Source organism: Undibacterium sp. RuTC16W (genome assembly GCF_049339445.1).
Classification (GTDB): Bacteria; Pseudomonadota; Gammaproteobacteria; order Burkholderiales; family Burkholderiaceae_D; genus Undibacterium.
The window spans coordinates 1-194234 of sequence record NZ_JBMPPE010000008.1; the positions used below are offsets into that span (position 1 = coordinate 1).

Sequence of the window (194234 nt, forward strand, 5' to 3'; positions counted from 1 at the left end):
TCGCTTTTTGGCTCGCGGCCGCATCACGTTGCGCATTGAGTTCACGAGCGCGTTCGGCATTTTTGCGCTGCACTTCCAGCGCGGCCAGGCGCGACTCATCTACGCTCTCGTTGCCAGTCCGGCGCTCAACCTTCTTCTGCTTGGTCTTTTCCTGGTGGACCAGCTTGGCTTTGTTTTTATCGACTAGTCCTGCTTTTAAAAACTGATCTTGCAATGAGGCCACTATACGACTCCGTAAAATAAGTGCCATCGGTCCAGGGCAACGCTGCCGACCAGTGGCAAGTCGCTAGCATAGCAAAATTTTTTATTCTGCAAGGCCGTAACCTGCAATAAGTAGGGTGGACCTCTCCTAATTATGTGCGACGGCAGTCAGTCAGCGCACCTCATACTGGCTGACTGCCTTGAAACAACTTACTTCACTTCAGTCACAAACTTCTCATTCGGACGGCGTACTTTTTTCAGGTTGACCAGCCAGTCTTTGTCTTCTTCACGATAACCCAATGGCAGGATCACGACGCTGCGCAGGCCGCGTTCTTTCAGGCCCAGAATTTCATCGACGGCTTTGGGATCAAAACCTTCCATTGGCGTGCTGTCGACTTCTTCGTAAGCCGCGGCGATCAGGGCTGATCCCAGACCGATGTAGGCTTGACGTGCGGCGTGCTGATAGTTGACTTCGGCATCGCGTGCCGGGTAGCTGCTGAGCAGCATCTGGCGATAGTTTTCCCAGCCTTCGTTTTTAAAGCCACGTTCGTCGTTGGTCAGGTCAAACATCATATTGATGCGGTCTGCGGTGTAGTTGTCCCATGCGGCGAATACCAGCAAGTGGGAGCAATCGGTGACCTGGCCCTGGTTCCAGGCGACTGGTTTGATTTTTTCGCGCACTTCTGGATTGGTGACGACGAAAATTTCGTAAGGTTGCAGGCCGCTGGATGTGGCGGTCAGGCGTGCGGCTTCGACGATGCGGTCAACTTTTTCTTGCGGCACTGCTTTTGCCGGGTTCATCTTTTTGGTAGCGTAGCGCCATTTCAGTTTTTGGATCAAATCGGACATGGATTTCTTTCAATATGTAATTATTAAATGGATGGGTGCGTATCAAGTCGGGCTGATATCAATCCGACTCCGGTGTTTAAGTTTAATAACAATGAAAAACGATTAAGAACAATTAAATCGGATGCAATGTGTTTTTTACTACCTTGGCGAGCATAACATCGACGCTGATTTCGCGTATTTGCCTGCTCTGTGATTCAGATACTGATCGCATATAAGGACGCCCGGGCTATTTGACAATAGCGTGACGATATCTGGAGCCAATGGGAAGCTGCAATGTGGGTGAAAATCCGTCTGGAATTAGCTAAAAAAATATACTCCTGATGAGTATATTTTTAATACCGCAATAAAACAAAGCGGATCAAGACATATTTATAGAGCAATATTGGGGAGTATATCCAATACAAACAACCTGACACTTTATAGGGAAATTATTTTGTAGCCGCCTGCGCCTTTGGCAAAGACGCCATCAGGTCGGCAAATCGCTGCCCCTGAATCATGATATGGCCACGCAACAACTCTGCCGTCAGCTCGCCGTCACCCGCCAGAATTGCCTGAACCACGCCATCATGCTCCGAAAATGACGCGCCGACCCGATCACGCACGCGGAGCTGCAAGCGCCGGTAATGACGCAGGCGCCGGTGTAGTGCCATCGCCTGCTCAGCCAAAAAAGCATTGTGACTGCCCTGATAAATAATATGGTGGAAGGTCTCGTTGCAATAGAAATAATCGTCTGAGTTCTGCGCTGTACTGGCATCTTTACAGGCCTGGTGGGCTGCCAGCAAATCCTGTTGCTCTGCAGGCGTCATGCGGCGTGCAGCAAGCCTGCCGCACATCGCCTCGAACTCTGCCATCACTTCAAACATTTCAACCAGTTGCTGCGGCCCCAGCTCGGCGACAACCGCGCCGCGCCGCGGACGAATCACCACCACGCCCATCGAGGCCAGTTGTATCAGCGTCTCGCGGATTGGTGTGCGGGAGACACCAAACTCATTTGCCAGTTCGGTCTCATCCAGATGCTGACCGGGAAGCAATTTACCGATGGCAATCATTTCCTCGATAGATTCACGCAGACTCTGTGAGCGACTTTTTAAGGTGGGGGTAAGCAAAACGCCTCCTTTGTGTAATTTTGCTCATTATATGTACAAATACGCTTGCTTTGTATTTATTTGAGATATATCTTGTATACACAAAAATAAATTATGCATGCAAGATCAGTGAATCATGGCAATGCAAGCGACTCATCCCTTCAATCCAGGAGACAACATGTCCACACTTTCTACCCGCAGAGCCATACTTGCTGCTATTGCTGCCAGCCCGTTTTTCACCATGTCCGCATCCTGGGCGCAAACCGCGGCGCTGAAGATTTCGCACCAGTTCCCGGGGGGTACGGTGAACGAAGGCGATTTTCGTGACCGCCTGTGCCGCATGTTTGCCGCTGAGGTCGAGAAACGCTCTAAAGGTAGTCTAAAGTTCGAAATCTATCCTGGCTCTTCATTAATGAAAACCAATGCCCAGTTCTCATCCATGCGCAAAGGGGCGCTCGATCTGTCGCTGGTGCCGCTGTCGTATGCGGGCGGCGAAGTCCCCGAAGTCAATATCGGCCTGATGCCCGGTCTGGTGACGTCCTATGAACAAGGCTATAGCTGGAAAAATGCCGAGGTAGGCAAAGAACTTAACCGCATTTTGCTCGATAAAGGCATTGTGGTCGTGAGCTGGATCTGGCAAGCCGGTGGCGTTGCATCGCGCGGCAAACCCATCGTCGATCCGGACGATGCCAAGGGCATGAAAGTCCGCGGCGGTTCGCGTGAGATGGATTTGATCCTGAAAGCCGCAGGTGCCGCCGTAGTGTCGTTGCCGTCCAATGAAATTTATGCAGCGATGCAAACCGGTGCGATGGATGCTGCCCTGACCTCATCGACATCACTGATTTCCTTCCGTCTGGAGGAAGTATCGAAGAGCCTGACCACCGGACGTACCGGTGCGTACTGGTTCATGTTTGAGCCATTGATGATGTCGAAAGTCGTGTTCGACAAACTCAGCAAAGATCAACAAGCCACCATCATGGCAGTCGGTGGCGAACTGGAAGCCTTTGCGCGTAAATCTGCTCAGCTCGATGATTCACTGGTGGCCGCTGTGTACCAAAAAGCCGGTGCGAAAGTCGCTGACCTGAATCCGGCTACGCTGAAAAAATGGCAAGCCATTGCACGTACTACCGCATGGAAAGACTACGGCGAAAAGAATGAGAACTGCGCCAAATTGCTGAAGCTGGCGGAGAAAACATTATGAGTCACGGATTTGAAATGGAGCCTGCCAAAGGCCCCGCGATCCCCGACCAGAAACTGATTGCAGTGGCATCACGTCTGCTCGATCATTTCAATCAATTCCTGATGAATCTGTCGATGCTGGCACTGGTATTGACGGCATGCATATTGACCTACTCCGTCATCAGTCGCTATTTTTTTAAAGCCCCGACAGACTGGCAGGATGAAGCGTCTGTATTCATGCTGGTCGGCGTCACTTTTTTCTGTACCGCCTATGTGCAGTCGTATCGCGGCCACATCGGGATCGAGGCGCTTGCCTCGCTGTTACCGGCGAAAGTCAACGCGTTTCGCATGTTGATGGTGGATGTGCTGTCGTTCCTGTTTTGCGCGTTTTTTTCATGGAAATCCTGGACACTCTGGCATGAAGCTTTTGTCGATGGACAAACCACGACATCAACTTTTGCACCGCCGTTGTGGATTCCTTACGGCATGATGGCGTTCGGCATGTCGCTGCTGACATTACAAATTTTTGTGCAGGTATTGGCGCGCCTGACTAACAAGCGGGGTGCCAGATGAGTGAACTGACCTTAGGCGCTCTATATGGCGCAGTGACCCTGGTTGTGATGTTCTCCGGGATGCCGATTGCATTTGCGTTGGGCATTGTGGCGGCAAGTTTTATGTACTTCTTTATGCCTGCCTCATCGCTGGATACCGTGACCCAAAACGTGTATGAGGAAATGGCTTCGATTACCTTATTGTCGATCCCCTTATTCATCTTAAAAGGTGCGGCAATCGGCAAATCCCCTGCGGGTAAAGATTTGTACTCGGCAATCCATACCTGGTTGCACAAAGTTCCTGGCGGCCTCGGCATTGCCAACGTGGTTGCCTGTGCACTGTTCGCGGCGATGGCTGGCTCTTCCCCAGCGACATGCTCTGCCATCGGTTCTGCAGGCATACCGGAAATGCGCAAACGTGGTTACTCACCGGGATTTGCTGCGGGCATTATTGCGGCAGGCGGAACCCTCGGTATTTTGTTACCACCCTCAATCACCATGATCTTGTATGCAGTCGCTGCCGAACAATCTCTGGGACGTCTGTTTCTCGCGGGTGTCGGCCCCGGCGTATTGCTGGTCGTGCTGTTTGCTGGTTATGCCGTCTACCGCGCACGCAAAGAATATCGGCTCGCCCTGATCGCCTACGAACAGTCGGGCACGGAATCCGCCTATCTGGAAAAAGAGCATTTCACCCTGGCGCAAAAAGTCGAAATGCTGCCACGTGTTTTACCGTTTGTGATCTTATTGATTGGTGTCATGGTAGCGCTGTACGGCGGCTTCGCTACACCGTCTGAAACGGCTGGCCTGGGCGCTCTGCTGGCGATGGCATTGATCGCCGTGGTGTACGGCGTATGGCGGCCAAAAGATCTGCGACCGATCCTGACCTCGACGATTAAAGAGTCAACCATGCTACTCCTGATCATCGGTATGTCGCTGCTGTATTCGTATGTGATGAGCTACCTGCATATCAGTCAATCCGCTGCGCAATGGGTAGTTGATATGCATTTATCCAAATGGATATTGCTGGCAGTGATACTGGCGATGGTAATTGTGTTTGGATTTTTCTTGCCACCTGTATCAATCATCCTGATGACGGCACCGATTATCCTGCCTCCGCTGAAGGCGGCTGGCTTTGATCTGATCTGGTTCGGTATCGTGATGACGGTCGTCATGGAGATGGGCCTGATCCATCCTCCTGTGGGCTTGAATATTTTTGTGATCAAGAATATTGCACCGGATATTCCGCTCAAGGATGTGATCTGGGGTGTGATGCCTTTCGTCTCCCTGATGTTCCTTGCCGTATTGTTGCTGTGCCTGTTCCCGGGAATCGCAGTCGGCCTGCCGAACACCATCATGGGAGTGAAATAATGCATGCGCGTCCGCAGGTCTGGAATACCTTGCAAGAGAATCGCCAGCAGCGATTGAGGCGTGCGCGGGATACGCTGGATCAGAGCCTCACCGGTAAAATCCTGCCTGCGGCGCGCATCATCGATCTGCTTCATCAGGTCATCGAGTGTGGCGACAGAGTCTGCCTCGAAGGAAATAATCAGAAGCAAGCAGACTTTCTCGGGCAGTCATTAGCCAGACTGGATCCTGCGCGGATTCATGATCTGCATATGCTGCAATCCGTGCTGGCCTTGCCTGAGCATCTGGATATTTTTGAAAGAGGGATTGCATCGCGTCTCGATTTTTCGTTCTCCGGCCCACAAGCTGGGCGTGTCGCTAAACTCGTCAGCGCGGGCAAACTGAATATCGGTGCGATCCATACGTATCTCGAATTATTCAGCCGTTATTTTATCGACCTGACGCCACGCGTATCGCTAATCGCTGCAGAAGCTGCTGATCGTCACGGCAATTTATATACCGGTCCGAACACCGAAGACACTCCGGCGATTGTGGAAGCGACCGCATTCAAAAACGGTATCGTGATTGTGCAGGTGAATCAGATTATGGACGTCTTGCCGCGCGTCGATATTCCCGGCGACTGGATTGACTTTGTCGTTGAGGCACCGAATCCATATTACATCGAACCGCTGTTCACCCGCGATCCGGCACAAATCTCAGAAATACAGGTATTGATGGCCATGATGGCGATCAAAGGGATCTATGCAGAATACGGCGTCAAGCGCCTGAACCACGGCATCGGTTTCGACACCGCCGCCATCGAATTATTGCTACCCACCTATGCAGAATCGCTGGGACTGAAGGGCAAAATCGCCAGTCACTGGGCGCTCAATCCCCACCCTGCCTTGATCCCGGCGATTGAGGCAGGCTTTGTCGAATCGGTCTATTCATTCGGGTCCGAACTGGGGATGGAAGACTATATCCGCGCCAGACCCGATGTGTTTTTTGTCGGACCGGATGGCTCCATGCGCAGCAACCGCGGACTATGCCAGGCAGCCGGGCACTACGCCTGCGATATGTTTATCGGATCGACACTGCAAATCGATTTGCAAGCGAATTCATCAACCGCAACGCTGGGCAGAATCGCCGGTTTTGGCGGTGCGCCAAACATGGGTGCCGATGCGCGTGGCCGCCGCCATGCCAGTCCAGCCTGGATCAAGGCAGGCCAGCAAGCACGTCAGGGTAAAAATGTGATTCCGCGTGGACAAAAACTGGTGGTGCAGATCGTCGAAACCTTCAGAGAACATATGCAACCGGCGTTTGTCGATCAGCTCGACGCATGGGAATTAGCAGAGCAGGCAAAAATGGAAATCCCGCCGGTCATGATCTACGGTGACGATGTCACACATATTTTGACCGAAGAAGGCATCGCGAATTTACTGCTCTGCCGCAACGATGAAGAGCGCGAACAGGCTATCCGTGGTGTCGCAGGCTATACCGCAGTCGGCCTGGCACGCGACAAACGCATGGTAGAGAATTTACGGGACCGCGGCATCATTCAGCACGCAGAAGATCTCGGTATCGACAAGCGCCTGGCAACCAGGAATCTGTTAGCGGCAAAGTCGATGAAAGATCTGGTGCGGGCATCAGGCAATTTGTACCAGCCGCCGAAACGATTCCGGAACTGGTGAGTAGCGAGGGTCTTGGTTTTTGTGTCAGTCCTGTCGATGTAATTTTTTAATGTGAGTTTTTATAAATTCTCCACATTGAACACGCAGTCTGGATGCGGCTCTCAGAGGCATTTTGTGCCAGAAGGCGCACCAGAGTTGCAGGTTCATTTGTAGAATCGGCACATCAGACGCCGCTTGCTCTAGTTTTTCTCTGTGTCTCTGTGCCTCTGTGGTGAGGTTTTTGGTTTTTGCGCAAGCCTCATAAAAATAGAAAATAATGAAAGCGATAATGGAACATTTATCTTATCGATTCGAGCATGGCCATCGTCCTGTCCCGCAACAAGCGGAATTGGTTGGCGTAGTCAGCTCAGGGAATCTGGAAGTATTAATTGAAGCCTGCCCGCTGCAACAAGCCTGCGTGATAGAGATCAATACGGCAGCGACTGGCTTTGGCGCGATCTGGGCTGCGGTGATGACAGATTTCAACGCACGCTGGTTGCTTGCCGATGTCAAGATCACGATCAACGACATGGGAGCAACGCCCGCAGTCGTCAGCCTTCGTCTGGATCAGGCGGTAGAGACGCTGCTGGGTCAGTCACAGGGAGCACATACATGAGCAGCTATCTCGAATGCAATGCCCGCGAACGGATTCAACAACTGTTTGATCCGAATAGTCTGGACGAATTTTTACTACCATCGGCCAGGGTAATCAGCCCGCATCTAGGGCAACTGAATGCGCCGGTCGCCTTCGACGACGGTGTGGTGGTTGGCAAGGCGCTTTTGCATGGCGAGACTGTTTTTATTGCGGCACAAGAAGGCGGCTTCATGGGAGGCGCGGTGGGCGAAGTCCATGGTGCCAAGCTGGTGGGCATGTTACGCCGCGCAGTACTAGAAAAACCGCGTGCTGTCGTCCTGTTACTGGAAACAGGGGGTGTACGTTTGCATGAGGCCAATGCGGGATTGATTGCCGTATCTGAAGTCATGCGCGCCGTGCTCGATACCCGCGCTGCGGGCATTCCTGTGATCGTCTTAATCGGTGGGTCGAATGGTTGCTTTGGTGGGATGGGCATCGTTGCCCGTTGCGCAAACTGGATCGTGATGTCAGAAGAAGCGCGTCTCGCCATGTCCGGTCCGGAAGTCATCGAGACAGCGAACGGTGTAGAAGAATTCGACTCGCGTGATCGCGCACTGGTGTGGCGTACAACCGGTGGAAAACACCGCTATATGATTGGCGATTGTCAGGCAATCGTGACTGACTCTGTCGGGGCATTTCGTACTGCGGCAATCGAAGCAATAGAAGCAATCCAGATTAGCTGTGCTGACCATAGCGATCATGTTGCGCTTTCACTAGAGGCACTGGAACGTGAGCAGGATTTATTGACGCAACGGATTAATGCCTTTGGCACGTTACGCGACCCGCTGGATATCTGGCGTGCACTCGGCATGAACGATCCGGCCAATATGCCGATGCTGGAGATCAGTGACTTCATCAGCAAAGCGCAACATCACCGACTGGGAGCCGCATAATGCAATGGCAAACACTGGCAAATGCCCTCTTCCCGCTCGGACATACTATCGGTGAAAAAGATTGTTTTTTATCTGGCAACGGACAAACCCGTCAAGAAATAGTTGCGGTCGTCGGCACGACGAATCACGCGCCGATAGGTGTCGAAATCGCCTTGGCGCAAGCAGCATTTGTGCTCGACACCGTACGTCAACATCCTTTGCGGCCGATACTCTTGCTGGTAGATACGCAAGGTCAGCGGCTACGCCATCGTGATGAAATACTGGGTATCAACAGCTACATGGCACACCTCGGCAAATGTGTAGAACTTGCGCGTAGAAAAGGGCATCGCGTGATCAGTCTGGTATATGACCAGGCATTGTCTGGTGGCTTTATTACCAGCGGCTTGATGGCAGATGCCTGCTATGCCTTGCCAGATGCAACCATCCGCGTAATGGGTCTGCCAGCGATGGCGAGGATCACCAAAGTGCCGGAAGAAAGACTGACCGAACTCGCTATCAGCAATCCCGTGTTTGCACCGGGACCGGAAAACTATCTCCGCATGGGTGGGGTGCAAGGAATCTGGGGCGGTGATTTATCAACACAGCTTGAGCAAGCGCTATTGCATGTACAAAATAGCGATCTGCGCAGTGCGACAGGCAAGCAGCGCGGCGGCCGCCAATTAGCTCAGGCAGTCATTGATGCCATCCTCGCGGATCAGCATGTACTCGCGCCATGATCTGGTCTGGCTATCCGACCAGGGATGGCAACAGGCAAGGGATACAGCGACACCCGGGCATCGTCATATTATCGAAACATGGCGACTAAGCGACTGGCCGCTGATCGTACGGCGGCATGATGCTGATGCCGGAGATGAGGTTATCTGTCTTGGACTGGCCTTACCGCCAAACACCACCGACGGCAGCAAGCAAAGGATCGCTCTGCGCGTAGAAAAAGTACTGATTGCGCGATCAAGCCCTGCATTGTCTTTGCACGATATTATCGAAACCGCACCGCAGGAATGGCAGCAAGCTCTCAGTCATTTTTCAAGCTTAGCAAACTTAGCATGCTTACCCGCTACACTAAAGACATCATCACCGCCACTGGACATGCGCGTCTTTGGCTCGGCTGCATTACAACGTCTTACCGGACTCTCGTATGTCACTGCGCGTTCGGATATTGATCTTCTATTTTCACCAAAAAATCTGAATGAGTTAGAACAAGGTTTATCTTTGCTGACATCCTTTAGCACGCTGCTGCCACTCGATGGCGAAATCCTCTTTCCCCAGCAACAGGCAGTGTCCTGGCGGGAGTGGCAACTCGCTACCGCAAGCCAGGCACGAGTACTGGTCAAGACCATGCATACGGTATATCTGGCATCTACAACGTCGCTGATTGCGTCCCTCGTTCAGAATCAGACTACGGCCGGGGAGCTTGCAGCATGAGACAATCGCAGCCTACGATGTCTGCTTTGGCTACGCACCGCAGCGTCGTTTTCTCCCATATAAATGAACGGATAGAAAACGACTGTCATCAGCGTCATGCAGCCGCCGACGTGACTACAAAGATCGCAAAAATTGCAGTCCGGTGTTTGTATACAGAACTGTCTCTGTACCCAAAACCAGGACTGGTCTCGTTGATTGATAACGGCAGTCATACCGATATGAATGCTACAAGCTTCATGCGTAGCCTGTTCACCTTACGCCACTACTTTAAAGCAATCACTCAGGCTGGCTATGAACAGGCATCCTTTAGTCAGTTAAAAAAATTAGGTATCGAAGCAGAGCAAAGAATGATGCTGGCGACAAAGGGCATCAACACTCACCGTGGTGCTATCTTTAGCCTGGGAATGTTGTGTGCAACTACCGGATATTTAAGTGCTCACAATATCGCTCCTACACCCGATGCGATCCGGCAAACTCTTCTTGAGCAATGGGGAACTGAACTGAGTTTGCATGGACAAAATTCCAGCCATGCACCTGATAATACGTCGAATGGCATTCGTGTCGCGCAACGCCATGGCGCAAGCGGAGCACGGGAAGAAATTGCATCGGGATTGCCTTCGGTATTTGATATTGCCTTGCCTGCGCTGCGCAGCACATTCAATGCAGGACGCTCTATGTACGAGGCACGCATTGACACTTTCTTTGCCTTGATGGCCTATATCAGCGACACCAATGTCTATCATCGCGGCGGCGCTGAAGGCGCATTGATCGTCAAAGAACAGGCTCAGAGTTTCATGAATGCCGGAGGCACAGCGCATCCCGACTGGTATCACAAGGCACTGACCTGCCATCAATTGTTTTGCGCAAAACGTTTATCACCGGGTGGTGCTGCGGATCTGCTTGCGGCGACTTGTTTCGTACATGAGATACATGAAATTTGCGAACATAAGATTTGCGATGGTGAGCTTGTATGAACCCTCGCTTACTGGTGCTATGTTCGGGTCAGGGTACTCAGCATGCAGGGATGTTTGACCTGCTGACTGGTAACAGCGATGCAGAAACCTTGCGCGGTATGTGCGCGCCGGAACTACAGGCGATCGCTGAAAAACCAGAGCGTATCTTTGCCAATCAATACGCTCAGCCACTCATCGTTACCAGCCAGATGGCGATCTGGCATTGCATTAAAGATCGCGTACCAACACCGGCTCTGGTTGCCGGTTACAGCATAGGGGAGCTCGGCGCTTATGGCATTGCTGGCATGCTGGATGCACGGCAAATCATCGGTCTGGCACGACAGCGTGCGCAGTTGATGGATGCCTGTCGCGATCCACAGCGCGCGCAAATCATGGTCGCCGTGAATGGTGTTCATCTGCGTCAGGTCAGGAACTTAATTCAGGATCGTGGTTTTGAGATTGCCATTATCAATGCGGATGACGCGCTTATCCTTGGTGGCATAGCCGATCAGTTCGCGAAATTAGAAACCGAACTCGTAGAGCACGGCGCAAAAGTACAGCAGCTTGCGGTACATATCGCATCGCATACCTCGTGCTTACGCAATGCCTGTCAGCCATTTCATGAGAAGCTTCAGGCATGTGATTTCCTTAGCGGAATCTGTCCGGTAATCTCGGGCAAGGATGGTAGTCAGATTCATGGCAAGCACGCGGCAGTAACGCAGCTCAGCCATCAATTACTTGAGACGATACACTGGCATGACTGCATGGATGCATTTGCAGAAAATGGCATCAGCGTTGCATTGGAACTGGGGCCGGGTGCGGCCTTATCCAGAATGCTACAAGCCAGACATCCGCAGATTGCCTGCCGCTCTGTGTCCGAATTCCGTAGCGTTGACGGCATCATCCAATGGCTGTCGCGACAGTTTGAATAACGAACTTCATTCGCAATCTGGTATCTTGCTTGGGTGGTGAGATGGGTCATCGCGGTTCTCCTTTGAAGCTTAGTCACTTAAAAGGGTACCGCTATTTCTCCATTTCACCCTTACTTTCTCCACTTCTATGCGTCAATTCGAACGCAAATTCTCAATTTCAGGCCAGAAGGCGCATTGTGCTTGCGACTTCATTTTGAGATTCCACGAAACTGCTTACTCCTGCTTTGTTCTTTGTTTCCTTGTGTCTGTGGTGAGGGCGGGTTAATTTTTGTGTCAGTCCACTATAAAAAACCCTCCTAAAGTGTAGGAGAGTTTTTTCTTCATACGACGGAAAATCAGCAAACGTCATTCATGCGCATGATCGCCACCCAGATAGGCCGCTTTGACTGCAGGATCGTTTTTGAGTTTGTCTGCAGGCCCATGTACAGAGATGCGACCATTTTCCAGAACATAACCATAGTCGGCCACGTTCAACGCAGCCGCCGCGAATTGTTCCACCAGCAGCATGGTGACGCCCTGCTCTTTCAGACGCAGGATGATACGAAAAACTTCTTCCACCAGAATCGGTGCCAGCCCCATTGACGGTTCATCCAGCAAAATCACTTCAGGATTCAGCATGACGGCACGCGCCATCGCCAGCATCTGCTGTTCCCCACCAGATAGGGTACCGGCAAGTTGATGCTGCCTTTCTTTCAGCCGGGGGAATAGCTCCAGGGCTTTTTCGAGATCCGCTGCAACATCTCCTTTTGGACGAGAACGGGTGAATCGGGGAAACGCGCCCAGCAACAGATTATCGGTGACGCTCATGGTAGAAAATACCCGGCGACCTTCTGGGGAATGTGCCAGGCCAGCACGGGCTATCTTATGCGACTCCAGGCCGGTGACATCTTTACCCGCCAGTTTTACGCTTCCCATCTTGGGCTTTAACATACCGGAGATGGCGCGCATGGTCGTGGTTTTACCTGCGCCATTGGATCCGATCAGCGTGACCACTTTACCTTTTGGCACGTCAAGAGAAATACCATGCAGGACTTCGACTTTGCCATAGGCTGCATGCAGGTTTGAAATAGATAACATGTCAGCCCCTTGCCTGATCTGCCATGACTGGCGTTATAGATAATGTGTCTGACGAAGGCTCTGTGCTGTCGTCACCAACCGAGCCACCGAGATACGCTTCGATCACTTTAGGATCGGCCTGTACTTCTGCTGGTTTGCCTTCCGCGATTTTTTGACCGAAGTCGAGTACCGTCACGGTATCGCAAATCGACATGACCACATCCATATGATGCTCAATCAGGATAATCGTGATGCCATGCTGACGGATCTTGCGAATGATGGCGATCAGCTCCTTAATGTCCGGCGCAGTTAAACCTGCGGCGGGTTCATCGAGCAATAAGAGCTGTGGATTCAGTCCAAGAGCGCGACCGATTTCTAACATCCGTTGTTTACCGTAGGGCAAATTGCGCGCTTCTTCTTCAGTCAGTGCAGCCAATCCCATGAATTGCAAAATAGCCGCAGCACGCACTCTGGCCTCATGCTCCTCACGCTTGTAACGAGGGGTGTGTAGCATGACGTCGAGTACGTTACTTTTAAAAGTGTGATGCAGACCAACCAGGATGTTTTCTGTCGCGCTCATCTCGCCGAATAACTGCACGTTCTGAAAAGTACGCGCAACACCACCTAAGGCAATTTCGGATGGAGTTAAACCGGAAATCGTTTTGCCATTGAACTCGACACTGCCGCCAGTAGGTTGATAAATACCGGTCAGTACGTTCATCATGGTGCTCTTACCCGACCCGTTCGGCCCGATCAGTCCATGCACCGTACATTTGACAATCGTCAGATCTACCTGATTCAATGCCTTGAGTCCGCCGAACTGCATCAGTACCTGCTTCGCACGCAACAGACTGCCGCTGATTGGTGTACTCGTGTCCGCCATGCTCCAGGCTTTTGATTCATCGGCAACTGCATTGGCTTGCACCGCATGCTCTGTCCGGGATCCGACCAGTCCGCGCATAAAACCAACGATGCCGTCCTGCAGGTAGTACACGACGAACAAGGTCATTAAACCAAAAATCGTCAAGCGCCAGTCAGTGATATTTTCCAGACGATAGGAGAACATCGCCATGCCGACTGTCGCTACCAGAGGCACGATAATGTCTCTGATCGTCTTACGTTTTTTCAGTAGCATGAGGGCCCCGGCGACCACACCGATGACCGCAGCCGCCGTTGCGATCTTGCGGAACAATTCAATATCGGCCAGCAAACTAGGCAACATGACGACAATCAGCGCACCCAATAAGGCGCCGCTACGGGTCTTGCGCCCCCCCATGATAATAGCGAGCAGGAACATGATGGTCAGCTCGAAGTTATAGGTGTTAGGCGAAATATATTCTTCTGAATAGGAGTACAAACTACCCGCCAGTCCAGCCAGCGCGGCGCTGATGACGAAGGCATATACTTTGTAGCGATAGACCGAAACACCCATACAATCCGAGGCAATCGGACTATCACGCAATGCCTGAAATGCTCGCCCGAGATGCGACTTTAAAATTCTGTGAACGACAATCAGTGACAGCACCATCATCAAGGCAACCAGATAGAAAAACCCTACTTCACCGAGTTTGACGCCGAAGAACATCGGCTTGGCAACTTTCAATCCCATCGGTCCTTCTGTCAGGAAAGTCATCTCATTAATGAGGATCTGAATGATCGTACCGAACGCCAGGGTTACCATCGCAAGATAAGGTCCTGTCACACGCAAAGCCGGTAGTGCCAGCAGAGCGCCGAATATCGCTGTCACGCCGATACTGGCAGGCATCGCAATCAGGAACGGCAAGCCAAATTTAAAATACAGCACACCGGTTGTATAAGAGCCGATACCAAATAATCCGGCATGACCGAGAGATACCTGCCCTGTATAACCCACCACAATATCCAGTCCAAACAACAGGATCGCGTAGATCAGTATCGTCTCGGCTAAGTGGATGTAATACGGGTTATGTACGATGACAGGAAAAGCGGCTAAAGCGATCAGGCCGATGATCGCAATAATGAAAGTTTTTTTATTCATCATCAGACTCATTTTAAACTTTCTTAATCGCTGTTTTGCCGAAGAGGCCAGCAGGTTTTACCGCCAATACCAGCAACAGCAACAACAGTCCCGGGACTTCTTTGTAACCTGTAGAGATATAGAATCCGGTGAGAGTTTCAGCAACGCCAAGGATCAATCCACCGACAATCGCGCCCATACCGGAGGTCAGTCCGCCGATAATCGCTACCGCAAACGCCTTGAGACCCAACGCCGTACCCATAGTGGCACCGGTGAGTGTCAGAGGTGCGACCAGAACGCCTGCGAAGGCAGCAGTTGCCGATGACAGCGCATAAGAGAAGGTAATGACCATGCTGGTATTAATTCCCATCAATCCGGCGGCGTCGCGATCGTTGGAGGTCGCTACCACGGCTTTACCGTAAATCGACTTCCGGTTGAATAACTCAACTGCCAGCATCATCGCCAGTGCACCCAGCACAACAACGATCTGCATCGGCTGTACGTTCGCGCCGAATACCTGGAACGGTGTCGCGGGCAGCGGTGTTGGAAATGTCAGATCGTCTTTGCCCCAGATATTTTCGGCGACATTTTTAAAGATGATGGCGAGCGCAATGGTGGACATAATCCAGCCGAATTCAGATTTAATTTTGATCGCAGGACGAACACCAATCCATTCAACGACCGCACCTTGTAAAGCGCCGAACACAATCACAATCGGAATCATGAGCCAGTAACTCATGTAGGGCCCGCCATGAATATTGCCGACCAGGCTGAGACCAACTAATGCACCTAGCATCAGTGCTTCGCCTTGTCCGAAATTCAGCGTACCGGAGGTCGCAAAAGTAAGTTGATAGCCGAACGCAATGACGGCGTAAATCATGCCCAGCGCAATGCCGCTGAACACTAATTGGAGAACAATATCCATGATGACCTTGAGAGCAAGTGTAGAACACAGAAATGACTGACATCTCACGATCCTTACAAACCGGATAAATCCTGATTGTGCAATCTGATGTGTGAGATGCCAGCGCTACCTACAACGAATACTTGTATTGATTTTTGAATTAATTCTTCAATTAACCAAAGAACCAAAAATCAATACTTAAGCAGCTGTGTTACTTGATGTGGTTGAAGAGCTTATTGCGCCAGAGCGACGTGGCCTTCTTTGACGGCACCCATGACTGGCATACCGGCTTTGATTGCTTCGTGATCTGCTTTAGAGAAAGGTTTGTCGTAAGTCGTCACAACACCCTCGACTTTTGCCTGCAAACCCTCCAGAGCTTCGCGGACTTTTGGTCCCTCTGTAGAACCGGCCTGCTTGATCGCTGCGGCTAACAAGTAGATGGAATCATAGCCCTGCGCTGCTGAAACAGGAGACGGGATCCGGCCGCCAGGTGGATTGTAGGCTTTCAGATAAGCGTCAATGAAGGCTTTACGTTTCGGCGTGTTGGGGATCTGGATGAAGGTTTGCGGCATTGATGCGCCCTCACCGTTCTTGCCTGCGTTGTCGATGAAGTTACCCATAGACAGAGTCCAGCTGCCGATCATCGGCACTTTCCAGTTCAGCTTTTCCATACCGTTGGCGATCTGTGCCAGTTCAGGACCGATACCGTAAGTCAGAATCGCTTGCGCGCCGGATTGCTTCGCCTTTAGCAACTGCGCTGTCATATCCACGTCTTTGATATTGAACTTTTCAACAGCAACGGGTTTCAAGCCTTTTTTATCCAGCGCTTTTTCCAAGTCTTCACGACCGAGCTGGCCGTAGTTGGTGGAGTCCGCCAGAATCGCCACCTTGCTCAGCTTGCGCTTGCCCACGGCTTCTTCGACGATCATTGCTGACTGAATTGTGTCGTGCGCGGCATTACGGAAAATATAGTTCTCAGGCTGATCAGCAAACTGCTTGGTCACCACGCTGCCGGTGGCAACATTGTTCATGACCGGAATTTTGGCTTCCTGATAAAAACGCTGGGATGCGAGCGCAACACCGGTGTTGATAAAGCCAACGGTGGAAACCACTTTTTCTTTATTGATGAGCTCTTGTGCGACCTGAACACCGCGTTCATTTTTTGCTTCATCATCACGCTCAACTAACTGGAACGGACGACCGAGTACACCGCCTGCTGCATTGATTTCGGTAACAGCGAGTTTGACGCCGTCACGCATGGACACACCCATCGGCGCAGAGCCGCCAGTGAATGGGCCGGTAACACCAATTTTAATCGGATCTGCCGCCACTGCTGATAATGCCAAAGTCGCCAACGCAGCTGCAATCATTGCCTGTAATTTATATGACATGTCGTCCTCCGTTTATATTATTTTGAACCATCTGATTTACTACAAAATTTCTGTTATGAAGCATGTGGAACATCGGCATTTTCCAGATAAATCACAAGCTGCCGCAGCATCCACACTTGCCCAACACAAACTAAGCACAAAGATTCTGGCATAGTGAATTTTATTCCCAAGTGAAAAGAAATTCATATTCACATGAAATCTTTGCATGCTTACGTGAGTGCCTACGCAGTACTACTGAAAAAAGCATATTTACCACGTTTTCCCTGCTAAATTTCATTTTGCATCGCACCAATTCTGCGTAAAAATACGGTGCTTTTCGAGATATAGAGTAAGCGGTATTGATTAATAATTTTCTCGTAAAAACAACGCCAGCTTTGTACCGGAGAAATTGATTGTTGCATGCAAGATAGTATGATCAGGCATCACCGCCAGGAGCCAAGATGAATCCAGAATCAGACCAACTCAGAGTACTCGCTTTTGATGTCTTTGGTACGGTTGTCGACTGGTATACCAGCGTCAGAAAAGAAATTGAACAGATTGCACCGGCAATCGACGGGAATCGCTTTGCGCTGGCATGGAGAGAAGCCTATGTCCCGGCGATGCAGCGTGTGATGTCGGGTCAAACCGGCTGGACCACAATCGACGTGCTGCACCGGCAAATCCTGGAGGACTTGTTGCCGCAATTTGGCTTAGCACAGATGAGCAATCATCAACGAGACCAGCTCAATCAGGTATGGCACCGGCTCAATGCATGGCCGGATAGTATTGCGGGCTTAGTCAGACTCAAATCGCGTTTTACGATTTGTACTCTTTCTAATGGAAATATGAGTTTGCTGACGAATATGGCAAAACATGCGGGCTTACCCTGGGACTGTATTTTGTCTGCAGAAATCTTCCGGCGCTACAAGCCCGACCCGGCAACCTATCTGGGCGTCGCAAACTTGTTAGACGTGCGACCGGATCAGGTCATGCTGGTAGCCGCACATCAAAGTGACCTGGCAGCAGCCAGAGCCTGTGGATTACAAACTGCCTATATTGAGCGCCCCGCAGAATATGGGCCGGCCGTTACCAAGGACATTTCAGCCAATCCGGCAAATACGTATCACGCCAGAGATCTCGCTCATCTCGCCGACCTGCTGGGCGCTTAAACTAGTGAGGAGTGCAAGATATTCCTGCGTGAGCCGTGCATCATCTCGTGATGCAGGAAATATCCGGCTCGCCATATTGTGATGACTATTTCATCCCAAGCTGATGCAGGATAAAACCGTATTCTTCCGCCGTCTGTAATTGACGGACGAAACGACCGGATTTACCGCCGTGTCCTGCTTCCATATTGACTTTGTAGAGCAAAGGCTGCTGGCCGGTTTTGGTCGCACGTAACTTGGCAACCCATTTGCTTGGCTCATAGTACTGAACCTGAGAATCGTACAAGCCTGTCGTGACCAGCATGGCGGGATAATCTTTTTTCTGGACGTTGTCGTAAGGCGAATACGAGAACATATAGTCGTACGATGCTTTTTGTTTTGGATTGCCCCATTCATCAAATTCGTTGGTCGTCAGCGGAATGCTCTCGTCTAGCATGGTCGTGACGACGTCGACGAAAGGAACGTGGGCAACCATACCGGCATATTTATCGCCGGCCATGTTGGCGACAGCCCCCATCAGCAAACCACCGGCACTGCCGCCCATTGCAACGACTTTGTCTTTAGCGGCGTAACGCTGCGCGACCAGGTAATCGGTCACATCGATAAAATCGGTGAAGGTATTTTTCTTTTTTAATAACTTGCCGTTCTCGTACCAGTCACGCCCCATTTCCTGACCACCTCGGATGTGCGCGATCGCAAATACAAACCCACGATCCAGAAGCGAGATCACTGCCGGACGAAAAACAGGATCAGTCGACATTCCATAGGAGCCATAGGCATACTGATACAGCGGCGCATGTCCGTCACGTTTAAAACCTTTACGATACACCAGTGATACCGGGATTCTGGTGCCATCCTGCGCGTTAGCCCACACCCGCTCAGTTGTGTAGTTCTGGCGTTTAAACCCGCCTAATACCGGTTGCTCCTTCATCAGCTTTCTCACGCCGGTTTGCATATTGACCGAATACACACTCGGTGGTGTCGTCAGCGAACTATAGCTATAGCGCAGTTCATCGGTATCCTGCTCAGCATTAATACCAAACGATGCCGCATAAGCAGGTTCGTCGGATTGAATAAATGTGGCCTTGTCAGGCGCATTCCAAGGCATGACCTTCAAGCGTAACAGTCCCTCAGAGCGCTCATTGATCGCGATAAAATTTTTAAACAGCGCAAAATTCTGGATGAATACAGATTTGTTATGCGGCACCAGCTCTTTCCACTGATTCCTGTCTCCCACCATGGCATCTGCCACTGACATCAGGCGAAAATTCGGTGCCTGCCAGTCGGTCAATATAATCCAGCGTCCGTTGATATGATCAACACTATATTTAAGCCCGGCAGTTCTTGGGGCAAACACCAACGGCATAGCCTCTGGATGATCGACGCTGAGAATATGCACTTCGCTCGTCTCTGTACTACGCAATTCGATGACAACGTAGCGATCATCGCCGGTACTCGCGATGCTCATGTAATAGCTATGATCCTGCTCGGTGTAGACAATCGTATCCTCCTTGGCATCAGTACCCAGCACATGTTTTTTGACACGGGTGGATAGCAGCGTCACCGGATCGTTCTCTATGTAAAACACAGTCTTGTTATCTGCCGCCCACACCACTTGTGGAGATAAACCGGTGATCTCATCGGTAAAATTTTTACCGGTTTTAAGATCGCGGAATTTCAGCGTGTACTGGCGACGACCGCTGTCATCCTCAAGGTAGGCAAGTAATTGTTCATTCGGGCTGACAGCTCTTTGTCCGACGTCAAAATACGCTTTATTTTTCGCTTCAAGATTCCCGTCCAGCATGATCTGCTCAGAACCGCCTGCGACTGGTTTACGGCCAAATACCGGATACTCCGCCCCTTTGGCGAAACGCGTGTAATACAGATACTGACCTTTTTTAAACGGGACAGTGCTGTCATCTTGTTTGATACGCCCAACAATTTCTTTGTATAGCCGATCAGTCAATCCCTGATAAGCCGAGGACTGCGCTTTGAAATACGCGTTCTCTGCATTCAGGTAATCCAGCATGGCGGGTAATTTGCGGGCATCATCGCGCAGCCAGTAATACGGATCGCTGCGCGTGCCGTTGGGTGACTCAACCAGATATGGCTGTTGTGCGGCTACCGGTGGTGCCGTGGACGCTTGCAATGCGGGTTTTGCCGATGCTGCTGATGCTGCTGATGCTGCTGATGCTGCTGATGCTGCTGATGCTGTAGGCATGACTGCTGAGGCAGCAAACACTGCGGGACAACATAGTAAGGAAACGGAGAAAGTCAGAAACGAAACGCCGGCGGAACGACTACGCATAATAGAACCTCGATAGTTAAGTTAGCCTGGCCGTGCGTACAATTTATCTGGACTAGTTCCTCTGCATAAATTGCACTACCGGCCAGGCTGATTTCATGGCTTGATGATGACAAAAAGTTTGACGACAAACTTATCTGCTGTGAGATGTCAGGCGCGCCAGCGGAGATGCAATACTGACGCCGGGAGCCTCATTGCGGGCACCTTTGTGTGAGTCAGCTCTTTTTGAGGAGGAGCTCGCTTCATCCAGACGCTCATCCGCCTCGCCGCCCAGCAGGCTACCGCCGTCTGGATTGCGTCGCATGGCAACGCCGACGGCGAGCATATCAATGACGAGTAAATGCAGGATACGGCTGACCATCGGCAAATGCGTAGAGACATCTTCAACATGATCAACGATCAGCGCGGCATCTGCCTTACGCACCAGCGGCGACTGGCTCGCTGCAATTGCGATGACCGTCGCGCCGCGCTCACGCGCTTTTTCTGCGACCTCGAGCAACTCCGGCAAGCGACCGCTGCTACTGATAATGACTACGACATCTTTCGGTTTTAACACGCTGGCGGCCAGCAATTGCAAACGTGAATCCGTATGTGCAACGCTAGGAATGCCAAGGCGTAAAAATTTGAATTGTGCATCCTGGGCAACCACGCCGTAATGACCGATTGCATAGAACTCCACGCGATCTGCATGCACGATCAAGTCAATTGCCCGGTCAATCATTTCACGATTAAGCTGGCTACGCACTTGTAATATCGCCGAGGCGGTATTACCCAAGACCTTTGCACCAAGCTCCAGGGCAGAGTCGTCATTGGTTACCTGAATATGCGTGACCGGTACCGTGCCAGTGAGTCCTGAAGCAAGGCGTAATTTAAAGTCAGATAAGCCTTCACAGCCCAGGGACCGGCAGAACCGAATCACCGTTGGCTGACTTACTTCGGCAGCTCTGGCGATCTCCGCGATCGGATCATTCAATACCGAGCGCGCATGCGCGAGTACATGCTCAGCGACGCGTAACTCTGCCGGTGACAACTCGGAACGGGCACGTCGAATCTGACCAAGAATTGCTGAGCCGGGATCGGCACTCAGTGTCCGCAATTGTGCGTCCAGGATCGCGGAAGCACCGGTAAAGGTTGCATGTTCAGCGGTAATGACAAAGGTCGGAATCGCTGCCACATAGCGACTGAAACGACCCTTGTCCTCAAAGCGCGAGCGGAAGCGCGACGCATCAAAATACGTGCCTAAGCGCGGCACAATACCGCCGCCGATATAGATACCACCCAAGGCACCCAGCGTAACCGCCAGATTGGCAGCAGCAGTACCGAGCAAGGCGCAAAAAACGTCCAGCGTATCAACACACACCGCATCCGTCTCATCCAGCGCCCGCTGCGTAATATCAGGAGCAGTCAACGCCAGCGGCGCAACCCCTGCCAGTTCAGCCAGAGCACGGTAAATCAGCTCAAGTCCGGGGCCGGATACCAGACGTTCGAACGAGACATGCTCAAAATGTTTCCATACGTAGCGCAGGACGGCAATTTCGCGTTCATCTCTAGGCGAAAAACTGGTATGCCCGCCTTCGGAACCGAGAGAAATCCAACCATCCCCTGCGGGAATCAGGCCAGAAACGCCGAGGCCGCTGCCGGGTCCAAGCAGGCCAATCACACTTTGTTTACTCGCATCGCCAGTACCGATCTGCCGGATGTCATTAGGCCCCAGCCTTGGCAATGCCATTGCCAGCGCAGTGAAGTCGTTGACGATCAGCAAGGTGTCAAGGCCGAGTTTTTGCCGCATTTCTTCAATCGAAAATTGCCAGTGGTAGTTGGTCATACTCACCAGATCACCATCTACCGGATTCGCAATAGCGACGGCAGCATGCTCGACATGCTGAGAAGGAACAGATGCCAGATAGGCGGAGACTGCGGCAGCAAAATCAGGAAATTCCGCGCAGCGCAAGGAGTCAATATGCTGGAAATCACCTTTCGCCACCTCTAATGCAAAGCGGGCGTAGGTACCGCCGATATCGGCAATTAAGCGTGGACTGTCAAAAGGGAGCATGTACGTTCATTTCTTATTGTAAATAGTGATCAGGTCATCCCGGGATACGTACCAACCCATCCATTTCAGCCAGCCCGTACACAGGATCAAATCTCGCCGCGCTATTGTAGTCCTGCGGCTCAGTGAACGATAGTTGTTCACTGGTACAGGTGCTTTTTTGTTAAAAAATGCCAACAAGCAATGCAACAGCCGACTTGGCATTGAATACAAAGTTTGCGCAAAACAGTAGATGTAACTTCACTACAACACACCCATCATAGAGCATAAACTCCCGAGATAGCAGCTCATTCCGCCAGAACCTTAGCCATTCTGACTGACTTACGTAGACAGGACTGATACAAAACGACAATCCAACACCACAGTCATATTGAATCCGCAGGCTGCATGCGGCTTTCAAAGGCTTTTCATGCCAACAGGCGCATCCGGCTTGCGGGTTCTTTTTTTCTAATAGGGACTAACTTCTGAAAACTCTTTAATCGATATTTGGCGGAACTGCTTACTCCTGCCTTTTCTCCGTGGTTCAGTGCCGCTTTGCTGAGGGATCGTGGTCTTGGTTTTTGTGCCAGTCCTATAGAAGTGATCTTTCAATACGAAGCTTGATAACAACTCCTTATAAATGATGCTCAGCACCTCATTACAAACGGGAAAACTCAAGCTTGACGAGAAGAATTTATCTCGGTGACCGTGTTTTTCAGGCTTTCCTCGTTTATCGGTTGCATCGAAACTGTAGTTTTGCTACATTACACTCATAAATTACTATTTAATTTTCTGGCAATCATCATGCAAAAACTTTTTTGTCGCTCACATCCCCAGAGGCGCCCTGCTGGCGGCCACCGCTGCGCAAGCACATCAGAGAGCAAGGAGTAACAAGGTGATGGCATCCGTTTCAATGAATAAATTATCCTCCACTACTTTTCCGTGGCTGGTCGCGGATATTGGCGGCAGTAATGCGCGCTTTGGCTGGATCGCCCGTAAAGATGCGGGCATCGAATTTGTCCGTACGCTACCTGTCATTGGCTTTACCGATCCGGTTGCCGCAACCAATGCTTACCTTGCCGATCTTGCTGCACAGCTCAAAGAGGATTACCAGGCACCGCGCTGCGCAGCTTTTGCGGTAGCGACCGCCGTTGCCAGTGACCAGGTTGTGTTCACGAATAGTCACTGGAGCTTCTCAAGAGCCGCGGTGCAATCGGCATTGCAACTGGATACGTTCATTGTATTAAATGATTTTGAAGCACTCGCCCTGTCCCTGCCGCGGCTAAGTGCAGCACAACTAAAATCCAATGGCCCGCTGCCGGTGCAGACAGGCACTCTGGCGGTGATTGGCCCGGGAACCGGTCTCGGTGTCGCCGGCGTGATTGAAACCAAAAAGGGCTGGATCGCGCTACCGGGAGAAGGCGGTCATGCAACATTAGCCGCTGGCGATGAATTTGAGAGCGCGCTGCTGAATCACGTCCGTACCTTATACCCACATGTCTCAGCAGAGCGTTTGCTATCCGGGATCGGCTTGCCGGTATTGCACAGAGCGGTTGCCACAGTCATGCAAGTCAGCACCACTGAACTCTCGGCTGAAGCGATCGTTGAGCAAGGCCTGGCAAACAGCGATCCTGTCTGCGCTAAAACCCTGGATATATTTTGCGCCTTGCTAGGTAGTTTCGCGGGCAGCGTTGCCCTGATTCTGGGGGCGCGCGGCGGCGTGTATATCGGCGGCGGCATCGTACCTCGCCTCGGTGATTACTTCTTTCAATCCAGATTTCGTGAGCGGTTTGAAGCAAAAGGTCGCTTCGACGGCTATCTGAAGCACATCCCTACCGCCTTGATTACCGACACGTTAGCGGCATTGACAGGCGCAGCAATGGCGATTGAACAGCAAGTAGAGTAAAGCCTGCTTAGAATAGCCCGCCGCCAATCAATTGGGCGTCCTTATTCACAGAATTAACCCACTCCGCCGGAACTCATTTCTGTTGATGTAATGAGTTCCGGCAGTCCACCGACCTGGTGAACTAAGGCTCCACAAATACCACCGCACTCCTGGCAGGAATAGTGAACTGGCCAGTCACCGCATCATAGCTTGCGAACTGCGCAGGTCGCTGATCTGCCGCGCCCGGCTGACCATGCACCGGATGCAGCACGTAATTTTTTGCAGCCTCTGCTGCGATGTTGATTGATTGGCTGGCCGGTGCCACATTGATGAAGTACATCAAACTTTTAAAGCCCGCATCTTGGTAAGCATGCCCGTCAAGATGTGCGACCAGCAGCACAGGATTTTGCTGCGAGCCTGTGTTGTAAAAATGCAGGCGCTGGCGAATATCTGCGCTCGTTTTCAGGCGAAACAAAGAAGAGCTTGCCCGGATTTTTAACAAGTCACGAAACATATCGCGTGCCATCGCAATATCACCGGGACGCGGCTTGATTGCCGCATTGCTCAGCAAGGGAATAAGGATCGCGTATTCGGCAGCATTATCTGTTGATGGTGGCAAGCCGGTTCCAAAATAATTGTCCTGATACGACCAGTCAATCCGGTTAAACCAATCACCCGAATCAAAACTATTTTTATCCATCGACTTAGAGCGCAAGGTATCAATACCCGCATGAAAATAGGCAACGCCCTGACTGAACGCATTAATAGCCGCGCCCAGCATCTGCACCCGCGTCCGGTCTTCATGACTGGTCGTCGTGGGTAGCTTGTAGGCATTCGCATCGAACAAGGTCTGGTTATCATGATTTTCTACATAATTAACCACCTCGGACGGCTCACTGATATACCCGGCGGGTTGACCACTGTAATCCAGTTTCGCCAGCGGCACCTGAACATCGCGCCGTGTCATCAAAAGATAATCACGGAGTGAGCCTGCCAGACCGACGCGCACCATATCGGCGGCGTCCATCAATTGCTGAACCTCAGTGCGGTTCAACGACTGACTGGCGAGCTCATTAGGTGCATAAAAAAGACCGTTGATATAACCCTGTTTTTTCACCAGATTGTCACCCAACTCTGCCGCACCGCCACCTCGTATCGCGTCTCTGGCTCTGTCGCTGAATGTCCCTATGCCAGATCCGTTCAGCGAGAGTTGCGACGCCTGCACAAAACGCGCACCATTCTCTACCTCACCAAAATTCCAGCCCTCACCGATGAGCTGCACATCACGGCCAGCAACTGATGTCAGCCTTGCCTTCAATTGCTCCATAAGCTGACGTGGCTGGTGTGCCATCAGGTCAAAGCGGAACGAATCGATTTTGTAGTGTTTTGCCCAGAGCAAAACAGAATCAACCATCAGTTTTGCCATCATTTTATTTTCGGTCGCTGTGTTGTCACAGCAGGTCGATTGCTCGACTGCACCACTCGCATTCAGACGGTGATAATAGCCGGGGACAATTTTATCGAGAACGGATTTCTCTTTCTGACCCGCTGCTGCGGCATGGTTATAAACGACGTCCATACCGACACGCAATCCCGCACGATGTACGCCATCACCATCTGACGAAGCTCTGTGATTCTGGTCGCACCGTTCGCCGGATCCGTGGCATAACTCCCTTCGGGTGCATTGTAATGATAAGGATCATAGCCCCAGTTAAAACAGTCTTTTGCGGCATTCGCCACGATGACAGCCTGCTGCGTAGTATCACTGGCCGTCCCATGGATGACGGGCGTCAGACAATCTTTTTCCGGCACTGTGGCAAAATCAAAAATAGGTAGCAGGTGAATATCCGTTAAACCCGATGCAGCGAGCGCTTGCAGATGTCGCATGCCATTTGAATTCGTCTCTGTAAATGCAGCATATTTACCGCGATGAGAAGCACTGACAGTAGGATCATTAATAGAAAAATCTCTGACATGCAACTCATACACCACCATGTCGGTTTGCGACTTCAATGGCGCGGGTGCCGTGACTGCATCCCACCCATCAGGCCTCAACCGCACATCATCAAGGCTGGCGATATAGCTGCGTTTTGAGTCAGTGGTTAAGCTGACGGAGTAAGGATCCGTCACCCGATTGCGAATAACCCCCACGCCATTCACCACCACATCAAGCAGGTATTGATAATATTTTCCGGATAAATTATGCGGTTTGACCAAAGTCCAGATACCGCTTGCAGGATCGCGCAACATCGGCTCTACAGCGGCAGCCTTGCCACTACCGGTATCAAAGCTGCACACATAGACCTGCTGGGCAGTCGGTGCCCATAGACGGAATTTAGTCGCCCTTGCAGCGACAGTAACACCGAGATCAGAGGCCGTTGTTGCTGCATCAAATACATCATCAACAACACCCGCTATTTGCAAATGGGTGGATGCTAATACGACGCCGTCTGCATTTTCCTGGACGAGGATCAGTTGCTGACGGAGCAGTTCAGCAACGCGCATGGCGTCCGGCTTTGCAAGCTGAAGCACCACACCATCAGCGAGATAACTAAAACGTGTCGCCACAGGTGCTGGCACAGCAGCATCAAAAACCTTGAGACTCAGGACGCCATCAGCATCACGAACCCGCTCGCCGACTTGTGCAACTACCTGAGCGGTAGCGGAATAATAAAGCTTGAATTGTCCGGTACTGGCCTTCGACGGCCACTGAATGAATCCGGCATCAAGCCAGACTGCGCGCGCTTCTGCCGGCATTTTTGCAGCGTGCAATACCGTTTGAAATTGCGACTCGTTACATGCCTCAATACCGGCACTCATCTGTGGAAAGCGATTCGCAGCAGCAACCTGATTGCTTTGCAAAATACTGATGACGAGAGCCACAACAATCAGCGAACACCACATCTTATTGCGCTTGATGATGGAAATGCCAGAAATAACATTGGCAATCATGCCCTGATTCTCCGGCCTGTTCTCTAACTTACCCCCCATGCTATCCACACTGATTCGCCCCATATGCCTGCTGTCCATATCTCAATTTTTTATTCAACTCATTAGCGATGCGACATGCGCACATACCTTCAGAGCAACCCCGGGTTCGCGTAGTAGAGCACCATTTTCATCACTGATTTTATTGTAGCATAACTACAAATAATATTAGCCAAGCTTGTTTTTAAAGCTTAAAATTGGGTGAAAATTTGGAAAAACCTAAAATATACCTATAAATAGTGTGTAGTTAATCTACATACATGGAGACAAGTATGCCTAACTCAGTTCATTCTGCGGTCGATGTGCGGCCGTCGATTTCAGTCACATGTCTCGCGTTTGTACTAGCGGTCAGCGCCTGTGGCGGTGGCTCAGGATCAAGCGCAACCGCCTCACTACCCGGTACACCATCCACACCAACGACACCAGCACCGCCGCCGAGTTTGCCGCCTGTCGATATCAGCAGCGTGTCTACCGGCAACACTATCAGCAGCTTGCCCGATGGATGGAGCAAAGGGGCATTCATAGAAATTTATGTACGCGGCTACAAAGATAGCGACGGCGATGGCGTCGGTGACTTGCGAGGTGTCACGCAAAGTCTCGACTATTTACGGGATTTAGGAATTAAGGGCATCTGGCTAATGCCAGTCACACGCAGTCAGGATGCGGATCATGGTTATGCAGTCAGCGACTACCGGAATATTGAAACCGGATACGGCAATCTCGCCGATTTTGATGAGCTCGTCAAACAAGCACACGCACGCGGTATCGGGATTATTCTCGACTATGTAATGAACCATAGCGCAGCGCAGAATCCGCTATTTATCAACTCATCCGCATCGCCTTCAAATGATTATCGCTCCTGGTATGTCTGGAAAGATACGGCTCCGGCTGGCTGGAGTATTTTTGGCGCGAATCCCTGGTACAGCACCTCAAACGGCGCTTATTTTGCAGGCTTCTGGTCACAGATGCCCGACTTCAATATGCTCAATCCCAAAGTGCTTAGCTACCATCAGGATAATCTGCGCTTCTGGATGAATCGCGGGGTTGACGGCTTTCGTTTTGATGCCGTCGGTCATCTGGTCGAAAATGGCCCGAATGACTGGTACGACCAACCCCAAAACTACCCTATCATGGGCAGCGTTCACCAAGCCGTCAATGCGTATCAACGTCGTTTCATGGTATGCGAAGCACCTGAAGACGTAGCAGGATTTTCTGCTGGCAATGTCTGCGGCAGCGCCTTTGGCTTTGGCCATAATTACGACATCGTGAACGCAGCGAAAGGTAAAACGGATGCGATCAATGCCGTCGCGAATTACTTCAAGACGATGACAACCGAGGTTTCGACCATGGTCTCGAACCATGATTCATTTGCAGGGGATCGCTTATGGGATCAGGTCGGGGGAGACACGGCCAAATATAAACTCGCCGCCGCCACTTATTTACTGCAACCGGGTACGCCATTTATTTACTACGGTGAAGAAATCGGTATGGCAGGAGCCGCTACACTGAGTGGCGATCCCAAGTTACGTACACCGATGAGCTGGACTAATAATGCAAGCAATGCCGGATTCAGTACGGGAATGCCATTCCGCGCCTTATCCGCGAATGTGGCAGCACAAAATGTCGCCGCACAAATCGCAGATCCGAACTCTATCTACAGCTTTTATAAAGCCATGCTCAATTTGCGCAATAGCCGCATGTCAGTCAGTCAGGGTAATTACAGCAATGTGTTTGTCTCCGGCAGCCTCATAGGATTTCAACGCCAGTCTGGCAGCGAAAAAACACTGATATTGATTAATTACGGCAGTACATCAGCACAGGCAAGTCTGAGTAATTTATCTGCTAACGCCAGTCTGGCAAGCCTCTATCCGCAAAGCGGAACGACAATCCTTGCCGATGGATCGGGAAATTCCCAGATCACGATGGCAGCACAATCTGTGCAGGTAATCAATGTGACGCCTTAGCGATTTCTGACCTATAAAGTAAGTGTGCAGCTTGAATTGATAAATCCAAATAATTTAAATCCAATGAAGCTACTCTACTCCCTGCTTGCGTTGATTAGCCTGAGCGGACAGCTCACTAATACGGTGAGTGCTCAAACACTCGCTGCCCCGGTAAAAGCTACAGCAACTGCATCAGCGGATTACCAGATCACGCACCTGGAACCGGCATCATGGTGGGTGGGAATGAATAACCCGCAGCTAGAGTTAATGGTGCACGGTCACCGTATTGCAGAATTAACTCCGGACATCCAGTATCCCGGGGTCACCATCAAGTCCGTCCAGCGAGTCAGCAATCCTAACTATCTGTTTATCCAGCTCGACATCACTCATCAGGCCTTACCGGGTAAACTGGATATCAACTTTAGCCGCCAGGGAATCCAGGTTCTGCACACTGGTTATCAGCTCAATGCCCGCCGTGAGCACTCTGCACAACGCAAAGGATTCAGTCCGTCCGATGCAATATATCTGCTAGTACCCGACCGGTTCGCCAATGGCAATCCGGCTAATGACTCGGTTCCACAACTCATAGAAAGTAGCAATCGCACCAAACCCGGCGGCAGGCATGGCGGTGATTTACAAGGTATTAGCGACCATCTGGATTACATCGCTCAAATGGGATTCACCACGATCTGGCCGACGCCATTGACACAAAATAATCAGGCTGCTTATTCCTATCACGGCTACTCAGCAACTGACCTGTATCAGGTCGACGCCAGACTGGGAAGTAACGAGGACTATCGCCAGCTGGTTAGTAAAGCGAAAAGCAAAGGCCTGGGATTTATTCAAGACATCGTGTTGAACCATATAGGATCCGGGCACTGGTGGATGAAGGACATGCCATCGCCTGACTGGTTGAATTTTCCGGACAAATATACAGAAACCTCGCATGCACGCAGCACAGTGCAAGACCCGCATGCAGCACAAGGCGATAAAGAAAAATTCACCAGCGGCTGGTTCACGACCACAATGCCTGACCTGAATCAGCGCAATTCCCTGCTAGCAACTTACCTGATACAAAACACTATCTGGTGGATTGAATACGCTGATCTGTCCGGCATTCGTACTGATACCTATTCTTACTCGGACAAAAATTTTCTCGCTGACTGGTCGCGTAGTGTGATCAATGAATATCCACGCCTGAATCTCGTCGGCGAAGAGTGGAGCAATAACCCCGCCATCGTCGCTTACTGGCAGCGAGGAAAATATAATCCGGACGGTTATGCGTCCAGCATGCCAGGCATGATGGATTTTCCCCTGCATGACAGTCTGCGTGCGGGCTTGATGGGTGAGGAGTCAACAGCAGAAGGTTTGATGAAAATGTATCTGGCAGTTGCCAATGACTTTGTCTATCCAGATGCCAGTAACCTGGTTATTTTTGAGGGTAACCACGATACGAGCCGGCTTTTTTCAGCATTAAATAATAGCCTCCCGCATTACAAAATAGCATTAGCTTATCTCGCTACGATGCGGGGTATTCCGCAATTTTTTTACGGTACAGAAATGTTGATGCAAAGTCCGAAAAAACGTGACGACGGCAAGGTGCGCAGTGATTTCCCCGGCGGGTGGGCGGGTGACAAGGTCAGTGCATTTACAGGACTGGGATTAAGTAAGGCGCAAAAAGAAGCGCAAGATTTTATGCGTCAATTGCTGAACTGGCGAAAAACCTCTACCGCCATTCATCAGGGAAAGTTATTACATTACCTTCCGGAAAACGGTTGTTATGTTTATTTTCGTTATACCGGCACCCAAAAAGTGATGGTGATATTAAACAAAAATAATACTGAAACTCATCTCGCCACCTCACGCTTTTTTGAAATGTTAAGCCCCACGGCAAAGGGCCGCAATGTTTTGACAGGACAAGAGATCGATTTGAAAAAACTCCTGCATTTACCACCGCTCTCAGCGACGATTATCGACATCAACGAACTCTGACAAATAACTGATTGATAGCTGGTTGAACATATTCTACTTTTTAACGACTGATCTCTTTGAGGGCAACATGAAAAAACTCCTTACCTTACTTGCATTGAGTGCCAGCACCCTCTTACCACTTACCGTTTACGCACAAGTGCAATCTTCAGTGAAACATCTGGCATGGACAAAAAATGCCACGATTTATGAGGCGAATATTCGCCAGCACTCAAAAGAAGGTAGCTTTCAAAAATTTGAAGAATATTTGCCAGAATTAAAAAAGATGGGCGTCAGCGTGATCTGGCTGATGCCGATCAATCCTATCGGTGAGACAAATCGTAAAGGCACTTTAGGTAGTTATTACGCGGTAAAAGACTATCGTGGTGTCAATCCGGAATTTGGTACACCCGCTGATTTTAAACATCTGGTGAATGCTATTCATGCCGCCGGGATGTATGTGATCATCGACTGGGTTCCTAACCATACAGCCTGGGATCATCCGTGGGCAAAAGAACATCCGGATTTCTATAAAAAAGATAAGGATGGAAATTTCACGCCACCAGTTCCTGACTGGATGGACGTTATTGCATTGAACTATGAGAACAAACAACTGCGCAGCGAAATGATCGAGGCAATGCGTTTCTGGCTTACTGAATATCAGCTTGATGGCTTCCGCTGTGATGTTGCCGCAATGGTGCCAGTCGATTTTTGGAATGAAGCGAGAGTGGCACTCGACAAGACCAAACCCGTCTTCATGCTGGCGGAAGCAACCGAATTCCAATTGCAGGAAAAAGCCTTCGACATGACCTATGGCTGGCAATTCAAAGACTTGTTCAATGATATCGCTCAGGGTAAAAAATCTGCGAAAGATTTAGATGCCTACCTGAATGGTGAGGAAAAAAACTATCATCCAAATTCTTATCGCATGCTGCACATTACGAACCATGACCTGAATAGCTGGGAAGGAACAGAATTTGAGCGGCTTGGCGACGCGACGGAATCGTTCTTGGTGCTGTCAAATGTGCTCAAGGGAATGCCGCTGCTATATAGCGGACAGGAGGCCGGTAATACCAAACGCCTGGACTTCTTTGAACGTGACCCTATTCAGTGGAAAGATCATCCGTTCAAACAGCTATACACCAAATTATTTCAATTGAAGAAAACGAACAAAGCATTGTGGAACGGACTTGCCGGTGGTCAGTTAGTCAAAATCAATACTGGCAATGACGACAATGTGTTTGCATTTACCCGAAAAAAAGAGAGTAATAAAATTGTGGCCATTTTTAATTTATCGAATAAAGAGCAGGTAGCAACAATCAATCATGTTCTCAAAGACAAGGGCATGGTTGATGTCATGTCAGGCGAAAAATTACTTTCAACAGGCTCACAAAAATTCACTTTGAAACCTTGGGACTATAAAGTATTTGCGAAATAAAAAAGACAAATACATAGGTAAATACATAGGCAAACGAATAAATAAAATAAAGGGCAGATAATCTGCCCTTTATTTTATTTATGTATTGGTTTCTATATTAATTTCAGCACACGTTCCTGTTTTTATATTCCGGCGCTTTCACCTACTTTTTAACCTTCGCCAGAATCGGGGCTTACGCCTGAATTTGTATGCCAAACCATGCGCCATAAGCTGGCAAGCTCACTTGAGTACCCTGTACATCTCCAAGCAAGCGATGTCCGCTCATCGCCACATATCCAGAGGCATCAGGCCAGTCAAACGTGATGGCCTCACTACCTAAGTTAAATGCTGCAATCACACTGGGCATGCCATCAAGGCTGCGGCGTAATGCCAGTACAGGCTCTGGTACTATAAAGAAAGCGATATCGCCACGCGTCAGTTGAGGAATTTTCTTGCGCCAGTGAAGAATATGACGACTGAAGTTCAGCGCCGAATCCGGATCAGATTCCTGAAGTGATACAGCAGCGGTACGATGCACTGCCGGCACGGGTAGCCAGGGTTGACCCTCGGAAAATCCGGCATTCGCCGAAGCAGCATCCCAAGGCATCGGTGTACGGCAGCCGTCACGTCCTTTAGACTCAGGCCAGAAAGTAATACCGACAGGATCCTGCAACACTTCATAAGGTAAATCAGCCTCAACCAGAGCCAACTCGTCCCCTTGATACAGGCATGGCGTTCCCTTTAATGACAACTGCATTGCGAGGACGAGCTTGGCGAATTCAGGTGTGGCTTGAGCACCGCCCCAGCGGCTCATTACGCGCGCAACGTCATGATTGCCAACGGACCAGGAGGCGCCACCGCCCACTACACGCCGCTCGAACTCCTCAACCTGGGAGCGGATGTACTGAGCCGACTTATCAGATGTCAGTAGATTGAAGCTGTAGGCCATGTGCAGCTTGTTGTTATCAGCGGTGTATTCTGCCATCACGCCGAGCGCATCATCTGAACCGATTTCACCGATAGAAATCGCGTCATACTCATTTAAAAGACAACGGACTTTTTCAAAGAACGCGAGATTTTCAGGACGAGTATTGTCGTAGATATGGGCTTGCATCCCATACGGATTAACTGCGGAAACGCTGGTAGTGTTTTGCTTTGCCGCAGGAGGATTACTACGTAGCTGCAGGTCATGAAAATGAAAAATGCAGGCATCAAGACGGAATCCATCGACACCCCGTTCTAGCCAGAAGCGCATATTATCCAGATGCGCCTGTTGTACAGCGGGCTGATGGAAATTCATATCTGGCTGACTGGTCAGAAAATTGTGCAGATAATATTGCAGGCGACGAGTATCCCATTGCCACGCAGAGCCGCCAAAAATTGACATCCAGTTGTTCGGTGGCGTCCCGTCGGCCTGAGGATCGGCCCAGACATACCAGTCCTCTTTTGAATTGGTTCGGCTGCTACGACTCTCGACGAACCACGGATGAGCATCCGAAGTATGAGATAGCACCTGATCAATCATGATCTTTAAACCCAGTGTATGCGCACGTTGTATCAGACGATCAAAATCAGCCAGAGTACCGAACAAGGGATCTACATTGCAGTAGTCAGATACGTCGTAACCAAAGTCCTTCATCGGCGATGTAAAGAATGGCGAGATCCATACAATGTCAACGCCGAGACTGGCGATGTAGTCGAGTTTGGCAGTGATGCCGGGCAAATCACCTATGCCGTCACCATTCGTATCCAGATAGCTACGCGGATACACCTGGTAAATCACGGCTTCGCGCCACCAGTCAGCCTTGCCAGCAGAATTCTTGCCTGACTTTTGTTCCGATTTTTCGTGCAGATCGTTCATACCATGTCTCTTATTTTATCTATCTAGCAGAAATCAATTACCTGCTATCCACAATTACTCAGCGCAAAACTGTCTTACCAACCTTTGGCAAGATCAAATCCAAAGCGCTTTGAATTCCTTAAAGTATAATCCAAAGCGCTTTGGATTACTTGCATATTTACATGAATTCACAGAAATACCGGGCATCGTTATGCATAGGGCTGACACAGGAAACATTCAGCCGGCAGATAGCCGGAAGCCATGCAAGAAGTACGTAAAAATTTACGCGGAGATTATTTACAAACACCAACCGTCTCACCTGCCAGTAATATCGGTTGCCATAACACCTGAAGTTCGGATGGCGGCGTACCGTCAAGTAAAGCGAGAAGCATCTCTATCATGCGACTACCCGCCTGATCAGGGCGCGGTTGGTCAATCGTCGTGACGTTGTAACCGGCTAATGAATCTTCCATTTTGCCCCAGACAATGATGGAGATTGCCGAAGAAATCTCTATTCTGGCATCGAGCAAAGCCCGCATTGCACCTACGCCTGACATATGATTATCGACAATCACAGCACTCGGAATGGTCGATCCGTTCAGAAGTTGCTGCATTGCCTGATAACCGCTGCGCCGGTCGATGGTGTTGTCGATCAGATAGCGCGGATCGGCCTGCAACCCGGCATCGCTCATGGCAGTAACAAAACTGTTATAGCGCTGACGTGCAAAGTTCATCTCCAGAGGCGCACTGATCAGAGCAATGCGCTGATGACCGTAGGCAAGCAGATGTTTCACGGCAATGCGCATCCCCTCCTCATTGTCGTAATCAAACCAGGCATGCGGCTCATTGACCTGCGTACGTCCGTGAGCGATAAAAGGCAAACCCTGCCCTGTCAGGTAGGCGACACGTGCATCATTCAAACGGGTACGACCGACGATCAGGCCATCAACACGCCGCTCCTGCACCATATGCTGATAGGCACGCAGCTCATTGGCGGGCGATACCGGCGCAATGATCAAATCCATCTGACGCTCTTCCAGAGTCGCCGACATACCGCCGACAATCTCCATGAACATAGGATCAGCGAGATCATTAGGCGAAAGCGGATGAATAATACCAACGACATTCGTCCGCCCGACAGCCAGACTACGCGCCATCGGATTGGGCCGGTAGCCCGCCGCATTGGCCGCCGCCATGACACGCTGCCGTGTCTTTTCACTGACCTCAGGATAGCCGTTTAATGCACGGCTTACTGTGGTCTCGGAAATACCGAGATTCCGTGCCAGGTTCTTAAGATTCATTGCTGTTTTCAATTTATCACGCCATTACTTCGCATTCTAATTGACTAGTGAGCTTTATCTGCTACTTGCCCGTTGGGGAATTTAATTTAGCCAGCTACTTTTCAGCTGATCGTCCGCGCTTTACGTAATTGTGTTCCCGTCTAATGTGCGAACTGCACAGTGACTGTCTGCGCGATATTTGCACGCCAGTCGACCATGATATTTAATTGCTTTTTCTGCGTATCCCATACGAACGGAATAGCGCGCTGATTCAATTTTACTGCGCTCGGTTTCGAGGATACGTTGTGTACACAGACAGTCACTTTTCTGTCGATAGAGTCGACATGACGCCCAAGTCGGTTGCCAAGATGCAAGCTCAACTGCTGCGCAGCAAATGTACTGGAAAATTCCAGTAATTCGTAACGTCCTTTTTCAAATGCGGAAGACGTTTCACCATCGTCCTCATACAATTTGCCACTACTCTTCGTTACGGACGCATCATGGTAGTAATGCAAATTCAATGATTTGGTGGAATACGCTGTCGTATTTTGAATCACATTGATCATCGGAATAAAAGCACCCGCCCTGACATATACCGGAATATGCGAATTAACTACCGGCAAGGATTGTGTAGTACCGCCTTTGAATCGCTGATCCGTATAAAAATCAAACCAGTTGTTCTTTGCGGGAAAATAGATACTTGCTTCTTTTTCTCCCGCCGTCATGATGGGATGGACTAAAAAGTCATTCCCCCAAAAATAGGTATCAGCCACATTAAACAGTGCCTGATTTGCTGGCTCCGCATAGAACAAGGGGCGCATGAAGGGCACGCCAAGCTGGTTATTATCAAATGCCAGCGTATAGTTGTACGGCAATAACTGATAGCGCAACTGAATCGCTGCTTTGGCTAACTCTTTCGTTTTTTGCTCACGCAAGACTGGCTCAGAGGCAACTTCTTCCTGAGCATGCGGACGGAACACTGGCTGAAAGACGCCGTATTGCAGCCAGCGCGTATACAGCTCATCATCAAGATTCGCCCCTGCAAATCCACCAAGATCAGAGTGCATATACGCCATCCCCTGCATACCCATTTGCAATGCAATTTCAGGCTGCGAGCGAAGTCCGCCCCAAGTCCTGTTCACATCGCCTGACCATGGAATCATGCCGTAGTGCTGCGAGCCAGAATAACCGGATCGCATCAGGATAAAAGGTCTTTGCCCGGGAAATTCTTTTTTATATCCATCGGCAATAAGCTTGGCCCATTGATGTCCATAGATATTGTGCATCTGATCGGCAGATCCGGTCTTATGCTGCAAGGCTGAAGGATGCACCTCAGGCTCCCCCAGATCACCCCACCAACCGGCAACGCCTTCGCTTTTTAAATTTTTATAAATATTCCATAACCAGTCTTGTGCCGGAGGGTTAAAAATATCGATCAAACCGGTATTGCCGAAATAAAAATCATAGGTAAATGGTTTCCCGTTTTTATCGGTAGCGAGAATATTTTTTTGTACTGCCTCGCCCCATTTACCGGATGTGGTGAGGATAAACGGTTCGGTAATCAATATCGTTTTAACGCCTTTATCTGCGAAATCCGAAATCATCTTTTTCGGATCAGGGAAATTATCTTTATCAAACTCCAGATTTCCCAGAGTCCCCTTGATGTCTTTACCGAACCAGTACAAATCAAAAATAATCGCATCAACCGGAATTTGTTCCATCTCAAATTTATCGAGAACAGAGCGCGCCTCTGCTTCTGAATGGTAACCAAAGCGGCTGGCAAAATTCCCGAAAGTCCAGCGTGGTGGCAAGGGTTGTTTGCCCGTTAAATTTGTATAATTGCCGACGAGTTCTTCCCAGCTATCACCGGCGATGACCTGATACGTTTTACGACCACTGATCGTTTCATACGCTAATACCTTATCCTTTTTACTGTCCAGGTCCAGATAGCCAATCGGCGCATTATCGAAATGCAGACCGTACATCTTTGAAGAGAATACCAAGGGCATGGCAAAGTTCATTTGCTCAGACCGCTCCTCATAACCGTAATGTGCCTTGTTGTAGAGAGGCAGGCGATTACCGCGACGATTCATTCCCAAAGCGCGCGCACCAGCGCCATACAGTGCTTCGCTAGCATCAAGATTAAAGTCCAGAATCTCGGCGCCTTCTTTTTTTACATAACCATTTTTCTCGGAAAGCAACGGCTTTCCTTTATAAAAATAACTGATCTGAAAAGGTGACTTGTTGATACTGACATGCATCTCAGCAACACGATATTCAAGCTTGCCGGACATGACCGTCAGCTTGTGCTTTATCCCCGATGGGACCATGACGACGGCATGTGATGCCGGATCAAAGTTCTCACCATCTGGAATAAAACTGGTCTCGATAATTTTGTCGGAATATGGCTTAATGAGATAGCGGCCATCATTGGTTTTAATCTCAAGATAGTTGGCTTTATCTGTAATGCTCTCTATCGTCCGATTTATATTTTGCGCCATTACATTGCTCGCCAGCGTAAGCGGAAATATGCTGATTACAGCACGCAGGGCGCACTGGATTATCTGATTTTTTTTCATTGTGGAGAGCATAATCATCTGACTTGATTCATTTTTTCGGCAAAAAACATTCATCGGAATAAGCTGCACTCATCTATTCGGCAGCGATTAAAATCACCGGAGCACTACCGGGAAACAAGGCCTTACCGTTAGCAACCGTGGTACTCGTTCCGGAATAGTAGTCTCTGACTTTCTGTCCATCGGCGAAAACACCTGCCACACTAATCGCAACCGTCCCCCCTACCGGCACATCAAGCGCGATAACGACCTTGTCATTGATTCCGTTCGCCTCATAGGTGCGTCTGAAGGTATATGGCTGCTCCGCTATTTTCTGATGGACACCTGCCCCCACCGCCGGATGTGCGTGACGGAACAGGCCCAGCTTGCTCCAATGTGTGCGTACGTCGGCAGGACTTACTCCGTTACGTACGGCATTTGCACTCAACTCACTCCAGTTCATCGGTGAGCGTAAGTTTGCGTCACCTTCAGCGCCGTCAACGACTAAGACCCGGGCTGTTTCATCACCATAATAAATTTGCGCAGCACCCGGACTTAATAATAATTTGGTAGCAGCTTCAAACGGTCGTTGACGCAAGCGATCAAAAGGCTCGCCATCATCATGTGAGCTGATGTAGTTCAGCACGGAATAGCTTTTTAAAGGTCCGTTTATTTTTGCAGAATAATTACTGAATAAGGCTTCATATGACTGGTTCGCGTCAGACTTGAAGCCGAAATTAATCAGATTATCAAAGCCGTTGTCATAAAAATTAACGCGACTACCGCCATCCATTGTGTAATACAAGCCTTCTGCAATACTGTAACCGTAGACTTCTGCCGTCATGAAGAAGGGATCGTTACTCAGTTTTTTATCTGGATGCCGATACTTCCAATCCTCGTATGCAGCACTGGCAACTTGCTTCAATTCTTTCCAGACAGCAGGCTCTACGTGCTTAGCTGTATCTGCCCTGAAGCCATCGACACCAAACTTTTTGACCCAGTCTGCATGCCATTTCATCAGGTAATAACGTGGCGCACGCGGCCAGCCTGTGCGTGTGAAGAACTCATCCAGTTCTTTAACTTCACGTTCATAGCGTCCCTCTGACTTCCATTTTTCTACCAATGCTGGCGGCAACGCGACAGCCTGATTACTGCCAGTCAACACGTCGGGAAGATTTTTGACTAAGGTGCAATCGACCGTACTGGTAACATCCTTATAGGTACATGGTGGTCCGGTACGAACCCAGGTATCCGGCCAGACTGGATCACTCGTGGTTACAGGTCCGGTATGATTCATCACCACATCCAGCAGGACACGAATACCGTGTGCATGAGCAGTGTCAACAAATTCACGCATGTCGTTATCGCTACCCAGATTCGCGTCAACACGAGTCCAGTCCCGCGCCCAATATCCGTGAAAGCCATAGGACTTCCCTGTCCCCTCATCCGTCGAGCCATGAATCTGCTCCACAGGCGGTGTCAGCCAGATCACATCAATGCCGAGATCTTTGAAATAACCCGCCTTAATTTTCGCCGTGATGCCAGCGAGATCGCCGCCCATAAATCCACGCAATGGCGCAGCGTCAGAACGGCGACCATATGCAAGATCGTTCGCAGTATCCGCATTATAAAAACGGTCTGTAAGCAGGAAATAGACTGTCGCGTTTTTCCACAAAAACGGAGCACCAGCAGCATGACTGGCAAGCGGCTTTGCCACTTGATCGCTGGCGATAGCTAACGTCGAAAAACTCGAAAAAAACCAAACAAGAACAAGTGGAATCGCAAAAAATTTCATGCGCAGAATTCCAATCAAATCGAAAGTGGGTAAGATTGACGCTACGATCACATCCAGATAAGCGAATTGACTATCTGGACAGACCGGCCATTTTATTTTGTAGCGGCATCGTCTTTTACAAACATCGTCAAAAAACCCGCCAGAATCATGCAGGCACCACCGAGCATCAATACCTTGACCGATTGATTATTGAACCAATGCTTCAGCATGGCGCCAAGTACGACACCTGCCACGATCTGAGGAATAACAACGAAAAAATTGAATAGCCCCATGAAGTAACCCATACGATTTGCCGGCAAGGCTCCCGCCAGAATTGCATACGGCATAGTCAGTACACTAGCCCATGCAATACCAACACCCACCATAGGCAGTAACAACATTTGTTTGGATGTGATGGCAAAGATGCTGATCAGACTGACGCCGCCAATAATCAGACAAAGCATATGTACAAACTTACGACTGGTCCTGGCTGCAAGCACTGGCAATAAAAACGCCACAATCGCGGATACGCAGCCATAGACAGCGAACATCATGCCGACCCAATTACCTGCCTCTTGATAAACGCCCGACTGCGCGTCTACAGAGTGAAATACAACATCAGCAATCGATGGCGTGGTATAGACCCACATAGAAAACAACGCTACCCAAGAAAAAAACTGCACGAGAGCAAGTTGCACCATAGTTTTTGGCATTTGAAAAAAACCGGCAAAAATCTCTTTCAATGCATGAGACATCTTCCGGTTACGCGATTGCTCGGTTAAAAATTCTTGCAAGTTTTCCGGCGGATTTTCTTTACTGGTAAATATTGTCCATAACACTGCAAATAAATACACCATGCCACCGACATAAAATGAATACCGAACCGTATCCGGAATCGCTCCGTTGACCGGGGTATTACTCACGCCCAGATAATCAGTAAATAACGTAGGTAACAACGATGCAATCACACCACCAAAACCAATAAAGAAAGTTTGCATCGCAAAGCCACTGGTTTGTTGACTAGCATCCAATTTATCTCCGACAAAAGCGCGGAATGGCTCCATAGAAATATTCAGAGATGCATCCATCAACCAAAGCACCAACACGGCAATCCAAAGCATCGACGAATTGGGCATCAGAAACATCGTCATTGTTGCCAATACCGCACCAATAAAAAAGAAAGGCCGACGACGCCCCCAAACTGGGTGCCAGGTGTTATCGCTCAGGTAGCCAATCACTGGTTGAACCAACAATCCGGTAATCGGTGCAGCCAGCCACAAGATAGAAAGACTGTCAAGATCCGCACCCAAGGTAGAAAAAATACGGCTGGTATTACTCCGCTGCAGAGCGAATCCAAACTCGATACCGAAAAAACCAAAACTCATGTTCCAGAGCTGCCAGAACGAAAGCTGTGGCTTGTTTGTCGATGTATGCATACTGCCAGTCCCCAATCTTTTTTAATATTTTATGTAAGCGATCAATTTATACGGGCGAACCACCACCACCCAGACGCTCGCCTTTCGCACTATTTTTACAGCCATACTACCATAGCATTTTGTACCAAAACTACAAAATTTAAATTCTCGAGAAAAATTGCATGATTATAATGGTTTTAGTATTCAAATTCACTGAAAAATCCATCAAATAACGCTGTTTTTGTAGCATTACTACCAAATTAATTTGATGGCAAAAATGTACGCCCCTAATTCGATTTTAAAATAATCGCCTTGAGTCGCTGCAATTTCGGATACACCATAGGCACCGTCAGCATCGTACTGGCGATTGCCATCAGCAATAAGGCCGTAAAGGTTTCGTTTGTGATGATATTTTTGTCGAGGAGGATATTGACGAAAATAATCATGATCAGCGCCTTGGTTTGCAGTAACCATCCGATAATCGACGCCTCTCCTTTTTCCCATTTAAGGATTTTTCCCGCGACCTGGATCCCGACCAGTTTGCCAGCCACAGATGCCACCAGCAACACAGCTGCAGCAATAAAAACGGTTACCCCACCAAGCGCCCAATTCGTTTTCAACCCTGTACTTAAAAAGAACACCGGCATGATTGCCAACAGTACGTGATGGCGCATCAAGTCCATTTTTTCCTGATTGAACCAATGCGCATCCATCACCGCGCCCGCAAGGAAAGCACCGACCATAAAATGCAGGCCCGCCCAATCTGCCGCAAAACTACAGGCAGCCAGCCAGATCAGGCCGACATACCAGCTGTCGCGCTCTTGCAGCCATACCATCAGCCTGCGAAAGCCGTAGGTCGCTGCAGCAAAGAGCAACAAGAAAGCCAACTGTCTTCCGACGCGCGTCCAGTCGAGCAAAATGATGGCAAGCACACCCCAAATTGCGATGTCATCGAGACTGGCATAGCGCAAGATCCGCTGACCAATCGGCTGCCGCAGTACATCCAATTTTTCCATCAACAAAATAAGAATAGGTAAAGCGGTCACGGCGCATGCCATGCCTATTCCCAGGATAAATTGCCAGGTCAACGCCTTGCTCCCCACCCATCCGTCAACCGTCAGCATACCCACTGCGGCGACACAGCCAAACAATAGAGGCATCCCCAGTGCCAGACTCGCCGTAATGCCGCTCTCGCGGCGATGTTCCCATGCTTTTTTCAAATCAAGTTCAATACCGGCAATCATCACAAAAATCATGACTGCCCACCACGCAATACCGTTCAAAGACTGAATCACCTGAGGATTAAAAACAAACTGGTAATAGCCGGGAAATGCCGCTCCGAGAATGCCAGGCCCCAGCAAAATTCCAGTAATAATCTGCACCACAACCAGAGGTGCAAAATAATCCGTCCTGCCCACGCGCCAGATAAGATAAGGCACGGTAAAAATAACAAACATCGCGATCAGAAAAATTTCCGTCGTACTCATAACAATTGACATGTGTTTTCCAGTAACCAGAAAAATAATTAGGTGAAGAACCTGTAACCGCTCAAGACGAGCCAGAGCGATGCACTACCTATTTAGGATTTACGCAAAAACTAAAACTACTCACCACTCACAACAAATACACGGAGACACGGAGAAAAGCGGATGTAAGCAATTTCATGAAATATCGATATCAAAATGAACCCACAAGCAGAATGCGCCTGATGGCACAACATGCTTCTGGAAACCGCAGATAGCATGCGGGTTCCATTTGTATAGCAACAGGCATTATCGTTTTATGTAAATCCTGATATTAAGATTTTGCAGCGCAGTGATGGGCTATATACGCTGCATGGTCAGGCATGACATCTACGCATTTGGCGATGACGTCCCTAACGCTCTCCATATACTCAATAATGTCGGCCTCAGATTGTAGATCGACCAATGAATGGTAACTATCCGCCTTCAGATTCTGCCCCTCCAGCACTTGCAGCCAGCCTACTTCGGAAAATAATTCATTATCAATACGCAACAGACGTCCACTGGTTTTAAATAAATCCATCTTGTGCGCCAGCGTGTCAGGAACAGGCATCTCAGCACAAGACTTCCAGAAGCTTGCATCATCACGCTGATTGAGCTTGTAATGAAGAATCACGAAATCACGGATACGTTCGTATTCAAAACGGCTTTGGCGATTATATTCACTGATCTCGGTCGGATTGAATCCCTGGTTCGGGAAAAAATCGATGAGTCGTGAAATCGACGATTGGATCAAATGAATACTGGTTGACTCCAGCGGCTCCAGAAATCCGCTGGATAAACCGATGGCAACCACATTACGATTCCAGCCTTGCTTACGCATACCTGTATTGAATTTCAGCATACGAGGTTCTGCTAACGGTTTACCGTCCAGATTTGCCAGCAGGGTAGCGGCCGCTTCATCATCACTGGTAAATTGACTGCAATACACATGGCCATTGCCAATGCGATGCTGTAGCGGAATCCGCCACTGCCAGCCGGCTTTGTGTGCAGTTGACCTTGTATAGGGAGTCAGCTTAGGCGCAGATTCACAGGGTACCGCCAGAGCACGGTCGCATGGCAACCAATGCGTCCAGTCCTCATAACCGGTCTTGAGCGTCTGTTCGATGAGCAGACCGCGAAAGCCAGAGCAATCAATGAATAAATCACCTTCAATACGCTCACCGTTTTCCAAAACGACTGCATCGATATAGCCATCTGTCTCACGCTGACTTACCTGGACAATCTTACCTTCGACACGTTTGACACCGCGCGCCTCAGAAAATTTGCGCAAAAACTTCGCATACAGACTCGCATCAAAATGATATGCATAAGCAATTTGATTCAGAGGAGAATTAGGAACATCGTGACGCGCTGGCATGAATTTATTCGCCAGTGCCGCCATGCGGGTGATCGAGTATTCGCCCAGACCTTTTGCCTTGCCAAGGCTGCGCATTTTTTGCCAGTACTGATCAAAGCGTACCGTGAACAGATCCTGACCTATCGTCCCGAATCCGTGGATATAGCGATCACCCAGTTTGCCCCAGTTGACAAATTCGATACCCAATTTAAACGTACCCTGCGTTTCTCTGAGAAATTCATTCTCATCAATACCGAGCACCTGATTGAATCGCTGAATCATTGGTATGGTCGCTTCGCCGACACCGACAATACCAATTTCATCCGACTCCACTACACGGATAGAATATTTCCCGCGCAATACCGTCGCCAGAGCCGCCGCTGTCATCCAACCGGCAGTACCACCGCCGACAATCACCACATTTTTTATCAGAGAATTTTGCATGAACTTACCTTAGCGATTAATCAGCATTCCATCATAGCAAAAAACCCCTGCCGGCCAGAGCCAACAGGGGTCATTCGTACATAAGGTTTAGAACTTGTAGTTCGCGCCGAGCAGGTAGGATCTGCCGTAGGTAATTTTGTTGGTAATTACATTTGGATCATTGGCGTATTCCTGGAACGGTGTATTGGTCCAGTTATTTGCTTGGAACAAGACCGACAAGCCTTTAAACCAACCAGTCTGGAATTCGTAAGAAGCTTGCAGATCGATGATCGTCTCGCCCTTTACCATCGTCAACTGCTGATTATCCTGATAGTCGCTGACCTGACCCAAGAAATCAGAGCGCTTACGTGCAGCCCATGCAACCTGGAAGCCATTTTTCTCGTAGTACAGGCGCAGATTGCTGACGCGCTTGGACAAGCCTGGCAATGGAATATTGATCGCGGTGAATGCCACATTACCAAAACCAAATCCTGGCAAAGTGATCTCACTGGAAGTGTCTGAATGATTAACCATGACACCGAAACCATCCAGCCATGGCGTCACGAGAGAGAACGGAATATTCAGAGCAACTTCAAAACCGCTGATATTGCCGCCTTCGCCATTACGTGGTGCCGTCATCAGACCAACCGTAGAACCCTGGTACGCACCAGTGAGTGGCAATGGCGTATTCGCACTGACATAAGGCTTGAAGTCAAATGTTGTCGGCGAACGATAGATGTAAGTATCCAGCTGCTTGTAGAAACCGGCAACACTCAGATAACCCTTTTTACCGAAATATTTTTCGTAAGAGATATCGAGCGATTTCGCGCTGAATGGCTTCAGGTTTGGATTACCACCGGTACCAGTCAAGATAGGATTGGAACCTTGTGTATTCACGCCAAACTGATTACTTGCGCGCATATCATCCATATTGGCACGGGATAATACTTTAGCCGCACCCAGACGAATGAACTGCTCACTGCCGATATCAAAAGACACATTCAGGCTTGGCAATACGTCGGAGTATGTTGTGCCGCCGCTGATTACTTTTGAAGGACAAGTTGCCGCGGTAATACCTGTGCAATTTGCCACATCAACCTGATTACCGGTCGATGACTGATCGGTACGAACGAATTGTGTACCAAAGTTACCTTTGTAGTTCAGACCAAATAACTGTCCATCCAGATCGCCCATTGCATAGGCGGTAGTAACCTTCTCATGCACGGACCAGTCTTTTGCCAGTACAGAGGCGTCAATCCATTGCGCCAGATCATAGATCGAGCCAAGTGAATTAGATGGATCCCAGGACGCGACTTGCAAACCGGTCGTGCCGGCAGTGCCCACTGCAGAACCTGGCATTGTCACAGCAGCATAACCGCCGCCACCTTTTACAACCAGACGACCTTCCTGACCTGCACGGATTTTTTCACGGTCAGACAGATTTAGGCCAAAATGTGCAGCAACAACAGGGCCAAAATTCAGGTCACGGCTTGCAGTGAAACGAATCGCATCCGCCTTGTCATTCAAGGTAGGCAAAGCGACATAACCAGCTTGTGGCGTATTCGGACCACCGCCCCAGCCATTAACGTCCGTCAGTTTGGCAACAGCGCGGTCTGCATAGTTCAGCGATGTCGTGTACTTCACGTCATTGAAGTTACCGCCGTTAAAGCCTGTGTAAGAGATGGTACCAAGTGAGCTTGCGTCGCCAGGCTGACCAGCGGTTGTCTCAAAACGGGAAGCATTTTTATTTGCTTTGGAATGAGACAGATCTGCATCCAGCGTCCACTCATCTAACTTCAATGAGCTGTTCCAGCCAATGGATGTCAATTTATCGTCAGCGGATTCCTGATGATTACGTACGACACCTTTGTAATTACTGAACGTACCGCTGGTAGCTACACCATTGACAATCGTTGCATTGGACAACACACCATTAGGATCATATCCACCCGCAGAGCCGGCAATCGCACCTTCCAGACCCGTTTTTTTCTGAGATGTATAGCCAGAAGAATAGAAAATATCAACTGTCGATTTGAAGTTTTTGTTTGGCTTGAACTGCAAAGTCAAGGATGCGCCATCACGATTGCTTTTGCCAGATTCTGTGTCAGCCTTGAAACCGCCGGGAACAGCAACCTGTGCGCCGTTATAAGCGACAGTAGGAGCCCAGCCACCCCATGAATCAAATTTTTGTTGCGCACCAGTGTCTTCTTTGAACTTAGTCACACCCAGGGCAACGCCGATAGTGCGGTCAGCAAATTGATCCACATAAGAGAATGTCGCACGATCACCCGTTCCCTCGGAAGGCGTTTGTACGCCGGTACGTTGCTTACGATAACTAGCTGCGATGACACGCTTGCCAAAATCCAGCGGCTGCAACGTATGCAAATCAATCGTCGCCGCCAGTCCCTGACCAACCAGGGATGCGTCCGGCGTTTTGTAGATCAAGACAGAACCCATCAGCTCCGCAGGGAACAAATCGAATTCAGGTGCACGAGCATTACCGGTAGACGCTTGCTCGCGGCCGTTCAGCAAAGAACCATTGAAACTTGGCGCCAGACCACGAACACTGACGTCAGCGGCTTTACCAGAGCTACGGCTACGTTGTGCAGTGACGCCAGGCAAACGTGCGATCGACTCAGCAACGCTGGCATCCGGCAACTTGCCGATATCTTCAGCAGAGATCGCCTCAACGATAGAACTATTATTCCGCTTGATATCAATCGCGGCTTCAATACCCTTACGAATACCGGTCACAACAACCGTGTTGGCATCCTCTGACTTAGCAGCATCAGCCTGCTGCGCATAAGCATTACCCGCCGATGCAGAAATCAACACTGCACATGCAGCAGCGATCGGTGTCACATTGAACGCAAAGCGATTGATGGCGACACTCCCATCCTGCTTCTTCTTAAAGCTAGTCATTACCCGTCTCCTTGATTTTTATAAAAAACCCAACTCCAGCAGCAAATTCTTGGCAGCTCAAACTTTTTTGTAACTATCGCTAACTTGATGCCCCAAACCGAGTTTGTACTAAAACTAAATTACGTGTCAATTAATTTCTACGTAATTTTACGGAACAAAATATCTTACCCTCAGAGAAAAACATCTATGAACGTTGTGTTTGAACCACAGTCAATCTTAAATATTTATGTAGTCATACTACATAAATATTTTGTAGTGACTAGATTTTCCCAAAGCGCATTGGCTTTATTGTCATTTTTTTCCAAAGCGCATTGGATTTTTTGTGGTTTAAATGAAAATAATCTACTCCTCCAAACTGGCGCCAAACATCTGCCGAAATTCGTTCGCCACAAGGGTAATATTCGGGTGTGACTTACTACTGCTGTTCAGTTAAACCATATCCTTTGTTCTCGTCGTTCCGGCGAAGCCGGAATTTAGTGCCGTCATTGCCAAAAGACGCTGCCCCCGCCTGCGCAGAGATGGCGGCGTCAGGTTGAGGGCTTAACTAAACGACCTTGGTATTACACATCCTATTTTTTGAAAAAGAATTTTTATGGCACGTCTTAGTCTGCATTTTCCCGAAAACCAATATTGCTACACCACTCTGCTTACCGTCCGCGTCACTGACATTAATGCAGCCAATCATCTTGGCAACGATTCGATGATTTCCATGATCTCGGAAGCACGCGCACGGTTTTTATTTGAATTTGGCATTGGCGAAACTGAGGACAACGGCACAGGCATTATCGTGACCGACCTTGCAACAACGTATAAAGCCGAAGCGCATGCACGAGATCAGTTGCAGTTTGAAGTCGGTGTCATGGACTTCAACAAATATGGTGGCGATATTACCTTCCGTATTACCCGTCCATACGATCACAGTCTGATTGCCATGGCAAAATCCGGTTTCGTTTTTTATGACTATAAACAAGCAAGCGTAGTTGCCATGCCAGAGAGCTTCAGAACCAAATTCCCACTCGTTAACTGGCTAGCCTGATAGCGCGCCTTATCTCTACTGGATCCAAGTTATATGCTGATTGATTTTTCTACCCTTGAACCCCGCATGGCCTACTTCTGGATGGCATCGACGATCACACCGCGACCAGTCGCGTGGGTTTCGACACGATCCCAACATGGACGGACAAATTTAGCGCCATTCAGTTTTTTTCAGATGATTACACCATCACCGCCGACGCTGATGTTTTCACCGCTGGTGAACAGTAATGGTAGTATGAAAGACACTGTGAGGAATATCAAAGAAACCGGTGAATTCGTCGTCAATCTGGTATCACACGATCTGGTCAAGCTGATGAACGACACCTCATTTGGCTACGATGCAGAGATCAGCGAATTTGAGCAGTGCGGAGTAGGCTCCTTACCGTCAAGCAAGATCAACGTGCCACGTGTTGACGGCACGCCTGTCAGTTTCGAATGCAAGCTGAGTCAGCTCATGCCTTACCCGGCACATGCGCCATCCTGTTACGTGATTTTTGGTGAAGTCGTGGCAGCCCATATTGACGACGCAATTCTCGGCGACGACCGGCAAATCGATCCGATGAAACTCGATCTGATCTCACGCATGGGAGCTGACTGGTACGGCCGGACTAAAGCAACAGAAAATTTCACTCTTGCGAGACCGACGGGCTGGGCACGCTGACCTGCATTATTGATCGGTATCGTTGTTCAGTATGCAATATGGCTATCAGCCAGATTGATTAAGGCAGACGAGTCGATACGGAAGTAACTTGTGCGCCAAAGAAGTTAGTATCGATTTTGAAGGCCTCCTTGATACGCTGCTGTCCTTCCGTATCATCGGGCAACTGAAAAACTACCGTCAGATATTTGAGTGAACCAGTCACATTATTCAATGCAGATCCCGACGTCAGCTGTGATGCCTGCGGTGAGCTGGCAGATGTAGCAGCCTTGGGGGGGGCGACGGGACTGGCGTCGTCATCGGCCAGTAGCAGGGTCAGCTCGGATGCAATTTCTGCTTCATTGACGATCATGCTGGTATGCGGCTCAGGCCATTTTTTTTGCCCGCCGCTACCAATCGCGAAACCGCCGGTACACTCATACTCCGTATCGGATATTTTAGCGTAATGAAACGGCGCCCAGCCTGCGACCTGATGTTTCTTGATTGCTGCCAACTCGATTGCCTGAGCATACGTGCCACCATTGGCAATCATGCCAACCGGCAGAAATGACAGGCTTTCGTTTTTATCTTGATCCGACATAGTTCGCTCAGCTTAGTTATTATTTATTTACAACATCTAGTGTATACGAGCATTCATGCCAACTCACGATTTACTCCTGTCCATCGCTTTTAAAGCAGAGCTCAAGCAAAGTCGCCGCCTGATCAAGGCAGGTGAGTTTACTGAAGAAAGTGCGCTACAACGCGTGCTGCAAAAGCAAGCCGGTGAAGCTGGCCTCGATGTCTTGATTCAGCAGCGTCAGGTGATCGGTCAAAAACGCATAGCCGCATCGGCATTACGTCAACAGCAAAAATCCGAAAACACTCTGCGCAGACAAGCGTCCGCTTCAGTCGACGCCATGGCGTACTGTCGTACCTGGCAAGCATGGTTCGACGGTTCCGCACATCCGAATCCGGGAAAAATCGGTATCGGTGGCGTGCTGATCAGTCCTGACGGGCAACGCATCGAAATTAGCCGGCGCATGCCCGATGGCGACAACAATGAAGCAGAATTCCATGCCTTGCAAAGTGTCCTGTTACGCGCACTGGAATTGGGTGTTGATCAATTACGTGTCTGGGGTGATAGCCGCGTCGTGATTGATACCATCAACAATGCAGCACATGGGATTGAGAGCGTTGCGATGCAAAAACAAAACTCCACGGTGCCGCATTTTCCGTCGAGTATTTTGCAAACCCTTTTTTTACAAAGTGTAGCGTTGGCGAGCCAATTTAGGGAGTTACGCCTGCACTGGATACCGAGAGAGAGAAATGCCATCGCCGACGCTTTGTCGCAAGCAGCAATACTAAAAAGTATTTAAAAATATAAAAACTATCGCTAAGACTCGCTGGTCTTGTTGCCTTCGACATTGTTTTTATACTTTGCTGTTCTTCACTCTACTTCCTTGCAAGCTCTCATTGCACAAGTGCGCCAGCAGAACCTGATCGTCTGGCAGACATATACGCCAGTAACAATGCCAGTACGGCAATCACCAACACACAAAGATTCCCCCACCGCACATACGGCGTCAGACCGCTTGTTCCCTGCACGCTTGACCGCAATACTTGCCGGGTCAAAGGCTGCGCCAGCGCAGTCACCCTGGCATTTGCGGCGATCACTGCGGTAGCGCCTGTATTGGTCGCTCTGAGCATAGGGCGACCGGTTTCCAGTACGCGCATTTGAGAAATTTGTAAATGCTGCGGAATTGCAATCGAGTCGCCGTACCAGGCAATATTCGATGCATTCAATAATATCGTCGGACTATGCGCACCTTCCGAAAGCTGATGTGCAATTTCTTCGCCAAATAAATCCTCATAACAAATATTCGGCATCACCAGCTGGTCCTTTACTTGCATCGGTGCCTGTAAGACACCAGCACCGCTAAAGTCTCCCAAAGGGATATGCATCAAATTGACAAACCATCGAAATCCGAAGGGAATAAATTCACCGAACGGTACCAGATGATGTTTGTCGTAACGGTAAGCGCGCGATGCATATTCCCTGGAAAAACCGAGGATACTGTTCGTATATTGATCACCACCATCATGCACGCCCAGACCGATCGCGAGATGGCTATTCGTACTTTGCGCAAACGCATTCAGCGTCGGCAGATAATCAGGTGGCAGCTGGCTGGACAATACAGGTAAAGCAGTCTCAGGAACCGCCACCAGGTCCGCCGGTGCGTTGAGAATCATGTCGTGATACAAGCTGAGCGACTCGCCGATATGCTCAGGATTAAATTTCACATCTTGCGCAACATTTCCCTGCAATAAACTCACGCTGAGCGGCTGACCGTATGGCTGCGTCCACTGCACTTGCCGCACAGCCAGACCACCGCAAGCAATGACAACAACTGCCAGCAATAAACGCAAGCGCCAGATTTTTTTCCGTACACCGAGCGCCAAAGCACCTGCCAGCAAAGCATTAATCCAGCCAAGCCCATACACGCCGAACAGAGCGGCAAAACCGGCTAATGGACTGTCTGTGTGCGCGTAACCAGATGCCAGCCAGGGGAAACCGGTAAATACCCAGCCACGCAGATACTCGGATAACATCCAGAATACCGGCATGACCAGCAGCAGACTACTGACATCAGTGAGCTGCCAACGCTGCTTTAATTTTGTACTAAGAAGCAAAGCGAGACCGGCATAGCACGCGAGATACGTGACCAGTAAAGCAAGCGCCACAATCGCCATCAGCCAGGGCATGCCACCGTAACGTGTCATCGCGATCAAGAGCCAGCTCACGCCGCAAAATAACCAGCCAAAGGCGTATATCCATCCCAGCAAAAACTGACGGCGCAGAGAAGAAAAACTGGGCGACTGGCTTAACCAGAAAATCAGCGCAAGACTAATTGTCTGCCATGGCCAGAAATAAAAAGGAGCGAATGCAAAGACATTCAAACCACCCGCCAGCAACGCCAGCAAGATGGATGAACGAAAAGACAGATGAAGAGCGCGCAAGTGAGTTAACTCAGCATGAGGATGCTAGCGACAAGAACGATACGAATGAGGACAACATCCACCTCATTCGTCGGCCACTAGCACTGGCCGTTTTTCGACCAGTAAAATTTGTACCTGGCGCGCATCGGCACGCAAGACTTCAAAATGCAGATTGCCAATATTGAATTCTTCGCCCTTATGCGGCACGTGCTCCAGATAGTCAGTTACAAAGCCACCGATGGTATCAAGCTTTTGATCAGAAAAATGTGAACCCAGTACGGTATTGAATTGTTCAATCTCGGTCAGGCCTTTGACACGCCAGCGCACACCATCACCGTTATTTTCCAGCGCGATGATATTGTCTTCTTCTTCATCGAAGTCATATTCATCTTCGATGTCACCAACGATCTGCTCCAGCACATCTTCGATCGTGATCAGGCCGGCGATACCACCGTACTCATCCACCACCATCGCCATGTGATTGCGGTTCGCACGAAAATCGCGTAGCAGGATATTCAAGCGTTTTGATTCCGGGATATACACCACCGGACGCAACATCACGCGCACATCAAACGACTCTTCAGCGTAATAGCGCAATAAATCTTTCGCAAGCAGAACGCCAACTACCTTATCGCGATCACCTTCAATCGCAGGGAAGCGGGAATGCGCCGTCGACAAGACTTCAGGCATCCATTCTTCGATCGGTTTGGAAATATCAATCACGTCCATCTGGGAACGCGGCACCATGATGTCGCGTGCAGCAAGATCAGATACCTGGAACACCCCTTCGATCATCGCCAGCGCGTCGGCGTCGATCAGGTTACGTTCTTGCGCGTCGTGCAGGACTTCCAGCAGTTCGGCGCGGTTCTCAGGTTCGGGAGAAATCAGTGCGGTCAAGCGTTCAAACAATGACCTGTGTGGTTTAACGTCAGATGGTCTGACGCTACTAGAGTGCTCTTGCATATAAGGCATAACGCCGTTGTTTCAATCCTATAGGATACAACAAATGCAGCCCCGCCCCAAATTTTGAATGTTTTTTGCTTAATTTAAACTCGGATTTTGGTTTATTTTTGCTTATTTTTTATTCATCACAGCCGGGTTAAGGTCTTGTTCCACAAAATATGCTGGTCGATACATTCTTATTTTTCAGGAGCGATAAAAATGAAGTTCAACTATCTCACTAAAGATGGCTGCACCTGCCACGCATTGCGCGAGCGCGTCTTGCGTGCACCCTGGTTTGTACATTGCTGTAGTTATACGTAATGCCAGCGCGAAACAGAGGCTGCGTTTGCTCTCAACGCCATGCTAGTGCACTGAGTTGCAGATTCGTTGGATAAACATGGTGAGAATCAACCCGATACGGCGTCACAAATACGCGCAAGCCCCCGGCTTTGCTGTACTTTGCTTCTTGTCCCGGTTCAGTTTTGCCATATTGAACACCGGCACACAAAAGCCGGATTGAAAGCATGAGTCTAGAGAAAATACATATACTCCCCATATCTCGACTAAAAATAGCTATATTCACGCTGTATTTTAAAGGGAGATGAAAAATACTCCTTATAAGTATATATATTCACAAAACAAAGAAATTCTGAAAAATAGATGAATTGATGGCTTGTGCCGGCAAGCTCGCGTGACTGCAAAGGCAAAAAAATAATCGCGCTCATCTCTATTTTTGTCGTTTTTCTTTTCATCTTCAACTAATTCTTGACAGATATTTAGGCAACTAGGGATACTGCGAGACTTGCTTTGCTTTCATGTCAGCCAAACACCTGATATCGTCAGCGTTCAGTCAATCAGCCGCGTACCCTCGTACATGTCACAAACGACAAGCGTGCGATTGCAGACATCCACAACGGCCTTTTCGGAGGCCGTTTGGCTATCTCTAACAAACCACAATAATAGTTAGATGGAGAATTGAATGAGTCAGACACCAGATAATCACGATCAGGCGAAAATGCCGTCGCAGATCCCCTACATCATTGCGAATGAGGGCTGCGAGCGCTTTAGCTTTTATGGCATGCGCAATATCCTTACGCCATTCCTGATTACCAGCCTGTTATTGTCGATGCCAGAATCGATGCGTAAGGGCATGGCGAAAGAGGTGTTTCATACGTTCGTCATCGGCGTATATTTTTTCCCGCTGCTTGGCGGCTGGCTCGCTGACCGTTTTTTCGGCAAATACAATACCGTGTTCTGGCTGAGTCTGGTGTATTGCGCCGGCCACGCCTGTCTGGCGATATTTGACGATAACCGAAATGGTTTTTATACCGGCCTCTTCCTGATTGCGCTGGGATCGGGAGGCATCAAGCCTCTGGTTGCCTCATTTGTCGGCGATCAGTTTGACAATACCAATAAACATCTCGCGCAAAAAGTGTTTGATGGTTTTTACTGGATTATTAATTTCGGCTCATTCTTTGCATCGCTACTGATGCCTATCTTCCTGAAGCAATACGGTGCGAGCGTTGCGTTTGGTATTCCAGGTTTATTAATGTTGATTGCGACGCTGGTATTCTGGTCCGGCAACAAAAAATATATACACGTCGCGCCCGCAGCAAAAAATCCTGACTCCTTCCTGAACGTCATCCGCACTGCCTTGATGACGGCCGCACCAGGTCAGTCACGCACTGGTTTTATCATCGCCGTAATGGGCGTGGCGCTGGCGATCGGCGCGCTCTTCATGGCACCTGGTATCGGTATCGTTGCCGCTTTGTGTTTGGCCTTGGTATTAATCCTTGGCTTTGGCGGTGCAGGCGCATGGATACAGCTTGACCGCGCTCGTGGCGTGCATCCGGATGAAGCCGTGGATGGTGTACGTGCCGTATTACGTTTGCTGGTGGTATTTGCTCTGGTGACGCCATTCTGGTCCTTGTTTGATCAAAAAGCCTCGACCTGGATTTTGCAGGCAGACCAGATGACCAAACCATCCTGGTTCCAGTCGGCGCAAATGCAGGCACTGAATCCTTTGCTGGTCATGCTGCTTATCCCGTTCAACAATCTGATCCTGTATCCACTTTTAAAACGTATGGGCGTAGAACTCACCGCGCTGCGCCGCATGGGACTGGGTATTGCTTTCTCCGGTATTGCGTGGATCGTCGTCGGCATGATGCAAATCGCGATTGACGGTGGCAATGCCTTATCGATCACATGGCAAATTCTGCCATATGCCTTGCTGACATTTGGTGAAGTTCTAGTCTCGGCAACCGGACTTGAGTTTGCCTACAGCCAGGCGCCGCTAGCAATGAAAGGCGTGATCATGAGCTTCTGGAATTTGTCTGTCACGATCGGCAACTTGTGGGTATTACTGGCAAATTCGAGTGTGAAGAGTGAGTCGGTGACGACGCAGATACAAAGCACAGGCATGAGTGTCACCGCCTTCCAGATGTTCTTCTTCGCAGGCTTTGCGTTACTAGCCGCACTGGCGTTTGCTATCTATGCCAGAAACTATCGTGTGGTGAATAATTACCGTAAGGTCTGACGAGAGTCTTCCAAGTATGCTGTCGGGCTCACTGGCAGCATGTTCAGGTATTGATAACTTTGCTGAGACATAAAAAAAGCTACACCTCACTGGTATAGCTTTTTTATTTTGGTTATGCTGATCCTGGTTTACTGGTAGGGATTTGCTATACCCAGCTCCGTCAGAATCTCGACTTCCAGCGCTTCCATCTCTTCGGCTTCTTCATCACTTTCATGGTCGTAGCCCTGCGCATGCAACACGCCGTGCACGACCAGATGCAAAGCATGCGCCTCGATCGATTTTTTTTGCTCCTGCGCTTCGCTCAGCAATACGTCGGCACAAAAAATAATATCTGCCTGGGTGACTTCGGCGTCTTCATCTTCGGTGTAGGCGAAGGTCAATACATTAGTCGCATAATCCTTGCCGCGATAATCGCGGTTTAGTGTGCGGCCCTCTTCTGCATCGACAAACCGCAGTGTGAGTTCTGCCGGTGCAAACAACGCCGCCTGTATGGTCTTGCGTAGCAGTGGGCGTGGCAACACCTCCTTCAGGCGAGGGTCGGCATATTGCACGGATAGAGTCAGTTTATGTTTTGCAGCCATAGCGATGTTAACAGCGATAGAGTCAGGGTTATAAGATTCAGCAGATGATTGGCATTATTTTTTGCGGCCATGATAGGCCGATGCCAGCGGCGTCGGATGCTTCAGATTGCCAAGGTCAGCAGTGTGTGCGCTTGCAGTTTCATAAGCATCGACAATCCGGCCGACCAGAGGATGACGCACGACGTCGGCACTGGTAAAACGATTAAATGCAATACCGCGCACATCGCTCAAAACCTGGCAAGCGTCGACCAGACCGCTGCGCTGACCGCGCTGCAAGTCAATCTGCGTCACATCGCCAGTCACCACGGCTTTGCTGCCAAAGCCGATACGGGTCAGAAACATCTTCATTTGTTCCGGCGTGGTGTTTTGCGCCTCATCCAGGATGATAAAAGCGTGATTCAATGTACGGCCACGCATGTAAGCAAGCGGCGCGATTTCGATCGCCTGCTTCTCAAACATTTTTTGGGTGCGGTCAAAGCCGAGCAAATCGTATAAGGCATCGTATAAAGGACGCAGATAAGGATCAACTTTTTGTGCCAGATCACCGGGCAAAAATCCCAGGCGCTCGCCTGCTTCTACCGCAGGACGGGTGAGGATAATACGTTTAACGGCATCACGTTCCAGGGCATCGACAGCGCAGGCAACCGCGAGATAAGTCTTGCCAGTACCCGCAGGGCCAATACCGAAAGTGATGTCATGCTCGACAATCGCTTTCAGATACAAATTCTGATGTGGCGTACGTCCGCGCAAATCGCTGCGACGGGTTTTGAGTACGGGACTCTCAACATCATCTGGCTCTTCGATGTCATCTGGCGATTCCAGCACCTCAACAACTTTGACCAGTTTACGTGTTTTTTTTACTTTGTCGGCGGCACCGACAGTATCGCCACCGGCCTCAGCATGTGCTTTGGCGCTGGCATTGGCACGCTGTTCAACCAGTGCAAGCTGGACTTCATCAATCGAAATGATTTTTTTCGCCCGCGCATAGAAATGCTCCAGCATCTCCAGCGCATGCTGAGCATTCGTACCACTGACAATAAACTTGTCACCGCGGCGAAAAATACTGACATCGAGAGCCGCCGAAATCTGGCGCAAATTTTCATCCAGAGGCCCGCACAAATGTGCAAGCCTGGTGTTGTCCATCGGTTGAGGAACAAAATGAAGAACAGGAACAGGCGTTTTTGGTTTCATTAATTTTCGATCAGTTCATCAACAAGCTCGCCACGCAGCGAATAATTGTAGGACTCTGTAATTCGGGTATTCACCAGCTGGCCGATCAGGCTGGCTGGGCCAGCAAAATTGACCACGCGATTATTTTCAGAACGCCCCTGCAACTCATTCGGATCTTTGACTGACGGGCCTTCTACCAGGATGCGCTGCACCGTACCGATCATGGCGTTGCTGTATTTCTTCGTATTGCTGTCAATCACTGCCTGCAAATGCTGCAGGCGTTTTAGCTTGAGTTCATGCGGGGTATCATCGGCCAGATTTGCTGCAGGCGTGCCAGGACGCTTACTGAAAATAAAGCTAAAACTATTATCAAAACCGATGTCGTCAATCAGCTTCATCAAGGCATCAAAATCTTCTTGCGTCTCACCCGGGAAACCAACAATAAAATCCGATGAAATCGAAATATCAGGTCGTACCGCGCGCAGACGACGCAATACCGATTTATATTCAATCGCGGTATAGCCACGCTTCATCGCAGACAAAATACGATCCGAGCCATGCTGCGCCGGCAGGAACACATGATTCGCAATTTTCGGGATCTTCGCAAAGGCATCAATCAGGCGCTGATTAAATTCTTTCGGATGACTAGTGACAAAACGGATACGTTCAATCTGAGGGAATTCTGCGATGTATTCCAGCAGCAAGGCAAAATCCGCAATCTCGCCATCTTCCATGGTGCCGCGATACGCATTAACGTTCTGACCTAACAGAGAAATTTCTTTCACACCCTGTGCGGCCAATCCGGCCACTTCCGCTAGTACATCATTGAACGGACGTGAGACTTCTTCGCCACGGGTGTAAGGCACAACACAATAACTACAATATTTGCTGCAACCTTCCATGATGGAAACAAAGGCAGTTGCGCCTTCGACCTTTGCCGGAGGCAAGTGATCGAATTTTTCTATCTCCGGGAAACTGATATCCACTTGCGACCGCCCGCTGATGCGGCGGTCATTTAATAATTGTGGCAAACGATGCAAGGTCTGCGGGCCGAATACAACGTCAACGTAGGGCGCACGCTTGATAATTGCCGCGCCTTCTTGCGATGCCACGCAACCGCCGACACCGATGATCAGATCTGGCTTATCGCGCTTAAGCTCGCGCAGGCGACCGAGATCGGAGAACACTTTCTCCGATGCTTTCTCACGCACGCTACAGGTGTTGAGCAAGATGACATCGGCGTCTTCTGCCTTGTCGGTTTTAATCATGCCTTCGGCGGCGTGCAGCACGTCATTCATTTTGTCCGAGTCATACTCGTTCATCTGACAACCAAAGGTTTTAATAAATACTTTTTTTTGCATAAAACTGACTTCTTTTCTATGTACGCTGAGGTCAAATTCTTCCGCAGATTGTTATCATCATCAACGGATAGTATTGCTAAATATACTGGGCTAATCAGTGAGTCAACTAATGAGCCAATTAATGAGGAAGGCGAACTAAGTTCAGCAATTAAGCTCGATCATTAAACGTATGAACTAGCTACATTCAATTAATTATTACAATAAATAAAATAATTAATTTTGTTTAATTTGCTTACTGATGTCTTGCTTGACTTCTTCTGTGGTCAAAATCCAGATGCGCTCAATATCACCATAATCGTTCGCCAGATAATTGACGGTCAATGTTGCTGACGGCAAGGTAGCAGGCAAGACCAGCAAACCGACTTCATCATAAATCCGTGTCGAGGGCTGAGTTCTGCGGACTTTGCCATCGATCACGATGTCAGGATAGGCAGACGCGGTCAGCACGCCCCGCTTGGTGCCTGCCGGGAAAGCACGCGGATCTGCATGGGCAAGGCTCACCGTCAGGCCTAAGCCAAGCAATAAAAACATCGCGCAATAGCGTCGCAGCACGAGTAGACAAGCCATATGAACACCTCCTACAAAATAGACAAACAAATCAACAACTTATGCAACATCGGCAAGGTCTTTTGAGGGCGCAAGTTTAACACATGCTGACTGAACCGCTTACAGGACTCACGTGATAACGACTTATTTGGCATAATCGGGGCTGTCCATCAAGATTTGAGATGATGACGAATGCACTTGTCCAGGATGTTTTACCGTGAATGAGACACTCATGGCCAACGATGAGTAACGAAGATCGTCCAAAAAAAAGAATACAAGCGGCCATACACCGTCAGCGCCCAGATAGCGTTTTTAGTGCGCCTGATGGACAATCGCTGAAACGCCCCGAATAATTGTGGAATCCTGATGCACACTCGCTCTCCCCGCGCTGCTACGCGCGAATTTGATACCCGTCATTTCCGTCAGGCTTTGTCGCAGTTTGCGACGGGGGTGACGGTCATTACAACACGTCTGGCCGACGGTACTTTCCTCGGCCTGACCGCTAGCTCCTTCAATTCTGTCTCGCTCGATCCACCTCTGGTACTGTGGAGTCTGGCGCATACCGCCACCAGTATGCCGGTATTTAGCGGCAACTCGCATTATGTGGTGAACATCCTATCGGCAGAGCAAGCCTGGCTCGCAGAGCAATTCGCGAGCAAGAAAAAGGATCGTTTTGACGGTGTCGACTACAGCTTATCGCGCACTGGCCATCCGATTTTAGTTGGTGCATCGGCGTGGTTTGAGTGTCATAATCGCAGCCGCTACCCCGAAGGCGATCACGTCATCTTTGTCGGTGAAGTCGAGCATTGCGAATTCACACCACAGGCGCCACTGGTCTTTCATTCGGGACAGTTTTTAGCGCCTTCCAAATAATTTTCTGAATCTTATGACCGCATCACTCACCGATCTCATCGGTTATCTCGCTGCCTGCATGACCACCAGCGCCTTTATTCCGCAAGCATGGCTGACCTGGCGTCGTAAACGCGCAGAGGGTGTATCGCTTGGCATGTACGTCATTCTGGTCGGCGGGATTGCGATGTGGCTGGCATATGGCCTGATGCTGCACGCACTGCCCATCATCATTGCGAATTTTATTACGCTGGTGCTGGCGATTTTTATTCTGGTGATGAAGCTGCGGTATAAATAAACGGCGACGCTGGCTGAATACGCCGCTTGGCACACTGGTTGGTTACGTCGATTTATGGAACGGCCTATTTGAGCAGCTTCTGTAATACATCTCTGGAATCAAACGCGGCACGGCGCAAGCGGTCATTCACACCTTGCCAGGCTTTATCATCAGGTAGCATCTCAACCAGAATTACGTCGGCCTGAATCTCATCCAGCTCGCGCAAACCTGCATATAAGTCGTGCGCATACGCAGCAGGATCTGCAGCCAGGATTTTCAGCCCCGCCAGCGCTTGCGAACGATGCTCGTGATATCGCATGACCGCTACTTTGTTACCGGCGTCCAGTAAGGACTGCACGGTATTTTCCAGTATCGCATCGGCAATTAAAACGACCGGCGTGTTCGGCGCGTAATGCGCATCCAGCGTACCCGATGCGCGCGGTGCGGCGGCGTCAGGTGCGGCAATCTCCCGACCCAATACCGCGGCTAATTGCGCCGATGAAATATGGCCCGGACGCAGCAATACCGGCCCATGTGTCGCCAGCCGTGTCAGATCGACGATCGTCGATTCGATACCGACCTCACTCTGCCCGCCGTCGAGCACAGAAGCAATCATGCCGCTGGCTATTTCAGCAGGAAATTCATCTCGTACATGCTGTGCCGTGGTCGGGCTGACGTGACCGAATTTATTCGCGGATGGTGCGGCGATACCGCCTTTGCCTTGCTTAAATGCACGCAATAAGGTCTGCGCTATGGGATGCGAGGGACAACGCACACCGACGGAATCCTGACCACCGGATACTGCATCAGGAATATGAGCTGCACGCTGCAAAATCAAGGTCAGCGGTCCCGGCCAGAATGCTGCGATCAGTTGATGCGCCTCGGCCGGAATATTTTGCGCCCAATAGGCAATATCGGCCTCGGGAGCGAGATGCACGATGACCGGATGGTTGGATGGTCGTCCTTTGGCCGCATAGATCGCTGCGACCGCTGCCGGATTCTCGGCATCTGCGCCTAGTCCGTACACGGTCTCGGTAGGGAAAGCGACTAATTGCCCAGCTGCGAGCTGTTGTGCGGCTAGCGTAAGCGATGATGCAAGCGCTGTTACGGCGGCAGGGGATACTGAGCCGCTGTTACTCATGGTGGCTAGTGACTGTTAGGAATTGCGGGTACTTGCTCATGCTGACTCATGCTTACTTATGTTGATTTATTCATGTTGCTTTAATTTTTAGCAATCTGCTCTGACTGTGCTGCCTGTGCTGCCTGTGCTGCCTATATTACGCCTCACCTGTAACATGTAAGGCATAGCAGCAATCTCAGCGCATTTATGCCGCGATACCAAGGATCGCACAGGCTTTCACCAGCGTTGCCTGCGCCGCATCCATTGTTGAAGCGACGAAGGTAATATGCCCCATTTTGCGGGCACGTCGCGCCTCAGCTTTACCGTATAAATGCAGATGAGCACCTGGCAAAGCCAGTACCTGATCCCAGTCCGGTTCGCGTACTGAGCTGGTGTCGCTGTCGAACCAGACGTCGCCAAGAATATTCAGCATGACTGCGGGCGAATGCTGGCGTACATCGCCCAGAGGCAACTGCGCAAGCGCGCGCACTTGTTGCTCAAACTGGCTGGTAACGCAGGCATCTATCGTGTAATGGCCGCTGTTGTGCGGACGCGGCGCCATTTCATTAACCACCAGCGAGCCGTCTTGCAGCACAAAAAATTCTATACACAAGACGCCGACATAACCAAGCTTGGCAATGATTTCGAGAGCGGCTTTTTGCGCCTTATGCGCTACCCCATCGGTGACATTCGGACTTGGTACCGTTGTGGTGAACAAGATACCATCGCGATGTACGTTTTCGGCAATCGGGTACACCACTGCTTCGCCATCAATACCACGCGCTACCAACACCGATACTTCATACGCAAGCGGCAGCATTTTTTCCAGCACGCATACTTGACCATTCATTCCTGCAAACGCGGCTGCCAGCTCGTCGCGCGTACGCACGCGGATCTGACCCTTGCCGTCGTAGCCCATGCGTACCGTCTTTAATATACCCGGTAATAAATGGTCACCCACGCTGGCAAGATCGCTCTCACTGGCAATGCCACGATGTGGCGCTGGAAATACGTCTGTATGCGCACCGCAGCGCGTAAAAAATTCTTTTTCCTGCAAACGATCCTGAGCCACTGACACACATTCTCCGACAGGAGAGACGAAGCCATGTTGTGCCAGCATGATCAAACTACCGGCAGGCACATTTTCAAACTCGGTCGTCACTGCGTGACTTAGCTTGCCGAGAGCGAGTAAAGCATCGCGGTCATCATAGGCTGCCTGCACATGGTGCTCAGCGACCTGCCCCGCCGGACAACCGGCCTCAGGCTCCAGCACCGCAACGCGATACCCCATGGATTGAGCAGCATGCGCAAACATGCGGCCGAGCTGGCCGCCGCCTAAAATGCCGAGACAACTTTGATCGGTATTCGGCAACAGCGCCTGACGTGGGTGTGGTTGGGTATCGATAGTCATGATGTCAAACTGAAAGCGGTACGCCCCTTAGCTTTAAGCAACCGAGGGATCGCACCAGATAGTACAAGGCACAAGGGAGAAAAACAGATACTCCCCATTAAATTTACAAAAACAGGCTTATTCCGCACCGTTTTACCAGTGCATTAAAATATACTAGATAGGAGTATCTATATATCAACACGTATTTAATGCGTATTTAGTGCATATCAAATACATGTTGAATACGCAGTCAATGCGCACAGATGAAGCAAACGGAAGAAGGCTAAAACGAATGTAAACGGCTCAGTACATTCATGCATCGCCCTCCTCAACCAATAGCCGTCGCTTACACCGGCAAAATCATATCGCGCGCAACCTGAGTCTGTTTAATACGGAAGTCCATCAGCTTTTGCGCCAGTGCTTCATCGGTCGTCGCCAGCATGGCAATCGCTGCCAGAGCCGCATTCGCAGCGCCTGCCTCACCGATCGCAAACGTTGAGACCGGAATCCCCTTTGGCATCTGCACAATCGACAACAAAGAATCTTCACCGCGCAAATATTTCGACGGCACCGGCACGCCCAATACCGGCACGATAGTCTTTGCTGCGATCATCCCCGGCAAATGTGCCGCACCGCCAGCGCCAGCGATGATCGCACGCACGCCGCGTTCACGGGCAGTCTCGGCATAACGAAACATCTCATCCGGCATACGATGCGCAGAAACGACCTGCGCTTCAAAAGCGATACCGAATTCTTTGAGCACGGCAACCGCGTGCTGCATCACGTCCCAATCGGATGAAGAACCCATCACAACGCCGATGAGCACCGGACTGACCGCCGCTTGATTTGCTTGCGTCATGATTCAGGCCTTCAATGTCTCACCGGTCAGGCGCTCAAGCGCTTCGCGGTATTTGGCAGCTGTTTTTTGTACGACCTCATCCGGCAGATCAGGGGCTGGCGCTGTCTTTTCCCAGCTCGTAATAGTTTCCAGATAATCACGTACAAATTGCTTGTCGAACGACGGCGGCGAAATCCCCGTCGCATACGAATCTGCAGGCCAGAAACGGGAAGAATCTGCCGTCAACACTTCATCCATCAAATGCAATACGCCATCATCGTCCAGACCAAATTCAAACTTGGTATCGGCAATGATGATGCCACGCGTAGCAGCATATTCTGCGGCCTCGGAATACAACTGAATACTGATGTCGCGGATCTTGGCAGCGAGTTCTTTGCCGATCAGTTCTTCTGTTTTGGCATAGCTGATGTTCTCATCGTGCTCGCCCATTTCTGCTTTGGCTGCTGGGGTGAAAATCGGTGCAGGCAACTTCGCCGCTTGTGGCAAACCCGCTGGCAAGGTGATGCCGCAAATTGCGCCAGTATCTTGATAATCTTTCCAGCCGGAGCCGATGATATAACCACGCACGACGGCTTCAACCATGATCGGTTTCAAACGTTTTGCCACGACCGCACGACCACGCACTTGCTCCACTTCTTCAGCAGCGACAACATTTTCTGGCGCGATACCCGTCAAATGATTTGGTACGATGTGTCCGAGTTTTTCAAACCAGAAATTAGCCATCTGATTCAATACGCGACCTTTATCAGGAATCGGTTCATTCATGATCACGTCAAACGCGGACAAACGATCGCTGGTAACGATCAGGAGTTTGTCGTCGCCGACAGCGTAGTTGTCACGGACTTTACCGCGACCTAATAGCGGTAAAGAATGCAGAGTGGAATTGATTTGCGTCGTCATAATATTTACTTTTTAAAAGTACGCAGGGCGCAGTGTGCGCCCCGTCTTTTTTAAATTGATTTACTGATGTTACTGCAATGATTTTGCTGCACTGAACTGCTGGCTTATTTGACCAGCTGAGCCAGGCTGCCTTTTTTGTATTGTTCAGCAATTTTTTCCAAAGGCATAGGCTTGATCTTGGCCGCCTGACCTTCGCAACCGAACGACAGATAACGCGCTTTGCAGACCAGTTTTGCCGCTTCGCGTGCTGGCTTGAGGTAATCACGCGGATCGAACTTGCCTGGATTCTCAAACAAATAACGGCGGATTGCGCCGGTCATTGCTAAACGGATGTCGGTGTCGATATTGATTTTGCGTACGCCATGCTGGATACCAATGACGATTTCTTCTACTGGTACACCGTAGGTTTCTTTCATGTCGCCGCCGAACTGGCGAATTTCTTCCAGCAGTTCTTGCGGTACGGAGGAAGAACCGTGCATTACCAGATGAGTATTCGGAATCCGTGCGTGGATTTCTTTGATGCGATCAATCGCCAGAATGTCGCCAGTAGGCTTACGGGAAAATTTGTACGCACCGTGTGAAGTACCGATCGCAATCGCCAACGCGTCGCATTGTGTTTGTTTGACGAAATCAGCGGCCTGATCTACGTCAGTCAGCAATTGTTCACGAGTCATTTTGCCGTCGGCACCGTGACCGTCTTCTTTGTCGCCCATCATGGTTTCGAGTGAACCAAGTACACCCAGTTCGGCTTCTACCGTCACGCCGATGGAGTGCGCGAATTTGACAACTTCACGTGAGACTTCGACGTTGTATTCGTAGCTGGCAACGCTCTTACCATCTTCCATCAAGGAGCCGTCCATCATGACGGAAGTAAAACCGGATTTGATCGCGGCCATACATACGGCAGGTGACTGACCGTGATCCTGATGCATCACCACAGGAATATGCGGATAGGCTTCGACCGCAGCTTCAATCAGGTGGCGCAGAAACGCTTCCCCCGCATACTTGCGGGCACCGGCGGATGCCTGCATGATGACGGGCGCACCGACTTCATCGGCGGCTTGCATGATGGCAGTGACCTGCTCCAGATTATTGACGTTAAACGCGGGCAAACCGTAGCCGTTTTCGGCTGCGTGGTCTAGCAATTGGCGCATGGATACGAGAGGCATAATAGAACTCCAGAAGTACGATTAAAAATCTGTGCGAGGAAAGCAATGGCTTGCGGCGAAACTGTTCTGCGACGCCAGCTAAGTGCGTTCCATCTGTTTAGTTATCTCCGACCTTGACGATTTTCAGCGCATTGGTGCCACCGATCTGGCCCATCGGTTCGCCCCAGGTCAATACGATCATGTCACCTTTTGCGACCACGCCGTTTTTCAACAAAATATCTTCTGCTGCTTTCAACACCATTTCGCGATCATTTGAGTGCGGCAACGTATACGTCTGCACATTACGGTACAAGGCAACTTTGCGCTGTGTCGCAATGCTAGGCGTCAGCGCAAATAAAGGAATATCAATATTGTGACGACTCATCCAGAGCGCCGTTGACCCCGATTCGGTCAAGGCCACAATGGCTTTCACACGCAAGTGATACGCCGTGAACAAGGCACCGTAAGCAATCGACTGATCAATGCGGGTGAAGGTTTGATTCAAAAAATCTGCATCGAGTTTACATTCCTGGAACTTCTCTGCCTCGACACAAATAGCCGCCATTGCCTCGACGGTTTCGACCGGATATTTACCGGATGCGGTCTCTGCAGAAGTCATCACGGCGTCGGTACCATCCAGCACTGCATTGGCGACATCGGATACTTCAGCGCGGGTCGGCACAGCATTGACAATCATCGACTCCATCATCTGCGTCGCCGTGATCGCGAGCTTGTTCGACGCGCGCGCCATCTTGATCATGCGCTTTTGCAACGCAGGGACTGCGGCATTACCAACCTCAACAGCCAGATCACCACGAGCCACCATAATGCCGTCCGACGCATCCAGGATTTCCTGCAACAGCGGAATCGCTTCAGCACGCTCGATCTTGGCAATCATCATCGGCTTGTGACTGTAGGCTTCGCCAGCAATATTCGCCAGCTGACGCGCCATTTCCATATCGGTTGCGTTTTTCGGAAAAGACACGGCGACATAATCGGCTTGAAATGACATCGCGGTCTTGATGTCTTCCATATCTTTGGCAGTCAATGCAGGCGCAGTTAAGCCACCGCCCTGACGGTTGATCCCTTTGTTATTCGACAGCTCACCACCTATTTTGGTGATAGTGTGAATTTCATTGCCAATGATTTTTTCTACGATCAGCACAATCAAACCATCATTGAGCAACAGGACATCACCAGGCTTCACATCGCGTGGCAGGGCCTTGTAATCCAAACCGACACGTTCCTGGTTACCCAGAGTGCAATCGGCATCCAGAATAAATTTATCACCGTTTGCAATGTCAATTTTGCTGTTTTCAAACTTACCGATGCGGATTTTCGGACCTTGTAAATCAGCCATGATGGCAATCTCACGACCACACTCTGCTGCTGTCTGGCGAACCAGAGTGGCGCGATCGATATGATCCTGCGCCTTGCCATGCGAAAAATTCAAACGAACAACGTTAACGCCTGCTTGCAGCATGCGTTTTAGAATCGCTAACTCAGTAGAAGCTGGGCCTATCGTTGCAACAATTTTGGTTCCGCGTGACATCTGGTCTCCTGATAATTGAATACTGCTTTGTCGATTTTTATCGCTTTATTACTTTTATGACGTTTCGGTATTGCGATATTTATCGCTGCGCCTTACTTCGCTGCGCGTTGCAACAAAATCTCTACTGCCGGTAAGGTTTTACCTTCCAAAAATTCGAGGAAAGCGCCGCCGCCTGTCGAGATATAACCTACTTTGTCCGTAATGTTGTACTTGGCAATCGCCGCCAGCGTATCGCCACCGCCAGCAATCGAGAATCCTTTCGAGTCAGCAATCGCCTGCGCCAATACCTTGGTGCCGTTGCCGAACTGATCGAATTCAAACACGCCGACCGGACCGTTCCAGACAATCGTGCCTGCCAGTTTGATTTGTGCTGCCAGGGTTGCTGCGGTAACAGGACCGATATCAAGAATCATGTCATCGGCTTCGACATCGCTGACTGCTTTGACAGTGGCTACCGCAGTCGGGGAAAATTCTTTGGCGCACACGACATCAGTTGGAATGGGTACAGATGCACCGCGTTTGGCCATCATCTCAATGATGGCTTTTGCCTCATCGACCAGATCTGCCTCCGCAAGGGATTTACCGATCTTCAGGCCAGCTGCGAGCATAAAGGTATTCGCAATGCCGCCGCCAACGATCAGGTTATCGACCTTATCTGCCAGGGACTTCAGAATAGTGAGTTTACTCGACACTTTGGAGCCTGCAACAATCGCCACCAGAGGGCGTGCAGGGTGACCGAGCGCTTTGCCGAGGGCATCGAGTTCTGCGGATAGCAATGGACCGGCGCAAGCGACTTTGGCATATTTGGCGATACCATGAGTCGTCGCTTCGGCACGGTGGGCTGTACCGAAGGCATCATTCACGTACACGTCGCACAGTGCTGCCATTTTTTGCGCCAGCGCGTCATCGTTCTTTTTCTCGCCTTTGTTGACGCGGCAGTTTTCCAGCAAAACAACCTGACCTGCGGCGACATCAACACCATCCAGCCAGTTTTGTTTCAGCTCGACGGACATCCCCAGCAACTCCGATAAACGTGCCGCAACGGGTGCCAGACTGTCTTCGGCCTTGAACTCGCCTTCGGTCGGACGTCCTAGATGGGACGTCACCATGACGGCAGCGCCTGCTTTCAATGCTTGCTGAATCGCTGGAACTGAGGCGCGGATACGGGTATCTTCGGTGATATGGCCTTGATCGTCCTGCGGCACATTCAAATCTGCACGGATAAATACACGCTTGCCCTGGAGTTGATTAGCGGCGATCAGGTCGCTGAGTCGATTAAATTGCATGGAGGTGGCGAATGAAAGAGGTGGGAGAAAAATCTAAGTCCCGTATTCTACCAAACAGCCGCCCCAGACTACACCGTTTTTAGCAGGTTTTGCGCAAAACAGATGTAAATTTTACAATCCCAGGCGAATGAAGGTGTATACCGCCATCCCGAAAAAAATCGTCAGCAGCATATTTCTCTTGACCAGGAAAAATGCCGTCGCGGCAATGCCAGCGATGAGCTTGGGATTCGTCATACTCAGTGCGATGTGCCCGTTATTCATGAGCAAATCAGGCATGATAATCGCGGCCAGAGCACAGGCTGGCGCGTAGCGCAGTGCCTCTTGTACCCGTTTTGGCAAATTAATGCGATGCCCCACCAGCCAGAATGAACTGCGTGCGATGAAGGTCGCCACGGCAAGCAACACAATCACCAACCAGATTTCTCCCTCACTCACGGGCATCTCCTTCACTGTCGATGTCGCCGGTCTGCTTCGCGGAGGCATTTTTCCCATGAGCCTCCAGCCATTCTTCTGCTGCCATTGCGGCTCCCATACCGAGTACAACAGCGACCAGCAAACCAAGCTTGTAAGGAAAATCGACCAATAGCAGCGCGATCGTGCCTGCTACCACGACGCCAACCATTGCGGCTTTGTTCATTACCAGAGGCAGCATGATGCATAAAATCGCCAGAGTCCCGGCAAATCCCAGTCCCCAGCTCATTGGCACCTGACTGCCGAGCAAAATACCGACCACAGAACCTACCTGCCAAGAAGCCCAGTTGGGGATGATCAGGCCTTTAAGATAAGGCAACTTGCCTTTTTCATGACCAAAACCAGGAAAACGCTGAATGAACAAGGCGACGGAAATATCACCGGAAAAATAGCCGAGATAAGCACGCGTGCGCCAGGGCAAATGTGCAAAGTGTGGCGCAAGAATTGCCGAAAAAATGACAAACCGCAGATTTACTACCAGCGCCGTGGCAAAAATAACCCAGGCCGGCGCATGCGCAGCGATCAGCGGCAAGGAAGCCAATTGGGCTGAGCCAGCAAATACCATGAAGGTCATACCGAATGCCTGCGAGACACTCAGGCCGGCCTTGATCATAGCAACGCCGACAACTAGTCCCCATGCACCGATGCCAAACAGGCTAGGCATGCCTACTTTCAATCCCTCACGGAAAGCAAGCTGATCGGATTCAAAACTCATGGGGGGCTTTATTTATGCAGAAAAGTCCATCATTTTACCGACTAAACTGATTCATCGCACATGCATCTGGCCTGCAATCCGTTAAAATCATGCCATGTCGCGCTATATCAATCGCTACAGAAGCACCGTAAGCAACATAAGCACCATATGGCACGCGTCCCACAAAAGTTAACCGGAGAAATTCATGTCAGCTACCAGTACATCAAATAATAACGTCGTCGAATTGCAAGCCAAAGATTTACCGGCGCATTGCCCCAATCCGGCAATGCCACTGTGGTCATCACACCCGCGCGTCTATCTGGATCTATCTCATGGCGGTTCAGCGACCTGCTCCTACTGCGGCACGCAATACAAGCTGGCGCCCGGCGCAGTGATCAAAGGGCATTAACTTTTCACCGGATACCAGCATTCATCTGCATTAGGCAATACCGACTTTATATGGGAGTATAGGCACTCAACGTCGAATACACCCCGTAGAACAAGCGGACTCAGATTGATGTAATAGGTACTCCTACCCAGTATAGTTAACGCATTACCCGCAACATAACCGTATTAACATCTCAGGCCCGTCGCCCGGAAGGCATTTATCATGGCAGCAAAAAAGCAGCTCAACGGCAGTGCCGACGAAGTGGAAAGCGCCTTTTATGACGCGATCAGTCGTGCTGATCTTGATGCTTTGATGGCGCTGTGGGCCGAGGATGAAGAAATTGTCTGCATTCACCCGGGCTCCACCCGGCAAATCGGCCACGCCGCAATCCGCAGCTCATGGGAAGCCATTTTTGAGCGGGGTAGCGTGCACATCCACCCCGTGCAATTGCATGCGACACATAATCTGATGACGGCGGTACACAGTATTATTGAGGAAGTTCAGCGCACCAATGATGGTGCGCAGGAAGTTCATATTCTGGCCACCAATATTTATGTCAAAACGCCGCATGGCTGGCGCATCGCCATGCATCATGCCTCGGTCGCATCTGGCAAACCACCCATCGATTTATTTAAAGCAAGCGTATTGCACTGATCGTTTTATTTATGCACTACTCAGCACCCCGCTGGTTGCCTTCCGGCCACCTGCAAACCATTTATCCGGCGCTGTATATCCGCAAACCCGAAGTCGCGTTTCGTCGCGAACGCTGGGACACACCGGACGGTGATTTCATTGATGTTGATTTTGTCGATGGCGATACCGGCCAGCCCTTCGTAGTGCTATTTCACGGGCTGGAGGGGTCCAGTGACAGTCACTATGCAAGGGCATTAATGGCATTGCTAAAAGAAAAAGGCTGGTCCGGCGCCGTACCGCATTTTCGAGGCTGCTCGGGCGAGTTGAACCAGGCTCCCCGCTTTTATCATTCTGGCGATGCGCAGGAAATTGCCTGGGTGACGCAAAAACTGCATCAGCAATTTCGGGCGCGTGAAGGCAAGGGCAAATTCTATGCGACGGGTGTGTCGCTGGGCGGCAATGCCCTGCTGCGCTGGCTAGGCGAATCGCCACAACAAGCCAGTATTGTTGACGCGGCATGTGCGATCTCGGCACCACTTGATCTGGCACAAGGCGGCGCCTCGCTGTCGAGCGGCCTCAATATGGTCTATACCAAAATGTTTTTAAAAACACTGAAACCCAAGTGCCTGCAAAAACTGCATCAGTTTCCCGGCTTGTTTAACCGCGATGCCATGCTGAGCGCCAAGAATCTCTATGAATTCGACAACGTCGTCACGGCACCGTTACACGGTTATCTCGATACCGAGGATTACTGGAATCGTGCCAGCGCCAAGCATGTACTGGAGGATATCCGCGTACCGACTCTGGTGATGAATGCGAAAAACGATCCGTTTTTACCGGGTCAGCATTTACCGAGCAAAGCATCCCGGCATGTCACACTGGATTATCCTCAACACGGCGGCCACGTTGGTTTTGCCGTTGGAGGTTTACCAGGCAGCATTCATTGGCTGCCGCAAAAAATCCTGCATTTTTTTGAACAGGATAAATAAGCCTGCTCTAGTGTTTGAAGCACCGGAAATGACAACGGTAACGATGAGAGTACAGCATGGATGAGATCGTCAAAGCGGCAATCGCCAAATGGCCCAACGTACCGCACTGCTACGGCTGGCTGGCACTCGACGCACGTGGCAACTGGCGCATGCGGGATGAACGTGCGCAAGCTCTCAAGCTGCCCGGAGACAAGATTAGCAATCCGGCGTTATTAGGCTTCATCAACCGCAATTATCAATGCGATGATGCCGGTCGCTGGTATTTTCAAAACGGTCCCCAGCGGGTGTATATTGAGCTGGAGGCGACGCCGTATATCGCCCGCGTGACGCCACAAGGCATCAGCCTGCAGTCAGGCGACGTACTGACCGATGTACGTCATGTTTATCTTAGTAAAGACGGCACCTTATTATTTGAAAACGCCAATGGCATCGCACAACTCGATGACAGGGATATGGCGATTTGTCTTGAATGGATACGTAAGGATAATCATCCAGTCGGCGACGACGCCTTATTGCACTGGCTGGAGCATGCTGAACAAGCGTCGTCTACGCCCTTGTATCTACAGCTATCACCTCAGGCAGCTATCCTGATAGAACAGTCAGATGTACTTGGTTTGATGAAGAAGCGCGGGTATGTAGCGTCACCAGCGCAGAGCGAAGAGCGTCCGGGTTGACAAGAAAAATAAACCAATCCCTAGTATTCATGCGGCTTTCAGAAGTTTTTCACGCCAGAGGGCACGTCAGCATTGCGGATTCACTTTTCATATCAGCAAGACTGTAGAGAGTATTCTCTTCTTTTTCTTTTCCTCTGTGTCTTTATGTCTTTGTACTTCTGTGGTGAAAGGTTTTGGGTTTTGATAACCCTGCAAGCAAATCCAGCCCTTTACTTGCGGTTTTTTTCATCTTTCATTTCATCTTTGTGCTTTTCTTTCCACTCCCGCTCTTTCGCATCAATCACCGCCTGATCGTAATACTGCGCATCCGGGGCGCGGCGGGCGATATCGAGTTGCTGCAAAGCCGCTGGCAATGCACTGTTTAAAGCGTAAGCCTCAGCCAGCGCGATATGTTGCAGCGCCTGCTTACCTTGCAACTCATACACTTTGCCCAGCTGATTTTGTAGCTTGGGATCCTGACGGTATAACTGCACCTGATCACGCAAAAACCGGGCGGCATCTTCGTGACGATTCGCGGCGACCAACGCATCCACGTATTGATACACAATGCCGCGAGACAATGGCAACTGCTGCATCGCTTGTTCTGCCAGTTTGACGGCAGTGTCGTATTGTTTGGTCGCCAGCTTGATATCGATGTCGAGACTCGCAAACATGCTGGTCGTTTTCAGCGCTATTTTTTGTCGCGGAGATGTCTCTACCTGCTTGACCACTTTATCCAGCAACTCTTGCGCCTTGGCATAATCTTTTTGCTTGTAAGCTAAGAACGCGAAGCCATAACGTGCTGCCAGCTTACTGTCTTCCTGATCGGTCTTGAGCTGGGTATCAAAGAAGGTGGCAGCGTCCATATACCCTTGCGGCGTATCGGTTTGCAGTACGCGCACCCGAGCTCTGGCGAGTGAAAATTCAAAGCTATCGACATACTGCTTATAGCGCTGATCGATCATCCGCGCCTGAATGTCGGCCATTCTCTCGCTGGTCAAAGGATGACTACGCAAGTACGCCGGTGCCGTATCGTTATAATTACGCGTTGCAACCTGCAAACGACCAAAGAAGGACACCATACCCGCCGTATCAAAACCCGCATCCCGCAAGATCTGAAAACCGACGCGATCCGCTTCTCGCTCAGCCTCACGACTAAAATTTAATTGCCGCTGAATCGCAACACCCTGTCCGCCTACAGCCAGCGCCATCGCGGCATCGGGACTGGATCGCGCTGCTAACGCAGCCAGAATCATGGCCGCGATCGGAATCAGCGAATCGACTTTCTGACTACCGATCATGCGTGCAATATGGCGCTGTGCGACATGACCGATTTCATGCCCCATCACCGATGCCAATTCAGATTCGGATTGTGCAGTCAAAATCAGGCCAGAATGAAAACCAATAAACCCACCGGGAAATGCAAACGCATTCAAGACCGGATCACGCACAGCGAAAAATTCAAAGTCATACATCGCCTCGCCCCGTGCATCAGGACGCGTTTCTAACATCCGGTTACCCAAGCGATTCAAGTATTCTGACAAAGGCGCATCATCCATATAATCCGGATCACGCCGGACACTTTGCATGATCTGCTCACCAAGTTTACGCTCCATCAAGGGCGATAAATCCTGACGCTCGGTGTCACCTAAAGTGGGTAAATTTTGCGCCAGAGTAGAAGAAGGCGCGATGGAAGCAGAAAAAAAACAAGTCGCCGTCAGAACCGCAAGGCACATGATTTTCTTGGGTGAGGATGGGAGTTTCAGTTTCACAGTGCTATGATACTTCGCTATTCAATTTGTTCCTGGATTGTTTTCAACAATATCCTACGTCATGCTGATTCGCGTTGATATTTTTTATCTACTACCGTTACTGCCGATTTTAATTTTCCCGCCATGACAAACGATCACACAACAACCTTGACCCATTTTGATGCCGCTGGTCAGGCACATATGGTCGATGTCGCAGAAAAAAAGGACAGTCATCGCATTGCCATCGCCAGCGGCACCATCCGCATGAAAGAAGCTACACTGGCCATCATTACACAAGGAACAGCAAAAAAAGGCGACGTACTGGGAATCGCACGAATTGCCGCAATCATGGCAGCCAAACGCACCAGTGACCTGATACCGCTATGCCATCCACTCGCCTTAACACGAGTTGCCGTCGATTTTAGCATCGACACCGACAAGTACAGCATCAGCTGCACCGCCCAAGTAGAAACAGTAGGAAAAACAGGCGTGGAAATGGAAGCTCTGACAGCCGTACAAGTCGGCCTGCTCACCATTTACGACATGTGCAAAGCCGTCGACCGAGGCATGGTCATGACCGACATCCGCGTGATGGAAAAGCATGGTGGCAAATCGGGCGACTGGGTCAGCATGATAGACGCGTAAATCATACCAAAATCATATCGACATCACACCGACGTCACATCGATCATAACTACTCAAATAAAACAGCCCAGCATCGTTAAAGCGCAACCAAGATAACTAAGGCGCATCACGAGGCGGCATGGTTTTGAAAACTGCGGCATAGCGATTATCCAGCGATGCCTGTACTTTCCAATAGTCGAAATACTCAGGATAGACAATCGGATGCAAACGCTGCAAAGTCAGCATCATCCGTTTTGCTTTTTCGGGTTCTCCGTTAAGCACATAAATTTCTGCCATTTTGCTCAATACATGAACATAGCCAAAGCGATGACTCATACGCTCAGCGAATGCGATTTCCTCACTTGACATGCCTTCGCGAGCGACCAGTTTGGTGAATTTAAAATAATCGAAAAATTGCGGGAATAAGGTGAATGCGGGACGCTCAGTCTTTGACATATCAACAGAGTAACCCTCCTGTTTCCATCTTAACGTTTGAAAGCCAGAAGTCACTCGATGATAATCCAACGTTATGACCACCAAGATCAATCCCAATAACATTAAGGGCACAATAATAAGCTGACGGTACATTAAGCTACCATCAGAAGGCCACCTAAATTGATGCACCATACCCACCAAAATGCCGATTGGCAGCAATACAAACGCGTACCACAAAGGAAACTCAACCATGCTGTGTACAAAAACAGCAAAAAAGAACAATAGCGCGAACCTTAAATGAACTGTTGCCCCTGGACGAATACAGGTTTGAAAAAACCACCAGCCAAGTCCCAGACATAAGGACATTGTTGGAAGAATTCCAATTTCCGCCGCAAGATTTAAAATTAGGTTGTGCGAATGCTCAGCATAGGTGGTCGATCCAAAGTCTGCGGCTATACGCACCTGCTCAGCGCAAAATCCAAACCACCCGACACCCAACCAAGGATGATCAATTGCTATTTTTAAAGCTTGTTGCAACAATATTAGACGCTCAGAGCGCCCACCAAGATGATCAGCAACGGATCCTGTTTCAAAACCCATCCAGCTCGCAATCAAAGGCAGGCATAAGATGAATGTAATGTACGTCAATAAACAACTAACGGTGAACCAAATACTCAGTCTGGACTGGCCTTCAATTTTTCTTGCCAAAATCAGTGCGTAACCTGGAACAATTAACCAGCCTATGCGAGATTGAGTTAATGCAAGTCCCCAAAGCAAGGAAACGACCAATATCACTGAAGGCCATTTCTTCAATAAACCTCGTTGATATAAAAACCATATCGATGCCAAGGAAAAACACAATAACAAAGCCAGTTGATTCGGTTGAGCCACATTTGCGTAAGGCCGCATGAAGGGTTGTGACAAACGCGAAATAAACATTACATACGGCATCGCATTGAAACCAGAAATTTGTATCGTTTGCATTGCAACAGACAATAAACCTGCAAATAAATGCGCGATTGCAACAGAAATACAGATGGACTCAGCTCCAGTTTGTTGTTTTGTAAAAGTCGCGCCAACAACTAGCGCCAATCCAAACATAAAAATATAAAGTACTGGAAAAACTAAATCCTGTGGTATTTGAACTTGCCCCAGTATTAGTTGAAAAAAAACAATCACGCCGATGAATAACGGTAAGGCTAAAATTTTTGGAAAAACAATTCGCGAATACATATCAACTGCGAAATAAAAAATGCAAGCAATTAAGCCAGCGATGACTAATGCATCGTGATAATAAGTTCGATATGGGTGAATATGATGAGGATGAAGATAAGAAAGGGAAAGGAAAATGCCAAATATTGCCAAACTATAGATGGGCTGCTTTCTGATAAACATGTCTTGTTGTACCTACTTTTTGGCAAAATACCAGGCTATGTAGCCCAACTCAGCGCACTGAGTTTTTAGCAACAGGCTGTTAATAATAAAAAATCCACCATGCATATTAATACTCATGGCGGATTCATTAAGGATATGTGAATTTAGAACGTGTGTGAGCTTACTACAAAGCTAATTTAGCCGCCACCTTATCTAAGACCGGTGCCCAGTCTCTATCGGCTCCTTGCCGGAAAAGTGTTACGGTCGGGTACCATGGGCTATCCGACCTATCGAGCAACCATCGCCAATCCGGATTAAATGGGATCAATATCCAGACTGGTTTACCCATCGCCGCAGCAAGATGTGCGACCGAAGTGTCAACAGTAACTACCAGATCCAAGTTGGCGATAAGCGCTGCTGTATCTACAAAATCGGTAAAACTGTCGCCCCAATTAGCGACTGAAGGGTGAGCATCCAGAGCCGCTTGATCAGTGGATCGCACTTCCTTTTGCAAACTGAAAAAATTGATTCCATCAATCAGGATTTTTGAAAATTTTTCAAATGGAATAGAGCGGTTTTTGTCATTCTGATGGTCCTTATTGCCAGACCACACTAACCCGACTTTTTTAAGCGGAGTTTCGCCAATTTTTTCACGCCATTTTGCTACCGCTAGCGGAGCAATCTGATGAATATTAAAATATTCGTTCTCAACGGGAATAGTATCTAATTGCGTGTCAAACGCGCATGGCAGACTTGGGAGCGGACAATGGAAATCATAATCAGGCAAATCCTCTCCTTGCGCATAAACCTCCAAAACCCCTGGCAGGCTACTCAATAGCGCCTTGAGTGACGGTTGCACTTCAAGTAAAACTACAGCTCCTTGATTAACAACTAATTTCACATATCGGACAAAATTAATCGTATCTCCCAACCCCTGTTCGCCATAAAGCAAAATCGTTTTACTTTTGAGCGACTGCTCACCCAACCAGAGAGGAACTGAGAAATAGCGCTTTCCTTCCATGAAAGGAGAGCATTGCCAGCGCCACTCGTATTTTTTCCAACCAACAGATAGATCACCCAATACCAAACGGCTTAAACTTTCTTCGAAATGTGCTTTGGCGAAATCAGGCTGAATATTTATTGCTTTAGTGAAGTCAAGTAATGCTTCTTCATGTTTTGCTAATTTTTGATAGGCACACCCTCGATAAAAATTTGCCAGTAAATGTCCTGATTGAATTTGCAAAGCAAGATCAAATTGTTTAATTGCCTCAACATATCGTTCAAGAGAGGTAAGTGTTAATCCGTAGGTTACGATAGTATCTACGTCGCTAGGGTCGTATTTGAGCGCCCGCTCTACATCATCTAACGCTAATTGGAAATTACCACTATCAAAAGCGATCACACTTTTGTTATGCCAAGCAATAGAAAGATTGGGTTGTTTATTTAAAGCTACCTGATAATAACTAAGAGCTTCTGAATTACGCTTTTCTAATTGCAATAAAATACCCGACTTGATCAGAGCATCAACGCAATCAGGTTGTATTTTGAGTACAGTGTTGTAAGTATCTAATGCCTCTGAAACATAATCCAGTGTCATCAGTAATTCGCCGCGAATGAGGAGTGCGTCCAAATCGCCAGGATTCAAACGCACTGCATGGTCGATTGTTTCCAACGCATCCTCCACACGTTTTTGACGCTTAAATATTTGCCCCAATTGAATATATGCCTGAAAAAAATCAGGCCGTATCGAAATTGCTTTTCGGTACGCCAATATTGCTTCATCTGAAGAATTTTGACGATTCAAAAGATTTCCTCTAATTAAGTAAAAATCTGCATTTTGAGGAATATGGGTTAATCCTGAGTCTATAACAGCTATAGCTTTTTCTAATTCATCCTCCTGAGCAAGGAGAAAACTCAGTTCACGATAAGCAAATGGAAATTGTGGATTTAACCTTAAAACTTTTTCATAACGCTGAATAGCTTCCGATAGACGTCCACCCTCGCTAGCAATGGAAGCCATCAAATACTCGGCATCAAAGTCATCTGGCGATAGTTTAAGTGCAGTTCCCAGTTGCACCTCTGCCTCCTGATTTTTCCCTTGCTCCTTTAATACAAATCCTAAAGCAACGTAAGTACTTGGATCGCTTTTGTCATACTCAAGTGCATTCCGATAATGCAACTCGGATTCGCTTAATCTGCCCTGATCAATTAATGAACTAGCAATCTGCTTTTCACTATCTTTAGCACTAATTAACGTGTTCGGGACATCATGTTCGCTTTTACTCGCTCCGATATTTGGCGGTTGGCTAATCGGAGACGATTCGTTAAAGATTTTTTTTAACCAATTAAACATAAAGGAAATAGGTGGACTTGTTAAACATAGAATTGCATTGCCTGTAGAACCTTGCTTGTCATTTAAGGCCCCAGAAAAATAATCCTCTATTCAAAAATGTGTAGGTGTGGTGAATTGTTTTAGATATTTTTATTTCAAACCTTAGCTCAAGAAATTAACAAATCAAATGATTCGAGTAACGAGTAATGTCCCGCTAATTGCTGGCGCTCTAAGATGGAGATACTACAATTTCAAAATAATCCATTTTGTCAATTGATCGACATAGTTACTGTCGTATCCCCTAGTAATCAAGGCCCATTTAAAACTGTTTCCTAAAGCCGCTTTTTTGTAGGTATTCAATTTACGGTCTTTTTTGAATTCCATAGCTAATTGGTTCAATTTATTCAACATTGCTTCATGTTTTTTACTTAAAGCACCTTCGCTAAGGGCCTTATCTACCGGCGTCCTTTCAATTAGTGCTTGCGCTAAGGTCAAGCCAAATTGTTTTTCCTGAGACGCATCAAACCAGCTAAATATGTTCATATTAATTTTCAGAATAGAGAAAATAAGCCTGGAGGTGAATCATTACTTGCTAGCAGGGATTCATCGCAAATTAGAAAAAACCATCTTTTTCTATAAAACCTACGGGCTGCCCCGTTCTGGTATCTAACAATAAACTCCAGTCAGACAATCGAGCAATGACAGGAAGAAAAGCAAGCTTGTCCTTATCTAACCCAGTTTTACTGATACTGGCATCTATAAGATCCTTTGAGTCTGGATATTTTTTATATAGCTCCGATACAGGCCTGGCGGTTTTAAGTACTTGTGATTTGGACAGCGAATAATCCTGCCAAAAAATAGGCCTAACACCTACATCCATGCCTGCCAATGCCTTATTGGCAGCATCAAATTTCTCTTCTTGATTCTTAAACTCTCTGATACCTAATAGCTTTGGGCCGTTGAGAGAAAGTACCGCAAATTCCGGTTCAGCCTTGGAGAGTTCTTCCTTAGGAACACTGATTGCCGTTACCACTCTAAACCGAGCCCCCTCATATACGAGTGCTACTGGACGAGCAATATAGACTGTGTGCAGGCCATAAATAAATCCTATCGTTTGTAGAACACAAATAATTGAGACATCACGAATTAATTCTTTTTTTTCTTTAAGTCGATTAAACACAACAAAAGTTAATATAGGCCCTAAGATCAGATCAACGGAAGTAACAATGTACAGTAGCGAGATACCGCCACATAATTTACTATATGACTCAGGATACCAAACAAGTAGTACAAGGCTAGCAACTGTCATGGCAAGTACACTAGACACTATTAAATGTACGCCCGCCGCTTTTAAACGAGATTGAATATGTATCATTTGGAAGCAACGTAATTAGATGGATAAAAAAACGATAAAAATCAAAAGGACAACATGTGTCCGGTTGAATGACCATCGTTACACCAGATCAACGAAAGTAGAATGCTTGCGTGGTTAACTTGGCAAAACGTTATTTACATGACACAGGACGATATTTCAAGGCAATGGTTCCGCCAGTACAGCTCCAGGTATTTCCACCATCCGCCGTAACGAAAGTGATAGTCTGTGTATTAGCCTGACCAGATATCATCGTTGAGGTGATTGTCCCCTGAGGATACGTTCCGGTCATAGGACTGGAAATGGTCGAATATTTACCATTAAGAGTTGCAATAATCTCAGATGCTGCAGGTGATGAGGTAGATAATACGAAGGCCGTTGGCCAACTGTTTTTTTGATAGGCATACTCTGACGTGGTGGCCTTCATGCCCCCTACCAATTCTACTGCTTCAGCCACTTGCGCGCGCGTGGTGTAATCATTGTAAGCTGGCAGAGCAACTGCAGCCAAAATTCCGATAATTGCGACAACAATCATTAGCTCAATTAAGGTAAAACCTTTTTGACATGATAATTTTGATGTTTGTAATAACATTTTTGACCTCCTAATATAAGCAGAAAATTGTGAATACTAGGATTACCAATAAGCAAACTACATGCCGCAAGTTAAAATGACAAAAAGCGCCCCTTAGAGCGCTTTTTTTGCATACTTAATTACTTACAAGCTACTGGCCGATATTTTTTGTCAATCGTACCACCTGTGCAGTCCCAACTATTGCCACCATTTGCAGTAACAAACGTAATAGTCTTTGTACTCGCTTGACCGGAACTCATAGTGCCAGTGATAGTGCCAGCAGGAAATGTGCCTGTCATTGGAGTAGTCACAGTTGAGTATTTACCTGTAATAGTTGCTGTCAACTCTGTCGCAGCAGGCGCACCAGTTGAAACAATGAAAGCTGTCGGCCAAGCATTCTTTTGGTAACCATATTCAGCAACCGGCGCTTTTAAACCACCGATCAATTCAGTTACCTCGGCAACTTGTGCGCGAGTTGTGTAGTCGTTGTAGGCTGGCAAAGCAACTGCTGCCAAAATACCGATAATCGCAACAACGATCATCAATTCAATTAAGGTAAAACCTGTTTGCAGGGGTTTTATTAATTTTTTAGCTCTCATACATAAACCGCCTTGAAAGTTAGAAATTAGAAATATCTTCTAGTTTCTTTAAAAAAAGCGCTCAAAGAGCGCTTTTTTAGTGTCATCTAATTACTTACAAGCTACTGGGCGATATTTTTTATCAATCGTACCACCAGTACAATCCCACGTGTTGCCGCCGTCAGCAGTAACAAACGTAACAGTCTTTGTACTCGCTTGACCGGAACTCATAGTGCCAGTGATAGTGCCAGCAGGAAATGTGCCTGTCATTGGAGTAGTCACAGTTGAGTATTTACCTGTAATAGTTGCTGTCAACTCTGTCGCAGCAGGCGTACCAGTTGAAACAATGAAAGCTGTCGGCCAAGCATTCTTTTGGTAACCGTATTCAGCAACCGGCGCTTTTAAACCACCGATCAATTCAGTTACCTCGGCAACTTGTGCGCGAGTTGTGTAGTCGTTGTAGGCTGGCAAAGCAACTGCTGCCAAAATACCGATAATCGCAACAACGATCATCAATTCAATCAAAGTAAAACCAGCTTGTGCGCGTTGGATCATTTTATTGGATTTCATGTTCAAACTCCTGAGTGACTAAAAAATTAGGGACTTACATCAGCTTGTTCAGCAAATGCCGTGCCACCCCTGAAATAATTATTCTTTCAGACACAAAACGACAAAATAGCTAAGTAAACAAGCCATTTAATTGACAAATTTTGTCGGTTAAACTTTGAAGGCAAAAATTTGTCATCTACTGTACTGCGACAAATGCAAGCTTGGTACCAGACATGTCAATTACATCTCCATTGTTGAGGACCTGAGGTTTTAAGCTGATACTCTGTCCATTAACTGTAGGGACCGAGTCGCCATCTACATGAGTAATAAAATAAGATCTATCCTGTCTGGTAATAGCAACTACCTGAATACCCGGGCTACCGATTGTTGTCACGGGTTTATTCAAAATCAATTCTCGCCCAGCATTGGGGCCGCTTTGAACTTTGATGACAGACGCTTTTTGCTCAGCTGGAATGGCTGTTATCAAATTTGCCGCCCCATTAAGCGAATCAGCCACTGACTCAGCCTGAAACCTCAACTTATATTTACCAACATCAATAACATCATCATGCTGCAACAGATGTTTTTTGATGGGCTGCCCATTAACCATGGTGCCATTGGTACTACCCAGATCGAGTACGAATGATCCTGTCGATGTGGTATCGATGACTGCGTGCTGACCGCTGACAGTTAAATGATCGATGGGGATGTCGTTCGTAGGGCGTCGTCCGATTGTCAGCCGGGGTTTGAGGATGCTGATTTCTTTTTGAACCAGACCATTGAAAGTGACGACGATTTTCGCCATAGTGCTCTCTTTTTAAAAAAACCTGACCACAGTGATTAATCTATTTTGACAGGATGTAATTCTTTAGCGATTGTGATCCTAGCTTCGAAATTCTCATCAAAATCACTGAAATATTGTCACGACCACCCTGGTCGTTTGCGCTATCAATTAGGACTTGGCAGCATAGTTTTAAATTATCGGCATGCTGCCTCATCAGATGAAGAATTTGATCATGATTGAGCATATCGGTCAATCCATCGGAGCATAGCAGGTAAATGTCGCCCTCCTCCATTGGATGCTCATGGATTTCCACTTCCACGTCGTCTTGTGCTCCAACAGCTCTGGTGATGAGATTTTTGATTGGTGAAAACTGAGCATTTTCTTCGCTGATCAATCCGGCATCAATTTGCGCTTGCAATACGGAATGATCATGAGTGATCTGTCGTAACTTGTCGGATCTATATTGATAGATCCGGGAATCACCGACATGTGCAACCAGTAATTTATCGTAATGGCAAAATGCAACGACAACCGTAGTTCCCATGCCGATGAGCTCTGCGCTCTCCTGTGCAGCACCCCAAACCTGATTATTGGCCAGATCAATAGCATCTTTAATCCATCGCATAGCGATCGATGTTTTATGTCCAAACAGAGAAGAAAATGTCGACGATTTTTTACGAAGTAGCTGCTGCCTGATACTGTCAACAGTCATTTTACTAGCGACTTCACCGGCATTGTAGCCACCCATGCCATCAGCCAATATGGCGAAATCCGCTTCTGCGCAAATCTCTATGGCATCTTCATTGTGCGCACGTACCAGTCCGGTATCTGAGAGACCTGCAAACTCTAATACGCGTTGAAATGACATGGATATAAAAGTAGTTAAGTTCAGGCTATGCGTTAAAGGTCATTGGCATTTGTGAAAACTGAAAATGCAGCCAGTAAGCCTGTGCGGCTAAGCTTAACACTAACCAGAGGAATTGTTGCGTAAAGATAAGTAATTTCCAACATTACTCGATATAGTCAATTGGTGTAGCAGCCTAATAGCAGTCTGGTTTTTGATACCTACATATAAAAACTGTCGTGACGAAGCCGCATCCCTTTGCATTATCACATCGAAAAAAACTCAATGGTCGAATGCAATTTTATCAATGCGATTATAGAGTATTGCTATCTACCACTAGCCCATTAACTAGCACTTACCTACTTATAAGACCTTTCGATCATTGCAATAAAAAAAGGGGAGCAAAGCTCCCCTTTTTTGTGGCTGCAAAGATTACAGCATGGCTTTCAACAAACGCGCCATTTCTGACGGGTTTTTAGTGGCCTTAATGCCGCATTCTTCCATGATGTCGAGCTTGGCTTGTGCAGTATCAGCACCACCGGAGATCAGCGCGCCAGCATGGCCCATGCGTTTGCCCGGAGGCGCAGTCACCCCGGCGATGAAGCCAACAACTGGCTTCTTCATGTTGTCGCGTACCCAATAGGATGCATTGGCTTCGTCTGGGCCGCCGATTTCACCGATCATGATGACAGCATCAGTATCTGGATCATCATTGAACATCTTCATGATGTCGATATGTTTCAGACCATTGATAGGATCACCGCCAATACCAACAGCAGAAGACTGACCCAGACCCAGTGCAGTCAATTGACCCACTGCTTCATAAGTCAACGTACCGGAACGGGAAACCACGCCGATACGACCTTTACGATGGATATGGCCTGGCATGATGCCGATCTTGATTTCGTCTGGTGTAATCAGACCTGGGCAGTTAGGGCCGAGCAATTTTGTTTTACTGCCGGACTTTGCCATGCGGTCTTTCAACATCATCATGTCACGGACAGGGATGCCTTCAGTAATGCAAATTGCCAAGTCCAGGTCAGCTTCAACAGCTTCCCAGATGGCAGCTGCTGCGCCTGCTGGTGGAACGTAGATCACGGAAACTGTTGCGCCAGTGGCTGCTTTAGCGTCTGATACGTTGGCAAAAATTGGTATGCCTTCGAAATCTTCGCCAGCTTTTTTCGGATTCACGCCAGCGACGAAACAGTTTTTACCGTTTGCATAATCGCGGCACATGCGGGTATGGAACTGGCCAGTTTTGCCAGTGATACCTTGGGTGATGACTTTAGTGTCTTTATTAATCAGGATGGACATAGTGATTCCTTGCGATAATTAAGCGTGAGCTGCAGCAGCGGCAACAACCTTCTGTGCTGCTTCTTCCATCGTGTCAGCCGCGATGATAGGCAGGCCGGAGTCAGCCAGCATCTTCTTGCCGATGTCTTCGTTAGTACCCTTCATACGCACAACCAGTGGTACTTGCAGGGAAACTGCCTTGGATGCAGTGATCACGCCTTCAGCGATCACGTCACAACGCATGATGCCGCCGAAAATGTTGACCAGGATGGCTTTCAGGCCTGGGTTTTTCAACATGATCTTGAAGGCTTCAGTGACTTTTTCTGCCGTCGCGCCACCACCTACGTCCAGGAAGTTGGCTGGTTCGCCGCCGAACAGTTTGATGGTATCCATCGTTGCCATCGCCAGACCAGCACCGTTAACCAGGCAACCGATATTGCCGTCGAGGGAGATGTAAGCCAGGTCAAATTTGGAGGCTTCGATTTCAGCTGGATCCTCTTCATCCAGATCGCGGTAAGCCACGATTTCTGGTTGACGGAACAGAGCATTCGCGTCGAAGTTGAATTTTGCATCCAGTGCGATGACTTTGCCGGAACCAGTCAGGATCAAAGGATTGATCTCAGCCAGGGAGCAGTCAGTTTCCATGAAGGCTTTGTACAAACCTTGCAACTGTACGCGCGCATCAGCGATGGATTCTTCAGGCACACCGATTTTGCGGGAGATGTCATCCGCTTCAGCATCTTGCAAGCCAGCAGTCGGGTCGATTGCCAGGTTGTGGATCAGTTCTGGATATTTTTCTGCCACTTCTTCAATATCCATACCGCCTTCGCTGGAGGCCATCAAGACCACGCGCTGGCTGATACGGTCAGTGACCATACTGACATACAGTTCTTTTTTGATGTCTGCGCCTTCTTCGATCAACAGGCGACGAACCTTTTGACCTTCAGCACTGGTCTGATGCGTGACCAGTTGCATGCCCAGAATCGCGTCAGCGTATTCACGCACTTGTTCCAGGGATTTAGCGACTTTCACGCCACCACCTTTACCGCGACCACCTGCGTGGATTTGCGCTTTTACGACCCAAACCGGACCGCCCAAAGTTTCAGCCGCTTTCACTGCTTCATCAACGGTTAAACATGGGATACCGCGCGGTACAGTTACTCCAAATTTGCGGAGGATTTCTTTACCCTGATACTCATGGATTTTCATACGACTTCCCTTCAGACACTGAGGTATTAGTTAATAAGTAAAACAACAAAAACGAACTAGCTGGATGATTTTGCGTCGGTCGGCAAACTAAAAGCTGTCGACCAACGCGGGTAATACTGCGCAACCGCTGGCCCATCCAGGCGCAGCGCATGGCAACGATTAAGTTGAAACGGTTGTTGTGTTTGCTCTGACGCACTGGCGCCATCTCTGGTGTCAATCACATCGCCAGCAAATGCTTGCACTGCTGCCGTCGGTAGAATTTGTGCCAGCTCTGTAATATGGGTACATCCGTGAATGCCGGACAAGCGCTCTTTGACGCCCTGACGAAATTGCCGAAACAAATTGAGTCCAATCAATTTCTTATAGTCAGGACCAATGGTGTTGCAAAACCCGGGATAAGGAACAGCATCTGAAACAGCAACGGCATCAACAATCGTTAAATCAGTATCGATAGTGATGCGCAGGCTAAGATCGTGCAGGGCAGAGCCAACAGGGCGAACGCCTGAAGCGAGTTTGATGTCACGAGTCTTGGTATCGGTGATGTGGGCGTCGAGATCCCACAATCCGTCGTCACGAGCGAACGCGTCGATCTGGATTGAACGCGTATGCTTCAGCGCACGTCCGATAGTTGTTGATGGTAAGGGCATAATGCCTGCTGGCGGCTATTTCAGAATAAAGAGCCACAATTGCGTGTCGTTACCGCAGCTTCTACGATAACAGCCGCTCCTGCGGCCCTGCAAAAAACCACAGAAGTGTAGCACAAGTGCTCAAGCAATCCTCGTTTACCTAGATGTTTACCCACCAGATTCACGAATTATTTGTATCGACGAGCTACATATCTATGGATAATTTGATCATGATTTCGATATGTTTTTACTTAACTTAGCTCGTCGTTATCAAAGTCATTCTCTCTGGGTGCTCTCATCGCTAATTGAATTGCCTTTTGCGAAAATCCACGTTGTTGCAAAAACCTCGCTTGCTTCGCCCTGTCTATATGATCCACCGCTGTACATGGAAATTTTCTGTGCAATACCTCTATCGCCCGGTCCGACTCTGTAAGACTTATCTCGGCCTTAATGCGAGATATTTCCTGGCTGTCCAACTGATGACTTTGCAACTCAGCCAAAATACGCTGATTACCAAAGCGGGCAATCCTCCGGTTCACCAGAGAATCAGAGAAACGCTCAGCAGATAAATATTTAGCCGCTTCTAATACATCCAATAAAGCCGACACATCATCACCATCTTGTGCATAACGTTGCAGCTTACGCGCCAGCTCGATACGGCTATGTTCACGCATAGACAAGTACCGGAGAGCGCGTGCTTTTAAGCTAATTTGCGGTCTAGGCATAAAATCATAAGCTCAATAAAAAAACGCCGGCACATTCTTTGAAATGCGGATCCGGCGTTCAATGTAGGTATCACAAAGTATGGATGAAATTAGCCAAGCATAACGAACAACGCCGTCGAACCCAACTAAATACTACGTTGCACTTACTCGGTGACAGGTGGCAATAAAGGCACGTTCAAATGCGCACGAACTTTATTTTCAATTTCTCGCGATAATTCTGGGCGCTCTTTCAAATAAGTCCGGGCATTGTCTTTACCCTGACCAATACGCTCACCGTTGTAGCTATACCAAGCACCAGCTTTCTCAATGATCTTGGCTTCTGCGGCCAAATCCAAGATCTCGCCTTCACGTGAGGTTCCTTCGCCATACATGATGTCGAAATGCGCCTCCCTGAACGGCGGCGCCACCTTGTTTTTCACAACTTTCACTTTTGTTTCATTACCAATGACTTCATCACCCGACTTGATTGAGCCGGTACGGCGAATATCCAGGCGAACCGATGCATAAAATTTCAGTGCGTTACCACCAGTAGTTGTCTCTGGGCTACCAAACATCACGCCGATCTTCATACGGATCTGGTTAATAAAAATAACCAAGGTATTGGTACGCTTGATACTACCAGTCAATTTACGCAAAGCCTGCGACATCAGACGTGCCTGCAAACCAGGAAGTGAGTCACCCATATCGCCTTCAATCTCGGCGCGTGGCGTCAATGCCGCGACGGAGTCGATAACGACAAGATCGACGCTGCCGGAGCGAACCAGGGCATCCGTAATTTCCAGAGCCTGTTCGCCTGTATCAGGCTGAGAAATCAACAGTTCAGACAAATTAACACCAAGCTTCTGTGCATAACCCACGTCCAGCGCATGTTCTGCATCGATAAATGCACAAGTACCACCTAATTTCTGCATCTCTGCAATAGCTTGCAGCGTCAGGGTTGTCTTGCCTGAGGATTCAGGTCCGTAGATTTCAACAACACGACCACGTGGCAGACCACCGACACCAAGAGCAACGTCCAGACCCAAAGACCCTGTCGATACAACCTGAACCTCTTCTACAACCTCGCCATCGGCCATCCGCATAACGGAGCCTTTACCAAATTGCTTTTCAATCTGCGCCAGAGCGGCAGCCAATGCTTTGCTTTTGTCAGAGCTGGAATCGGATTTTTTGTCGTCCATGATTTCTTTCGGAAATAGTGCGCTTGGTTATTGTTACGCTTAGTTGTTGGTTACTTAATTTTACTAACTGAGAACAGTGAAATTCTCGTTTTTATTTAATCTGACTATACTGTATAAAAAATCAGTGATTTATGCAAGCACGTTTTTTAAATTCTTCAAACCAACATGGTAACTATGATTCATGCACGTTGCTTCAACTGTTCATTTTCTGTCGATTTTCATTTAACTCTGAATTTTGTTCATCTAATGTCGATTTTCATTTAACTTTGAATTTTTTTCATCTAATTTTGAACTGTTGATTGGAAGTACCGCTTCCCAATATGAAGTCGGTTGCTGAGATGTTGATTGAGCTCCAGCACATTCATGTCTTATGGTGACACAGTGCTATTGATCTATATAAGTAATCCCAATTACTAAGATGTTGTACAGGACTACTTTAAGGAATTGCAATGTTTCCTGAAAGCTCTTTTGCGCGATGAGCTATCTCAAACTTAAGGTGCCTCGCTCTGGTAGAGATTGCCTGACTTGCTTCTAAGACCTTTGAAAGTAACGTCTGCCAGCCAAATTCATTCGCCTTGATGTCAGTGCGGAGAAGATTTTCTTGGTTGCCCCAAAAAATGTTTGATTGTCCATATATCTCGCAAACCTTCTCACTCATCTCCGGGTAATGGATGTCTGCAATTGCCATGGCTTCATGTAAACGCTCGCAATTTTCAAGATAGCGAGATCGGAAGTCCTCAACACCAAGATTCGAAACAGACTGGATGTAACTCATCGTTTGTGAATTCTCCAGTTCGATTCGGGAAAGTATTCGATGTAAAGCGTCTAGTTTCGCTCTTTCGACCGAAAGCTCATTCGTGAAGTGATCATGTTTTAGGCGATCCCTTTGCAGGGTAATGTCCTTGTCGGCGTTACCGCGTGCAATGTTCAGCTGCGTATTTGTAGTAACCTTGGCAGTGATATACGCGGCAAGCGCGCCTGTTACAGTGCCCACAAGGATGGAGAGTTCGGTTGTCATTTTTAGTAAAGGGCAAGAGTCAGGAATGACCATAAGCAATAAAAGTAATGATCTATTGAATACGACTACTAAAAAAAACGGCTCGAAATCATCTTGTCGAAAATTCTAGTTCACTTGCTTTTTTAAATAAACTTTCTCGCCACTTTAAAATGCTTTCTGTATCAAAACGTTCACCATTGAACTCAATTTGTTTGACAGGCTTATTTTTTGTAGATTTTTTGCGAATATAATCGCGAATTTCCATCCATCGAATTTCTCCGCTTGAGCTCCTGACGACAAGCATGACTGGAGCGATTTGATCAGCCCAATACTTCGAATGCCTTTCCTTTTTTATGGAAAATAATTCTTTTCCGTCGACAGTCGTCCTGACATACGAATCCCCCGACTTCAATTGCAGGAACAAAAGTTGCCCGGAAGCCGTTCCGTCATCATTTTTGAACTCAATCTCCATATCGATCCCATGGTCACTAACGGTTTTCTCTCTTGATATTTGGCGAGAAAGTGCCACTTTCGAGATAACTTCACCTACAAGCACTCGTTCTTTGCTCTCGTTGTCTAGCTCTTCATTAGCCACGCCCTCCAAACGACGCACTGTCCGTTGATATTCCGGCGATGTATATAGCTTCTCCAGTTCATCGACTAACAGAACACGGGCGTCACACATTGGACACCCGATATCTTGTTTGCCGCTGTTTTTCCGCTTTTCTGCGGCATCTACGTCTGCGATCGGGTTCGAGCAGTCCTGACAGACATAATGGCGTCGCCGAGTTACACGCGCACCTCGCTGAAGCAAATGGTCATGGACATACTTAACAAAAATTATTTTTTCGCCTAACAGCGTGTCTGGGGAACTGTAAACTTCAATTGAAGCTGCGGCAGAGGCAATTTGCCTAGTCAGCTTCACACCAATTTTTTTCCCACTCTTTGTAGCAAATTCAGCTGCATCTTGCCATAATTGAGCGCGTTTGAACTCGTGCGTATGATTTAGCCGAACGACTAAAGTAGAGTAAATTTCATCCACCACTCCATCAAACCGATAGTTTACAAGTACAGCCGGGTGACCAAGAAGTTCAGGCCTATTGCGTTTGTAGTAGCTTGGAAAGACAAGAAAAACATCTTTCTCGGTAAGCTCCCTCGCACACAAGCCTCGCTGAAGGAGTTTACGATGCATCTCAAGAAGAACAATGCGCTCGTCCTCGAGAGGAAGGCGCTGAAAGCTACCGTAAACCAAATCACCGCCAAGCACTTTTTGCTCGCTGACGCAACCGAGTTCGCTAGGATCGTCACGCATGGTCGCTATTACTGCTTGACTGTATGCATTGATCAACTCAGGTTGAAAAAGCACCCATGCACCAAATTCCAATTCAAGGACAACGCCTGGACCAGAGAGCAGGCTTAATACCGCTTTAAGCTCCGCATCTGCAAAGTTAATTTCATTCGGCTGCAACCTTAGGCGAAGCGCGTCTCGAAGCTCGTTAAATCGCATTAGAACGCGCCCGTCATCCTTTAACCTGACAATTTCAGCCTTTAGACGTTTAAATAAGATGGGAGAGGATCGCCATGGAATACCTTCCCAATTGATGCTTTCAACGATGGCATCCCGGAGTTCGGTACATCCTTTCCCAGTCAGCGCACTCGTCTCAAGGTATTGCAGGAAACCATGCTCCTTTACATACTGTTGTATGTCTTGTCTGCTAACACGAATGGGGCTAGCATCAATTCTACCGGCAACTAAAAGCTTGGCCAATTGCTTATCTGTTGAACGTGTAAGATCACGATCCCATTGGGAAAGGGACTCGAAAACGTTTGTTTTCTGAGCATCGAAGACCAAGATAGCGAGTGCTGTATCATCCATATACAGTTGATGGATGAGTCGTTGGTCCGCTTGCCCACCAAAATCCCAAAGCCAGATCTCTCTATCACCCCGCTCACCGGGTGTTTTGGCAGGAAGCGACCATTGCGTCGCCCACGCCCCTACAGTGGACGCAGCACTTGCCTCCCACTGCTCATGTGCCAACCGTTTGGACAATCCAGTCTTACCCGCGCCACTATCGCCGACAAGCAGTACCTTCGCGTTGGTGTACTGAACCTGCTCTTCTGCTTTTACAAGATTTTCCGAAATGAAACCGCGTTTGTGGATAAGCTCTGATGGAATATTCCACTCGAATAACTTTTCCGTGTCTCCAGAAAATAGAATATCGCCGAAAAAAGCAAGACCACAAGCATCGTTATCGTTGCCGTCTAGAATACGAAGTAGCTTGCCAGTTTCGACCTCCCACAGACGAAGAAATCTGTCACCACCACTGGAAACAAAAGCATATTCATCTGAATGCCAAGCAATATTTAGAACCTTGTCAGTATGTGCATCAAAGATACTAAGACATAGACCAGAGCGAAGATCCCATAACCGAATTGTGCAATCATCTGAGCCACTCAAGAGCATCGTTCCGTTCCCGTTTAGGGATAGACAACGCACTGCACCAGTGTGCCCCTCAAGAACACGAGTGCATTGGCCAGTACGCAAATTCCACACTCGAATCGTGCCATCCACACCAGCTGAGATCAAGGTACTATCGAACGCCTGCACTGAGAGCACAGCGCCGGTATGTCCTCGCAGATCCTTTGACATTTCATTACCGAGATCCTCCCAAATCTGAATGGTTCCGTCATGCATGCACACTACTATTGCGTCGCCAGCAAATCTCGCTGCAGTAAGCGCCTCAATACCTGCGGAGATCGTTCGTATGCATTTTTCGCTAGTCAGATCCCAAATTCTTACCGTGCAGTCCTTCGAGCTGGACATTAGGAGCTGTTTGGTCTCATGAAAGTCTAAACTGTTGATCCAGCGTTCATGCCCTACGAGTTTTAGCTTGAATTCCGTCGGCTTATTGATGTCGATCAAGTAAATTTCGCCAACAACTGTTCCATAGGCTGCGATTCTATTGTGAAGACCAAACTCAATTGTATTGATGAGAGAGGATGAGTTCAATTTACTGCGCTTCTTCGACGGAATACGAGATACATCCTTACCACGCGAAGTTGGTTTTGGTGTGCTGGGCCTACAGACGGCAACCAGTCGCGCAAAAATCTCGGTAGCCTGTCCATCTCGCCACTCAACATATTCTAACTGGCGTAAAGTATCTGGCAATGGAACATCTTCAAGTCGTACTGGAATGAAGCGCCGCTCCTGATGTATGGGGTCACGGAACTTAAACGTTTCCTTCTCAAACTGGTGCCACTGATTTCCCAACACGTGCTCAGAAACAAATAGCAGAAGCACTCTAGATTGATCCAAGGCGTTGTTTCTCTCATAAATAAAGTGATCTGTCTGTCCATCCTTCTGCTCACCGGACCATACACGCAGTCCACCGTCGCGCAAACCTTGAGCTATTAACCCAACAACTGACGCATCTGCCTCGCTATGGCTTAAAAAGACATCATATTTATAGTTTTTGTCCGTCAAGAACTTCTCCTCAGATGGTTATTGATATCCCGCCACATACCTTACTAACCCTGCTTATATTTCTCAAAAGCATCGAATGCGTCGTAAATACGCCAGGCTAATTCAAGTCGAATCTCGTCCGTAAGCACCTCTTTACTCGCCTGAGCTTGCCGCCCAACCTCTTCAAATGCAAAGCGAAATCGATCTCGGATAATGCGATTTCCTGTGCAACGGATTCCAACAAGAACGTAACGAATGTCAATTCCACTGCGATCTAGTGCAATTAGAGCTTCAGAACTTGGCAGCGTCCCTCCTGATTCATATTTTACAATACTAACTCTAGACAAATTGGCAATTTTTGCTAATGTGCTTTGGGTTAACCCTAGACGAGTCCGCTCTTCCAACAATCTTTGTGCTGCTCCCATGCCCAACTCTACTGTGCTCATATCTTCTAAGCTTTCAACATTTTTCAATTTCTAAATAGTACACAATAAGTAAACAAAAAGGATACATAAAGCACACATTTAGAATACATAAATTACATTGAATAGAAAATATATAGGATCAAATAAGTTTTTTAAAAATGCTTATTTGTGAAAATAGAAGGTAATTTCCATAGGCTTTTAATTTAAAAGATAATTTTTCCCTAGATTAATTGACGTAAATATTTGTTTACATTAATCTAATAATTATAATTTCAGGTTTTTCAACAAAAACCAAACTAATTTCATTTGAATTTAAGCAAATTTAAATCATGAACCTCTCACAGACAGCTCTTGACGCAGTCAAGCAACGCTTTTTTGAGCAAGGCATCTGCATTGGAGACTGGGCTCGCGCACACGAATTTGATGCGTTTCTTGTGTATGCCGTGCTTTCTGGTAGAGCCAAGGCAAGACGTGGGGAAAGTCATCGGATAGCAGTCGCACTTGGACTGAAGCCCCAACCGGACCTTTCGAGCATGGAAGCTCCAACAGAAATACTCCTGGTTGACTCTCACTCTTAATCCAGAACACTAATCCCACATAAGGAGAGACTAAATATGAGCAAATAAATAACTAAAGCAAATAAAAAAAGCACCAAGGTCGCCAAACCAAGGTGCTTTCGTTCCGGGGGTTGATTCCCAGATTTCACTTCACATCTGAAATTTACCTGCGTCATTCGTACGCGTCAACCCCTTTTTTATCATTTTTGTGATCGCGTAAAAGCGGGCGGTGTACTCGCACGCCTGTACGCAGGAGAAACCTAATGAAAAAGAGTTCGTATTTCCCTCCGTCAGCCTCACCCTTCCGTCTACGCCTGGAAGCGCACGCGCGCGCTGGCACCATACATCCGCGCGCGCCGCACGTCAGTTTAGTTAGCAGACCCGTTCTGCTATCGCCCCATCCTGGTTGCGATCTCTGTAAGCAATCGCATTTTCTAATTACAAGAACATCCATTACCTTTTCTCTTGCAAGTGGGTGTTGCATATGAAACCCAAGCGCAAAGTAATCACACGATCACCCCATCGTACCGTTGGCCTTGTGTCCTGCGGCTGGCTGCAAAAAGAAGTCATCGAATATGAAAGCCAACTTGAACGCCGGTTCATCCAGAGGATGCTACTCACTCCTGGCGTAAAACGCATTATCGACCAGCCGTTCACTGTGACTTACGGCGAGGAGAAAGACAAATCCTACACACCAGATTTCCTCGTGGAATTTTTTTCAGGAAGGACACTGATTATAGAAGTCAAGCCAGAAGTATTCGTCAAGAAATGGATTGAAATATTCGACCAGGTTTCATCCATTCTCACACAGCGAGTACTTTCATTTCATGTAGTGACGGATCGCATGATTGATCAGGCTGACCTGCCAGTCATGATCGAGTTACTTCTTCGGTATGCACGAGGCAGCGTACCTGATCAATCAGTAGAGGCTGTCCAGGCGGCACTGCGATCGACTGCAGAGTCACTATCAATCGCCGCCGTCATGCAAATGGCGCAAGTCGATAAAACAGTTGTACTACACATGCTCGGCAGAACGATGCTTATCTTCCATGACAGCATTTCGCTGGCTGACGACACCCACATTAAATCTATTTCTTTGGAGACTGATCATGAAAATATTTGCATTCCAAGTTGGCTTGACGCTGCGGCGTGGAACCCAGACGCTGGAGTTCGTGCGCAAGATAGACCAAAACCGAGTTCAGTTCGAAGACCCGATCACTCGCCAAAACTATACGTGGGACATCGTCAAGGTGACGAATCAGATTTTCAATCATGAGTTATCTGTGGTCGGTGCTGACACAATATCCAGAGATCCGAACATCGTCGAAAGCGAAGCATCTGCGGGATTTCTGACAAGTATTGATTCATTGCCCGCTAAATATAAAAGTGAGCTTGAATTCCGGATCCGTATCGTGAAGTGGATCAAAAAAAATGGTGCGTCACGAGGCCAGCGCCAGGCGATCGCAGGAATATTAAAAAAATTCCCGCAGATGCCAGACGAAACCCACAAGCCGCCCACAACATCAACGGCAATGCTTTGGATGCGTTTGTGGGACGAGTCAGGCGAAAATCCTTCCTCTCTAGTTACCAAGAACTTCGGACGATTACGTCAAAAGGCTTTTTCAAGAGATCAAGAGGCCGAGGTTACCAGGGTACTACTGAGGGAATATTTCACACGCAGCCGTCCAACGCTTGAGCACGCCGCCATGATCTTGAACTGCCGGTTAAAGGAGCTGGCTGCCAATCAGTCCCAAGATCAAGTCAAGAAAACCATTAGTCTTTCCTCATTACACAGGCGGGTAATGGAAGTGAATCCGTATATACGGGATGTTCATCGATTTGGTGCAGCATTTGCGCGAAATAAATGGCGTTATTCATTAGGAGGAACTCAGGCAATACGCGCCTTGCAACGCCTAGAGATCGATCACACTATATTGGATATAGTCGTTGTCGCCGATGGTACAGGAATGCCTCATGGCAGACCGGTCATTACCGTAATCATTGATGCCTACAGCAGTTACTGCGTCGGATTCTATATTTCCTTTGCAGGTGCTGGTCTTGCCCCGGTACTCAACGCAATGAAGGTAGGACTGATGCCTAAAAGCGCATATACAGACCACGCTTCATTTCTTACGCAAACTTGGCATGGCTATGGAATTGGCGAAATGTACGTCGTGGACAATGGTCTTGAATTCCATTCCAGGCAATTTGTCTCCGCCGCCACGGAACTCAATACCGATATTCAATACTGCCCGGTCCGACAGCCGTGGTTGAAACCGAATGTCGAGCGTTTCTTTGGCGAATTAGGGAATCATCTCCCGAAACAAGGCAAAGTACTGAAACCCATCGCGAACAGCTTGCCACTCGATCCTCGGAAAACCGCGCGCATTTCGTTCAGCGAATTATGCAAAGGTCTACTGCAGTACTTCGTAGATGTCTATCCCATGAAGATTAATTCTAGGTCATTGACTCGGCCAATCGACTTGTTTCCGGAAAGCTTTGAACAGACCCGGCCACCATTGTTGCCATCCAATCTGGATAGTCTTGGGTTGATCGCCGCCCAACAAAAAACGCTTGCCGTTGGTAACGAGGGAATTGTCATGCCAGGCCTTCGCTTCAATTGCCCAGAATTGCAATTGGTTAGGCGCGAGTTATCTGTCAAATTTAAAACCCAAGTTAAATACGACCCTGAAAATCTTGGCTTTGTTTATGTTCAACATCCAAAAACCCTGGGTTGGTTGTATGTACCAAATTGTCAGCCGGAATATGCCAATAACCTGTCCGTCATTCAGCATAAAACCATTCGTGAACATATCAAGACTTACCACATGAAGAGCGGACACTACGAAGCTTACATGCAAGCCAAAATAGAACTATCAGAGAAGTGGCTGAGTATGTCACGTGGAAAGGCATTGAATCGAGACAATAAACTCGCTGCCAGATTCGCGGGCCTCAGCAGCGCACGGTGCCTACTACCAGACAATAGTCCTGCAGCAGTTCCACTACCCGTTCAATTCTGTTCGCAAGTGGAACCCAGAAGAGAAGATGTAGTGATTCCTACATTTGACGCCTATCTTTTAGATTGAGAGACTCACCCATGAATATCACACATGTCTCAGACCAAATTAACGCCACTACCGTCATGCATCCGCAATTTAAGGCTGCATTTGATGGCATATGCAAACTGGTCATACAGAGTTCAATTTCTGGTGTCCCTTTAGGAGCAAGCGTGATCGCACCGACAGGTTCAGGAAAAACTCATCTCATCAATATTCTTGTGAGGCGCTTTTCTCAAAAGACAGATTTAACAGAGACAGAAAGTACAGTCATATCAATATCAGCCGCAGCAGCGCCAAGCATAGGTTCAATGATTGATCGCATGCTGCAAGCGCTGGGACACCCACCTGGATTAAGGGCAACGCGTGTACAGGATTTGCGGCAAACAATATTGATACAAGCGATCAAGGAACGGGGCGTGCGATTTATCGTTATTGATGAATTCCAGCATTTATTTAGAGGAAAGGGGAAATTTACCGCATCTGAAATCACCGATTTACTTAAAGAAATCATGGATAAGACCGGCATACCTGTTTTTGTCTTTGGTACCGATGAATTGGGTGATTTACAAAATTTGGATCCGCAGTTTGCTTCGCGTATTCCTGCTCGCTATCAAATTCGCCCCTTCTACTGGGGAGAGGAATGGATCGGCTTCATAAAAGCATTCGAGTCACAAATTTCTGCCTTTGACGTTGGCGTCCTATCAAGCCTGGCAAAAAAAATGCATAGCGCCACTTTGGGGTCGCCACGCACGTTGAAATATTTGATCATTGCGGCCACGATCAACGCTGTGGAGAAAGGAGCATCCGGTGTCCACGAAGAGCATTTGTCATTCGCTTTTTCATCGACGTTTGGCACGTCTGCCATTTTAGACAATCCATTCAAAAGTAAATGACCCTCACGCCAATGCCTGTAAGAGCGAATCCTTTCAGTGACGAGTCATTGATGGGATTTGCTTTACGTCTTTCGGAAATGAATCATATGGAGAGCATTCAATGGCTCTCCTATATATTTCATACCCAGAAAATTTCTCACCTGACTTTGCATCATCTCCCAACGATTGCCTGGCTCTTCGGCTCGCATGTAGTCAACTCGCCAGCTAATTGCATTTTTTCTAGCCGGGACGGCGGACACACGGTCTTTCATACCTATGGCCATATCATCAGGAGAAGTTTTTTGTTAAGAATGCGTCGCCCTCAAGTTTGTGCCGCGTGCCTCATTGAAAACAACTATGTCAGAAAATCATGGGATTTTTCGATGGCGTCAGGATGTCCATTTCACTGCCTGCAATTGGTCGATAGGTGCGAGAAATGTTCAAAGAATTTCAGTTGGAATCGCCCTGGTATATCTCTTTGCAAATGCGGTTACGACATTCGCAAAAGCCAGCAGTCAAGAAGCAGTGAAGAATCTATAGCGTTTTCAGGATGGCTACAGCAACGTATTTCTCAATCGGCAGTATGGCGGGAAAACTCTTCGCATTTTGAGCCAGTGCTTTCAATGTTAGATCCATTGTCCATCGACAGCGCTTTGAGGATTGTCTGGGCAACTGGCATCAAAAAATTTCCAGATGACCGAATAGACGTCGGTACCGGATCAAAGGCCCTCAGTATCCACCGCGCTGATGAATGTGTAGGTCGCAGTTTTTCGCGTCTCAAAGAGGCTCTGGTTTATCAAAATATCGGTGAGATCCGATCTCTTTTCTCAGAGAGCATTTTACGTTCATTAATCGATGAAACGGATCATGTCACTGACCAGGTTTTGATTTCTCAGTTGCTATTACTAGGAAAACGCCGAGAAAACCCGAAGGCCAGCCTGCTCCACCTGAACCCTCTTTCTCAAATGAGACTATTTTAAGATGACTGAGCAATATTTCTTGGTTGCCCCGAAAATCATTCCAGGAGAAGCACTGTCATCCTGGATACACCGCCTTTGTCAATCGCATGGCATCTCCACCAAGCGATTATATAAGTTACTTAATTTTAGAAAGCCAGAAGATGTTGATAGCGAAGAATTTCCTGAGGCCATACTGAAATTGATGAGTATGACGCGGCACGATATTGAAAATTTTCAACTTGTTAAAGCAGTAAATCGATCTATTTTATTGACTGAGGCTCTGAGAAAGCAGTTGAGAACGGGATTAGATCAATCTCCAACAACGGCTTTTTGCTGGCAATGCTTAAGAACTGACGCGATCCCCTATTACCGGATCGAGTGGCGATTTTATTTTTGGCAAACATGTCCCAAACATTTGGTCGACATACTTACTCGATGTCCTTATTGCCTGAAATCACCAGACTTAAGAAGCGAATTACTAGTCTCAAACAACGCGACCCCAAGCTTGGCATTCTGTTACTTTTGTCAGTTTTACTTTGGCGATTCAATACAACAAATTCAGTCAGAGTTTGCTACAAGCAGTGTTGAACAAATCAAGACTCAACAAAGCATGATGGCTTCTGTTGTCTATGGTTATTTCCAAATTCATCCCTGGGCAGAACGCTTCCCATTGCAGTCAATGTTCCATCTCTACAATGCCGGTCTACTAGCATCAGATATCAAATCCGACAGTTGCAGTCCTCCCGCTTGGGGAGAGGGTATTTTTTCTAGTTTTTTGCATTTTCTTGATTCGAAATTAGAAACTGGAGAACGAGCCCATGTGCAAATCTCTGCTATGGCAGAAAGTAAAAAATAGTTTCCTGATTGCGAATCTCCATCGAATAATGTATTGCGCTTGATGGCTTAATTTTCCTCACTAGTGGCTTGAATAAAATGAAAAATAGAAAAAACAAACGACGGCTCTATAAATTGTGGTTTCAAAACAAATTATATCCAAGAAAATCTCCTGAGGAATTCGCATGGGCACCAGTTGGCCGAGAGTTTGGTAGTCTGGATTACGAGCGACTAATGCAGCAAGACTAATTAGCTTATGTGTCGCAGATTGCATCAGCAGGTGATAAAAAGCCTGTGCCCTGACAACCTTGGCATCACACCCCGGCAACGCGACGTTATTTCCGGATCTATTGGCTACTTGGGAAAAGAATATAAAACCACTATGCTAATTTGATTCCTCTTTGAAAATCTGCCAGCAGGGTCGCTATATTTTGGCGCACGTTAAATGTAGCGTCTGAATTTTCACTCTAACCGTCACGGTCATTTTGACCAAACTGCTAACAGCCTCTCATAAAACATTTATTGGCTGCAAAAATCAATTGAATTATTCTGATTCACCGATATATAATTGAATCAATTTGAATCAATTGAAGGTTAATATGGCCAGCCGCTTTGTTCCCACTCTTTTTCAGCTGTTTACTAAGCTTAGTGAAAAGGCAACAGCAGACGCCATTGCTATACCACCTGGAGATGAGGGACCGGGGCGCTTCCCTGTCGTGGTCAAACCTGAAACGAGAGCATTTCTTGAGGAACAAGCCAAGGCTTTCGGCTCTTCCATCGGAGGTATCGCTGGCGCTTTTCTAGATGGAATTGCAATGACCGAAATGAATAGGGATGGCCCCATGTTAATTAGTGCGATTGCAGAGCGTTTTTTTATACTACTGCGCGACCATCAATTATCGTTTCCTGCAGCAGCAGAAGTTCTCAAGCCAGTAGATATTTCGCTAAATGACATGGCTGACATGGAGCGATTGCGGGCAAAACTTACGTCTCAGAATATCCAATGGATTGCGAATCACTTCCATATATCGTATGAATGGTTTGTCGGGAAAAGCGAATTTCCTTCCGATGTAAAACACCATAGCTGGTATAAAAATGAGGTCGGCGCGGCCAGGGCTCTGTTAGCTGCTGCAAGAGACAGCGAATCAGCGGAGCTGTGGATTTTTTGCTCAAGGGGTTTTGACCTCGCTTCCGACAAAGAGGACGGAGTTGATCAAGAAAAAACTCCCCACTTTATCCCTGTACTCATCCGCAAATACACACTTCCTGCCGGCGAAACGTACGAAACATTCGAAATATGGGATGAGGGTCGATGGAGTTATTGGCGCTGCCGTCACCACATCAAACTCCTATTTCACTTCGCAAATCAAATAGAAAGAGGAAATGCCATGCAAGCCATTGGCAGCCGCGTACGTTTTCGTTTGAATGGAATGTACCTTTCCCGCGAGGACTACCATAAGCTACGTAATAGCTCCGTCGTTCCAGCATCCCTAATTGGAGCCAGGCGTCATGTCGATTGGCACCCTAGCGATTTCGTTGAGAGGTCGATGGCTCAGCAAGACATTCAGGACTGGGAATCCATATCAGCTTACGAAGATAACCAGCTTACCTTGCGGGCATTTGAAGAACTCCTCAAAAACAAATTTGACGATTCGTGCGCCTATAAAGGTTAAGTGCAGCAATTTCTGTACGAATTTTATAAAACTACTGCATGGCGCCGGGCAATTTGTATTCAGCGCAATTTAAATATCTATCAAATATCTTCCTATGAGCGGATTTCGTTTAATTGACATGACATTGCTGGATGAAATTTTCGACATGGGAAGTGGTTATGTCTTAAATTTTTCTGACAGAACGTTTGCCCATTTCTTCGCCGAACTGGACATCGATATTAATGCAGCACTATATTCAAGAAACGGGAGCTCAAAGGCGAAACGCCTACGCTGTTTCTTGCAAACAGTGGACACGATCGTAGCAGTAAGGACCTTAAAGGCATTATGGGAATATCGAGAGGCAATTCGGGGCAACCAAGAGGAAAAGGTCCACAACGCATGCGGCAGACTCCTCTCCCTAATCAACAGACTTGAGGGAAAAGCAGAAACTCCGACGTCTAAGGTCTCGCCTCCTGTTCCGGCCTTCAATCGACCTCTACTTTTAGAGCTCAAATCCGAATTGCTCGCCCTTAACAACTTGGCTGCTCAAGCGCGTGGCTATGCATTCGAGAAATTCTTAAAGCGACTTTTTAATGCTTTTGGCTTATCCGCCCAGGAACCGTTCCGGCTTCGTGGCGAACAAATTGACGGAAGCTTCCAATATGCGAGCGAAACTTACTTGGTCGAGGCAAAGTGGAAAGGAGAGCCCACCGGCGTCGCGGACCTGCACGTTTTTCATGGAAAAATAGAACAGAAAGCCGCTTGGACCCGTGGATTGTTTGTTAGTGAAAGTGGATTCACGCCTGACGGATTGATCGCCTTTGGTAAAGCGAAGCGCGTCATTTGCATGGATGGTCTAGACCTATATGATATGTTAGACCGCGAAATACCTTTGACCAACGTTCTTGAACGGAAATTAAGGCACGCAGCGGAAACTGGGAACCCTTTCGCCCGTGTTCGAGACCTATTTTCACTGTAACTTTAAGACGGACCGGCTAGCTAGCTAGCTCCAATATCATCGCTGGTTGAGCAACGGATCTTCTGCTTCCACGAGCAATGCTCCAAAGCTACAGTTCTTAAGTCGTTCTTCAAGGTCATGCGGGGAGGGAAATTCCATTTTCCACGCACGATAGATTCCTTCCTGGTCCGTCTGGTCATACCCCTTTATATGCATGTCGGCACATGTAAGAGATGCAGCATAAAATTCTGCTTTAGGCGATCTTCTCAATGCATTGAGAATCGAATCCGCAATGGTCTCATCAGCAACATTTTTTATTTCGGCCTTTAGTATGAACTCTTGATTGTTGCGCAGCACTCCGAAATGCATCCCGCCGTAACTGATAATATTTATCAGCGTCTCCCAATGGCAGTGGCAAATGTCCCCGACGTAATTGCCGTCACGCAGATATGAATTCGTTATTACCAAGCCAGCTACTTGAGTTACTGGATTAGTCGGGTCGCGATCTTCTAGCCATTCATCAATTTGAGCCAAGTCTTGTCGAAGAATCGTGCATTGATCTCTGCATTGGCCGGCCTTTTGATTGAGCCTCTTTTCCGTCTCAAGGAATTCATAGGCTTCAGCAGGAGAGGGAATCGTAGCGGTTTCAATCACGAACGCGGTATCTCCAACAAGAATCAACAGATCAATTTCCTCATCCGGTTTCAGCCTCGGACGAAGGCAGGATCCAACAAATCTGATGTGATCCCGATAGGGGCTCCGCTCAATCGCAGCGCGCAATTCTTCTTCCATCATTTTCTCGTTAAGGGCTCCCTTCAATTCGAACGGCCTGTTAAGCGATGGATGGGTTTTTGCCCAGGACGATAAAAGCCGAGCGTGGTGTACGCCCATCAAGGGCCACCAAAGAAGACAAATCTCGTTACCTGCTGGAAGAATAGGGTGCCCCCACAGAGCGCTCCTTTTGTGGGTCGAAAGCATAGAAACTCCAAACATTCCGCAGTTCTCTCGCGAGATAAAACCACACAGCTCTTGATTACAGTCACTATATCACTCAGCCTAAACTGACTATTAAGCACCATGGCGAGTGTTGATTTATCTTTTTCAGTATCAAGCGATTGAGCCAGAGCGTGAAGCTGCTGGGCAATCAAAGCAAGCTCACCCCAAATAAGGATCATTTCAGAGATTGTCAGTCCAACTGAAGGATGCTCTGCCTCGACGAAATCGCGAAGTACTCCATCTTGCAATAATCCGTGACTGCGGCGAGCCTTAATTAGCGAGTCGAGCTCTTCTTCCGGAAATTTAAAAGCAGGAACTGCACGCACCGTCAAACGTCCACCTTCAAGGTTGACTTGGGGTATTAATACGTTATTCGCATCAGGGAGCGATTCTAACGATTCAAATCTATCAAAACTTCTCGCCATGAATACCGGACGGCGCGAAAGGTCGATTGCCGACCGACGCGCCAGATCGCTTTTTGTTTCGTCGACTATATAGTTTCCCGAATGAGGATCTACTTGAACATGCGCGCGCAGCCAAATGACTGAGCCCCAAATGCATTGAATTGACAAGCTGTGCTGGGCTAAGTCCAACAAGTTGCACAGAGAATCCTTAATGTCAATATATTCGATTTCATCAGAATTTAATTTTCCAAAGCCGCCAGTGTGGTTCAACATTTTCATCGCATTCCCGATGGCGTCAACGACAGCCTCCATTGGCACCTGTACCGAGTACGAATTCCCGGCCGAGTCTACGAAACACTTCATTTCTCGTGTCTGCTCTTGCGAAATAGCGTCGACGTTTTCTAACGCTCGCCCGTAACTATCGAAAGCCATTCTCATAACATCATTCGCCCGCCGGGAAAAGTGTGATGCAAGCTCCGGCAAACTATAAAATTTTGTTTTAGACGAAATATGCTCAACACTATTTATTACCCTTTTAGATTGGTGACCAAACACCAGCCCTAAAAGGTACAGATTTAGGTCTTGCGGACTACCGTCGTTCAGCACTTGAAAAGCATCATGCCAAACCTTGGGATCAAAACCATAATTTGTGGGATTAGGAAGGCGATTAGGCTGGTCCCTCAGCGTCGTCGAAAAATTGTCTTGTTTTGTCATGGAAGCAAGCTCCTTCGATTGATCAGCAGGCCGAGCAGGTCAACTCACTCTATTCTTTCAAATTAAGCTTAACCGATCGCTGAGCGTTATTACCATTTAAGCACCATTAAATTATAGATATTTTGCTAAGCACCTTAGAATTCAGAGTTAAATGAACGAAAACCTGGTGAATTCAGAGTTAAATGAATTTGCAGTTCAGACTTAAATAAGCACGTGCGCTATAAGTCATTGATTTAACGAGGAATGCATTTCAGACTTAACTGAAAATCGACATTTTCTGTCGATTTTTGACATTAATCCATAAACCCTCCAGCTTTCAAACTGGCTCAAGAGCAAGGCAGCCGTAAGCAGTTCCATAGGGAATTTATCAATTTAGGATTTAAGGAGTTTTACGAAAGGGATACTGCATTCGCCAGACAGTGGGGGCAAACTGAGTGAGGCAGTTCAGCAAGTAAATGAACATGCACGACAGAAATAGATAGCGCGCTTAGGTATAAGGACGACCTAGCTGAAATTAATCCAAGAAGGTCCAGGTATCAGCCCCATCAAAATGACGCACCTCAACCACTTCTTTCAACCGTGGTTCAAAATTGCTCAAATTCACTCCGTGCCTTGCACCCTGTTGCCCGTCTATGGGCTCCCAGTGCGTCACGCAACCACAGATCTTACAACGGACTGTCTTTAGGGTTTTGTCGCCCCACACGTAATCGCTTGTATTCTCTGGGTGCCCCTCGATACTTACCGTACCAAATGGATAATAGACCCATTGACCGCCCAGGCGCCGGCACAACGAGCAGTTACATCTTATCGACGTCTCCGGTATTGACGGCAGAGTAAGTCGCACCGCGCCGCAATGGCAAGAACCTTGCAGCGAAGCCAAGTTCGACGTTTCTTCTGTCATGAAGCAACTCCTTAGTAGTGATAAGATTTTCCGTCCAACAATACATCGGCTTATGAACGTGAAGCCATATGCAGGGGCGTGAGCGCAATTCCTGCTTGAATACCTATTGACTAGGTACACTGCCTAACAATCCTTCTTGCTACTTGAAACCATGACGCAAAATATAGTCTAAAAACAAACATATTGTCACACAAAAAGGTCGTTTCAAAAATGGTCGGATAGGTGCTTAGCCGCAGACAGTGTAAATGTGCAAGAAATGCGCCCCTGTCATTACATCTAATATACAAGCCTGACAATTCACATTCACCATCAGAACGCGATACCAATTACGCATTTCAGACCGTAAAAACTCTGCTTGCCAGGAAAAATACACAATAGCACTCAAAGCAATGGCATCCGCCGGATAGTTAGTCTGAGTTTGTGACAAAAGCCTCCAAACCAAATAGACTTAAGTCCAGAGACAAACAAAACCATTGGACAAATACCAAGCCTCGTTTTAGGGCGCAGAATAGCTGCATAAGAATGTCGTGACGGCAATCCAGTTGCAGCGACGCCGTGCTTTTCCCGATTAAAATGACGTTTGCATTCTGTCCACAATAAGAAAATTCCACTATGCGCATATTGCTCGCTGAAGATGATAGTGTTCTCGCTGACGGCCTAACCAGATCGCTGAGACAATCTGGCTATGCCACCGATTGTGTCGCTAACGGTCAGGAAGCGGATTCTGCTTTATCGACTCAAGATTTTGATTTGCTGATTCTGGACTTGGGCTTACCCAAGCTCAGCGGACTGGAAGTATTACGCCGCCTGCGCGCACGTAACTCACATTTGCCTGTGCTGATACTGACAGCGGCGGACTCCGTCGAACAAAGGGTAAAAGGCCTTGATCTAGGCGCAGATGATTACATGGCAAAACCGTTCGCGCTATCTGAACTCGAAGCGAGAGTCCGCGCCTTGACCAGACGTGGAGCGGGAGGTGGCCCTACGGTCATCAAACACGGCCCACTGACCTACGATCAGGTCGGGCGTATTGCCTACATCAATGAACAAATGCTCGATCTGTCGGCACGAGAATTAGGTCTGCTCGAAGTGCTCCTGCAAAGAACCGGGCGACTGGTGTCCAAAGAACAGCTGGTCGATCATCTCTGCGAATGGGGCGAAGAAGTAAGTAACAATGCCATCGAAGTCTATGTTCATCGCCTGCGCAAAAAAATTGAAGTCGATGGCGTCAGGATCGCTACCGTCCGTGGCTTAGGTTATTGCCTAGAAAAATTCTTTGTTGCACCTGCCCCCGCTACCACCATAGTCACACCTACCGACACACCATGACTGATGACCACGGCGCAGAACTAGCGATTCGCCCGCAAGCGCCGGAACATCCTGTGCATAGCCAGCCACCGGAAAAAATTCAACGCTCTTTATTCGGTGAAATTCTGGACTGGATGCTGGCGCCACTCCTACTGCTATGGCCAATGAGCATCGCGATCACCTATCTGGTCGCAAAATCGATCGCCAATCAACCGTTTGACCGTGCACTTGAAGACAATGTCCTGGTCTTATCACAGCAAGTAAAACAGGTCGATGGAAAAGTCGTTACCCAGATGACCAGTCCGGCACGCGATATTTTGCGTGCTGATGATCTCGACAGTATTTATTTTCAGGTCAAAACGGAGCATGGCGATCTGATCGATGGCGACAAAGATTTACCGACTCCGCCAGAGGAAGAAAAAGCCGCCACCGGCACAGTACAGATACGTAATGAAACACTGCGCGGGATTGATATCCGTATCGCTTACAGCTACATCAATTTAAATAAAACCACGAGTAATTTCGGAACCCAGAATGCAGAGAAATATGCGCCGAATCTCGTATTGATTCAGGTCGCAGAAACATTGGAAAAACGCGCTGTACTCGCCAACGAAATCATTAAAGGCGTGATCCTCCCACAGTTTATTATTTTACCGATTGCACTGGCACTGGTCTGGTTTGCATTAAGCCGCGGACTCTCGCCCCTGGCAGAATTACAGCACCGTATACGCGCGCGCCGCCCCGACGATTTAAGTCCGATTGACTCGCGTCAGGTTCCTGAAGAAATTACCCCGCTAGTTCGCTCTTTGAACGAGATGCTGGAACGCCTTGCACAAACGATCGATATACAAAAACGTTTTATCGCCGATGCAGCACATCAGATGAAAACACCGCTGGCAGGTATGCGCATGCAATCTGAGTTAGCGCTGCGGCAAACAGATCAGGAAGAAATCCATCGCTCCCTGCTGCAACTGGCAAAAAGCTCGGAAGCGGCCACACGTCTGGTCAACCAGCTACTGACACTCGCAAGAGCAGAAAATCAAACGCCTGCGACCAAGCCTCTGGAGCCTGTTGAGCTGACCGAGCTAGTGCGCAGTACTGTCCATGACTGGATACAAACCTCTTTCTCATATCAAATCGATCTGGGACTGGAACAGCCAGATTTTCCTGTGATGATTTTTGGTAATCCGCTGATGCTACGCGAATTGTTGAGCAACCTGATTGATAACGCGATTCGCTACACCCCAAAAGGAATGAGCGTCACTGTCAGAATTCGGGTCAGCGAAGAACAGGCTCTGGCGATATTGGAAGTTGAGGACAATGGCCCCGGAATTCCGGTGGCAGAGCATGACCATGTGTTCGAGCGCTTTTATCGCATCCTTGGCAGCAACGTCCAGGGAAGCGGACTGGGTCTGTCTATCGTGCGGGAAATTGCTCAGCAACATAATGCTCCGATCGAGATCATGTATAACCCGCGTAATCAGGACGCAAAATTTCCGGGCTGCCTGTTCCGCGTTTCGTTTCAGATGAATCCACATGCCAGCTTGCCTGGTGATTTTTCCTGAACTCAGGGCGAAGACGACTCATGACAGAGACCAACCCCGCCATCACCTCGAGCAGCCGCGCCAATACCGTGAATAGCGTTTATTGGCGCCATACCCGTCAGCTCACAGCGATCTTGCTGGCAAGCTGGCTGACGCTGACATTCGGTATATTATTTTTTGCCCGCGAACTGGTTGCGTATACTTTCTTCGGCTGGACATTGTCCTTTTATATGGCGGCACAAGGACTGACTTTATTCTATGTCCTTCTACTGGCCATTTTATCGATCGTCATGCGCAGAATAGAGCGAGCGCATCAAACGTATCTGAAAAATTCTATTGAGCACGCAGTTGATAGGCCAGCCTCAGCAAAGGAAAGTGCGTAATGGTACAACGCAGTTTTACTAAACGTCTGACGATTTATTATGCATGGTACACCCTGCTGTTCATCGTATTTTTGATCAGTCTGGCGCTACTGGAAAAAGAGGGCGTGCCGCGTGCATGGATAGGATATCTGTTCATGTTCTCGACGATCGTGATCTACGCAGGTATCGGTGTCTTGAGCAGAACCTCCGACATTTCTGAATACTATGTTGCCGGGCGCCGTGTCCCCGCGATTTTTAATGGCATGGCAACAGCGGCTGACTGGATGTCGGCGGCAAGTTTTCTTAGTCTTGCCGGCGGACTCTACTTACAGGGCTTTGACGGACTCGCCTACATCATCGGATGGACGGGTGGATTTTGTCTGGTGGCGCTGCTGATCGCACCTTATATACGCAAATTCGGCCAATACAGCATTGCAGATTTTTTAGGCACACGCTTCGCGGGTGCGCAAGGCAGCAACACCGTCAGAGTGCTTGCTGTGATTGCTACTATCTTTATTTCTTTCACCTATGTGGTCGCGCAGATTTATGGCGTAGGTTTGATTACTTCGCGCTTCACCGGCGTTGATTTTTCAGTGGGAATTTTTCTGGGGTTAGCGAGTATTCTGGTGTGCTCATTCTTAGGTGGCATGCGCGCAGTGACCTGGACTCAGGTAGCGCAGTACATCATCATCATTATTGCGTATATGATTCCGGTCACATGGCTATCCGTCAAGCATACGCAAACGCCGATACCGCAAATTGCCTACGGCTCTAAATTATCCGCATTAAGCAGCAAAGAAAAACTGTTTGCCGCCGATCCCAAAGAACAAGAAGTCCGCGCCATATTCAAACAACGCGCGGAAGGGTTTCAGCTCAAGATCCAGCAATTACCTAATTCATGGGAAGAAGGTCGCTATGAATTACAGCGCAAGCTTGATGAACTTAAATCCGGCAACGCATCGCTGATAGAGATCAAAGCCGCAGGCCGCGCTCTGGCGAATTACCCCAAGACACCGCAAGAGGCGCAGCAACGCTGGACTGACGCGAAAAATAATAATCTGGGACGTGCCGAACCCACCATCACGAACTACACGCCTTATGCGGCAAAAGACCGTAACGAATCGGACATCAAACGGAATAATTTTCTGGCGCTGGTTTTTTGTCTCATGATGGGAACCGCCGCCCTGCCCCATGTGTTGATACGCTACTACACAACCCCCTCGGTACGTGAAAGTCGCGAGTCGGTGTTCTGGTCGCTGTTTTTTATCATGCTCTTGTACATCACGATTCCTGCACTGGCGATCCTGGTGAAATACGACATCTATAACTCGCTCGTCGGAATGGAATTTTCTAAGCTTCCGTCATGGGTCACCTACTGGGCCAGCATTGACAAAATTAATCCGCTGGTCAATATCACTGACATCAATCATGACGGCATTGTTCAACTGGCAGAGATTGCGATTGATGGCGATATCGTGGTGCTGGCGACACCGGAAATCGCCGGTCTGCCTTATGTGATCTCCGGCCTCGTTGCCGCTGGCGGACTGGCCGCGGCTTTGTCCACAGCGGATGGTTTGTTACTGACGATTTCCAATTCTTTATCTCACGATATTTATTACAAGATTGTTGACCCAAGCGCGTCGACACAAAAAAGGGTCACGATTTCAAAACTCTTGTTGCTGGTGGTTGCGTTGGTGGCCGCCTATGTCGCATCCTTAAAACCCGCTGATATATTGTCTTTGGTCGGTGCCGCATTTTCTCTTGCAGCGTCGGCGCTATTCCCTGCACTGGTATTGGGCATATTCTGGAAGCGGACGAATCATCAGGGAGCAATCACCGGCATGGTCGCCGGCTTTATCGTTTGTGTGTTTTATATGCTCAACACACACCCGTTATTCGGTGGTAGTGTTGCTAATCAGTGGTGGCATATTGCGCCGATTTCTGCTGGTGTATTTGGCGTACCGGCGGGTCTGATCAGTATGGCGGTCATCAGTCTGATGACACCCAAACCCGATCCGCATACGCAGGACCTGATTGATTTTATTCGCGCACCATAGCCCGCTGTCAGACCCCTTAGACCGCTTTGATTACGCTGGCATGCTTCTTGATAGTACCTACTCAAACAACAGCGAACTAACATCATGGCAAAATTTTTCAATGAAATGACTGCTGATGGCATCGATGCAGCAGGCAACATCCGTGAACACTATCGTGAGTTCAGTACCTGGTTAAAGCAGCAATCGCCAGAGACCATACAACGCAAGCGCGCTGAAGCTGATCTGACTTTTCGCCGTGTCGGTATTACCTTTGCCGTCTATGGCGACGATGCAGGTACTGAGCGCCTGATCCCCTTTGATATTATTCCCCGCATTATTCCTGCATCGGAATGGGCGCAATTGCAGACTGGTCTGGTACAGCGAGTTAAAGCGCTGAACATGTTTATTCATGACATTTACCATGATCAAAACATCATCAAGGCAGGGATTATTCCAGCCGAACAAATTTATAAAAATGCGCAATACCGGCCGGAGATGCAAGGGATCTCCGTCGCATCAGATATCTACGCGCATATTGCCGGTGTCGATATCGTGCGTGCCGGCGCCGGTGAGTTTTACGTACTGGAAGACAATCTGCGCGTACCGTCGGGCGTGTCCTACATGCTGGAGGATCGCAAGATGATGATGCGTTTGTTCCCGGATTTATTTGCGCGCAATAAGATTGCGCCGGTCGATCATTATCCTGACATGCTGCTGGACAATCTACGCTCGGTTGCCCCGATGGGTGTCAATGATCCTACCATCGTCGTGATGACACCGGGAATGTACAACTCAGCCTATTTTGAACACGCATTCCTGGCACAGCAAATGGGTGTCGAGCTGGTTGAGGGCAAGGACTTGTTCGTCAATGACAACGCCGTGTATATGCGCACCACACGCGGTCCTAAACGGGTCGATGTTATTTATCGCCGGATTGATGATGATTTCATGGATCCACTTGCATTCCGCCCTGACTCCTCTTTAGGTGTCCCTGGTTTGCTGTCTGTCTATCGTGCCGGCAGAGTCACCCTGGCAAATGCGATTGGCACCGGTGTTGCGGATGATAAGTCGATCTATCCTTTTGTTCCGGACATGATTAAGTTCTACCTGACGGAAGAACCGATACTGAACAATGTACCGACCTATCAGTGCCGCAAACCCGAAGATCTTGCCTATACGCTGGCACATTTACCCGAACTGGTCGTCAAGGAAGTTCATGGCGCCGGGGGCTATGGCATGCTGGTAGGCCCGGCGTCGACCAAGGCACAGATCGAGGATTTCCGGCAAAGACTGATTGCCAAACCGGATGGCTATATTGCCCAGCCGACGCTGGCATTGTCCGCCTGCCCTACTTATGTTGAAAGCGGTATTGCCCCTCGACATATTGATTTAAGACCATTTGTATTGTCAGGAAAAACTATCTCGATGGTACCCGGCGGACTCACTCGCGTGGCGCTGCAAGAAGGGTCACTGGTCGTCAACTCATCCCAAGGTGGTGGCACCAAAGATACCTGGATACTCGAAAAATAAGGGTACGCACGAGTATCGACCGCCCCACCTTTTTGACAATAATCATGACATTGCGCAGGAGAAGAACTCATGTTGAGCCGCACCGCAGATCACTTATTCTGGATGGCACGCTATACCGAACGTGCTGAAAATACCGCGCGCATGCTTGATGTCAACGTACAGACATCGATGCTGCCTCAATCCGCCGAGGATGCGGAACAAGGCTGGCGCGCAATGCTTGGCATCTCGGAACTGCAAAGCGCATTTGATCATAAGTATGGCTTGCTGAATGCAAAAGACGTGCTTGATTTCATGGTGCGCGACCCGGACAATCCATCGTCAATCGCCGCCTGCCTGACCGAAGCCCGCGAAAATGCACGCGCCGTGCGTGGCACGCTGACGACCGAAGTATGGGAAACTCAGAATGCCACCTGGCTCGATATGCAGGAGCGGCTGAGTAGCGGCTTGCTTGAAACTGATCCTAGCCAATTTTTTGAGTGGGTTAAATACCGCTCGCATTTATCACGCGGTGTGACACTGGGCACGATGCTCAAAGATGAGGCCGTGCATTTCATACGACTAGGTACCTTCCTGGAACGCGCCGATAATACTGCCCGGATTCTGGATGTGAAATTTCACGCGGCAAAAGACATTAATAGCACCGACGAGGCCGTACAACGTGACTTCTATTACTGGGCTGCGTTGTTGCGCTCAGTATCGGGCTTTGAAATTTACCGCAAAGTGTATCGTGATGTCATCACACCTGAGCGCGTGGCCGAGCTCCTGATGCTGCGTGGCGATATGCCAAGGTCCTTACTCGCCTGCATGGATGAAGTCGTCCATAACCTCAAGGAAGTGCGTAATGATGTGTCCTCAGACACAGAACGTTTCGCAGGCAAACTACACGCAGAATTACAGTTCGGTCGTATCGAAGATATTCTGGCAGCGGGCTTGCACGATACGCTGACGGAGTTTTTGGAGCGCATCTTCGCACTGGGGAACCGCGTCAGCCGCGACTTCCTGGTACCTCTTGCAGCATGATGAATCAACTGACAATAACAATATACTCCTGCTCAGTATTTTTACATCACCTAATATAGATGAGCGGATTCAACCTGTTTTAATGAAAAAGGGTGGGAGTATATAAATTATGCAACTATCAATACGGCACGAAACCACATATCGCTACACAACTCCGCTGGCATATACCATCCAGCAACTGCGCCTGACACCACGCGTAGAATCGCAACAGCGCAGCCTGTCATGGCAAATCGAGACAACAGGCAATCGCCACGCCTACACCGATGCCTACGGCAATCTCTCACACATGCTCACTATCAATGGCCAGTTAGAAACGCTGAGTATCGTCGCACAAGGTGTGGTGGAAACCGTCTTCCCTTATCAGGGCCGACTGAATTTAATTGAAACCTTATCGCCATGGATCTTCACGGTACCGACACCGCTGACAGAGCCGACACCGAGTATCGTCGCCTTTTCAGCCAACTGTCTGCCCGCCAGGCCCGAGCAAACCCAGACAAGGCATCTCATGAAGATGGCTGAGCACATTTTTGGTGCGGTAGCGTACCGAAGTGGTGCAACCCTTGTCACAACTACGGCAAATGATGCTCTGATGCTAGGGCTAGGTGTGTGCCAGGATCACGCCCATCTGTTCCTTGCCTGCTGCCACGCGCATGGCATTCCAGCACGCTATGTCAGCGGCTATATTGATCCGGGTTCGACCGATCATGCTGCCAGTCATGCCTGGGTCGATGTCTGGGTCGAAGACAGCGACTTCTCCGGCTGGGTCAGCATCGATGTCACGCATGCGCGACTGATGACCGATGCCTATTGCCGTTTGGCGATTGGTCGCGACTACGATTCTGCCGCCCCTATTCGCGGCGTCAGGCGCGGCGGCGGCGACGAAATCCTGGATGTCAAAGTACAGGTAATACCGATTTATGAGAACTAGGATCGATTAACGCCACTGAGCTACGAGGCGTAAATTGCTGACATAATTTAGCCTTAGGGTAAAATAAGACTTTTATAAAAGACTCTTGTAACAATGACATATTGTGTTGGCATGCGCCTCGATGCGGGGCTGGTTTTTCTCTCCGACTCCCGTACCAATGCGGGCGTTGATCAGGTCGGCACTTTCAGAAAAATGAGCGTGTTTGAAAATCCTGGCGACCGTATGATGGTCCTGATGACCGCCGGGAATCTCTCTATTTCACAATCAATTCGCCAACTCGTGTCTGAACATGTATGCGCCGATGGCAGCACGATCTGGAATGCGCCGAATATGTATGAGGCGGCTCGCATTCTCGGCGAGGCCGTACGTACAGTGCATAAACGAGATGCCGCCTCCTTATCTGAATTCGGTATCGACTTCAATGTCAGTATTATTTTTGGTGGCCAGATCAAAGGCGAGCGTTGCCGCCTGTTCCAAATTTATGCTGCCGGTAATTTCATAGAATCGCATAACGAAAATACCTATTTCCAGATTGGTGAAGCCAAATATGGCAAGCCGATTATCGACCGTGTTGTTACGACAGCGACTCCGCTGGATGAGGCGGCAAAGTGTGCGCTGATCTCTATGGATTCAACCCTGAAATCCAATGTATCCGTCGGCCTGCCACTGGACTTGCTAGTATATGAAAACAATAGTCTGGCCGTGACACGCTTTGTAACGATAGACGAAAAAAATCAATACTTCCAGATGATACGCAGCACTTGGGGACGTCAGTTGAAAAGCGTATTCGAAGGTATCGATGACCCGGTATGGGACGCTGCACCCGATGCGACCAGCAATGTCCTGTCATCGACCAACATGAACAGCAAACCTGTCCGTGTAGCGATACCGAGTCATGTCAGTGCGACCGGGATGGATAAAGCTCCTCTGCAAAGTCTGGCTCAGCAATTCAATAGCAAGCAACAATAATTTTCTGAGGACGTCACGCAGGCAGGCAATCATCAAAAAAATGGCACGGAATTCGTGCCATTTTTTTTAAACAACGCGACAAATCGGCCCTTAGAATTAGTCTTAAACTTAGTCCTAAATTAGCACTAAGTTAGCCGCTAGGTACGCCAGGCACAGTCCGCAGCATGATCCTGCACCATGCCAATTCCCTGCATATACGCATAAATAATTGTCGATCCGACAAACTTGAATCCGCGCTTGCTCAGGTCTTTCGAGATCCGGTCTGACAATTCAGTTTTAATAATCCGGTCGCCATTATTATGAATAGGTTTGCCATTCACATGCGCCCATAAATACGTATCCAGGCTACCGGCCTCCTCACATAAACGCAAATATGCCTGCGCATTGGTGATCGCCGCCGCAACCTTCAGCCGGTTCCGCACGATGCCTGGATTGGCTAATAACTGCGCAACTTTTTCCGCATCATATGCTGCGATTTTCTTTGCATCCCAATGATCAAAAGCAATGCGATAATTTTCACGCTTGTTGAGTATCGTCTCCCAGCTCAACCCCGCCTGCGCTCCCTCAAGGTTAAGCATCTCGAATAAACGGACCTCATCATGACAAGGCACACCCCATTCATGATCATGGTAATGAAGATAAAGAGGATTCGATGGATTAGCCCAGGAGCAGCGTCGATTAGTCATGATTTATTTGATATACAGATGTAACAAGATGCATATTCTTGCATGGAACGCAGCAATTTCGTTGACAGAAGTGATGCAAGTGGCATGATAGCAAACAGACATATTGAACAGGCTCACTATCATGAAAACATCCGGCGCTATACTTGTTCTGATCGGTGCAATACTCACCTCAAGTTGTGGTGGAGGTGGTGGCAGCCCGGGCACATGCAATGGCAGCGCGGCTGTCTGCTATGGATCAAACGGTACGACCTCAGGCTCATCAGTCACGGCGGACGGGCCACAGGGAACGCCAGACAGTCTCGCCAATATATGTACCCCATCAGGAGAAAAAGTCTGGGTTCGCGCCCACCTTGACGATGTGTATCTCTGGTACAAAGAAATCGTTAACTTAAGTGCCGCCAGCTACAGTACCCCGCAAGACTATTTCAACGCATTATTAGTCAAATCAAGAGACCGGTTCAGCTTTACCGCATCCCAGTCTGAAATCGACGGTTATTTCCAGTCTGGTGAAGACATCGGATACGGCATGTCACTAGTCAATAGTTCTGGCAATTTGCGAGTCACTTACGTGCAGCCAAATTCGCCGGCAGCACAACAAAATATCGGACGTGGCGCGCAGATTGTAGGCATTAATGGCGTCGCAATTACTCAACTCAACGCAGCAACACAAATTGCCGCACTCTATCCCAGTCTGGCCGGAGCGATAAACAAGTTCGACATTCTCGATACCGGCACCAGCATTGTGCGAACCGTCCAAATAACATCAACAAAAATCAGTAAATTACCTGTTTTACAAAGCACAATTTTGACCACGAATGACAATAAAAAAATTGGCTATCTGGTATTCACCGATCACATTGCAACGGCGGAAGATCCTTTAGTCACCAGTTTGCAAAATTTCCGGCAAAACGGGATTGATGAGCTGGTATTGGATATGCGCTATAACGGCGGCGGCTATCTGTATATCGCCGATATTCTGGCCTCCATGATCGGTGGGAAAAAAGTAGAAAATCAAATTTTTGAACAACTGCAATTTAATGACAAGCATCCAGAAAAAACCAACAACCCCGATAACAAATTCAGCTTTAGTACAACGGGAACCAAAAACCAGCTTTTACCTCAGCTCAGCTTATCACGCGTCTTTATCCTGACGACGGCTAATACCTGCTCAGCCAGCGAAGCCGTCATTAATGGCCTTTCACCGTTTGTACAAGTCATTACCGTCGGCAGCACAACCTGCGGCAAACCCACTGGCTTTGTACAAACCAATAATTGCGGGACTGCTTATTTTGCCATTCAATTCTCCGGCGTCAACAGTATTGGAAAGGGTGACTACAACAACGGATTTACACCAACGTGTAATGCGCCTGACGATTTAGATCATGATTTAGGCAGTGTTAGCGAACGTCAACTCTCCAGCGCACTAGCTTATGTTAAGACGGGGAGCTGCCCGGCCGTTTCTGCTGCACAAAAATCAATGACCTCAGTCAATAATAATGTTATTCAGGGAGAACAAATACGCTACCCATGGAGACAGAATCGCATATTAAATAAATAGTTGCAGCACATCGCAAACTTATTGCGAGCCATAAAAAAACGCAGACACAGTCTGCGTTTTTTTATTATGATTTCTGAACAAACAAAATCAATCTAAAATTAAGACTTCGGTAATATCTCGTGCAGCTCATAACTCATCAAAGCAAGGAAGGCAACCAAGCCCAGATACAACGCGCCATAGTTAAGCCGTGTATTCGTCGGAACCTGGTAATAATCCGCAGGCAAACCCTCAGGTGGTTCTTTGGAAAATGCTTGCTTTAACTGCGGATACGCCAGAATCGCAATCAAAATCAGCATAGGGCTTGGATTGTAGAAAAATAAGGCAATCAGTAAAGGGATACCTGCCAACCAGACTTTTGGAGAAATGATGGCGGTGATGCGTCCACCATCTAGTGGCGAAATCGGGATAAGGTTGAACAAGTTAATCATAAATCCCGAATAGGCTAACGCTAACATCAAATTGCTTTCATAATTTCTACCCAGCCAATAGCATGCTAACGCTCCCATACTTCCAGCAATCGGTCCAGCAAATCCGATATATGCCTCTGTCTCTACATCATGTGGCAATTCTTTAAGCTGTATCCAGGCACCGACAAAAGGGATAAACGTCGGTGCTCCAACATCTAATCCCCTCTGACGAGCAGCGATGAAATGCCCCATTTCATGTATAAAAATGAGTAAAACAAAACCTACCGCATAACGCCACCCAAAAATCCATGAATAGACAATCATGGAGATGAGCATCGTGCCACCCGTCGTCAGCAACTTACCCAATTTGCCAACGGCGAATAGCCACGTCAACAACTTAACCATCCTGAAACCTCCTAATTAGTTTTTGTTTTATACGTGGAGTGATCATACCTGTACCCATATTCATACTTACACTTGCCCGGCATCGCCATCCTTCTTTTTGCCAAACAATTTGGCAATCGCAGCGCCAGCAGCGGCAAGGCCTAACAAGAGTAATTTTTTAAAGGCCAGCAACATCGCAAAAATTTTACCGAAAAATCCTAACTTAGCAGCAACGCCACCGGCAACCAGTGCCGCTAAACCGTACTCGGCAACCTTATCACTTTTCGCATCAAAGTCAGCATAACGATTGCCGTCTGCGAACTCAGTAAAAGCAACAACGTTTTGCATTTCTTTTTTCACTTCCGCGATTTGCTCCATACCTGCCACAGCGTTCAATACCAGCACGCCCTTGCGGCCAAGAACACGGATGTTGTAGTTCAAGGAATTTTCTCCGGCCTTGCTACCAGCGAATTCCTTCGCCCAATAAAATTTATGGCTCGTTTTATCATAACTTGGCTTCTCTGCCCAACCCACCAGTGTCATAGGTGAATAACCTGCTTTTTTGCGCTCCTCATTCGCAGCGACATTCGCCTCTTTCATATCCTTTAGCAAGTCATCGTAATTAATGCTGTCAGCATCATCATCCTTGACATGACCGTCTTCATCATAGGTCACAACCACACCCCAGCTTGCCGAACTGAGTGGACTGACATTCGCAGGAAAAATCATACCCAAGGTTTTTGCGCCCGGCGGATTACCCCATGCATCGACCAATACTTTTTCCGTATCTTCAGGAGACAAATAGCGAAACGATGGCGACAAATTCAAACTTGCGATGCCGTTTGGCAGCGTGATTTTGCCTTGCTGGAATTTCAACGACGCCACGAATTCTTCTGCTGTCATTTTCTTTTCTGGCGCATCGGCGGCTTGTATCAACGGTGTCAACAGCATTGAGAAAGCAACGGCGATGATAATTCCTAACTTTTTAAACATGGTTTCCCTTTGTGGTTTTATGATTTTGCGGGCAGTTGATCTGCGCTCATCGAAATAAGCGAATGATATTATCAAATTAACCATATCAATGGTGCTCTTGCTGGAAATATATTTACTGAATTTTGTAAGTTTGTGAGCTTATTACAGACTAATTGGTCATACATATGGCTGAGATATGGCTGAGGCCATTCTTCCATCTTCAATTTATTTCTTGCTTCATACGACATCGAAATTAATTTGGCACAAGGACGCATCATGAACCGACGACATTTCATCCACAGCCTGGCGATCTCAGGCTTATCCATCGCAAGCGCTGGCATCATGGCGCAAAACAGTAAAGAGCCGACCCGATACACGATGCAGGGAACAGATATGAACGGTAAAAAATTCGATCTGAATGATTTATCCGGCCAGACTGTACTCGTCAGCTTTTTTACCGGTGGCTGTAATCTTTGTACCCGCGACTTAAAATTAATGCGCGAATTCTATGTCGGCAATTCGAAACGAAAATTCGTCTTGCTGGCCGTAAATATTGATCAGGATAAAAAAGATTTCGATACGTATAACCAATTCGTTTCACTGGCGACTCCGAAAGAGCAGCGCTTCCCTACTTTATGGCGACATGCTCCTGGCCACAAGGATAATTTCGGTAGCATCGTCCGCGAACCAACCCACTTTGTATTAAATCAAAAAAGTGAATTAGTGTTTAAACGCGAAGGTACTTTTCAACCAGATGATTGGGACAATCTCTGGCTCTCTCTGAGTTAACTTACTTACCAGAAAACATGCAATAAGCAGCACCTCATTCTTCTGGTACTCTATGTATCGGCTACCTATTTTCTGCGTATTTTCTTGCTTATTTCGTTACTCAATTCGCTGTACTTACGTCTAGGGGATAATATGAATCGAAGAAATTTCATTCAGTTGACGAGCATTGCTGGCTTGATGATGTCGTCACCACTCGTATCAGGACAGTCAAAAGCTGAGCTTCTTAAATACACGCTGCATGGTACAGATATCACGGGAAAGATACTCGACCTCAAAGACTTTTCAGGCCGTACGATATTAGTCAGCTTCTTTACCTTCGATTGTGAGCTTTGTAGCCATGATCTGAAATTAATGCGAGAGTTTTATGTCAGTAATTCGAAGAAAAAATTCGTACTGCTGGGTGTCAATATCGATCAAAACAAAAAAGACCTGGACGAATACAATGACATCACCACGCATGCCTATCCCAAAGATCAGCGTTTTCCTACCGTATGGCGTAATGCGCCTGGCCACAAAGATAATTTCGGTAACATCGTGACACAACCAACTCACTTTGTTCTCAACCCACAACACCAGCTTGTATTTAAACGTGAAGGCACATTCCAGCCCGGCGACTGGGACAAACTCTGGTTGTCATTGGAATAAGTCTAAATAAAATCATGCTGTCAGCAATGACAGTTGCCACATCAATGTTCAACCCGCATTGAATCAAAGTTCGTCAAGGCGAGTACGTAACAGGGCGGCTCGCTCAGTGAAGCCTTGGATCGCTTCTGAATCCATTTTTTCTAATTGACGATACACCATGCCGATACGCGGATTATTTTCCAAACGCTCGGCATTGCGATAGAAGAAGTCCCAGTACAGCGCGTTATACGGGCAAGCCCGTTCGCCGAGACGGGCTTTTTTATCGTAATGACAGCCCTTGCAATAATCACTCATTCTGTCGATGTAAGCAGCACTCGATACATAAGGTTTGGTTGCAAGGAGTCCGCCATCAGCAAATTGACTCATGCCCAGAGTGTTCGGCATCTCCACCCACTCAAACGCATCGATATAGACACCGAGATACCAGCAATGCACGGCATGCGGATCCAGTCCGGCTAATAGTGCAAAGTTACCGATCACCATCAATCGCTGTATATGGTGGGCATGCGCCTGCTCCAGAGATTGTCCTATTGCATGAGACAAGCAGCGCATCTTAGTCTGCCCGGTCCAGAACCACACGGGCAAGGCAGTTGAGTGGCCGAACACATTGTGCTGTCCGTAATCCGGCATATTTGTCCAATACACACCGCGCACGTACTCACGCCATCCCAGAATTTGCCGGATAAACCCCTCTACTGCCGCCAGTGATGCATGACCTTGTTGATATGCGGCTTCTGCTTTGGCGACGACTTCACGCGGGTTCAGCATTTTGACATTCAATGCGAACGATAATAGTGAGTGGAATAAGCGCCAGGCGTTGCTACTCATTGCATCCTGAAAATCACCAAAATGTGGCAAAGCATGATCGATAAAAGCATCGAGTTGTTGCAATGCTTCAGCGCGGTTGAGAGCCCATGCCAGTTGATCTGCCTGAGGATTGCCAAAACTTTTTACACCAGCGGCGACTATCGTATTCCACAAGGCAGAATGATCGTGAAAACATCGTTGATCGACAGGCTCCGTCGGCGTGCCGCGCCAAGGCTTGCGATTGTCATGATCATAGTTCCATTGACCACCGGTCGGCTTCTTCGCGTCTTCCATCAGGATCTGATGTTTGACTCGCATTTGCCGGTAAAAATACTCCATCAGCCATTGACGACGACCGGTGAAAATATCCGCGGCCTCTGAGCGTGTTGTATAGAAATGCTCGCTATCGACCATCACCCAGTTGGCTGCTGAACGCCGTCCGTGTTCATACAATTGCTGATCAAGCCGCCATTCATCCGGCGCCTGATATTCAAAACTGACCGCCTGATAATGCGTAATAAGTTCATCAATATTGGCAGGCAATGATTGCAGATTAGTCGCATCATCAATCGTCAGATAATGTACGCGGTGGCCTTGTTCTTTCAACTGGCGCGCCATATCGCGCATCGCGGCAAAGATGGCTAGAATTTTTTGTGCGTGATGTAAAACATAGTCGGTTTCCTGGCGCACTTCCATGAAGACATACACAATATCGTCCGCTGTTTCGGAGAACCAGCGATGCTGGAGATTTAGTTGATCGCCTAGGATTAATCGTAATATTGTCATAGAGATGCCAGGTATGCTGAGGATGTGCGCTAACACTATGTCAGCGCGATGTGAAAACTGGTTGAAAGTTGTTGAAACTCGCTGAAACTGTTAAAGAGAAATCAGAGGCTAAGCCAGCGCCGGCGATAGCTACCGTCCGCATCATGATCTCGTGTTTGCTTTTGCAGGTTAAAACGTCGCCCATTCCGCGGATCCGTACCCCGCCCGGAAATATATAACCAGTTACCTTGATTGCTGTAGACGTCGTAGTCGATCAGTTGCGACTCAAACCAAGCCGCCCCTGCCCGCCAATCGCATGCGAGATCATGGATCAGATAGCTGGCAACAACTTGCCGCAACCGGTTCGACAAATAACCCGTCATAGCTAATTCGCGCATTCCGGCATCGACTAATTCCTCACCCGTTTCGCCTTTGCACCAGAGTATAAAGGCCTCGTCATCATGAGGTGGTACAGGCAAATCCGATAAGCCGCGGGCAGCATATAAACGTTGCCCATATTTGAGATGAAGAAAACGAAAATAATCCCGCCACAATAATTCGAACCATATCCAGTAACTGCCGTCATTGGCACCATACTCCCGCTCAAAGGTTTTCAGCGCGGCATGAATGGACCGGGCGGACAGCGCACCGGATGCCAACCATGGTGAGAATTTGGTGGAATAATCCGTGCCGGTCAAGCCATTGCGGGTGAGTTTGTAGGTATGCGGCAGTTTTCTCGCCAGATACTGTTGCAGGTGCGCATTCGCGGCGCCCGCGCCACCAGAAAATTCTGCCTTGCTGTAAGGGAATGAGGAGCGGTCATCCTCAATGTGACCGGCACAAACGGTAACGGATCTGGACCGGCGATGCTCAGCAAGGAAATCCATCTGCTCAGGTAAAGGTGGCACGGATTCCGGCGCACCCAGCGGACGTGGCGGTTTAATGCCAGCGGCCTCAATCACCGTGCGGAACTGCGTGAATACGTCAGGCAGTTCCTGCTCAGCAAATGGCAGGTCATCAGGATCAAGCAAACTCGATTGCCAGCTCGCGATCACTTGCACACCCTGATGCCTCAAGGCGTGTAGCGCCGCCTCTTCTTCAGGTGCTGCAATCGCCTCACAGAAAACGGCTGCTGCATCATATTCACGAGCTAAGTCCAACAGAACCTGGCGAGGCTCCCCCGTAAGCTCTAGCAAAGCGCTGCCATAAGATTGCAGATGCGTATGGAGATCGTCTAAATTCGCGGCTAAAAATTGTTGCCGGTGTGCTCCCATCCGCTCAAAACCCCAGATCGTTTTTATCGATACATCAGGGTCATGACAAAAAACCGGAATCAATCTGTCCGCCCGGCTACAAGCACTTAAAAACGCCGCATTATCTGATAGACGTAAATCGTGACGAAACCAGTAAATTAATGTGATCATGTAGCGCTCCGGCTATCGCGGCGGCAGCGTTCTGAGCAATATTTGACTTCGTCCCATACTTTTTCCCATTTTTTACGCCAACTAAACGGCCGCTGACATTGCGGGCACATTTTGCAAGGCAAATCGGATTTTTTACGCATTTTCATTCAGAACTCCCAGCTCAGTTGCGGCGAATTCTTCGCGCTGGCTTGTTTGCGCTTTGAGCGGGACTGGCTTTTTTTCCTTGATCCATGTTTTTCGACAATCGCTGCTTTCGCTGACCTCACCGCTGGCTGTGCTCTTAGCGCGAAGAGACGCGCCTTGGCCGCTCTTGTTGCCTGCTCCAGATCCACTACTGGCATAGGAATATCTTCACCTATCGTGACACCACAGTTCGACTGTACTTCGGGTGGCATACGCCAAGGCTCAAACAACCAGGAGTCAGGAACCCGTCGCATGGCTGGCAACCAATGACGTACAAAACGTCCTTGCGGATCGTGATCCATCGCCTGCTTGATTGGATTATAAATACGCGGAATATTAATTCCCGTCGTGCCCGATTGCATTTGCATCTGACTCCAGTGTATGCCGGGTTCATAGTCCAGAAATTGACGCGCCAGCCAATGACCTACCGGCCGCCAGTCCAGCCATAAAGGATAAGCGGCCACTGACACCAGCATGGCGCGCATACGAAAATTCAGCCAGCCGGTTTCACGCAACATGGCGACACAGGCGTCAACCAGTGGCCAGCCCGTACGTGCTGTGGTCAAGGCAGCGAAATGATCCGGGTTCCAGTCGTGCTCGCGCAGGCCGTCGTAGCCGCGATGCAGGTTGCGATATTCCAGTTCGGGCTCGCTTTCTAATTTCTGGATGAAATGACAATGCCAATACAAACGGCTGATGAATGCGCTCAGTCCTTGTTTTTGACGCGATGCGGTGACCGGCAGTTGCGCACTCTGCCTCAGGGTTGCCTGTACGATTTCGCGCAAACTTAAACAGCCATACGCAAGATAAGGGGACAAGCGGGAACAGGCGGTCGGTGCGGATAAAGGGGAAGAAATACCACCGCGGTACTGGTTGCTGCGGTCACTCAAAAAACTCTCCAGCACCGCTACACCTGCAGCGCGTCCACCTGATTGACGACGAGGTGGATCAACTAACTGTAATCCCAGTTCCTGAGGTGCAGGGGGACGCTGCCGGGTGAGCGGAAAAGTGGCAAAGCTTTCGCTATTTAACAGGGGGACTGGTAGACAGGCTTGTTGTACATGTGCATCCCAATGCGTATGCCAGGCATTGCGGCTGGCAAGTCGCCGTACAACACCGAATTGGGGAAATTCTCGCCAGGTGACTTGCTGCTGACGACACCAGCGCCCAAGTGCGAGGTCGCGCTGATAAGTAAGCGCATTACCAGTTTCTTCATGGGAGTAAATCGAATGAAAAGGCAAAGCCGCATGCAACTGCTGGAACACTTCGGGGACATCCCCCGTCAGCACATGCAACTGACCACCTGACTGACGTAATGCGGTGTACAACTCGCGCAAACTTTCCAGCACAAATTGATAATGTTGATTCGCCGCATCCGCATGACCCCATATCCTTGGCTCGATCACGTAGACGCACAACACCTGCCCACGAGCGGCGGCCGTGTGAAGCGCGAGGTGATCATGTAAACGCAGATCACGTTTAAACCAAACGATGCTGTAACTCATGATTTGCATTATACAAATGCGAGACAGCAGGAATTTTTCTGTATCAGTGACGAACAGTAGAGAAGCGGGTCAAGAGCAGGACAAGGGCACAATAAGGCGGTGCCTGATGGGTCAAGCAGCGTCGTCACAAGTAAAAACTAGCGGCAATAAAAAAAGCGCATGATGCACATGCGCTTTTTTATGGAATCAAACGAATGAACCGGTTGCTCTTGGTTGACCTCAGATGACGATGGTCTGGTGTTCGTTACCTTCACGTGCACGGATAGTACCGATACATGCCACAGTTTCGCCTGCGGCTGCCAGCTGTGCCATCGCAGCATCAGCGTTTTCTTTCGATACGATCACGACCATGCCGATACCGCAATTGAATACACGGTGCATTTCTGCATCGGCAACACCACCATGTTGCTGCAACCATGTGAACAAAGGTGGCAATTGCCAGGCACTGCTGTCTAATACTGCCGTTAAGGTATCACCCAGTACACGCGGTACATTTTCGACCAGGCCGCCACCGGTGATATGCGCCATGCCTTTAACTTCCATGCTCGCCATCAATGCCAGCAAAGGTTTCACATAGATACGGGTCGGCGCCATCAGTGCATCTGCCAGACTGCGTCCGTGGAAATCAGCATTCAGGTCAGGATTAGCAACTTCAATAATCTTACGAACCAGAGAGAATCCGTTTGAGTGAATGCCAGAAGAGGCCAGACCGAGGATTACGTCACCCGGCGCGATCTTGGTACCGTCAATGATATTGGATTTTTCTACTGCACCTACCGCGAAACCGGCCAGATCGTATTCACCATCCGGGTACATCGATGGCATCTCCGCGGTTTCGCCGCCGATCAGGGCGCAGCCTGCCTGTTCGCAACCAAAAGCAATGCCTTTAATCACATCAGTCGCGACAGCCACATCAAGTTTGCCGCAGGCGAAATAATCGAGAAAGAATAAAGGTTCCGCACCTTGTACCAGAATATCATTGACGCTCATCGCAACCAGATCAATACCAACAGTGTCATGGCGATTCAGGTGAAAAGCGAGCTTTAGCTTGGTACCGACGCCGTCAGTGCCAGAAACCAGAACAGGTTCCTTATATTTTTTACTGATTTCAAACATGGCACCAAAACCACCGATGCCAGCCATGACGCCTTCGCGCATTGTGCGTTTAGCAAAAGGCTTAATCGCGTCGACTAGCGCATCGCCAGCGACCATATCGACGCCAGCGTCACGGTAAGAGAGGGAAACATTGCTTGGTGTGCTCATGATATTCGTCAATAGGGGCTTGAGGCGGTAAAATAGGAGGCTTGCCGTTGAATCCTGCAAATTTCATCGGCAAAAGCGCTATTTTAACAAAACGCTCGCTCCGCTCCTAGTTTTTAGGGGCTTTAATTCATACCAGGCCAGATACTTGCCTAAATTGTTACCCGAGAGCGAAGACAACATTGCCACTCTGGCACTGTAAAATTTGCTAAGAATTTTTGACCTGACGCCACCAAGCCAGCCTATGCCATTTTCTTTTACTGCCGAACAAAAACAGACCGCCCTGTGGCTGCTGATCGGATGCGCACTTCTTTTGCTGGTATCGATGCTTGGGCCGATTCTGATGCCGTTCATCGTTGCAGGCATCATGGCGTACATCCTCAACCCATGGGTAGATCGCCTGTGCGCCTTGCGCATCAAGCAATTCCGGCTGCCGCGCGCAATGGCAGCGAGCCTCTTGATTATCTTGGTGGTTCTGCTGGTATTGACCATGCTGCTGATCATGACGCCGATTTTGCAAAAACAGATTCCTCAGTTACAAGACCAGATTCCACGCTTTTTTGACAAAGCCAATGACTTGCTGGGTCCAATGCTGAGCGATCTGGGAATCAAAGTACGCTTAGATAGCGCCGGAATCAAAACCATGCTGACCAAGCAACTCGCTACCAGTGGTGATGTTATCGGCAAGGCTGTTCTGTCGTCGATACGGGTGGGTGGTACGGCGGTCATCGGGATGGTAGCGAACCTGCTGTTGATTCCTATCGTCTTGTTTTACCTGCTGATGGACTGGCATCCGCTCATGAACAGGCTGGAACAATTCATCCCGCGGCGCTGGGTCGGCGGCGTGAAATCGGGCGTCATCGAAGTCGACAGTATCCTCGCGCAATATCTGCGCGGACAGATCATGGTCATGATCGTTCTCGCGGTCTACTATTCAGGCGGACTGGCACTGGCGGGTTTTGATCTGGCGCTGCCGGTCGGCATCATCACGGGATTGTTGGTTTTCATCCCCTATCTGGGCTTCGGACTCGGCCTGGTACTGGCATTGATTGGTGCTGTACTTCAGTTCGACGGTCTGCATGGTCTGGTTGCTGTCGCAGTCGTATATAGCATTGGTCAGATACTGGAAGGATTTTTCCTGACACCACGGCTGGTTGGGGAACGTATAGGCCTGCATCCGCTGACAGTGATTTTTGCCTTGATGGCGTTTGGTCAGTTGTTTGGCTTTATCGGCATCCTGGTCGCACTACCTGCTTCGGCCATTCTCGCCGTGGCGGTCAAACATTTGCGTGTTTCTTATTTTAATAGCTCTCTTTATCGTCAACCATGAGGCAATTACTGCTTGATCTGGATGCAGAAAAACTGCCATCCCTGGATACCTTTGTGGTCGGACAAAATGCGGAACTCGCCCAATTGCTGAGTCTGTTTTCCCACCGCACGCCAAGTCAATATGGCGAACGTTTTGTCTACCTGTGGGGCGAAGCTGGTGCGGGTAAAACACATCTGCTGCATGCGCTGGCTACCAGCGGGCAAGCGCGTTATATCAGCGCCGATGCCCCCGGCAGCGCCTTTGATCACACTCCGGAAATCAGCTTGTATTTGCTCGATGATTGCGAAAATCTACCACCGCAATCCCAGATCGATGCCTTTAACCTGTTCAATGAAACCCGCGCCCACGGTGGTTTTCTGGTTGCTGCCGGCAATCACCCGCCTATGATCCTGAATGTCAGGGATGATTTACGTACCCGCCTCGGCTGGGGCCTGATCTATCAGGTTGTGGGACTGACAGATGAAGATAAAATAGATGCGCTGGAGCGCTCGGCGCATGCGCGTGGCATGAGCATCTCAAGTGGCGTGTTACCCTACCTGATTACGCATTACCAACGCGATATGCGCTCGCTGACCTCCATGCTTGATCAACTGGATCACTACTCGCTGGAAACCAAACGGGCGATCACCTTACCTTTACTGCGCGAACTGCTACAACAGCAACAAGCCTATACCAATTAATGCCTACCAACGACTCTCAGCCTTTGTCATCTGCCATCATGCGTAACATCGCTTTATTCGATCTTGACCATACCCTGCTTCCTATCGATTCGGATTATGAATGGGGCCAGTTTTTAGCACGTACCGGTGCTGTTGATGCCGATGCCTTTGCAAGGCGTAACGCAGAATTTTTTGCCCAATATCAGGCCGGCACTCTGGATCCGGTTGAATATCTGGAATTTGCACTTGGCACCCTGGCACAATTTCCCAATCATCAACTTGATGCAATGCATCAGCAGTTTATGCATGAGGTCATTCATCCGGCGCTATTGCCAGCGGCCAGAGATTTGTTGCAGCAACACCAAGATCAGCAAGACCTGATCGCCATCATCACGGCGACCAATCGCTTTGTGACAGCACCGATCGCCAAAGCTCTTGGTGTAGAACATCTGATCGCCGCCGAGCCGGAACTGGACAACCATGGAAAAATTACCGGCAAACTGTTGGGCATCCCTACCTCCGGTCAAGGCAAAGTCATCCATCTGCACCAATGGCTAGCCTCTCAGGGCAAGCAGCTTAGTGATTTTCCGCAGAGTTATTTTTACAGCGATTCACAAAACGATATTCCTTTATTGTCAATTGTGAGTCATCCTGTCGCCACGAATCCTAATAACAAACTACGTGCCCACGCCGAACAGCTCGGCTGGCCGATTATTCATTTATTTGACGCGCAATGATCAAGAAATTTATCCGCAAAATGCTGGGTGTCAAAAACCCGCCAGAACCAGCAGGAACAAAGCACAAACCCACTGTGCTCAGCGCCAAAGAACACGGCATCAATCCTGAATTGCTGTCATCGAACGCCGTTCGGGTCACGCAGACTCTGCAGGAAAACGGCTTTAAAGCCTTTGTCGTAGGCGGTGCAGTGCGGGATCTGCTGCTAGGTGTCAAACCCAAAGATTTTGATATCGCGACGAATGCCACACCGGAACAAGTCAAGCGACTGTTTCGCCGCGCCTTCATCATCGGCAGACGTTTTCAGATTGTGCATGTCATGTTTGGTCAGGATTTGCTAGAGGTCACCACCTTCCGCGGTGCGGCGACTGACGGCGCACCCAAGGATGAACATGGTCGTGTACTGCGCGATAACACCTTCGGTGAACAGCATGAAGATGCCGTCCGACGCGACTTCACCATCAATGCGATGTACTACGATCCCGCTACGCAAACCGTGCTGGATTATCACGGCGGGATTGCCGACATCCGTAAAAAAACCTTGCGTATCATCGGTGTGCCTGAGGCACGTTACCGCGAAGATCCGGTGCGCATGCTGCGTGTCGTGCGCTTCGCCGCAAAACTGCAATTCACTATTGACGAAGCAACGCGCGCGCCTATCCCTGTCATGGCACCTCTGATCAATAATGTACCGGTCGCCCGCGTATTTGATGAGATGCTCAAGCTGCTGATGAGCGGGCACGCCATGGCATGCCTGCAACAACTGCGAAAAGCCGGTCTGCATCACGGCTTAATGCCTTTGCTGGACGTCGTACTGGAGCAACCACTGGGTGAAAAATTTGTCACTCTGGCATTGGCCAATACGGATGAGCGGGTACGGCAAGGCAAGCCCGTTTCACCGGGTTTCCTGTTCGCGTCCTTGCTATGGCATCAGGTTCTGGAAAAATGGGAAGCCTATAAAGCCGCAGGCGAAATGGCGATTCCCGCACTGCATCTGGCTGCTGACGACGTACTGAATAAGCAGACTGATAGCCTGGCCTTGCAGCGCAAAATAGGATCAGACATGCGCGATATCTGGGCGATGCAACCGCGCTTTGAAAAACGTATCGGCAAATCTCCTTACAAATTACTGGAGCACCCGCGTCTGCGTGCTGGCTATGATTTCCTGTTACTGCGCTGCGCCTCTGGCGAGATTGATGCGGAGATTGGCGAATGGTGGACAGCCTTCATGGAAGCTGACGGCAGCGAGCGTGAGCATTTGCTGACGATCAAACCCAAAGACGCCGCAGGTGAGGTAAAAAAACGCCGCCCGCGCCGCCGCGCACCACGTAAAGCGGCTGCTGCCGAATAAATGGTGACGACAATCCAGGCATGTATTGGCATCGGCGCAAATCTCGGCGATGCACGAGGCACCGTCGAGCAGGCAATCATTCGGCTAGCGGCATTGCCCGCCTCGCGTTTACTGGCACAGTCAGGTCTATATCTGAGCGCCCCGATTGAATCCTCGGGCGACGATTACATCAATGCCGTCGTACAAATCAGCACCAGCCTGTCTGCTGATGAGTTGCTCAAGGCATTGCAAGAAATCGAATTGGCGTTCGGACGTGAACGTCCCTACCGGAATGCGCCACGCACGCTTGATCTGGATTTGTTATTGTACGGATCGGAACAGATTGATCACGAAGATCTGACCGTGCCGCATCCAAGAATGACTGAACGGGCTTTTGTCTTGCTGCCCTTATTGCAAGTGAATCCCGACACAGAGATCCCCGGCAAAGGCGCAGCACGTGATTTTATAGAACTGATCAGGGGTCAGGGCATTCAATTTCTGGGATAATTTACTTATACTCCCTACCAGTACCACCAATTTTTAGATGAATCCGCAATATTGCTATGCGTGATAGAGTAGCAAAGAGGGATACTCCCATGCAAATACCTGTGATCCTGCAAACTACCGGCCTGCTGATTTTATCCAATGTGTTTATGACCGTGGCGTGGTACGGCCATTTAAAAAGTCTGTCCAGCAAAGCCTGGTGGGTCGCGGCGCTGATCAGCTGGGGCATCGCTCTGTTTGAATACCTGCTGCAAGTGCCCGCGAACCGTATCGGCTATACGCAATACAGTCTGGCGCAATTAAAAATCTTGCAAGAAGCGCTGACACTGATCGTTTTTGTGCCTTTTGCTATGCTGTATATGGGACAGCCGTTTAAGCTCGACTATGTATGGGCAGGCTTATGTTTAATCGGTGCGGTGTATTTTATTTTCAGAAGCTGACACTCAGTACAAAGAATCAATATATCAACACTATTCTGGAGAATTATCTTGGCTGAATATTTACAAGATCGCAAAGCGGTCAGCATCCCCGGCTTGATCGCCCAACGCCAGCAAGGTGAAAAAATCACAATGCTGACTTGCTATGACGCCAGCTTTGCCGCTTTGATGGATCGCTGCGGTGTTGAGATGCTGCTGATCGGCGATTCGCTTGGCATGGTATGCCAGGGACACAACTCTACACTGCCTGTCACCGTGCAGGATATCGCCTATCACACGGCAAGTGTATGCCGCGGCAATAAGAGTGCACTGGTCGTCGCAGACATGCCGTTCGGTAGCTATGCGACGCCTGAGTCTGCCTTTAACAACGCCGTACAGTTGATACAAGCAGGCGCGCAAATGGTCAAACTCGAAGGTGGTGCCTGGCTGGCACCGACGATTAAATTTTTAACGGAACGGGCAGTGCCTGTCTGTGCGCATCTCGGCCTGACACCACAGTCAGTACATCAGCTTGGCGGCTACAAAGTACAGGGCAAAACTACCGCCGCCGCAGATTTGCTTAAAGCAGATGCACTGAGCTTGCAGGCAGCGGGGGCCAGCGTGCTGGTGCTAGAAGCGATTCCCGCGGCACTGGGCAAAGAAGTCACCGACTTACTGACGATACCGACGATCGGTATCGGCGCAGGCTCGGACTGTTCAGGACAGGTCCTGGTCATGCATGATTTACTGGGTGTATTCCCCGGACGTAAAGCGCGTTTTGTGAAAAATTTTATGGATGGACAAACAACGATTGATGCCGCTGTTCAAGCGTATGTGGCGGCGGTCAAGGACAAGTCATTCCCTGCTCCGGAACACTGCTTCTAATCGAGTATAGGGATCGGTGTGGCATTCACCAGTGATCGCATTTTGTGACAAGTCGTCTAGCCATCACTAAATGTCTATTCTGGTTAGTGTCTGTCACGACAGCGATTGAGTCACTTCGCCGGATCCAGCGCGAAAGCCAAAAGAGACATGAACTGGAGACGCGCTACACTATCGTGCAGCGCATTACACCTGCGCCATGCGAATAAACTGAAATTTATTTCACCAACACAGAGCTCTCGTCTTTGAAACGTGCCAGACTGGTTTCAAGATGCTGCGCCAGAGTGTCAACGGAATTCACCCGCATCCCCAGCTCACGCAACAAGCCGTCATGCAGACCGTACACCCAGCCGTGAATCGTCAGGTTCTGTGAACGTTCCCAGGCATCTTGCACAATCGTCGTCTGGCAAAGGTTCACAACTTGTTCAATCACATTTAGCTCACACAAGCGATTACTCTTTTCACGTTCGGTGTAGACATCACCAAGATACGCTTCATGCTTCTGATGCACGTCCTGAACATGTCGCAACCAGTTATCCGCCAGGCCAACTCGACGGCGCGTCAGGGCAGCATGTACACCGGAACAGCCATAGTGCCCGCAAATGATGACATGCTTTACGCGCAGGACATCAATCGCAAACTGCAATACGGACAAACAATTGAGATCGGTGTGAACAACGACGTTCGCGATGTTTCTGTGAACAAATAGCTCACCTGGCAACAAACCTAATAATTCGTTGGCAGGAACCCGACTGTCAGAGCAACCGATCCACAGATATTCCGGAGATTGCTGCGCAGCGAGTGTTTTAAAAAAGTCAGCGTCTTTGGCATTAATTGCATCTGCCCACTGACGATTATTCTGGAGAAGTTGCTCAGGAGAGAGAATAGATTGGTCTTGCGTACTCATACTTGCCCTTCATTTTCGACAGGCGTGATTTTAACCGAGAATTCATTCTAAATTTATATCCATTGAAAAGAAGTCCGTAGTTCATTTTGTGAAGAAAATAAAAAACGCGGCGATCAATTCAATTGATCACCGCGTTTTTGAACTTAACTTATTCCGTCTAGATCAATCTGTGATGTAGGTTTTCGACTAACCCAGAACTAACCGCTAAATTAACGGAAACCGCTTTTTTCTTCACCAGTGTCAGCCAGCATGGCCTTTTTCAGGGAGCTATCGACTGGTTTTTCACCTAACCAGATACGTAACAAGGCATTATTAAAAGCGATATCAGGATACGGCTCACCCAGTTTTTTACCGTTTAAATAAAACGTCGTTCCTACGCCAGGTACCCAGTCGGTGAGCATGATGTCACCTTTTTTCAACTCAGGCACAGACGCGAATAATTCGCCCAAGCGCAGAAATTGCATGGTCAATTTACCTTTTTCTGCCTTATCGGTATTTTGTTGCATGCCGGACATGAATCCCCGACCAAACTCCTCATTACCAACATCGCGCAGCATCACGATTGTTACGCGCCTCGGGCCAGTAGATGCCAGTACATCAGGCACTGTCGTCTTTTTACTTGGTAAGTAAAGGCCTGCTGCGTAGACTTTAAAAATCGCTTTATAGCGAATGCCAGCGCCATTGAGTTTTAAATCTGTATTTGCCAGATGAACTGTGTCTTCAAACTTCGCGCCTGCTACTTCCGTCGTTGCTGCATGCGTGACCAGACTTGCGGACGCAAACAATGCCACGACCAACAAGCGTTTACTTGTATTCCAAACCATATTTGTCTCCATTAATTTTTTTCACCCTTATTTTTCGCACGGGTGTCTTATTATGCAATGCGAAGTTAGAGTAAGACCACTAAGCAGTCGTGACAAAAGTAATTCGTTGCCACGTCACCACAGAGTTAAGCTTACCTGAAATTATTTATGCTTGCCTTGCTTAAACTCGGTATCGAAAGAATAAATTTTCATCAAAATTAGTAAAAACCAAGCACCATCAGCAATATATACGATGACTGACATGATGAATTGTCAAGCCGAGCAAGTACGCCCCCAATACGAAACGAGGACGTAAAAAAACCTGCCAGATTATTGGCAGGTTACAGATGCATTGCCTGTCATCAGATGACAGGCAATGCGGCTTAAGCGCTCATTACTTACTCAAAAAACTTTTTAACCTTATCCATCCAGGTCTTGCTTTGCGGATTATGCTTGGCACCGCCCTCAACAGTGAGTTGCTCAAAATTACGCAGCAACTCTTTTTGTTTGTCCGTCAATTTAACCGGGGTTTCAATCACAACATGACAAAATAAATCCCCTGCATAGCCTGAACGTACGCCCTTCACGCCCTTGCTACGCAAGCGGAAAGTTTTACCGGATTGCGTGCCCTCGGGGATCGTGAATGAGGCTTTACCACTTAAAGTGGGGACCTCGATGTCACCACCCAATGCGGCTTTCACAAAGGAGATTGGCATTTCGCAATGCAGATCGTCACCTTCTCGCTGGAAGACAGGATGTTGCTTGATGTGGATTTCAACATACAAATCACCCGGAGGGCCACCGTTCACGCCCGGCTCACCATTACCCGATGAACGGATACGCATGCCATCATCAATACCGGCTGGTATTTTGACTTCCAGTGTTTTGTTACGCTTGATGCGACCAACACCGGAGCAGCTAGTACAAGGGTCAGGAATCATCTTGCCTGTGCCATGGCACTTGGGACAAGTTTGCTGAATACTAAACAGCCCTTGCTGCATACGTACCTGACCGTGTCCTGCACAGGTGCTGCAAGTGACTGGCTGAGTACCTGGTTTGGCACCGGAACCATGACAGGTTTCGCATTCATCCCAGCTCGGTACACGTATCGTTGTATCAAAGCCGTTAGCCGCCTGCTCTAAGCTAATTTCCAGGTTGTAGCGTAAATCAGCACCGCGATACACTTGCGGACCGCTGCTGCGACCACGACCACCACCGAAAATATCACCAAAAATATCACCGAAAGCATCGGCAAAACCAGCGCCGCCAGCACCGCCGCCGCCGCCCATATTTGGGTCAACGCCTGCATGGCCATAACGATCATAAGCGTCACGCTTTTGCGCATCGGACAACATCTCGTAGGCTTCTTTCGCCTCCTTGAATTTTTCTTCCGAAGTTTTGCTATCCGGATTACGATCCGGATGATATTTCATCGCCAGTTTGCGATATGCTTTTTTGATTTCATCTTCCGTGGCATTTTTTGCTACGCCCAGAATTTCGTAAAAATCACGCTTCGCCATCTCTTTACACCTTGTTCTTTGCGCCTTATTAACTCTCAGCGAATTAAGCAAAAACGCCGAGCAGGGAAATCGCGACTACGATCAACCTGCCCGGCGAGTCTTGGCGGGGATCGCCCGCCGGACTAATTACTTACCGTCTTTGACTTCTTTGAAGTCTGCATCGACAACATCATCATCTTTTGCATGCGCATCAGTTGCACCAGCAGCACCTGCTGCACCGCCCGCCGCAGCCTGCTGAGCTTGCATATCGGCATAGACTTTTTCACCCAGCTTTTGTGACGCTGTGGACAAAGCACCAATTTTGGTATCAATCTCAGCCTTGTCACCATTCTTCAGAATATCTTCCAGATCTTTGATCGCGGCTTCGATTTTTTCTTTCTCACCCGCTTCCAGCTTGTCACCATGTTCGCTCAGGGCTTTTTTGGTTGAGTGAACTAATGCATCGCCTTGATTGCGGGATTCAGCCAGTTCTTTGACCTTCTTGTCTTCTTCCGCATTCAACTCGGCATCTTTCACCATTTTTTGAATTTCTTCTTCAGTCAAACCAGAGTTTGCCTTAATGGTGATTTTGTTTTCTTTACCGGTTGCCTTGTCTTTTGCGCCTACATGCAAAATACCGTTGGCATCGATGTCGAAAGTGACTTCAATTTGTGGTGTGCCACGTGCTGATGGCGGAATACCTTCCAGATTGAATTCGCCCAGGCCTTTGTTACGTGCAGCGATTTCACGCTCACCTTGGTAAACTTTAATCGTTACTGCCGGCTGATTATCATCTGCTGTCGAGAATACCTGACTGAACTTGGTAGGAATCGTTGTATTCTTTTGGATCATCTTCGTCATCACACCACCCAGAGTCTCAATACCTAAGGACAATGGCGTCACGTCGAGCAACAGCAAATCTTTACGATCGCCAGACAATACTGAACCTTGAATTGCAGCGCCGACTGCGACCGCTTCATCCGGATTCACATCTTTACGTGGTTCTTTGCCGAAGAATTCTTTGACTAACTCCTGAACTTTAGGCATACGCGTCATACCACCGACCAGAATGATGTCATCGATGTCTGAGGTTTTTACGCCTGCATCTTTGATCGCCATGCGGCATGGGTCCATGGTTTTCTGGATCAGCTCTTCAACCAGAGCTTCCAACTTAGCGCGTGTGATTTTCAAATTCAAATGCACCGGTGCGCCGTTTGCCATAGCAATATATGGCTCATTAATTTCTGTTTGCTGTGAGCTGGACAATTCGATTTTCGCACGTTCCGCCGACGCTTTAATACGTTGCAAAGCGATAGGATCTTTGGACAAATCCAGGCCATTGATCTTTTTGAATTCGTCGATGATGTAGTCGATGATGCGTTGATCAAAATCTTCACCACCCAAGAAAGTATCACCGTTGGTAGACAATACTTCGAACTGCATTTCGCCATCAACGTCAGCGATTTCAATGATCGATACGTCGAAAGTACCGCCACCCAAATCGTAGACTGCAATCTTGCGATCGCCTTTTTCTTTTTTATCTAAACCGAAAGCCAAAGCTGCAGCGGTTGGTTCGTTGATGATACGTTTTACATCCAGACCAGCGATACGGCCTGCATCTTTAGTTGCCTGACGTTGTGCATCATTGAAGTAAGCTGGAACAGTAATAACCGCTTCGGTCACTTCTTCACCGAGGTAATCCTCAGCAGTTTTTTTCATTTTGCGCAAAACTTCAGCGGAAATTTGTGGTGGTGCCAGACGTTTGTCACGTACAGAAACCCAGGCATCGCCATTGTCCGCTTTGGAGATTGTGTAAGGCATCAGACCAATGTCCTTTTGTACTTCTTTTTCGTCGAATTTACGACCGATCAGTCGCTTGACCGCAAACAATGTATTTTTTGGATTGGTCACTGCCTGACGTTTTGCTGACGCACCGACCAGAATTTCGCCATCTTCCTGATAAGCGATGATCGACGGTGTGGTACGTGCGCCTTCTGCATTTTCAATAACTTTTGGCTGGCCGCCTTCCATGATAGCGACGCAAGAGTTGGTGGTACCCAAATCAATACCGATCATTTTTCCCATGATGTTTCCCTTTTTAGTTTAATTATTTGATATTTATTGAGCTGCTTTACGCAATATTGCCGCTCTGTTGTTCTGGATATAGGGCAAAAAACCCTAGTTTCAAGCATTTTTTATCGTTTTTTTGCCTGTTTTTGCTATTTCCCTTGCGCCACGGTAATCAATGCTGGTCGCAATAAACGATCGGCAATCGTATAACCCTTTTGCAGCACTGTCACAACCGTATTTGCATCTTGCTCAGCAGGTACCATGGAAATCGCCTGATGCTTAGCTGGATCTAACTTCTCACCCTGAACAGGATTAATTTCAAGCAAACGGTTTTTTTCAAACGCAGCGCTCAATTGTTTTAATGTCATTTCAACACCTTCTTTGAGAGACTCAATCGATGGTGTTTCTACTTTCAGGGCCATTTCCAGACTGTCTTTAACCGGAACCATTGCTTCAGCAAAACCTTCTATCGCAAATTTATGCGCCTTCGCGATGTCCTCTTGGGCACGGCGACGGATATTCTCACCCTCGGCCTTAGCACGCATGAACGCATCCTGCAGCTCCAGAACTTTGGCTTCCAACTGCGCTAAAGTCTCGTTTGCATTAGTTCCTGCAGCATCAGCGTCTTGCACAGCATCATTCACCGATTCCACGGCAGGTTCTGCAGGCACTTCTGTATTAACGTTGTCTACAGGCTTTTCTTGGTCTTGCATCGTTTATCTCCAAATCAAATACACATTTCTTAGGAAATGGGGGGTAACCATGTCATTTCAAGGGGTATTCATGAACTTTTTCGGGGTTTGGCAGCGAGGCCAGCGCAAGTAACGACAATATGCTACTTAATTAGACGTTTTGTTACAAATTTTACATGAATCAGGTCTGGAAAATTTAGAGAAACCCACTACCATTACTAGTGAGATTCATGCGTTGGTACTGACCATGAATAGCGCCTGTCAGCTTATTAAGGAGATTACCAAAATGAAATTATCTCTTATTTCCATTGTCGTTTGCGCATATACCGTAATCGTGGTTGCCTGGATTTGCATGTCGCAAGCAAATATTATTTAAAACATAATCAACTTAAATAAAACTCGCACTAAAATCTTCTGAATACCAGCAAACTCCTTACAAACAGACCCTTTACACAGGTAAATTTTTCCACTTGAATCGAAAATCAAGCCTAGTCGCGTAAAATTGCTAACTTTAGACGGCTTTTAGCAAAAAGGAACTCAGGCATGATTTTCGTCACTGGTGGCGCAGGTTTTATTGGCGCCAATTTTGTACTCGATTGGCTAGCACAATGCGATGAGCCCGTTCTCACGTATGACAAACTGACTTACGCAGGCAATCTGAACAATCTTGTAAGCTTGCGCAGCGACCCTCGCCACTTTTTTGTACAAGGTGACATCAACGACCAAGATCAATTTGCCCAGTTGCTTGAGCAACATCAGCCACGTGCTGTTTTACATTTTGCGGCAGAAAGCCATGTAGATCGCTCCATTCTCGGACCTGCCACATTTGTAACAACAAATATCAATGGCACCTTCCACTTATTGGAGGCGACCAAAACGTATTGGCACAAATTACCCTCGACAGAAAAATCAGCATTTCGCTTCTTGCACGTGTCCACTGATGAAGTCTACGGCACACTTAGCGCAGAAGATCCGCCCTTTTCTGAAACGACTCCGTATGCGCCGAACAGTCCGTATTCCGCTTCAAAAGCAGCATCCGATCATCTGGTACGCTCGTATCACCATACCTATGGACTACCCACCTTAACAACGAATTGCTCGAATAATTACGGTGCCTACCATTTCCCGGAGAAATTAATCCCGCTCATTATTACCAACGCTCGTGCCGGTAAAGAATTGCCCGTTTATGGTGATGGTCAGCAAGTACGCGATTGGCTATATGTGAATGATCACTGCGCTGCAATACGCCGCGTGCTGGCAGATGGGCGGAGTGGCGAAACTTATAATATCGGTGGCTGGAACGAGCAAACCAATCTGAGTGTTGTCCATACCCTTTGTAACTTGCTTGATGAACTTCAACCCAAAAAAAATGGTAGCTACCGCGATCAGATCCGGCACATCACAGACCGTCCCGGACACGACAGACGTTACGCCATCGATGCCAGAAAAATTGAGCGGGAACTTGGCTGGAAACCAGCAGAAACGTTTGAGACAGGCTTGAAAAAAACTGTGGAATGGTATCTGGCAAACGATGTTTGGGTGAACCAGGTTCAGTCGGGAGATTACTTAAAATGGGTAGATTTGCAATACAGCAATAAGACGGAGGCTATATGATGCGAACCACCAGCCTCAGAAAAGGCATTATATTAGCCGGAGGCTCAGGCACCAGGTTGTATCCGGTAACGCAAGCAGTATCCAAGCAATTGCTGCCAGTGTATGACAAGCCGATGATCTATTACCCGCTAACCAGCCTCATGTTGGCAGGTATCCGTGAAATTTTGATTATTTCAACGCCTCAGGATACGCCACGTTTTAAAGAATTATTAGGTGATGGTTCCCAATGGGGAATCAGTTTGCAATATGCCGTTCAGCCTAACCCGGACGGACTGGCCCAAGCCTTTATTATCGGACGGGAATTTGTTGGAGACGCACCTTCCGCGCTGATTCTCGGCGACAATATTTATTATGGTAATGAATTTGAAAGCCAGCTACGTGCCGCGGACGAAGGAATATCCGGAGCGACAGTATTTGCCTATCACGTACATGATCCGGAACGATATGGTGTGGTCGAGTTCAATCAGAACAGGCAGGCTGTCAGCATTGAAGAAAAACCCTTAAAGCCAAAATCTCATTATGCTGTCACCGGCTTATATTTTTATGATCAGCAAGTACTGGATATTGCGGCGAGCATGAAACCATCGGCTCGAGGAGAATTAGAAATTACCGATGTCAACAATGCCTATTTAAAGCAAGGTCAGTTGCGTGTAGAACTAATGGGGCGTGGTATGGCATGGCTGGATACTGGCACACATGAGTCTTTGCTAGAAGCAGGTCAATTCATTGCCACCATAGAAAAGCGTCAGGGATTAAAAGTTGCATGCCCTGAAGAAATCGCCTATCGCCGCGGATACATTGATGATGTGCAGCTGGAAAAGCTCGCACAACCACTCAAAAAGAACGACTACGGACGGTATTTATTACAATTACTAAACGGAAACAGTTACTAAATCGAACGATAATTTATTTAAGACCAGTCTGCTCAAAATCAGTCTGCTTGAATTAAAACAATAACAAATATTTTGCATATGAACATCATACAAACGAACTTGCCTGAAGTTGTCATCATCGAGCCACGTGTCTTCAGTGATAACCGCGGCCATTTTTATGAGAGTTTTAATGCAAAAAAATTCGCCGACCTTACGGGCATTAGAAGTGACTTCGTTCAGGACAACCACTCCAGATCAACAAAAAATGTGCTCAGAGGAATGCATTACCAGATCAGGCAAGCACAAGGTAAATTGGTACGCGTCATTTCAGGTGAGGTATTCGATGTTGTAGTGGATTTGCGTAAAAGTTCACCACATTTCGGTCAATGGACAGGAATTACCTTATCCGCAGCCAATCGCTTGCAACTGTGGATACCGCCAGGATTTGCTCATGGCTTTTTAGTCACCAGCGATGAGGCTGAGTTTCTGTACAAAACTACCGATTACTGGGCGCCAGAACACGAGCGTTGTCTGCAATGGGATGATCCTGCAATCGGCATTCAATGGCCGTTACTGCACCCGCCAGTGATGTCGGCCAAAGATCAGCAAGGAAAATTGCTGGTTGACGCTGAGGTTTTTGAATGAGGATATTATTGACCGGCAGCACGGGGCAAGTAGGCAATGCTTTACTACGTCAGCTACAAGGTCTGGGGACCATCATCGCTCCCGGACGCGATCAACTAGACTTGAGCCAACCTAAGCTGGTACGGCAAGCAATACGTGATCTTCAGCCTGATCTGATTCTGAATCCAGCTGCCTACACCGCTGTTGATAAAGCTGAAAATGAGCCAGACCTGGCCAATGCTATTAATGCTGAGTCACCGGCCGTCATGGCAGAAGAAGCGAAAAAATCGGGCTGCATCTTGATTCACTACTCTACCGACTACGTGTTCAGTGGTAGCAAGCAAGACGACTCAGGTAATTGGGTGCCGTACAAAGAACAGGATGCAACTCATCCAGTGAATGTCTACGGGCAGAGCAAGCTCTCTGGCGAGCAGGCAATTCTGCAAAGTGGCTGCCGCCATTTGATTTTTCGCACCAGCTGGGTATATTCCTTATTTGGCAAAAATTTTTTGCTAACCATGTTACGACTTGCCAATGAACGACCTGAACTGAAGGTAGTCAACGATCAGTGGGGTGCCCCTACTTCTGCTGACTGGCTGGCGCAAACAACCTTAGACATCGTGCGGCAAATTCAGCAGGCCGAAAAACCTGGCGAATGGTGGGCGCAACACCAAGGGCTTTATCACGTGACGCCAGCAGGCAAAACAAGCTGGTGCGGGTTTACTGAGGAAATTATTACTCAGGCAAGTCAACGTCAAATGTTGCTCAAAGACGCCCCCAACATACTGGGTATTCCTTCAAGCGACTACCCAACGCCAGCCCGCAGGCCGCATAACTCACTGCTTGATACTGCGAAACTGACTCAGCATTTTTCTATTCAAACGCCAACATGGCAAGCCGTACTGGATAGCTGCCTGACGAGTAACTCCGTCCGCAATCAATAAGTGACTAATAACCAATGTCACTAAAGCGAAATACCTTATGGAATCTGCTTGGTAACGGCTTACCTCTGATCGCCGCTGCGGCCTTTACTCCCTACACCTTGCGAGAGTTAGGCAACGAGGCATTTGGCGTATTAACACTTATCTGGGCATTGATCGGCTATTTCAGTCTGTTTGACTTCGGAACCGGACGAGCGCTCACTTATGAGATAAGCAAACTAAGATCCAACGCGCAACCCAAGTTGATTCCGGCAGTTTTAAAAGCAGGTCTGATGCTCACTGTTGCTACGGGAACCTTGGGCACGCTGATCATGATTGTACTGGCACCGTATCTGGCGCAAACCTGGTTAAAAATCAGCCTACCATTGCAAGAAAATGCGCAAATAGCGTTTGAAATTGCGGCGCTAGGCGTCATCCCCACCGCCGTCACAAGCGGCTTAAGAGGCGCCATGGAGGGAATGGAGCGATTCCGTGCCTCTAACCTGAATCGCGTTTTCCTTGGTTTTTGCATGTTCACTTTACCAGCAGTAGCAATCAAATTGCACGGCCCCAGCCTGTGGCAAATTGCACTCTACCTGGCAATGGCGCGCCTGCTTGTAGTCTTCGGCGGCATGCTGCAATTGCGTGAATATCTGTTTATCCAAAAAAGTGCTGCAACAGTGACGACAGCAGATCCAGAGTATGCACTATCACACCGCATGCGTAGCCTGATGTCGTATGGATTATGGGTAACCCTTTCGAGCATTATTAGTCCTCTGATGGTATTTGGTGACCGGTTCTTTGTCAGCGCGATGGTAGGCGCAGATCAATTATCGATTTATGCTATTCCTCAGGAAGGTCTGATGAGGCTATTAATTGTTCCTATGGCGATTTGCGGTGCACTACTACCATTATTTGCCACATTCTCCGACTATCGGGCGCTGCAAGAAAGTTATCAGCAGAATTACAAACGTATGGCTGTCATCATGCTCGGGCTATGCAGCGTAACTGCATTGATCGCCTACCCCGGGTTAAGTCTTTGGTTGTCACCTGATTTTGCCAAAAATGCATTGCCAATCACTCTCATACTTACCGCAGGAACTTTTTTAAATGGCATTGCTTTGGTACCACATACCTTCTTACATGCTCAAGGTCAGACAAAAAAGACCGCACAATTCCACTTGTTTGAACTAGTCTTGTACATTGCCGTGCTATATATTCTTGCCGCAAAATTTGGATTAATTGGCGCAGCGCTGGCATGGACTTTCCGGGTTAGTCTGGATTGGATATTGTTACACCTGGCAGCGAAACAACATTTAAAAAAACTACCTTTTCAAGACCTGAGTATCGATCGCACGAAATGACCAACGAACAATCTGATTTATCTGCCCCCCTCATTGCCGCAGTTGTAGTCGGTTTTTTTCCTGAGGTGGATGTTCTGCAAGCGTTATTAAACAAGCTGCATACGCAAGTACAGCAACTCTACCTCGTCGATAACGGGGGCTGCGACGCATTAGATCTCAATGCACTTCCAGGCTGTCAGCATATCAAATTAGATAAAAATTATGGTCTTGGCTATGCTCTGAATAAGGGTTTTGAAGCGGCACACAACAATGGCGCAAGTTATGTTGCCACGTTTGATCAAGATAGCGCACCACCCGGCAATCTGATAGAAACTCTCCTGGCACAGCACCTGCTTTTAAAAAATAACCAGATTAATTGTGCGGCAATCGGCCCTAGTTTCTTTGACCGGAGGGAAACGAAAAAAGTATATTTTCCTTTTTACAAAGAGGGTGCTGAAGGAATTCAAACAATACTCCCGCCCAATCACGTGGACAATACTAAAATTGTTGAGGTCGATGTACTGATCACGTCTGGCATGTTGATTAAAACAGATGCATGGCTAGACACATTACGTTACGACGATGGAATGTTTGTTGATTACACTGATACCGAGTGGTGTTTCAGAGCGAGAGATAAAGGCTATCGCCTGTTCGGCAGCACAGAGGCGCAGATGGGTCATGCTTTATCTGATGCACCTCCGGTAAGGTTATTTAAGCTGAATTTCTTCCACTATTCCGCTTTACGGCGTTACTATTATTTCAGAAATACTTTATTAATCTGTAAAAAACCCTATGTCTCCGCTGCATGGAAAAAAAGACTTTTGACAGGACTGGCTTTACGATTTGTCGTCAGTTTATTCTATGAAAATAAGCGTTGGTCACAATTTACAATGATGTGCAAAGGAATATGGGCTGGATTACACAATAAAAATGGCGCCTATTCCAGGTAAAGCCATGCATCAATAATCATATAACAGATCAGATAATCATAAGAAAGATCAGGAAATGTGGATGGAGAGAACCGCATGATCCATATTGCTATCGTAAGCCATGGACACGAAGAATTACTCATCGCGAGTAATCTAGGGGGATTGCTTCAGGCAGGTGAAGGGATTCGCGTTTGGGTAAAGGACAATAAGCCTTCAGCTCGTTTAAAGACCTATTGCCATGAGCATCTTGTTACCTACTTCGATCGCATGCCCGGGCTGGGCTTCGGAGAAAATAATAATTTTTTGTATGCGCAGATCAAATCGGAATCTGGTTTTCAGCAGGATGATTACTTCGTCGTACTCAATCCTGATTTAAGTATTGCCCCAGAGACGCTGCTGGCGCTGATTGAGCAGATGAAAAAAGATGCATGCGTTTTGGCTACAATTAATCTCTACAGAGACCAGGAGTACCTGACCAGTGATGCGAATATTCGTCGCTTCCCTACCTTATTCTCTTTGTTGAGAATGACTATCAAGCGTTCCATTACAAAAAATTATGACAAAAAAAATATGCGCTCAGCTTGTCATGTTGACTGGGCATCGGGCGCTTTTCTCGTCTTCGATGCAATGCATTACGCCGCACTACAAGGTTTTGATCAAGCCTATTTCATGTATTTTGAAGATGTCGATATTTGCTACCGCTCACAACAGTTGTTAGGTAAAGGAGTTTTGTATTATCCGCAGTTCAAGGCAATTCATCTTGCGGCGCATAAAAACAGAAATATTGTCTCTCAACACGCCATCTGGTTTTTTAGTAGCTTTATGAAATTCCTATCACGCCGCTATTTTCTTTATCAGCGACAAAAACCTCTATCGGCCTCCAACTGGGCAAAGTAGCTAATGAGTCAAATATTTTTACTCACAGGAGCTACCGGCTTTGTAGGACAAGCGGTGCTGCATCAACTGCAGCAACAACAATCGAAAATTGTCTGTGTCAGCCGCCAGCACACCCTCAATCAACAATCCGGCAATAATACTTATCTGCACATTCCAGAAATCGGCTCTGCAACGCAGTGGAAGCCCGCATTGACAGGAATCACTCATATCATCCACTGCGCCGCCCGTGTCCACGTCATGAACGAGACGGCTGCCGATCCCCTGGCCTTGTTTCGGGAGGTGAATGTTGATGCCACGCTGAATCTGGCGCGGCAGGCTGTAGCAGCAGGCGTCCGGCAGTTTATTTTTATCAGCTCAGTGAAGGTCAACGGCGAAGCGACTGCCAAAGGTTTTCCGTTTAGCGAAGACAGCGTCCCTCGTCCTGAGGATGCGTATGGCATCTCAAAACATGAAGCAGAGCAAGTGCTGCTGGCGCTTGGTCGTGAAACGGGTATGGGGATTACCATCATTCGTCCGCCGCTAGTTTATGGTCCGGGTGTGAAGGCGAATTTTTTGAGTATGCTGCGCTGGGTTAAAAAGGGATTTCCCTTACCGCTCGCCAGCGTGGATAACCGACGCAGCTTTGTCTGTCTGGACAATCTGGTGAGTCTGATCCTGACCTGCATCGACCATCCGAAAGCGATGCAAGAAGTATTTTTGGTATCCGATGGACAAGACTTATCTACGGCCCAGCTATTACAATACTGCGCAAACGCTTTACAGGTGCCGTCGCGCTTATTTCCGTTTCCGCCGGGCGGGCTGATGCTGGCAGCCAGAATCGTGGGGAAACTGTCTGTCGCTGAGCGCCTATGCGGCTCTTTACAAGTCGATATCAGCAAAGCGCAGCGCTTGCTGGGATGGACACCACCCTGTACGGTACAGCAAGGCTTGCAGGCAACAGCAGCGGCACTGCATCAACCATCAAACAGCGCCTGAACAATCTGAAGGATATTTTTTGAAACGTGCATTTGATCTTTTTCTGGCCTTGATTGCCGCCAGCATCTTATTTATCCCTATCGTACTGACGGCCATCTGTGTGCGGCTTAGCTCGCCGGGACCGGTCGTGTATTGGTCTAATCGCGTCGGTCGCTATAATCGCATTTTTAAAATGCCAAAATTTCGCAGTATGCGCATTGATACGCCGGCGGTGGCGACCCATCTGCTCAGCAATCCGGATCAGTATCTGACTCCCATCGGTTCTTTTCTCAGAAAATCGAGTTTAGATGAGCTACCGCAGTTATGGAGCATACTCAAAGGCGATATGAGTTTTGTCGGTCCCCGTCCTGCGCTTTATAATCAGGATGATTTGATTGCACTGCGGTCAGAGCGTCAGGTTGACCGTATCCTGCCAGGCCTGACCGGCTGGGCGCAAATTAACGGACGTGACGAATTACCTATCCCTGCCAAGGTCGAACTTGATGCCTACTATGTACAGCATCAGTCGTTCTGGCTCGATATCAAAATATTGTTCCTCACTTTTTACAAAGTAGTCAGGCGTGATGGCGTTACCCACTAGCTTAGTAGTCAATAAATACACAGTTGAACTCTCGTAAAAACACGCAAGGACAAACTCCTTACTTCGAATAAGAATAAAAATCGCATGCAATTTCTACTCGCTTTACCCCGTTTGAAAAAGCAAGCCATTGCCGCACTGGCGGATACCGTGTGTTTGCCTCTGACTTTTATCCTCGCGATCTGGCTGCGTTACGACGGCTTAAGTATTGAAGTATTGTCGCATTACGCGATATTAATTGTCGCGGTGCCGCTGGTATCTATTCCCATATTCATCCGCATCGGCCTATATCGTGCGGTTATCCGCTATCTCGATCAAAAAATTATCTACATCGTGGTGCTCGGCGTCACCATGTCCGTCTTATTTTTGGCTTTCGTCAGTGTAATGACGCACATCATGGCACTGTCTCGTGCGGTGTTTGGCATCTACTGGGCGGGAGCGATTTTATATGTCGGTGCAAGCCGTTTGCTGGTGCGGTCTTATCTACTGGGCGTCAACCGGAATGACGATGCCATCAAAGTCGCCATCTATGGCGCTGGCAAAGCAGGCGTGCAACTCGCCACTGCCTTGCGCTCCAGCGATGAATATGCCTGCGTTGCCTTCATTGACGACAATGTCAATGTGCAAGGCTCTCTGATCGCCGGTATTAAAGTCAGCCCGGCTCAAGCCTTGCATAAATTGATTTCTCAATACGAGATCAAAGAAATCCTGCTCGCCATGCCGTCGATTTCTAAAACAAGACAAAAACAAGTGCTCGATGAACTCGAACAATACAAGCTCAAGATCAAAGTCACGCCATCCATTAAAAGCCTGGTAAATGGCGAACTCAGAGTACAGGACGTACGGGAAGTCGGGATTGAAGATTTACTGGGGCGCGATGCCGTTGAGCCTGATCCGCGCTTGCTGGCAACCTGCATCACTGATAAAAAAGTGTTAGTCAGCGGTGCGGGTGGATCGATCGGCTCCGAACTCTGTCGTCAAATTTTGAACCAGCAACCGGCGCAACTGATTCTGCTCGACATGTCCGAATATGCGCTATATGCGATTGAACATGAACTCAGCAGCTTGTGCGCGGCAACGAATTCACCTTGCGAGATTCTGCCCTTTCTCGGCTCAATTCATGACAGCGCAAAACTAAACAAAATTTTTCAGACCTATCAGATCGACACCGTCTATCACGCCGCCGCCTACAAGCATGTGCCTCTCGTAGAACACAACCCAATCGAAGGCATACGCAATAATGTATTTGGTACCCTGCGTCTGGCTGAAGCCGCGATCAAGGCGCAGGTCAAAAACTTTGTCTTGATTTCGACCGACAAGGCTGTTCGTCCTACCAATGTCATGGGAGCGACCAAGCGTCTGGCCGAACTGATTCTGCAAGCCTGCGCACGTAAACAGACGTCGACCCGATTCTGCATGGTGCGCTTTGGGAATGTACTGGGTTCGTCCGGCTCCGTGGTTCCCTTGTTCCGCCGGCAGATTATGCAAGGAGGTCCGATCACGCTGACGCATCCTGAGATTACGCGTTATTTCATGACCATCCCGGAAGCCGCACAACTGGTGTTGCAAGCGGGTGCCATGACCGCGGATGGTGGCGGCGATGTCTTCGTGCTCGACATGGGAGAGCCGGTCCGCATCATCGATCTGGCACGCCGGATGGTGCATCTGAGCGGCCTCGAAGTGAAATGTGATGCGACCCCCGACGGCACGATAGAAATCCATCATGTTGGCTTGCGTCCTGGAGAAAAGCTTTATGAGGAATTACTGATCGGCGACAACGTCGAGCGCACCACTCACCCGCTGATTATGCGCGCGCAGGAAAAAGAAATTCCCTGGCCCGAACTGCACGCCTTACTAAAGCAGCTTGACATCGCCTGCACAGAATTTAACTACGAAGAAGTCCGTACTCTCTTGCTAAAAATAGTGGCAGAATACGAACCACAATGCGGTATCGAAGATTTTTTATGGCAAGCGCAGGTACAACATCATCTGTCTGCCCAGACACCGACCGAATCGACTTAATACGAATCGACTCAACAAAATAATAGAAAGATAGAAAGCCATCATGTCCCTACTCTCTCCCAGCATTTTTAAAGCCTACGACATCCGCGGCATTATCGGTAAAACTCTGGACGCCGATGTCGCTTACCTCATCGGTCAAGCCTTCGGTAGCGCAGCGCTGGCGAAAGGCGAGCAAACCGTCATCATCGGTCGCGACGGCCGTTTGTCCGGCCCTGACCTGATCAAAGCACTGGCGAGCGGCCTGCAAGCAACCGGTGTCAATGTCATTGACCTCGGTATTGTTGCCACACCGATGGTGTATTTCGGCACGAACACCTTAGGTGCTGCGTCCGGCATCATGGTCACTGGCAGCCACAATCCGCCTGACTACAACGGCTTCAAAATGGTACTAGCTGGCGAAGCAATTTATGGCGATGCGATTCAGGCTTTGTATCAGACCATCTTGAATAAAGATTTCAAACAAGGCAATGGCACTTATCAGACGCACGACATCAAGGCCGCCTATCTGCAACGCATCATCGGTGACGTCAAACTCGCGCGCCCGATCAAGATCGCGATTGATTGCGGCAATGGCGTGGCAGGTGCATTCGCTGGCGAACTGTATCGTGGCATGGGATGCGAAGTGAGCGAATTGTTCTGCGAAGTCGATGGCAATTTCCCTAACCATCATCCCGATCCCGCACATCCGGAAAACCTGCAAGACCTGATCCGCGCTTTGCAAAACAGCGATGCCGAAATCGGTCTGGCATTCGACGGTGATGGCGACAGGCTCGGTGTGGTGACCAAAGATGGCCAAATCATTTATCCGGACCGTCAACTGATGTTGTTTGCAGAAGACGTCCTGACCCGCAACCCCGGCGCGCAAATTTTGTATGACGTCAAATGTACGCGTCATATTTCAGCCTGGGTCAAAGCACGTGGCGGTGTACCACTGATGTGGAAAACAGGTCACTCGCTGGTCAAAGCAAAATTGCGTGAAACCGGCTCCCCTCTCGGTGGCGAAATGAGCGGACACGTCTTCTTCAAAGATCGCTGGTATGGCTTTGATGATGGCATGTATGCCGGCGCCCGCTTGCTAGAAATTCTCAGCAAAGTCAGTGATATGACCGCCACATTAAACAGTCTGCCACAATCCGACAGCACGCCGGAACTGCAATTACAGCTAAATGAAGGCGAGAATTTTGCGATCATCGCCGAGATGCAAAAGAACGCCAACTTCCCCGGTGCCGATGAAGTCATTACCATCGATGGTCTGCGTGTCGAATATCCGGACGGCTTTGGCCTGGCACGCTCATCCAACACGACACCCGTGATCGTGATGCGCTTCGAGGCAGAAAATCCGGCCGCACTGGCGCGTATTCAGGCAGCGTTAAAACAAGCTGTCCTGGCGGTAAAACCCGATGCACAGCTGCCATATTAACTACTCGGCTAAAGGCTAAACAAGCAACGCCCGATGACGACGAACGACGCTCTTATTGATACCTGCACTGAAATTTGCACAGCAATAAGAGCGTCAATGAAAGCATTATCTCTCCGCTCTGGATAAAGATATACTCCTACATCGTATTTTTGACACTCCCAATAAAAATAAGCGGATAAAGGCTTATTTTTATTATAAATAGGGGGAGTATATGAAAAACCTCTCTCAACAAACGATCTTATTGCTGTGAAAATCCTGCTCATCCGCGTCTCATCGCTAGGCGATGTCCTGCACAATATGCCGATTGTGCACGATCTGCTGCGGCACTTCCCCGACGCTCAAATCGACTGGGTCGTCGAAGAAGCCTATGTGCATCTGGTGAGACTCAATCCCGGTGTACAACAGGTTTTTCCGTTTGCCTTACGCCGCTGGCGCAAGACCCTGATGAGCAAACCGACGCGTCAGGAGATTCGTGACTTTTTCTATCAGTTACGTGCTCAGGAATACGATCTGGTACTTGATACACAAGGTTTGCTGAAAACCGGCATCATCATGGGCATGGCAAGAATTACACCAACGGGCAAGAAAGTAGGCCTCGCGAATGGTACCGAAGGATCAGGCTATGAAGGTATTTCCCGCATTTTTCACACTGCCAGCGTAGCGGTCGATCCCCGCACCCATGCCGTCTTGCGCGGTCGTCTGGTCGCCGCACATGCCGGCGGCTATAGCGTCGACACCCCAGCGAGTTTTGGCCTGCGCCAGTTGTATAGCCTGTCACAAATTCGACCGGCATGGATGCCAGATCAGCCTTACGCCGTGTTCTTCCACGGTACTGCCGGCGCCTCAAAAAAATGGGCAAGAGAAAACTGGATACAACTTGCTCAGACCTTGCAGGCAGCCAATCTGCCTATCCTGCTTCCCTGGGGTAACGCGGTAGAAAAAGCAGAAGCAGAACAGATGGCAGCCCACATACCCGACGCCACCGTATTACCGCAACTGTCCATGCAAGATGCCATCCTCCTCGCCCAAGCCGCCCGCATTGCCATTGGCGTTGATACCGGACTAACCCACATCGCCGCTGCTTATGAAACGCCGACCGTCGAAATTTATTGTGATTCGCCGCGCTGGAAAACTGAAGGTAACTGGTCCGACAAGATTGTAAACCTGGGAAATAAAGGGCAGCCTGCCAGTTTGGCCGAGGTGGAGCAGGCTGTAACTCAGTTGCTCAAATAGAGTAACGCCCGCTAGCGATTAGTTACCGCATATTCAATGGAGAATAAAATTATTTTTTGCGGGAAGAGAATCTAACTCGCCGCTACTCCGCCCTTTTAAGATGACCTGATTCAAGATCTGGATAATGCCATCGTCCTTATCCGCCCGAATCGCAAAGTGAATCTCCTCGGCAATCAAAGGCTTCGGCAATACACTGAGCTGCACCGACTCAAACTGGGCATCCTCGCCACGTGACTGTTCATATAACCGACGAATTTTCTCCTGGAGCACTGATGGATTGCTGCCCCTTGTCGAGATCAGGGTTGCATCAGTCCGCTTACGCAACAACTTATTAAACCGGGACATCGGAGAACCACTATCCGATTCAATTTTAAAAAACCCATCTTTGAGCCGATCGAATTCATCGCCAAACTCGGTACCGGCAGAGACTCCTAAGGTTTTGCCTTTTAAATCTTGGGCTGTTGACAATGTAAATTGCATATCACTACGCGTAACTAGAAATACATAGCTGGTGTACAAACCTGATGAGAAATGAAACCGTCTGAGCCGCGCAGAAGTTTTTGATACCCCAAATATCAGCGCCTCACCACTCTCAGCGTTTTGCAAGGCACGACGCCAGGGAAAACGCTGTAGCGTGAATTTCAGTTGTGCTTCGCGCGCAATATAATCGAGCTGTTTCAACAATAAAGGAGGCACAGGCATAGGCTGTCCTTTATCGTCAATCAGATCGCCAATAAGTAAATTCACTTCGCGCTCAGCTGCGTAGGTCACCGTGCTCATTGCATATCCGGCAAAAAAGATACATAACGCAGGCAAATAATACAGGCGACGAAGTATGAGTTTGACTAGCTGCGCCATAAGTTATTTATCGACATCACTCGACCTCCCGCGATAACGAGTCTATCTGTCAACTTCGACTATTTATATGTATCACGAAGTCCCGTCGTTAAGTTAACAGGACTTCGGCAAAACGACAAGCTGCTTAGCAAGCATATACGCGGGAATTTCAACAAACCTTCAAGTTGAAAAGTCCTATCGATAGGACTTACGCAAAAATCAAGACCTCCTAACAAAGAGATAAAGAGACAAAGAGAAAAGACAGGAGTAAGCGGTGTCATGAAATATCGATTAGCTATTTTTTAAGTAGCTCCCTCGTTAATATCGATACTCAACGAAGCCACATACTCCTGCTACGTCTTTGTGTGAGATATTTTAGTTTTAGTTTTTTGTATAAGTATTGGCTAACTCATTTGCCATACCCCATGCGGTATTAAGCCAAGATCTATGAGCATTCAAACCTTGGAGGCATTTTGTGCTGCGCCACTGGCTGTCACTGCGACCGTACAAGAGCCATATGAAAGTGCGGCCACCAATTTATCAAGCTCGCATTACGGCAGCATACTTTTCATATTAAGCCTGCTCGTCCTTATTCCAGATTTGCATGCTAACAATACATGATGGCCAGACGACGACTATCGCCTATGAACGTAAATAGAATTCAAGTCAGCAATTTCACCTGCCCGCCATCAGCACAGCCTCTTTTTAAGGTATATTCCACCCTTGCCTTCGTTTCCAAAGAGGAAGTTTTTCCTCGCTTCTGATGACTTCCACTCGTAAAAATCTTGACGGCTTTGCTGTCGCGATCATGATCGTGCTCTGTATTTGCTGGGGGTTGCAGCAAGTGGCGATTAAGCTCGCTGCGCCTGTACTCAGCTCCAGCATGCAACTGGGTCTGCGCTCTGCTATCGCTGCAATGCTCGTCATGCTCTTGATAGGGGTGCGCCGCATTCCATTTTCCCTACGCGATGGCAGCCTGCTTCCTGGCATTGCCGCTGGCGTGTTGTTCGCGGTCGAGTTCATGTGTATCTCTATCGGATTGAACTACACTTCGGCTTCGCATATGTCGGTGTTTCTGTACACCGCACCGATTTTTACGGTAATGGGCTTACATTGGCTGATACCAGCAGAGCGCATGCAAACCAGCCAGTGGCTGGGTATCGTCTCAGCATTTATTGGCGTGGCGATTGCTTTTTCAGCCGCATTTCAAGCCGATGCGCATGCTCTCAGCGACATGCTGATTGGCGATGCGCTGGGCGTTTTAGGCGGTATCTTATGGGCGGCAACGACGGTTGTGATACGTCGCTCCAAACTATCCGAGGCACAGCCGACCACGACCTTGCTGTATCAGTTGACAGGTGCGGCAATATTGCTGCTTCTGTTTTCGGCGGCGAAAGGTGATTTGCAGTTACAGGCCTGGGATGCCCATATCTGGATCAATCTTTTATTTCAGTCGGTTGTGATTGCATTTATCAGCTACCTGACCTGGTTCTGGCTGCTGCGCCGCTATCTGGCATCGCGCTTATCGGTATTCTCTTTTTTAACACCCTTATTTGGTGTCGCTGCGGGCGTTGTGTTTTTGCATGATCCCGTCAGTCCGCGCTTTGTGATGGGAGCAACGCTGGTACTGACCGGCATTGTGTTGGTCAATTTTCGTCGAAACTGATACTCTGCCGCCATGCGCCTTTTATATTCATTTGTCTGGAGTTTGTCCCTGCCCATCGTCTTGCTAAGACTATGGATACGTGGTCGCCAGGAGCCTGGTTATCGTCAACACATTAGCGAACGCCTAGGATTTTATCCTGTCTATTCCCATCAAAAAACGCTCTGGGTGCATGCGGTATCTGCCGGTGAGACGCGTGCTGCCGAACCTCTGATACGCGCACTGCTGCTGCGCTATCCGCAGCATCATCTGATACTCAGCCATATGACGCCAACAGGGCGTGCCACTGGTGCACTGCTATTTTCCGATATCTCGACCCGGATTACACAGGTGTTTGTGCCTTACGATATCAACTGGATGATCAAGCGCTTTTTGCGTCATTATTCGCCCTCCCTGTGCGCCTTGATAGAAACCGAAGTCTGGCCAAATCTGGTCGCGCAATGCAAGCAATTTGGCGTGCCCGTCGCCTTGGTCAATGCGCGGCTCTCTGAAAAATCATTAAAAAAAGCCTTGAAGCTGTCTTCCCTGATCTTGCCTGCGGCCAGTGCGATTACCTGCGTGGCAGCGCAATCTGGCCCCGATGCAGAGCGCTTAAAAAGTCTGGGCGTGAATCAGTTGGAGGTGACAGGCAATATGAAGTTTGACGTAACACCGCCGGAGCATATGGCCGAACGTGGCGCACGCTTGCGGCACTGGCTGGGTGACCGGCAAATTTTCTTATGTGCGAGCACCCGCGATAGCGAAGAAGACTTACTGCTGAACGCGTTTGTCGCGCACCGCAAAGCTAATACCCTGCTCGTCCTCACGCCACGTCATCCGCAGCGATTTGACCAGGTCGCAGCGATGCTGACACAGCATGGCTTGAGCTTCGTACGTCGCTCGGTGATGAACCTGGACGCTGGCGAGAACCCGCTGCCGTCGTCGGTTGACGTTGTTCTGGGTGATAGTATGGGTGAGATGTACATGTATTACGCCGCTTGCGATCTAGCTTTTGTCGGCGGCAGTCTGGTGAACCTTGGCGGTCATAATCTGATTGAGGCCTGCGCCATGGCAAAGCCGGTGATGACGGGGCCATACACGTTTAATTTTTCTGAAATTACCGAACAAGCCATCACTGCACAGGCGGCATTACGTGTCGCCAATCCAGACCAGCTTTTTGCGCAAGCCTGGACCTTACTGGATCAACCGGCAACGCTGGCATCGATGGGGCAAAATGCGCACGCCTTCTTCCTGCAACATCAGGGTGCAACGGCCAGAACCATGCACATGCTGGAAAAAATCGTCAAGACGGCCTGATCACGCTACGACACCAAAACACTACAGTTAGTGACAATCCCCAAAAGCTACACTACAATTCGCGCCTTTTGCCCTTCTTGAGGGGGTTCAAGGCAAACTCGGAACGGAGGTTTATAATGAATCTCTATTTGAAAATTTCCTGCCTTTTTACTAATTTATTGCGCTTAGCTTGCTCTTTACATTGGCATTGCTGGTGGCTGCGCAGTCACCCGGCACATCTACAGTTGCATTGATACCTTCCAATATTTGCATCCCCTATTTTTTGCTTTACATGAATGAACGGAATCAGAGAACCATGAACGCCAACGACAAAATGCTCGGCATCACTGAAATGCCAACCCAGGAAATTTCTCTCGACGTTCTCCTCGAAAAATATGCCAAGGGTAATGAATCAAATATTCTTGAAGTTCAGCAGCGTGTAGCCAAAGCACTGGCGTCGGTAGAGGGCGCAGATTTTCACGGTTATTACGAAGAAAAATTCTTGTGGGCACAACAAAATGGCTTCGTCCCTGCTGGCCGTATCAATTCCGCTGCAGGTATGGATTTACATGCAACGTTGATTAACTGCTTCGTACAACCAGTCGGTGACTCGGTATCCAGTACCACCAACGGCAAACCCGGCATCTACACAGCCTTATCCGATGCGGCAGAAACCATGCGCCGCGGTGGTGGCGTGGGTTACGATTTTTCTACGATACGCCCAAAAGATTCTCTGGTGCGCGGCACTCGTTCACGTGCGTCTGGCCCGGTCTCGTTTATGCAGGTATTCAATGCGTCCTGCTCCACCGTCGAGTCGGCGGGTGCGCGTCGTGGCGCGCAAATGGGTGTATTGCGCGGTGACCATCCAGACATTCTGGAGTTTATCCGCTCCAAGGATCAAGGTGGTCTGACTAACTTCAATATCTCGATTGGCGTGACCGATGAATTTATGGAAGCCGTCGCCAACGATAGCGATTATTGCCTGGTACATAGAGCCGAGCCAGGTGATGAGAAAAAAGAAGCCGGCGCCTATCAACGTGAGGACGGTATCTGGGTACATCAGACGGTACGGGCCCGTGCGCTATGGGATGAAGTCATGCGATCGACTTACGATCACGCCGAACCTGGCATCCTGTTCCTGTCACGCATGAATACAGAAAACAATCTGTACTACTGCGAAAAAATTGAAGCGACCAATCCTTGCGCCGAACAACCACTGCCCGACTACGGTTGCTGCTGCCTGGGCTCAATCAATCTGACCAGATTTGTGACCGCACCATTCTCAGATGCGGTGAGTTTTGATTACGATAAATTTAAAACCGTCGTCAGTATCGCCATTCGCATGCTGGACAATGTACTGGAAGCGACGGCGTGGCCTTTGCCGCAACAAGAAGCCGAAGCACAATCCAAACGCCGCATCGGCCTGGGCTATCTCGGCATCGGCAGTACGCTGGTCATGATGGGCTTGCGTTACGACTCAGACGAAGGTCGTGCAGTCGCGCAAAAAATCTCCGAAGTCATGCGCGATGCCGCATATCTGGCCTCATCCGAACTTGCGAAAGAAAAAGGCGCATTTCCTTTATTCGACGGCGACAAATATTTGGCAGGTCTGTTCGCCAAGCGCTTGCCAAAAAACATCCGCACAGCGATTGCCAAGAACGGTCTGCGCAATTCCCATCTGCTATCTATCGCGCCAACAGGCACGATTACCCTCGCGTTTGCCGACAATGCTTCGAACGGAATTGAGCCTGCGTTCTCCTGGGTCTATAACCGCAAAAAACGCATGCACGATGGCGAAAGCAAAATCTACGAAGTCGCTGATCATGCGTGGCGTCTATATCGCCACATGGGTAATGACGTCAGCGACGACAGCAAATTACCGGCACAATTTGTCACCGCACTAAACATGTCGGCAACCGACCATATGAAGATGCTGCAAGTGGTGCAGCCTTACATCGATTCTTCGATTTCAAAAACGGTCAATGTCCCCGCAGATTATCCGTACGAGGATTTCCAGAATCTGTATATGGACGCCTGGCGCGCTGGCCTCAAGGGCCTGGCAACCTACCGCCCGAACAGTATTCTGGGCAGCGTATTATCCGTCGCAACAGAAGTGGCAGCACCAGTAGTCAATACGGTTCCTGACGACGACTTGTTACGCAAACAATTCGACGGCCGGCCTTTTGGCGATCTGGAATCAGTGACATCCAAAGTCCAGTATATGACCTACGAAGGAAAGAAAACTGTCTACCTGACAGTCAGCTTCATCCACTTGCAAGGCATGGTCGGCGGCGAGCGCGTAACAATAGAACGCCCATTTGAATTCTTCATGCCAGCCGGACAAAAGAACGATGGCCAGCAATGGATTTCAGCAAGCATGCGCCTGTTATCAATGGCAGCACGCTCCGGCGGATCTATCGCCAAAGCACTAGCCGACATGCGTGAAGTAGTCTGGGACAAAGGTACAGTACGTTGCGGCACCATCACCAAAGAAGATGGCACGCAAGCACCACTATTTCACGAATCTGAAGTCGCAGCAATTGGCTATTCTCTGCAACGCATTCTGATCAAACGCGGCTTTATTGACGCCTCAGGCAATCAGGTACCGGTGACCGTGTTGGCAGAACAGTTCCGCAGCAAAAGCCTCGCCTACGGCATGGATGACCTGGCTTACGAAGGTGAGACCGCCCCGATCAGCTACGTCGCCATTGGCAAAAAATGCCCGGATTGCGGCGCATATGCCTTGCAGAAAATAGACGGCTGCAGTCGTTGTGTGTCTTGCGGTTATGTGGGTGCTTGCGGTTAAATTAATCTGCGATTTTTTAACTAATATTCTTGTGGTTAAGGCATAAAGCTGTACTAATCATTTGATAGCAAAACTAAAGCAATTTATGATTTAAAAAAAAGTAGTTACTGTAACTACCCCTGTTTTCGTTCTTAAAAATAAGGCCCGTGAATATCACTGGCCTTATTTCATATCAAATTGGTGGGCTTGAATACCATTCATCCAACATTTTACGGTTATACGGCCACGGCCTCACTGATTCGTGCATGTGGCGGTGATTTACGTAGTTCCATCTAATCTTTCAATAACTTTAGCTATTTGCTAGCGACCGCCTGCGGATAGCCATGAAAAAGTCGCCCTCTCAAGTCCCTAGGTCTTATTTAGTGAAGTCAAAGACAGAGTATGAGGGTATTACATCTTGCTGTTGTGAAATTGGAAATTCAACACTATTTTAGTTAAATACGATAAGGTCCATTACCCTTAAAATATCCATAAAGCAACTAAATATAGTAGTATTCCCAATAACCTATCTGCATGTCGCCTAATGATTTGATATCGGTGCCTACCTATTTTCGAACGGCTAAAACATGCTCCGATCATTACCTGGCATGCTCAGCAGTTTTCCATCTAAATCGTTAGAGAATCCAACTATGTCAATGCATGAAGAAGTCGTCGCTATATTTGTTTCGCCAGAGAAATACGCATATCATATTAATCAGGTAGTGAGCATTAGCACGGATTATTTTAGAGTTCTTCGCAAAAGGTTTTCGATCAAAATGCCTTATGAGATAGAGGAAATACCAATAACTAATTGCACTCAAATAGACTACCAATCTAGGTTATCACCCGTACGTATTTTTTTTGGTATCTTGCTGGTTGCTTTGATGCTTACAATTTTCTATCTGATAGGTGTTTATGGTGCACACCTTGAACAAGGAACATCCATCCGGATTGGTCTTCTGGCACTTGCATTAATAACTGGATTGAAATGGGCTTTTATGTCCCGTCAACATCAAGTGAGTTTTCTGCTTAATGACGGTACTCGCCTTCATTGGTGTTCTCGGTCTGGCGATTTCAAATACAAAGAGCGCGCCGTAAGTAGATTGTTCGAGCATCTCGAAACACGGGGATTGCGAATAAACGGACAACGTCCTAAGTCTATCTAGCTTAATGAAAATAACTCGAAGAGAATATTGCTTGTACGATTTGTCACGAGTTATGAATCTCTTGCTTTAAAAATAAATAGCCTGTCGAGCCAATTACTCTTAAAAAAGTCTATGCACGCACATTAACCAACAGCGCAAACGTTGGTATCAATCGTCGTCGAGCGCGAGAGCATGTCTCTTTCTTTGCTTGTATAGAGGGAATCCTCATAGGACATCAGGAATGCGTGATTACGCATCGATTGATACCAAGGCTCAACTACACTCTCGACAAAATCAAAGATCTTTTTCGCACACATTGTCACAGAGTGTTCATCTTCAGCATATTGAAATACGTTAGTCCGCTCACTGTCTAGCCCAGACCGGTATTGTTCGCCGACCAGGTCGTTTAAGCCAAGGGTATTCCAGGCATCATCCACAATGTGCATTCCCATCGTGATACGAAAAGATGTGTTGGTGGTGGCATGATGGAGGTGAATATATTCCAGATGGGGAAGTGATGTACGAATGAAATACATCGATTTGTTCCTGAGAAACCCTTTCTGCTGAAGGAGTGTGTCCAGTCGGCGCAACACTTTTTCCTTATTATTACGCGATAGCTTTTTATCCATTGTGGTGTTTTAAAAAGTACGTTGATGAAGAAAAAATGGCATTGCTGTCTGTAGCAGTGGTTGTTTCAATCATAAATTGTAAGGATCCATCTTCCAATCGTTATTTATACATTTGCTTACAAATTACAACATTTAGTTGCATTTGAATCTCGTTGCCGCAACGAAAAACCTGAAGAGATAGCGGCACAATCCCATCAGAATAAGGAAATGTATCGCTGGCAGGAATTATTGACATCCAAATTTCTGCAGTAAAGTCAGTCGCAACTAATATTGCCCATCACGAAAAACTCTGTGACTCAACAGAGTCCATACACGATATGACTGATTGAGCATGATCAATCGTGTTGACGTTGTCACGGAAATTACTGCTCTCCCTTAAATCCGGCGCGGTAAAATTGTGAAATGAAAATTACTGTACTTTTCCCTACGCATACCGAGGCCAGCTTGTTTCAACGGGATGGCGTTCATACCATCATCTCTGGTGTTGGACTCACTGCGACGACTATGGCAACGTTGAAAGCGATTCAGTCTGATCAGCCGGACATTCTGATTCTGGCTGGAATTGCCGGCGTCTATGAACACTCGTCGCTCAAACTATTTGATGTAGCGCTGGTCGAGAGTGAGGTGGAAGCGGATTTGGGGTTTTTTACGACAAATGGATTTGTGCATATGGCACACCTGCCAATTGCAATGGAATTTGAACGACGTCATACGCTGCACTGTCCTCACATTCCTGTAGATACACCATTTAAACGAGCGAATAGTTTGTCGTTGAATGCGGCTCTTGCGCCATTTGTTGATACTGGCAACATCGATATAGAGAATATGGAAGGTGCAGCGTTCTTCTATGTTTGTCTGCATGAGAATCAGCGTTTCTTGGAACTGCGTGCTATCTCAAATATCGCAAAAATTGGCGATGACAATTGGGATATGACGACTTCTGTACAAGCACTGACTGATGGACTTCACCAGTTGATCGACAGCTTGCAGGCGACCTGAGTCTCATGCACTCAGTCGTACAAATCAGCACGACAAATTGACCATTTAACTTAGTAAATTTTAGTAGTTTAGCGACCCAACTCAACGATGCCCACAATCAATCTGGAACCGGATGATATCAACAGGATTATCCAAATGGCCTGGGAAGACCGGACTGCGTTCGATGCCATCAAGGCGCAATTTGGCCTGAACGAATCCGAGGTAATCAAACTGATGCGTGGCAATTTAAAACGCTCAAGTTTTGCGCTATGGCGAGCAAGAGTAACGGGGCGAAAAACAAAACATCTTGCCTTACGCCCCGTTGGTATGACGCGCTTTAAGTCTCGCGATCAGAAGGGATAAAAAATTTTGGCTTAGTGATTAAGTTGTATGTGCAAAAATGAAGGAAAAAATATCCGCCATTTTTGCCATGCCATTTTTACGCGACGTCGCAAAATGCCCTGTCTCATAATCGACTCTCAATAAAGCACCGGGGACATTGGTAGAGGCCGCCTGTAAGCGAGCAGCGAATTTACCAATTTGCCATGGCTCAACCCTGAGATCATTTGCACCGGTAATCAATAAGGCAGCGGGATAACGCGTGCCGTCTTTTACCGAATGATAGGCATCCATTTTTTGTAGTGCGTGGAACTCGTCTTCTTTTTTTACGGTACCAAATTCAGCATCATTGCCCGGTCCGTTTGCAGTTAACTCAAATCGCAAAGTATTGAATAACCCAACCTCGCCGATTGCGGCGGCAAACAAATCTGGACGTTCGGTAATCGCTCTGCCGACCATGATGCCGCCAGCAGAAGTACCCCACAAGGCGAGATGTTTTTTCGCTGTCCAGCCCAGCTTGATCAGGTGCTCTGCCGAGTCAATTGCATCACGCCAGGTATTTGGCTTGGTCGCTTTTTTCCCTGCCAGATGCCAGGATTCGCCAAGCTCTCCACCGCCTCGTACATGCGCATAAACGATCACACCACCAGCCTCCAGAAACGCGAGATTACTGGCGCTAAATCCGGGGTCAAGGATGGAGCCATACGATCCGTAGGCGACTATCAATAAAGGATTACGACGGTTTAATTTGATATCCTTCCGATGTAGAATTTCCAGCGGTACCCGCACACCGTCGCGGGTTGGTGCATCAATACGAGTAGTCTTGAACGCAGCGACATCGAAGCTCGGGGGCTTCGCAAAAACAAACTGCTTTGTACTCAAATCAGTGGCATTCACTTTGTAGGTAACACCCGGCCAGGTCAAGTCGTCCATTTGAAACCATGGGCCATCTTCATCTTGCGTGGCAAATACATTCCAGACTGCACCAGATTTCTGCAATTGAACCCGTTCGATTTTTCCATCAAATGAAACCCGTCGCAAGCCGCCCAGACCTTTGGTCAGGTCGTGGACATATATGCCATCGCGGGCAACGTCCATCGTGTCAATTACCCCCTCGCCAGCTGGCAATACGACTGTGCCATTTGTGAAGTTTCCGGTGCTGGCATCCAGCTTGACCAGCTCACCGTTACTCTGACGACCTTTCGCTAAAATATAGACGGTGTCGCCTACTAGTTTTGCACTCATCACGCCTGCGGCACGTCCAGCGATCTTGCGCCACTGCGGCTTGCCACTGATGAGATCCTGCGCTTTAGTGATGTACACCATTGCGATATCATTTCCGTTCAACAGATGTAGTCCGAGTACCCAGTTACTATTCATTGCACCTTTGACCTGCGGAGTGTCATCTTCCATGGGCTCATAATCTGGCCCCTCAGCCTCACGAAGCACCTCGACATCCGTTGATGGTGGCGTACCTAGCTTATGCATCCAGCAACTTGCGCCGCGACCAAAATCCTGGGATCCCAGAACAGCATCGGCCCGTACCCGATAATAAAAAAACCGCGTCCCGTCAGCACTCCATCCAGTACCGCGAGACAAAATGCGGGTGATCTCAACGACGTCACCGCTCATCACGTCTTTGATATAGCTTGTAGTAACTTCTGAGCCTCCGATAGAGATGCCATAAGCAATATGACTGCCTGTATGAGACGGCAACACATAATCTAACGTCGCTGGCGGTTCATCCGCTTTACGTCCGGCCAATGGATCGATCAGGACACGCTCGGCACCATCAGCCTTATCCTTTACAAATACTTTAAATCCCTGCTCTCCCCCAAGCCGCTTATAAATAAATAGACGACCACCTGCGGAAGCAACATATTGCAAAGTGTCTGTCTCGGAGCCGTAGAATTCCAGACGCTTTAATATCGCAGCGCGTTTTGGCAAACCATCGAGAGTTGAACGCGTATATTCGCCTTGCTGACGCAGCCAGGTTTCCCACTCAGCGGTTTTAGGCTGCGCCTCCATCCAGCGATACGGATCTGTCACATCAACACCCCAGTAGCGATCCGTGACAGGATCGACTCTCGCCTTTGGTGGGAGTTTGCTCGGCGTTGCGGGATCTGATGCCAGGACCTTTGCTGAGCTTGCCCATGCAGGTATTACACTCCCTGCGGCAGTAACAGCGATAAATTGACGTCGTGAAATAGCGTTGAACATGAACCAACTCCCTACTTGTGAGAGGCAAGGCGTCCGATTCAGGCACGCCGGCCATTGCGTCGCGACAAACCCCGTTCATAGCGCATGGGGCCGATGAAAGACTAAGCGGCTCTGTCAAAAGCTTAGTTGTCTTTATTATCATTTAATATCATAAAGACCACAAGAAATTCCGCTTTTTTTCTGTGCGATGTATTGCTTGCCTTACGGCAAATGCAGAGACATGAAAAAAGGAGCCGAAGCTCCTTTTCTATTTCGTCTGTTTTTCACTCAATCTCGCGATCTCTTTATCTGACACCTGATTACCTGATCGTTTAAATGAATGAGGAACTGTGAAAATTATTTCTTCTCTGGCTCTGTCGCCTTCACTTCGGCAGAAGCAGCGATAGCAGATGCTGAACTGGCTGCCGGAGTTGATGCTGGTGCAGGTGCGGCAGCTTTTACCATTTCAATTTTTGCTTTGGTGTGAATATCATCCAGCAATTTTTTCAGGCTTTCTTGCTGTACTTGCTGTTTCAAGCCGTCTTTGATCTGCGCCAGAGGCGGGATCACTTTGGCGCGGGAATCTTCTAACAGAATGATGTGATAACCAAACTGTGATTTGACTGGCTCTTGGGAGAATTTACCTTTTTCCAGTTTAGCAACGGCATCGCCAAATTCAGGCACCATACGCTTAGGATCAAACCAGCCCAAATCGCCACCGTTTACTTTTGAACCGGCATCCAGAGATTTTTGTTTCGCAATCGCTTCAAATGCGCTGAGATCTTTTTGCAATTTCGCGATGATCTCTTTGGCATCCGCTTCTTTCTCTACGAGAATATGACGAGCCTTGTATTCATTGCCGCCCAATTTCGTCTTGAGTTTGTCGTATTCTGCGTTGAGTACATCATCAGAAATCACATTGTTTTTCAGATAGTCCTGAATGAACGCATTCGCTAAGATGGATTGCTTGGTTAATTCACTCTGATCCAACACTTCCTGAGATTTATCCAACCCCTTTTTTACCGCTTCCTGTGAAATCAATAACTGCATTGCCAGGTGATCAACGATTTCTTTACGTGCCTCAGGCGTGTCCGGCTGCCCTTGCGCTGCACGTTGCTTCATCATTAAATCCACGCGGCTCTCGCTGATCGCTGTACCGTTGACGGTAGCTGCCGCTGGACCGGTCGCAGCAACCTCTGTTTTATTACAGGCAGTAAGTGCCAGCATAGACATAGCACTTGCCAACAAAATACGCTGAGTCATACGAGATTTGATCGTCATCTTTTCATTCCTTTTCGATAGGTGGGCTTAGGTGTGCAGACATCAGGCAATCTGACAGCGTGATGCAGCAAGCCGCACATATTAGCAGGATTAATTCTCTTGCAATACCCATCATGAAATTTACGATTCAAAAGTCCGTTAATCAAACTTTAAACGGGCCTTTGAATCGAGTGCCGGAATTAGTGGCGCTTAGTTTATGTACATAGCGAATGTCCTTTTAATGCGTTTAGCTACTCAGACTCCACACATACTGTATTTTGGACCAGGACTTTTGTGCTTGTCCGTTGAGACTCGCGGGTTTAAATTTACACAAACTTAAGCCAGCTCTGGCGGCCTGATCCAACTCTTTATATCCACTTGATTGCTCTACACGTGCATCAACGACTCTGCCGTCTATCCCGACGAGTAAGGCCAGAGTAACCGTCCCGGTGTATTCATTGCGTAAGGCATTCCGGGGATACTCAGGTTTTTCACAGGACTTTGCTTCGACAACAGCTCCTATAAACACCGGCACGAGATCCGCCTTCGCTTTTAACATCTCAACCGGGCCAGTACGGTTGCCATCGTCCTGTGGACTGAACTCAGTTCTTTGAACGACGGTAATACTTGGTGCGGGCTCATGGGAAACGATCACATCAGGTGGCACAACGACCGGTATCAGTGGATTCTTCAATACAGGTCGCGGCAACAACTCCTTTGGCTCAGGTAAAGGTTCCGGCTTTGTCGGCTCAACATAGACGAAATCCGGATCGATGCGCGAAAAACCTGCGGGTGGCCTCAATCCATAAAGCAAACCGCCTAAGAGTAGCAAGTGCAATAGGCTCACGACCAAAACACCTGATATTGATGTCGGTTTTTTCTTTCCAGAAATAGAAAATTCCATATATTTTCCCTTTTGTTAAATTTAAATACTTTTTAATAGCAATTAAATTGCCACTTAAAAGCAAATATATAACTCAAAAAAAGAAATATCAACTACTTCGAAGCATATTTTATTCTCAACTTCGAATTAAAATTAATAGAAAATAGCAATAATCTGAATGAATTACTGCCAAAAAGATAATAATCAAGGGGGATTGATGTGAAAAATAGCGATTTCGCCATTGCGAGGCATAACTACCTCGTAAACCTCAAATAGCAATTACATAAAATATACTCAATAGAAGTATAATTTCTACTCCCACAGAGAAAAGTAAAGCATTCATGCAAGATTCCCTTACTACTATTCGCGTCCTGTTTGCGGATGATCATCCGATTGTCATGTCTGGGTTTGCCATGTCCTTACAAGGCGAGCACGTTGATGTAATCGGACAAGTAAAGACTACTCAGGAAGCCATCGAACAATTCAAAGAATTGCTGCCGGATGTATTAATTCTCGATATTCGTTTTGGCGAACAGCTTTCAGGGTTCGATGTCGCCAAACAAATTCTCGACACACACCCTGCGGCAAAAATAATTTTTTTAAGCCAATTTGATCAGGATAGCTTCATCAAAGAAGCGTATCGCCTTGGCGGTAAGGCGTTTGTGACGAAGGATTGCAATCCACAAGACTTAGCGACAGCCATTCGAAAAGCACATTGCGGTGAGTTATATTTTTTACCTGCAATAGCAGAGCGGCTCGCTAATTTGTCTGTGAAAGGTGATGCATCTCCTCAGTCACTTTTAGATGAACGGTCACTAGACATATTTACTCTGATTGCAGAGGGATTTACGAATGCAGAGATTGCTGAAAAATTAGATATCTCTACTAAAACCGTCAGTAATACCAGCCAGATGATCAAAGAAAAATTAGGAATTCACCGACAAGCCGATATGACAAAGCTAGCTCTCAAACATGGCTTGATACAGGCATAAAAATGCTGGAGTATTTGTCTGGACTAATCAGAAAATTCAACACAACGCGACATTGGAGCATACGGCAGCGTCTGCTCTTTATTACGCTTGTGCCAGTGAGCTATCTCTTTTGTATGCTGGTGTGGCATTCATATTGGCTTCACACACAGGAAGTTAAAAATGAAATTGAAGAACGCGGCAATATTGTTACCAAGGTATTGGCAGAAAGTAGTGAATATGCGCTCGCATCGGACAAACTCCCTGATCTGAAGCTATCGTTAGACGGGTTGGTACAATCCGAGAGAGGTATTTGGAGTATTGATATTTTAGATGCCAGCCGAAGAGTTTTACTTCATAGCCAGTCAAAAGAACACAAAATATCCGGCCATCGCACTTTTGATCTTCCCATTAAAAAGCGTCTGACCTGGGTCAACGTGATCCCAAGCGTTGCAGATCCCGCTGCACAAAACGACAATCTGCCATCAACACCAAAAACACAATTAGCGGGATATGTCGTCGTTGTCATGTCCTTTGCCGAACTAGAGGACAAACAACAACATAGATTTGCGGTTGAGTTAGCAGTAGCAGCGCTGGGATTGATCATCAGCGCATGGCTTGCTGTGCATCTATCAAGAACCTTATCAGTCACATTTGCGCAATTCATCGATGCCTGCCGGTCAATCAGAAGTGGTAACTTCTCTGTTGATCTGGCGGTAAAAGATGGCGGTGAAATCGGCGAATTACAAATCTCCATCAAGGAAATGGCGGAAAGCTTGCAGCGCTCTACAACAGAACTGGAGAGCCGCGTTGCAATGCGTACCGTAGAGCTGGAAACCTCCCGCAACGAGGCACTTAAAGCGAACATGGAAAAAAGAAAGCTAATCCAAAAAATTCATGGCATCGTTGAAGAAGAAAGAAAGAGTATCGCATTAGAAGTACATGACGAGCTAAATGCCTCATTGATTGCAGTACGCCTGGAATCACAGCGCATCATCGATTTAAGCAAACAAATGTCACCATCAATCGGGCAAGATACAATTCAACATCATGCACAATCGATCAATAAAATCGCACTCGATTTATACAATAACGGACGTGCATTAGTACGTCGCTTACGACCAGAAGTATTAGACATGCTAGGACTGGAAGGCGCTATTTCAGAAATGGTCTCCAGCTCCCAAAATAACTACCCGAGCTGCGATTTCAGCTATTCATCAGAAGGAAATTTTGACAGCTTAGATAACGCCTCTGCGATGTCAATTTATCGCATCGTTCAGGAAGCCTTATCCAATATCATCAAGCACGCAAATGCCCGACATGTAGAAATCATTCTGCAAAGAGATGCTGTGACCCATGCAGTTCATCTCCGCATTTCCGATGACGGCACAGGTTTTGATCAAGCACTGATAACCTCAGGTCTTGGCCTGATCGGTTTAAGAGAAAGGGTGTTTGCTTTAGATGGCAATATTCAAATTCTGTCTGATACAGACAGTGGTACAACAATTACCATCAGGCTGGGATAGGCTGTAAACAATATGATGGTCCAATAAAAAAGCTCGCTTGCGCGAGCTTTTTTATTGGATTTGAACTTGAACTAAAAATTAACGCTGCAGCAAATCATTAATTTCTGCCAGATCCGATTCTTTTAAAGTACCGGCAGCGGATTTCAAACGCAGGCCATTCATAATCGTGTCATAACGTGCTTTGGCCAAGTTCTGACGTGTTGTGTATAACTGTTGCTGTGCATTCAGCACATCAATATTAATACGCACGCCGACCTGATAACCAAGCTTGTTTGAATCCAGCGCGGATTGAGAAGATATCTCTGCAGCTTCCAGAGCTTTGACTTGTGCCAATCCGCTATTAACGCCGAAATAGGCTTGACGCGCTCCTTGTGCAGCTGTGCGACGTACATTGTCGAGATCGCTTCTGGCTTTATCTTCTAAAGCAATTGACTCACGCACACGGCTGTCTACAGCAAAACCAGAGAACAGAGGAATGCTCCACTGAACACCGATAGTCGTCGGCTTCACAACACCGGTACCGGACAAAGAATTGCCGCCTGTTGAAGTGCGTCCAGTACTGGCAACTAAATCCAGCGTTGGCATATGACCAGCGCGATTTCTTGAGATATCACGTTGTGCGATTTCCAAGGCGACTTGTGAGGCGACTACACCATAGTTCTGCTTCTCTGCAGAGCCTACCCACTCTTCGATACGTTCCGGCTGCGGTGAGCTGAGTTTAACGCCGGGTTTCAGACTGGACAAATCGCTCGCTTCTTTGCCGATGATTTGCTGAAGTGCTGCGCGTTTGATTTGCAAATCACTCTGACCAGCGAATTCCTGGGCAATGATCAAGTCATAACGGGCTTGTGCTTCGTGCGTATCGGTAATTGTCGACGTGCCAACTTCGAAATTGCGTTTTGCTGACGCCAGTTGTTCCGATGTTGCGGACTTTTGAGCCTGCAAAGTGGCGAGTGTGTCCTGCGCAGCCAGTACATCGAAATAAGCCTGACCTACTCTTACGATCAAATCTTGCTGAGCCTGGGCAAATTGCGCATCACTCGCGACGACAGATAATTTACCTTGTTCAAATTGCTGCCAGTTCGCCCAGCGAAACAAGGGCTGCGACAATGCCAATGTATAAGTATTTGTATAGCTAGTACCCTTGCTGTCACGGCCAGCAATATCTGACTCCAAATTACTATTGGTACGCACATCGCTACCGCTCAATGCCACACTTGGCAAAATACCTGCACGGCCTTGTACAGATTTTTCTTTACCTGCTACTTGCGAAGCGCGGGCGCTACTGTATTGCGCATCATTGACTAAGGCATCTTTGTATATTTGCAGCAGATCGCTAGCGCTGGCATTGAGCGTCAGAAAAGCACTGGCAATCAGTGTGGCAATGATGGGATTACGCATGTAACACTCCAGAGAGTAGTAGTTAGTTAAATTTATGTTTGAGCTTGTTACGCTTCAAGCGTTTCGGACATGTCAAACGTCTCAATCAATAAGTCGGCATTGCACTATCGACCGACTGTGCCCAGGCATGCACACCGCCAGTCAGGTTGATTACCTGGGTAAATCCCTGGCGCTCTAAAAAATGAGCGACCTGCATACTGCGTGCTCCGTGATGACAAATGCAGACGATCGTAGAATCAGGATCGAGCTCTTGCTGTCGTCCCGGTATGCTCTGCATCGGCATCAGAACAACACCTGGGATATGACAAGTTTCATACTCCCAAGGTTCCCTGACATCGAGCAAAACCGGAGGATTTTTTGACGTGTCCGCCAGCCAGCTTGCTAACTCAGGTGCCGTTAAATGTTGCATGACAATTTCCGCAATCGTTTAAAAGGTGAAACGTGATACGTGCTCAGACTGCGGCAACGCTGGCACCACGGTTTCAAACAAGGTTGTCGCTTGAAAACTGGCGTCAGATTCACGGCGTATCAGTTGCGCTGCCATGACGGGTGCCTGTCCGGTGACGACAAACAAACGACCACCGATATTGAGCATATCCTGCAATACTTGCGGAACGATTTCGAGAGAGCCGCTGACGACGATGACGTCATATGCCGCACCCTGCTGGGCGGTCAGTCCACTGGCTTGAATAATGCTGACATTCGAGACATCGTTATCACGCAAATTCTTTGTGGCTGTCGCAATCAATTCAGGATTAGTTTCAGTCACGGTCACATGCTTCGCCTGATGCGCCAGCAGTGCTGCCAGATAACCTGTACCGGCACCAATCAGCCAGACAGATTCTGATTTTTTTGACGCGACCTCCTGTACGATCCGCGCCTCCAGTTTAGGGCTTAATGCGAAAGCGCCACCAGCTAAAGGCAACTCGGTATCAAAGAAGGCCAGGCTTTTTTGACTCTCGGGGAAAAAATTTTCGCGCTTGCAAACGATGAGCAGATTCAAGACATCCAGATCCAGGACATTCCATGGACGGATTTGCTGTTCTATCATGTTGAAACGGGATTTTTCGATATTCATGGTATTTACTCTGTCGCAATATAGGTGGGGAATCCGCATTTTATCAAAGCGCAGCCCCCGATTAGAAGAATCCTTGTTTATTAGTTCAAATTGCCAGGTCAAATTACAAGATCAAATTACTAGCGCAAATTACCAGATCAAGAAGTCCATTTGTTTTTAAACCAGACACCCAAATCATCCAGATAGGTGTACATCACAGGAACGACTACCAACGTCAGTAATGACGAGGTAATAATGCCGCCTATCACCGCCTGCCCCATCGGCGCACGCTGCTCCGAACCCTCAGTCAAAGCAAATGCCAGTGGCACCATACCAAACACCATCGCCAGGGTTGTCATCAGAATAGGACGCAGGCGGACATGGGCAGCCTCCAGCAGGGCCTCCATACGTTCCATTCCCTCTTTACGTGCCTGATTCGCAAAATCGACCAGCAAAATTGCGTTCTTGGTGACTAATCCCATCAGCATAATGAATCCGATGATAGAGAACATATTCAAAGTCGAACGGAAGAACATCAGTGCCAAAAATACGCCAATCAAGGTCATAGGCAAGGCCGACATAATCGCGACTGGTTGCAAGAAGCTGGCGAATTGAGATGCCAGGATCATGTAAATGAAGATGACGGCTAACGCCAGGGCAGATAAAGCATAGCCAAAAGACTCCGCCATGTTTTTAGACGCGCCGCCCATCTTGTAACGATAACCGGGGGGCCACTGCATGCTATCCAATACCTTTTTCACTTCGGCGCTTGCCTCACCGGCAGAGCGACCGACTACGTTCGCCGACAACTCCACCTCACGATTAAGATCGCGCCGGTTAATCTGATTTGCCCCGGTAGATGCCTGAATATCCGCCACCTGACGCAGCGCGACCATTTTAGGGGAGCCGTCGGTATTCAACTGCGAACTGCTCAGCATCAATCGTGATAAATCATCCTGGTTGTTTCTGTCATTGGGCGACAAGCGGACTGAGACGTCATAATTTTCATCGTCCGGTGCACGCCACGTCGTTGCCGCCTCACCGGCCAGCAAGGGTCGCAGAGCAGCGCCAATTTGTGCCACGCCAATGCCCAGATCAGCGCCCTGATCCCGCTTGGGACGTACGGAAATTGTCGGCTTTTGGGCTTTCAGGCTGGTATCCAGATCCACAACTCCCGGGATAGCCCGCATACGTCGTTGCGCCTCTTCCGAAAGCGTGGCGAGCTGTCGCAAATCGGTTCCCAGCAAGCTCAGGCGCAATTGTTTATTGTCGCCACCGACACCATCCAAAGCACCGATATGTGTGACCGTGATACCTGCAATTTGAGTCAGGCGATTACGTAAAGGAATCGACATCTGCGAAGTACTGCGCACCCTGTCCTTGCGAGGTACCAGTCTGACGTAGGTGGTCACATAGTTCTTACCCTGTGCTGAGCCGGTGTTGACCGTGCTGTAAGTATCTAATACTTCGGGAAACTCCTTCAATACAGTCTCGACCTGATGCACTTTGGTTTCAGTCAATTCCAGCGAGGATCCTACCGGTGTATAAAAAGTCACACCCGTTTCAGAATAGTCAGCTTGCGGCACAAACTCTGATCCGATCAATCCTGTAGCAGGAATCATCAGACCACCGACAAAAGTCAGCAGAGCAATCATTAAAGTCTTGATCCGGTGTTTAAGCGACCAGCGCAACATGCTCTGATAGCCGCGCGAAAACCATTGCACACCACGCTCAAATTGTTCCAGTACGCGGCCAATCGTATGTGCATAAAACCCTTTTCGCGCTTGCCCCTCATGCCCATGTGCATCGGGATCAGGCCAGATCGACGACAACATAGGATCCAGCGTGAAGGACACAAACATCGAGATCAACACGGCCGCCGTCACCGTAATACCGAACTGATGAAAGAAGCGCCCAATAATCCCGCCCATGAATCCGACTGGTAAAAAAACGGCCACAATCGAGAATGTCGTTGCCAACACGGCGAGTCCAATCTCTGCGGTTCCTTCCAGTGCTGCCGTATGATGATCCTTGAACTTACCATTCACTTTCATGCCGGCATGACGGACGATATTTTCGCGCACCACAATCGCATCATCGATCAGCAAACCAACGCACAGGGACAATGCCATCAGCGTAATCATGTTGATGGTAAAACCGAACATATCCATAAACAGAAAAGTTCCGATCAGAGCCACTGGCAAAGTCAGTCCGGTAATCACGGTGGAACGCCATGAATTCAAAAACAGGAACACAATCAGGATAGTCAGCGCAGCACCTTCGATCAGCGTCCTGCGTACATTTTCAACACCGACACGTATCTGTCGCGAACTATCTTTAATAATCTGTACCTTCACACCCGGATACAAGGCTTTCAGTTGCGGATCCAGATTTTTTAGTGCCTCCGCCAGACCATCGGCGACTTCAATCGTGTTCTGTCCCTGGGCTTTCAAAATATCAAGCGCCAGCGTGCGTTGCCCGTTATACAGAGCCAGACTTTCTTGCTCTTCCTGACCGTCAATAATGGTAGCGACCTGGGATAAAAATACCGGCTGCCCACCACGTTTAGTCACAATAATGCGACCAAAATCCGCTGGGTCTTTGACACGTCCCTGTATCTGGACAATCTTTTCGTTATCTAAAGAACGTATCGCACCGGTTGGCAACTCCTGATTTTCGTTTTTTACTGCGTTGATCACCTGATCGACACCCAGGCCCAGAGCTTCCATCTCATTCGGTTTGATATAAATCTTGATCTCACGTTTGACGCCACCGACTAGCGTGACGGAGCCAACGCCGCGCACATTTTCAAGACGCTTCTTAACGATCTGATCACCGATCGTCGTCAGCTCGCGAAAACCGCGTTTTTTGATCTTGTCATCATTCGTCACCGAAACAGAAAAGATGGGTTTATCTGACGGGTCGTAACGCGTCACACGCGGCTCTTTGACTTCTTTGCGAAATCCCGTTTTGACCAAAGCCACTTTTTCACGCACGTCTTGTGCTGCCTGCGCCGGATCAATGGTCAGATCAAATTCCATGATCACGACCGAGGTACCTTCGTACGAACGTGATGTCAGTGCGCTGATGCCATTGATCGTGTTCACCGCCTCCTCTACCTTGCGGGTGATATCGGATTCGATAGTCTCAGGTGACGCCCCAGGATAGTCGGTCTGAATCACGACAACGGGAAACGTAATATCGGGAAACTGATCGACCCGTAAGCGTTTGTACGAAAACAAGCCCAGCACGACAAACGCCACCATCATCATGGTTGCGAGTACGGGGTTGCCAATACTGATACGAGTGAACCACATGATCTAGCCCTTGCTCGCAGATGCTGGCGTTGCGGTTGGCTCTCCCATTGGAGCTGGTGCTGGTGCTGGTGCGGATGAAGGTGCCGCAAGTTTGACACTCAATCCCGGACGCAGACTACCGAGATTGGCTTTGACAATTTGTGCGCCGCTAGTCAGACCGGATAAGACTTCTGCCGCAGGTCCTGCAACACTGTCACCCTGCAAACCGAGGCTGATACTTTTCTGTTGCAACACATTGTTCTCAATCGAATAAACAAACGCTTTGCCTCCGTCATATTGCACCGCTGTTTGCGGGATCGTGAGGACATGGAATTTTTTATCGAGAGCAAGTTGCGCCTCTGCGAATACGCCCGCTTTCAGGACACCATCCGGATTTGTAACCTGAATATACGACATGATGGAGCGAGAGCCTGATTGGACCGCGGGATTGATGCGCGTCACTTTACCGACAATCGCAGCACTGATACCTTCTACCTTGAGGGCAACTTCCTGGCCTAAGCGAATATTGGCGATGTCCTGACTGGGCACGGCAGCTTCCATTTCAAGTGTGCGTAAATCGACGATATCGAGCAGGCGATTATCCGCCGAAACTTTTTCGCCAGGCTGTACGCTGCGAGTGCTGATAACGCCGGCAATCGGTGCTTTGATCAATGTATCGGCGAGTGCTTTTTGCGCGACGGAGAGTGCACCTTTAGCGGAATCCACATTCGCGGCCGCAATGGCGTACTGGTTAATCGCATTATCAAACGCGTTCTTGGAAATGAAATTTTTATCCAGCAGCGCTTTGTTGTTATCGCGAGTCTGTTTCGCGATTTCCAGTTGCCCCTGCGCTGCCAGCAATGCGCCACGCGCTTGTTCCAGACGTGCGTCGTACTCAGTCGTGTCCATCTTGATCAGCACTTGTCCTGCTTGTACTGCCTCCCCCTCACGAACCAATACTTCTTTCACTTCCGAGGCAAGCCGTGCCTTGACTGCGGACTGATTCATCGCACGCAAGGCGCCGGACAAGGTCAGGTTTTTTTGTATGTCAGCACTACTGACTGTCGTAATGTCGCCAGGTAAAAATTCCAGCACTTGCGGTGTGCTGACGGTAACTGGTGCTTTAGGCGCATCTGAAGATTTCCTCTTCAGCACGACGATCGCAACGATGACAAGCACTACTGCAACGATGATCCAGGTTCCGCGACGCTTCAACATAGAGATCCGATATATAAGTAATTATTTTTTTAAATCTGCGCAGTGGTGCGGCATGACTTAATTTGAACGCTGCGTCTTCAATTACTACTAATTCATACTGATTGATTCTGATTGGCCTTACTACTCTGAACTCTGACGGCAAACTCATAAGTTCATGCGGCCTTATCTGACAAGCAGACCGTGCAAAGCCATATCAAGATAATGTTCCAGATAACTATCCAGATCGTTAGTAGGAATCTGGCACACACTGTAGGAGTGCTTCCACATCATCATCATAATCATCGGCGCAATCAAAATTTTCGCTCCGATTTCCGGATCTATCGCACGCATCTCACCGCTGGCAATACCTCTGCGCAGCATGCCGACGATCATCGCATCGCCCGGAGCAATCACTTCATCATGATAGAACTGCGCCAGATCCGGGAAATTGCTCGCCTCCGCCATCATCAGCTTGCTCAAACCCGATAATTTAGTCTTGCCCATGCGCTCCCACCAGGTCGTCATGAACAAGCGGAACAAATCGGCGGTACTACCGGAAAAAGCCTGTATTAATTCGCCTGCTTCATCGATCAGCGGCAACACATTTTCACGTACGACTGCTTTAAATAATTCTTCTTTGCTGCTGTAATACAAATACAAAGTTCCCTTAGACACGCCCGCAGCCCGCGCAACATCGTCCAGACGCGTCGCAGCGAAGCCACGTTCGACAAATAAGTCGAGAGCGGCAGAGAGTAGTTCTTGAGGGCGAGCATCCTTGCGGCGCTCCCAACGTGGCTTAAATGGGCAGGACATCATAGAAAGAAAATTAACTTACTTTTGAGTCAGTAATATAATCATCTATCCCGACAGCGTCAAGCAAAGCCCGTCCTGCAATCCGCTACGGAGTCTGACTAAGGCCAGGTTCCGGCACAATCAGAATGCGACGAATGAACAAATTGACAGCCTGAAATGCAACAAACTGGCACAAAGCTACACCAGTCCGGAAGCAAAAGCAGGGGGAAATCGGTTTTAAAGCCGATGTGGGCATGGCGACGGAAAGCAAGAAATGCCGCCAAAACAGAAGCAGCGTACACAAACTCACAGAGAATTTCTAAAAACGTCCAAATTGAAAAATCCCCTCAATAGCACTAACGCAAAACCCGAGACCTCTCACCGCAGAGACAAAGAGACACGGAGAAAGTCAGGTGTACAAGAGTAGGCGGCTCTATGAAATATCAATTTTATGATTTTTTGAAATACTCAATACCGAATCCGCAGGCTGGACGCGGCTTTCAAAGGCATTTCAGGCCAGGAGGCGCATCCAGCCTGCGGATTCGTTTTAGGTGTTTTCTAAAAACTCGGTCAACTTAATGCCCCACTAAGCAAGATATTTTGCTTAGTGAGTCATTGCTGTGTCAGTTTTACTTCAGTGCGGGGCAATTAACGAAACCTCCTTGTCGTTTCCCTGACCACCAACTCCAGGGGCGGCAATTCTGTTGTAATTTTCTCGCCATGAATCAGCCCCATTAATGCCACGGTTGCCAGACGCCCCATGTCATATAAGGGCTGATGTATGGTAGTCAAAGGAGGGGTTGTATACAGCGAGCCAGGTAAATCATCGAAGCCGACCAAAGAGATATCATCCGGAACCCGAATACCCCGGCGATACAGGCTCAGGCGCACGCCATAGGCCGTCAGATCATTGGCAGCAAACACTGCGCTAAACTGCTGCTGAGACTCAAACAGGCGATTCATCGCCATTAAGCCGCTCGCCTCGTGAAAATCGCCCTCCACGACCAATTGCGGATCAAAGGCCAGATTTGATTCAGTCAGCGCGCGCCGGTACCCCGCCAGACGATCGGCTGCATCCACATTATTCGAGGGTCCCGCCACGAATGCAATTCTGCGATGACCAAGCTCAATCAGGTGCCGTACAGCGAGATAAGCGCCATGCTCATTGTCTAGCTTGAAGCCAATCGCCGTCTTGCTATTCAGCATGCGCCCTGTCGCTACGATCGGACGCTGATTTGCAAAACGCAGCACATCTTTATCTTCGATACGGCCTGACAGCAAAATAATTCCGTCGACTTTACGCGCCAGCAATAATTTGATCCGGTCGGACTCTTCCTCTGCGTTCCAGTGACCACTCACAATCACGGATGCAAAACCTGTTCCCTTGAGTCCGTCATCAACACCACGCAAAGTCTCATCAAAAAACGGACTGGAAATATCCTGCACAACGATGCCTATCGTCATGGAGCGGCCTTTTTTCAAGCCTTGTGCGAGCTGATTCGGCTCGTAGTGCATTTGTGCGATGGCCGTCTCTACCGCGGTTCTCTTGTCTGCTGACACCTTTGCCGTACCATTTAATATGCGAGATACCGTGCTGGGCGAGACGCCAGCTTCTTTGGCGACATCTAGCAACGTGACCGGTATAGTGGCATTTTCTTCTTTGTTCAATTCTTTCCTCTCGCTTTTGAACATGGTAAGCAACCCATGGCGTACAGCTATATTTTTATATCATCAAAGCACCGACCTCCGCATCAAGCGGAAGCCAGCACCCGCCGCCCCTGCAACAGGAGGCAGAATTAATCACTCAACTGATAAAGCGCTCAAAAACACTGGTCAAGAATAGCATAGGCACATCAGGAACCGACTCGTTTGAGGATGTGTTTGCTGCCGTCATTGAATCAAACAATGTCACGCGGCTTTTCATTTTTTGTATTTTTTTATTTGATACATTTTATTTGAAAACGTTTTCAAAATACAACAATATTTTAAATAACTAATTCTCCTATGAAAAACTGCCTGCTCTAGCCTAATTTCAAGCTAAGTCCTAGGTAAATAATTTACAAAAATTGCTCCAACATGATTGACACAGATAAAATTGAAGTGGTAAATTTCATTTGAAAATGAAAACGATTTCAAAATAAAAATAAGCGGAGACAAGTAATGCAGCCTTACCACGCCATCGGGCATGTGGTCGCGAACTCATCGCGCGCCACCATCATCTTTCCTAACAGCGCGGAACTGAAGCGAGTCGGCTTTGCCATGTCGGTTAATTCTCAGAGCCTTGTCCAATGAACTCTGTGCCTACACCATCAGCCGGCAATACGCTGCACACCACGCCATCCACACGCCCCGGAAAGTCCCCCCTGCTGTGGGTGCCGACCGGTTATTTCACGATGGCGCTGACCTATATGACGCTAACCAGTGTCACTGCAATCATGTTCAAGAATCTAGGTATGGATAACGGCAAAGCAGCAGAATATGCAAGCTATCTAATACTTGCATACACGGTAAAACCTTTATTCGCACCGTTTGTAGAAATGTACCGTACCAAGAAATTTTTTGTACTGTGCTCACAATTAGCCATCGGACTGGGCTTTGCCGGTGTCGCGCTGGCAATGGCATTACCAAACTATATGATGGTGATGATTATTGCCTTCTGGATACTCTCATTCGTCGGTGCTACACAGGATATTGCACAGGATGGCGTGTACGTCACCTCATTGGACAGCAAAACCCAATCACTGTATTGCGGCATTCAAAGTCTGAGCTGGAATATCGGCCCCATCATTGCCACCGGAGGCCTGGTCTATCTGAGCGGATGGCTACATTCTCATTATTTTCACCATGATGCCACCATCTTTGGCTCAGACTGGATTGCATCCTGGCGCATCATATTTTTTATTGTTGCTGCAGTGACGCTTGGCATGGCGATCTGGCATCTGCGCGTCATGCCCGACGGTGCGCGTGCGGACAACGCGCCAGGCTCAATCAAAGCTGCGTGGGAAATTCTCGTCGATTCTTTTAAAACCTTTTTCCAAAAACGGGATGTCTGGCTGATGATCGCCTTTGCCTTTCTGTTCCGTCTAAGCATCGGCTTTCTGGAAAAAATTGGTCCTTTTTTTATGGTGGATCCCATTAACAAAGGCGGGCTTGGTTTATCCAACGAATTACTCGGCATCATCTACGGCACCTATGGGCTGAGCGCCGTCTTATTAGGATCGCTGCTGGGTGGAATTTTTGTCGCCCGACGCGGCTTGCGGCCGACACTGCTCATCCTGTGCTGCGCGGTCAATATCCCCAACATAACATTCCTCCTGATGAGTATCTATCAGCCAGACAATCTGATACTCATTAGTGCAGGTGTCGCCATTGAAAAATTCTTTTTTGGCTTCGGTTCAGTCGGCTTCATGATTTATCTCATGCAGCAACTCGCCCCTGGCAAATACACGACAACCCACTATGCGTTCGGTACGGGTCTGATGGGCTTGTGCATGATGATCACTGGTACTGTCAGCGGTCACTTGCAACAGTTACTTGGCTACGTAAATTACTTCGTATTTGTCATGATTGCGACCATTCCGTCGTTTCTGGTGACCTGGAGAGCCCCTTTCCACCATCAGGATACGGACACAAATATCAGCACATAGCCAAAATACGATAATATTTTTTAACCTTATATGAAATCGTTTTCATATTTTACTAAAAAAAGTAATACGACACCTCTCCCTTTGAAATCCATTTTTATATTTATTTTTGACTGATAAGAATTGAACCATGTCTAAATTCCCGAACAACTTTACCTGGGGTGTTGCAACCAGCGCTTACCAAATTGAAGGTGCGGCAGCAGAAGATGGCCGCGGTCCTTCAATCTGGGACACCTTTACTCATACTCCGGGGAAAATTATCGACGGGTCAACCGGCGATGTCGCCTGTGACCACTACCATCGTTATCAGGAAGACGTAGAACTGATCGCGTCCTTACATGTCAATGCGTACCGATTCTCGGTGTCCTGGTCCAGGGTACAACCGACCGGATCAGGCGGATGGAATGAGGCTGGTTTTCAATTTTATTCCAAATTACTCGATCAACTTGCTGCAAAAAATATCCAGCCACATCTGACGCTGTACCACTGGGATTTACCGCAAGCCCTGCAAGATCAAGGTGGCTGGCTGAACCGCGATACAACACAACATTTTGCTCACTATGCAGCAGAGATAGCACGTCGCTTCGGCGATCGTGTCGCCAGCATCGCCACCCATAATGAGCCATGGTGTACCTCAGTTCTTGGTCATGGCACGGGTCAATTCGCACCCGGTATGGCAGATCCCGTGCTGGCGATTCAGGTGTCTCATCATCTGTTGCTGTCGCATGGCTTGGCATTGCAAGCCATGCGTGCTACCGGCACCAAAACTAAACTTGGTATCGTTTTGAATCAGTGGCCAGTTACCGCCGCCACCGACTCTGCCGAGGATCTCGCCAAAGCCAAACTCGAATACGCGCAATCTGTGCAGTGGTATATGGATCCTATTTTTAAAGGCCATTATCCGGCACTAGCTTTGGCACATCTTGATCAGTCGCTTTTGCTTATTCATGAAAACGATTTCAAAAATATCCGGCAACCACTCGATTTTCTGGGGGTGAATTATTACACCCGTACCTTCATCAGTACCGAACACCCCCCGCGCAAACCCGAGGGCAAATTGGGCTTTAGTGATATGGGATGGGAGACCTATCCCGATGGCTTAACCGATCTGCTGGTTGGTTTGCATCAAGAATATACCTTACCTCCGGTGTACATCACTGAAAACGGTATCGCCGTTGCCGATCAGTTGAATAAGGATAGCGGTGACATCGATGATCAGCAAAGAACCGACTATCTGCGTCGGCACCTTGACGCGTTGCAAGCAGCGATGCAGCAAGGGGTTGATGTCCGCGGCTACTTCTACTGGAGCCTGATGGATAACTTCGAATGGAATTCTGGCTACGCCAAGCGTTTTGGCATGGTCTATGTCGATTATGCGACGCAACAGCGTACCGTCAAAGGAAGCGGCATCTGGTATCGCCAGTTTATCGACTCGCACATGGCATTACATGCCACCCGTGAATATGCACAAAGTAAAACAGCGTAGTCATCTCGGGTAACAGCGCATGGCGATAGCAAAGGATGTAGTACAGCAGCAAGGAGTGCAGTAAGAGGTGAGTAATTAGCAAATATCCGCTCTAAAAAATGGCAGTTAAACGAAAGTGCCAGCAGATTTTTTGCAGGATAAAAAGTAACCAGACTCAAGACAAATTGATCAACTTGGCAATAACAGCGCCACGCACAGCAATGAGAAGTACGGGGCCGTACAAATGGGAGCGAGAGAAGTATGAACACATCATAAAATGTACATCATCCAATCTAACAATAAACCAAACTCCATACGAGATATTAGAGGACGACAAATGAACCACTTTAAAAAAACAACGATTGCACTGAGCCTCGCTCAAATTGCTTTCGTTTCCAGCGGCACAGCAACAGCGCAAACTGCACCTGCAGCCAATAATGAAAAAATCGACAGTATCGTTGTCAGCGCTACACGACGCGACACCATGCTACAAGAAACTCCGATGGCAATTACCGCGTTCACCCAGGAAACGCTGGCAAATAACCAGGTCAAAGATCTGGCCTCACTGGTCGCGATGATTCCCAGTCTCAATGTAGAACAACATGGCGATTCAGGCGGTGTTCACGTCTACATGCGTGGCGTCGGCTCTGCCAACCACACCGAACTAGGTGATCCTGCCGTGGCTTTTTATATGGACGGTATCTACATGCCACGTCCGCAAGCAGCCACTGCATTAATGTACGATCTGAGTCGCGTTGAAGTTGCCCGCGGCCCGCAAGGCACACTGAACGGACGTAATTCAACCGCAGGCGCAGTCAGCCTGGTATCCGGCGCGCCAAGTACTGATAAAGTCTTCGGCTCAGCCAGTATTACGGTTGGAGACTATCGTCACCTGCAAACACAAGCGATGATCAACATTCCTTTCAGCGACAGCGTGGCATTACGCCTCGCTGCGATCAAGGATTCGCATGACGGCTATGTCGATTTTCAGAAAGGTTCTAACGTTTTGCCTGGAGCGGCCAAATACGGTGCAGGCAATCAAGAAGGCGCACGCGCTTCTTTGCTCTGGAAAATCACGCCGGATCTGAAAGCCAGTTTCATTGCTGACTATTACAAAGACACCGGTGCTGGCAATATCTATCTGGCAGTCGAGCCAAGAGCGGGTCAGGCATTGCGTTCTGCCCTGGTAGACACACCAGGAACACTCGATCAATCAATCATGTCGTATAAAGGCAAGATTTCTTACAAGCTGAATGAAGCGACTGAGTTGCAATACATGGGAGGCTTTACCCGCTACCAACGTACCAATGCCAATGATGCCGACGCCGGCTTGTTCCCCGGATTTAAAGCAGAAAACCGTACTGACTGGTCCACATTTGACAGCACTTCACATGAATTCCAATTACGCTCCGATGACAATAGCCCATTCCAATGGTTAGGCGGGGTCTTCCTGTTCAACGAAAAAAATAAAATCCGTTTTGACATTGATCGTAGTCAAATTGCACCGGCCACACTGGCTCAAGACATTGCATCTGGCTCAGTTATTTTTGTACAACCTACCGTAGGTCAATACGCGTCGATGATGTCCTTTATCCAACCGGATCGCCAGCTTAAATCCAAAGCCGTCTTCGGTCAGATCAGTCAGGATTTGAATGACCAGCTGAAGTTAACAGCAGGTGCACGCTACACCAAAGACAGTAAATCCGATGTTGGTGGCCGTAACTGGGCATGTCCTGGCTGGCCTAGCCCAGGTGTTTATGGCACCACGCCATTGCCAAGTGACGCCTATGCATATGCTCAGTTGGTCACACCGGGCGGCGGCCTGGTCAATACCCACAACGTTGGCCCCGGCGGCACCATCAATGCGGCAACGTGTGGCCGTAACTATCAAGGCGAAAATGATGCCTCGCTCGAATATAGCCAGGCAACTTACCTCGCTCGCGGTGAATACAAACTGGCAAAAAATACCCTGTTGTTTGCCTCAGTCACTACCGGTTTCCACTCTCCGGCAATCGGTGATGGTGGTGCCACGACCAAGCCAGAAAAGCTGACTAGCTATGAATTAGGCTTCAAAGCCGATTTGTTCGATCGTCAGCTATCCTTGAATATCGATGCCTTCATGATGAAGTACAAAGACAAACTCGAATCTCAGGTCGTCAATAATGTACTTGCCAACTTCAATGCAGCTGGCGCCACAGTCAAAGGCATAGAAGCAGAATGGGCATGGCGCCCGACCAACGTTGATCGCTTTACAGGCAACGCAACCTACCTAAATGCTGTCTATGACGACTTCATCTCTTGCGACACCGATGCAGCCCGCGCAAACGGACAATCCTGCGGCTCCACCGCACCGAATGTCAATGTTGGCGGCAGCACGATGAAGCATGCGCCGAAGTTTGCCACCACGGTGCAGTATGAACACGACTTCACCCTGGCTGGCGGTATGTTGACACCACGCGCCTCCCTGCACTACGAAAGTATGTCCTTCGTCGGCAGCGGCGCATTTAACAACGAGGTACCAGGCCATCCGGGAGTAAAGAAACAAGAAGCCTACTCGACACTTGACCTGAGCCTGCGTTACGCACCGTACAACAAAGCCTACACACTAGAAGCTTTCGTCACGAATGCTACAGATAAAGCCGTCAAACTGGACGTCTCTGATCTGTGCGGCGATCTGCCATGCCGTCCGGATCAACAACTGTTCGGCGCGTTCTACAACGCACCTCGCACTATGGGCGTTCGTGTTGCTTATAAGTTCTAAGTTTTAAGTTTCTGCACTGAGGTAGCAAGTGCAAAATTGGCAGTAGTCGTAGAAGTGCCGTAGTGCGCTAATGTATGCAGTAGCGCATCGCGGCAAAGCAGTCGTAGTAAAGTAGTAGAACGTGCAGTAAAAATGTTGTAGTAAGTCCGTTGTACCGGAATACAGTTTGAACGCCGTATTCCGCTAGTCATACCCACTCCTTGTGCCGCATTCGTGCGGCACTTTTTTTGCCTGTCACCTCCCTCACCGGGATCGGCAATGCCTCGCGCGACACCCGCATTTTAATCAGCACAAGGTTCGCGGAAAGTATCCGGTAAAATAACAGCGGATTCCGCAGATGCGTCCCCTCCGACGCCACTTTGAGTAAAAAATTAAGCGCTCACGGAAAGCAAAATACAATCAGTAAAAAACTTCTGAAGCAAGCATGAACAAAGCAATCATCACTCCACTATCACATGAACTGCCGTGACAACTGCGGCGCGTGCTGCATTGCGCCCTCCATTACAAGCCCAATACCAGGGATGCCAAACGGAAAACCAGCTGGAACACGATGTGTCCAGCTCGCAGATGATCATCGCTGTAAAATTTTCGGCCAGTCGGAACGCCCTGCATGTTGCGGTGGCTTACAGGCATCGCCAGAAATGTGTGGCGAAACGCGGGAGCAGGCGCTGATATGGATTGCTGAGCTGGAGCGGATTACCGCGGTCGGGTAATATATTTTTAGAAATTCTACTCAATCTTTATTCAATCGCCTAATGACACCAACGCTAAGCACCATCATCCTGTACGCCAGAGACATGCAAAGAACCGCAGCGTTTTATCAGACGTTTTTTGGTTTCGTCACTACTGGCACTGTTGTCGAAGGATTGATTGAATTGCGGGCTGCGGATCACGGTGCAGATCTATTGATTCATCAGGCTGCCAAGAGTGTCAAACTGGGGCAGGCTGCTGTAAAACTGATGTTCGACGTTGCAGATATCGAAGGTTTTAAAAAGCTGAGTGCGGAACGTGGTTTGATTTTTGGCAGCATACATCAGGCCAATGGCTATGCCTTTGCTAACGCCAAAGATCCGGACGGTAATTCCGTTGCGATCTCTAGCCGGGCTTTCCGTGAAAATACGTAGAACTGAGTTCCTCACCTGATGCAAAATTATCTGGTAGCAAGCACCTATATCGATTTCGACGATACGGATGTATCGGCACTGGCAGCTACATTCGCCGAAGGCGCGTCATCGCAACGGGATGTGGTTCAGCGGTGTTTTGAATTCGTCAGGGATGAGATCAAACATAGTGCTGACTTCATGCGCAATCCCGTCACATGCAAGGCGTCTGAGGTGCTACGGCATGGCACCGGCTACTGTTATGCAAAAAGTCATCTTCTCGCCGCCCTGTTACGTGCGAATGGCATCCCCGCCGGATTGTGCTATCAGCGATTATCCGTAAGTGGGCAAGGCGCGCCATTTTGCCTGCACGGATTGAACGCAGTCTATCTTGAGGAGTTCGGCTGGTACCGCATCGATGCCCGCGGCAATAAGCCGGGCGTCAGCGCACAATTTTCGCCGCCGGTTGAGGCACTGGCATTCCCTGTTCTGGATGCGCAGGAGAGAGATCTGCCTGAAATCTGGGCGGAACCCTTATCAGTAGTTATCGCTACGCTCGAAAAATATAGTCGTGTTGAGGATGTATTACGCGATTTGCCGGATGTCCAGGTCTTGCAGTAAGTGCGAGCAAACGCAGGGCATCATGCTAGTCGCTGCACGCCCGCGTTATCTATTCTCAGATAATTTCTATCACCTGCGAAAAAACACATACTCCCATACAGTATTTTTCAATACACCAATAAAAGTATGCGGATTAAGCCTATTTTTATCTCAATATAGGGGAGTATATTTTCCTGCATCCTATTGCTTAAATATTGAGCAGCGCGCTACAGGTGCGCATGTTAAGCTTCGTGCCGACTAAATCCTGCTCACATTATTGAGCTTTTTGCCTCTTTTAACCCTTTCACTCTTCCGCTGACTATGGATATTCTCTTCGCCGTAAAAATCATCATCATGGGTATTGTCGAGGGCCTGACAGAATTTTTGCCGATCTCATCGACAGGGCATTTGATCCTGACAGGTAGCTTGCTGAACTTTACGACAGAGACGGCGAAGGTATTTGATATCGTGATACAGGCAGGAGCGATTTTTGCGGTGTGCTGGGAATATCGCCAAAAGATCGCGAGCGTCTTGCTCGGTCTGGCGAGTGAGCCGAAAGCGCGTAAATTTGCAGTGAACCTGGTCGTTGCGTTCTTACCGGCGGCTATTCTCGGCGTGCTGTTCATCAAAAAAATTAAAGCGCATCTGTTCGCCCCGGTACCGGTTGCGACGGCGTTTATTGTCGGTGGCCTGGTTATCTTATGGGTAGAACGCAAGCGTGCTGATACCGCTACAGCCAGTGGCGCGGATAGCTACGATGATCAGCATGCACGCATCCATTCTGTCGATGACATGACAATCATCGATGCACTGAAAATCGGTATCGCACAATCGTTCGGCCTGATCCCTGGCATGAGCCGCTCTGGCTCGACGATTATCGGCGGTATGCTGTTTGGTCTGTCACGCAAGGCAGCAACAGAGTTTTCTTTTTTCCTGGCGATCCCGACCTTGCTCGGTGCCACCGTGTTTTCCCTCTACAAAGCGCGCAACGACTTGTCTGGCGCCGATCTGCCTATGTTTAGCCTGGGAACAATTGCCGCATTTATTTCGGCATTCTTTTGTGTGCGCTGGTTATTACGTTACATCAGTTCGCATAACTTCAATGCCTTCGCCTGGTATCGCATTGCATTCGGCATCATGATTTTGATTACTGCGTACACCGGCACGATTGCATGGGTTGAATAAGTAGTGATAAAAGCAGTCACAGAAACAAGTAATAGCAACAATCCTGCCCTGCACTTATTGCAGACCGTATTTGGGTATCCATCTTTTCGCGGTCAGCAAGAGCAGATCGTCAATCATGTCGTATGCGGTGGCGATGCGCTGGTCTTGATGCCGACCGGCGGTGGTAAGTCGCTGTGTTATCAGATTCCTGCCTTGATACGTCCTGGCGTGGGCATCGTCATCTCGCCCCTGATTGCGCTGATGCAGGATCAGGTCGATGCGCTGGAAGAAGTCGGCGTGCGTGCTGCGTTCTTAAATTCCACCCAGAGTTTTGATGAAGCCCTGCGTATCGAGAGAATGATGCGCGAAGGCGAACTCGATATGGTCTACATCGCACCGGAACGTCTGATGACGCAACGCTGCCTGGAACTGTTATCAGTCACGCCGCTCGCCTTGTTTGCGATTGATGAGGCGCATTGTGTGTCGCAATGGGGCCATGATTTCCGGCCAGAATACATCAAGCTATCTGTCCTGCATGAACGCTTTCCAGAAGTGCCTCGCATCGCGCTGACGGCGACAGCAGATCAGCAGACGCGTGATGAGATTATTCATCGCCTGCAACTAGAAAATGCGCTGCAATTCGTCTCCTCTTTTGACCGTCCCAATATCCGTTATCAGATCGTAGAAAAGGCGAACGGGCGCAAGCAGCTGCTCGACTTCATCAATGCTCAACATAGCGGTGACGCCGGTATTGTGTATTGCCTGTCCCGTAAAAAAGTAGAAGAGACCGCCGAATTCCTGAACGAAAACGGTATCACTGCCCTGCCCTATCATGCAGGAATGGCGCTACCAGACCGCACCAGGAATCAGGCCCGCTTTCTGCGTGAAGATGGCATTGTGATGACGGCGACTATTGCGTTCGGCATGGGCATTGATAAGCCCGATGTGCGCTTTGTTGCACATCTGGATTTGCCTAAAAGCATCGAAGGTTATTATCAGGAAACCGGTCGCGCTGGTCGTGACGGTGCGAGTGCCAATGCCTGGATGGCATATGGCTTACAAGATGTGGTACAACAGCGTCGCATGATCGACGAATCAGAAGCCAACGAAACCTTTAAACGGGTGCAAGGCGTCAAACTGGATGCCATGCTGGGCTTGTGTGAAACGCTGAATTGCCGGCGCGTGCATATCCTCGATTATTTTGGCCAGCAATCACAGGCTTGCGGCAATTGCGACACCTGTCTCGCACCTCCAACCTCATTTGACGGCAGCCTTGCCGCACAAAAAATTCTCTCTACTATTTATCGTGCAGATCAGCGTTTCGCTGCGGGTCATATCATCGACGTATTACGCGGGATCGATACTGACCGCGTCAAGCAATGGCGACATGATCAGCTCTCGACTTATGGTATCGGCTCAGATAAAAGCGAAGCGGAATGGCGGGCGCTATTACGCCAGTTAATCGCACTTGGTCTGGTCGCCGTGGATTATGAGAACTTCAGCTCACTGAAACTCACCGAAGATTCACGGGCTGTATTAAAAGGCGACACCAAGGTGCAATTACGGCAGTATAAAAAAGCTGAAAAAGCCGTCAAACATAAACGTCAATCCGCCAGGGATTATGCCGAGGAGAATCTCTCCAGTGTTGAACAGACCATCTTTGAAAAACTACGCTGGTGGCGAGTCGAGACGGCGAAAAAACATAATACAGCCGCCTTCATTATCTTTCATGATTCGACACTGCGTGAAATTGCCAAAGCACATCCGCGGTCGATGGATGATTTGCGCGGCGTAACCGGTGTCGGCGAGAAAAAACTCGAACGCTATGGTGCAGAAATCGTCGCCCTGATCGCTGAAGTCGAATAAAAAACCAGCCATGTCACGCTCGCAACGTCTGCTCCAGCTCATGCAAATCTTGCGTCGCCACCGCTATCCGGTCACGGGCGCGGCACTGGCAAGCGAATTGGGAATCAGCCTGCGCTCGTTGTACCGCGATATCGCGACACTGCAAGAACAAGGTGCAAAGATTGAGGGCGAAGCGGGTCTCGGCTATGTACTTCAGCCAGGATTTAATCTGCCGCCATTGATGTTTTCTGAAGAAGAAATCGAAGCGATCGTGCTGGGATCACGCTGGGTTGACGAACACGGCGATACACATCTGGCAGCCGCTGCACGTGATGCACTGGCAAAAATTGCTGCTGTGCTTCCGGGAGATTTACGTCATGATCTCGACACCACAGCTTTGTTGATCGCCCCCGGTCAAGAGACAACAAAAAATGATGAGCACCTGCGTCTGATCAGACGTGCAATCCGCACCGAACATAAACTAGATATTGAGTATCTCGATCAACACGGCAACACCAGCCAGCGGGTAATCTGGCCATGTGCGCTGGGGTTTTTTGATCGCGTCCGCGTGATTGTCGCGTGGTGTGAATTGCGGCAAGAGTTCCGGCATTTTCGAACTGACCGGATTGCCCAACTTTGCGTGATGGAACAAAGCTTGCCGCGCCGCCGTCAGGCTTTACTCAAGGAGTGGAGAATTCTGGAAGGTGTGAAAGCGCAATAGAAAGCGTACTAAAAACGTAATAACGATTCTCTGCTGACCTGACACACATCCGCTTTTTTCAACACCTTCGGTTTACATCAAGACGAATTGAAATGCATATTAAGAAGAGATTTAACGCATTAGTAATTGCCAGGCAATCGTCATCTGAGCAGCGACACCAGTCAAGAAGGCCAGCGTACGTATCCACGGAATAGCAAAGGTGTAAGTAACAGCATGCACCACGCGCGCCCAGAAATAGACGACACACGCCGTCGCAATCGCTGCGCTGTTTACTCCGGCAAACTGTGCGATCAACACCAGAGGTGCGAACACGACCAGATTTTCTATCGCATTCGCATGCGCTTTCATCAGACGCTGCGCCCATGCAGCTTGTGGCTTGGGATGTTCAGGATAAGCAACTGAGTTCGACAAACCACCAGCAATGACACGGTTCAAAATATACGGCACCCATAACAAGCCAGTAAAAGTGGTGACGAGTGCGAGATAAAACAATTCTGTTTTCATGAGTGTCTCTTTCTATTGTTGTGGTCTGGAGCCATACAAGGCGGTGAAGGCCTTGCTCAGCGTGATGATGCCATGTCGCTACACAGCTAGCATCGGCCGTGGACGAATGCAGTGTAATTCTTTTCTCAAGTGTAGAGTGCATTGCTTGTATGACTAGCATACGAACTTCAGGCACTTCAGGTGGTGGCCGTAAGCTTGGCCAGTGCTTTGCTGGCGCTTATCAGTAAGCCAGGATGTTATTGCAGTGAATGCAGGCCGATCATATTACCCTCGGTGTCAAAGATCAGTGAAATAAATCCGTATTCACCGATCGACATTTTTTGGCGTTGCAGACGACCGCCGGCGGCGACCACACGCGCCTCTTCTACCGCGCAATCAGCGCAACTGAAATACACCAGCGTACTATTGCCACCGGAAGGATAACCCGGCATACACACCAGAGAACCACCGGCACCCCAACCATCCATATTCGCCGGAAACCTCCACATCTCGATGCCAGGACTGTTTAGCTTTTCGAGAGTGATATTAAAAACAGCTTGATAAAAACTCTTAGCACGTTCGATGTCCTGCACATAAATTTCAAACCAACCAACCGGATTAATTTTCATTGCCATCTCCTAAGTAATACTTCGTTGAGAATCGTCCAGATCAGCCATCTTGCTCATTATCAGGCACCATCAAGCATGATCAGGTCTCATCGGACTTCGTCACGATACGCCAAAAAATCGCACTTGGCATCATTTCCTGATCACATTCTTTTCAGCAATTCCAGCGCTATGGATATGGCGTCAAACGACATATTCTGGATTTTTTATCCCCGTCTTAAGAGATGATTCACTGAATTTCTCACTAAGCTTAACGCTCACATTTTTACTCAAAATTTCACTCTACTGTCACCGCTACGTCAACACCTTTGGTGGCAATATTCCCTGCGTAGTCCGATGCAAAAATTCTGATGAGGTAGTTTCCTTTTTCCAGATCAGCGACAGGCAGGTGGCTGGCTTTTGCTACGCCACCTCTGACGATATTGCTCACCATATATTGGAACCGTGTTTCGGCATTGCCGTGTACCGTGATTCCGCTATGCGGTGCGTAAGCGATCTTGACCGCGTCTTTGTCGGCAGGCAATTGACTAAAATCGAGAGTGATCACCGGTTGTTCATAGCCAGCCAGCGCCTTGCCATCCCTGCTTAATAACTGATAACCAAGCTGATACAAACCTAAGCGTCGTCTGGCAGCATTGCCATCGACTTTGTCGTAGGCATCAACCACGATACCCAGATCGGCTGTGCCTTGCGGAATATGCACATGGCCATCGCGTGCCTTGGTAATAATGTTGCCCTTACCATCCAGAACCGAAATCTCATCAATGACGGGCACGATTCTGTCGATCAAGCCGTCCAATGATAAGGCCAAAGGATTCCGGTAACGCCCGTACTCCTGGTACGCCAGATGGACATGGAACATGCGGTTGACCGTCCCCAATACATCGCCAGTGACAAAACGAGTGCCGCGCTTGACGCGTACCCGCGCGAGCTTGCCGTCTGCGTTGACGATCTGTGTGAATTTGTCGGGGTTCACTGAAACATCTTTAATGGTCCGGCCGACCCGCATATGGATGTAACTCATCTTATCGATCGCAAGACCTTCGCTCAACTCACCGAATCCCCAGTTCGGCATCGGGTCGCTGATTTTTTCATCCATGACTGCCAGGACATTTAGCCCCATGTCGGCTTGCATATCTACGCCATTATGCAGATGATCACGGCTTTCTCCTTTAAAGTTACCGCGCACTTCTCCGATGACACCGACAATTTCATGCGAAGTGTGTTGTGGCTTTAAGGGCCATGGCAATTTGTTCAGCGTTGCTGTGGACAGTGATTCTTCTTGCCGTTCTTGCAGAGCCTTGAGACTGTTGTCCGTGTTTGCAGAAGTATTTTTCAGTTGTTGGACCGAATGCGCTACCGAATCAACTACCAGCAGATTGCCATTTTGTTGAAAAGCGATCCCGACTGGCCGCTCGAATTCAATCTCTGGCTCTATACCGGTCATTGCCTGTATTTGCTGTTCTGGTGTCCAGGTGAGGATTTTACCGTTGCGCATCTCGGCGATATAGAGCACGCCATGTTGATTCAACGCCAGGGCGCCTGGCCTTTTGAGTAAGGCCTCTTTATCTTCAGGCAGGGAGCGAACCACTGTACTGACGACACCCTCGCGACTGATACGGCGAATCGCGTTGTTGCGGGTATCGGCAATCAAGAGCTCGCCTGCTGCATCGACGATGATAGCGCATGGCGTATCAAGTAATGCGTCACTCCCTGCACCATCCTCATAACCAGCGCGACTACCGGCAATTGTCGTGACTTGTCCGTCCGGACCGATGCGACGAATCCTGTCGTTATAGGTATCGGCAACATAAATATTACCGCTCTGATCGGCAGCGACACCAATCGGCCCGTTGAACATGGCCTCCTTGCCTGCACCATCTTTAAAGCCAGCAACGCCAGTTCCTGCAATAGTCGTCACAACACCTTGGGGAGAAATTTTACGGATCGCATTATTACCAGTGTCCGCTACCAGCAGATTGCCTGCCATATCAATGGCGAGGCCGGAGGGCGTATGAAACATCGCCGCAGCACCAGCACCGTTGACATATCCTTCGCTGCCACCAGCCAGAGTTGTGACCAGTCCCTGAGCTGAGATTTTACGTATCCGGTTGTTGTCACCAGCGTCGCTGACGTACGTATTTCCCGCCACATCAATGACGACACCATACGGATCAGAAAAACGTGCCGCAGCAAAATCCGCATCCTTGAATCCCGCTACTCCATCACCGGCAAATATACTTCGCGTAACAGGTGAAACGAGTACGGCCGAACGCGCCTGCTCAGGTGTACTGAGGCTCTTCGACCCGGCCTGGTGTAAATGATCGAAGACCATGGAGCCGTGAAACAACAGATATACGCCGCCGGATACAAGGATGAGAAATATACCGAGGATCAGAGGAAGTTTGATTTTATGAAAAGACACGTGGAAGTAGATTCACTAATTTTGGATTCGCAAGTGTAGCGCAAGTGATGCAAGAATTTTTCGGCATATGGTTGCTCCGGTGATTCACTACTGACAGAAACTGACACAGCCAGCTACGACAATGACTTCGCTGCAAAACAAAAGGGACTCAATTCCCTTTCACATCATTTTCTTGATAAAGGACACACCATGCCACATCCTAATTTCATCATTCTATATGTCGACAATACTGCTGCCAGCGAACAGTTTTACAGCACCATATTAGGCATGAAAGCGATAGAGTCATCGCCAACATTCGCCATGTTTGCACTCGACTCTGGTGTCATGCTGGGGCTTTGGTCAAAGCACACCGCAATACCAGCACCGTCACATCAGCAAATGGGAGGCACCTGCGAAATCGCATTTGCGCTGGGCAGCAAAGCCATCGTCGATCAGACATATCACGACTGGAAAGAGCGCCACCTGGCGATGGTACAAGAACCCGTTGAGCTGGATTTTGGCTATACCTTTGTTGCAACAGATCTGGATGGTCACCGCTTGCGGGTGTTTGCGCCAGGTAATTAGAATTATGTAAGACTTAATAAAAATACGCATTAGCACTACTATTGATTGTTAATGCGCATTTTATTTACCCGAGGATTTTTAAACGTTTTTTATCTGACGACATAATCGATTACTACGTTTAAAGAAATAAGGGACAAAACAAGCCAAGCGTATATCAGGAAATAGCTTATTTATCGACCGACGAGCTGGTCCATGCGTACCAATGTATTCGGATCAAATTCAAGCTGCTTAGGCTGCTTAGTTCAAAAAACTAAGCAGCGCTAGAGGTTTTTTCAAGTCATATAGAGAAAAATATCGCCCTCAGTAATCTAAGAAACATGTTGTTACCTCCGATACAAATTCTTTGTAATCTCAAACGGATATCTTCACGTTGAATAGGGGCATCACAATTGCATCCCTTTTTACACCAT

Annotated in this window: 164 protein-coding genes; 81 read left to right on the top strand and 83 right to left on the bottom strand. The window is 48.5% G+C overall.

The genetic code is table 11. The annotated features are described in order from the left end of the window. The 3 genes from ACO0K4_RS15220 to ACO0K4_RS15230 all read right to left on the bottom strand — a co-directional run. Nucleotides 1-223, bottom strand: a 223-nt coding sequence (locus ACO0K4_RS15220; RefSeq protein WP_422955874.1) for a DUF2058 family protein, incomplete at its 3' end; no start/stop codon positions are given. Nucleotides 224-411: 188 nt separating this feature from the next. Further along, nucleotides 412-1050: an NAD(P)H-dependent oxidoreductase gene (locus ACO0K4_RS15225; RefSeq protein WP_422957497.1), complete on the bottom strand. Its 639-nt coding sequence runs from the start codon at nt 1048-1050 to the stop codon at nt 412-414. A gap of 428 nt (nt 1051-1478) precedes the next feature. Further along, on the bottom strand, nt 1479-2156 hold the full coding sequence (locus ACO0K4_RS15230; protein ID WP_422957498.1) for a GntR family transcriptional regulator: 678 nt from the start codon (nt 2154-2156) through the stop codon (nt 1479-1481). Between the two features lie 157 nt (nt 2157-2313). On the opposite strand from ACO0K4_RS15230, the gene dctP reads away from it, so the two are divergent. From dctP to ACO0K4_RS15280, 10 genes are all read left to right on the top strand, one after another. Then, entirely contained in the window at nt 2314-3336 is a 1023-nt protein-coding gene (gene dctP / locus ACO0K4_RS15235; RefSeq protein WP_422957499.1) for a TRAP transporter substrate-binding protein DctP, read from the top strand. Further along, a complete protein-coding gene (locus tag ACO0K4_RS15240) occupies nt 3333-3887 on the top strand; it encodes a TRAP transporter small permease (RefSeq protein WP_422957500.1) in 555 nt (184 codons plus the stop codon). The genes dctP and ACO0K4_RS15240 overlap by 4 nt, the downstream gene beginning before the upstream one ends. Then, nucleotides 3884-5233: a TRAP transporter large permease gene (locus ACO0K4_RS15245; RefSeq protein ID WP_422957501.1), complete on the top strand. Its 1350-nt coding sequence runs from the start codon at nt 3884-3886 to the stop codon at nt 5231-5233. The genes ACO0K4_RS15240 and ACO0K4_RS15245 overlap by 4 nt, the downstream gene beginning before the upstream one ends. Then, nucleotides 5233-6900: a malonate decarboxylase subunit alpha gene (gene mdcA, locus ACO0K4_RS15250; RefSeq protein ID WP_422957502.1), complete on the top strand. Its 1668-nt coding sequence runs from the start codon at nt 5233-5235 to the stop codon at nt 6898-6900. Before ACO0K4_RS15245 ends, mdcA begins: the two co-directional genes overlap by 1 nt. Nucleotides 6901-7168: 268 nt before the next feature. Beyond that, the gene (gene mdcC / locus ACO0K4_RS15255) at nt 7169-7495 is read left to right on the top strand and encodes a malonate decarboxylase acyl carrier protein (protein WP_422957503.1); all 327 of its coding nucleotides are present in this window, start codon (nt 7169-7171) and stop codon (nt 7493-7495) included. Next, a complete protein-coding gene (locus ACO0K4_RS15260; RefSeq protein ID WP_422957504.1) occupies nt 7492-8406 on the top strand; it encodes a biotin-independent malonate decarboxylase subunit beta in 915 nt (304 codons plus the stop codon). The genes mdcC and ACO0K4_RS15260 overlap by 4 nt, the downstream gene beginning before the upstream one ends. Further along, a complete protein-coding gene (gene mdcE, locus ACO0K4_RS15265; RefSeq protein WP_422957505.1) occupies nt 8406-9122 on the top strand; it encodes a biotin-independent malonate decarboxylase subunit gamma in 717 nt (238 codons plus the stop codon). Before ACO0K4_RS15260 ends, mdcE begins: the two co-directional genes overlap by 1 nt. Then, complete coding sequence (mdcG, locus tag ACO0K4_RS15270) at nt 9106-9828, top strand: malonate decarboxylase holo-[acyl-carrier-protein] synthase (protein ID WP_422957506.1); 723 nt, start codon at nt 9106-9108, stop codon at nt 9826-9828. The genes mdcE and mdcG overlap by 17 nt, the downstream gene beginning before the upstream one ends. Beyond that, nucleotides 9825-10802 (top strand): triphosphoribosyl-dephospho-CoA synthase MdcB, encoded by a 978-nt coding sequence (mdcB, locus tag ACO0K4_RS15275; protein ID WP_422957507.1) that lies wholly within the window; start codon nt 9825-9827, stop codon nt 10800-10802. Before mdcG ends, mdcB begins: the two co-directional genes overlap by 4 nt. Beyond that, a complete protein-coding gene (locus ACO0K4_RS15280; RefSeq protein ID WP_422957508.1) occupies nt 10799-11713 on the top strand; it encodes an ACP S-malonyltransferase in 915 nt (304 codons plus the stop codon). The genes mdcB and ACO0K4_RS15280 overlap by 4 nt, the downstream gene beginning before the upstream one ends. Before the next feature lie 345 nt (nt 11714-12058). On the opposite strand, the gene ACO0K4_RS15285 is transcribed toward ACO0K4_RS15280, so the two are convergent. The 4 genes from ACO0K4_RS15285 to ACO0K4_RS15300 form a co-directional block, all read right to left on the bottom strand. Then, a complete protein-coding gene (locus tag ACO0K4_RS15285; protein WP_422957510.1) occupies nt 12059-12790 on the bottom strand; it encodes an ABC transporter ATP-binding protein in 732 nt (243 codons plus the stop codon). A 1-nt stretch (nt 12791) separates the two neighbouring features. Beyond that, nucleotides 12792-14786, bottom strand: coding sequence for an ABC transporter permease subunit (locus tag ACO0K4_RS15290; protein WP_422957658.1), 1995 nt, complete (start codon nt 14784-14786; stop codon nt 12792-12794). 13 nt (nt 14787-14799) lie between these two features. Further along, entirely contained in the window at nt 14800-15690 is an 891-nt protein-coding gene (locus tag ACO0K4_RS15295) for a branched-chain amino acid ABC transporter permease (protein WP_422957511.1), read from the bottom strand. Nucleotides 15691-15902: 212 nt separating this feature from the next. Beyond that, nucleotides 15903-17060, bottom strand: a complete 1158-nt coding sequence (locus tag ACO0K4_RS15300) for an ABC transporter substrate-binding protein (protein ID WP_422957512.1) — start codon at nt 17058-17060, stop codon at nt 15903-15905. 440 nt (nt 17061-17500) lie between these two features. Here ACO0K4_RS15300 and ACO0K4_RS15305 point away from each other — a divergent pair, with 440 nt between their 5' ends. Continuing rightward, a complete protein-coding gene (locus ACO0K4_RS15305; RefSeq protein WP_422957513.1) occupies nt 17501-18208 on the top strand; it encodes a haloacid dehalogenase type II in 708 nt (235 codons plus the stop codon). Between the two features lie 85 nt (nt 18209-18293). Here ACO0K4_RS15305 and ACO0K4_RS15310 read toward each other — a convergent pair whose 3' ends face one another. Beyond that, complete coding sequence (locus tag ACO0K4_RS15310; protein ID WP_422957514.1) at nt 18294-20426, bottom strand: S9 family peptidase; 2133 nt, start codon at nt 20424-20426, stop codon at nt 18294-18296. Between the two features lie 217 nt (nt 20427-20643). Next, complete coding sequence (locus ACO0K4_RS15315; RefSeq protein ID WP_422957515.1) at nt 20644-22563, bottom strand: glucokinase; 1920 nt, start codon at nt 22561-22563, stop codon at nt 20644-20646. Nucleotides 22564-23437: 874 nt separating this feature from the next. Between ACO0K4_RS15315 and glk the strand changes: the two genes are divergently transcribed. Further along, a complete protein-coding gene (gene glk, locus ACO0K4_RS15320) occupies nt 23438-24445 on the top strand; it encodes a glucokinase (RefSeq protein ID WP_422957516.1) in 1008 nt (335 codons plus the stop codon). 121 nt (nt 24446-24566) lie between these two features. On the opposite strand, the gene ACO0K4_RS15325 is transcribed toward glk, so the two are convergent. Together ACO0K4_RS15325 and ACO0K4_RS15330 are read right to left on the bottom strand one after the other, a co-directional pair. After that, nucleotides 24567-26003 carry an alpha-1,6-glucosidase domain-containing protein gene (locus ACO0K4_RS15325; protein WP_422957517.1) on the bottom strand — a complete coding sequence of 479 codons (1437 nt, stop codon included), beginning with the start codon at nt 26001-26003 and terminating at the stop codon, nt 24567-24569. After that, nucleotides 25913-27439: a hypothetical protein gene (locus ACO0K4_RS15330; RefSeq protein WP_422957518.1), complete on the bottom strand. Its 1527-nt coding sequence runs from the start codon at nt 27437-27439 to the stop codon at nt 25913-25915. Before ACO0K4_RS15330 ends, ACO0K4_RS15325 begins: the two co-directional genes overlap by 91 nt. A gap of 245 nt (nt 27440-27684) precedes the next feature. Here ACO0K4_RS15330 and ACO0K4_RS15335 point away from each other — a divergent pair, with 245 nt between their 5' ends. The 3 genes from ACO0K4_RS15335 (at nt 27685) to ACO0K4_RS15345 (ending at nt 32761) form a co-directional block, all read left to right on the top strand. Further along, nucleotides 27685-29376 carry an alpha-amylase family glycosyl hydrolase gene (locus tag ACO0K4_RS15335; RefSeq protein ID WP_422957520.1) on the top strand — a complete coding sequence of 564 codons (1692 nt, stop codon included), beginning with the start codon at nt 27685-27687 and terminating at the stop codon, nt 29374-29376. Nucleotides 29377-29439: 63 nt separating this feature from the next. Then, nucleotides 29440-31347 (top strand): glycoside hydrolase family 13 protein, encoded by a 1908-nt coding sequence (locus tag ACO0K4_RS15340; RefSeq protein ID WP_422957521.1) that lies wholly within the window; start codon nt 29440-29442, stop codon nt 31345-31347. Between the two features lie 67 nt (nt 31348-31414). Further along, on the top strand, nt 31415-32761 hold the full coding sequence (locus tag ACO0K4_RS15345; protein ID WP_422957523.1) for an alpha-amylase family glycosyl hydrolase: 1347 nt from the start codon (nt 31415-31417) through the stop codon (nt 32759-32761). Between the two features lie 172 nt (nt 32762-32933). Here ACO0K4_RS15345 and ACO0K4_RS15350 read toward each other — a convergent pair whose 3' ends face one another. The 8 genes from ACO0K4_RS15350 to ACO0K4_RS15385 form a co-directional block, all read right to left on the bottom strand. Then, nucleotides 32934-34601 carry an alpha-amylase family glycosyl hydrolase gene (locus tag ACO0K4_RS15350; RefSeq protein WP_422957524.1) on the bottom strand — a complete coding sequence of 556 codons (1668 nt, stop codon included), beginning with the start codon at nt 34599-34601 and terminating at the stop codon, nt 32934-32936. 272 nt (nt 34602-34873) lie between these two features. Then, on the bottom strand, nt 34874-35881 hold the full coding sequence (locus ACO0K4_RS15355) for a substrate-binding domain-containing protein (protein WP_422957525.1): 1008 nt from the start codon (nt 35879-35881) through the stop codon (nt 34874-34876). A gap of 140 nt (nt 35882-36021) precedes the next feature. Further along, on the bottom strand, nt 36022-38361 hold the full coding sequence (locus ACO0K4_RS15360) for a TIM-barrel domain-containing protein (RefSeq protein WP_422957526.1): 2340 nt from the start codon (nt 38359-38361) through the stop codon (nt 36022-36024). Between the two features lie 151 nt (nt 38362-38512). Further along, entirely contained in the window at nt 38513-40210 is a 1698-nt protein-coding gene (locus tag ACO0K4_RS15365) for an alpha-amylase family glycosyl hydrolase (protein ID WP_422957527.1), read from the bottom strand. A 92-nt stretch (nt 40211-40302) separates the two neighbouring features. Next, nucleotides 40303-41625, bottom strand: a complete 1323-nt coding sequence (locus tag ACO0K4_RS15370; protein WP_422957528.1) for an MFS transporter — start codon at nt 41623-41625, stop codon at nt 40303-40305. A 266-nt stretch (nt 41626-41891) separates the two neighbouring features. Next, nucleotides 41892-43103: a cation:proton antiporter gene (locus ACO0K4_RS15375; protein ID WP_422957529.1), complete on the bottom strand. Its 1212-nt coding sequence runs from the start codon at nt 43101-43103 to the stop codon at nt 41892-41894. Nucleotides 43104-43401: 298 nt separating this feature from the next. Further along, complete coding sequence (locus ACO0K4_RS15380; RefSeq protein WP_422957530.1) at nt 43402-44910, bottom strand: tryptophan halogenase family protein; 1509 nt, start codon at nt 44908-44910, stop codon at nt 43402-43404. Between the two features lie 87 nt (nt 44911-44997). After that, entirely contained in the window at nt 44998-47811 is a 2814-nt protein-coding gene (locus tag ACO0K4_RS15385) for a TonB-dependent receptor (protein ID WP_422957531.1), read from the bottom strand. 592 nt (nt 47812-48403) lie between these two features. Between ACO0K4_RS15385 and ACO0K4_RS15390 the strand changes: the two genes are divergently transcribed. Together ACO0K4_RS15390 and ACO0K4_RS15395 are read left to right on the top strand one after the other, a co-directional pair. After that, entirely contained in the window at nt 48404-48847 is a 444-nt protein-coding gene (locus ACO0K4_RS15390) for a thioesterase family protein (protein ID WP_422957532.1), read from the top strand. Between the two features lie 66 nt (nt 48848-48913). After that, the gene (locus ACO0K4_RS15395; RefSeq protein ID WP_422957533.1) at nt 48914-49507 is read left to right on the top strand and encodes a flavin reductase family protein; all 594 of its coding nucleotides are present in this window, start codon (nt 48914-48916) and stop codon (nt 49505-49507) included. 58 nt (nt 49508-49565) lie between these two features. Here the strand turns inward: ACO0K4_RS15395 and ACO0K4_RS15400 are convergent, their stop codons facing one another. Then, nucleotides 49566-50084, bottom strand: a complete 519-nt coding sequence (locus ACO0K4_RS15400) for a hypothetical protein (protein ID WP_422957534.1) — start codon at nt 50082-50084, stop codon at nt 49566-49568. Nucleotides 50085-50139: 55 nt separating this feature from the next. Here ACO0K4_RS15400 and ACO0K4_RS15405 point away from each other — a divergent pair, with 55 nt between their 5' ends. Further along, on the top strand, nt 50140-50859 hold the full coding sequence (locus tag ACO0K4_RS15405) for a ribonuclease HI family protein (RefSeq protein ID WP_422957535.1): 720 nt from the start codon (nt 50140-50142) through the stop codon (nt 50857-50859). A 94-nt stretch (nt 50860-50953) separates the two neighbouring features. On the opposite strand, the gene lnt is transcribed toward ACO0K4_RS15405, so the two are convergent. Both lnt and ACO0K4_RS15415 read right to left on the bottom strand, forming a co-directional pair. Beyond that, the gene (gene lnt, locus ACO0K4_RS15410; protein WP_422957536.1) at nt 50954-52501 is read right to left on the bottom strand and encodes an apolipoprotein N-acyltransferase; all 1548 of its coding nucleotides are present in this window, start codon (nt 52499-52501) and stop codon (nt 50954-50956) included. Between the two features lie 63 nt (nt 52502-52564). Next, complete coding sequence (locus ACO0K4_RS15415) at nt 52565-53443, bottom strand: HlyC/CorC family transporter (protein ID WP_422957537.1); 879 nt, start codon at nt 53441-53443, stop codon at nt 52565-52567. A 958-nt stretch (nt 53444-54401) separates the two neighbouring features. On the opposite strand from ACO0K4_RS15415, the gene ACO0K4_RS15420 reads away from it, so the two are divergent. After that, the gene (locus ACO0K4_RS15420) at nt 54402-55958 is read left to right on the top strand and encodes an oligopeptide:H+ symporter (RefSeq protein WP_422957538.1); all 1557 of its coding nucleotides are present in this window, start codon (nt 54402-54404) and stop codon (nt 55956-55958) included. 128 nt (nt 55959-56086) lie between these two features. Here ACO0K4_RS15420 and ybeY read toward each other — a convergent pair whose 3' ends face one another. The 4 genes from ybeY to ACO0K4_RS15440 all read right to left on the bottom strand — a co-directional run bounded on the left by ybeY (nt 56087) and on the right by ACO0K4_RS15440 (nt 59637). Then, a complete protein-coding gene (gene ybeY / locus ACO0K4_RS15425; protein WP_422957539.1) occupies nt 56087-56539 on the bottom strand; it encodes an rRNA maturation RNase YbeY in 453 nt (150 codons plus the stop codon). Between the two features lie 54 nt (nt 56540-56593). Next, complete coding sequence (locus tag ACO0K4_RS15430; RefSeq protein WP_422957540.1) at nt 56594-57730, bottom strand: PhoH family protein; 1137 nt, start codon at nt 57728-57730, stop codon at nt 56594-56596. Further along, entirely contained in the window at nt 57730-59070 is a 1341-nt protein-coding gene (miaB, locus tag ACO0K4_RS15435) for a tRNA (N6-isopentenyl adenosine(37)-C2)-methylthiotransferase MiaB (RefSeq protein ID WP_422957541.1), read from the bottom strand. Before miaB ends, ACO0K4_RS15430 begins: the two co-directional genes overlap by 1 nt. Before the next feature lie 213 nt (nt 59071-59283). Then, nucleotides 59284-59637 carry a hypothetical protein gene (locus ACO0K4_RS15440; protein WP_422957542.1) on the bottom strand — a complete coding sequence of 118 codons (354 nt, stop codon included), beginning with the start codon at nt 59635-59637 and terminating at the stop codon, nt 59284-59286. 345 nt (nt 59638-59982) lie between these two features. Between ACO0K4_RS15440 and ACO0K4_RS15445 the strand changes: the two genes are divergently transcribed. Beyond that, nucleotides 59983-60489, top strand: a complete 507-nt coding sequence (locus ACO0K4_RS15445) for a flavin reductase family protein (RefSeq protein ID WP_422957543.1) — start codon at nt 59983-59985, stop codon at nt 60487-60489. Between the two features lie 13 nt (nt 60490-60502). Continuing rightward, entirely contained in the window at nt 60503-60763 is a 261-nt protein-coding gene (locus ACO0K4_RS15450) for a SemiSWEET transporter (RefSeq protein ID WP_422957544.1), read from the top strand. 64 nt (nt 60764-60827) lie between these two features. Here the strand turns inward: ACO0K4_RS15450 and ACO0K4_RS15455 are convergent, their stop codons facing one another. From ACO0K4_RS15455 to ACO0K4_RS15495, 9 genes are all read right to left on the bottom strand, one after another. Then, nucleotides 60828-61883, bottom strand: a complete 1056-nt coding sequence (locus ACO0K4_RS15455; RefSeq protein ID WP_422957545.1) for an L-threonylcarbamoyladenylate synthase — start codon at nt 61881-61883, stop codon at nt 60828-60830. Between the two features lie 184 nt (nt 61884-62067). Next, nucleotides 62068-63273: a 5-(carboxyamino)imidazole ribonucleotide synthase gene (locus tag ACO0K4_RS15460; RefSeq protein ID WP_422957546.1), complete on the bottom strand. Its 1206-nt coding sequence runs from the start codon at nt 63271-63273 to the stop codon at nt 62068-62070. A 325-nt stretch (nt 63274-63598) separates the two neighbouring features. Next, nucleotides 63599-64111: a 5-(carboxyamino)imidazole ribonucleotide mutase gene (gene purE, locus ACO0K4_RS15465; RefSeq protein WP_422957547.1), complete on the bottom strand. Its 513-nt coding sequence runs from the start codon at nt 64109-64111 to the stop codon at nt 63599-63601. A gap of 3 nt (nt 64112-64114) precedes the next feature. After that, a complete protein-coding gene (locus ACO0K4_RS15470) occupies nt 64115-65011 on the bottom strand; it encodes a phosphoribosylaminoimidazolesuccinocarboxamide synthase (protein WP_422957548.1) in 897 nt (298 codons plus the stop codon). 104 nt (nt 65012-65115) lie between these two features. Continuing rightward, nucleotides 65116-66180: a class II fructose-bisphosphate aldolase gene (gene fba, locus ACO0K4_RS15475; RefSeq protein ID WP_422957549.1), complete on the bottom strand. Its 1065-nt coding sequence runs from the start codon at nt 66178-66180 to the stop codon at nt 65116-65118. A 97-nt stretch (nt 66181-66277) separates the two neighbouring features. Further along, the gene (pyk, locus tag ACO0K4_RS15480; protein WP_422957550.1) at nt 66278-67711 is read right to left on the bottom strand and encodes a pyruvate kinase; all 1434 of its coding nucleotides are present in this window, start codon (nt 67709-67711) and stop codon (nt 66278-66280) included. 92 nt (nt 67712-67803) lie between these two features. Next, on the bottom strand, nt 67804-68997 hold the full coding sequence (locus tag ACO0K4_RS15485; protein ID WP_422957551.1) for a phosphoglycerate kinase: 1194 nt from the start codon (nt 68995-68997) through the stop codon (nt 67804-67806). 111 nt (nt 68998-69108) lie between these two features. Continuing rightward, nucleotides 69109-69432 carry an AzlD domain-containing protein gene (locus ACO0K4_RS15490; protein WP_422957552.1) on the bottom strand — a complete coding sequence of 108 codons (324 nt, stop codon included), beginning with the start codon at nt 69430-69432 and terminating at the stop codon, nt 69109-69111. Continuing rightward, nucleotides 69425-70183: an AzlC family ABC transporter permease gene (locus tag ACO0K4_RS15495; RefSeq protein ID WP_422957553.1), complete on the bottom strand. Its 759-nt coding sequence runs from the start codon at nt 70181-70183 to the stop codon at nt 69425-69427. Before ACO0K4_RS15495 ends, ACO0K4_RS15490 begins: the two co-directional genes overlap by 8 nt. A 184-nt stretch (nt 70184-70367) precedes the next feature. On the opposite strand from ACO0K4_RS15495, the gene ACO0K4_RS15500 reads away from it, so the two are divergent. The 4 genes from ACO0K4_RS15500 (at nt 70368) to ACO0K4_RS15515 (ending at nt 72846) form a co-directional block, all read left to right on the top strand. Then, nucleotides 70368-70571 (top strand): zinc-finger domain-containing protein, encoded by a 204-nt coding sequence (locus ACO0K4_RS15500; RefSeq protein WP_422957554.1) that lies wholly within the window; start codon nt 70368-70370, stop codon nt 70569-70571. A gap of 201 nt (nt 70572-70772) precedes the next feature. After that, entirely contained in the window at nt 70773-71204 is a 432-nt protein-coding gene (locus ACO0K4_RS15505; protein WP_422957555.1) for a YybH family protein, read from the top strand. A gap of 11 nt (nt 71205-71215) precedes the next feature. Beyond that, nucleotides 71216-72172, top strand: a complete 957-nt coding sequence (locus ACO0K4_RS15510) for a YheT family hydrolase (RefSeq protein ID WP_422957556.1) — start codon at nt 71216-71218, stop codon at nt 72170-72172. Nucleotides 72173-72228: 56 nt separating this feature from the next. Beyond that, nucleotides 72229-72846, top strand: a complete 618-nt coding sequence (locus ACO0K4_RS15515; protein ID WP_422957557.1) for a DUF2946 family protein — start codon at nt 72229-72231, stop codon at nt 72844-72846. A 209-nt stretch (nt 72847-73055) separates the two neighbouring features. On the opposite strand, the gene ACO0K4_RS15520 is transcribed toward ACO0K4_RS15515, so the two are convergent. Then, entirely contained in the window at nt 73056-74597 is a 1542-nt protein-coding gene (locus tag ACO0K4_RS15520) for a M48 family metalloprotease (RefSeq protein WP_422957558.1), read from the bottom strand. A gap of 123 nt (nt 74598-74720) precedes the next feature. On the opposite strand from ACO0K4_RS15520, the gene moaC reads away from it, so the two are divergent. Further along, nucleotides 74721-75221 carry a cyclic pyranopterin monophosphate synthase MoaC gene (gene moaC / locus ACO0K4_RS15525; RefSeq protein WP_422957559.1) on the top strand — a complete coding sequence of 167 codons (501 nt, stop codon included), beginning with the start codon at nt 74721-74723 and terminating at the stop codon, nt 75219-75221. A 96-nt stretch (nt 75222-75317) separates the two neighbouring features. Here the strand turns inward: moaC and ACO0K4_RS15530 are convergent, their stop codons facing one another. The 17 genes from ACO0K4_RS15530 to ACO0K4_RS15610 form a co-directional block, all read right to left on the bottom strand. Further along, nucleotides 75318-77030, bottom strand: a complete 1713-nt coding sequence (locus ACO0K4_RS15530) for a Wzy polymerase domain-containing protein (RefSeq protein ID WP_422957560.1) — start codon at nt 77028-77030, stop codon at nt 75318-75320. 163 nt (nt 77031-77193) lie between these two features. Beyond that, the gene (locus ACO0K4_RS15535) at nt 77194-79362 is read right to left on the bottom strand and encodes a tetratricopeptide repeat protein (RefSeq protein ID WP_422957561.1); all 2169 of its coding nucleotides are present in this window, start codon (nt 79360-79362) and stop codon (nt 77194-77196) included. A gap of 222 nt (nt 79363-79584) precedes the next feature. Then, nucleotides 79585-79884: a hypothetical protein gene (locus tag ACO0K4_RS15540; protein ID WP_422957562.1), complete on the bottom strand. Its 300-nt coding sequence runs from the start codon at nt 79882-79884 to the stop codon at nt 79585-79587. 70 nt (nt 79885-79954) lie between these two features. Beyond that, nucleotides 79955-80716, bottom strand: a complete 762-nt coding sequence (gene tfpZ, locus ACO0K4_RS15545) for a TfpX/TfpZ family type IV pilin accessory protein (RefSeq protein WP_422957563.1) — start codon at nt 80714-80716, stop codon at nt 79955-79957. A gap of 130 nt (nt 80717-80846) precedes the next feature. Continuing rightward, the gene (locus ACO0K4_RS15550; protein ID WP_422957564.1) at nt 80847-81305 is read right to left on the bottom strand and encodes a pilin; all 459 of its coding nucleotides are present in this window, start codon (nt 81303-81305) and stop codon (nt 80847-80849) included. A 119-nt stretch (nt 81306-81424) separates the two neighbouring features. Next, entirely contained in the window at nt 81425-81883 is a 459-nt protein-coding gene (locus ACO0K4_RS15555; RefSeq protein WP_422957565.1) for a pilin, read from the bottom strand. 90 nt (nt 81884-81973) lie between these two features. Next, nucleotides 81974-82432, bottom strand: coding sequence for a pilin (locus ACO0K4_RS15560; RefSeq protein WP_422957566.1), 459 nt, complete (start codon nt 82430-82432; stop codon nt 81974-81976). 175 nt (nt 82433-82607) lie between these two features. Continuing rightward, nucleotides 82608-83216 carry an FHA domain-containing protein gene (locus ACO0K4_RS15565; protein ID WP_422957567.1) on the bottom strand — a complete coding sequence of 203 codons (609 nt, stop codon included), beginning with the start codon at nt 83214-83216 and terminating at the stop codon, nt 82608-82610. A gap of 40 nt (nt 83217-83256) precedes the next feature. After that, a complete protein-coding gene (locus tag ACO0K4_RS15570) occupies nt 83257-84063 on the bottom strand; it encodes a Stp1/IreP family PP2C-type Ser/Thr phosphatase (protein WP_422957568.1) in 807 nt (268 codons plus the stop codon). Between the two features lie 408 nt (nt 84064-84471). Next, on the bottom strand, nt 84472-85353 hold the full coding sequence (sucD, locus tag ACO0K4_RS15575) for a succinate--CoA ligase subunit alpha (protein WP_422957569.1): 882 nt from the start codon (nt 85351-85353) through the stop codon (nt 84472-84474). Between the two features lie 18 nt (nt 85354-85371). Beyond that, complete coding sequence (sucC, locus tag ACO0K4_RS15580) at nt 85372-86556, bottom strand: ADP-forming succinate--CoA ligase subunit beta (protein WP_422957659.1); 1185 nt, start codon at nt 86554-86556, stop codon at nt 85372-85374. Between the two features lie 41 nt (nt 86557-86597). After that, nucleotides 86598-87188, bottom strand: coding sequence for a DUF2889 domain-containing protein (locus ACO0K4_RS15585; RefSeq protein WP_422957570.1), 591 nt, complete (start codon nt 87186-87188; stop codon nt 86598-86600). A gap of 230 nt (nt 87189-87418) precedes the next feature. Next, nucleotides 87419-87892, bottom strand: a complete 474-nt coding sequence (gene recX / locus ACO0K4_RS15590) for a recombination regulator RecX (RefSeq protein ID WP_422957571.1) — start codon at nt 87890-87892, stop codon at nt 87419-87421. Nucleotides 87893-88035: 143 nt separating this feature from the next. Beyond that, nucleotides 88036-89070: a recombinase RecA gene (gene recA / locus ACO0K4_RS15595; RefSeq protein WP_422957572.1), complete on the bottom strand. Its 1035-nt coding sequence runs from the start codon at nt 89068-89070 to the stop codon at nt 88036-88038. Nucleotides 89071-89506: 436 nt separating this feature from the next. Next, nucleotides 89507-90088: a hypothetical protein gene (locus tag ACO0K4_RS15600; protein WP_422957573.1), complete on the bottom strand. Its 582-nt coding sequence runs from the start codon at nt 90086-90088 to the stop codon at nt 89507-89509. An 88-nt stretch (nt 90089-90176) separates the two neighbouring features. Further along, nucleotides 90177-93551, bottom strand: a complete 3375-nt coding sequence (locus ACO0K4_RS15605; RefSeq protein WP_422957574.1) for a DUF4365 domain-containing protein — start codon at nt 93549-93551, stop codon at nt 90177-90179. Nucleotides 93552-93595: 44 nt separating this feature from the next. Then, complete coding sequence (locus tag ACO0K4_RS15610; protein ID WP_422957575.1) at nt 93596-94003, bottom strand: helix-turn-helix domain-containing protein; 408 nt, start codon at nt 94001-94003, stop codon at nt 93596-93598. Between the two features lie 281 nt (nt 94004-94284). Between ACO0K4_RS15610 and ACO0K4_RS15615 the strand changes: the two genes are divergently transcribed. The 7 genes from ACO0K4_RS15615 (at nt 94285) to ACO0K4_RS15645 (ending at nt 102867) form a co-directional block, all read left to right on the top strand. Next, entirely contained in the window at nt 94285-94533 is a 249-nt protein-coding gene (locus ACO0K4_RS15615; protein WP_422957576.1) for a DNA-binding protein, read from the top strand. Between the two features lie 463 nt (nt 94534-94996). Next, nucleotides 94997-95788 (top strand): Tn7 transposase TnsA N-terminal domain-containing protein, encoded by a 792-nt coding sequence (locus tag ACO0K4_RS15620; RefSeq protein ID WP_422957577.1) that lies wholly within the window; start codon nt 94997-94999, stop codon nt 95786-95788. A gap of 1821 nt (nt 95789-97609) precedes the next feature. After that, a complete protein-coding gene (locus ACO0K4_RS15625; protein ID WP_422957578.1) occupies nt 97610-98464 on the top strand; it encodes a TniB family NTP-binding protein in 855 nt (284 codons plus the stop codon). Then, nucleotides 98461-99423 (top strand): TniQ family protein, encoded by a 963-nt coding sequence (locus ACO0K4_RS15630; RefSeq protein WP_422957579.1) that lies wholly within the window; start codon nt 98461-98463, stop codon nt 99421-99423. The genes ACO0K4_RS15625 and ACO0K4_RS15630 overlap by 4 nt, the downstream gene beginning before the upstream one ends. Nucleotide 99424: 1 nt before the next feature. Then, nucleotides 99425-100258: a TniQ family protein gene (locus ACO0K4_RS15635; protein WP_422957580.1), complete on the top strand. Its 834-nt coding sequence runs from the start codon at nt 99425-99427 to the stop codon at nt 100256-100258. Nucleotides 100259-100814: 556 nt separating this feature from the next. Then, on the top strand, nt 100815-101909 hold the full coding sequence (locus ACO0K4_RS15640; RefSeq protein ID WP_422957581.1) for a hypothetical protein: 1095 nt from the start codon (nt 100815-100817) through the stop codon (nt 101907-101909). Nucleotides 101910-102003: 94 nt separating this feature from the next. Next, the gene (locus ACO0K4_RS15645; RefSeq protein WP_422957582.1) at nt 102004-102867 is read left to right on the top strand and encodes a restriction endonuclease; all 864 of its coding nucleotides are present in this window, start codon (nt 102004-102006) and stop codon (nt 102865-102867) included. A gap of 36 nt (nt 102868-102903) precedes the next feature. Here the strand turns inward: ACO0K4_RS15645 and ACO0K4_RS15650 are convergent, their stop codons facing one another. Beyond that, complete coding sequence (locus ACO0K4_RS15650) at nt 102904-103641, bottom strand: hypothetical protein (protein ID WP_422957583.1); 738 nt, start codon at nt 103639-103641, stop codon at nt 102904-102906. Nucleotides 103642-103736: 95 nt separating this feature from the next. After that, nucleotides 103737-104960 carry a hypothetical protein gene (locus tag ACO0K4_RS15655; RefSeq protein ID WP_422957584.1) on the bottom strand — a complete coding sequence of 408 codons (1224 nt, stop codon included), beginning with the start codon at nt 104958-104960 and terminating at the stop codon, nt 103737-103739. Nucleotides 104961-106473: 1513 nt separating this feature from the next. On the opposite strand from ACO0K4_RS15655, the gene ACO0K4_RS15660 reads away from it, so the two are divergent. From ACO0K4_RS15660 to ACO0K4_RS15695, 8 genes are all read left to right on the top strand, one after another. Further along, entirely contained in the window at nt 106474-107190 is a 717-nt protein-coding gene (locus ACO0K4_RS15660) for a response regulator (RefSeq protein ID WP_422957585.1), read from the top strand. Beyond that, nucleotides 107187-108734: a sensor histidine kinase N-terminal domain-containing protein gene (locus tag ACO0K4_RS15665; protein WP_422957586.1), complete on the top strand. Its 1548-nt coding sequence runs from the start codon at nt 107187-107189 to the stop codon at nt 108732-108734. Before ACO0K4_RS15660 ends, ACO0K4_RS15665 begins: the two co-directional genes overlap by 4 nt. A 20-nt stretch (nt 108735-108754) precedes the next feature. After that, nucleotides 108755-109096, top strand: coding sequence for a DUF4212 domain-containing protein (locus ACO0K4_RS15670; RefSeq protein ID WP_422957587.1), 342 nt, complete (start codon nt 108755-108757; stop codon nt 109094-109096). Further along, complete coding sequence (locus ACO0K4_RS15675; protein WP_422957588.1) at nt 109096-111132, top strand: sodium:solute symporter family protein; 2037 nt, start codon at nt 109096-109098, stop codon at nt 111130-111132. Before ACO0K4_RS15670 ends, ACO0K4_RS15675 begins: the two co-directional genes overlap by 1 nt. A gap of 84 nt (nt 111133-111216) precedes the next feature. Further along, nucleotides 111217-112641 carry a circularly permuted type 2 ATP-grasp protein gene (locus ACO0K4_RS15680; RefSeq protein ID WP_422957589.1) on the top strand — a complete coding sequence of 475 codons (1425 nt, stop codon included), beginning with the start codon at nt 111217-111219 and terminating at the stop codon, nt 112639-112641. Between the two features lie 69 nt (nt 112642-112710). Further along, complete coding sequence (locus ACO0K4_RS15685) at nt 112711-113661, top strand: alpha-E domain-containing protein (RefSeq protein WP_422957590.1); 951 nt, start codon at nt 112711-112713, stop codon at nt 113659-113661. Nucleotides 113662-113770: 109 nt separating this feature from the next. Next, complete coding sequence (locus tag ACO0K4_RS15690; protein WP_422957591.1) at nt 113771-114589, top strand: transglutaminase family protein; 819 nt, start codon at nt 113771-113773, stop codon at nt 114587-114589. Between the two features lie 93 nt (nt 114590-114682). Beyond that, a complete protein-coding gene (locus tag ACO0K4_RS15695) occupies nt 114683-115558 on the top strand; it encodes a peptidase (protein WP_422957592.1) in 876 nt (291 codons plus the stop codon). Nucleotides 115559-115695: 137 nt separating this feature from the next. On the opposite strand, the gene ACO0K4_RS15700 is transcribed toward ACO0K4_RS15695, so the two are convergent. Beyond that, the gene (locus tag ACO0K4_RS15700; RefSeq protein ID WP_422957593.1) at nt 115696-116244 is read right to left on the bottom strand and encodes a DNA-3-methyladenine glycosylase I; all 549 of its coding nucleotides are present in this window, start codon (nt 116242-116244) and stop codon (nt 115696-115698) included. 121 nt (nt 116245-116365) lie between these two features. Here ACO0K4_RS15700 and ACO0K4_RS15705 point away from each other — a divergent pair, with 121 nt between their 5' ends. After that, complete coding sequence (locus ACO0K4_RS15705) at nt 116366-117802, top strand: S41 family peptidase (RefSeq protein WP_422957594.1); 1437 nt, start codon at nt 116366-116368, stop codon at nt 117800-117802. A gap of 98 nt (nt 117803-117900) precedes the next feature. On the opposite strand, the gene ACO0K4_RS15710 is transcribed toward ACO0K4_RS15705, so the two are convergent. Both ACO0K4_RS15710 and ACO0K4_RS15715 read right to left on the bottom strand, forming a co-directional pair. Beyond that, nucleotides 117901-118614, bottom strand: a complete 714-nt coding sequence (locus tag ACO0K4_RS15710) for a site-2 protease family protein (protein ID WP_422957595.1) — start codon at nt 118612-118614, stop codon at nt 117901-117903. A 66-nt stretch (nt 118615-118680) separates the two neighbouring features. Beyond that, entirely contained in the window at nt 118681-119586 is a 906-nt protein-coding gene (locus ACO0K4_RS15715) for a DUF2167 domain-containing protein (RefSeq protein ID WP_422957596.1), read from the bottom strand. Nucleotides 119587-119841: 255 nt separating this feature from the next. Between ACO0K4_RS15715 and ACO0K4_RS15720 the strand changes: the two genes are divergently transcribed. Both ACO0K4_RS15720 and ACO0K4_RS15725 read left to right on the top strand, forming a co-directional pair. After that, nucleotides 119842-120354, top strand: coding sequence for a peroxiredoxin family protein (locus ACO0K4_RS15720; protein ID WP_422957597.1), 513 nt, complete (start codon nt 119842-119844; stop codon nt 120352-120354). A gap of 132 nt (nt 120355-120486) precedes the next feature. Next, the gene (locus ACO0K4_RS15725; protein WP_422957598.1) at nt 120487-120999 is read left to right on the top strand and encodes a TlpA family protein disulfide reductase; all 513 of its coding nucleotides are present in this window, start codon (nt 120487-120489) and stop codon (nt 120997-120999) included. A gap of 63 nt (nt 121000-121062) precedes the next feature. Here the strand turns inward: ACO0K4_RS15725 and ACO0K4_RS15730 are convergent, their stop codons facing one another. The 5 genes from ACO0K4_RS15730 to purM form a co-directional block, all read right to left on the bottom strand. Then, nucleotides 121063-122592, bottom strand: coding sequence for a cryptochrome/photolyase family protein (locus tag ACO0K4_RS15730; RefSeq protein ID WP_422957599.1), 1530 nt, complete (start codon nt 122590-122592; stop codon nt 121063-121065). A gap of 101 nt (nt 122593-122693) precedes the next feature. Beyond that, entirely contained in the window at nt 122694-123995 is a 1302-nt protein-coding gene (locus ACO0K4_RS15735) for a DASH family cryptochrome (RefSeq protein WP_422957600.1), read from the bottom strand. Continuing rightward, nucleotides 123992-124141, bottom strand: a complete 150-nt coding sequence (locus ACO0K4_RS15740) for a DUF2256 domain-containing protein (protein WP_422957601.1) — start codon at nt 124139-124141, stop codon at nt 123992-123994. Before ACO0K4_RS15740 ends, ACO0K4_RS15735 begins: the two co-directional genes overlap by 4 nt. Further along, a complete protein-coding gene (locus ACO0K4_RS15745; protein WP_422957602.1) occupies nt 124142-125683 on the bottom strand; it encodes an FAD-binding domain-containing protein in 1542 nt (513 codons plus the stop codon). A gap of 219 nt (nt 125684-125902) precedes the next feature. Further along, nucleotides 125903-126946, bottom strand: coding sequence for a phosphoribosylformylglycinamidine cyclo-ligase (purM, locus tag ACO0K4_RS15750; RefSeq protein WP_422957603.1), 1044 nt, complete (start codon nt 126944-126946; stop codon nt 125903-125905). 241 nt (nt 126947-127187) lie between these two features. Between purM and ACO0K4_RS15755 the strand changes: the two genes are divergently transcribed. The 7 genes from ACO0K4_RS15755 to panB all read left to right on the top strand — a co-directional run bounded on the left by ACO0K4_RS15755 (nt 127188) and on the right by panB (nt 132802). Further along, nucleotides 127188-128273, top strand: a complete 1086-nt coding sequence (locus tag ACO0K4_RS15755; RefSeq protein ID WP_422957604.1) for an AI-2E family transporter — start codon at nt 127188-127190, stop codon at nt 128271-128273. Then, nucleotides 128270-128953 carry a DnaA regulatory inactivator Hda gene (hda, locus tag ACO0K4_RS15760; RefSeq protein ID WP_422957605.1) on the top strand — a complete coding sequence of 228 codons (684 nt, stop codon included), beginning with the start codon at nt 128270-128272 and terminating at the stop codon, nt 128951-128953. The genes ACO0K4_RS15755 and hda overlap by 4 nt, the downstream gene beginning before the upstream one ends. 38 nt (nt 128954-128991) lie before the next feature. Further along, nucleotides 128992-129669 (top strand): HAD family hydrolase, encoded by a 678-nt coding sequence (locus ACO0K4_RS15765; protein ID WP_422957660.1) that lies wholly within the window; start codon nt 128992-128994, stop codon nt 129667-129669. Beyond that, on the top strand, nt 129666-131018 hold the full coding sequence (gene pcnB, locus ACO0K4_RS15770; protein WP_422957606.1) for a polynucleotide adenylyltransferase PcnB: 1353 nt from the start codon (nt 129666-129668) through the stop codon (nt 131016-131018). The genes ACO0K4_RS15765 and pcnB overlap by 4 nt, the downstream gene beginning before the upstream one ends. After that, nucleotides 131019-131504, top strand: a complete 486-nt coding sequence (gene folK, locus ACO0K4_RS15775; RefSeq protein WP_422957607.1) for a 2-amino-4-hydroxy-6-hydroxymethyldihydropteridine diphosphokinase — start codon at nt 131019-131021, stop codon at nt 131502-131504. It abuts the gene before it with no gap. 89 nt (nt 131505-131593) lie between these two features. Beyond that, nucleotides 131594-131941 (top strand): DMT family protein, encoded by a 348-nt coding sequence (locus ACO0K4_RS15780; protein ID WP_422957608.1) that lies wholly within the window; start codon nt 131594-131596, stop codon nt 131939-131941. A 48-nt stretch (nt 131942-131989) separates the two neighbouring features. Then, a complete protein-coding gene (gene panB / locus ACO0K4_RS15785) occupies nt 131990-132802 on the top strand; it encodes a 3-methyl-2-oxobutanoate hydroxymethyltransferase (protein WP_422957609.1) in 813 nt (270 codons plus the stop codon). A 214-nt stretch (nt 132803-133016) separates the two neighbouring features. Here panB and can read toward each other — a convergent pair whose 3' ends face one another. The 5 genes from can to grpE all read right to left on the bottom strand — a co-directional run bounded on the left by can (nt 133017) and on the right by grpE (nt 138791). After that, nucleotides 133017-133706, bottom strand: coding sequence for a carbonate dehydratase (gene can, locus ACO0K4_RS15790; protein ID WP_422957610.1), 690 nt, complete (start codon nt 133704-133706; stop codon nt 133017-133019). Nucleotides 133707-133915: 209 nt separating this feature from the next. Further along, a complete protein-coding gene (locus ACO0K4_RS15795; RefSeq protein WP_422957611.1) occupies nt 133916-134530 on the bottom strand; it encodes a chalcone isomerase family protein in 615 nt (204 codons plus the stop codon). A 377-nt stretch (nt 134531-134907) separates the two neighbouring features. Then, complete coding sequence (gene dnaJ, locus ACO0K4_RS15800) at nt 134908-136029, bottom strand: molecular chaperone DnaJ (RefSeq protein WP_422957612.1); 1122 nt, start codon at nt 136027-136029, stop codon at nt 134908-134910. 126 nt (nt 136030-136155) lie between these two features. Then, on the bottom strand, nt 136156-138093 hold the full coding sequence (dnaK, locus tag ACO0K4_RS15805) for a molecular chaperone DnaK (RefSeq protein ID WP_422957613.1): 1938 nt from the start codon (nt 138091-138093) through the stop codon (nt 136156-136158). A gap of 134 nt (nt 138094-138227) precedes the next feature. Continuing rightward, complete coding sequence (gene grpE, locus ACO0K4_RS15810) at nt 138228-138791, bottom strand: nucleotide exchange factor GrpE (RefSeq protein WP_422957614.1); 564 nt, start codon at nt 138789-138791, stop codon at nt 138228-138230. Nucleotides 138792-139313: 522 nt separating this feature from the next. Between grpE and rfbB the strand changes: the two genes are divergently transcribed. From rfbB to waaC, 12 genes are all read left to right on the top strand, one after another. After that, nucleotides 139314-140384 carry a dTDP-glucose 4,6-dehydratase gene (gene rfbB / locus ACO0K4_RS15815; RefSeq protein WP_422957615.1) on the top strand — a complete coding sequence of 357 codons (1071 nt, stop codon included), beginning with the start codon at nt 139314-139316 and terminating at the stop codon, nt 140382-140384. Beyond that, on the top strand, nt 140384-141277 hold the full coding sequence (gene rfbA / locus ACO0K4_RS15820) for a glucose-1-phosphate thymidylyltransferase RfbA (RefSeq protein ID WP_422957661.1): 894 nt from the start codon (nt 140384-140386) through the stop codon (nt 141275-141277). Before rfbB ends, rfbA begins: the two co-directional genes overlap by 1 nt. Nucleotides 141278-141355: 78 nt before the next feature. After that, nucleotides 141356-141901, top strand: coding sequence for a dTDP-4-dehydrorhamnose 3,5-epimerase (rfbC, locus tag ACO0K4_RS15825; RefSeq protein WP_422957616.1), 546 nt, complete (start codon nt 141356-141358; stop codon nt 141899-141901). Beyond that, entirely contained in the window at nt 141898-142824 is a 927-nt protein-coding gene (gene rfbD / locus ACO0K4_RS15830; RefSeq protein ID WP_422957617.1) for a dTDP-4-dehydrorhamnose reductase, read from the top strand. The genes rfbC and rfbD overlap by 4 nt, the downstream gene beginning before the upstream one ends. A gap of 14 nt (nt 142825-142838) precedes the next feature. Beyond that, nucleotides 142839-144164 (top strand): flippase, encoded by a 1326-nt coding sequence (locus ACO0K4_RS15835; protein ID WP_422957618.1) that lies wholly within the window; start codon nt 142839-142841, stop codon nt 144162-144164. Beyond that, nucleotides 144161-145093, top strand: coding sequence for a glycosyltransferase family 2 protein (locus tag ACO0K4_RS15840; RefSeq protein ID WP_422957619.1), 933 nt, complete (start codon nt 144161-144163; stop codon nt 145091-145093). The genes ACO0K4_RS15835 and ACO0K4_RS15840 overlap by 4 nt, the downstream gene beginning before the upstream one ends. 75 nt (nt 145094-145168) lie before the next feature. Next, the gene (locus ACO0K4_RS15845) at nt 145169-145969 is read left to right on the top strand and encodes a glycosyltransferase (protein ID WP_422957620.1); all 801 of its coding nucleotides are present in this window, start codon (nt 145169-145171) and stop codon (nt 145967-145969) included. Between the two features lie 3 nt (nt 145970-145972). Beyond that, entirely contained in the window at nt 145973-146944 is a 972-nt protein-coding gene (locus tag ACO0K4_RS15850; protein WP_422957621.1) for a UDP-glucose 4-epimerase family protein, read from the top strand. Nucleotides 146945-146963: 19 nt separating this feature from the next. Beyond that, nucleotides 146964-147524 carry a sugar transferase gene (locus tag ACO0K4_RS15855; protein ID WP_422957622.1) on the top strand — a complete coding sequence of 187 codons (561 nt, stop codon included), beginning with the start codon at nt 146964-146966 and terminating at the stop codon, nt 147522-147524. Nucleotides 147525-147608: 84 nt separating this feature from the next. After that, on the top strand, nt 147609-149543 hold the full coding sequence (locus ACO0K4_RS15860) for a polysaccharide biosynthesis protein (RefSeq protein ID WP_422957623.1): 1935 nt from the start codon (nt 147609-147611) through the stop codon (nt 149541-149543). 43 nt (nt 149544-149586) lie between these two features. Continuing rightward, nucleotides 149587-150963 (top strand): phosphomannomutase/phosphoglucomutase, encoded by a 1377-nt coding sequence (locus ACO0K4_RS15865; RefSeq protein WP_422957624.1) that lies wholly within the window; start codon nt 149587-149589, stop codon nt 150961-150963. 246 nt (nt 150964-151209) lie between these two features. Further along, nucleotides 151210-152196, top strand: a complete 987-nt coding sequence (gene waaC, locus ACO0K4_RS15870) for a lipopolysaccharide heptosyltransferase I (RefSeq protein WP_422957625.1) — start codon at nt 151210-151212, stop codon at nt 152194-152196. A gap of 33 nt (nt 152197-152229) precedes the next feature. On the opposite strand, the gene ACO0K4_RS15875 is transcribed toward waaC, so the two are convergent. After that, nucleotides 152230-152976: a substrate-binding periplasmic protein gene (locus ACO0K4_RS15875; protein ID WP_422957626.1), complete on the bottom strand. Its 747-nt coding sequence runs from the start codon at nt 152974-152976 to the stop codon at nt 152230-152232. Nucleotides 152977-153793: 817 nt separating this feature from the next. On the opposite strand from ACO0K4_RS15875, the gene ACO0K4_RS15880 reads away from it, so the two are divergent. The 4 genes from ACO0K4_RS15880 to ACO0K4_RS15895 all read left to right on the top strand — a co-directional run bounded on the left by ACO0K4_RS15880 (nt 153794) and on the right by ACO0K4_RS15895 (nt 159922). Next, nucleotides 153794-154699: a DMT family transporter gene (locus ACO0K4_RS15880; RefSeq protein WP_422957662.1), complete on the top strand. Its 906-nt coding sequence runs from the start codon at nt 153794-153796 to the stop codon at nt 154697-154699. A gap of 12 nt (nt 154700-154711) precedes the next feature. Next, complete coding sequence (gene waaA / locus ACO0K4_RS15885) at nt 154712-155992, top strand: lipid IV(A) 3-deoxy-D-manno-octulosonic acid transferase (protein WP_422957627.1); 1281 nt, start codon at nt 154712-154714, stop codon at nt 155990-155992. 295 nt (nt 155993-156287) lie between these two features. Then, complete coding sequence (locus ACO0K4_RS15890) at nt 156288-158777, top strand: adenosylcobalamin-dependent ribonucleoside-diphosphate reductase (RefSeq protein WP_422957628.1); 2490 nt, start codon at nt 156288-156290, stop codon at nt 158775-158777. Between the two features lie 629 nt (nt 158778-159406). Further along, a complete protein-coding gene (locus ACO0K4_RS15895) occupies nt 159407-159922 on the top strand; it encodes a hypothetical protein (RefSeq protein WP_422957629.1) in 516 nt (171 codons plus the stop codon). A gap of 122 nt (nt 159923-160044) precedes the next feature. Here the strand turns inward: ACO0K4_RS15895 and ACO0K4_RS15900 are convergent, their stop codons facing one another. Further along, nucleotides 160045-160530: a hypothetical protein gene (locus ACO0K4_RS15900; RefSeq protein WP_422957630.1), complete on the bottom strand. Its 486-nt coding sequence runs from the start codon at nt 160528-160530 to the stop codon at nt 160045-160047. A 402-nt stretch (nt 160531-160932) separates the two neighbouring features. Between ACO0K4_RS15900 and ACO0K4_RS15905 the strand changes: the two genes are divergently transcribed. Next, entirely contained in the window at nt 160933-161529 is a 597-nt protein-coding gene (locus tag ACO0K4_RS15905) for a hypothetical protein (protein ID WP_422957631.1), read from the top strand. Nucleotides 161530-161616: 87 nt separating this feature from the next. Beyond that, the gene (locus tag ACO0K4_RS15910) at nt 161617-161871 is read left to right on the top strand and encodes a TIGR03643 family protein (protein WP_422957632.1); all 255 of its coding nucleotides are present in this window, start codon (nt 161617-161619) and stop codon (nt 161869-161871) included. 18 nt (nt 161872-161889) lie between these two features. Here the strand turns inward: ACO0K4_RS15910 and ACO0K4_RS15915 are convergent, their stop codons facing one another. From ACO0K4_RS15915 to ACO0K4_RS15925, 3 genes are all read right to left on the bottom strand, one after another. Then, complete coding sequence (locus ACO0K4_RS15915; RefSeq protein WP_422957633.1) at nt 161890-164067, bottom strand: prolyl oligopeptidase family serine peptidase; 2178 nt, start codon at nt 164065-164067, stop codon at nt 161890-161892. Between the two features lie 336 nt (nt 164068-164403). Beyond that, nucleotides 164404-165327, bottom strand: coding sequence for a peptidylprolyl isomerase (locus ACO0K4_RS15920; protein WP_422957634.1), 924 nt, complete (start codon nt 165325-165327; stop codon nt 164404-164406). A gap of 226 nt (nt 165328-165553) precedes the next feature. Continuing rightward, complete coding sequence (locus ACO0K4_RS15925) at nt 165554-166210, bottom strand: energy transducer TonB (RefSeq protein ID WP_422957635.1); 657 nt, start codon at nt 166208-166210, stop codon at nt 165554-165556. A 320-nt stretch (nt 166211-166530) separates the two neighbouring features. Here ACO0K4_RS15925 and ACO0K4_RS15930 point away from each other — a divergent pair, with 320 nt between their 5' ends. After that, nucleotides 166531-167181, top strand: coding sequence for a response regulator (locus ACO0K4_RS15930; RefSeq protein ID WP_422957636.1), 651 nt, complete (start codon nt 166531-166533; stop codon nt 167179-167181). A gap of 2 nt (nt 167182-167183) precedes the next feature. Beyond that, nucleotides 167184-168683: an ATP-binding protein gene (locus ACO0K4_RS15935; protein ID WP_422957637.1), complete on the top strand. Its 1500-nt coding sequence runs from the start codon at nt 167184-167186 to the stop codon at nt 168681-168683. Between the two features lie 78 nt (nt 168684-168761). Here ACO0K4_RS15935 and ACO0K4_RS15940 read toward each other — a convergent pair whose 3' ends face one another. From ACO0K4_RS15940 to ACO0K4_RS15970, 7 genes are all read right to left on the bottom strand, one after another. Next, on the bottom strand, nt 168762-170084 hold the full coding sequence (locus ACO0K4_RS15940; RefSeq protein WP_422957638.1) for a TolC family outer membrane protein: 1323 nt from the start codon (nt 170082-170084) through the stop codon (nt 168762-168764). 85 nt (nt 170085-170169) lie between these two features. Beyond that, nucleotides 170170-170493, bottom strand: coding sequence for a rhodanese-like domain-containing protein (locus tag ACO0K4_RS15945; protein WP_422957639.1), 324 nt, complete (start codon nt 170491-170493; stop codon nt 170170-170172). Nucleotides 170494-170511: 18 nt separating this feature from the next. Beyond that, entirely contained in the window at nt 170512-171162 is a 651-nt protein-coding gene (locus ACO0K4_RS15950) for a protein-L-isoaspartate O-methyltransferase family protein (protein WP_422957640.1), read from the bottom strand. A 137-nt stretch (nt 171163-171299) separates the two neighbouring features. Further along, nucleotides 171300-174458, bottom strand: coding sequence for an efflux RND transporter permease subunit (locus tag ACO0K4_RS15955; protein WP_422957641.1), 3159 nt, complete (start codon nt 174456-174458; stop codon nt 171300-171302). A gap of 3 nt (nt 174459-174461) precedes the next feature. Then, nucleotides 174462-175655 (bottom strand): efflux RND transporter periplasmic adaptor subunit, encoded by a 1194-nt coding sequence (locus ACO0K4_RS15960; protein WP_422957642.1) that lies wholly within the window; start codon nt 175653-175655, stop codon nt 174462-174464. Between the two features lie 162 nt (nt 175656-175817). Next, nucleotides 175818-176450 (bottom strand): TetR/AcrR family transcriptional regulator, encoded by a 633-nt coding sequence (locus tag ACO0K4_RS15965; protein WP_422957643.1) that lies wholly within the window; start codon nt 176448-176450, stop codon nt 175818-175820. A 624-nt stretch (nt 176451-177074) separates the two neighbouring features. Then, on the bottom strand, nt 177075-178094 hold the full coding sequence (locus tag ACO0K4_RS15970; protein ID WP_422957644.1) for a LacI family DNA-binding transcriptional regulator: 1020 nt from the start codon (nt 178092-178094) through the stop codon (nt 177075-177077). Nucleotides 178095-178819: 725 nt separating this feature from the next. On the opposite strand from ACO0K4_RS15970, the gene ACO0K4_RS15975 reads away from it, so the two are divergent. The 9 genes from ACO0K4_RS15975 (at nt 178820) to ACO0K4_RS16015 (ending at nt 189726) form a co-directional block, all read left to right on the top strand. Continuing rightward, complete coding sequence (locus tag ACO0K4_RS15975) at nt 178820-180073, top strand: MFS transporter (protein ID WP_422957663.1); 1254 nt, start codon at nt 178820-178822, stop codon at nt 180071-180073. A gap of 127 nt (nt 180074-180200) precedes the next feature. Further along, complete coding sequence (locus tag ACO0K4_RS15980) at nt 180201-181556, top strand: GH1 family beta-glucosidase (RefSeq protein WP_422957645.1); 1356 nt, start codon at nt 180201-180203, stop codon at nt 181554-181556. Nucleotides 181557-181872: 316 nt separating this feature from the next. After that, the gene (locus ACO0K4_RS15985; RefSeq protein ID WP_422957646.1) at nt 181873-184296 is read left to right on the top strand and encodes a TonB-dependent receptor; all 2424 of its coding nucleotides are present in this window, start codon (nt 181873-181875) and stop codon (nt 184294-184296) included. 455 nt (nt 184297-184751) lie between these two features. Further along, nucleotides 184752-185009: a YkgJ family cysteine cluster protein gene (locus ACO0K4_RS15990; protein ID WP_422957647.1), complete on the top strand. Its 258-nt coding sequence runs from the start codon at nt 184752-184754 to the stop codon at nt 185007-185009. 42 nt (nt 185010-185051) lie between these two features. Continuing rightward, nucleotides 185052-185420 (top strand): VOC family protein, encoded by a 369-nt coding sequence (locus tag ACO0K4_RS15995; RefSeq protein ID WP_422957648.1) that lies wholly within the window; start codon nt 185052-185054, stop codon nt 185418-185420. 18 nt (nt 185421-185438) lie between these two features. Continuing rightward, complete coding sequence (locus tag ACO0K4_RS16000) at nt 185439-186017, top strand: transglutaminase-like domain-containing protein (RefSeq protein WP_422957649.1); 579 nt, start codon at nt 185439-185441, stop codon at nt 186015-186017. A 300-nt stretch (nt 186018-186317) separates the two neighbouring features. Continuing rightward, nucleotides 186318-187181, top strand: a complete 864-nt coding sequence (locus ACO0K4_RS16005; RefSeq protein WP_422957650.1) for an undecaprenyl-diphosphate phosphatase — start codon at nt 186318-186320, stop codon at nt 187179-187181. A 3-nt stretch (nt 187182-187184) separates the two neighbouring features. After that, nucleotides 187185-189026, top strand: a complete 1842-nt coding sequence (gene recQ / locus ACO0K4_RS16010; protein WP_422957651.1) for a DNA helicase RecQ — start codon at nt 187185-187187, stop codon at nt 189024-189026. A 10-nt stretch (nt 189027-189036) separates the two neighbouring features. Beyond that, nucleotides 189037-189726 carry a helix-turn-helix transcriptional regulator gene (locus ACO0K4_RS16015; RefSeq protein WP_422957653.1) on the top strand — a complete coding sequence of 230 codons (690 nt, stop codon included), beginning with the start codon at nt 189037-189039 and terminating at the stop codon, nt 189724-189726. A 111-nt stretch (nt 189727-189837) separates the two neighbouring features. Here ACO0K4_RS16015 and ACO0K4_RS16020 read toward each other — a convergent pair whose 3' ends face one another. From ACO0K4_RS16020 to ACO0K4_RS16030, 3 genes are all read right to left on the bottom strand, one after another. Further along, nucleotides 189838-190230 carry an MAPEG family protein gene (locus tag ACO0K4_RS16020; RefSeq protein WP_422957654.1) on the bottom strand — a complete coding sequence of 131 codons (393 nt, stop codon included), beginning with the start codon at nt 190228-190230 and terminating at the stop codon, nt 189838-189840. A 236-nt stretch (nt 190231-190466) separates the two neighbouring features. Then, a complete protein-coding gene (locus tag ACO0K4_RS16025) occupies nt 190467-190838 on the bottom strand; it encodes a VOC family protein (RefSeq protein WP_422957655.1) in 372 nt (123 codons plus the stop codon). Nucleotides 190839-191112: 274 nt separating this feature from the next. Beyond that, the gene (locus ACO0K4_RS16030; protein ID WP_422957656.1) at nt 191113-193260 is read right to left on the bottom strand and encodes an NHL repeat-containing protein; all 2148 of its coding nucleotides are present in this window, start codon (nt 193258-193260) and stop codon (nt 191113-191115) included. A gap of 189 nt (nt 193261-193449) precedes the next feature. On the opposite strand from ACO0K4_RS16030, the gene ACO0K4_RS16035 reads away from it, so the two are divergent. Then, nucleotides 193450-193824 carry a VOC family protein gene (locus ACO0K4_RS16035; protein WP_422957657.1) on the top strand — a complete coding sequence of 125 codons (375 nt, stop codon included), beginning with the start codon at nt 193450-193452 and terminating at the stop codon, nt 193822-193824. The last annotated feature ends 410 nt before the right edge of the window (nt 193825-194234 follow it).

Bases quoted from the DNA above. Each gene is read 5' to 3' on its own strand.
- pyk (WP_422957550.1), bottom strand. From the start codon at position 67,711: ATGTCACGCGGAACCAAAATTGTTGCAACGATAGGCCCAGCTTCTACT.
- ACO0K4_RS15625 (WP_422957578.1), top strand. From the start codon at position 97,610: ATGAATATCACACATGTCTCAGACCAAATTAACGCCACTACCGTCATG.
- dnaK (WP_422957613.1), bottom strand. From the start codon at position 138,093: ATGGGAAAAATGATCGGTATTGATTTGGGTACCACCAACTCTTGCGTC.
- rfbC (WP_422957616.1), top strand. From the start codon at position 141,356: ATGAACATCATACAAACGAACTTGCCTGAAGTTGTCATCATCGAGCCA.
- ACO0K4_RS15835 (WP_422957618.1), top strand. From the start codon at position 142,839: ATGTCACTAAAGCGAAATACCTTATGGAATCTGCTTGGTAACGGCTTA.
- purM (WP_422957603.1), bottom strand. From the start codon at position 126,946: ATGAGCACACCAAGCAATGTTTCCCTCTCTTACCGTGACGCTGGCGTC.
- ACO0K4_RS15395 (WP_422957533.1), top strand. From the start codon at position 48,914: ATGGCCTACTTCTGGATGGCATCGACGATCACACCGCGACCAGTCGCG.
- ACO0K4_RS15290 (WP_422957658.1), bottom strand. From the start codon at position 14,786: ATGAATAAAAAAACTTTCATTATTGCGATCATCGGCCTGATCGCTTTA.
- ACO0K4_RS15495 (WP_422957553.1), bottom strand. From the start codon at position 70,183: ATGAGTTTTGAATCCGATCAGCTTGCTTTCCGTGAGGGATTGAAAGTA.
- ACO0K4_RS15535 (WP_422957561.1), bottom strand. From the start codon at position 79,362: ATGTTTAATTGGTTAAAAAAAATCTTTAACGAATCGTCTCCGATTAGC.
- ACO0K4_RS15415 (WP_422957537.1), bottom strand. From the start codon at position 53,443: ATGCAAGAGCACTCTAGTAGCGTCAGACCATCTGACGTTAAACCACAC.
- ybeY (WP_422957539.1), bottom strand. From the start codon at position 56,539: ATGGCTGCAAAACATAAACTGACTCTATCCGTGCAATATGCCGACCCT.
- ACO0K4_RS15340 (WP_422957521.1), top strand. From the start codon at position 29,440: ATGAAGCTACTCTACTCCCTGCTTGCGTTGATTAGCCTGAGCGGACAG.
- ACO0K4_RS15995 (WP_422957648.1), top strand. From the start codon at position 185,052: ATGACACCAACGCTAAGCACCATCATCCTGTACGCCAGAGACATGCAA.
- mdcB (WP_422957507.1), top strand. From the start codon at position 9,825: ATGAGACAATCGCAGCCTACGATGTCTGCTTTGGCTACGCACCGCAGC.
- ACO0K4_RS15840 (WP_422957619.1), top strand. From the start codon at position 144,161: ATGACCAACGAACAATCTGATTTATCTGCCCCCCTCATTGCCGCAGTT.
- ACO0K4_RS15725 (WP_422957598.1), top strand. From the start codon at position 120,487: ATGAATCGAAGAAATTTCATTCAGTTGACGAGCATTGCTGGCTTGATG.
- fba (WP_422957549.1), bottom strand. From the start codon at position 66,180: ATGCCTCTCGTATCCATGCGCCAATTGCTAGACCACGCAGCCGAAAAC.
- ACO0K4_RS15400 (WP_422957534.1), bottom strand. From the start codon at position 50,084: ATGTCGGATCAAGATAAAAACGAAAGCCTGTCATTTCTGCCGGTTGGC.
- mdcE (WP_422957505.1), top strand. From the start codon at position 8,406: ATGCAATGGCAAACACTGGCAAATGCCCTCTTCCCGCTCGGACATACT.
- ACO0K4_RS15680 (WP_422957589.1), top strand. From the start codon at position 111,217: ATGGCAAAATTTTTCAATGAAATGACTGCTGATGGCATCGATGCAGCA.
- mdcG (WP_422957506.1), top strand. From the start codon at position 9,106: ATGTACTCGCGCCATGATCTGGTCTGGCTATCCGACCAGGGATGGCAA.
- grpE (WP_422957614.1), bottom strand. From the start codon at position 138,791: ATGCAAGACCAAGAAAAGCCTGTAGACAACGTTAATACAGAAGTGCCT.
- ACO0K4_RS15325 (WP_422957517.1), bottom strand. From the start codon at position 26,003: ATGGACGTCGTTTATAACCATGCCGCAGCAGCGGGTCAGAAAGAGAAA.
- ACO0K4_RS15755 (WP_422957604.1), top strand. From the start codon at position 127,188: ATGCCATTTTCTTTTACTGCCGAACAAAAACAGACCGCCCTGTGGCTG.
- ACO0K4_RS15850 (WP_422957621.1), top strand. From the start codon at position 145,973: ATGAGTCAAATATTTTTACTCACAGGAGCTACCGGCTTTGTAGGACAA.
- ACO0K4_RS15695 (WP_422957592.1), top strand. From the start codon at position 114,683: ATGACATATTGTGTTGGCATGCGCCTCGATGCGGGGCTGGTTTTTCTC.
- ACO0K4_RS15895 (WP_422957629.1), top strand. From the start codon at position 159,407: ATGTCAATGCATGAAGAAGTCGTCGCTATATTTGTTTCGCCAGAGAAA.
- ACO0K4_RS15385 (WP_422957531.1), bottom strand. From the start codon at position 47,811: ATGACTAGCTTTAAGAAGAAGCAGGATGGGAGTGTCGCCATCAATCGC.
- ACO0K4_RS16005 (WP_422957650.1), top strand. From the start codon at position 186,318: ATGGATATTCTCTTCGCCGTAAAAATCATCATCATGGGTATTGTCGAG.
- ACO0K4_RS15315 (WP_422957515.1), bottom strand. From the start codon at position 22,563: ATGCTCCCTTTTGACAGTCCACGCTTAATTGCCGATATCGGCGGTACC.
- ACO0K4_RS15570 (WP_422957568.1), bottom strand. From the start codon at position 84,063: ATGTCATTTCAACGCGTATTAGAGTTTGCAGGTCTCTCAGATACCGGA.
- ACO0K4_RS15670 (WP_422957587.1), top strand. From the start codon at position 108,755: ATGACAGAGACCAACCCCGCCATCACCTCGAGCAGCCGCGCCAATACC.
- ACO0K4_RS15430 (WP_422957540.1), bottom strand. From the start codon at position 57,730: ATGAAACCAAAAACGCCTGTTCCTGTTCTTCATTTTGTTCCTCAACCG.
- ACO0K4_RS15675 (WP_422957588.1), top strand. From the start codon at position 109,096: ATGGTACAACGCAGTTTTACTAAACGTCTGACGATTTATTATGCATGG.
- ACO0K4_RS15620 (WP_422957577.1), top strand. From the start codon at position 94,997: ATGAAACCCAAGCGCAAAGTAATCACACGATCACCCCATCGTACCGTT.
- ACO0K4_RS15365 (WP_422957527.1), bottom strand. From the start codon at position 40,210: ATGAAATTTTTTGCGATTCCACTTGTTCTTGTTTGGTTTTTTTCGAGT.
- ACO0K4_RS15700 (WP_422957593.1), bottom strand. From the start codon at position 116,244: ATGACTAATCGACGCTGCTCCTGGGCTAATCCATCGAATCCTCTTTAT.
- miaB (WP_422957541.1), bottom strand. From the start codon at position 59,070: ATGCAAAAAAAAGTATTTATTAAAACCTTTGGTTGTCAGATGAACGAG.
- ACO0K4_RS15500 (WP_422957554.1), top strand. From the start codon at position 70,368: ATGTCAGCTACCAGTACATCAAATAATAACGTCGTCGAATTGCAAGCC.
- ACO0K4_RS15300 (WP_422957512.1), bottom strand. From the start codon at position 17,060: ATGTCATATAAATTACAGGCAATGATTGCAGCTGCGTTGGCGACTTTG.
- ACO0K4_RS15950 (WP_422957640.1), bottom strand. From the start codon at position 171,162: ATGAATATCGAAAAATCCCGTTTCAACATGATAGAACAGCAAATCCGT.
- ACO0K4_RS15905 (WP_422957631.1), top strand. From the start codon at position 160,933: ATGAAAATTACTGTACTTTTCCCTACGCATACCGAGGCCAGCTTGTTT.
- ACO0K4_RS15890 (WP_422957628.1), top strand. From the start codon at position 156,288: ATGAACGCCAACGACAAAATGCTCGGCATCACTGAAATGCCAACCCAG.
- ACO0K4_RS15965 (WP_422957643.1), bottom strand. From the start codon at position 176,450: ATGATGTCCTGCCCATTTAAGCCACGTTGGGAGCGCCGCAAGGATGCT.
- ACO0K4_RS15440 (WP_422957542.1), bottom strand. From the start codon at position 59,637: ATGGCTTGTCTACTCGTGCTGCGACGCTATTGCGCGATGTTTTTATTG.
- ACO0K4_RS16025 (WP_422957655.1), bottom strand. From the start codon at position 190,838: ATGAAAATTAATCCGGTTGGTTGGTTTGAAATTTATGTGCAGGACATC.
- ACO0K4_RS15450 (WP_422957544.1), top strand. From the start codon at position 60,503: ATGACCGCATCACTCACCGATCTCATCGGTTATCTCGCTGCCTGCATG.
- ACO0K4_RS15715 (WP_422957596.1), bottom strand. From the start codon at position 119,586: ATGTTTAAAAAGTTAGGAATTATCATCGCCGTTGCTTTCTCAATGCTG.
- ACO0K4_RS15930 (WP_422957636.1), top strand. From the start codon at position 166,531: ATGCAAGATTCCCTTACTACTATTCGCGTCCTGTTTGCGGATGATCAT.
- ACO0K4_RS15350 (WP_422957524.1), bottom strand. From the start codon at position 34,601: ATGAACGATCTGCACGAAAAATCGGAACAAAAGTCAGGCAAGAATTCT.
- ACO0K4_RS15360 (WP_422957526.1), bottom strand. From the start codon at position 38,361: ATGGCGCAAAATATAAATCGGACGATAGAGAGCATTACAGATAAAGCC.
- ACO0K4_RS15730 (WP_422957599.1), bottom strand. From the start codon at position 122,592: ATGACAATATTACGATTAATCCTAGGCGATCAACTAAATCTCCAGCAT.
- ACO0K4_RS15710 (WP_422957595.1), bottom strand. From the start codon at position 118,614: ATGGTTAAGTTGTTGACGTGGCTATTCGCCGTTGGCAAATTGGGTAAG.
- ACO0K4_RS15345 (WP_422957523.1), top strand. From the start codon at position 31,415: ATGAAAAAACTCCTTACCTTACTTGCATTGAGTGCCAGCACCCTCTTA.
- mdcC (WP_422957503.1), top strand. From the start codon at position 7,169: ATGGAACATTTATCTTATCGATTCGAGCATGGCCATCGTCCTGTCCCG.
- ACO0K4_RS15390 (WP_422957532.1), top strand. From the start codon at position 48,404: ATGGCACGTCTTAGTCTGCATTTTCCCGAAAACCAATATTGCTACACC.
- ACO0K4_RS15780 (WP_422957608.1), top strand. From the start codon at position 131,594: ATGCAAATACCTGTGATCCTGCAAACTACCGGCCTGCTGATTTTATCC.
- ACO0K4_RS15530 (WP_422957560.1), bottom strand. From the start codon at position 77,030: ATGTTTATCAGAAAGCAGCCCATCTATAGTTTGGCAATATTTGGCATT.
- ACO0K4_RS15615 (WP_422957576.1), top strand. From the start codon at position 94,285: ATGAACCTCTCACAGACAGCTCTTGACGCAGTCAAGCAACGCTTTTTT.
- ACO0K4_RS15915 (WP_422957633.1), bottom strand. From the start codon at position 164,067: ATGTTCAACGCTATTTCACGACGTCAATTTATCGCTGTTACTGCCGCA.
- ACO0K4_RS15510 (WP_422957556.1), top strand. From the start codon at position 71,216: ATGCACTACTCAGCACCCCGCTGGTTGCCTTCCGGCCACCTGCAAACC.
- ACO0K4_RS15335 (WP_422957520.1), top strand. From the start codon at position 27,685: ATGCCTAACTCAGTTCATTCTGCGGTCGATGTGCGGCCGTCGATTTCA.
- ACO0K4_RS15285 (WP_422957510.1), bottom strand. From the start codon at position 12,790: ATGTTATCTATTTCAAACCTGCATGCAGCCTATGGCAAAGTCGAAGTC.
- ACO0K4_RS15380 (WP_422957530.1), bottom strand. From the start codon at position 44,910: ATGCAAAATTCTCTGATAAAAAATGTGGTGATTGTCGGCGGTGGTACT.
- ACO0K4_RS15645 (WP_422957582.1), top strand. From the start codon at position 102,004: ATGAGCGGATTTCGTTTAATTGACATGACATTGCTGGATGAAATTTTC.
- ACO0K4_RS15585 (WP_422957570.1), bottom strand. From the start codon at position 87,188: ATGCCCTTACCATCAACAACTATCGGACGTGCGCTGAAGCATACGCGT.
- ACO0K4_RS15985 (WP_422957646.1), top strand. From the start codon at position 181,873: ATGAACCACTTTAAAAAAACAACGATTGCACTGAGCCTCGCTCAAATT.
- folK (WP_422957607.1), top strand. From the start codon at position 131,019: ATGGTGACGACAATCCAGGCATGTATTGGCATCGGCGCAAATCTCGGC.
- ACO0K4_RS15875 (WP_422957626.1), bottom strand. From the start codon at position 152,976: ATGAGCACGGTGACCTACGCAGCTGAGCGCGAAGTGAATTTACTTATT.
- ACO0K4_RS15910 (WP_422957632.1), top strand. From the start codon at position 161,617: ATGCCCACAATCAATCTGGAACCGGATGATATCAACAGGATTATCCAA.
- ACO0K4_RS15445 (WP_422957543.1), top strand. From the start codon at position 59,983: ATGCACACTCGCTCTCCCCGCGCTGCTACGCGCGAATTTGATACCCGT.
- ACO0K4_RS15660 (WP_422957585.1), top strand. From the start codon at position 106,474: ATGCGCATATTGCTCGCTGAAGATGATAGTGTTCTCGCTGACGGCCTA.
- ACO0K4_RS15260 (WP_422957504.1), top strand. From the start codon at position 7,492: ATGAGCAGCTATCTCGAATGCAATGCCCGCGAACGGATTCAACAACTG.
- ACO0K4_RS15655 (WP_422957584.1), bottom strand. From the start codon at position 104,960: ATGACAAAACAAGACAATTTTTCGACGACGCTGAGGGACCAGCCTAAT.
- can (WP_422957610.1), bottom strand. From the start codon at position 133,706: ATGAGTACGCAAGACCAATCTATTCTCTCTCCTGAGCAACTTCTCCAG.
- dctP (WP_422957499.1), top strand. From the start codon at position 2,314: ATGTCCACACTTTCTACCCGCAGAGCCATACTTGCTGCTATTGCTGCC.
- recX (WP_422957571.1), bottom strand. From the start codon at position 87,892: ATGCCTAGACCGCAAATTAGCTTAAAAGCACGCGCTCTCCGGTACTTG.
- ACO0K4_RS16015 (WP_422957653.1), top strand. From the start codon at position 189,037: ATGTCACGCTCGCAACGTCTGCTCCAGCTCATGCAAATCTTGCGTCGC.
- mdcA (WP_422957502.1), top strand. From the start codon at position 5,233: ATGCATGCGCGTCCGCAGGTCTGGAATACCTTGCAAGAGAATCGCCAG.
- ACO0K4_RS15375 (WP_422957529.1), bottom strand. From the start codon at position 43,103: ATGTCAATTGTTATGAGTACGACGGAAATTTTTCTGATCGCGATGTTT.
- ACO0K4_RS15560 (WP_422957566.1), bottom strand. From the start codon at position 82,432: ATGAAATCCAATAAAATGATCCAACGCGCACAAGCTGGTTTTACTTTG.
- ACO0K4_RS15355 (WP_422957525.1), bottom strand. From the start codon at position 35,881: ATGAATCTTAAGAACCTGGCACGGAATCTCGGTATTTCCGAGACCACA.
- ACO0K4_RS15990 (WP_422957647.1), top strand. From the start codon at position 184,752: ATGAACTGCCGTGACAACTGCGGCGCGTGCTGCATTGCGCCCTCCATT.
- ACO0K4_RS15980 (WP_422957645.1), top strand. From the start codon at position 180,201: ATGTCTAAATTCCCGAACAACTTTACCTGGGGTGTTGCAACCAGCGCT.
- ACO0K4_RS15865 (WP_422957624.1), top strand. From the start codon at position 149,587: ATGTCCCTACTCTCTCCCAGCATTTTTAAAGCCTACGACATCCGCGGC.
- ACO0K4_RS15540 (WP_422957562.1), bottom strand. From the start codon at position 79,884: ATGAACATATTTAGCTGGTTTGATGCGTCTCAGGAAAAACAATTTGGC.
- ACO0K4_RS15370 (WP_422957528.1), bottom strand. From the start codon at position 41,625: ATGCATACATCGACAAACAAGCCACAGCTTTCGTTCTGGCAGCTCTGG.
- ACO0K4_RS15565 (WP_422957567.1), bottom strand. From the start codon at position 83,216: ATGGCGAAAATCGTCGTCACTTTCAATGGTCTGGTTCAAAAAGAAATC.
- ACO0K4_RS15975 (WP_422957663.1), top strand. From the start codon at position 178,820: ATGGCGCTGACCTATATGACGCTAACCAGTGTCACTGCAATCATGTTC.
- ACO0K4_RS15735 (WP_422957600.1), bottom strand. From the start codon at position 123,995: ATGATCACATTAATTTACTGGTTTCGTCACGATTTACGTCTATCAGAT.
- ACO0K4_RS16020 (WP_422957654.1), bottom strand. From the start codon at position 190,230: ATGAAAACAGAATTGTTTTATCTCGCACTCGTCACCACTTTTACTGGC.
- rfbA (WP_422957661.1), top strand. From the start codon at position 140,384: ATGCGAACCACCAGCCTCAGAAAAGGCATTATATTAGCCGGAGGCTCA.
- ACO0K4_RS15460 (WP_422957546.1), bottom strand. From the start codon at position 63,273: ATGACTATCGATACCCAACCACACCCACGTCAGGCGCTGTTGCCGAAT.
- ACO0K4_RS15745 (WP_422957602.1), bottom strand. From the start codon at position 125,683: ATGAGTTACAGCATCGTTTGGTTTAAACGTGATCTGCGTTTACATGAT.
- ACO0K4_RS15925 (WP_422957635.1), bottom strand. From the start codon at position 166,210: ATGGAATTTTCTATTTCTGGAAAGAAAAAACCGACATCAATATCAGGT.
- ACO0K4_RS15900 (WP_422957630.1), bottom strand. From the start codon at position 160,530: ATGGATAAAAAGCTATCGCGTAATAATAAGGAAAAAGTGTTGCGCCGA.
- ACO0K4_RS15720 (WP_422957597.1), top strand. From the start codon at position 119,842: ATGAACCGACGACATTTCATCCACAGCCTGGCGATCTCAGGCTTATCC.
- waaA (WP_422957627.1), top strand. From the start codon at position 154,712: ATGCGCCTTTTATATTCATTTGTCTGGAGTTTGTCCCTGCCCATCGTC.
- ACO0K4_RS15485 (WP_422957551.1), bottom strand. From the start codon at position 68,997: ATGCAATTTAATCGACTCAGCGACCTGATCGCCGCTAATCAACTCCAG.
- ACO0K4_RS15240 (WP_422957500.1), top strand. From the start codon at position 3,333: ATGAGTCACGGATTTGAAATGGAGCCTGCCAAAGGCCCCGCGATCCCC.
- ACO0K4_RS15765 (WP_422957660.1), top strand. From the start codon at position 128,992: ATGCGTAACATCGCTTTATTCGATCTTGACCATACCCTGCTTCCTATC.
- ACO0K4_RS15940 (WP_422957638.1), bottom strand. From the start codon at position 170,084: ATGCGTAATCCCATCATTGCCACACTGATTGCCAGTGCTTTTCTGACG.
- rfbB (WP_422957615.1), top strand. From the start codon at position 139,314: ATGATTTTCGTCACTGGTGGCGCAGGTTTTATTGGCGCCAATTTTGTA.
- hda (WP_422957605.1), top strand. From the start codon at position 128,270: ATGAGGCAATTACTGCTTGATCTGGATGCAGAAAAACTGCCATCCCTG.
- rfbD (WP_422957617.1), top strand. From the start codon at position 141,898: ATGAGGATATTATTGACCGGCAGCACGGGGCAAGTAGGCAATGCTTTA.
- ACO0K4_RS15690 (WP_422957591.1), top strand. From the start codon at position 113,771: ATGCAACTATCAATACGGCACGAAACCACATATCGCTACACAACTCCG.
- ACO0K4_RS15225 (WP_422957497.1), bottom strand. From the start codon at position 1,050: ATGTCCGATTTGATCCAAAAACTGAAATGGCGCTACGCTACCAAAAAG.
- ACO0K4_RS15945 (WP_422957639.1), bottom strand. From the start codon at position 170,493: ATGCAACATTTAACGGCACCTGAGTTAGCAAGCTGGCTGGCGGACACG.
- ACO0K4_RS15635 (WP_422957580.1), top strand. From the start codon at position 99,425: ATGACTGAGCAATATTTCTTGGTTGCCCCGAAAATCATTCCAGGAGAA.
- ACO0K4_RS15600 (WP_422957573.1), bottom strand. From the start codon at position 90,088: ATGACAACCGAACTCTCCATCCTTGTGGGCACTGTAACAGGCGCGCTT.
- ACO0K4_RS15555 (WP_422957565.1), bottom strand. From the start codon at position 81,883: ATGAGAGCTAAAAAATTAATAAAACCCCTGCAAACAGGTTTTACCTTA.
- ACO0K4_RS15920 (WP_422957634.1), bottom strand. From the start codon at position 165,327: ATGACGATCAAATCTCGTATGACTCAGCGTATTTTGTTGGCAAGTGCT.
- ACO0K4_RS15935 (WP_422957637.1), top strand. From the start codon at position 167,184: ATGCTGGAGTATTTGTCTGGACTAATCAGAAAATTCAACACAACGCGA.
- pcnB (WP_422957606.1), top strand. From the start codon at position 129,666: ATGATCAAGAAATTTATCCGCAAAATGCTGGGTGTCAAAAACCCGCCA.
- ACO0K4_RS15310 (WP_422957514.1), bottom strand. From the start codon at position 20,426: ATGCCTACAGCATCAGCAGCATCAGCAGCATCAGCAGCATCAGCAGCA.
- ACO0K4_RS15470 (WP_422957548.1), bottom strand. From the start codon at position 65,011: ATGACGACGCAAATCAATTCCACTCTGCATTCTTTACCGCTATTAGGT.
- moaC (WP_422957559.1), top strand. From the start codon at position 74,721: ATGACAAACGATCACACAACAACCTTGACCCATTTTGATGCCGCTGGT.
- tfpZ (WP_422957563.1), bottom strand. From the start codon at position 80,716: ATGATACATATTCAATCTCGTTTAAAAGCGGCGGGCGTACATTTAATA.
- ACO0K4_RS15650 (WP_422957583.1), bottom strand. From the start codon at position 103,641: ATGATGGAAGAAGAATTGCGCGCTGCGATTGAGCGGAGCCCCTATCGG.
- dnaJ (WP_422957612.1), bottom strand. From the start codon at position 136,029: ATGGCGAAGCGTGATTTTTACGAAATTCTGGGCGTAGCAAAAAATGCC.
- ACO0K4_RS15705 (WP_422957594.1), top strand. From the start codon at position 116,366: ATGAAAACATCCGGCGCTATACTTGTTCTGATCGGTGCAATACTCACC.
- ACO0K4_RS15860 (WP_422957623.1), top strand. From the start codon at position 147,609: ATGCAATTTCTACTCGCTTTACCCCGTTTGAAAAAGCAAGCCATTGCC.
- purE (WP_422957547.1), bottom strand. From the start codon at position 64,111: ATGACGCAAGCAAATCAAGCGGCGGTCAGTCCGGTGCTCATCGGCGTT.
- ACO0K4_RS15845 (WP_422957620.1), top strand. From the start codon at position 145,169: ATGATCCATATTGCTATCGTAAGCCATGGACACGAAGAATTACTCATC.
- ACO0K4_RS15550 (WP_422957564.1), bottom strand. From the start codon at position 81,305: ATGTTATTACAAACATCAAAATTATCATGTCAAAAAGGTTTTACCTTA.
- ACO0K4_RS15505 (WP_422957555.1), top strand. From the start codon at position 70,773: ATGGCAGCAAAAAAGCAGCTCAACGGCAGTGCCGACGAAGTGGAAAGC.
- glk (WP_422957516.1), top strand. From the start codon at position 23,438: ATGGCATCCGTTTCAATGAATAAATTATCCTCCACTACTTTTCCGTGG.
- ACO0K4_RS15960 (WP_422957642.1), bottom strand. From the start codon at position 175,655: ATGTTGAAGCGTCGCGGAACCTGGATCATCGTTGCAGTAGTGCTTGTC.
- ACO0K4_RS15455 (WP_422957545.1), bottom strand. From the start codon at position 61,883: ATGAGTAACAGCGGCTCAGTATCCCCTGCCGCCGTAACAGCGCTTGCA.
- ACO0K4_RS16000 (WP_422957649.1), top strand. From the start codon at position 185,439: ATGCAAAATTATCTGGTAGCAAGCACCTATATCGATTTCGACGATACG.
- ACO0K4_RS15305 (WP_422957513.1), top strand. From the start codon at position 17,501: ATGAATCCAGAATCAGACCAACTCAGAGTACTCGCTTTTGATGTCTTT.
- ACO0K4_RS15280 (WP_422957508.1), top strand. From the start codon at position 10,799: ATGAACCCTCGCTTACTGGTGCTATGTTCGGGTCAGGGTACTCAGCAT.
- ACO0K4_RS15795 (WP_422957611.1), bottom strand. From the start codon at position 134,530: ATGGTTTGGAATACAAGTAAACGCTTGTTGGTCGTGGCATTGTTTGCG.
- ACO0K4_RS15515 (WP_422957557.1), top strand. From the start codon at position 72,229: ATGGATGAGATCGTCAAAGCGGCAATCGCCAAATGGCCCAACGTACCG.
- ACO0K4_RS15405 (WP_422957535.1), top strand. From the start codon at position 50,140: ATGCCAACTCACGATTTACTCCTGTCCATCGCTTTTAAAGCAGAGCTC.
- ACO0K4_RS15630 (WP_422957579.1), top strand. From the start codon at position 98,461: ATGACCCTCACGCCAATGCCTGTAAGAGCGAATCCTTTCAGTGACGAG.
- ACO0K4_RS15665 (WP_422957586.1), top strand. From the start codon at position 107,187: ATGACTGATGACCACGGCGCAGAACTAGCGATTCGCCCGCAAGCGCCG.
- recA (WP_422957572.1), bottom strand. From the start codon at position 89,070: ATGGACGACAAAAAATCCGATTCCAGCTCTGACAAAAGCAAAGCATTG.
- ACO0K4_RS15245 (WP_422957501.1), top strand. From the start codon at position 3,884: ATGAGTGAACTGACCTTAGGCGCTCTATATGGCGCAGTGACCCTGGTT.
- ACO0K4_RS15685 (WP_422957590.1), top strand. From the start codon at position 112,711: ATGTTGAGCCGCACCGCAGATCACTTATTCTGGATGGCACGCTATACC.
- ACO0K4_RS15420 (WP_422957538.1), top strand. From the start codon at position 54,402: ATGAGTCAGACACCAGATAATCACGATCAGGCGAAAATGCCGTCGCAG.
- ACO0K4_RS15295 (WP_422957511.1), bottom strand. From the start codon at position 15,690: ATGGATATTGTTCTCCAATTAGTGTTCAGCGGCATTGCGCTGGGCATG.
- ACO0K4_RS15330 (WP_422957518.1), bottom strand. From the start codon at position 27,439: ATGGGGCGAATCAGTGTGGATAGCATGGGGGGTAAGTTAGAGAACAGG.
- ACO0K4_RS15955 (WP_422957641.1), bottom strand. From the start codon at position 174,458: ATGTGGTTCACTCGTATCAGTATTGGCAACCCCGTACTCGCAACCATG.
- ACO0K4_RS15740 (WP_422957601.1), bottom strand. From the start codon at position 124,141: ATGAAAATGCGTAAAAAATCCGATTTGCCTTGCAAAATGTGCCCGCAA.
- ACO0K4_RS16035 (WP_422957657.1), top strand. From the start codon at position 193,450: ATGCCACATCCTAATTTCATCATTCTATATGTCGACAATACTGCTGCC.
- sucD (WP_422957569.1), bottom strand. From the start codon at position 85,353: ATGTCCATCCTGATTAATAAAGACACTAAAGTCATCACCCAAGGTATC.